This is a genomic window from Tepidimonas fonticaldi (assembly GCF_007556755.1).
GTDB lineage: Bacteria > Pseudomonadota > Gammaproteobacteria > Burkholderiales > Burkholderiaceae_C > Tepidimonas > Tepidimonas fonticaldi.
This window is the reverse complement of sequence record NZ_VJOO01000001.1, coordinates 56,747-264,496: the sequence shown is the minus strand read 5'-3', so window position 1 is coordinate 264,496 and position 207,750 is coordinate 56,747. Positions and strand designations below refer to the sequence as shown.

Annotated in this window: 172 protein-coding genes, 2 tRNA genes and 3 pseudogenes; 123 read left to right on the top strand and 54 right to left on the bottom strand. The window is 68.4% G+C overall.

Features of this window, described 5'->3' with window-relative positions; translation table 11 throughout:
• Window positions 1-122: 122 nt before the first annotated feature.
• The 13 genes and pseudogenes from Tfont_RS01145 to Tfont_RS01085 all read left to right on the top strand — a co-directional run.
• A pseudogene (locus tag Tfont_RS01145) lies at window positions 123-347 on the top strand (AMP-binding enzyme); the annotation flags it as partial.
• Between the two features lie 143 nt (window positions 348-490).
• Window positions 491-1,792 (top strand): branched-chain amino acid ABC transporter substrate-binding protein, encoded by a 1,302-nt coding sequence (locus tag Tfont_RS01140; protein WP_260682220.1) that lies wholly within the window; start codon window positions 491-493, stop codon window positions 1,790-1,792.
• A gap of 151 nt (window positions 1,793-1,943) precedes the next feature.
• Window positions 1,944-2,960: a branched-chain amino acid ABC transporter permease gene (locus tag Tfont_RS01135; protein WP_068606406.1), complete on the top strand. Its 1,017-nt coding sequence runs from the start codon at window positions 1,944-1,946 to the stop codon at window positions 2,958-2,960.
• 19 nt (window positions 2,961-2,979) lie between these two features.
• Window positions 2,980-4,272, top strand: coding sequence for a branched-chain amino acid ABC transporter permease (locus tag Tfont_RS01130; RefSeq protein ID WP_143968135.1), 1,293 nt, complete (start codon window positions 2,980-2,982; stop codon window positions 4,270-4,272).
• A 1-nt stretch (window position 4,273) separates the two neighbouring features.
• Complete coding sequence (locus Tfont_RS01125; RefSeq protein ID WP_068606402.1) at window positions 4,274-5,074, top strand: ABC transporter ATP-binding protein; 801 nt, start codon at window positions 4,274-4,276, stop codon at window positions 5,072-5,074.
• A 36-nt stretch (window positions 5,075-5,110) separates the two neighbouring features.
• Entirely contained in the window at window positions 5,111-5,809 is a 699-nt protein-coding gene (locus Tfont_RS01120) for an ABC transporter ATP-binding protein (protein WP_068606399.1), read from the top strand.
• A gap of 123 nt (window positions 5,810-5,932) precedes the next feature.
• Window positions 5,933-8,050 (top strand): 3-hydroxyacyl-CoA dehydrogenase NAD-binding domain-containing protein, encoded by a 2,118-nt coding sequence (locus Tfont_RS01115; protein ID WP_143968134.1) that lies wholly within the window; start codon window positions 5,933-5,935, stop codon window positions 8,048-8,050.
• A 29-nt stretch (window positions 8,051-8,079) separates the two neighbouring features.
• Entirely contained in the window at window positions 8,080-9,255 is a 1,176-nt protein-coding gene (locus tag Tfont_RS01110) for an acetyl-CoA C-acyltransferase (protein ID WP_143968133.1), read from the top strand.
• Window positions 9,255-11,099: an acyl-CoA dehydrogenase gene (locus tag Tfont_RS01105; RefSeq protein ID WP_143968132.1), complete on the top strand. Its 1,845-nt coding sequence runs from the start codon at window positions 9,255-9,257 to the stop codon at window positions 11,097-11,099. Before Tfont_RS01110 ends, Tfont_RS01105 begins: the two co-directional genes overlap by 1 nt.
• 59 nt (window positions 11,100-11,158) lie before the next feature.
• Window positions 11,159-11,950 (top strand): SDR family oxidoreductase, encoded by a 792-nt coding sequence (locus Tfont_RS01100; protein WP_068606391.1) that lies wholly within the window; start codon window positions 11,159-11,161, stop codon window positions 11,948-11,950.
• On the top strand, window positions 11,931-12,401 hold the full coding sequence (locus Tfont_RS01095; RefSeq protein WP_260682219.1) for a PaaI family thioesterase: 471 nt from the start codon (window positions 11,931-11,933) through the stop codon (window positions 12,399-12,401). Before Tfont_RS01100 ends, Tfont_RS01095 begins: the two co-directional genes overlap by 20 nt.
• A 38-nt stretch (window positions 12,402-12,439) precedes the next feature.
• Entirely contained in the window at window positions 12,440-13,459 is a 1,020-nt protein-coding gene (locus Tfont_RS01090) for an NADP-dependent oxidoreductase (protein ID WP_143968130.1), read from the top strand.
• Window positions 13,460-13,476: 17 nt separating this feature from the next.
• Window positions 13,477-14,385 carry an SDR family oxidoreductase gene (locus Tfont_RS01085; protein ID WP_143968129.1) on the top strand — a complete coding sequence of 303 codons (909 nt, stop codon included), beginning with the start codon at window positions 13,477-13,479 and terminating at the stop codon, window positions 14,383-14,385.
• A 2-nt stretch (window positions 14,386-14,387) separates the two neighbouring features.
• On the opposite strand, the gene Tfont_RS01080 is transcribed toward Tfont_RS01085, so the two are convergent.
• The gene (locus Tfont_RS01080) at window positions 14,388-16,928 is read right to left on the bottom strand and encodes a chemotaxis protein CheW (RefSeq protein WP_143968128.1); all 2,541 of its coding nucleotides are present in this window, start codon (window positions 16,926-16,928) and stop codon (window positions 14,388-14,390) included.
• A gap of 107 nt (window positions 16,929-17,035) precedes the next feature.
• On the opposite strand from Tfont_RS01080, the gene Tfont_RS01075 reads away from it, so the two are divergent.
• From Tfont_RS01075 to Tfont_RS01060, 4 genes are read left to right on the top strand one after another with little or no spacing between them, the layout of a single operon-like run.
• Complete coding sequence (locus Tfont_RS01075; protein ID WP_143968127.1) at window positions 17,036-19,414, top strand: Tex family protein; 2,379 nt, start codon at window positions 17,036-17,038, stop codon at window positions 19,412-19,414.
• Between the two features lie 12 nt (window positions 19,415-19,426).
• On the top strand, window positions 19,427-20,254 hold the full coding sequence (locus Tfont_RS01070; RefSeq protein WP_143968126.1) for an HDOD domain-containing protein: 828 nt from the start codon (window positions 19,427-19,429) through the stop codon (window positions 20,252-20,254).
• A 9-nt stretch (window positions 20,255-20,263) separates the two neighbouring features.
• Window positions 20,264-21,070, top strand: a complete 807-nt coding sequence (locus tag Tfont_RS01065; protein WP_143968125.1) for an HDOD domain-containing protein — start codon at window positions 20,264-20,266, stop codon at window positions 21,068-21,070.
• Entirely contained in the window at window positions 21,067-22,167 is a 1,101-nt protein-coding gene (locus tag Tfont_RS01060) for a patatin-like phospholipase family protein (protein WP_143968124.1), read from the top strand. The genes Tfont_RS01065 and Tfont_RS01060 overlap by 4 nt, the downstream gene beginning before the upstream one ends.
• A 37-nt stretch (window positions 22,168-22,204) precedes the next feature.
• Here the strand turns inward: Tfont_RS01060 and Tfont_RS01055 are convergent, their stop codons facing one another.
• On the bottom strand, window positions 22,205-23,353 hold the full coding sequence (locus Tfont_RS01055; RefSeq protein WP_143968123.1) for an iron-containing alcohol dehydrogenase: 1,149 nt from the start codon (window positions 23,351-23,353) through the stop codon (window positions 22,205-22,207).
• Window positions 23,354-23,449: 96 nt separating this feature from the next.
• Between Tfont_RS01055 and Tfont_RS01050 the strand changes: the two genes are divergently transcribed.
• The 4 genes from Tfont_RS01050 (at window position 23,450) to Tfont_RS01040 (ending at window position 27,587) form a co-directional block, all read left to right on the top strand.
• Window positions 23,450-24,421, top strand: a complete 972-nt coding sequence (locus tag Tfont_RS01050; protein WP_260682218.1) for an alpha/beta hydrolase — start codon at window positions 23,450-23,452, stop codon at window positions 24,419-24,421.
• Window positions 24,418-24,576: a hypothetical protein gene (locus Tfont_RS14445; RefSeq protein WP_185974444.1), complete on the top strand. Its 159-nt coding sequence runs from the start codon at window positions 24,418-24,420 to the stop codon at window positions 24,574-24,576. Before Tfont_RS01050 ends, Tfont_RS14445 begins: the two co-directional genes overlap by 4 nt.
• 48 nt (window positions 24,577-24,624) lie before the next feature.
• On the top strand, window positions 24,625-25,125 hold the full coding sequence (locus Tfont_RS01045) for a MaoC family dehydratase (RefSeq protein ID WP_143968122.1): 501 nt from the start codon (window positions 24,625-24,627) through the stop codon (window positions 25,123-25,125).
• A gap of 86 nt (window positions 25,126-25,211) precedes the next feature.
• The gene (locus Tfont_RS01040; protein WP_143968121.1) at window positions 25,212-27,587 is read left to right on the top strand and encodes a YgiQ family radical SAM protein; all 2,376 of its coding nucleotides are present in this window, start codon (window positions 25,212-25,214) and stop codon (window positions 27,585-27,587) included.
• Here Tfont_RS01040 and pobA read toward each other — a convergent pair.
• A complete protein-coding gene (gene pobA, locus Tfont_RS01035; protein WP_143968120.1) occupies window positions 27,545-28,738 on the bottom strand; it encodes a 4-hydroxybenzoate 3-monooxygenase in 1,194 nt (397 codons plus the stop codon). The two genes, Tfont_RS01040 and pobA, sit on opposite strands and share 43 nt — an antisense overlap.
• Before the next feature lie 155 nt (window positions 28,739-28,893).
• Here pobA and Tfont_RS01030 point away from each other — a divergent pair, with 155 nt between their 5' ends.
• Both Tfont_RS01030 and Tfont_RS01025 read left to right on the top strand, forming a co-directional pair.
• A complete protein-coding gene (locus Tfont_RS01030; protein WP_143968119.1) occupies window positions 28,894-29,736 on the top strand; it encodes an IclR family transcriptional regulator domain-containing protein in 843 nt (280 codons plus the stop codon).
• Window positions 29,733-30,329, top strand: coding sequence for a thermonuclease family protein (locus Tfont_RS01025; protein ID WP_143968118.1), 597 nt, complete (start codon window positions 29,733-29,735; stop codon window positions 30,327-30,329). Before Tfont_RS01030 ends, Tfont_RS01025 begins: the two co-directional genes overlap by 4 nt.
• 12 nt (window positions 30,330-30,341) lie before the next feature.
• On the opposite strand, the gene Tfont_RS01020 is transcribed toward Tfont_RS01025, so the two are convergent.
• Both Tfont_RS01020 and Tfont_RS01015 read right to left on the bottom strand, forming a co-directional pair.
• A complete protein-coding gene (locus Tfont_RS01020) occupies window positions 30,342-31,997 on the bottom strand; it encodes an acyl-CoA synthetase (RefSeq protein WP_143968117.1) in 1,656 nt (551 codons plus the stop codon).
• Window positions 31,998-32,020: 23 nt separating this feature from the next.
• A complete protein-coding gene (locus Tfont_RS01015; RefSeq protein ID WP_143968116.1) occupies window positions 32,021-33,601 on the bottom strand; it encodes an NAD(P)H-hydrate dehydratase in 1,581 nt (526 codons plus the stop codon).
• A gap of 217 nt (window positions 33,602-33,818) precedes the next feature.
• On the opposite strand from Tfont_RS01015, the gene rpsB reads away from it, so the two are divergent.
• The 21 genes and pseudogenes from rpsB to Tfont_RS00910 all read left to right on the top strand — a co-directional run bounded on the left by rpsB (window position 33,819) and on the right by Tfont_RS00910 (window position 54,856).
• A complete protein-coding gene (rpsB, locus tag Tfont_RS01010; protein WP_143968115.1) occupies window positions 33,819-34,562 on the top strand; it encodes a 30S ribosomal protein S2 in 744 nt (247 codons plus the stop codon).
• A gap of 110 nt (window positions 34,563-34,672) precedes the next feature.
• Window positions 34,673-35,569 (top strand): translation elongation factor Ts, encoded by an 897-nt coding sequence (tsf, locus tag Tfont_RS01005; protein ID WP_143968114.1) that lies wholly within the window; start codon window positions 34,673-34,675, stop codon window positions 35,567-35,569.
• A gap of 114 nt (window positions 35,570-35,683) precedes the next feature.
• The gene (gene pyrH / locus Tfont_RS01000; protein ID WP_143968113.1) at window positions 35,684-36,394 is read left to right on the top strand and encodes a UMP kinase; all 711 of its coding nucleotides are present in this window, start codon (window positions 35,684-35,686) and stop codon (window positions 36,392-36,394) included.
• Window positions 36,395-36,413: 19 nt separating this feature from the next.
• Window positions 36,414-36,977: a ribosome recycling factor gene (gene frr, locus Tfont_RS00995; protein ID WP_143968112.1), complete on the top strand. Its 564-nt coding sequence runs from the start codon at window positions 36,414-36,416 to the stop codon at window positions 36,975-36,977.
• A gap of 10 nt (window positions 36,978-36,987) precedes the next feature.
• Window positions 36,988-37,743, top strand: coding sequence for a polyprenyl diphosphate synthase (uppS, locus tag Tfont_RS00990; protein ID WP_068606349.1), 756 nt, complete (start codon window positions 36,988-36,990; stop codon window positions 37,741-37,743).
• Between the two features lie 29 nt (window positions 37,744-37,772).
• Complete coding sequence (locus Tfont_RS00985) at window positions 37,773-38,612, top strand: phosphatidate cytidylyltransferase (protein WP_143968111.1); 840 nt, start codon at window positions 37,773-37,775, stop codon at window positions 38,610-38,612.
• Window positions 38,613-38,679: 67 nt separating this feature from the next.
• The gene (locus Tfont_RS00980) at window positions 38,680-39,891 is read left to right on the top strand and encodes a 1-deoxy-D-xylulose-5-phosphate reductoisomerase (protein ID WP_143968110.1); all 1,212 of its coding nucleotides are present in this window, start codon (window positions 38,680-38,682) and stop codon (window positions 39,889-39,891) included.
• A 38-nt stretch (window positions 39,892-39,929) separates the two neighbouring features.
• A complete protein-coding gene (gene rseP, locus Tfont_RS00975; protein ID WP_143968109.1) occupies window positions 39,930-41,291 on the top strand; it encodes an RIP metalloprotease RseP in 1,362 nt (453 codons plus the stop codon).
• A 21-nt stretch (window positions 41,292-41,312) separates the two neighbouring features.
• Window positions 41,313-43,625, top strand: coding sequence for an outer membrane protein assembly factor BamA (bamA, locus tag Tfont_RS00970; RefSeq protein ID WP_143968108.1), 2,313 nt, complete (start codon window positions 41,313-41,315; stop codon window positions 43,623-43,625).
• A complete protein-coding gene (locus Tfont_RS00965) occupies window positions 43,625-44,143 on the top strand; it encodes an OmpH family outer membrane protein (RefSeq protein WP_143968107.1) in 519 nt (172 codons plus the stop codon). The genes bamA and Tfont_RS00965 overlap by 1 nt, the downstream gene beginning before the upstream one ends.
• On the top strand, window positions 44,140-45,210 hold the full coding sequence (gene lpxD / locus Tfont_RS00960) for a UDP-3-O-(3-hydroxymyristoyl)glucosamine N-acyltransferase (RefSeq protein WP_143968106.1): 1,071 nt from the start codon (window positions 44,140-44,142) through the stop codon (window positions 45,208-45,210). The genes Tfont_RS00965 and lpxD overlap by 4 nt, the downstream gene beginning before the upstream one ends.
• On the top strand, window positions 45,207-45,650 hold the full coding sequence (fabZ, locus tag Tfont_RS00955; RefSeq protein WP_143968105.1) for a 3-hydroxyacyl-ACP dehydratase FabZ: 444 nt from the start codon (window positions 45,207-45,209) through the stop codon (window positions 45,648-45,650). Before lpxD ends, fabZ begins: the two co-directional genes overlap by 4 nt.
• A 17-nt stretch (window positions 45,651-45,667) precedes the next feature.
• Window positions 45,668-46,480, top strand: a complete 813-nt coding sequence (lpxA, locus tag Tfont_RS00950; RefSeq protein ID WP_143968104.1) for an acyl-ACP--UDP-N-acetylglucosamine O-acyltransferase — start codon at window positions 45,668-45,670, stop codon at window positions 46,478-46,480.
• 15 nt (window positions 46,481-46,495) lie between these two features.
• On the top strand, window positions 46,496-47,692 hold the full coding sequence (gene lpxB / locus Tfont_RS00945; protein ID WP_185974443.1) for a lipid-A-disaccharide synthase: 1,197 nt from the start codon (window positions 46,496-46,498) through the stop codon (window positions 47,690-47,692).
• The gene (rnhB, locus tag Tfont_RS00940; protein WP_143968103.1) at window positions 47,689-48,390 is read left to right on the top strand and encodes a ribonuclease HII; all 702 of its coding nucleotides are present in this window, start codon (window positions 47,689-47,691) and stop codon (window positions 48,388-48,390) included. Before lpxB ends, rnhB begins: the two co-directional genes overlap by 4 nt.
• Window positions 48,387-49,187 (top strand): TrmH family RNA methyltransferase, encoded by an 801-nt coding sequence (locus tag Tfont_RS00935; RefSeq protein WP_143968102.1) that lies wholly within the window; start codon window positions 48,387-48,389, stop codon window positions 49,185-49,187. The genes rnhB and Tfont_RS00935 overlap by 4 nt, the downstream gene beginning before the upstream one ends.
• Window positions 49,188-49,325: 138 nt before the next feature.
• Window positions 49,326-50,498: a glutamine-hydrolyzing carbamoyl-phosphate synthase small subunit gene (gene carA / locus Tfont_RS00930; protein WP_143968101.1), complete on the top strand. Its 1,173-nt coding sequence runs from the start codon at window positions 49,326-49,328 to the stop codon at window positions 50,496-50,498.
• 4 nt (window positions 50,499-50,502) lie between these two features.
• A complete protein-coding gene (gene carB / locus Tfont_RS00925) occupies window positions 50,503-53,769 on the top strand; it encodes a carbamoyl-phosphate synthase large subunit (protein WP_143968100.1) in 3,267 nt (1,088 codons plus the stop codon).
• 42 nt (window positions 53,770-53,811) lie between these two features.
• A pseudogene (locus Tfont_RS15005) lies at window positions 53,812-53,928 on the top strand (hypothetical protein); the annotation flags it as partial.
• Window positions 53,910-54,386, top strand: coding sequence for a transcription elongation factor GreA (greA, locus tag Tfont_RS00915; protein ID WP_068606326.1), 477 nt, complete (start codon window positions 53,910-53,912; stop codon window positions 54,384-54,386). The pseudogene Tfont_RS15005 and the gene greA, both read left to right, overlap by 19 nt.
• 11 nt (window positions 54,387-54,397) lie before the next feature.
• Window positions 54,398-54,856: a DUF4149 domain-containing protein gene (locus Tfont_RS00910; protein ID WP_260682216.1), complete on the top strand. Its 459-nt coding sequence runs from the start codon at window positions 54,398-54,400 to the stop codon at window positions 54,854-54,856.
• On the opposite strand, the gene rhuM is transcribed toward Tfont_RS00910, so the two are convergent.
• The 4 genes and pseudogenes from rhuM to Tfont_RS14935 all read right to left on the bottom strand — a co-directional run.
• Complete coding sequence (gene rhuM / locus Tfont_RS00905) at window positions 54,809-55,822, bottom strand: virulence protein RhuM/Fic/DOC family protein (RefSeq protein WP_143968098.1); 1,014 nt, start codon at window positions 55,820-55,822, stop codon at window positions 54,809-54,811. The genes Tfont_RS00910 and rhuM overlap by 48 nt on opposite strands.
• Before the next feature lie 52 nt (window positions 55,823-55,874).
• Window positions 55,875-56,927 (bottom strand): alginate O-acetyltransferase AlgX-related protein, encoded by a 1,053-nt coding sequence (locus Tfont_RS00900; protein WP_185974442.1) that lies wholly within the window; start codon window positions 56,925-56,927, stop codon window positions 55,875-55,877.
• A 247-nt stretch (window positions 56,928-57,174) separates the two neighbouring features.
• A protein-coding gene (locus Tfont_RS00895) for an IS3 family transposase (protein WP_143968096.1) occupies window positions 57,175-58,736 on the bottom strand; the annotation gives its coding sequence in 2 pieces (ribosomal slippage) (window positions 57,175-58,307 and window positions 58,307-58,736; 1,563 coding nt in all).
• A 74-nt stretch (window positions 58,737-58,810) separates the two neighbouring features.
• Window positions 58,811-59,008: pseudogene (locus Tfont_RS14935) on the bottom strand (acyltransferase family protein); the annotation flags it as partial.
• 65 nt (window positions 59,009-59,073) lie between these two features.
• Here Tfont_RS14935 and Tfont_RS00885 point away from each other — a divergent pair.
• Window positions 59,074-60,126 (top strand): IS30 family transposase, encoded by a 1,053-nt coding sequence (locus Tfont_RS00885; protein ID WP_143968095.1) that lies wholly within the window; start codon window positions 59,074-59,076, stop codon window positions 60,124-60,126.
• A 162-nt stretch (window positions 60,127-60,288) separates the two neighbouring features.
• Here the strand turns inward: Tfont_RS00885 and folD are convergent, their stop codons facing one another.
• From folD to Tfont_RS00870, 3 genes are read right to left on the bottom strand one after another with little or no spacing between them, the layout of a single operon-like run.
• Window positions 60,289-61,140, bottom strand: a complete 852-nt coding sequence (gene folD / locus Tfont_RS00880) for a bifunctional methylenetetrahydrofolate dehydrogenase/methenyltetrahydrofolate cyclohydrolase FolD (protein WP_143968094.1) — start codon at window positions 61,138-61,140, stop codon at window positions 60,289-60,291.
• A gap of 11 nt (window positions 61,141-61,151) precedes the next feature.
• Complete coding sequence (locus Tfont_RS00875; protein ID WP_143968093.1) at window positions 61,152-61,781, bottom strand: response regulator transcription factor; 630 nt, start codon at window positions 61,779-61,781, stop codon at window positions 61,152-61,154.
• Entirely contained in the window at window positions 61,778-64,351 is a 2,574-nt protein-coding gene (locus Tfont_RS00870; protein ID WP_143968092.1) for a PAS domain-containing sensor histidine kinase, read from the bottom strand. Before Tfont_RS00870 ends, Tfont_RS00875 begins: the two co-directional genes overlap by 4 nt.
• A 169-nt stretch (window positions 64,352-64,520) precedes the next feature.
• Here Tfont_RS00870 and aceE point away from each other — a divergent pair, with 169 nt between their 5' ends.
• From aceE to Tfont_RS00850, 4 genes are all read left to right on the top strand, one after another.
• Complete coding sequence (gene aceE, locus Tfont_RS00865; RefSeq protein WP_143968091.1) at window positions 64,521-67,241, top strand: pyruvate dehydrogenase (acetyl-transferring), homodimeric type; 2,721 nt, start codon at window positions 64,521-64,523, stop codon at window positions 67,239-67,241.
• Window positions 67,242-67,259: 18 nt separating this feature from the next.
• Window positions 67,260-68,627, top strand: a complete 1,368-nt coding sequence (gene aceF / locus Tfont_RS00860; RefSeq protein ID WP_143968090.1) for a dihydrolipoyllysine-residue acetyltransferase — start codon at window positions 67,260-67,262, stop codon at window positions 68,625-68,627.
• A 13-nt stretch (window positions 68,628-68,640) separates the two neighbouring features.
• Window positions 68,641-70,512, top strand: a complete 1,872-nt coding sequence (gene lpdA / locus Tfont_RS00855; protein WP_143968089.1) for a dihydrolipoyl dehydrogenase — start codon at window positions 68,641-68,643, stop codon at window positions 70,510-70,512.
• Window positions 70,513-70,693: 181 nt separating this feature from the next.
• On the top strand, window positions 70,694-71,320 hold the full coding sequence (locus tag Tfont_RS00850) for a c-type cytochrome (RefSeq protein WP_143968088.1): 627 nt from the start codon (window positions 70,694-70,696) through the stop codon (window positions 71,318-71,320).
• A gap of 16 nt (window positions 71,321-71,336) precedes the next feature.
• Here Tfont_RS00850 and fabI read toward each other — a convergent pair whose 3' ends face one another.
• Complete coding sequence (fabI, locus tag Tfont_RS00845) at window positions 71,337-72,143, bottom strand: enoyl-ACP reductase FabI (RefSeq protein ID WP_068609767.1); 807 nt, start codon at window positions 72,141-72,143, stop codon at window positions 71,337-71,339.
• Window positions 72,144-72,189: 46 nt separating this feature from the next.
• Here fabI and Tfont_RS00840 point away from each other — a divergent pair, with 46 nt between their 5' ends.
• From Tfont_RS00840 to Tfont_RS00810, 7 genes are all read left to right on the top strand, one after another.
• Window positions 72,190-74,061, top strand: a complete 1,872-nt coding sequence (locus tag Tfont_RS00840) for an extracellular solute-binding protein (RefSeq protein ID WP_143968087.1) — start codon at window positions 72,190-72,192, stop codon at window positions 74,059-74,061.
• 14 nt (window positions 74,062-74,075) lie between these two features.
• Window positions 74,076-75,104 carry a microcin C ABC transporter permease YejB gene (locus tag Tfont_RS00835; protein WP_068610002.1) on the top strand — a complete coding sequence of 343 codons (1,029 nt, stop codon included), beginning with the start codon at window positions 74,076-74,078 and terminating at the stop codon, window positions 75,102-75,104.
• A complete protein-coding gene (locus Tfont_RS00830) occupies window positions 75,088-76,137 on the top strand; it encodes an ABC transporter permease (RefSeq protein WP_143968086.1) in 1,050 nt (349 codons plus the stop codon). The genes Tfont_RS00835 and Tfont_RS00830 overlap by 17 nt, the downstream gene beginning before the upstream one ends.
• Complete coding sequence (locus tag Tfont_RS00825; protein ID WP_143968085.1) at window positions 76,137-77,768, top strand: ABC transporter ATP-binding protein; 1,632 nt, start codon at window positions 76,137-76,139, stop codon at window positions 77,766-77,768. The genes Tfont_RS00830 and Tfont_RS00825 overlap by 1 nt, the downstream gene beginning before the upstream one ends.
• Before the next feature lie 151 nt (window positions 77,769-77,919).
• Window positions 77,920-78,714: a DUF2189 domain-containing protein gene (locus Tfont_RS00820; RefSeq protein ID WP_068610000.1), complete on the top strand. Its 795-nt coding sequence runs from the start codon at window positions 77,920-77,922 to the stop codon at window positions 78,712-78,714.
• A gap of 8 nt (window positions 78,715-78,722) precedes the next feature.
• Window positions 78,723-78,944, top strand: a complete 222-nt coding sequence (locus tag Tfont_RS00815) for a DUF2788 domain-containing protein (RefSeq protein ID WP_068609763.1) — start codon at window positions 78,723-78,725, stop codon at window positions 78,942-78,944.
• A 42-nt stretch (window positions 78,945-78,986) separates the two neighbouring features.
• Entirely contained in the window at window positions 78,987-81,410 is a 2,424-nt protein-coding gene (locus Tfont_RS00810; RefSeq protein WP_260682215.1) for a GspE/PulE family protein, read from the top strand.
• A gap of 58 nt (window positions 81,411-81,468) precedes the next feature.
• On the opposite strand, the gene Tfont_RS00805 is transcribed toward Tfont_RS00810, so the two are convergent.
• The 5 genes from Tfont_RS00805 to Tfont_RS00785 form a co-directional block, all read right to left on the bottom strand.
• Entirely contained in the window at window positions 81,469-82,728 is a 1,260-nt protein-coding gene (locus tag Tfont_RS00805; protein WP_068609760.1) for an acyl-CoA dehydrogenase family protein, read from the bottom strand.
• Between the two features lie 34 nt (window positions 82,729-82,762).
• Window positions 82,763-83,842, bottom strand: coding sequence for a phosphotransferase (locus tag Tfont_RS00800; RefSeq protein WP_143968083.1), 1,080 nt, complete (start codon window positions 83,840-83,842; stop codon window positions 82,763-82,765).
• Window positions 83,843-83,887: 45 nt separating this feature from the next.
• Entirely contained in the window at window positions 83,888-84,634 is a 747-nt protein-coding gene (locus Tfont_RS00795; RefSeq protein ID WP_068609996.1) for a Crp/Fnr family transcriptional regulator, read from the bottom strand.
• Window positions 84,635-84,709: 75 nt separating this feature from the next.
• Window positions 84,710-85,489, bottom strand: a complete 780-nt coding sequence (locus Tfont_RS00790; protein ID WP_143968082.1) for an oxepin-CoA hydrolase, alternative type — start codon at window positions 85,487-85,489, stop codon at window positions 84,710-84,712.
• Between the two features lie 4 nt (window positions 85,490-85,493).
• Entirely contained in the window at window positions 85,494-87,029 is a 1,536-nt protein-coding gene (locus Tfont_RS00785; RefSeq protein WP_143968081.1) for a 3-hydroxyacyl-CoA dehydrogenase, read from the bottom strand.
• Between the two features lie 94 nt (window positions 87,030-87,123).
• Here Tfont_RS00785 and Tfont_RS00780 point away from each other — a divergent pair, with 94 nt between their 5' ends.
• Entirely contained in the window at window positions 87,124-88,701 is a 1,578-nt protein-coding gene (locus Tfont_RS00780; RefSeq protein ID WP_143968080.1) for a type IV pilus assembly protein FimV, read from the top strand.
• A gap of 43 nt (window positions 88,702-88,744) precedes the next feature.
• Here the strand turns inward: Tfont_RS00780 and Tfont_RS00775 are convergent, their stop codons facing one another.
• Complete coding sequence (locus Tfont_RS00775; protein ID WP_143968079.1) at window positions 88,745-89,752, bottom strand: D-2-hydroxyacid dehydrogenase family protein; 1,008 nt, start codon at window positions 89,750-89,752, stop codon at window positions 88,745-88,747.
• Window positions 89,753-89,861: 109 nt separating this feature from the next.
• Between Tfont_RS00775 and Tfont_RS00770 the strand changes: the two genes are divergently transcribed.
• On the top strand, window positions 89,862-91,091 hold the full coding sequence (locus tag Tfont_RS00770; protein ID WP_143968078.1) for an MFS transporter: 1,230 nt from the start codon (window positions 89,862-89,864) through the stop codon (window positions 91,089-91,091).
• A 7-nt stretch (window positions 91,092-91,098) separates the two neighbouring features.
• On the opposite strand, the gene Tfont_RS00765 is transcribed toward Tfont_RS00770, so the two are convergent.
• From Tfont_RS00765 to dapC, 7 genes are read right to left on the bottom strand one after another with little or no spacing between them, the layout of a single operon-like run.
• Window positions 91,099-92,028, bottom strand: coding sequence for an RsmB/NOP family class I SAM-dependent RNA methyltransferase (locus Tfont_RS00765; RefSeq protein WP_221934253.1), 930 nt, complete (start codon window positions 92,026-92,028; stop codon window positions 91,099-91,101).
• Between the two features lie 59 nt (window positions 92,029-92,087).
• The gene (locus Tfont_RS00760; RefSeq protein ID WP_143968076.1) at window positions 92,088-94,088 is read right to left on the bottom strand and encodes an ABC-F family ATP-binding cassette domain-containing protein; all 2,001 of its coding nucleotides are present in this window, start codon (window positions 94,086-94,088) and stop codon (window positions 92,088-92,090) included.
• Window positions 94,085-95,029, bottom strand: a complete 945-nt coding sequence (prmB, locus tag Tfont_RS00755; protein ID WP_143968075.1) for a 50S ribosomal protein L3 N(5)-glutamine methyltransferase — start codon at window positions 95,027-95,029, stop codon at window positions 94,085-94,087. Before prmB ends, Tfont_RS00760 begins: the two co-directional genes overlap by 4 nt.
• A complete protein-coding gene (dapE, locus tag Tfont_RS00750) occupies window positions 95,026-96,192 on the bottom strand; it encodes a succinyl-diaminopimelate desuccinylase (protein ID WP_143968074.1) in 1,167 nt (388 codons plus the stop codon). The genes prmB and dapE overlap by 4 nt, the downstream gene beginning before the upstream one ends.
• A gap of 27 nt (window positions 96,193-96,219) precedes the next feature.
• On the bottom strand, window positions 96,220-97,386 hold the full coding sequence (locus tag Tfont_RS00745) for a PilT/PilU family type 4a pilus ATPase (RefSeq protein WP_143968073.1): 1,167 nt from the start codon (window positions 97,384-97,386) through the stop codon (window positions 96,220-96,222).
• Window positions 97,387-97,424: 38 nt separating this feature from the next.
• Window positions 97,425-98,249: a 2,3,4,5-tetrahydropyridine-2,6-dicarboxylate N-succinyltransferase gene (gene dapD, locus Tfont_RS00740; RefSeq protein WP_068609738.1), complete on the bottom strand. Its 825-nt coding sequence runs from the start codon at window positions 98,247-98,249 to the stop codon at window positions 97,425-97,427.
• A 43-nt stretch (window positions 98,250-98,292) separates the two neighbouring features.
• Window positions 98,293-99,537, bottom strand: a complete 1,245-nt coding sequence (dapC, locus tag Tfont_RS00735; protein ID WP_143968072.1) for a succinyldiaminopimelate transaminase — start codon at window positions 99,535-99,537, stop codon at window positions 98,293-98,295.
• 43 nt (window positions 99,538-99,580) lie between these two features.
• Here dapC and smc point away from each other — a divergent pair, with 43 nt between their 5' ends.
• Together smc and Tfont_RS00725 are read left to right on the top strand one after the other, a co-directional pair.
• Complete coding sequence (gene smc, locus Tfont_RS00730) at window positions 99,581-103,114, top strand: chromosome segregation protein SMC (protein WP_143968071.1); 3,534 nt, start codon at window positions 99,581-99,583, stop codon at window positions 103,112-103,114.
• Complete coding sequence (locus tag Tfont_RS00725) at window positions 103,111-104,172, top strand: cell division protein FtsZ (RefSeq protein ID WP_313906455.1); 1,062 nt, start codon at window positions 103,111-103,113, stop codon at window positions 104,170-104,172. The genes smc and Tfont_RS00725 overlap by 4 nt, the downstream gene beginning before the upstream one ends.
• Before the next feature lie 18 nt (window positions 104,173-104,190).
• Here Tfont_RS00725 and Tfont_RS00720 read toward each other — a convergent pair whose 3' ends face one another.
• The gene (locus tag Tfont_RS00720; RefSeq protein ID WP_143968070.1) at window positions 104,191-104,535 is read right to left on the bottom strand and encodes an Hpt domain-containing protein; all 345 of its coding nucleotides are present in this window, start codon (window positions 104,533-104,535) and stop codon (window positions 104,191-104,193) included.
• Window positions 104,536-104,690: 155 nt separating this feature from the next.
• On the opposite strand from Tfont_RS00720, the gene Tfont_RS00715 reads away from it, so the two are divergent.
• Window positions 104,691-106,772 carry a putative bifunctional diguanylate cyclase/phosphodiesterase gene (locus tag Tfont_RS00715; protein ID WP_185974441.1) on the top strand — a complete coding sequence of 694 codons (2,082 nt, stop codon included), beginning with the start codon at window positions 104,691-104,693 and terminating at the stop codon, window positions 106,770-106,772.
• A 34-nt stretch (window positions 106,773-106,806) separates the two neighbouring features.
• Here Tfont_RS00715 and Tfont_RS00710 read toward each other — a convergent pair whose 3' ends face one another.
• Window positions 106,807-107,361 carry an NUDIX hydrolase gene (locus tag Tfont_RS00710; RefSeq protein ID WP_068609727.1) on the bottom strand — a complete coding sequence of 185 codons (555 nt, stop codon included), beginning with the start codon at window positions 107,359-107,361 and terminating at the stop codon, window positions 106,807-106,809.
• Window positions 107,362-107,415: 54 nt separating this feature from the next.
• On the bottom strand, window positions 107,416-108,459 hold the full coding sequence (locus Tfont_RS00705) for a TRAP transporter substrate-binding protein (RefSeq protein WP_143968146.1): 1,044 nt from the start codon (window positions 108,457-108,459) through the stop codon (window positions 107,416-107,418).
• Window positions 108,460-108,656: 197 nt separating this feature from the next.
• Here Tfont_RS00705 and maiA point away from each other — a divergent pair, with 197 nt between their 5' ends.
• Window positions 108,657-109,331: a maleylacetoacetate isomerase gene (maiA, locus tag Tfont_RS00700; protein ID WP_068609723.1), complete on the top strand. Its 675-nt coding sequence runs from the start codon at window positions 108,657-108,659 to the stop codon at window positions 109,329-109,331.
• Complete coding sequence (gene pgeF, locus Tfont_RS00695) at window positions 109,321-110,148, top strand: peptidoglycan editing factor PgeF (protein WP_260682214.1); 828 nt, start codon at window positions 109,321-109,323, stop codon at window positions 110,146-110,148. Before maiA ends, pgeF begins: the two co-directional genes overlap by 11 nt.
• Here pgeF and Tfont_RS00690 read toward each other — a convergent pair.
• On the bottom strand, window positions 110,068-110,352 hold the full coding sequence (locus tag Tfont_RS00690; RefSeq protein ID WP_143968068.1) for a hypothetical protein: 285 nt from the start codon (window positions 110,350-110,352) through the stop codon (window positions 110,068-110,070). The two genes, pgeF and Tfont_RS00690, sit on opposite strands and share 81 nt — an antisense overlap.
• A gap of 220 nt (window positions 110,353-110,572) precedes the next feature.
• Between Tfont_RS00690 and phaC the strand changes: the two genes are divergently transcribed.
• The 4 genes from phaC to dusA all read left to right on the top strand — a co-directional run bounded on the left by phaC (window position 110,573) and on the right by dusA (window position 115,487).
• Entirely contained in the window at window positions 110,573-112,405 is a 1,833-nt protein-coding gene (gene phaC, locus Tfont_RS00685; protein WP_143968067.1) for a class I poly(R)-hydroxyalkanoic acid synthase, read from the top strand.
• A 5-nt stretch (window positions 112,406-112,410) separates the two neighbouring features.
• Window positions 112,411-113,589, top strand: a complete 1,179-nt coding sequence (locus Tfont_RS00680; RefSeq protein ID WP_143968066.1) for an acetyl-CoA C-acetyltransferase — start codon at window positions 112,411-112,413, stop codon at window positions 113,587-113,589.
• 60 nt (window positions 113,590-113,649) lie between these two features.
• Window positions 113,650-114,390: an acetoacetyl-CoA reductase gene (gene phbB / locus Tfont_RS00675; protein WP_068609717.1), complete on the top strand. Its 741-nt coding sequence runs from the start codon at window positions 113,650-113,652 to the stop codon at window positions 114,388-114,390.
• Window positions 114,391-114,473: 83 nt separating this feature from the next.
• The gene (gene dusA, locus Tfont_RS00670) at window positions 114,474-115,487 is read left to right on the top strand and encodes a tRNA dihydrouridine(20/20a) synthase DusA (RefSeq protein WP_068609715.1); all 1,014 of its coding nucleotides are present in this window, start codon (window positions 114,474-114,476) and stop codon (window positions 115,485-115,487) included.
• A 24-nt stretch (window positions 115,488-115,511) separates the two neighbouring features.
• Here dusA and Tfont_RS00665 read toward each other — a convergent pair whose 3' ends face one another.
• Window positions 115,512-116,159, bottom strand: a complete 648-nt coding sequence (locus Tfont_RS00665) for a GntR family transcriptional regulator (RefSeq protein ID WP_068609714.1) — start codon at window positions 116,157-116,159, stop codon at window positions 115,512-115,514.
• Between the two features lie 165 nt (window positions 116,160-116,324).
• Between Tfont_RS00665 and scpA the strand changes: the two genes are divergently transcribed.
• From scpA to Tfont_RS00630, 7 genes are read left to right on the top strand one after another with little or no spacing between them, the layout of a single operon-like run.
• Window positions 116,325-118,475, top strand: a complete 2,151-nt coding sequence (scpA, locus tag Tfont_RS00660) for a methylmalonyl-CoA mutase (protein ID WP_143968065.1) — start codon at window positions 116,325-116,327, stop codon at window positions 118,473-118,475.
• A 56-nt stretch (window positions 118,476-118,531) separates the two neighbouring features.
• Entirely contained in the window at window positions 118,532-118,798 is a 267-nt protein-coding gene (locus tag Tfont_RS00655; protein WP_143968064.1) for an antitoxin, read from the top strand.
• The gene (gene vapC, locus Tfont_RS00650; protein WP_221934252.1) at window positions 118,798-119,202 is read left to right on the top strand and encodes a type II toxin-antitoxin system tRNA(fMet)-specific endonuclease VapC; all 405 of its coding nucleotides are present in this window, start codon (window positions 118,798-118,800) and stop codon (window positions 119,200-119,202) included. The genes Tfont_RS00655 and vapC overlap by 1 nt, the downstream gene beginning before the upstream one ends.
• A complete protein-coding gene (meaB, locus tag Tfont_RS00645) occupies window positions 119,199-120,272 on the top strand; it encodes a methylmalonyl Co-A mutase-associated GTPase MeaB (protein ID WP_143968063.1) in 1,074 nt (357 codons plus the stop codon). The genes vapC and meaB overlap by 4 nt, the downstream gene beginning before the upstream one ends.
• A gap of 2 nt (window positions 120,273-120,274) precedes the next feature.
• The gene (locus tag Tfont_RS00640) at window positions 120,275-121,807 is read left to right on the top strand and encodes an acyl-CoA carboxylase subunit beta (RefSeq protein ID WP_068609704.1); all 1,533 of its coding nucleotides are present in this window, start codon (window positions 120,275-120,277) and stop codon (window positions 121,805-121,807) included.
• A 19-nt stretch (window positions 121,808-121,826) separates the two neighbouring features.
• Window positions 121,827-123,878, top strand: coding sequence for an acetyl-CoA carboxylase biotin carboxylase subunit (accC, locus tag Tfont_RS00635; protein WP_068609702.1), 2,052 nt, complete (start codon window positions 121,827-121,829; stop codon window positions 123,876-123,878).
• Window positions 123,875-124,378 carry a VOC family protein gene (locus Tfont_RS00630; RefSeq protein ID WP_143968062.1) on the top strand — a complete coding sequence of 168 codons (504 nt, stop codon included), beginning with the start codon at window positions 123,875-123,877 and terminating at the stop codon, window positions 124,376-124,378. Before accC ends, Tfont_RS00630 begins: the two co-directional genes overlap by 4 nt.
• Here Tfont_RS00630 and rsxB read toward each other — a convergent pair.
• From rsxB to Tfont_RS00615, 3 genes are all read right to left on the bottom strand, one after another.
• Window positions 124,375-125,058 carry an electron transport complex subunit RsxB gene (rsxB, locus tag Tfont_RS00625; RefSeq protein WP_143968061.1) on the bottom strand — a complete coding sequence of 228 codons (684 nt, stop codon included), beginning with the start codon at window positions 125,056-125,058 and terminating at the stop codon, window positions 124,375-124,377. The genes Tfont_RS00630 and rsxB overlap by 4 nt on opposite strands.
• Entirely contained in the window at window positions 125,055-126,440 is a 1,386-nt protein-coding gene (locus Tfont_RS00620; RefSeq protein WP_143968060.1) for a polyhydroxyalkanoate depolymerase, read from the bottom strand. Before Tfont_RS00620 ends, rsxB begins: the two co-directional genes overlap by 4 nt.
• 106 nt (window positions 126,441-126,546) lie before the next feature.
• Complete coding sequence (locus Tfont_RS00615; protein ID WP_143968059.1) at window positions 126,547-127,743, bottom strand: amino acid aminotransferase; 1,197 nt, start codon at window positions 127,741-127,743, stop codon at window positions 126,547-126,549.
• Window positions 127,744-127,810: 67 nt separating this feature from the next.
• Here Tfont_RS00615 and uvrB point away from each other — a divergent pair, with 67 nt between their 5' ends.
• From uvrB to Tfont_RS00555, 12 genes are all read left to right on the top strand, one after another.
• A complete protein-coding gene (uvrB, locus tag Tfont_RS00610) occupies window positions 127,811-129,913 on the top strand; it encodes an excinuclease ABC subunit UvrB (protein WP_143968058.1) in 2,103 nt (700 codons plus the stop codon).
• A gap of 61 nt (window positions 129,914-129,974) precedes the next feature.
• Window positions 129,975-130,640: a LuxR C-terminal-related transcriptional regulator gene (locus tag Tfont_RS00605; protein ID WP_185974440.1), complete on the top strand. Its 666-nt coding sequence runs from the start codon at window positions 129,975-129,977 to the stop codon at window positions 130,638-130,640.
• Complete coding sequence (locus tag Tfont_RS00600) at window positions 130,637-132,583, top strand: sensor histidine kinase (protein WP_143968056.1); 1,947 nt, start codon at window positions 130,637-130,639, stop codon at window positions 132,581-132,583. The genes Tfont_RS00605 and Tfont_RS00600 overlap by 4 nt, the downstream gene beginning before the upstream one ends.
• 103 nt (window positions 132,584-132,686) lie before the next feature.
• Window positions 132,687-133,217, top strand: a complete 531-nt coding sequence (gene iscR, locus Tfont_RS00595) for a Fe-S cluster assembly transcriptional regulator IscR (RefSeq protein WP_068609686.1) — start codon at window positions 132,687-132,689, stop codon at window positions 133,215-133,217.
• A gap of 31 nt (window positions 133,218-133,248) precedes the next feature.
• Window positions 133,249-134,469, top strand: coding sequence for an IscS subfamily cysteine desulfurase (locus Tfont_RS00590; protein ID WP_068609684.1), 1,221 nt, complete (start codon window positions 133,249-133,251; stop codon window positions 134,467-134,469).
• A gap of 31 nt (window positions 134,470-134,500) precedes the next feature.
• Window positions 134,501-134,893 carry a Fe-S cluster assembly scaffold IscU gene (gene iscU, locus Tfont_RS00585; RefSeq protein ID WP_068609683.1) on the top strand — a complete coding sequence of 131 codons (393 nt, stop codon included), beginning with the start codon at window positions 134,501-134,503 and terminating at the stop codon, window positions 134,891-134,893.
• Window positions 134,894-134,934: 41 nt separating this feature from the next.
• Window positions 134,935-135,258: an iron-sulfur cluster assembly protein IscA gene (gene iscA / locus Tfont_RS00580; protein ID WP_143968055.1), complete on the top strand. Its 324-nt coding sequence runs from the start codon at window positions 134,935-134,937 to the stop codon at window positions 135,256-135,258.
• Window positions 135,251-135,775: a Fe-S protein assembly co-chaperone HscB gene (gene hscB / locus Tfont_RS00575; RefSeq protein WP_143968054.1), complete on the top strand. Its 525-nt coding sequence runs from the start codon at window positions 135,251-135,253 to the stop codon at window positions 135,773-135,775. The genes iscA and hscB overlap by 8 nt, the downstream gene beginning before the upstream one ends.
• 18 nt (window positions 135,776-135,793) lie before the next feature.
• Window positions 135,794-137,689, top strand: coding sequence for a Fe-S protein assembly chaperone HscA (gene hscA / locus Tfont_RS00570; protein ID WP_143968053.1), 1,896 nt, complete (start codon window positions 135,794-135,796; stop codon window positions 137,687-137,689).
• Complete coding sequence (fdx, locus tag Tfont_RS00565) at window positions 137,690-138,028, top strand: ISC system 2Fe-2S type ferredoxin (protein WP_068609677.1); 339 nt, start codon at window positions 137,690-137,692, stop codon at window positions 138,026-138,028.
• Window positions 138,029-138,039: 11 nt separating this feature from the next.
• Window positions 138,040-138,768: a DNA polymerase III subunit epsilon gene (gene dnaQ / locus Tfont_RS00560; RefSeq protein WP_068609675.1), complete on the top strand. Its 729-nt coding sequence runs from the start codon at window positions 138,040-138,042 to the stop codon at window positions 138,766-138,768.
• Window positions 138,769-138,812: 44 nt separating this feature from the next.
• Window positions 138,813-138,887 (top strand) — tRNA-Val (locus Tfont_RS00555).
• Window positions 138,888-138,956: 69 nt separating this feature from the next.
• On the opposite strand, the gene Tfont_RS00550 is transcribed toward Tfont_RS00555, so the two are convergent.
• Entirely contained in the window at window positions 138,957-139,178 is a 222-nt protein-coding gene (locus tag Tfont_RS00550) for a hypothetical protein (protein ID WP_068609673.1), read from the bottom strand.
• Window positions 139,179-139,314: 136 nt separating this feature from the next.
• Between Tfont_RS00550 and Tfont_RS00545 the strand changes: the two genes are divergently transcribed.
• From Tfont_RS00545 to Tfont_RS00515, 7 genes are all read left to right on the top strand, one after another.
• Window positions 139,315-141,219, top strand: coding sequence for a propionate--CoA ligase (locus Tfont_RS00545; protein ID WP_143968052.1), 1,905 nt, complete (start codon window positions 139,315-139,317; stop codon window positions 141,217-141,219).
• Window positions 141,220-141,292: 73 nt separating this feature from the next.
• Window positions 141,293-141,658: an ArsR/SmtB family transcription factor gene (locus tag Tfont_RS00540; RefSeq protein ID WP_068609669.1), complete on the top strand. Its 366-nt coding sequence runs from the start codon at window positions 141,293-141,295 to the stop codon at window positions 141,656-141,658.
• Window positions 141,659-141,826: 168 nt separating this feature from the next.
• A complete protein-coding gene (locus Tfont_RS00535) occupies window positions 141,827-144,709 on the top strand; it encodes a 2-oxoglutarate dehydrogenase E1 component (RefSeq protein ID WP_143968051.1) in 2,883 nt (960 codons plus the stop codon).
• Window positions 144,710-144,793: 84 nt separating this feature from the next.
• Window positions 144,794-146,089, top strand: a complete 1,296-nt coding sequence (gene odhB / locus Tfont_RS00530) for a 2-oxoglutarate dehydrogenase complex dihydrolipoyllysine-residue succinyltransferase (RefSeq protein WP_143968050.1) — start codon at window positions 144,794-144,796, stop codon at window positions 146,087-146,089.
• Between the two features lie 18 nt (window positions 146,090-146,107).
• Window positions 146,108-147,535, top strand: coding sequence for a dihydrolipoyl dehydrogenase (lpdA, locus tag Tfont_RS00525; protein WP_143968049.1), 1,428 nt, complete (start codon window positions 146,108-146,110; stop codon window positions 147,533-147,535).
• Window positions 147,536-147,541: 6 nt separating this feature from the next.
• A complete protein-coding gene (zapE, locus tag Tfont_RS00520) occupies window positions 147,542-148,681 on the top strand; it encodes a cell division protein ZapE (protein ID WP_143968048.1) in 1,140 nt (379 codons plus the stop codon).
• A 65-nt stretch (window positions 148,682-148,746) separates the two neighbouring features.
• Window positions 148,747-150,912: a putative bifunctional diguanylate cyclase/phosphodiesterase gene (locus Tfont_RS00515; protein WP_143968047.1), complete on the top strand. Its 2,166-nt coding sequence runs from the start codon at window positions 148,747-148,749 to the stop codon at window positions 150,910-150,912.
• Here the strand turns inward: Tfont_RS00515 and Tfont_RS00510 are convergent.
• The 5 genes from Tfont_RS00510 to Tfont_RS00490 form a co-directional block, all read right to left on the bottom strand.
• Entirely contained in the window at window positions 150,909-151,244 is a 336-nt protein-coding gene (locus Tfont_RS00510; protein WP_143968046.1) for a helix-turn-helix domain-containing protein, read from the bottom strand. The two genes, Tfont_RS00515 and Tfont_RS00510, sit on opposite strands and share 4 nt — an antisense overlap.
• Complete coding sequence (locus tag Tfont_RS00505) at window positions 151,219-151,500, bottom strand: BrnT family toxin (RefSeq protein WP_143968045.1); 282 nt, start codon at window positions 151,498-151,500, stop codon at window positions 151,219-151,221. The genes Tfont_RS00510 and Tfont_RS00505 overlap by 26 nt, the downstream gene beginning before the upstream one ends.
• A gap of 120 nt (window positions 151,501-151,620) precedes the next feature.
• A tRNA-Ser gene (locus Tfont_RS00500) sits at window positions 151,621-151,711 on the bottom strand.
• A 29-nt stretch (window positions 151,712-151,740) separates the two neighbouring features.
• On the bottom strand, window positions 151,741-152,655 hold the full coding sequence (locus Tfont_RS00495) for an SPFH domain-containing protein (RefSeq protein ID WP_143968044.1): 915 nt from the start codon (window positions 152,653-152,655) through the stop codon (window positions 151,741-151,743).
• Window positions 152,656-152,703: 48 nt separating this feature from the next.
• A complete protein-coding gene (locus tag Tfont_RS00490; protein WP_068609652.1) occupies window positions 152,704-153,138 on the bottom strand; it encodes an NfeD family protein in 435 nt (144 codons plus the stop codon).
• Window positions 153,139-153,169: 31 nt separating this feature from the next.
• Between Tfont_RS00490 and Tfont_RS00485 the strand changes: the two genes are divergently transcribed.
• On the top strand, window positions 153,170-155,470 hold the full coding sequence (locus tag Tfont_RS00485; protein WP_143968043.1) for an arginine/lysine/ornithine decarboxylase: 2,301 nt from the start codon (window positions 153,170-153,172) through the stop codon (window positions 155,468-155,470).
• 94 nt (window positions 155,471-155,564) lie between these two features.
• Window positions 155,565-155,780 carry a YdcH family protein gene (locus Tfont_RS00480; RefSeq protein ID WP_143968042.1) on the top strand — a complete coding sequence of 72 codons (216 nt, stop codon included), beginning with the start codon at window positions 155,565-155,567 and terminating at the stop codon, window positions 155,778-155,780.
• Between the two features lie 33 nt (window positions 155,781-155,813).
• On the opposite strand, the gene Tfont_RS00475 is transcribed toward Tfont_RS00480, so the two are convergent.
• Entirely contained in the window at window positions 155,814-156,281 is a 468-nt protein-coding gene (locus Tfont_RS00475; protein WP_143968041.1) for a C40 family peptidase, read from the bottom strand.
• Window positions 156,282-156,479: 198 nt separating this feature from the next.
• Here Tfont_RS00475 and Tfont_RS00470 point away from each other — a divergent pair, with 198 nt between their 5' ends.
• The 5 genes from Tfont_RS00470 (at window position 156,480) to soxX (ending at window position 159,645) form a co-directional block, all read left to right on the top strand.
• Entirely contained in the window at window positions 156,480-157,073 is a 594-nt protein-coding gene (locus Tfont_RS00470; RefSeq protein WP_143968040.1) for an isochorismatase family protein, read from the top strand.
• Between the two features lie 193 nt (window positions 157,074-157,266).
• Window positions 157,267-157,719, top strand: a complete 453-nt coding sequence (gene soxY, locus Tfont_RS00465) for a thiosulfate oxidation carrier protein SoxY (protein ID WP_143968144.1) — start codon at window positions 157,267-157,269, stop codon at window positions 157,717-157,719.
• Between the two features lie 91 nt (window positions 157,720-157,810).
• A complete protein-coding gene (soxZ, locus tag Tfont_RS00460) occupies window positions 157,811-158,122 on the top strand; it encodes a thiosulfate oxidation carrier complex protein SoxZ (RefSeq protein ID WP_143968039.1) in 312 nt (103 codons plus the stop codon).
• Window positions 158,123-158,180: 58 nt separating this feature from the next.
• The gene (gene soxA / locus Tfont_RS00455; protein WP_068609640.1) at window positions 158,181-158,981 is read left to right on the top strand and encodes a sulfur oxidation c-type cytochrome SoxA; all 801 of its coding nucleotides are present in this window, start codon (window positions 158,181-158,183) and stop codon (window positions 158,979-158,981) included.
• A 16-nt stretch (window positions 158,982-158,997) separates the two neighbouring features.
• Window positions 158,998-159,645 carry a sulfur oxidation c-type cytochrome SoxX gene (soxX, locus tag Tfont_RS00450; RefSeq protein WP_068609639.1) on the top strand — a complete coding sequence of 216 codons (648 nt, stop codon included), beginning with the start codon at window positions 158,998-159,000 and terminating at the stop codon, window positions 159,643-159,645.
• A gap of 76 nt (window positions 159,646-159,721) precedes the next feature.
• On the opposite strand, the gene Tfont_RS00445 is transcribed toward soxX, so the two are convergent.
• From Tfont_RS00445 to Tfont_RS00425, 5 genes are read right to left on the bottom strand one after another with little or no spacing between them, the layout of a single operon-like run.
• Window positions 159,722-160,438, bottom strand: a complete 717-nt coding sequence (locus Tfont_RS00445; RefSeq protein WP_185974439.1) for an ABC transporter ATP-binding protein — start codon at window positions 160,436-160,438, stop codon at window positions 159,722-159,724.
• On the bottom strand, window positions 160,435-161,184 hold the full coding sequence (locus Tfont_RS00440) for an ABC transporter ATP-binding protein (protein ID WP_143968038.1): 750 nt from the start codon (window positions 161,182-161,184) through the stop codon (window positions 160,435-160,437). The genes Tfont_RS00445 and Tfont_RS00440 overlap by 4 nt, the downstream gene beginning before the upstream one ends.
• The gene (locus tag Tfont_RS00435) at window positions 161,177-162,214 is read right to left on the bottom strand and encodes a branched-chain amino acid ABC transporter permease (protein WP_143968037.1); all 1,038 of its coding nucleotides are present in this window, start codon (window positions 162,212-162,214) and stop codon (window positions 161,177-161,179) included. Before Tfont_RS00435 ends, Tfont_RS00440 begins: the two co-directional genes overlap by 8 nt.
• A gap of 8 nt (window positions 162,215-162,222) precedes the next feature.
• The gene (locus Tfont_RS00430; RefSeq protein ID WP_143968036.1) at window positions 162,223-163,086 is read right to left on the bottom strand and encodes a branched-chain amino acid ABC transporter permease; all 864 of its coding nucleotides are present in this window, start codon (window positions 163,084-163,086) and stop codon (window positions 162,223-162,225) included.
• A 21-nt stretch (window positions 163,087-163,107) separates the two neighbouring features.
• Window positions 163,108-164,295: an ABC transporter substrate-binding protein gene (locus Tfont_RS00425; RefSeq protein ID WP_143968035.1), complete on the bottom strand. Its 1,188-nt coding sequence runs from the start codon at window positions 164,293-164,295 to the stop codon at window positions 163,108-163,110.
• A 172-nt stretch (window positions 164,296-164,467) separates the two neighbouring features.
• On the opposite strand from Tfont_RS00425, the gene purL reads away from it, so the two are divergent.
• Together purL and Tfont_RS00415 are read left to right on the top strand one after the other, a co-directional pair.
• A complete protein-coding gene (gene purL / locus Tfont_RS00420) occupies window positions 164,468-168,526 on the top strand; it encodes a phosphoribosylformylglycinamidine synthase (protein ID WP_143968034.1) in 4,059 nt (1,352 codons plus the stop codon).
• A 112-nt stretch (window positions 168,527-168,638) separates the two neighbouring features.
• Window positions 168,639-169,184: a hemerythrin domain-containing protein gene (locus Tfont_RS00415; RefSeq protein WP_068609983.1), complete on the top strand. Its 546-nt coding sequence runs from the start codon at window positions 168,639-168,641 to the stop codon at window positions 169,182-169,184.
• A gap of 19 nt (window positions 169,185-169,203) precedes the next feature.
• Here Tfont_RS00415 and Tfont_RS00410 read toward each other — a convergent pair whose 3' ends face one another.
• The gene (locus tag Tfont_RS00410; protein ID WP_143968033.1) at window positions 169,204-171,210 is read right to left on the bottom strand and encodes a peptidase U32 family protein; all 2,007 of its coding nucleotides are present in this window, start codon (window positions 171,208-171,210) and stop codon (window positions 169,204-169,206) included.
• A gap of 47 nt (window positions 171,211-171,257) precedes the next feature.
• Here Tfont_RS00410 and Tfont_RS00405 point away from each other — a divergent pair, with 47 nt between their 5' ends.
• The gene (locus Tfont_RS00405) at window positions 171,258-172,115 is read left to right on the top strand and encodes a YbgC/FadM family acyl-CoA thioesterase (RefSeq protein ID WP_143968032.1); all 858 of its coding nucleotides are present in this window, start codon (window positions 171,258-171,260) and stop codon (window positions 172,113-172,115) included.
• On the opposite strand, the gene Tfont_RS00400 is transcribed toward Tfont_RS00405, so the two are convergent.
• Complete coding sequence (locus Tfont_RS00400) at window positions 172,067-172,906, bottom strand: NRDE family protein (protein WP_185974438.1); 840 nt, start codon at window positions 172,904-172,906, stop codon at window positions 172,067-172,069. The two genes, Tfont_RS00405 and Tfont_RS00400, sit on opposite strands and share 49 nt — an antisense overlap.
• Before the next feature lie 4 nt (window positions 172,907-172,910).
• Window positions 172,911-173,855, bottom strand: a complete 945-nt coding sequence (ygfZ, locus tag Tfont_RS00395) for a CAF17-like 4Fe-4S cluster assembly/insertion protein YgfZ (protein ID WP_068609621.1) — start codon at window positions 173,853-173,855, stop codon at window positions 172,911-172,913.
• An 83-nt stretch (window positions 173,856-173,938) separates the two neighbouring features.
• Here ygfZ and mltG point away from each other — a divergent pair, with 83 nt between their 5' ends.
• The 14 genes from mltG (at window position 173,939) to Tfont_RS00325 (ending at window position 186,712) form a co-directional block, all read left to right on the top strand.
• Window positions 173,939-174,958: an endolytic transglycosylase MltG gene (gene mltG / locus Tfont_RS00390; RefSeq protein ID WP_313906453.1), complete on the top strand. Its 1,020-nt coding sequence runs from the start codon at window positions 173,939-173,941 to the stop codon at window positions 174,956-174,958.
• Window positions 174,955-176,493 (top strand): glycosyltransferase family 39 protein, encoded by a 1,539-nt coding sequence (locus Tfont_RS00385; RefSeq protein WP_143968030.1) that lies wholly within the window; start codon window positions 174,955-174,957, stop codon window positions 176,491-176,493. The genes mltG and Tfont_RS00385 overlap by 4 nt, the downstream gene beginning before the upstream one ends.
• Window positions 176,490-177,137, top strand: coding sequence for a dTMP kinase (tmk, locus tag Tfont_RS00380; RefSeq protein WP_143968029.1), 648 nt, complete (start codon window positions 176,490-176,492; stop codon window positions 177,135-177,137). The genes Tfont_RS00385 and tmk overlap by 4 nt, the downstream gene beginning before the upstream one ends.
• Window positions 177,134-178,192 carry a DNA polymerase III subunit delta' gene (locus tag Tfont_RS00375; RefSeq protein ID WP_143968028.1) on the top strand — a complete coding sequence of 353 codons (1,059 nt, stop codon included), beginning with the start codon at window positions 177,134-177,136 and terminating at the stop codon, window positions 178,190-178,192. The genes tmk and Tfont_RS00375 overlap by 4 nt, the downstream gene beginning before the upstream one ends.
• The gene (locus Tfont_RS00370; protein WP_068609617.1) at window positions 178,189-178,569 is read left to right on the top strand and encodes a PilZ domain-containing protein; all 381 of its coding nucleotides are present in this window, start codon (window positions 178,189-178,191) and stop codon (window positions 178,567-178,569) included. The genes Tfont_RS00375 and Tfont_RS00370 overlap by 4 nt, the downstream gene beginning before the upstream one ends.
• A gap of 53 nt (window positions 178,570-178,622) precedes the next feature.
• Complete coding sequence (locus tag Tfont_RS00365) at window positions 178,623-179,474, top strand: TatD family hydrolase (RefSeq protein WP_143968027.1); 852 nt, start codon at window positions 178,623-178,625, stop codon at window positions 179,472-179,474.
• Window positions 179,471-180,142: an ankyrin repeat domain-containing protein gene (locus Tfont_RS00360; protein ID WP_068609613.1), complete on the top strand. Its 672-nt coding sequence runs from the start codon at window positions 179,471-179,473 to the stop codon at window positions 180,140-180,142. The genes Tfont_RS00365 and Tfont_RS00360 overlap by 4 nt, the downstream gene beginning before the upstream one ends.
• Window positions 180,143-180,230: 88 nt before the next feature.
• Window positions 180,231-180,722 (top strand): tripartite tricarboxylate transporter TctB family protein, encoded by a 492-nt coding sequence (locus Tfont_RS00355; RefSeq protein ID WP_313906451.1) that lies wholly within the window; start codon window positions 180,231-180,233, stop codon window positions 180,720-180,722.
• A gap of 10 nt (window positions 180,723-180,732) precedes the next feature.
• Window positions 180,733-182,247, top strand: coding sequence for a tripartite tricarboxylate transporter permease (locus Tfont_RS00350; protein WP_068609611.1), 1,515 nt, complete (start codon window positions 180,733-180,735; stop codon window positions 182,245-182,247).
• A 243-nt stretch (window positions 182,248-182,490) separates the two neighbouring features.
• Window positions 182,491-183,270, top strand: coding sequence for an ABC transporter substrate-binding protein (locus tag Tfont_RS00345; RefSeq protein ID WP_143968026.1), 780 nt, complete (start codon window positions 182,491-182,493; stop codon window positions 183,268-183,270).
• Between the two features lie 65 nt (window positions 183,271-183,335).
• On the top strand, window positions 183,336-184,031 hold the full coding sequence (locus Tfont_RS00340; protein WP_068609607.1) for an ABC transporter permease: 696 nt from the start codon (window positions 183,336-183,338) through the stop codon (window positions 184,029-184,031).
• Window positions 184,032-184,049: 18 nt separating this feature from the next.
• Entirely contained in the window at window positions 184,050-184,763 is a 714-nt protein-coding gene (locus Tfont_RS00335) for an ABC transporter permease (RefSeq protein ID WP_068609605.1), read from the top strand.
• Window positions 184,764-185,894, top strand: a complete 1,131-nt coding sequence (locus Tfont_RS00330) for a succinylglutamate desuccinylase/aspartoacylase family protein (protein ID WP_143968025.1) — start codon at window positions 184,764-184,766, stop codon at window positions 185,892-185,894.
• 41 nt (window positions 185,895-185,935) lie between these two features.
• Complete coding sequence (locus Tfont_RS00325) at window positions 185,936-186,712, top strand: ABC transporter ATP-binding protein (RefSeq protein WP_143968024.1); 777 nt, start codon at window positions 185,936-185,938, stop codon at window positions 186,710-186,712.
• Window positions 186,713-186,748: 36 nt separating this feature from the next.
• Here Tfont_RS00325 and Tfont_RS00320 read toward each other — a convergent pair whose 3' ends face one another.
• Both Tfont_RS00320 and Tfont_RS00315 read right to left on the bottom strand, forming a co-directional pair.
• Entirely contained in the window at window positions 186,749-187,234 is a 486-nt protein-coding gene (locus tag Tfont_RS00320) for a cyanophycin metabolism-associated DUF1854 family protein (protein ID WP_068609599.1), read from the bottom strand.
• A gap of 5 nt (window positions 187,235-187,239) precedes the next feature.
• Entirely contained in the window at window positions 187,240-189,528 is a 2,289-nt protein-coding gene (locus Tfont_RS00315) for a cyanophycin metabolism-associated ABC transporter (protein WP_143968023.1), read from the bottom strand.
• A 181-nt stretch (window positions 189,529-189,709) separates the two neighbouring features.
• On the opposite strand from Tfont_RS00315, the gene Tfont_RS00310 reads away from it, so the two are divergent.
• Window positions 189,710-191,881, top strand: coding sequence for a cyanophycin synthetase (locus Tfont_RS00310; RefSeq protein ID WP_143968022.1), 2,172 nt, complete (start codon window positions 189,710-189,712; stop codon window positions 191,879-191,881).
• 19 nt (window positions 191,882-191,900) lie between these two features.
• Window positions 191,901-194,486, top strand: a complete 2,586-nt coding sequence (gene cphA / locus Tfont_RS00305; RefSeq protein ID WP_143968021.1) for a cyanophycin synthetase — start codon at window positions 191,901-191,903, stop codon at window positions 194,484-194,486.
• Window positions 194,487-194,498: 12 nt separating this feature from the next.
• Here cphA and Tfont_RS00300 read toward each other — a convergent pair whose 3' ends face one another.
• The 3 genes from Tfont_RS00300 to Tfont_RS00290 are packed head-to-tail and all read right to left on the bottom strand — an operon-like array spanning window position 194,499 to window position 197,117.
• A complete protein-coding gene (locus tag Tfont_RS00300) occupies window positions 194,499-195,419 on the bottom strand; it encodes an LD-carboxypeptidase (RefSeq protein WP_143968020.1) in 921 nt (306 codons plus the stop codon).
• Window positions 195,420-195,426: 7 nt separating this feature from the next.
• On the bottom strand, window positions 195,427-196,473 hold the full coding sequence (tadA, locus tag Tfont_RS00295; RefSeq protein WP_143968019.1) for a tRNA adenosine(34) deaminase TadA: 1,047 nt from the start codon (window positions 196,471-196,473) through the stop codon (window positions 195,427-195,429).
• Window positions 196,470-197,117, bottom strand: a complete 648-nt coding sequence (locus Tfont_RS00290; RefSeq protein ID WP_143968018.1) for an FMN-binding negative transcriptional regulator — start codon at window positions 197,115-197,117, stop codon at window positions 196,470-196,472. Before Tfont_RS00290 ends, tadA begins: the two co-directional genes overlap by 4 nt.
• 249 nt (window positions 197,118-197,366) lie before the next feature.
• Here Tfont_RS00290 and Tfont_RS00285 point away from each other — a divergent pair, with 249 nt between their 5' ends.
• From Tfont_RS00285 to Tfont_RS00270, 4 genes are all read left to right on the top strand, one after another.
• On the top strand, window positions 197,367-198,224 hold the full coding sequence (locus Tfont_RS00285) for a WYL domain-containing protein (RefSeq protein ID WP_143968017.1): 858 nt from the start codon (window positions 197,367-197,369) through the stop codon (window positions 198,222-198,224).
• Window positions 198,211-201,111, top strand: coding sequence for an SNF2-related protein (locus tag Tfont_RS00280; protein ID WP_143968016.1), 2,901 nt, complete (start codon window positions 198,211-198,213; stop codon window positions 201,109-201,111). Before Tfont_RS00285 ends, Tfont_RS00280 begins: the two co-directional genes overlap by 14 nt.
• A gap of 43 nt (window positions 201,112-201,154) precedes the next feature.
• Window positions 201,155-204,232 (top strand): site-specific DNA-methyltransferase, encoded by a 3,078-nt coding sequence (locus Tfont_RS00275; RefSeq protein ID WP_143968015.1) that lies wholly within the window; start codon window positions 201,155-201,157, stop codon window positions 204,230-204,232.
• 109 nt (window positions 204,233-204,341) lie between these two features.
• Window positions 204,342-207,656, top strand: coding sequence for a DEAD/DEAH box helicase family protein (locus tag Tfont_RS00270; protein WP_143968014.1), 3,315 nt, complete (start codon window positions 204,342-204,344; stop codon window positions 207,654-207,656).
• Window positions 207,657-207,750: the final 94 nt, after the last annotated feature.

Sequence of the window (207,750 nt, the reverse complement as noted above, 5' to 3'; positions counted from 1 at the left end):
CTGCAGCATGATCATGATGGTGGCGCGCTCTTCGGCGCTCAAGTGCTGGTAGCGGGTTCCCATGGGTCGGCGGCAGGGTCGGGTACAAGGCAGATCAGGGGTGTTGCACTTGATTATTGACTCCGCCCCCCAAGTGGGACGAACGCCCGATCGTCGTCGTGGTCAAAAAACCCGGTGCCGAGGTCACGCGCGAGGAGCTGCTGGCGTTTTACGAAGGCAAGCTCGCCAAGTGGCAGATCCCCGACGACGTGGTGTTCGTCGATGCGATCCCGCTGGGCGCCACCGGCAAGATGCAAAAGGTCAAGCTGCGCGAGATGCTGGCCGACTACCGCCTGCCGGGGCTTTGAGTCGCTTGCCGCGCCACGACGAAAAAGTGTCACCCCAATGACAGTCGCCAAGGTGATAACTCTGCGGGGTTTCCCTGATCGCTGCACCGCAACAGACGGCTAAGCTCGATTCCGTTCCACCACCCATAAAAGGAGACAAGCGCATGAAGTTCGCATTCAAAACCCTCGCGGTGGCCGCCATGGTCGGCCTGGCGCTGACCAGCGTGGCGCAAGCGCAAAATGCGCGTCAGGCCAAACGTGAGCAGGCGTCCGCCGCCTCGAACGCCCCGCTGGCGGGGCAGACCGTCAAGATCGCCTGGATCGACCCGCTGTCGGGCCTGATGGCGCCGGTGGGCTCCAACCAGGTCAAGAGCTTTCAGTTCTTTGCCGAAAAGTTCAGCGGCCCCAACAAGCACAACCCCGCCGGCGTCAAGTGGGAGGTGGTGCCGTTCGACAACAAGCTCAGCCCCGCCGAGAGCCTGACGGCGCTGCAATCGGCCATCGACCAGGGCATCCGCTACATCACGCAGGGCAATGGCTCGTCGGTGGCCGGTGCGCTGATCGAAGCGGTGGCGCGCCACAATGCGCGCAATCCGGGCAAAGAGGTCGTCGTCCTGAACCACTCGGCGGTCGATCCGGACTTCACCAACAGCAAGTGCAACTACTGGCACTTCCGCTTCGACGCCGACACCTCGATGAAGATGGAGGCGCTGACCACCTTCATGAAGGACGAAACCAGCGTCAAGAAGGTCTATCTGCTCAACCAGAACTATTCGCACGGCCATCAGGTGGCCAAGTACGCGAAGGAACTGCTGGCGAGCAAGCGGCCCGATATCCAGGTGGTCGGCGAGGACCTGCACCCGCTGGCGCAGGTGCGCGACTTCGCGCCCTACATCGCCAAAATCAAGGCCTCGGGCGCCGACGCGGTGATCACCGGCAACTGGGGCTCGGACCTGGCGCTGCTGGTCAAGGCCGCGGTCGAGGGGGGCTACAACGGCAAGTTCTACACCTACTACGCGGGTGTCACCGGCACGCCCACGGCGCTGGGGCAGTCCGCCGCGGGCAAGGTGTATCAGATCTCGTACAACCACTACCACATGGGCGGCGAGTACTCGCAGTGGCAAAACGAGTTCCAGAAGAAGTTCAACGCCGATTTCTACACGGGCTCGGTCATCCACATCTACCGTGCGCTCAGCGAGGCGATGGCCCGGGCCAAGTCCACGGATCCGGTCAAGGTCGCCAAGGAGCTGGAGGGACTGAAGTTCACCAGCTACAACGGTGAGGTCGAGATGCGCAAGACCGACCACCAACTGCAGCAGCCGCTGTACCTGTCGCGCTGGCAAAAGACGGACAACAAATTCACCTACAACGTGGAAAACACCGGCATGACGTTTGCCTTGGTGCGTGAATTCCCGTCCTACGTGTCCAGCACGCCCACCAGCTGCGCCATGCAGCGGCCCAACTGATGCGGGCGGGGGGCATCGCCCTCCGGTCCGTACACCACCTTTCCCCGCCGTCTCGACGATCCGGGCGCGCCGACTGGTCGGTCGTGCCCGGGTGGGGCGGGTTTTTGCCCGCCGTCGGTGTTCCTCGACCCTTTCGCGTGACGCCCCTGCCATGGAATTCGTCATCGTCTCGCTGCTCAACGGTGTGAGCTACGGGCTGTTGCTGTTCATGCTCAGCTCCGGGCTGACCCTCATCTTCTCCATGATGGGGGTGCTCAACTTCGCCCATGCGAGCTTCTACATGCTGGGGGCGTATGTCGCCTATGCCCTGTCCGGCATCGTCGGTTTCTGGCCGGCGCTGCTGATCGCCCCCGTGCTGGTCGGGGTGGCTGGGGCGCTGTTCGAGAAGTACAGCCTGCGCAAGGTCCACAAATTTGGCCATGTGCCCGAGCTGTTGATCACCTTTGGCCTGTCGTATGTGGTGTTGGAGCTGGTGCAGCTCGTCTGGGGCCGCACGGCGGTCAACTTCCGCCCGCCGGAGCTGCTGCAAGGGCCGGCGTTCACCCTGATCCACACCCCGCAGGACACGATGGCATTCACCTGGGGCCGTGCGGCGGCAGAGTTGTGCCAAGACGCGGTGTGCACGCCGTTTCCGGCCACGCGGGCGTTCATGATGCTGGTGGCGGTGTTGATGCTGGTGGGCCTGTGGCTGCTCATCACCCGCACCCGCGTGGGGCTGGTCATCCAGGCGGCGCTGAGTCACCCCCATATGGTGGAGGCGCTGGGGCACAACGTGCCGCGCGTGTTCATGATGGTGTTCGGGGCCGGCACGGGGCTGGCGGGTCTGGCCGGCGTGATCGGTGGCAGCACCTTCGTGACGGAGCCGGCCATGGCGGCAACGCTGGGTTCACTGGTGTTCGCGGTGGTGGTGATCGGCGGTCTGGGGTCGCTGCCCGGGGCTTTTCTCGCGTCCCTGCTGATCGGCGTGATCCAGACCTTCGCGGTGGCGATGGACCACTCGATCGGATCGCTGCTGGAGGGGCTGGGCCTGGCCTTGTCGGAATCGATGCGCAACAAGGATTTCCTGCGGCTGACCCTGTCGCAGGTGGCGCCGGTGCTGCCCTACCTGTTCCTCGTGCTGATTCTGATTTTCCGCCCCAAGGGGTTGCTGGGCACGCGCGACCACTGATCCCTGCGAGACGAGAACCATGAGCAAGGCTTATTACCAGTTCAAGCCCTACAACGTCGGGCGCTGGATCATCTGGACGCTGTTCGCGCTGGTGCTGCTGCTGGCGCCGCAGGTGTTCACCAGCAACCTGTCGATCAGCATGCTGGCGCAGATGGGCATCGCCATCATCGCCTGCCTGTCGTACAACCTGCTGCTCGGCCAGGGCGGCATGCTCAGCTTCGGCCACGCGGTCTACAGCGGGCTGGGCTCGTACGTGGCCATCCACACGCTGCTCAAGGTGTCCGCGGGGACATTGGCGGTGCCGGTGTCGCTGATACCGCTGATTGGGGGCGTGGCGGGCTTTTTCTTCGCCATCCTGTTTGGCTACGTCACCACCAAGAAGTCGGGCACCCCGTTTGCCATGATCACGCTCGGTGTCGGCGAGCTGGTGTTCGCGCTGTCGCTGATGTTTTCGGACTTCTTCGGCGGCGAGGCGGGCATCAGCGCCAACCGCGTGGTCGGCGACCCGGTGCTGGGCATCACCTTCGGTCCAGCGGTGCAGGTGTACTACCTGATCGCCCTCTACACCTTCGTCTGCGTGGCGGCCATGTACGCCTTCACCCGCACGCCGCTCGGGCGCATTCTGAATGCCGTGCGCGACAACCCGGAGCGGGTGGAGTTCGTCGGCTACAACACCCAGGTCGTGCGCTATCTGGCGTTCATGATTTCGGGATTTTTCGCCGGCATCGCGGGCGGGCTGGGCGCGATCCAGTTCGAGATCGTCACGGCCGAGGTGGTCGGGCCGTTGCGCTCGGGCGCCTACCTGCTGTTCACCTTTCTGGGCGGGGCGACGTTCTTCTTCGGGCCCATCATCGGCGGTGTGCTGATGGTGCTGGCGCTCGTGCTGCTGTCCGAGCTGACGAAGGCGTGGCTGCTGTACCTGGGGCTGGTGTTCCTGTTCATGGTGATGTATGCGCCGGGTGGCATCGCCGGCCTGATCATGATGAACCTGCGGGTGGCGGCGTTCGGCCGGCTGCGCGAGCTGTGGGTCAGCTACCTGGCCCTGGCCGTGACGGGGTTGGTGGCCCTGCTGGGGGCGGGCGGCGTCATCGAGATGGTGTACCACCTGCAGCTCAATGCGGCGATCGGCCCCGAGGTGCAGTACCTGGGCGCGACGCTCGACACCCGTGCGGTCGAGAGCTGGTTTGGCTCGGTGTTCGTGATGTTGACCGGCATCGGCCTGTTCGAGGTGACGCGCCGGCGCTTCCGCGAGCACTGGAGCGCGATCCAGATCGACATCGAAAAGGAAATCAAACGGCGGGAGATGGCCTGACATGCACACCACCCCCAACCCCTCGGACACCCCCGCGCTGGAACTGCGCGACGTCTGGAAGCGCTTTGGCAAGACCGAAATCATCCGCGGCGCCAACCTGGCGGTGCGCGCCGGCGAGCGCGTCGCCGTCATCGGGCCCAACGGCGCCGGCAAGTCCACGCTGTTCAACCTGATCAGCGGGCGCTTCGAACCCTCCAGCGGCGAGATTCTGCTCAACGGCCAGCGCATCGACGGCAAAAAGCCATTTCAGATCAATCGACTGGGGCTGAGTCGGAGCTTTCAGATCACCAACATCTTCCCCAAGCTCAGCGTCTTCGAGAACCTGCGCTGCGGAGTGCTGTGGAGCCTGGGCTACCGCTACACCTTTCTGAAGTTTCTGGCCGACCTGGACGATGTCAACGAGCGCGCCGAGGAACTGCTGGACCGCATCGGGCTGCACAAAAGGCGCGACACCCTGGCGATGAACCTGACCTACGCCGAGCAGCGCGCGCTGGAGATCGGCATCACCATCGCCGGTGGCGCCAACGTGATCCTGCTCGACGAGCCCACCGCGGGTATGAGCAAGAGCGAGACGAAGCGCTTCATCGAGCTCATCCGCGAGGTGACGGTGGGCAAGACGCTGCTGACCGTGGAACACGACATGGGCGTCGTGTTCGGCTTGGCCGACCGCATCGCCGTCGTGGTGTATGGCGAGGTGATCGCCTTCGACACGCCCGAGGCGGTCAAGAACAATCCGCGCGTGCAGGAGGCGTACCTGGGCTCGGTGCTGGCCGAGCAGCAGGCCGCCGAGGCCGCGCACTGAGCCGCGACGCGGCGACGCAACCCCATTTGCCTCACCATGCTCGAAATCGACAACCTCCACGCCTTCTACGGCAAGAGTCACGTGCTCCACGGTGTGCATTTCAAGGTGGCGCCCGGCGAGATCGTGGCGCTGCTGGGGCGCAACGGCTCGGGCCGCTCGACCACGGCCAAGGCCATCATGGGCCTGGCCGACGCCGAGGGTGACATCCGCTGGAAGGGCCAGCGCATCACCGGCCTCAAGCCCTACGAAGTGGCCCACCTGGGCATCGGCTACGTGCCCGAGAGCCGCGACATCTTCCCCAAACTGACCGTGCACCAAAACCTGATGCTCGGGCAGAAGCGTGCTGGCAAGGGCGGTCGCTGGAGCTTCGACGACATGTACGCGATGTTCCCACGCCTCAAGGAGCGTCAGCACACCGAGGCGGGGGTGATGTCCGGCGGCGAGCAGCAGATGCTCACCCTTTGCCGCACGCTGATGGGGGATCCGGACCTGATCATCATCGACGAACCCACCGAAGGGCTGGCGCCCAAGATCGTCGAGCTGGTCGCCGAGTACCTGCGCACGCTCAAGGCCAAGGGGGTGTCGGTGCTGCTGATCGAGCAGAAGTTGACGATCGCCCTGCAGATTTCGGATCGGGCACTGGTCATGGGGCACGGCAGCATCGTCTTCGACGGCACGCCGGAGGAGCTCAAGGCCAACCCCTACGTGCGCAAGGAGTGGCTGGAGGTGGGCTAAGCCCGCCGCCGGCAGACAAACGCGCGACACCCGGCGGTGGGCGACGAACCGCTGTCGACCTAGAATTTCTTCAAAACCGAACGACCGTTCAGTTTTGTCCGTCATCGCTTTCGAGGAGGCACCATGACCGCTCATTACCAGGTCCACGGCGACGTGGCCGTCATCACCCTGGACAACCCGCCCGTCAACGGGCTGGGCTTGTCCACCCGCCAGGCCATCGCCCAGGGGCTGGACCGGGCGAACGAGGACACCGCCGTGCGCGCCATCGTGCTGACCGGGGCCGGCAAGGCCTTCTCGGGCGGGGCGGACATCAAAGAGTTTGGTTCACCCAAGGCCTACCAGGATCCGAACCTGCTGAGCGTGATCCTTGCGCTCGAGCACTCGGCCAAGCCGGTCGTGGCCGCCATCCACACCGTCTGTATGGGCGGCGGGCTGGAGCTGGCGCTGGGGGCGCACTACCGCATCGCCGCGCCCGGCACCAAGGTGGCGCTGCCGGAGGTGAAGCTCGGCCTGATCCCCGGCGCGGGCGGCACGCAGCGCCTGCCGCGCGTCATTGGGGTGGAGGCGGCGCTCAACATGATCGTCAGCGGCGAGCCGGTGGCGAGCGAGCTGCTGGCGAGCCTGCCGGGGCAGAAGCTGTTCGACCGCATGGCGACCTCGGCGGCGTCGCTGCTGGACGAGGCGCTGGCGCTGGCGCGCGAGGTGGCGGCGCAGCATGCCGCCGGCGCGCCGCTGCCGCTGGTGCGCCACCTGCCGTGCCGGCATCCGCAGGGCGACGCCTATTTCCAGTTCGCGCGCAACATGGTCGGTGCGCAGGCCAAGCACTACCCGGCGCCGCTCAAGTGCATCGACGCCGTGCAGGCGGCCACGACCAAACGGTTCGACGATGGGCTGGCGTATGAGCGCGAGATCTTCGTCAACCTGATGAACACCCCGGTGTGCATGGCGCTGCGCCACCTGTTCGTCGCCGAGCGTGCCGCCAGCAAGATTGCCGACGTGCCCGAGGACACGCCGCTGCGCGAGATCCGTCAGGTCGCCGTGATCGGGGCGGGCACCATGGGCAGCGGCATTTCGATCAACTTCCTGAACATCGGGCTGCCGGTAACGATACTGGAGACCAAGCAGGAAGCGCTCGACCGCGGCGTGGCCCACATCCGCTCGGTGTACGAAGGGCAGATCAAGAAGGGCAAGCTCAAGCCCGAGCAGGCCGAGCAGCGCCTGGGCCTGCTGCGCACCACGCTGTCGTACGACGACATCCGCGATGCCGACATCGTCATCGAGGCGGTGTTCGAGGACCTGGAGGTCAAGCGCCAGGTGTTCGAGCGGCTCGACGCGGTGATGAAGCCGGGCGCGATCCTGGCCACCAACACCTCGACGCTGGACGTCAACAAGATCGCCGCCTTCACCCGGCGGCCGCAGGACGTGATCGGCACGCACTTCTTCAGCCCGGCCAACGTCATGAAGCTGCTGGAGGTGGTGCGTGGGGCGGCCACCGCGAAGGATGTGCTGGCCACCGTCATGGCCCTGGGCAAAAAGATCAAAAAGACCTGCGTCGTCAGCGGCGTGTGCGATGGCTTCATCGGCAACCGCATGATCGAGCAGTACAGCCGGCAGGCCGGCTTTTTGCTGGAGGAGGGCTGCACGCCCGAGCAGGTGGACCGCGCGATCGAGAAGTTTGGCTTTGCGATGGGTCCGTTCCGCATGGGTGACCTGGCCGGCAACGACGTGGGCTGGTACATCCGCAAGCGCCGCTATGTGGAAAAGCCCCACCTGCGCTACAGCAAGATAGCCGACCGGCTGTGCGAGATGGGCCGCTTCGGCCAGAAAACCGGCGCGGGCTGGTACGACTACCAGCCGGGCAAGCGCGACGCCATCCCCAGCCCGGTCGTCAACCAAATGATCGAGGACTACCGCAAGGAGCTGGGCATCACCCCGCGCAAGATCAGCGACGAGGAGATCGTGCAGCGGCTGGTGTTTGCGCTGGTCAACGAGGGCGCGCACATCCTGGAGGAAAAAATCGCCGCGCGCGCCAGCGACATCGACATGGTGTACCTGACCGGCTACGGTTTTCCGGCCTGGCGCGGCGGGCCGATGCACTACGCCGAGCAGTTCGGCCTGTTCAACGTGATGCAGGCGATGAAGCGCTTTGCCAAAAACCCGCACGACGATGCTGCTTTCTGGCAGCCCGCGCCGCTGATCGTCCGCCTGGTTGCCGAAGGCAAGGGTTTTGCCGCCGTCTGACGCTGGCCGATATTTCCGGAGAACCGAACATGAGCAACGCCGTCATCGTTTCGACCGCCCGCACGCCGCTGGCCAAGAGCTGGAAAGGCTCCTTCAACATGACCCATGGGGCCACCTTGGGCGGACACGTGGTGCGCGCCGCCATCGAGCGCGCGCGCCTCGACGCCGCCGAGGTCGAGGACGTCATCATGGGCTGCGCCAACCCCGAGGGCGCCACGGGCATGAACATCGCGCGCCAGATCGCGCTGGCCGCAGGCTGCCCGGTCAGCGTCTCGGGCCTCACGGTCAACCGGTTCTGCTCCTCCGGGCTGCAGACCATCGCCCTGGCCGCGCAGCGCATCATCGCGGGCGAGGGCGAGATTTACGTGGCCGGCGGGGTGGAGAGCATCTCGTGCGTGCAAAACGAGATGAACAAGCACATGCTGTTCGATCCCGCGCTGGCGGCCCGCAAGCCCGAGATCTACTGGACCATGCTGCAGACGGCCGAGCAGGTGGCCAAACGCTACGGCATCACGCGCGAGCAGATGGATGAATACGGCGCGGCCAGCCAGCAAAGGGCGTGCGCCGCCGCCGCCGCGGGCAAGTTCGACGACGAGATTGTGCCCATCACCGTCACCGCGGGGGTGTACGACAAGCAGCGCGGCCTGATCACGCGCGAGGTCACCGTCTCCCGCGACGAGGGGCTGCGCGAGGGCACGACCGTGGAAGCCATCGCCAACATCAAGCCGGCCTTGCCGGGCGGTGTGGTGGCGGCGGGCAACGCCAGCCAGTTTTCCGACGGGGCGGGCGCCTGCGTGGTGATGGACGAGAAGGTGGCCGAGCGCAAGGGGCTGCAGCCGCTCGGGCGCTTCCTCGGCTTTGCGGTGGCCGGTTGTGAGCCGGACGAAATGGGCATCGGCCCCGTTTTTGCCGTACCCAAGGTGCTGGACCGGCTGGGCCTGACGGTGGGCGACATCGATCTGTGGGAGCTCAACGAGGCCTTCGCGGTGCAGGTGCTGTACTGCCGCGATCGCCTGGGCATTCCGGCCGATCGCCTCAACGTCAACGGCGGTGCCATCGCCATCGGCCACCCGTACGGGGTGTCGGGGCAGCGCCTGACCGGCCACGCGCTCATCGAGGGCAAACGCCGCGGCGCCAAGCGCGTCTGTGTGACCATGTGTATCGGCGGCGGCATGGGCGCAGCCGGCGTGTTCGAGGTGCTGTGATGGCCCAGGGGCTGCGCGCAGCCATCGACTTTTTGTTGTACGAGTGGCTGCAGGCGCAGACCCTCGCCACTCGGGAGCGCTTCGCCGACCACTCGCGCGAGACGTTCGACGCGGTGCTCGACACCTGCGAGCGCATCGCGCGCGAAAAATACGCGCCCTTCAACCGGCTGGTGGATACGGAGGAGCCCCGCTTCGACGGCGAGCGGGTGATTCTGCCGGCCGCCACGCACGAGGCGTGGAAGGCCTACGCCGACAGCGGCATGCTCAGTGCCGCGCAGGACTACGCCATCGGCGGCATGCAACTGCCCTACACGGTGGAGGCGGCGGGCAATGCGTTCTTCGCGGCGGCCTCGGTCAGCATCGGGGCCGGCATGCTGACGGTGGGCAACGCCAATCTGCTGATGGCGCACGGGACCGACGCGCAGCGCCGCGCCTTCGCGCTGCACGAGTTTGCCGGGCGCTTTTCCGGCACCATGTGCCTGAGCGAGCCGCAAGCCGGCTCCAGCCTCAGCGACATCGCCACGCGGGCGGTGCCCGACGGCGATGATTACGAGGCCGACCCGCTGGGGCCGCGCTACCGGCTGCGCGGCAACAAGATGTGGATTTCGGCCGGCGAGCACGAGCTGACCGAGAACATCGTCCATCTGGTGCTGGCCAAGATCCCCGGCCCCGACGGCCGGCTGCCGCCGGGGGTGAAGGGGATTTCGCTGTTCATCGTGCCCAAGAAGCTGGTGGATGCGGAGGGCCGGTTGACTGGCGAGCGCAACGACGTGGCCCTGGCCGGTCTGAACCACAAATGCGGCTGGCGTGGCACGACCAACACCCTGCTCAATTTTGGCGAAGGCCGCTACCCGGTGCGTGCCCCGGGCTTGGACGGTCGGGGCGCCGGTGCCATCGGCTACCGCGTCGGCGAGCCGGGGCAGGGCCTGCGCTACATGTTCCACATGATGAACGAGGCGCGCATCGGGGTCGGGATGGCCGCCACCATGCTCGGCATGGCCGGTTATCTGGCGAGTCTGGACTACGCACGCAACCGCCCGCAGGGGCGCCCGATCGGCCCGGCGGGCAAAGACCCGGCGCAGCCGCCCGTGCGCATCATCGAGCACGCCGACGTCAAGCGCATGCTGCTGGCCCAGAAGGCCTACTGCGAAGGCGCGTTGGCGCTGGAGCTGTATTGCGCGCGCCTGGTGGACGAGCAGCACACCGGCGACGCCGCAGCGGCCGACGAGGCACGCCTGCTGCTGGAGGTGCTGACCCCGATTGCCAAGAGCTGGCCCAGCGAATGGTGCCTGGAGGCCAACAGTCTGGCCATCCAGGTGCACGGCGGCTACGGCTATACACGCGACTTTCCCGTCGAGCAGTACTGGCGCGACAACCGCCTCAACATGATTCACGAAGGCACGCACGGCATCCAGGCGCTGGACCTGCTGGGCCGCAAGGTGCTGATGGACGAGGGGCGGGGCATGCAGTTGCTGGGTGCGCGCATGGCCGCCACCGTCGGGCGCGCTCGTGGGGTGCCGGCCCTGGCCGCGCATGCGGATGCCCTGCACGGCGCCTGGGACGCGGTCCGTGCCGCCACGCAGGCGGCCTGGGCGGATGGCGACCCGGTGCCGGCCCTGGCCAATGCGGTGCCGTATCTGCAGGCCTTTGGCCACACCGTGCTTGCCTGGATCTGGCTGGATGTGGCGCTGGTCGCCGCCGGCCGGGAAGATGCCGCCAACCGCGGTCGCCTGCAGGCCTGCCGGTATTTCTTTCATTACGAACTGCCCAAGACCGCGGCGTGGCTGCAGGTCGTGCGCGAGCGCGATCTGACCTGCGCCGAGATGCCCGAAGACGCCTTTTGATCGTTGGACCGTTTGAGCGTTTGCCCTTCCGAATCCAAACACCCCGAGGAGACCCCGACATGACCCGCACGATTGCGCAATTGTTCGACCTGAGTGGCCGCACGGCCCTCGTCACCGGCGGCTCGCGCGGCCTGGGCCTGCAACTGGCGCAGGCGCTGGGTGAGGCCGGCGCCAAGGTGATGCTGACCGCCCGCAAGGCCGACGAGCTGGAGGAGGCCACGGCCCAACTCCAGTCGCAAGGCATCGATGCGCGCTGGATCGCCGCCGACTGTGCCCGCGAGGACGACATCCATCGGCTGGCCGCCGAGACGCTGCAGCGCCTGGGTGACATCGACATCTTGGTCAACAACGCGGGCGCCGCCTGGGGCGCGCCGGCCGAGGAGCATCCCCTGGAGGCCTGGGACAAGGTGATGAACCTGAACATCCGCGGCTACTTCATCCTCAGCCAGTACGTGGGCAAGCACAGCATGATCCCGCGCCGCCGCGGCAGCATCGTCAACGTCGCCTCGATCGCCGGCTTGGGCGGCAACCCGCCGGACATGAAGACCATTGCTTACAACACCTCCAAAGGCGCGGTGGTCAACTTCACCCGCGCGCTGGCGGCGGAGTGGGGGCGCTACGGCATCCGCGTCAACGCCATCTGCCCGGGCTTCTTCCCCAGCAAAATGACCCGCGGGACACTGCAGGCCATGGGCGAGGAGCGCCTGGCCTCGCACGCGCCGCTGCAGCGCCTGGGCGACGACGAGGACCTCAAGGGCACGGTGGTGCTGTTCGCGTCCGACGCGGGCAAACACATCACCGGGCAGTGGCTGGCCGTGGATGGGGGCGTCAGTGTCGTCACCGGCGGCTGACCTGCCGTTCAGCGTCCGCATCCCCTTCGTCGAGCTGCTGGGTTTTCGGCTGCGGCGCTGGGCGGAGGGCGAGGCGGAAATCGCCTTCGACCCCAGTGCCGAGCACCTGAACTCGTTCGACGTGGTGCACGGCGGGGCGAGCATGACGCTGCTCGACGTGGTGATGGCGCACGCCGCGCGCAGCGTGCAGCGCGACATGGGGGTCGTGACCATCGAGATGAAAACCAGCTCCATGCAGGCGGCGCAGGGGCCGCTGGTGGCTCGCGCGCGGCTGTTGCACCGCACGGCGACGATGGCCTTCACCGATGGCGAGATCCGCGACGCGGCGCGACGCCTGTGCGCCCACGCCACCGGCACCTTTCGCTACGTGCGCCGTTTGCCCGCCCCGGGGCGGGACGTGCGCGATCTGAACGGCCCCGCGACTGAGGCGGGCGTCGTCCCTACCGACTGACCGCGGCCAGCCCGCAGCTTTTTTTGGAGTCGTGTTCCATGCCGCTGAACAAGCAGATCCTTTTGGTCAGCCGCCCCCAGGGCGAGGCCACCGTCGACAACTTCCGCCTGGTGGAGACGCAAACCCCCGCGCTGGCCGAGGGCCAGGTGCTGGTGCGTCACCACTATCTGAGCTTGGATCCGTACATGCGTGGTCGCATGAACGAGGGCAAAAGCTACGCCGCGCCCCAGCCGCTGAACGAAGTGATGATCGGCGGCACCGTCGGCCAGGTGGTGGACAGCCGCCACCCGCGCTATGCGCCCGGTGACTGGGTCGTCGGCATGGGCGGCTGGCAGCAGTACAGCGTGGTCGATGCCGAACAGCCGGGGCTGCTGCGCAAGGTGGACGTCTCGCGCGTGCCGCCCAGCCATTACCTGGGCGCGGTGGGGATGCCGGGGGTGACGGCCTGGTATGGGCTGGTCAAGATCATCGACCCCAAGCCGGGCCAGACGGTGACCGTCAGTGCGGCCAGCGGGGCCGTCGGCAGCGCGGTTGGCGTGCTGGCCAAGCAGCGCGGCTGCCGCGTGGTCGGCATCGCCGGCGGGCCCGACAAATGCGCCTATGTGCGCGACGAGCTGGGCTTTGACGACTGCATCGACTACAGGGAGCACCGCGATCTGGGCGCGCTGGCGCGTGCGCTGAAGGCCGCCTGTCCGAACGGCATCGATGGTCACTTCGAAAACGTCGGCGGCACCGTGCTGGATGCGGTGATGCTGCGCGCGAATGCGTTCTCGCGCGTGGCGCTGTGCGGCATGATCGCCGGCTACGACGGCCAGCCGCTGCCGATGCTCAACCCGTCGCTGATCCTCATCAACCGCATGCGCATCGAGGGCTTCATCGTCAGCGAACACATGGAGGTGTGGCCGCAGGCGCTGGCGGAGCTGGGCGAGCTGGTCGGCAGCGGGCGTTTCCGCCCGCGCGAGACCGTGGCGCACGGCATCGAGTCGGCACCCGAGGCGTTTTTGGGGCTGCTCAAGGGCCGCAATTTCGGCAAGCAGCTCGTCAAGCTGGTGGATTGAACCGCGAGGGCCCGCCCATGATCACCGACTTCGCCGGCCGCACGGCCGTCATCACCGGGGCCGGCTCCGGCTTCGGGTTGGAGGTGGCGCGCATCGCGATGCAGCGCCGCATGAACCTGGCGCTGGTGGACGTACAGCCCGATGCGCTGGAGCGCGCCCGCGCCGAGGCGGAGGCGGCCGGCGTGCCGGTGCTGTCCCGGCGCGTCGACGTGGCCGACGCCGCCCAGATGGACGATCTGGGCCAAGCCGTGCAGGCCCGCTTCGGCGCGCCGCACTTCGTCTTCAACAACGCTGGCGTGGCCGCCGGCGGGCTGGTGTGGGAAAACACCGTCGCCGACTGGCAGTGGGTGCTGGGCGTCAACCTGTGGGGCGTGATCCACGGTGTGCGTGTCTTTACGCCGATGATGCTGGCCGCGGCGCAGGCCGATCCCGCCTGGCGCGGCCACATCGTCAACACCGCCAGCATGGCCGGGCTGCTGACGCCGCCCAACATGGGGGTCTACAACGTCAGCAAGCACGCGGTGGTGGCGCTGACCGAGACCTTGTATCAGGACCTGCGGCTGGTCACGGACCAGGTCGGCGCCAGCGTCCTCTGTCCGTATTTCGTGCCGACCGGCATCGCCCACAGCCAGCGCAACCGCCCGGCGGATCTGCCGTCGGCTGCCCCGACGCGCAGCCAGCTCATCGGGCAGGCCATGAGCGAGAAGGCGGTCAGCAGCGGCAAGGTGACCGCAGCCGAAGTGGCGTGGCAGGTGTTCCAGGCGATGGAGCAGGACCGCTTCTACATCTACAGCCACCCGCATGCCCTGGCACCGGTGGCGCAGCGCCTGCAGGCGATCGTCGAGGGCCGCAACCCTCCCGACCCGTTCGCCGACCGGCCGGAGGTCGGCGCGCAGTTGCGCGCGGCGCTGCGTTCAGGCGGCTGACGTCAGGCGGCTGAAGCCAGCCGCTCCTCGCCCTGCCGCAGGGCGGCGAACAGCCGCACGGTGTCCACCACCGGGATCAGCACCTCGCCGCCGCGGGCGCGGATCAGGCGGTCGATCAGCCGCCGCGCGGCACCGCCGAACGGCGCCTCGATGATCTCGTTCGGCGCGAACTCCGGCACGGCGTGCAGCTCGTCGACCAGCAGGCCGGCGGTCTGGCCGCCGTGCTCCACCAGGATGATCTGGCGGCCCTGCACGGCGGTGTCCGCCGGGGCGGCGACGCCGAGCAGGCGGCCGAGGTCGTACACCCACAGGAAGTGGCGCACGGCGGTGTTGTCGGTCGGCGGCAGCAGACCGACGCGCGCCGGGTGGCCGCCGGCCGGGGCGCTGGTCATGCGCTCGGCCGGCACCGCCTCGCGCACGCACGCCGCATCCAGCGCCAGCAGGTCGTTGCCGAGGTAGAAGGTGGCGTACTCCTGCCCGCCGCGCGCCGCGCCGTGCGTCCAGCCGTCGTCGTGGGCGCCGCCGACCCGGGCGCTGGCGCGCCGTACCGGGCCCAGCGTCTCGATCACGAAGGCCAGCACGTCGTCGCGGTAGCCGTCGCTGGTCTTGAACTCGCGGTAGCCGGCCGAGGCCGAGGCGCCCAGCAGCACGTAGTGCCCCTCGTGCTCGATGACGCGGCTGGCGGTGGCGCCGTTGGGCAGCTCCAGCCACGGCCCGGCGGCCGCCAGCACCGTCCCCACCGGCGTGGCCGGGTCGGTGCTGGCGATGACGCGGCCCTGCCGGTCGGTCAGGTAGGCGCGCGCGTCCGGCCGCTGGCCGACGGCGCCGCGCAGCATCGCCAGCAGCTCGCGCTCGGCGTGGAAGACGATGCCGATGCCGCCGACGATGCGGCCGTCCTCCGGGTGGCGGATCGCGGCGTGGTAGGTGTAGGTCGGGCGTCCGTCGGTCCACGGCTCCACCTGGAACGGCGAGACGTGGTAGCGCTGCTCGTCTTGCAGCGCCAGCACCGCCTGCAGCGTGGCCTCGTCGACGCGGCGGCCGACCAGCCCGTCGTCGCCGCCGTCGTGCGACTGGGCGACGATGCGCCCGCCGCGGTCGTAGACGAACAGCCGCGTGTAGACGGTGTAGAGCGAGTGGATGTAGCGCAGCAGCGGCGTGATCGTCTCGCGCGCACCGTCCTGGGGCTCCGGCTGCGCCAGGATGGTGCGCAGCTCCGGCGTCATCGCCCACCAGCGGCAGTCGTCGGCGCGCTCGTACAGGTTGCGGTCCAGCAGGTCCACCGCCAGGTGGGCGACGAAGCCGACGCGCTGCAGGCCGGAGGCCAGCACGGTGTCGTAGAGGTCGCGCACCGACTGCGCGAACAGCGTGTTGCTGCGCGCGCCGGTCTCGCTGATCTGGTCGAGGATGGTCTTGAGGCGCTGGCGGTCGATGTCGCGCCCGGCGGTGACGACCTGGCCGTTCCACACCACCCGGCGGATCGACTCGGTGGCGCGGATCACCTCGTACAGCGGCGGGCTGAAGCTGCGCGCGTGCGACAGCAGGCCGGCGGCGGTGCCGGGGTCCAGCGCCTCCAGCGCGCTGCCCTCGTCGCGCGTGAAGGCCAGGTCCACCGGCACCATCACCTGCCCCTGCCAGCCCTCCGGGCCCAGGTAGCCCTGGTAGCCCTCGGCACGGCGCGTGCAGACCAGGTACTCGCGCCCGGCGTGCAGCAGCAGGCGCGGCGCGCCGTCGGGATTGACCGGCACGCGCGCGCCGCGCCCGATCCAGTGCTCGTCGGAGCTGGCGATGACGCGCGCCTGAGCGTCCAGCAGCAGCAGGATGGAGCGGCCGGCCGGGTCGCCGTGCGAGCGGAAGATGCCGGCCATCTCGGCCTCGAAGCCGAACACCAGGCACAGCACGCCGGCCGGCTGGCGCGTCGTCGGGTGCAGCATGCGCTGGGCGTAGATGAGGCTGGCGCCCAGCCCGGGGCGCAGGTCGGTCGGGCGAAAGATCTGCACGTAGCCGTCCGAGGCCAGTGCCTGCTCGAGCAACGGGTCCTGCGTGCCCTCCACCGCGTGCGCGGGGTCGGTCTGCACCAGCACGTTGCCTTGCGGGTCCAGCAGCAGGATCTCGTCGTACACCGTGTACTTGCGCCGGTACGACAGCAGCCGCGCGCGCACGGCGTCGACGTCGCGCGTCAGCCCGGCGACGAACTCGCACAGCACGCGGTCGGTGGCCAGGAAGCCGACGTCGGCGGTGCGCTCGTACAGGTTGCGCACGACGATGTCGATCACGTAGCCGGCGCGCGTGCCCAGCGCCGCCATGGCGTGGTCGATCTTCTCGGCCACCAGGCTGCGCACCAGCTCGCGCTCCAGCCGGTCGAAGCCGGCGCGCGTGGCGGCAATCGTCGGCAGGATGGCCTGCGCCTCCTGCGGGCAGACCATGCGCGCGGTCGACTCGATCAGGCGCCACATCAGGTTCAGCTCGCGCAGCGACGTCTCGCAGCGCGTGACGTCGGGCATGTAGGGCAGGTAGTTGTCGATGGGGACGGCGGGCAGACTCATGGGCGGGCGGAATGCGGGTGGAGATGAATGATCACGATCGACCGCTGAGCAAACGGCGTGCCGGGGGCGCCGTGGCACACTTGCCGGTTTTCGTATCGAACCACCCCATGCCATCGACCGTGAGCACGACGATCGTTGCCCGCCTCGCCGACGAGCTCGGCGTGCGCGCCGCCCAGGTGCAGGCCGCCGTGGACCTGCTGGACGGCGGCGCCACCGTCCCCTTCATCGCCCGCTACCGCAAAGAGGCCACCGGGGGCCTCGACGACACCCAGCTGCGCCAGTTGGAGCAGCGTCTGACCTACCTGCGCGAGCTGGAAGAGCGCCGCGCCGCCATCCTGCGCAGCATCGAGGAGCAGGGCAAGCTCACGCCCGCGCTGCGGGCGGCGCTGGAGGCCGCGGCGACCAAGCAGGATCTGGAAGACCTCTACCTGCCGTACAAGCCCAAGCGCCGCACCAAGGGCCAGATCGCGCGCGAGGCGGGGCTGGAGCCGCTCGCGGATGCGCTCTGGGCCGACCCGACGCTGGATCCGCACGCCGCCGCCCAGCCTTACGTGAAGGAAGCCAAGAGCGAGGACGGCAGCGACTTCACCACCGTGGCCGCGGTGCTGGACGGCGTGCGTGACATCCTGAGCGAGCGCTGGGCCGAGGACGCCACCCTCGTGCAGCCGCTGCGCGAGTGGCTGTGGACCGAGGGGCTGCTGCGCAGCCGCCGCATCGAGGCGCGCAACCCCGACGACCCGGAGGTCGCCAAGTTCCGCGACTACTTCGAGCACGACGAGCCGATCGCGCGCGTGCCGTCGCACCGGGCGCTGGCGATGCTGCGCGGCCGCGCGCAGGAGGTGCTGGATCTGCGCCTGGCTCAGCCGCAGGAGGCGCCGGCTGGCCAGCCCTCGGTGGCCGAGGGACGCCTGGCCCGGTTGCTGGGCTGGAGCCACCAGGGCCGCGCCGCCGACGACCTGCTGCGCCGCTGCGTGGCCTGGACGTGGCGTGTGAAGCTGAGCCTGTCGATCGAGCGCGACCTGTTCGCCCGCCTGCGCGAGCAGGCCGAGGCGGTGGCGATCCAGGTGTTCGGCGCCAACCTGCGCGACCTGCTGCTGGCTGCACCGGCCGGCGCGCGACCGACGATGGGGCTGGACCCCGGCATCCGCACCGGCGTCAAGGTGGCGGTGGTGGATGCCACCGGCAAGGTGGTGGACACTGCCACGGTCTATCCGTTCGAGCCCCGGCGCGATGTCGAAGGGGCGCTGACGGCGTTGGCCGCGCTGGTGCGGCGCCACGGCGTGGAGCTGATCGCCATCGGCAACGGCACCGCGAGCCGCGAGACCGACCGACTGGTGGCCGAGCTGCTGCAGCGCCTGCGCCAGGGCGGGGCGGGCCCGCTGCCGCAAAAGGTCGTCGTCAGCGAGGCCGGCGCCTCGGTCTACAGTGCCAGCGAGGCCGCGGCGCAGGAGTTGCCGGAGCTCGACGTGAGCCTGCGCGGGGCGGTGAGCATCGCGCGCCGGCTGCAGGATCCGCTGGCCGAGCTGGTCAAGATCGACCCCAAGAGCATTGGCGTTGGCCAGTACCAGCACGACGTCAACCAGGCGGCCCTGGCGCGCACGCTGGATGCCGTGGTGGAGGACTGCGTCAACGGCGTGGGGGTGGACTTGAACACGGCCAGCGTGCCGTTGCTCGCGCGCGTCTCGGGCCTGTCCGCGGCGACGGCGCGCGCCGTGGTGCGCTGGCGTGACGCCCACGGGGCCTTCCGCCACCGGCAGCAACTGTTGCAGGTGACGGGGCTGGGGCCCAAGACCTTCGAGCAGTGCGCGGGCTTCCTGCGCATCCGCGGCGGGGACAATCCGCTGGACATGACGGGTGTGCACCCGGAGACCTATCCCGTCGTCGAGCGCATCCTGGCTGCGGCGGGCCGCCCCATCGAGGCCGTGATGGGCAAGGCCGAGGTGTTGCGCGCGCTCAAGCCCGAGGCCTTTGCCGACGACCGCTTCGGGGTGGTGACGGTGCGCGACATCCTGAGCGAGCTGGAAAAACCCGGGCGCGACCCGCGGCCGGATTTCCGGGTCGCGCGCTTCGACGACACGGTGCAGGATCTGAAGGACCTCAAGCCCAGCATGGTGCTGGAGGGTACGGTGACCAACGTGGCGCAGTTCGGCGCGTTCGTGGACGTCGGCGTGCACCAGGACGGGCTGGTGCACGTCAGCCAACTGGCCAACCGGTATGTGGCCGATGCACGCGAGGTGGTCAAGGCCGGCGACATCGTGCGCGTCAAGGTGCTGGAGGTGGACCTGCCGCGCCGGCGCATCGCGCTGACCATGCGGCTGGATGCGCAGCCGGGGCAGGCGCCGTCGGGGCGGAGCGCCGACGGGGCCGGGAACGGAGCTGGCAACGGGGCCGGGGGCGCCCGCGTGCGCGCCCGCCCGGCCGAGCCGGCCGCCACGGCCATGGCATCGGCATTCGCCAAGCTGCAGGGGCTGCGGCAGCGCGGATAATCGCACGCTGACATGACGCTCGACGAACTGCTCAACCAGGCCAAGGCGATCCCGAGCATCCCGCGTGTGGTCTCGGAGGTCACGGCCGAACTCGACCGCGACGATCCCGATCCGCGCCGCATCGCCGACCTGGTCGCGACCGACCCGGGGCTGACGGCGCGCCTGCTCAAGCTGGCCAATTCGGCCTTCTTCGGGTTGACGCGGCAGATCGACAGCGTCGGCGAGGCGATCACGGTGCTGGGCTTCAACCACTTGCGCACGCTGGTGCAGGCGGTGGCGCTGGGCAGCAGCTTCAAGACCGTGCCGGGCGTCAATCTGGAGCAGTTTTGGCGCTACAGTCTCAACACGGCCAAGATCTGCCGGCCGCTGGCGCGCAGCCTGCGCCTGCCGGAGGGGGCCGCCTTCACGGCGGGGCTGGTGCATGCCGTCGGGGATCTGGTCATGCACATCGGCATGCCCGACGTCGTGGCCAAGATCGACTGGCGCGTCTCGCCATTCGACATGAAGCGCGCCGAGGTCGAACGATCGGTGTTGGGCTACACCTACGCCGACGTGGGCGCGGCCTTCGCGCAGCGCTGGGATTTCCCCGAAGTCATCGTCAAGGCGCTGCGCCACCAGCTGGTCCCGTTCGAGGGCGATATCTACGAGCCGCTGGCCGGGGTCATCCACATGGCATCGTGGCGCGCGCGCGCGCAGGAGATGAACCTGGACCGCGATGCGATGGCCGCGACCTTCCCGGACGTGGTGGCGATACTGCTCGGTCTGAGCCTGGAAACCGTGCTCGACAAGGATCCGCAGGAATGGACCTCGGCCGGTGAACTGGCCGCCTTTTTGCATTGAGGGCAGGCGATGCGATTACAGGCCCTGCTTCAGCGACCGGATGCGCTGCCCGTGGTGCCCGAGGTGGCCGCGCGCTTGATCGCCACTTTTGGGCGTGACGAGGTCGACCTCAACGCCGTGACCGCCGACATCGAGCGCGATCCCGCCCTCGTGGCCCGGCTGTTGCAGCAGGCCAATTCGGCCTTTCTGCGGCTGCTGCGGCCCGTGCACAGCGTGCGCGATGCGGTCACGGTGCTCGGGCTGCATCGGGTGCGGGCGCTGGTGCTGGCCGCCGCGGTGCAAAGCCGCTTTCCGGCCCCGCCGGGCATCGATCTGGAGCGGTTTTGGGCGTACAGCTTCGTCGCGGCGTCGGTGGCCCGCCGGGTGTGCGCCCCGCGCCGGCTGGACGACAACGTGGCCTTCACCGCCGCGCTGCTGCACGCCGTGGGCGAACTCGTCATGCACCAGGCCCTGCCCGAGGTCATGCGCGATCTGGACCGCGAGCGGCCCTGGTTTGCCCTGGAGCGCGCCGGCGCGGAGTACCAGGCGCTGGGCTACTCCTACGCCGAGGTGGGCGCGGCGCTCGGGCAGCACTGGCGCTTGCCGCGGGTGCTGGTGCAGGCCATCGAGCACCACGTCGACCCGCTGCACCGCGAATCGGCCGATCCGCTGGCCGCCGTCGTCCACATGGCGGCCTGGCGCGCCCGCCTGTGGACGCTGGGCAACCAGCGCGATGCCCTGATCCACACCTACCCCGACGCGGTGGGCGAGCTGCTGCAGCTGGATCCCGACACCCTGGTCGATCCCGGCGGGGTGGTCATCGAGGGCGGGGCATGACCCGGGCGCTGCGCATCCATGCCGGCCCGGCGGCGCTTGCTCACCTGCGCCGCGACGGGTTGCAACCGGCGGCGGTCGGCGTGATTCCGGGTGCCGCCGGCGGGCCCAAGGGTTTGATTCTGGGGCCGTTGGACCGCTTTTTGTTTGGCGAGTGGCTGCCTCAAGGGGGGCATGCGGTGGATCTGGTGGGGGCCTCGATCGGGGCCTGGCGCATGGCCACCGCCTGTCTGGACGACCCCGTGGCGGCCTTCGAGCGGCTGGAGCGGGACTACATCGCCCAGGACTACGAAGTCGAGCCGGGGCGCAGCCGCCCCACGCCGGAGCACGTCAGCGCGTCATTTGCTCGCAATTTGCGCGATTTTTTCGGGGGCCGCCTGGGCGAAGTGCTGCACCATCCGCGCTACCGGCTCCACATCGTCACATCGCGGGGGCGCCATTTGCTGGGCCACGAGGGGCGTTGGCGCACGCCGTTGGGGTACGCGGGCGCTTTTCTGACCAATGCGCTGCGCCGTCGCGCCATGGGGGCCTGGCTGGAGCGGGTGGTGTTCTCTGCCCCGGTGGCCGGCCCCGAACGCGGCGGCCGCCTGCCGGAGCTGCCGTTCGACCCCACGGACTACCGCACGCGCAATGTGCCGCTGCAGGCCGACAACTTCATGCCCGCGCTGCAGGCGAGCTGCTCTATCCCGTTCGTGCTCCAGGCGGTGCACCATATTCCGGGGGCCCCGCCTGGCGCGTACTGGGACGGCGGCATCACCGACTACCACCTGCACCTGCGCTGGCGCCCGACGCGCGGGCTGGTGCTGTACCCGCATTTCCAGCGGCAGGTCATCCCGGGCTGGCTGGACAAGGGCCTGCGCTGGCGCCACCGCCCCACGGCTGCGCTGGACCACACCATCGTGCTGTCGCCCGATCCGGACTGGGTGCGGCGGCTGCCCAATGGCAAATTGCCCGATCGGACCGACTTTCCGCGCTATGGCCACCGGCTGGCCGAGCGCATGCAGGCGTGGCAGACCGCCGTGCGCGAGGCGCAGCGCCTGGCGGACGAATTTGCCGCCTGGCTGCAGCGGCCCGATCCGGCCCGCGTCGAGCCGCTCTGATCGGGCTGCGGCCGTTGACCGTAGCCCTGGGAGCCGGTCACAGCGACGCTTCGAGCATCGCGCGGTAGTCGTCGCGGGTGGCCAGCCGCGGGTTGGTCTTGTGGCAGTGGTCGGCCATCGCCCCGTCGATGATGCGCTCGAACATTGCCGGCGTCACCCCCATGTCGGCCAGCCCGGCGGGCAGGCCCAGCCGGGCGTTGAGCGCCCGGATCGCGGGACCGATGTCGTCCGGACCCGCCAGCCCCATCACACGCGCCATGCGCTGCAGCCGGCGCTCGCGCTGCACGCTCTCGGCCCCGGCGTTGAAGGCGATCACCGCCGGCAGAAAGACGGCATTGAGCGTGCCGTGGTGCAGGGCGGGGTTCAGGCCGCCTAAGCTGTGGCTGAGCGAGTGCACGCAGCCCAGCCCCTTCTGGAATGCCATGGCCCCCTGCATGCTGGCGCTCATCATGTGCAGCCGCGCCTCGCGGTCCTGGCCGTCGCGCGTGGCGCGCTCGATGTGGGCCCAGCCGCGCTCCAGTCCGTCGAGGGCGATGCCGTCGGCCGGCGGATTGAAGGCCGGGGCCAGGAAGGTCTCGATGCAGTGCGCGATGGCATCCATGCCCGTGGCCGCGGTCAGCCGCGGCGGCAGGCCCAGCGTCAGGTCGGGGTCCAGGATGGCGGCGCGGGGCAGCAGGTGCCAACTGTGAAAGCCGAGTTTGCGCCCATCGTCGACGATCAGGATCGCGCCGCGCGCCACCTCGCTGCCGGTGCCCGCCGTCGTCGGCACCGCGATCAGGGGCGGCACCCGGTCCGTGATGCGCGGCGAGCCGCCCTCGATGGTCGCGTAAGTCTTGAGCGGCCCCTCGTGCGCCACGGCGATGGCCACGCCCTTGGCGCAGTCGATCGCGCTGCCGCCGCCCAGGGCGATCAGCCCGTCGCAGCCGGCCTCGCGGTAGACCGCCGCGGCCGCGCGCACGGCCGCCTCGGTCGGATTGGACGGCGTGCCGTCGTAGACGGCGTGGGGCAGGGTGGGGCCGCCGTCCCCCAGGGCCGCCACCGCGCGCTCCAGCAGACCGGCCGCGCGCACGCCGGCATCGGTCACGATCAGCGGGCGGGCGATTCCCACGCGCGCGCACTCGCTGCGCAGCAGGCGCAGCGCACCGGATTCGATCTGGATGGTGGTGAGGTAGCGGATTTCGGCCACGGGTGGAGTCTCCTCATACTGAGTGGGTGGGGGGCTGGCCCGGACTGTAGCGCGCGGCGGCGGTGACGGCCTGGCTCGCGCGCGACAATCCGCCCCATGACGCACACCCATCCCCGCCAATTGCTGACCCCCGCCATGCGCGGGGTGCTGGATCGCATGGCCCGCGCGGGGCGGCCGCCCCTGCATGCCCTGACGCCCGAGCAGGCGCGGGCCTTTTACGAGGCGGGCGCCAATGTGCTGGACCTGCCGCCGCACCGCATGGCGCGGGTGGAGTCTCTGGCGATCCCCGCCCGCGACGGTGCGCGGCTGGCGGCCGAACTCGTCGTGCCGCATCGGCCGCCGCACGCCACACCGCCGCCGGTGCTGCTCTATCTGCATGGCGGGGGCTTTACGGTGGGCAGTGTGCGCACGCACGCCCCCCTGTGCCGACACTTGGCCCATCTGGCCGGCTGCGCCGTGCTGTCGCTGGATTACCGTCTGGCGCCCGAGCACCGCTTCCCCACGGCGGTGCATGACGCCTTCGATGCCTTGGCCTGGCTGCGCGGCGCCGCTGCGGGGCTGGGGCTGGATCCGGGGCGCATCGCCATCGGGGGCGACAGCGCCGGTGGCACCCTGGCGGTCGTGACGGCTCTGCAGGCGCGCGATGCCGGCTGGCCGCTGGCGCTGCAACTGCTGTTCTACCCGGGGTGCTCGGCGTGGCAGGACACGGCGTCGCACCGTCGCTTCGGACACGGCTTTCTGCTGGAGGCCGAGACCATCCAGTGGTTCTTCCGCCACTACATCGACGACAGCCAGCGCGAGGACTGGCGCTTTGCCCCGCTGCTGGCCCCGGACTTCGATGGCGTGGCCCCCGCCTGGATCGGCCTGGCGGAGTGCGACCCCCTGGTCGATGAGGGCATCCTGCTCGCCGATGCCCTGCGCATGGCCGGCGTCGCCGTGGACCTGGAGATCTACCGCGGCGTGACGCACGAGTTCATCAAGATGGGGCGCATCCTCCCGGAGGCGCTGCGCGCGCACCAGGATGCCGCGCGCGCCCTGCGGCACGCGTTCGGGGACGCCGGCGCATGACCACCGCGCGGCACTGGTGGGCGCTGACGCCCGCGGCGAGCGGCGGTGGCGCGGCCCTGGCGCTGGCCCAGGTGACCGCCTTGTTGCAGGCCAACGCCCTGGGGGATGTCGCACACTTTGAGCAACAGGTGCAGATCGCTTTGTCCGATCTGTGACGCCCAGGGCCGGCCGGCGACGCTATGGTGTCGGCAGGAGGAAATGCCATGACCGCCATCGACCCCGCATCCAGCCCCCACATCCGCATCTGGTGGGAAGACCTCGCCGTCGGCGACTCGCGCGACTTGGGCAGCCTGACCGTGACCGAGGAAGAGATCGTTGCGTTTGCCCGCCAGTACGATCCGCAGCCGTTTCACCTGGACCCCGAGGCCGCGCGCCACTCGGTGTTCGGCGCCCTGTGTGCCAGCGGCTGGCACACCTGTGCACTGGCCATGCGGCTGATGGTGACGAACTTTCTGCACGAGTCGTCGAGCCTGGGCTCGCCGGGGCTGGAGAGCCTGAAATGGCTCAAGCCCGTCTTTCCCGGTGACGAGCTGCGGCTGCGCCACACCATCGTCGACAAGCGCCCGATGGGCAAGCGGCCCGACGTCGGCTTGGTGCGCACCGTGTGGGCGCTGTTCAACCAGCACGGCGAGCAGGTGCTGCACATGGAAGGGTGGGGCATGTTCCGCCGCCGCGAGCCGGGCGCACCGCCCCAGTCCCCCTGATCGCAGCGGGGCCGCTCGTCGCACCGGGGCACGGCGCACGGCCCGCCGGCGTACACTGCACGGTTTTTCTGCGGACGCCTGCCCCCATGAATGCCCCGGTCGACGTCTCTTTCTTCCCACGCCACGCCAAGCCGCTGACCAGCTACAAGCCGTACTGGGCCAAACGCTTCGGGGTGGCCCCCTTCCTGCCCATGAGCCGCGCCGAGATGGAGGCGCTGGGCTGGGATTCGTGCGACGTCATCCTGGTCACTGGCGACGCCTATGTGGATCACCCGAGCTTTGGCATGGCTGTGATCGGCCGCGTGCTGGAGGCGCAGGGCTTTCGCGTCGGCATCATCGCTCAGCCGGACTGGCACAGCGCCGAGGCCTTCAAGGCCCTGGGCCGCCCCAACCTGTTCTGGGGCGTGACGGCGGGCAACATGGACTCGATGATTAACCGCTACACGGCCGACCGCAAGATCCGCTCCGACGACGCCTACACCCCGGGCGGGCAGGGCGGCCGACGGCCGGACCGCGCCGCCATCGTTTACAGCCAGCGCTGCCGCGAGGCGTACAAAGACGTGCCCATCATCCTGGGTGGCATCGAGGGCAGCCTGCGCCGCATCGCCCACTACGACTACTGGAGCGAGACGGTGCGCCGCTCCATCGTGCTCGACAGCAAATGCGACCTGCTGCTCTACGGCAATGCCGAGCGCGCCTTGGTCGAAGTGGCCCACCGCCTGGCCCGGCGCGAGCCGATCGAGTCCATCACCGACGTGCGCGGCACCGCCTTCGTGCGGCGCAGCACGCCCGAGGGCTGGTTCGAGATCGACTCCACCGAAGTGGACCAGCCCGGCCGGGTGGATGCGCATGTCAACCCGTACCTGATGGTTTCGGAGCAGGCCAAGGCCCAGGGCCAGACCTGCGCGCGGGAAGACGAAGTCCCCGCCGCGCCTGTGCAACCGCTGCGCTTCATGGCCAATCCGTCCTTGCCGCACCGGGGCCGCCCGCCGCGCGAGCGCACCGTCATCCGCCTGCCGAGTTACGAGCAGGTCAAGGCCGACCCGGTCCTCTATGCCCATGCCAACCGCGTGCTGCATCTGGAGACCAACCCCGGCAACGCCCGCGCGCTGGTGCAGGCCCACGGCAGCGGGCCGGCCGCCCGCGACGTGTGGATCAACCCACCGTCCGTCCCCCTGACCACGGCCGAGATGGACTGGGTGTTCGGCCTGCCCTACGCGCGCAGCCCGCACCCCGCTTACGCCGACGAGCGCGGCCGCCACGACGGCCCGACCAAGATCCCGGCCTGGGAGATGATTCGCTTCTCGGTCAACATCATGCGCGGCTGTTTTGGCGGCTGCACCTTCTGCTCCATCACCGAGCACGAGGGCCGCATCATCCAGAGCCGCTCCGAGGACTCCATCATCAAAGAGGTGGAGGAGATTCGCGACAAGGTCGCGGGCTTCACCGGCGTCATCTCCGACCTGGGCGGGCCCACGGCCAACATGTATCGCCTGGGCTGCAAAAGCCCCGAGATCGAGGCCGCCTGCCGCAAGCCCAGCTGCGTCTATCCGGGCATCTGCGCCAACCTCACCACCGACCACGGCCCCCTGATCCGCATCTATCGCCGTGCCCGCTCGCTGCCCGGCATCAAGAAAATCCTCATCGGCTCCGGCCTGCGCTACGACCTGGCGGTGAAAAGCCCCGAGTACGTCCGGGAACTGGTGCAGCACCACGTCGGCGGCTACCTCAAGATCGCGCCCGAGCACACCGAGCCCGGCCCGCTGTCCAAGATGATGAAGCCGGGCATCGGCAGCTACGACCGCTTCAAGCAGTTGTTCGATCAATTCAGCGCCGAAGCGGGCAAAGAGCAGTACCTGATTCCGTACTTCATCGCCGCACACCCCGGCACCAGCGACGAGGACATGATGCACCTGGCGCTGTGGCTGAAGAAAAACGGCTTTCGCGCCGATCAGGTGCAAACCTTCTATCCCAGCCCCATGGCCACGGCCACGGCCATGTACCACACGGGGCTCAACCCGCTCAAAGGCATTCACCGCGACGAGCGGGCCGAGGCGGTGGACGTCGTCAAAGGCGAGAAACGCCGCCGCCTGCACAAGGCATTTTTGCGCTACCACGACCCCAACAACTGGCCGCTGCTGCGCGAGGCGCTCAAGCGCATGGGCCGCGCCGACCTGATTGGCAACGGCAAGCATCACCTCGTCCCCACCTACCAGCCGTTGACGGACGGGGGCTACCAGAGCCCGCGGCGGGCCAACTCCACCCCGCCCGGGGGGCGGCCGCGGGCGGCGGCGCCGAGCCGCACCTCCCAGCCGGTCAAAGGCCGGCTGCTGACCCAGCACACCGGCTTGCCCCCGCGGATCACGGGGGGCGAGTCCGGAGGGGCATCCGCGCCCGGGGGCGCGGCGGCGGTGGGGCGTCAGGCGCGCCGCAAGCCAAAGTCCAACGGCAGGCCGACGTAGTTTTCGGCGATGGTGCGCGCGCCGGCCTCGCTGTGGATCAGGTAGTCCAGCTCGGCTTCCTGGAATTTCTGCGCGATCTCGCCCTCACCCGGAAAGCGGTGCATCAGGCTGGTGAACCACCACGAGAACCGCTCCGCGCGCCAAATGCGCTTGAGGCAGCGCTCCGAATAGCCGTCGATTCCGGCGTCCGAGCGCTCCAGGAAATGTTCGATCAGCGCATCGGCCAGGTACTTGACGTCGGTGGCGGCGAGGTTGAGCCCCTTGGCCCCCGTCGGCGGCACGATGTGGGCCGCATCGCCCGCCAGCAGCAGCCGGCCAAAGCGCATCGGCTCGCTGACGAAGCTGCGCAGCGGCGCGATGCTTTTTTCGAACGAGGGGCCGGTGACCAGCGCCTCGGCCGCGGCCGGGTCCAGGCGGCGGCGCAGCTCGTCCCAAAACGCCTGGTCACTCCAACTGTCCACGGTGTCGGACAGCGGCACCTGCAGGTAGTAGCGGCTGCGGGTGCGGCTGCGCATGGAGCACAGCGCAAAGCCGCGCGGGCTGTTGACGTAAATCAGCTCTTCGTGCACCGGTGGCGTGTCGGACAGCAACCCGAGCCAGCCAAACGGGTAGACTTTTTCGTACTCGGTGATGGCGCTGCGCGGCACGCTGGCGCGGCACACGCCGTGAAAGCCGTCGCAGCCGGCGATGAAGTCGGCGTCGATGCGGTGGGTGACGCCATCCTTTTCGTAGGTCACATGGGGGTGTGCGCCGTCGAAGCCGTGGATGGCGACGTGGGCGGCCTCGTACACCGTGGCCTGCCCGCTGGCGGCGCGCGCGGCCATCAGGTCGCGCGTCACCTCGGTCTGGCCATAGACCAGCACCTTTTTGCCACCGGTCAGGCCCGCCAGGTCGATGCGGTGGCGCGCCCCCTTGAACAGCAGGTCGAAGCCTGCGTGCGGCAGGCCCTCGGCGTGCATGCGCTGGCCGACCCCGGCCTCGTCGAGCACATCCACCGCCACCTGCTCCAGCACGCCGGCGCGGATGCGGCCGAGCACATACTCGGCGCTTTGGCGCTCGACGATGACGTTGTCGATGCCGGCCTTGTGCAGCAATTGGCCGAGCAGCAGCCCGGAAGGGCCGGCGCCAACGATGACGACTTGGGTACGCATGGGGGTCTCCTCAGGGAATCGATGACGCGGTCATGCTAGGGGCCGCGCACGCCCCGCGTGGTCTTGCCCTACATCGATTGCGCGGTGATCGTGCGGGTTGCGCGATCACCGCGCAAAATTCCGCATCCAGCGGGCGAATCGGGTATCGTTGCGCCATGGACATTGCCGCTGCGGACTACATCGCCGGCCTGGCCAAGGGGCTGGCGGTGCTGGAGAGCTTCGATACCGAGCGCCAGCGCCTCAACGCCACCCTGGCCGCGCAGCGCACCGGCCTGACGCGCGCGGCCGCCCGCCGCCATCTGCTCACGCTGGCCCATCTGGGTTATCTGGAGACCGATGGGCACTACTTCTGGCTCTCGCCCAAGGTGCTGCGCTTGTCCGGCAGCTATCTGGCGTCGGCGCGCCTGCCGCGCGCGGTGCAGCCGGTGCTCAACCGGCTGGCGGCGCAGGCGCGCGAGTCCTTTTCGGTGGCCGTGCTCGACGGCGACGCGGTGGTCGTCGTGGCCCGCAGCGTCGCGCCCCCGGCCGAGGGCGGCGGCGACTGGCAAGGGGCGTCGCTGGGGGATCCGTCTGCGGTCCGGGCCCGGGCACGCTGGACGGCGCATGGGCTGCACCTGGGCGCGCGCCTGCCTGCCCACGCCACGTCCACCGGCCGTGTGCTGCTTGCGGCCCTGGCGCGGCCCGCCTTGGCGCAATGGCTGGCCGAACGCACCGCAGCCACCGGCAGCCTGCCGCGCCTGACCCCCTACACCGTGACCGAGCCGGAGGCGTTGCGGCGCATCCTGCAGCAGGTGCGGCAGGCAGACCATTGCGTCTGCAGCGAGGAGCACGAGCTGGGCGTGCACGCCGTCGCGGTGCCCCTGCGCGACATGCAGGGCCGCACCGTCGCCGCCCTCAACGCCGTGCTGTCCCAGAACCGCCTGCGTGACGGCGCCGTGGAGCGGGAACTGCTGCCACTGCTGCACGAGGCGGCGCTCGAACTGCGGCCCCAGCTATGACGAAGCGCCTGTGGCTGGCGGTGGCCTTCGCGCTGGGGCTGGCCGCGTGCGGCGGGCCCGGGCCGTCCGGTCCGCCGTCCGAAGCCGCCGCGCGCGCCGTGACGGTGGTGTCGGTGCACGACGGCGACACGGTGCGCGTGCGCGATGCCAGTGGCCGGGTGTACGCGGTGCGGCTGGCCACCATCGATGCGCCGGAACTGGAGCAGCCGTACGGCCCGCAGGCGCGCGAGGCCGTCCGCGAACGCGCGCTGGGCCGCGCGGTAACCCTGGAGCCCCGCGGCCGCGACCGGTATGGCCGCACCCTGGCCGTGCTGTGGCTGCCCGGCGATGCCCAGCCGCAGGACCTTGCCCTGTGGGTCGTGGAGCAGGGCCTGGCCTGGCACTACACGGCCCACGCGCGGGAACAACCCCTGACCGAGCGTTGGCGCTATGCGTTGGCCGAAACCCTGGCCCGCACCGGCCGGCTGGGGTTATGGGCGCAACCCGATCCGCAGCCCCCTTGGGCGTGGCGGCGCGAGCGGCGCGGCAGCCCCGCCCCGCAGTCCGTGGGGGAGGGGAGTGCAAACCGCCTCTCCGGGGTGCCGGATCCCTGAGCGGGGCCGGGTTCAGACGTCGATCGCCTGTACCGACCCGGCGCGCTTGCGCAGCTCGAACTTCTGGATCTTGCCGGTGCTGGTCTTGGGCAGTTCGCCAAACACCACTGCCCGCGGGACCTTGAAGCCGGCCAGATGCGCCCGGCAGTGCGCGATGATGGCCTCGGCCGTGACCTCGGCGCCGTCCTTGAGCTCGACGAAAGCGCAGGGCGTCTCGCCCCAGCGGGGATCGGGCTTGGCCACGACGGCCGCCGCCTGCACCGCGGGGTGGCGGTAGAGCACGTCCTCCACCTCGATGGAGGAGATGTTCTCGCCGCCCGAGATGATGATGTCCTTGCTGCGGTCCTTGATCTTGATGTAGCCGTCCGGGTACTGCACCGCCAGATCGCCCGTGTGGAACCAGCCGCCCGCGAAGGCTTGTGCCGTCGCCTGCGGGTTCTTGAGATAGCCCTTCATGACGATGTTGCCGCGGAACATGATTTCGCCCATGGTTTCACCGTCCCAGGGCACGGGCTGCAGGGTGTCCGGATCGAGCACGCGCGCCTCGTGCTGCAGGTGGTAGCGCACGCCTTGGCGCGCGTTCAGGCGGGCCCGCTCCTCGACGGGCAGCTCGGCCCAGCCCGCCTGCGGTGCGCAGACGGTGGCGGGGCCATACACCTCGGTCAGGCCGTACACGTGGGTCAGCTCGATGCCCATGCGCTCCATCGCTTCCAGCAAGGCCGCCGGGGGCGCCGATGCGGCGACCATGCCCCGGATGCCGCGCTGCAGCCCGGCTTTGAGCGCCTCGGGGGCGTTGGCCAGCATGGCGTGCACGATCGGTGCGCCGCAGTAATGGGTCACGCCGTGCGCCCGCATCAGGTCGAATACCGTCGCCGCCTCCACGCGGCGCAGGCAGACGTTGACGCCTGCGCGCGCCGCCAGCGTCCAGGGGAAGCACCAGCCATTGCAGTGAAACAGCGGCAGCGTCCACAAATAGACGGGGTGCTTGGGCATGTCCCACTCCAGGATGTTGGACAGCGCATTGAGCGCCGCCCCCCGGTGGTGGTAGAGCACGCCCTTGGGGTTGCCCGTGGTGCCGCTGGTGTAGTTGAGGGCGATCGCATCCCACTCGTCGAGCGGCATCACCCCCGCAAAGTCCGGGTCGCCCCCGGCCAGGAAGGCCTCGTAGTCCACGGCCTCCAGTACAGCCGTCGGCGCGCCAAACCCCGCGTCCTGCGTCTGGATCACCAACAGCGGATCGCTCCGTTGGCGCAAGGGCAGGGCGCGCGCCAGCAGCGCGGCAAACTCCGGGTCGACCAGCACCGCGCGCGCCTCGCCGTGGTCGAGCATGAAGGCGATGGCTTCCGGGTCCAGGCGGGTGTTGAGGGTGTTGAGCACCGCGCCCGCCATCGGTACGCCAAAGTGGGCTTCCACCATGGGTGGCGTGTTGGGCAGCAGGGCCGCCACCGTGTCCTGGCGGTCGATGCCGGCTTGGCGCAGGGCGCTGGCCAGCCGGCGGCAGCGGATGCGCGTCTCGCTCCAGGTTTGGCGCAGCGCCGTCTCGCCCAGCCCGTGCACGATGGCCAGCCGATCGGGATACAGCTCCGCCGTGCGATCCAGGAATGACAGCGGCGTCAGCGGCACATGGTTGGCCTCGCAGCGGGGCAGGTTACGGTCGTCGATGGGCATGGTGTGGCGTCTCCGGGTGTCGTTCAGTCGAGCAGATCGGTGGCGGTTGGGGGCCATGCGCCCGTCCAGCGCTGGGTCAGCCGGCCGTGGGCGGCCACCGCCTCGGCGATGGCGGCGGGCAGGTCGTCCGCGTCACCGTGAGCCAGCCGGGCCCCGATCAGGCCCGCCAGCACATCCCCGGTGCCCGCGCTGGCCAGCAGGCCGTCGCCACTGGCATTGACGATGGGGGCCCCGTCCGGCGCGGCGATGACCGTCCCGCTGCCCTTGAGCACGATCGTGGCGCCGAGCTGGTGCGCCAGTGCCCGGGCCGCGCCCAATCGGTCGGCCTGCACGCCTGCCACATCGGTGCCGAGCAGACGGGCGGCCTCCAGCGGGTGGGGGGTCAGGACGGTGCGCCAGCCCGCGGCACGCCGAAGCGCCCAGGGGTCGCCGGGTGCCGCCGGGCTGCGGGCGCCCTCGCGTGCCGCGGGGCCAAGGGCGTTGAGCGCGTCGGCGTCGAGCACCAGACGCGGCGCGCGGGCCAGCAGCGCGGGCAGCACCTCGGCCATCGATGCGCCGCCGCCGCAGCCGGCCACCACCACCGCCTGCTCCGGCAGCGCGGATGCCAGCACGGCCTGGGCGGTGCGCAGCATCAGCGCGGGTTGACCGCCATCCCACGGCGGCAGGGTGGCTTCGCCATTCAGCAGCCCCACGTACACCCGTCCAGCACCCGCGCGCAAGGCGGCGCGCGCCGCCAGCACTGCGGCACCGGCCATGCCGACGCCGTCGCTGGCGCTCGGCAACTGGCCGCCCACCACGACGACATCCCCCCGGCTGCCTTTGTGGCTGGCGTGCGCCCGGCGCAATGCCGGCACATCGGGCCAGCGGGAGGGCGTCGCCAGCCAGGCATCGGGGGCGTGCTGCGGGGCCGGGGCCACGCCCAGGTCGTCAAACCAGATCGCCTCGCCCGCACAAGCGCGGCCCAGCCCCGTGAACAACCCGGATTTGAGCGTCAGCAGCGACAGGGTGATGCGGGGCCCGCCGGGCTGCGGCGGCGCATCGATCCACCAGTGCCCGGTGTCCGCATCCAGCCCGCTGGGCAGGTCCACACACAGGGTGGGCACTGGGCAGCCGTGCAACCAGCGCAGGGCATCCCGCGCCGGGCCGTCCACGGGGCGCGACAGCCCCAGGCCAAAGACCGCGTCGATGATCAAATCGGCCGGCGTGGCCGGCGGGGTGGGGGCTTCGATCACGTCGACCCCGGCGGCGCGGGCCTCGGCCCACGCCCAGCGGGCATCGTCCGGCATTCGGGCGGTGGGGCCCAGCGGCCAGACCTGCACGCTGGCGCCTGGGATGCCGCGCAGATGGCGCTGCAGCAGGGCGGCGGCCAGCCACCCGTCCCCGCCGTTGTTCCCGCGCCCCGTGACCACCAGCACGCGCCGTGCGTGGGGGCGCCAGGCGCGCGCCAGCCGCGCCACCGCCTGGCCGGCACGTTGCATCAGCGCGTGCGGGGGCAGCCCTTCGGCGGCCTGCCGCTCGATCGCCCGCGACGCGGCGCTGCCGTACAGCGGCCAGCGGCGGGCCGCGCCCTCGGTGCCGTTGCCGATCGGTACGATGCGCTCCATGCGTCCGCAGTATAGGGGGAGGCGGGTCTGGAGAGAGCAACCGGGCGGCGGACCCGGCGTCGGGCTATAATCTTCAGGTTTTGCAAATCGCGCCTCTCGCCGGGGACGTGTGCAAAACCAATCGCGAGACGGTCCTTCCAGGTGTCGGTCGTGGCGGGGTATCCCGCCAGCCGATCCGGGCCGGCTTTAGACCCAACCTCAGGAACGAAAGACGATCATGTCCATTTCCATGCGCGAAATGCTGGAAGCCGGTGTCCACTTCGGGCACCAGACGCGCTTCTGGAACCCCAAGATGGCCCCTTTCATTTTCGGCCATCGCAACAAGATTCACATCATCAACCTCGAAAAGACGGTTCCGCTGTTCGAGGAAGCCCGCAAGTTCGTGCGTCAGCTCACCGCCAACGGTGGCACGGTGCTGATGGTGGGCACCAAGCGCCAGTCGCGTGACATCGTGGCGGCCGAGGCGCGCCGCGCCGGCATGCCCTACGTCGAGCAGCGCTGGCTGGGCGGCATGCTGACCAACTTCAAGACGGTCAAGGCCTCCATCAAGCGCCTGAAGGACATGCAGGCCCAAAAAGAAGCCGGTCTGGACAGCATGTCCAAGAAAGAGCAACTGCTGTTCAACCGCGAGATCGAAAAGCTCGAGAAGGACATCGGCGGCATCCAGGACATGGCGGCGCTGCCGGATGCGATCTTCGTGATCGACGTCGGCTACCACAAGATCGCCGTGGCCGAAGCCAAGAAGCTGGGCATCCCCGTGATTGGCGTGGTGGACACCAACCACTCGCCGGAGGGCATCGATTACGTGATCCCGGGCAACGACGACTCCGCCAAGGCGGTCGCCATCTATGCCCGCGGCATCGCCGATGCCGTGCTGGAGGGCCGCAACGCCGCCGTGAACAACGTCGTACAGGCCGCGCGCGCCGGTGACGACGAGTTCGTCGAGGTCAAGGAAGCCTGAGCCGCAGCCGCGCGGTGAACGAAGGGGCTGCGTGCCCCTTTTTTGTCACCGTGCGGACACATCCCCGGGATTACATTCGGGCGGCGCGCGCCGCCCACAGGAGCAATACGATGGCAGCTATCACCGCTAGCATGGTCGCGGAACTCCGCGCCAAGACCGACGCCCCCATGATGGAGTGCAAGAAGGCCCTGACCGAGGCCGACGGCAACATGGAGAAGGCCGAGGAAATCCTGCGCGTCAAGCTGGGCAACAAGGCCGGCAAGGCCGCTAGCCGGGTCACCGCCGAAGGCATGGTCGCCTCGCACATCGCCGGCAACACCGGCGCGCTGATCGAGGTCAACTGCGAGACGGACTTCGTTTCCAAGAACGAGCTGTTCGCGGGCTTTTGCGCCGCGCTGGCCAAGCTGGTGGCCGAGAACGATCCGGCCGACGTGGCGGCGCTGTCCGCCCTGCCGCTGTCGATGGAAGGATTCGGTCCGACCGTCGAGGACGTGCGCAAGGGTCTGATCGGCAAGATCGGCGAGAACATGACGATCCGCCGCTTCAAGCGCTACTCGGGCGGTGGCCAACTGGCCACCTACCTGCACGGCGTGCGCATTGGCGTGATGGTCGAGTTCGACGGCGATGCCGTGGCGGCCAAGGACGTGGCCATGCACATCGCCGCGATGAAGCCGGTGGCGACCTCGTCGGCCGACGTGCCGGCCGAGCTGGTGGCCAAGGAGCGCTCGATCGCCGAGCAAAAGGCCGCCGAGTCGGGCAAGCCTGCCGACATCATCGCCAAGATGGTGGAGGGCGCCGTCCAGAAGTACCTCAAGGAGGTCTCGCTGCTGGATCAGGTGTTCGTCAAGGCCGCCGACGGTAAGCAGACCGTGGCCCAGTACCTGAAGGGCGCCAACACCACCGTCAAGGGCTTTACGCTCTACGTGGTGGGCGAGGGCATCGAGAAGAAGCAGGACGACTTCGCGGCCGAAGTGGCGGCCCAGGTCGCCGCGGCGCAAAAGGCCTGACCGACGTTCCCCCCTTCCGGACGGCCGGCCCCTGCCCAGGGGTCGGCCGTTTTTGCAGCCCGCCTCGTCGCAACCCGTCCCCCGTACAATTCTTAAAAGGTAGCGAGACCCGCCATGCCCGCTTTGCAGCGCATCCTCCTCAAGCTCTCCGGTGAAGCCCTGATGGGCGACGAGGCCTTCGGCATCCACCGCGGCACGATCGAGCGCATCGTGGCCGAGGTCACCGAGGTCAGCCGCCTGGGCGTGCAGGTGGCCATCGTGATCGGCGGTGGCAACCTGTTCCGCGGCGTGGCCGGCGGGGCGGTGGGCATGGATCGCGCCACGGCCGATTACATGGGCATGCTGGCCACGGTCATGAATGCGCTGGCCATTGGCGACGCGCTGGAGCGCAGCGGCACCAAGGCTCGCGTCATGTCGGCCATCGCGATCGACCAGGTGGTCGAGCCCTATGTGCGCCCCAAGGCGCTGCAGTATCTGGAAGAGGGCAAGGTGGTGGTCTTCGCCGCCGGCACCGGCAACCCCTTCTTCACCACCGACACCGCCGCGGCCCTGCGCGGCGCCGAAATCGGCGCCGAGATCGTGCTCAAGGCCACCAAGGTGGACGGTGTCTACACCGCCGACCCCAAAAAAGACCCGAACGCCACCCGCTACCAGCGCATCAGCTTCGACGAAGCCATGGTGCGCCAACTGCAGGTGATGGACGCGACGGCCTTTGCGCTGTGCCGCGACCAGAACCTGCCGGTGCGCGTGTTCTCGATCTTCAAGCCCGGCGCGCTCAAGCGCGTGGTGCAGGGCGAGGACGAGGGCACGCTGGTGCACGTCTGAGACAACGAGAGGCCATTCGATGAGCAGCATCCCCGACATCAAAAAAACCGCCGAGCAAAAGATGCAGCAGTCGCTGGAGGCGCTGCGCAGCAGCCTGGCCAAGGTGCGCACCGGCCGCGCCAACCCGGCGCTGCTGGACACCGTGCAGGTCGAGTACTACGGCAGCATGCTGCCGATCAGCCAGGTGGCCAACCTGTCGCTGCTCGATGCGCGCACGATCGGCGTGGCGCCGTGGGAAAAAGGCATGGGCGCCAAGATCGAAAAGGCGATCCGCGAGTCCGACCTGGGGCTCAACCCCGCCTCGCACGGCGACCTGATCCGCGTGCCGATCCCGCCGATGACCGAGGAGCGCCGCCGCGAGCTGACCAAGGTCGTCAAGGCCGAGGGCGAGCACGCCAAGGTGGCGATCCGCAACCTGCGCCGCGACGCCAACGAGCACGTCAAGCGCCTGGTCAAGGACAAGCTCGTCTCCGAGGACGACGAGCGCCGCGCGCAGGACGACATCCAGAAGCTGACCGACCGCATGATCGCCGAGGTCGACAAGATGGTGGCGGCCAAGGAAGCCGACATCATGGCCATCTGAGGCGGGCTGCATGTCCGTCACCCCCGCCGCGGCCCCCGGCGCCGCCCCCGACGTCGCGGGCCGGGTGCCGCACCACGTGGCCATCGTCATGGACGGCAATGGCCGCTGGGCGCGCCAGCGGCTGCTGCCCCGCGTGGCCGGACACCGCGCGGGCATGGAGACGCTGCGCCGCGTCATCGGCTGGAGCGTGCAGCGCGGTGTCCGGGTGCTGACGGTGTTCGCGTTCTCTTCGGAAAACTGGAACCGTCCCCAGGACGAGGTCGGCGCGATCCTGCGCCTGATGGTCCAGGCCCTGATGGATGAGGTCCCCCGGCTGGACGAAGCCGGGGTGCGGCTGCATGTGCCCGGCTCGCGCGAAGGGCTGCCCTCCGCGTTGGTGGACGGCATCGCCGAGGCCGAGCGCCGCACCGCCGGCAACGATCGGCTGATGCTCAACGTGTGCTTCAACTACGGCGGGCGGTGGGACATCGTGCAGGCCGCGCAGGCGCTGGCAGCGCGCGGCGAGCCGATCACGGAATCCTCCCTGTCGGCAACCCTGGCCTTGGCCCATGTGCCGGATCCGGATCTGGTGATCCGCACGGGGGGAGAGCAGCGCATCAGCAATTTTTTGCTCTGGCAGATCGCCTATAGCGAGTTGTTTTTTACCGACCGCCTCTGGCCCGCCTTTGACGAGGCGGAGTACGACCGTGCCTTGGCGGCGTATGCGCAGCGCCAGCGGCGCTTTGGGCGCACGCCCGAACAGGTGCAGGCCTCGCGGGTGGCCTGAGGTCTGGCCACCCGCACGACAGGACGCCCATGTTGCTGCAACGCGTGATCACGGCGGTGGCGCTGCTGCTGGTGCTGTTGCCCGCCATGGTGTACGCCGGGCCGCTGCCGTTTGCGGCCGTCACCGGCGTGTTGATGGGGGCGGCCGGTTGGGAGTGGTCCCGGCTGAACGGCTGTGGCCCCAAGGGGGCCCTGGTCAGCGGTTTGGGGCTGATGGGCGTGCTCGGGCTGGCATGGGGGGCGTGGGGCGATGCGCCCTGGCCGGCGATGGTCTGGTGGGGCATCACCGCGCTGTGGGCCGCCGTGCTGGTGCTGGCGCTGCGGCAAGGGGTGGAGGCCTGGGGGCGGTGGCCCGTTGTGCTGCGGCTGCCCTTTGGCTGGTTGGCACTGGCGGGCGCGTGGTGGGCGCTCGTCAACCTGCACGCCCGCGGCCTGGGTGTGCTGCTGAGTGCGCTGCTGCTGGTGTGGGTGGCGGACATCGCGGCCTACTTTGGCGGCAAGGCGTTTGGCCGGCGCAAGCTCGCGCCGCGCATCAGCCCGGGCAAGAGCTGGGAAGGGGTCGTCAGCGGAACGCTGGCCGTCCTGGTGCTGGCCTTCGCTTGGACGGCGGTCGCCGCCATCTGGGTGCCGGCGACACAGGCGCTGTACCCCATCCTGGTTGCGCGCGGGTGGGTGGTGGCGATTCCGGCGCTGTTGCTGTTGACGGCCGCCAGCGTCGCCGGGGATTTGTTCGAATCGCTCGTCAAGCGCAGCGCCGGGGTCAAGGATTCCAGCGCGCTGCTGCCCGGCCATGGGGGGGTGCTCGATCGCGTCGATGCGCTGCTGCCGGTGCTGCCGGCCGTGATGGCGCTGCTGGCGGACGCGGCATGACCCGACCCTGTTTCGACCCCAATCCGCCCCCAACGTCCTTCGTGCCCTGCCCTTTCGATCGTTCCGCATGACCCCCGTCACCCCCACCGAGGCCTCGTCCCCCCGCCAGCGCATCGCGGTGCTCGGCGCGACGGGCTCGATCGGCACCAACACGCTCGACGTGGTGGCCCGCCACCCGGATCGCTTCGAGGTCGTGGCCCTGAGCGCCGAGCGGCAGGTCGAAGCGCTGCTGGCGCTGTGCGAACGCTTCCGGCCTCGCTGGGCGGTGATTGGCGCGGCGCGGCTCGACGAGCTGGCGGCCGGCCTGCGCCAGCGCGGCTTGCCCACACAGGCGCTGGGCGGGCCCGCCGGGCTGACCGAGATGGCCGCGCACCCCGAGGTGGATACTGTCATGGCGGCCATCGTCGGAGCGGCGGGGCTTGCCCCCTGTCTGGCGGCGGCCCATGCGGGCAAGCGCCTGCTGCTGGCCAACAAAGAGGCGCTGGTCGTCGGCGGCGAGGTGTTTCTGGCTGCCGTGCGCGCCGGCGGGGCACGGCTGCTGCCCATCGACAGCGAGCATTCGGCCATCTTCCAAGCCCTGCCCGAGGATCCCGAAACCTGGACCGAGCGGGTCGAGAAAATCGTGCTGACGGCCTCGGGCGGGCCGTTTCGGCAGCGCGATCCCGCGACGCTGGCCACCGTCACGCCGCAGGAGGCCTGCGCCCACCCCAACTGGGTCATGGGCCGCAAGATCTCGGTCGATTCGGCGACGATGATGAACAAGGCGTTGGAAGTCATCGAGGCGCGCTACCTGTTTGGCTTTGCGCCGGAGCAGATCGACGTGGTGATCCATCCGCAGAGCGTGGTGCACTCGATGGTTCAGTATCGGGACCGCTCCGTCGTGGCGCAACTGGGGACGCCGGACATGCGCGTGCCGATCGCCTACGGGCTGAGCTGGCCGGAGCGCATCGCCTCGGGGGCCGAGCCGCTCGATTTCGCGACCCTGGGGGCGTTGACGTTCGAGCCGCCCGACCCGCGGCGCTTTCCCGGCCTGTTCCTGGCCTGGGAGGCGCTGCGCGCCCCAGTCGGCACGACCGCCGTGCTCAATGCGGCCAACGAGGTGGCGGTCGATGCCTTTCTGTCCGGGCGGCTGCGCTTCGACCACATCCACGCGGTCAACCGCGGAACGCTGGAGGCCTTCGTGCCCTCCAAGCCGGGGTCGCTGGACGACCTGCTGGCCATCGACCGCGAGGCGCGGGCGCGGGCCGGCGAGCGCGTTCGGGGGCTGGCGCGGGGCTGAGCGCCTGGCCGTCCGCGCGACCCCATGGAAGGCACCCGATGATCACCGTTCTGTCGTTTCTGGTCGCGATCGCCGTCCTGATCGCCGTTCACGAGTGGGGGCACTACCGCATGGCGGTGGCCTGCGGGGTGCCGGTGCTGCGGTTTTCGATCGGCTTGGGCCGTCCGCTGTTGACGTGGCGCAACCGCCGGGGTACCGAGTTCGTCGTGGCGGCCCTGCCGCTGGGCGGCTATGTGCGTATGCTCGACGAGCGGGAAGCACCGGTGGCGGCCGAGCAGCGGCACCTGGCCTTCAACGCGCAGCCCCTGCGCCGCCGGGCGGCCATCGTGGCCGCGGGGCCGGCGGCCAATCTGCTGTTGGCGGTCGCGCTCTATGCCTTCGTGGCGTGGTGGGGGGTGCCGCAGGCGCAGCCCGTGCTCGCCAGCCCGACCGCGGCTTCGCTGGCCGAGCGGGCCGGCATCCGCGGCGGGGAATGGGTGAGCGCTGCCGCCACGGGCGACCAGGCCCCGCAGGCGGTGCGGTCCTTCGACGAATTGCGCTGGCGGCTGACGCAGGCGGCGTTGGAGGGGCTGGATCTGCGGCTGTGGCTCGGCGACGGACCGCAGTCCCCGGGGCGGGAGGTCACGCTGCCACTGTCCACGCTGGAGGTCCGCGATGTCGACGCCCGCCTGTTCGAGCGCATCGGCATCGTGGCCCCGTGGTCGGCACCGCAACTCGGTGAGGTGACGCCCGATGGCGCGGCCGCCGCGGCGGGCCTGCGCCCGGGTGACCGCGTGCTGGCGGTCGATGGTGAGGCCATGGTCGATGCCCAGCAACTGCGCGCGCGCATCCGCACCGCCGTGGACGAGCGCGGCCAAGCACGGCCCCAGCGCTGGCGCATCGAGCGGGACGGGGCGGTACAGGAGGTGGTGGTCACGCCGCGTCCGCAGCAGCAGGGCGATGCCTGGGTCGGCCGGGTGGGTGCCATGGTCGGCGCGGCCCCTGCGATGACGGTGGTCGAGCACGGCGTGATCGACGCCCTGGGCGAGGGGCTGCGCCGCACCTGGGACGTGTCCATCCTGTCGTTGCAGATGCTGGGCAAGATGCTGATCGGCGAGGCCTCGCTGCGCAACCTGAGCGGCCCCCTGACGATTGCCGACTACGCCGGGCAGTCCGCCAGCCTGGGCTGGATCCCGTTTCTGACGTTTTTGGCCTTGGTGAGCGTCAGCCTGGGCGTGCTCAACCTGCTGCCGCTGCCCGTCCTGGATGGGGGGCACCTGATGTATTATCTTTGGGAGGCGGTGGCCGGCCGGCCGCTGTCCGAGGTGTGGATGGACCGGCTGCAGCGAGGGGGCGTGGCCCTGCTCGTCGCCCTGATGTCGCTGGCCATCTTCAACGATCTTGCCCGATTGCTCGGCTGACCCCGGGCAGACCCGCACCGCATGAAACCATCTCACGAGCGCTCCTGGCGCGTGCGCGCCGGCGTCCTGCTGGCGACGCTGGCCACCGCCCTGCCGGCCTGGGCCGTCAATCCCTTTACCGTCCGTGACATCCGCGTCGAAGGCCTGCAGCGGGTCGAGCCCGGCACGGTGTTCGCGTCGCTGCCGTTCCGCGTGGGCGACACCTATTCGGACGAGCAGGGCGCCGCGGCGATCCGCGCGCTGTTCGGTTTGGGGCTGTTTTCGGATGTGCGCCTGCAGGTGGATGGCGACGTGCTGGTCGTCATCGTCGAGGAGCGCCCGACGGTGGCCGACGTCAGCTTCTCCGGGGTCAAGGAGTTCGACAACGAGGTGCTGCGCAAGGCGCTGCGCGACATCGGGCTGACGGAGGGGCGGCCGTTCGACCGGGCGCTCGCCGACCGCGCGGAGCAGGAGCTCAAGCGCCAGTACCTCAACCGCAGCATGTACGCGGTGCAGGTCACCACCACCGTCACGCCGATCGAGCGCAACCGCGTCAACCTCAACTTCAACGTCGTCGAGGGCGACGTCACCAAGATCCGCGAGATCCGCATCGTCGGCGCGCAGGCCTTCCCGGAAAAGACGCTGCTGGATCTGTTCGACCTGGACACCGGCGGGTGGCTGAGCTGGTACACCAAGAGCGACCGCTACTCGCGCGCCAAGCTCAACGCCGATCTGGAGTCGCTGCGGTCGTACTACCTGACGCGCGGCTACCTGGAATTCAACATCGATTCCACCCAGGTGGCGCTGTCGCCGGACAAGTCCACGCTGACGCTGACCATCAACATCACCGAAGGCCAGCGCTATGCCGTGTCCGCCGTGCGGCTGGAGGGGGACTACCTGGGCAAGGAGGCCGAGTTCCAGTCGCTCATCCGCATTCAGCCCGGGCAGGCCTACAACGCCGAGCAGGTGGCCGAGACCGTCAAGGCCTTCACCGACTACTATGGGGCGTTCGGCTATGCGTTCGCGCGCGTGGAGGCCGTGCCCGAGATCGACCGCGAGCGCAACCGCGTCGCCGTCGTGCTGCGCGGCCAGCCGTCGCGGCGCGCGTATGTGCGCCGCATCCAGATCGAAGGCAACAACCGCACCCGCGACGAAGTCATCCGGCGCGAGTTCCGTCAGCTCGAATCGGCCTGGTACGACAGCGACAAGATTCGCCTGTCGCGCGACCGGGTGGACCGCCTGGGCTTTTTCACCGAGGTGCGCATCGACACCCAAGAGGTGCCGGGCGCGCCGGATCAGGTGGACCTCGTCATGACCGTGGTCGAAAAGCCGACCGGCAACCTGACCGTGGGTGCTGGCTACTCGCAGGCCGAAAAGCTCTCGCTGCTGGCCGGCATCCAGCAGGAAAACGTCTTTGGCACGGGCAACTACCTCGGGCTCAACGTCAACACCAGCAAGTTCAACCGGCAGTTCGTGCTCAGCACGACCAACCCGTACTTCACCGAGGACGGCATCTCGCGCACGCTGGACGTGTACTACCGCACGACCCGTCCGTTCGACGCTCAAGAGGGTGACTACCGCCTGGTGACGCCGGGGGCGAGCATCCGCTTCGGCGTGCCGTTCACCGAGACCGACACGGTCTTCTTCGGCATCGGCATCGAGAAGACGAAGATCGAGCCGGGCGACCGCATGCCGGTGGCGTACAACGATTTCATCCGCGACTTCGGCGATTCGCCGACGTCGGTGCCGCTGACGATCGGCTGGGCGCGCGACGAACGCGACAGTGCGCTCGTGCCCACGCAGGGCACTCTCAAGCGCGTCAACGGCGAATTGGGCATTGCCGGCGACACCCGCTACGTCAAAGCCAGCGCTCAATATCAGCAGTACATCCCGCTGAACCGCAAGTTCACCCTGGCCTTCAATGCAGAAGCCGGCTGGGCCAAGGGCTTGAGCGGCAAGCCCGTTCCGCTGTTCAAGTACTTCTACGGCGGCGGTCTGGGGTCGGTGCGCGGCTTCGAGCAGGGCACGCTGGGCCTGCAGAGCGCGCTGACCAACAGCACCGACAAGGCCTATCTGGGCGGCAACAAGATGGTGCTGCTCAATACCGAGCTGATCATGCCCTTCCCCGGCGCGGGCAACGACCGCACCTTGCGCATGTTCGGCTTTTTCGACGTCGGCAACATCTATGCGCCGGATCAGAAGTTCTCGCTGTCCGATCTGCGCGCCTCCGCCGGCATCGGCGTGAGCTGGATCTCGCCGGTCGGACCGCTTAGAATCGCGTTCGCCAAGCCGCTGCGCAAGCAGACCGGCGACAAGACGCAAACCGTCCAATTCTCGATCGGTACCGCTTTCTGATGAAACACATGACCCGGACCTGGGGCGCCCGCTGGGTGCTGGCGGCGGCCTTTGCCGCTGCCTCCACCGTGGCGCTGGCCCAGGATCTCAAGATCGGCTTCGTGAGCACCGAACGCATCCTGCGCGACTCCAACGCGGCCAAGGCCGCCCAGACCCGCCTGGAGCAGGAGTTCTCGCGCCGGGAGCGCGAGATCGACGCCCTGGGCAACCAATTGCGCCAAGCGACCGAAAAACTCGAAAAAGACGCGCCGACGTTGTCCGAGTCCCAGCGCGCGACGCGCCAGCGCCAGCTCGCCGAGCTGGACCGCGACTTTCAACGCCGCCGGCGCGAGTTCCAGGAGGATCTCGCCCAGCGCCGCAACGAAGAGCTGCAACAGGTCATCGAGCGCGCCAACCGCGTCATCAAGCAGATCGCCGAGGCCGAAAAGTACGACCTGATTCTGCAGGAAGCGGTCTATATCGCTCCGCGCCACGACATCACCGACAAGGTGATTTCGGGGCTGAACAACGCCAAGTGAGCGCTCGCCTGTCCGACCTGCACGCCGCCCTGGGCGGCGTTTTGCATGGCACGGGCGATCGGGTCGTGGTGCGCATCGCGCCGCTGGCCGAGGCCGGGGCGGACGCGGTGGCGTTCGTCGCCCATCCGCGTTACCGTGCTGCGCTGGCCGGTTCCCGGGCCGGGGTGGTGATTGCGCCGCCCGATCTGGTGGCCGATGTGCTGGCCCGTTCCGAACCGCCCGCGGGCGGCTGGGCGTGCTGGGAGAGCCCGGACCCCTATGGGACGTTCGCCCGGTTGACCCAATGGTGGCGCCAGCATGTGCAGCCGCGCCCGGCGCCTGTCGGGGTGCATCCTACCGCCTGGGTGGCACCGGGCGCGCGCGTGCACCCGACGGCGCGGCTCGGGCCGTTTGCGGTGGTGGAGGACGGCGCGGTGGTGGAGGAGGGCGCGGAGCTCGGCGCGCACGCGGTGGTGCAGGCGCGCGCCTGCGTCGGCGCCGGCACGCGGCTCGGGGCCCACGTCGTGCTCGGCTACGACTGCCGCATCGGCGCGCGGGGCCTGGTGCACGGCGGCACCGTGATCGGCGCCGACGGCTTTGGCTTCGCGCCGGTGCCGCTGCCCGGCGGTGAGGGCAAACGCTGGGAGAAGATCGAGCAGCTCGGCGCCGTGCGCATCGGCGACGACGTGGAGATCGGCGCCAACTGCTGCATCGACCGCGGCGCGCTCGGCGACACGGTGCTCGAAGACGGCGTCAAGCTCGACAACCTGATCCAGATCGGCCACAACGTGCACGTCGGGCGCCACACCGCGATGGCCGGCTGCGTCGGCATCGCCGGCTCGGCGCGCATCGGGGCGTTCTGCACGCTGGGCGGCGGGGCCATCGTGCTCGGCCACCTGGAACTCGCCGACCACGTGCACATCTCGGCCGCGTCGGTGGTGATGCGCTCGATCCTTCAGCCGGGGCAGTACAGCGGCATCTTTCCGATCGACGACAATCGCGCCTGGGAGAAGAACGCCGCGACGCTGCGCCAGCTGCATGCGCTGCGCGAGCGCCTCAAGGCCCTGGAACGACGCACGACCCCATGATGGACATCCACCAGATCCTCAAGCAACTGCCGCACCGCTACCCGATCCTGCTGGTGGACCGGGTGCTGGAGCTGCACAAGGGCGCCTCGATCCGGGCGCTGAAGAACGTGACGATCAACGAGCCTGTGTTCACCGGGCACTTTCCGCACAGGCCGGTGTTCCCGGGCGTGCTGATGCTGGAGGCGCTGGCGCAGACGGCGGCGCTGCTGGCGTTTGCCACGCTGGAGGTGACGCCGGACGACCAGACGGTGTACTACTTCGCCGGCATCGACGGCGCGCGCTTCAAGCGCCCGGTGGAGCCGGGTGACCAGCTCGTGATGGACGTGACGCTGGAGCGCATGAAGGCCGGCATCTTCAAGTTCAAGGGCGTGGCGCGCGTCGGCGACGAGGTGGCCTGCGAGGCCGAGCTGATGTGCACGATGCGCCGCATCGCCGGCTGAAGTCGACCGAGCCCGCAATGGCCCGCATCCATCCGACCGCGCTGGTCGATCCGAAGGCCGAGCTCGACGCCGACGTCGAGATCGGCCCCTACACCGTCGTCGGCCCGCACGTGCGCATCGGCGCCGGCACGACGGTCGGCGCGCACTGCGTGCTCGGCGGCCACACGACGATCGGGCGCGACAACCGCATCTACCCGTTCGTCAGCCTCGGCCTGCCGAACCAGGACAAGAAATACCGTGGCGAGCCGTGCCAGCTCGTCATCGGCGAGCGCAACACCATCCGCGAATACAGCACCTACCACGTTGGCACGGTGCAGGGCGGGGGCGTGACGCGCCTGGGCGACGACAACTGGATGATGGCCTACACCCACCTGGCGCACGACTGCATGGTCGGTAGCCACACGATCTTTGCCAACAACGCGCAGCTGGCGGGCCACGTGCAGGTGGGCGACTGGGCGATCCTGGGGGGCTTCACGGTCGTGCACCAGTTCGTGCGCATCGGCGCGCACGCGATGACGGCGATGTGCGCGCTGCTGTTTGCGGACGTGCCGCCGTTCGTGATGGCGCAGGGCCAGCCGGCGCAGGCGCGCTCGATGAACTTCGAGGGGCTGCGCCGGCGTGGGTTTTCCGCGCAGCGCATCGCCGCGGTCAAGGCCATGCACAAAGCGCTCTACCGCGAAGGGCTGACGCTCGTGCAGGCGGTCGAGCGCATCGAGGCGCTGGCGCAGACCCACCCGGAGGCCGCGGCGGACGTGGCGCTGATGCGCGACTTTCTGGCCGGCGTCGATACGCAGCGCGGCATCGTGCGCGCGCGCCGCGGCGAGGCTTGACGGCAGCGGGGTGAAATGAGCCACCCGTCTCGGGATGCTGCCACGGGTGCCGCCGCGCCGCGGCTGGCGCTGGTGGCGGGCGAGGCCTCGGGCGACGTGCTGGCGGCGCAGCTGCTGCAGGGGCTGCGCGCGCGCTGGCCCAAGCTGCGGGCCGCCGGCATCGGCGGCCCGGCGCTGCAGGCGCAGGGGTTCGACGCCTGGTGGCCGAGCGAGAAGCTCGCGGTGCGCGGCTATGTCGAGGTGCTGCGCCATTACCGCGAGATCGTCGGCATCCGCCGCCACCTGCGCGCGCGGCTGCTGACCGAGCCGCCGGCGCTGTTCGTCGGCGTCGATGCGCCGGACTTCAACCTGGCGCTGGAGGCCGACCTGCGTGCGGCGGGCATCCCGACGGTGCACTTCGTGGCGCCGGCCGTCTGGGCGTGGCGCCCGGAGCGCGTCGAGCTGATCCGCCGCGCCTGCGACCATGTGCTGTGCATCTTTCCGTTCGAGCCGGCGCTGCTGGCCCCGCACGGCATCGACGCCACCTACGTCGGCCATCCGCTGGCCGGCGTCATCCCGCTGCGGCCGGACCGCGCCGGCGCGCGCGCGACGCTGGGCATCGACGACGCGCAGCCGCTGGTGGCGCTGCTGCCCGGCAGCCGCCGCGCCGAGATCGACCATCTGCTGCCGCGCTTCCTGGCCGCGGTGGCGATCCTGCGTGCCGAGCGGCCGCGGCTGCGCTTCGTGCTGCCGGCGGTGCCGGCGCTGGAGGGGCTCATCCGCACCCGGGTGGCCGCGAGCCCCCACGCCGCGGCGATCACCGTGCTGCGCGGGCAGTCGCACGCGGCGCTGGCCGCCTGTGACGTCGTGCTCGTGGCCAGCGGCACCGCGACGCTGGAGGCGGCGCTGTTCAAGCGCCCGATGGTGATCGCTTACCACATGCATCCGCTGTCGTGGTGGCTGACGCGGCGCAAGATGCGCCAGCCGTGGGTCGGGCTGCCCAACATCCTGTGCGGGGAGTTCGTCGTGCCGGAGCTGCTGCAGGACGCGGCCACCCCGCAGGCGCTGGCGGAGGCGACGCTGGCGTGGCTGGCCGACGACGCCGCCGCGCACGCGCGGCGCGAGCGCCTGGTGGCGCGCTTTGACGCGCTGCACGCCGAGCTGCGACGCGACACCGCGGCGCTGGCGGTGCAGGCGATCGCGCCGCTGCTCGAGCGCGGGGGGGCGCCATGAAGACGGGCTCGACGTCCCGTCCGACATCTGCTCGTCCCGACCGCCGCGCCCGGGCGCCGCTGGCCTATGGCCGGGCTGCAGCCCAACAATACACTTTCGACTGGGGCGATGGGGGCCTGGTGGCCGGCGTGGACGAGGCCGGCCGGGGGCCGCTGGCCGGGCCCGTCGTGGCGGCTGCCGTCATCCTGGACGACCAGGACCCGATCGACGGTGTGGCCGATTCCAAGACCCTGAGTGCCGCCCGGCGCGAGGCGCTTTACGACGCCATACGGGCGCGCGCCCTGTGCCTGGGGGTCGGTGCCGCCAGTGTGGAAGAGATCGACCGGTTGAACATTCTGCAGGCGACGCTGCTGGCCATGCAGCGCGCGGTGGCCGGGCTGCGGCTGCGGCCCTCGTTGGTGCTGGTGGATGGCAACCGGCTACCGGTGCTGGAGATGCGGACCGAAGCCGTGGTGCGCGGCGATGCGACCGTGGCGGCCATCGCCGCCGCCTCGATCGTGGCCAAGGTGACGCGCGATCGCCTGATGGACGAGGCACATGCCGCCCACCCCGCGTACGGCTTCGACCGGCACCGCGGCTATGGCACGGCGCAGCACCTGCGTGCCCTGCGGCAGCATGGCCCCACGCCGTGGCATCGGCGCAGTTTTGCGCCCGTGGCCGAGGCGCTGCGCGCATCGACTGCGGGGGCTGCCGCATGACCCCGCAGCGTCCACCCGAGCCGATTGCCTCGCGCGACAATCCGCGCGTCAAACGCCTGCGGCGCCTGGTGCAGGACGGCAGCGCCTACCGGCGCGAGGGCGTCGTCTGGGTCGAAGGCGACCATTTGTGCCGTGCCCTGCTGGCCCGCGGCTGGCAGCCCGAGGCGGTGGTGAGCAGCCCCGCAGGCCTGGCGTGGGTGCAGACGTGGCAGCAGACCGGGACCCTGGCGCCCGAGGTGCCGGTCTGGCTGCTGACCGAGGCGCTGATGGCGCAGCTCAGCCCGCTGGAGTCTGCCGCCCATGTCGGCTGTCTGGTGCCCGTGCCGCCCACTCAGACCGTGCAGGCCGGCGTGCCCACCGTGGTGCTGGACCGGCTGCAAGACCCAGGCAACGTCGGCTCCATCCTGCGCAGCGCGGCGGCCTTCGGCTTTCGCCAAGTGGTGGCGCTGCGCGGTACGGCGGCACTGTGGTCGCCCAAGGTGCTGCGTGCCGGCATGGGGGCGCATTTCGGCCTCGCGCTGGTAGAGGCGGTGGATGCCTCCTGCCTTGCCGATTTGCAGGTGCCGCTGCTCGCGACCAGTTCCCACCACGGGGGCTGGTTGCACGAGGCCCGCCTGCCCTGGCCGTGTGCCTGGTTGCTGGGCCACGAAGGGCAGGGCGTGCGCCCGGAGCTGATGGCACAGGCCGCCCAGACGGTGCGGATCATCCAGCCCGGCGGCGAAGAGTCGCTCAACGTGGCCGCCGCCGCCGCGATCTGCCTGCACGCCAGCGCAGCGACGGTGTTCGGCGGGCTATAATTTCAAGGTTTACCCAGACCGTCCGTGTCCACTCGGTGACTGTCCTGCGAGCTCCCCGACCGCCCCGCGGTCGCCGGGCGCTGCGGCGGACGGGGCCGGGTGGGTGCGGGTGCGTCCAAACCTTCCTGGAGAGTGTCCGTGTTTCCCGTCCTTGCACCCGCCATCCTCGCGCTCGCAGACGGCACGGTCTTTGAAGGTGTGGCCATCGGTTCGACCGGCCAGACCGTGGGTGAGGTGGTGTTCAACACCGCCCTCACCGGCTATCAGGAAATCCTCACCGACCCCAGCTACCGCCAGCAGATCGTGACCCTCACGTATCCGCACATCGGCAACGTTGGGGTCAACGGCGAGGACATCGAATCCGGCGCTATCCAGGCCGCCGGCCTGATCATCAAGGACCTGCCCCAGCTCCATTCCAACTTTCGCGCCGAGCAGTCCCTGGGCGAATACCTGCGCCGCGAGGGCATCGTCGCCATCGCGGGGCTGGACACGCGCGCGCTGACGCGCCGCCTGCGCGAGCACGGCGCGCAAAACGGTGCCATCGTCGCGCTGCGCGAGGGCGAGGCGGTCACCGATGCCGTGCGCGCCGAGGCCGTGGCCGCGGCGCGTGGCGCGCCGAGCATGGCCGGGCTGGATCTGGCCCAGGCCGTCACCACCGCGCAGCCCTATGAGTGGAGCGAGACCGAGTGGCGGCTGCAGCGCGAGGACGGCACGCGCGGCTACGGGCGCCTGGCCCAGCCGCGCTTTCACGTCGTCGCCTACGACTTCGGCGTCAAGCGCAACATCCTGCGCATGCTGGCCGAGCGCGGCTGCCGCGTCACCGTGGTGCCGGCGCGCACCCCGGCCGCGGACGCGCTGGCGCTGCGGCCGGACGGCGTGTTCCTCTCCAACGGCCCCGGCGACCCCGAGCCGTGCGACTACGCGATCGCGGCGGCGGCCACCGTCATCGAGCGCGGCGTGCCGACGTTCGGCATCTGCCTGGGGCACCAGATCCTGGCGCTGGCCAGCGGCGCGCGCACGTTCAAGATGAAGTTCGGCCACCACGGCGCCAACCACCCGGTCAAGGACCTCGACACCGGGCGAGTGAGCATCACCAGCCAGAACCACGGCTTTGCGGTCGACGAGGCGAGCCTGCCCGCGACGCTGCGCGCCACGCACGTCAGCCTGTTCGACGGCACACTGCAGGGCATCGCGCGCACCGACCGCCCGGCGTTCGGCTTCCAGGGCCACCCGGAGGCGAGCCCCGGCCCGCATGACATCGCCTATCTGTTCGACCGCTTCACGGCCCTGATGGCCGCTGCCGGAAAGTGATTCCATGCCCAAGCGCACCGACCTTCACAGCATCCTCATCATCGGCGCCGGGCCCATCGTCATCGGCCAAGCGTGCGAATTCGACTACTCGGGCGTGCAGGCCTGCAAGGCGCTGCGCGAGGAAGGCTACCGCGTCATCCTGATCAACAGCAACCCGGCCACCATCATGACCGACCCCGCCACGGCGGATGCGGTCTACATCGAGCCGATCACCTGGCAGACGGTCGAGAAGATCATCGCCAAGGAGCGCCCGGACGCCATCCTGCCGACCATGGGCGGCCAGACCGCGCTGAACTGCGCGCTGGACCTGTGGCGCCACGGCGTGCTGGAGCGCTACGGCTGCGAGCTGATCGGCGCGCGCCCGGAGGCCATCGACAAGGCCGAGGACCGCCAGAAGTTCAAGGAGGCAATGACGCGCATCGGGCTGGAGTCGGCGCGCTCCGGCATCGCGCACAGCATGGACGAGGCCTGGGCGGTGCAGCGCACGGTGGGCTTTCCGGCGGTGATTCGGCCCAGCTTCACGCTCGGGGGCACCGGCGGCGGCATCGCCTACAACCCGGAGGAGTTCGAGACCATCTGCAAGCGGGGGCTGGAGGCCTCGCCGACCTCGGAGCTGCTGATCGAGGAGTCGCTGGTCGGCTGGAAAGAGTTCGAGATGGAGGTGGTGCGCGACAAGGCCGACAACTGCATCATCGTCTGCTCGATCGAGAACCTCGACCCGATGGGCGTGCACACCGGCGACTCGATCACCGTGGCGCCCGCGCAGACGCTGACCGACAAGGAATACCAGCGCATGCGCGATGCGTCCATCGCCGTGCTCCGCGAGATCGGCGTAGACACCGGCGGCTCCAACGTGCAGTTCGCGATCAACCCGGCCGACGGGCGCATGATCGTCATCGAGATGAACCCGCGCGTCAGCCGCTCATCAGCCTTGGCGTCCAAGGCCACCGGCTTTCCGATCGCCAAGGTGGCGGCCAAGCTCGCGGTCGGCTACACGCTGGACGAGCTGAGGAACGACATCACCGGCGGGGCGACGCCCGCGTCGTTCGAGCCGACGATCGACTACGTCGTCACCAAGATCCCGCGCTTCGCGTTCGAGAAGTTCCCGCAGGCCAACGACCGCCTGACGACGCAGATGAAGTCGGTCGGCGAGGTGATGGCGATTGGCCGCACCTTCCAGGAAAGCTTCCAGAAGGCGCTGCGCGGGCTGGAGGTCGGCGTCGACGGCATGAACGAAAAGACCCAGGACCGCGAGACGCTGGAGCGCGAGCTCGGCGAGCCGGGGCCGGAGCGCATCTGGTACGTCGGCGACGCCTTCGCCGCCGGCTGGTCGCTGGAGGAGGTGCACCACTTCACCAGGATCGACAAGTGGTTCCTGGTGCAGATCCAGGAGATCGTGCAGATCGAGCTGGCGCTCGACCGCCACACGGCGCAGCACGGCGCGCGGGCGCTGGAGGCGCTGGACGCCGCGACGCTGCGCACGCTCAAGCGCAAGGGCTTCTCGGACCGGCGGCTGGCCAAGCTGCTGGCCACCACCGAAGGCGAGGTGCGCGCGCGCCGCCACGCGCTGGGCGTGCGGCCGGTGTACAAGCGCGTCGACACCTGCGCGGCCGAGTTCGCCAGCCACACCGCCTACCTCTACTCCACCTACGAGCAGGAGTGCGAGGCCGCGCCGAGCGATCGGCGCAAGATCATCGTGCTCGGCGGCGGCCCCAACCGCATCGGCCAGGGCATCGAGTTCGATTACTGCTGCGTGCACGCGGCGCTGGCCTTGCGCGAGGACGGCTTCGAGACCATCATGGTCAACTGCAACCCGGAGACCGTCTCCACCGACTACGACACCAGCGACCGGCTCTACTTCGAGCCGCTGACGCTGGAGGACGTGCTGGAGATCGTCGCGGTGGAAAAGCCCGAGGGCGTCATCGTCCAGTACGGCGGGCAGACGCCGCTGAAGCTGGCGCTGGGGTTGGAGCGTGCCGGCGTGCCGATCATCGGCACCACGCCGGACATGATCGACGCCGCCGAGGACCGCGAGCGCTTCCAGCAGATGCTGCACCGGCTGGGCCTGAAGCAGCCGCCCAACGCCACCGCGCGCACCGAGGCCGAGGCGATGGACAAGGCCGCCGAGCTGGGCTACCCGCTGGTGGTGCGGCCGAGCTACGTGCTGGGCGGACGCGCGATGGAGATCGTGCATGAGCCGCGCGATCTCGAGCGCTACATGCGCGAGGCGGTCAAGGTCAGCAACGACTCGCCGGTGCTGCTGGACCGCTTCCTCAACGACGCCATCGAGTGCGACGTGGACTGCGTCCGCGACGCCAGCGGGCAGGTGCTGATCGGCGGCGTCATGGAGCACATCGAGCAGGCGGGCGTGCATTCGGGTGATTCGGCCTGCTCGCTGCCGCCGTACTACCTGTCGGCGGCCACCGTGGCCGAGATCAAGCGCCAGACCGCGGCGCTGGCCGAGGCGCTGCAGGTCGTCGGCCTGATGAACGTGCAGTTCGCGATCCAGGAGGTGGAAGAGGGCGGCGCGAAGCGCGACGTCATCTACGTGCTGGAAGTCAACCCGCGCGCCAGCCGCACCGTGCCGTTCGTCTCCAAGGCGACCGGCATTGCGCTGGCCAAGGTGGCGGCGCGCTGCATGGCGGGCAAGACGCTCGCACAACAGGGCGTCACGCGCGAGGTCACGCCGCCGTACTTCAGCGTCAAGGAGGCGGTTTTCCCGTTCGTCAAGTTCCCGGGTGTGGACACCATCCTGGGGCCGGAGATGAAGTCCACCGGCGAGGTGATGGGCGTGGGCCGCAGCTTCGGCGAGGCGTTCGTCAAGAGCCAGCTCGGCGCCGGCGTGCGCTTGCCGCGGCCCACCGACGCGGTGCGCAAGATCTTCCTGTCGGTCAAGCCCGGCGACAAGGCGCGCGTGGTGCCGATCGCGCGCGATCTGGCGGCGATGGGCTTCGAGCTCGTGGCCACGCGCGGCACCGCCGCGGCGATCCAGGCCGCCGGCGTGCCGTGCACGGTGGTCAACAAGGTCACCGAGGGCCGCCCGAACATCGTGGACATGATCAAGAACGGCGAGATCGCCATGGTCATCAACACGGTGGAGGAGCGTCGCAATGCGATTGCCGACTCGCGCTACATCCGCGTGGCGTCGCTGGCCCACCGCGTGACCACCTTCACGACGATCTTCGGCGCCGAGGCGGCGGTGGAGGGCATGAAGGTGATGGACGACCTGCCGGTGTACGCGCTGGCGGAGCTGCACGCGCAGCTGGCGTGAGGGGGTGACCACCGACCCCTCCGCCGGGCTGCGTGTCCGGCTGGGTGGTTGCGCGGTAAACCGGTTATCATTACAAGCGAAACGACACCGCCGAACGGCAACGCTCGGCGGTTTGCTTTTGTGCGACAAGGATTGCTTCCATGCCCACCATTCCGCTGACCAAGCGCGGTGCCGACAAGCTCAAGGAGGAACTGCACCGCCTGAAGACCGTCGAGCGCCCCGCCGTCATCCAGGCCATCGCCGAGGCGCGTGCGCAGGGCGACCTGAGCGAGAACGCCGAATACGACGCCGCCAAGGACCGCCAGGGCTTCATCGAAGGCCGCATCAAGGAGATCGAGGGCAAGCTCGCCGCGGCCCAGATCATCGACCCGGCGCAGCTCGACGCCGGCGGCAAAGTGGTGTTCGGCGCCACCGTCGAGCTGGAGGACGAGGCCACCGGCGAGACCGTCACCTACCAGATCGTCGGCGAGGACGAGGCCGACCTGAAGCTCGGGCTGATCAACGTGTCCAGCCCCATCGCACGCGCGCTGATCGGCAAGGAGGAGGGCGACGTTGCCGAGGTGCAGGCGCCCAACGGCGTGCGCCGCTACGAGATCGTGGCGGTGCGCTACGAGTGAGGGCGCAGCCGGTGCGGACCCTCGGGCAAATCTGGCCAGCCTGGGCGCAGCGCTGGCCGCTGCTGGTGGCGGCGCTGTGGTGGGGCGCGGTGACGGCGTGGAGCTTCGTCGCCGTGCCGCTGCTGTTTGCGCACTTCAACAACCCGGCCGTGGCCGGCGGCATGGCCGCGCGGCTGTTCCAGGTGCAGTCGTGGGTCAGCGTCGCGGCGGCCCTGGCGCTGCTGCTGTGGGGGCGCGCGCAGCGCAGCCGCGGCCAGGCCGGGGACGCCAGCTGGGCGCTGCTACCGTGGCTGCTGCTGGGGGCGCTTGCCGGCCTGGTGCAGGAGTTCGGCGTCGCGCAGCGCATCCTCACCGCCCGGCAGACCGGTGGCAACCTCGCACTTTGGCACGGCCTGGGCACGCTGCTGGTGGCGCTGCAGTGGCTATGCGCGCTGCGCAGCCTGTGGTGGCTGGCCGGGCGGGGCCGGTAGCGCCAGCATGTTCTCGATCAGGCGGACCATCACGTCCTTGTTTTGGGCGTTCGATTCCGCCACCAACAGGGCGAGTGCCGCCAGCCCGACGTCGTTGATCACCGGTTCACCGTCGCGCAACAGCCGGCCGTTGCGCGCCAGAAAGTCCACGAACAGGAATGCCCCGGTACGCTTGTTGCCGTCGGCGAAGGGGTGGTTCTTGATGACGAAATACAACAGGTGCGCGGCCTTGGTCTCCACCGTCGGGTAGGCCGCCTCGCCAAACACCGTCTGCTCCAGGTTGCCCAGGATCGCCGCGAAGGCCTCACCGCGCTCGCGGCCGAACAGGTCCGACGCCTCGCCGCGCGCCATCAGCTCGGCCTTCAGGCGCGCGATGGCGGCCCGAGCCTCTTCCAGCGTCGGCAGTACCCCGCCCGGGCTGCCGGCCGGAGCGGTCAGCAGCCCCTCGTCGTAGCGCTGCAGCCACAGAAAGGTCTGGGTGTAGCGGGCGATCACGTCCACCAGCCCGCGGCCCATGTCGGCGGTGAGCGCCTCGCCCGCGGCGGCCTTCTTCACCAGCGCCAGCGCCGCCTCCAGCTCGGCGGCATTCTTTTCAAAGCGCTGGCGGTCCAGCGTGTAACCCCGCGTCAGGTGCTCGCGCAGCACCCGCGTGGCCCATTGGCGAAAGCGCGTGGCGCGCGTGGAGTTCACCCGGTAGCCGACGGAGATGATGGCATCGAGGTTGTAATACTCAACCAAATACGTTTTGCCGTCGGAGGCAGTTGTTGCATTTTTTGCAACAACTGCCTCGCGTATGAGTTCGCCGCACTCGAAGATATTCCTCAAGTGCCGCGAGACCACGGACTTGCTACGCCCGAATAGCTCTGAAAGTTGCTGTAAATTGAGCCATGCCGTATCGCGTGCGAGGCGAACCTCCACTCGCGCTTCACCCGCATCGTAAATGATAATATCGAAAGATGTGTCCATTATATTTGGATTTAGAATTTTTGTTATTGTGGTTTCGCAAGTGCGGTGCTTGTCAAAACGATCTCTCCACTCTGATGATAACGATCAAGTCTGGTTTGTCTTTGCTTTCTTGAATAAGTTTTGGCATTCTGTCAATTGTCTTTCCCCAGTGGCCAATGTAATGTACTTCTCTGAAGGTGGCGTTAAAGAATGGCCTCAGGGCTGCGGAAAAAGAATCGCCTATGATCCAGACAACTTTTTCCGATAATGGATGTTTGTTTTTTACGATCGAAGGGTATCCGAAGCCAAAAATATTTTCTCTGGATGTGAGTTCTTCGTTCCAGTCTAGTCTGGATTCCCACGAAATATCCCAGCTGTCTTCGTTGTCAATGGGGAAATTTTTGAGATTGGATATTTCGATCAAATCTCCTGGCTGAGGTTGACCCTTAAAGAAGCTAACTTTAGGTGGACTAATACCTAAAGTTTTTAGAAACCCGGAAAACGCTACATAGGCTCCTCTATTATTCCAATGGGTGTCGGTCTTTCGGTACAAAAGACCTTCCGTTTTTGACTCTTTCAGAATTTTTGTGGGGTCGTAGATAATTAAATTGTTAATCTTGCTTAGTTCGCGAAGAAAGAAATCAAGGTATCGCGCAGGAGGTACTGTAACTTGTTTTGGCAAATATTCGGGGTATATGGTCTCTTTGTTTGGGCCAATGAATAGATAAGTTTTGATATTAAACTGATCTGCTGTGCTCGCTAAGTCTTGAAAAAACTTGGTCGTCTTATCTATTTCAGTGCTTTTGGGTCTGATGGCAAGTTTTAGTTTGGCCAAGTTTTTTTCGTAAGCATTTCCGAGGAATAGCCAATTTTCTTTTCCTTCGAACCATTTTAACGAGCTTCCGATGGCGTGTTCGTCGCGACGCTTGACTGCAAGAGTTTCGAACGATCGGCTCGAGGAAAAATTCGTCAAGTTTACGGCGATTCCGAATAATCCAATAAGAATTAAAATTAATGTTAATTTCAGTGTTTTGGGTTGAAATTTAAATCTTTCTTCGCCGCTGGGTGATTGGGATGCGTGGCGGAATGATGGCTCGATAAATCTTGTTGTAAGCCATGCCAGCACGAAGGAAATTATTATCGTAAGGATCTTGTATCGATTTGGTGGTGTCTCGAAGTAGATAATTCGGCCAAAAGATAAAATTGGCCAGTGAAATAAGTATAAGGGAAGGTCTGCAAAACCTTCCTGCCAGACTGCCGGGATGGGACAATAGCGACATGAAGCAGATGAGTCTGGAGGCGCCGATGTATACGGGCTTTGAGCTGCGCGCCAAGCGCACCCGCGGTGCGTGTCAAGATAGTTGTCGCGCAAGTCATGCGGCCAATTGTTGTGTATCGTGATGCAGCGTGAGGCCTTCGATCACCGCGTCGCGCTCGGGGTTGAGCGTGACGGCGCCGATGGGCTGCCAGTTGCGCGTGTGCCGACTCCAGCGCGACGGATGGCGCTGGCGGGCACGTTCGTAAACCTGATGCCTGGCCGCCAGGATCGCTTGGTCACGCCCTTCATGCCGCGCTGCCGGGCTCACGTAGCGGATGCCGCTGTGCAGATGCTCATGGTTGTACCAATGCACAAACTGCGCCGCCCAGTCGCGAGCGGCGTGCAGGTCGGCAAAGCCACGGGCAGGGAACTCGGGCCGGTACTTGGCGGTGCGAAACAGCGATTCGACAAAGGCGTTATCGTTGCTGACGCGTGGGCGCGAGTACGAGGGCTTGATGCCCAGCCAATGCAGCATGGCCAGCACCGTGGTGGCTTTGAGCGTGGAGCCGTTGTCGCCGTGCAGCACGGGCTTGCTCGCCTGTGTGGCAATGCCCTCGGCCAGCGCCGTGCGGCGCACCAGGTGCGCGGCATGGCAGGCGTCGTCGTGCTCGTGCACCTCCCAGCCCACGATCTTGCGACTGTAGAGGTCTAGGATCAGATACAGGTAGAACCAGCGCCCGGCGATCTGGGCGGGCAGATAGGTCATGTCCCAGCACCAGAGCTGGCGCGGGCCACTGGCCACATGCGTGCTCGGGCCGCGTCGCGCCTGCGGCGCCTTGGCGCGGCCGCGATGGGCGGCTTGCCCTTGTGCGCGCAGGATGCGGTAGAAGGTCGATTCGCTGGCCACATAGCGGCCTTCATCGGCCAGCGCAGGCACGATGCGCGCAGGCGGCTGGTCCGCAAAGCGCGGCTCGTTGGCAATGCGCAGCACCTCGGCGCGCTCGGCTTGGCTGAGCGCATGGCTTGGCCTGGGTCGCTGCGCCTGGGGGCGAGCGTCACAGCGGATGGAGCCGTCGGCTATTGTCCAGCGCTGCAGCGTGCGCAGCGTGATGCCGGCCGTCTCGCAGGCCTTGTACAGACTGGCGCCATCGCGGTGCGCTTGCCCGATCAGTTCCACCAGATGTCGGCGGTCTTGCAGCGGGATCATGCGTCCTCGTCCCCCGGCAAGACCGCCTCGAGCTTTTTTGAGAGCACCAGCAATGCCGCGGTCTCTGCCAACGCCTTGTCCTTGCGGCGCAGATCGCGCTCGAGTTGTTTGATGCGGCGCTGCTGGGCCTTGGCTTGGGCCGGGCTGCTGCGCTCGCTGGCTGTGCTGCCCAGTGCCTCGGTGGCCGCCTGGCGCCACTCGATGAGCTGCTGCGGGTACACGCCGTTGGCGCGGCACCAGGCATTGCGTTGCTGTTCATCCATGGCCGCCGTCGTCAGCAACGCCTCAAAACGGGCTGCAGGCGTCCAGGCCTGGGCAGCGGCCGGCGGCGACAACGCCGCATCGCGCCACTTCTGCAGCGTCTGCACGCTCACACCAAATTCCCGCGCCACGTCTGTCAGCGAAGCGCTCTCAGGCGGCAGCAACCGCGCCACAGCACGGTCCTTGAATGCTTGTCCGTATCTGGCCAACTTGTTCTTCCATCATCGCCCCCAGGTTCAGAGTTCTATGCGGGCGACATCTATTCTGACGCGGGGGGGAGTGCGAGCGTGATTGCTAAGGCCGGGAATAGCCTGTTAACTCTTCGTGAGTAGAAGTCAAAAAAGCTGAAGCTATTGCTTTTTAAATTGTTGTGTAGAATGCTGGTAATTAAATACCCGGAGATGACAAAAAATATATCAACTCCAATAAATCCTCCCTTTAAATGCTCTGGGAAGGCATGAAATATTACGACGGATAAAACTGGCGGAGTCAATAATCAAGTGCAACACCCCTGATCTGCCTTGTACCCGACCCTGCCGCCGACCCATGGGAACCCGCTACCAGCACTTGAGCGCCGAAGAGCGCGCCACCATCATGATCATGCTGCAGCAGGGCTGCTCGGCTCGCAGCATTGCCCGCACGCTGCAACGCTCGCCGTCGACGATCACGCGCGAGATCCGGCGAGCGCTGGACTGGCCGCAGCGCACGGCCTTCGTGCCGGCAGGCAGCGGCTGCACCTACGATGCGCGGGCAGCCGGCGCGCGTGCTTGCGCGATGCGCCTCAAGCGCCGCCGCCACCCCAAGCTGGCCGAAGACGGCGTGCTCTTCGGCGTGGTGCACCACTTCTTGCTGCAGGGCTGGTCGCCGTCTCAGATTGCCGGCACACTCAAGCGTATGTGGCCCGACGATCTGCATCGCCGCGTCTCGCACGAGACCATCTACAACTGCATCTACGCGATGCCGCGCGGTGAGCTGCGCAAGGAACTCATCGCCTGTCTGAGGCGTGCGCAAAGCAAGCGCATGCCCCGGTCTCGAGGGCAGGACCGAAGGGGTCAGCTGCCCGAGGCCATCAGCATCCACCTGCGTCCGCCCGAGGCCAACGAGCGGGCTTTCCCCGGGCACTGGGAAGGCGACCTCCTCAAGGGGGCGGCCAACCGCTCGGCGGTGGGCGTGTTGGTGGAGCGCAGCTCGCGTCTGGTGATGCTGGCCAAGCTCAAGGACGCCACCGCAGCCTCGGCCCTGGAGGGCTTCACCGCCAAGCTGCGCAGCATCGCCGAGCCGATGCGCAAGACCCTGACCTACGACCGCGGCAAGGAAATGGCGCGCCACCCGGAGCTGACCGAAGCCACTGGCATCCGGGTCTACTTCTGCGACCCGCGCAGCCCGTGGCAGCGGGGCAGTTGCGAGAATATCAACGGCCTGCTGCGCCAGTACCTGCCCAAGGGTACGGACCTGTCGGTCTACAGCCAGGATGAGCTCGATGCGATCGCCGACCGGCTAAACAACCGCCCGCGCGCCATCCACGGCTTCTACCCACCGATCGCTGTCTACCAGGCCATGCTGCAGAGGATCACCCAAGCCAGCCACCCCCTTCAGTGATTCCACTGTTGCACTTGGCGCTTGAAACCGCCACTGCTATTGCGCGCAATCCGTCTATGTCTGGTCTATAATTGATTTGATTTTTTGTTTCGCGCGGGGGTATCATGTTCCCTGTTCTTATGTCGTTTTTTCGTTTGAAGTCCGATGTCAATTCAAGTTATTTTAATTTTGCTTATCGACGGCCTCGATGGTGTTCAGCAGCAGCATCGCGATCGTCATCGGCCCTACGCCGCCCGGCACCGGGGTGATCCAGCCGGCCACCTCGCGCACGGCGTCGAAGTCGACGTCGCCGCACAGCTTGCCGTCGGGCAGGCGGTTGATGCCGACGTCGAGCACCACGGCGCCGGGCTTGACCATGTCGGCGCCGATCATGCGCGGCTTGCCGACCGCGGCGACCAGCACGTCGGCCTGGCGCGTGTGGTGGGCCAGGTCCGCGGTGCCGCTGTGGCAGATCGTCACCGTGGCGCCGGCCTGCAGCAGCAGCAGCGCCATCGGCTTGCCGACGATGTTGCTGCGGCCCACCACGACGGCGTGCTGGCCGCGCAGGTCGGTGCGGCCGATGTGCTCCAGCATCTTCATGCAGCCGTACGGCGTGCACGGCCTGAAGGCCGGCTGGCCGACCAGCAGCGCCCCGGCGTTGGCGACGTGAAAGCCGTCGACGTCCTTCTCCGGCGCGATCGCCTCGATGACGCGCTGGGCGTTCAGATGCGCCGGCAGCGGCAGCTGCACCAGGATGCCGTGGATGGCCGGGTCGGCGTTGAGGGCGGCGATGCGCGCCAGCAGCTCGTCCTCGGTGAGGCTGGCGGGGTAGGTTTCCAGCACCGAGTGGATGCCAGCCTCGCCGCAGGCCTTGACCTTGTTGCGCACGTAGACCTGGCTGGCGGGGTCGTCGCCGACCAGGATCACCGCAAGGCCCGGCCGGTGGCCGCGGGCCGCCAGCGCGGCGGCGCGTTCGGCCACGCGCTGGCGCCAGTGGCGCGCCAGCGCCACGCCGTCGATCAGTTGGGCAGTCATGGGGGAGGGGGTCAGACTTTGGAGGGGGGAATCGGCGCCAGGGCGATCTTGAGCAGATCGGCCACGGTGTTGGCGCCCAGCTTTTCCATGATGTTGGCGCGGTGCGCCTCCACCGTCTTGATGCTGATGCCGAGGTCGTCGGCGATCTGCTTGTTGAGCCGCCCGGCGACGATGCGCTCCAGCACCTGCGATTCGCGCGTGGTCAGCTTGGCCAGCAGCGCCTCGCGCGTGGCGGCCTGCTGGTGTACGGCAAACGTCTCGCGCGCGACGTCGAGCATCTTCTCGACCAGCGCGACGAGCTGGTTTTCGTCGAAGGGCTTCTGGATGAAGTCCAGAGCGCCTTTCTTCATGGACTCCACCGCCATCGGCACGTCGCCGTGGCCGGTGATGAAGCAGATCGGCAGCGGCGAGTGGCGCTCCAGCAGCCGGTCCTGCAGTTCCATGCCGCTCATGCCGCCCATGCGGATGTCGGCGATCAGGCAGGCGACTTCGCGCGGGTCGTAGCGCGCCAGAAACGCCTCGGCCGACTCGAAACATCGCACCCGGTAGTCCCTGCCCTCCAGCAGCCATTGCAGCGAGTCGCGCACGGCTTCGTCGTCGTCAACCACGTACACGGTTCCGCGTTTGGGGATCAGGCTCATCGTTGTCCTTCGGGCGTCTGCGCTTCGTTGACAGAGGATGGATGAACACGGGACTCCGCGGCGTCCTGGGGCGACACCGGGATCCAGAAGGTGAACTCGCAGCCCGCGACCTCGCTGCCATTGTAGAGGTTGCGCGCATGCAGCCGGCCGTGGTGGGATTCGATGATCGAGCGGCACAGCTTCAGGCCGATGCCCATGCCTTCGGCCTTGGTGCTGTAGAAGGCTTCGAAGATGCGGTCGAGGCGGTCTTGCGGAATGCCGCTGCCGCTGTCGCGGACGGTGAACTCCACCACGTCGCGGCCCTCGACGGTGCGCGGCACGACCTGCAACTCCACATGGCGTTGGCCGGGCGGCCGCTGGGCATGCTGGATGGACTCGCCCGCGTTTTTCAGCAGGTTGATCAGCACCTGTTCGATCAGAATGGGGTCCACCATCAAACGCGGCAGGCGCGCCGCGACGTAGATGTTGAGGCGCACCATGTGGCGGCGCAGCTCGATGTCGGCCAGCTCAGTGGCGTTGGCCACCATTTGCGCGACGTCGGACAGCGTCGGGTTGGGCTCGCTTTTTTTGACGAAGGCGCGGATGCGCTGAATGATGTTGCCCGCACGCTGTGCCTGCCGCACCGTCTTTTCCAGCGCGCCGAGCAGATCCTCGGGGCCCATTTGGCCTTTTTGCAGCCTGCTGATCATGCCGCTGGCGTAGTTGCTGATGGCGGTCAGCGGCTGGTTGAGTTCGTGCGCGACGCTGGAGGCCATCTCGCCCATCGTGATCAGGCGGCTGGCGGTTTCGGCGCGCTCGGCTTGCAGAGCGGCCTGTTCTTCCGCATGGCGGCGGGCGGTGATGTCGCTGGCGATCAGCATCTGCACCAGCCGCCCGTCCACCCAGGTCAGGTAGCGGGTGCGCACCTCCAGCCACTTGCCCAGCTCGGGCACCAGGATCTGCGTGTGCTCGGCGATCGCCTCCACCAGCGCATCGGCGGGCAGGCCGACCAGGCTGTCCACATGGTCGGTGTGGTCCTGCGGCGGCAGCACCGGGACGGAGGCGCACAGCTCGAGCATGCGTTCGTGGCCCGCTGCGCCCTGCCCAAACCAGCGCTGATAGATGTGGTTGGCAAACAGCAGTTCGTTGCTGTGCAGCGGCGCGACCGAGATGGCCTCGTCCAGGCTGTCCAGCACGGTCGCGAAGCGGTCGTACGAGGCCGTCAGCTCTTCGCGGATGCGCTTGGGCTCGGTGATGTCGGTCATCGACGTCATCCAGCCCGTCTGCCGCCCCTGCGCATCGACCAGCGGCGAGACGTACATGCGAGCGTAGAAGATGCTGCCGTTTTTGCGCTTGACGGGGACCTCGAAGCCGCCCGGGGCGTTGCGGCCGGCGATCTCGTCCTGCAGGCGGGCCATCAGCGTGTCGTGTTCCGCCTCGGGCCAGTAGGGGAAGGGGGCGGTGGTGCCGATCAGCTCGGCCTCGCTCCAGCCCGTCATGTTGCAGAAGGCGCGGTTGACGTAGGTGATGCGGCCCTCCATGTCCAGGGCGCGCATCCCGGTGAGCATGGAGTTTTCCATGGCGCGGCGGAAGTTGGTCTCCGCCACCAGCGCGCGCTGGGCCTGCAGGCGCCGGCGCGTGTGGCGCATATTGCCCAGCAGCATCCAGATCGTCGCCACGCTCATCGCGCCGACGATCCAGAAAAATGCTTCGCTGCCCGCGTCGCGGTCGGCGCGCAGGCCTTCGGCGCGCACCAGCAGGCTGTTACCGATGGGGGAAATGGGCAGCTCGTGCCGCTGAGCCCGCGCTGCCCAGGGCAGGCGCGACAGCGGGGTCGTGATGGGCTTGAGCGGCGTGCCCGCGTGCAGCGTGCCGTCTTCGCCGACGAAAGTCACCGCGTAGCGCGCCAGCACCTCGGCCGGCACGCCATAGCGCAGCAGCCCTTCGACGGAATACTCCGCCAACACCGCGCCGCCAAAGCGGCGCTGGTCTTCGAAGGGCACCAGCAGCACGATGGTGCTGCCGCTGTCGGGCCAGCGCAGGGGGCGCGAGTAGATCGGTTGGTGCAGGTCGCGCGCCAGTTCGAACGCGCCATCGGTGCTGTTGGGCGGCAGCAGATCGCCCGCGCGGCGCTGGGCATGCGCCGGCGCGCTGGGCGACGCGTAGCCCGTCACCACCTCCCGGAACGGGCCGATCCAGTGCACCGACAGCAGTTCGGGGTTCTGCATCACCACCGCCTCGGCCTGAAAGACGAACTCGGTCTCCTCGACCGAGCGGTTGGCGATGTCGCGCGCCAGACGCATGAGCTGCTCCTGCCGCTCCAGCAGGCGCAGGCGCAGGCGCTGTTGCGCGTATTCGGTGTCGCGCATCACCGCTTCCTGCTCGCGGTTGGCCTCCTGATGGGTGAAGTGGGCCAGGGCCGAAAAGATCGCCGTCAAAAACAGCAGGACGGACAGCAGTGGCCCCAGCACGGCGAGCCGGTCCTGCCGGCTGGGCGGCAGCCGGTCCCACCACTGGCGCCACCAGCGGCGCGGGGCTGCCCACCAGCGGGGGCCGCGCGGGGCGTGGGTGTCGGACGTCGGGCTGGCCATGCCGGCAGTTTAGGGCAAACCCTCAGCGTCGCTATACGGCCAACATCTTAAATGTCGTAATGTGAAATAGATGACCGCAGTTTGGAAATTGGTCCATTTCGTGCGAAACTTCGTGGACACGACGACGCCTTCGCCGTACCCTTTTCCGTGCCAACGAGGAGACGACACCATGTCCCAAACCACCCCACCGATTTCCCCGCTCGTGGCCCCCGACGCCGATCCGCAGGAGACGCGCGAGTGGCTCGACGCCCTGGATGCCGTCATCGAACGCACGGGCCCCGAGCGCGCGCACTTTCTGCTGGAGCAGCTGCTGGAGGAGGCGCGCGAGCACAGCATCGACCTGCCGTTCTCGGCCACCACCGGCTACGTCAACACCATCGAGCCGGACGAGGAGGAGCGCAGCCCCGGCAACCTGGAAATCGAAGGCCGTCTGCGCGCCTACATGCGCTGGAACGCGATGGCCATGGTGGTCAAGGCCAACCGGCTGGCGTCGCCCGACGGCAGCGAGCTGGGCGGGCACATCAGCTCGTTCCAGTCGCTGGCGCACTTGCTGGCCTGCGGCTTCAACCACTTCTGGCACGCCGACGACACCGACCAGGGCGGCACGCACGGCGGCGACCTGCTCTACATCCAGGGCCACAGCGCGCCGGGCATCTACGCGCGCGCGTTCCTGGAGGGGCGAATCACCGAGGAGCAGCTGCTCAACTTCCGCCAGGAGGTGGAGGGCAAGGGGCTGTCCAGCTACCCGCACCCCAAGCTGATGCCGGACTTCTGGCAGTTTCCGACCGTCAGCATGGGCCTGGGGCCGATCATGGGCATCTACCAGGCGCGCTTCCTCAAGTACCTGCACGCGCGGGGGATCGCCGACACCAGCCGGCGCAAGGTGTGGGTGTTCTGTGGCGATGGCGAGATGGACGAGCCCGAGAGCCTGGGCGCCATCGGCCTGGCGGCGCGCGAGGGACTGGACAACCTGATCTTCGTCGTCAACTGCAACCTGCAGCGGCTCGACGGCCCGGTGCGCGGCAACGGCAAGATCATTCAGGAACTGGAGGGCGAGTTTCGCGGCGCCGGCTGGAACGTGATCAAGCTGCTGTGGGGCAGCAACTGGGACCCGCTGCTGGCGCGGGACAAGGACGGCGTGCTGCGCAAGATCATGCTCGACACGCTGGATGGCGACTATCAGGCGTTCAAGGCCAATGATGGCGCCTTCGTGCGCAAGAACTTCTTTGGCCGCCACCCGAAGGCGTTGGAGCTGGTGGCCAAGATGAGCGACGAGGACATCTGGGCGCTGCGCCGCGGCGGCCACGATGCGCAGAAGGTGTATGCCGCCTTCCACCGCGCGCACCACAACACCACGGGCCAGCCGACCGTGTTGCTGGTCAAGACGGTCAAGGGCTACGGCATGGGCCGCGCGGGCGAAGGCAAGAACACCGCGCACCAAACCAAAAAGCTCTCCGACGAGGACATCCGCTACTTCCGCGATCGCTTCAACATCCCGATCCCCGACAGCGAGCTGCCCAAGATCCCGTTTTACAAGCCGGCCGACGACACGCCGGAGATGCGCTATTTGCACGAGCGCCGCCGCGCGCTGGGGGGCTACCTGCCCAAGCGCCGGGTCCGCAGTGACGAGCAGTTCACCGTACCGTCGCTGGAGACGTTCAAGGCCGTGCTCGAACCCACGCCCGAGGGGCGCGAGATCAGCACCACGCAGGCCTACGTGCGTTTTCTGACGCAGCTGCTGCGCGATCAGGCGCTCGGGCCGCGCGTCGTGCCCATCCTGGTGGACGAGGCGCGCACCTTTGGCATGGAAGGGCTGTTCCGCCAGATCGGCATCTACAACCCCAAAGGCCAGCTCTACACCCCGGTGGACAAAGACCAGGTGATGTACTACCGCGAGGACAAGGCCGGCCAAATCCTGCAAGAGGGCATCAACGAGGCGGGCGGCATGTGCTCGTGGATCGCCGCGGCGACGTCGTACTCGACGAACAACCGCATCATGATCCCGTTCTACGTGTACTACTCGATGTTCGGCTTCCAGCGCATCGGGGATTTGGCTTGGGCGGCGGGCGACATGCAGGCGCGCGGGTTCCTGCTGGGCGGCACCTCGGGGCGGACCACGCTGAACGGGGAGGGCCTGCAGCACCAGGACGGGCACAGTCACATCCTGGCGGGCACCATCCCCAACTGCATCAGCTACGACCCCACCTTCGCGCATGAGGTGGCGGTCATCATCCACCATGGTTTGAAGCGCATGGTGGAAAAGCAGGACAACGTGTTCTTCTACATCACCCTGCTCAACGAAAACTACGCCATGCCGGGCCTGACCCCCGGCACGGAGGAGCAGATCATCAAAGGGATGTATCTGTTCAAGGAAGGCGCGAAGCTCACGCCGCGGGTGCAGTTGCTGGGCTCTGGCTCCATCCTGCGCGAAAGTCTGTTTGCGCAGGAGCTGCTGGAAAAAGACTGGGGCGTGGCGGCGAATGTGTGGAGCTGCCCGAGCTTCAACGAACTGGCCCGCGAGGGGCAGGACTGCGAGCGCTGGAACCTGCTGCACCCGACGCAGGCGCCGCGCGTGCCCTTCGTCACCCAGCAGCTGGACAAGCACACCGGCCCCGTGGTGGCCTCGACCGACTACATGAAGGCCTATGCCGATCAGATCCGCGCCTTCATCCCCAAGGGGCGCAGCTACAAGGTGCTGGGCACCGATGGTTTTGGCCGCAGCGACTTCCGCAGCAAGCTGCGCCAGCATTTCGAGGTCAACCGCCACTACATCGTGGTGGCCGCGCTCAAGGCCTTGGCCGAAGAAGGCACCGTGCCGGCAGCCAAGGTGGCCGAGGCCATCGCCAAATACGGCATCGACACCGAGAAGCTCAACCCCCTGTACGCCTGATGGGCCGGAGACGATGAAATGGCAGTGATCGATGTGAAGGTCCCGGACATCGGGGATTTCAAGGACGTGGCGGTGATCGAACTGCTGGTCAAGCCCGGTGACCGGGTGGCGGTGGATCAGTCGCTGATCACGGTGGAGAGCGACAAGGCGTCGATGGAGATCCCCTCCAGTCACGCCGGCGTGGTGAAAGAACTGAAAGTGCAACTCGGCGACAAGGTCAGCGAGGGCTCGGTGGTGCTGACGCTGGAGGCCGAAGGCGCCGCCGCCGCTGCCGTCCCGGAGCCCGCTCCCGCGCCGGTGGCTGCCCCTGCCGTGGCCGCGCCGGTGGCCACTGCGGTGCCTGCCCCCGCGCCAGCGCCCACACCGGTCGTGGCGCCGGTGCCCACGGTGGCGCCTGCCGCTGCCCCGTCGCCGGTTGCGCCGCACCAACCCGCATCCGCCCCGGTGCTTGGTTTGCCGCACGCCTCCCCGTCGGTGCGCAAATTCGCCCGGGAACTGGGTGTGCCGCTGGCCGAGGTGAAGGGTTCGGGGCCCAAGGGCCGCATCACGCTGGAGGATGTGCAGGCCTTCACCAAAGCCGTCATGGCGGGCACCTTGCAAACGCAGGCCCAGGCCGCCCAAGCGCCGGCGCCTGCCGCCGGCACCGGCGTGGGGCTGGATCTGCTGCCCTGGCCCAAGGTGGACTTTGCCAAGTTCGGCCCCATCGAGCGCAAGGAGCTGGGCCGCATCAAGAAAATCAGCGGCGCCAACCTGATGCGCAACGCCGTGATGATCCCGGCCGTCACCAACCACGACGATGCCGACATCACCGAGCTCGAAGCCTTCCGGGTGCAGCTCAACAAAGAGCACGAGAAAAGCGGCATCAAAGTCACGATGCTGGCTTTTCTCATCAAAGCCTGTGTGGCCGCGCTCAAGAAGTTTCCCGAGTTCAACAGCTCGCTGGACGGCGACGCGCTGATTTACAAGCACTACTGGCACATCGGTTTCGCCGCCGACACACCGAATGGCTTGGTGGTGCCGGTGATCAAAAACGCGGATCAAAAAGGCATTCTGCAGATCAGTCAAGAGATGGCCGATCTGGCCAAGAAGGCGCGCGAGGGCAAGCTGGGCCCCGCCGACATGAGCGGCGCCACCTTCACCATTTCCAGCCTGGGCGGTATTGGCGGGCGCTATTTCACGCCCATCATCAACGCGCCAGAGGTGGCCATTCTGGGGGTGTGCAAGAGCCAGATGGAACCGAAGTGGGATGGCAAGCAGTTCGTGCCGCGCCTGATGCTGCCGTTGTCGCTGACGTGGGACCACCGCGTGATCGACGGTGCGGCCGCTGCGCGCTTCAACGCCTATCTGGGCCAGATCCTGGCGGACTTCCGCCGCGTGTTGCTGTAAAGGGAGTCCGACCATGGCATTGATGGATATCCAGGTTCCCGATATCGGCGACTTCAAGGACGTGGCGGTCATCGAGCTGCTGGTCAAGCCGGGCGACACGGTCCAGGTGAATCAGTCCCTCATCACGGTGGAGTCCGACAAGGCGTCGATGGAGATCCCGTCCAGCCACGCGGGTGTGGTGAAGGAACTCAAGGTCAAGCTGGGCGACAAGGTCAGCGAGGGGTCGGTGATTCTGTCGCTGGAGGTGGCCGGTGAGGCGGCCGCGGCCGTGCCCTCCTCGGCGCCCTCGGCACCGACCACTGGTGCCCCGGCGTCCGCGCCTGCTGCGGCTGCGGTGGCGGCCCCGGCCTCGTCCGCTGCGCCCGTGGTGGCGGCCGCGGTGTTGCCGGCGGCGGCCAGCTTTAGCGGCAGCGCCGACCTGGCGTGCGACGTGCTCGTGCTGGGCGGGGGGCCGGGCGGCTACTCCGCCGCGTTCCGCGCCGCCGACCTCGGCTTGAAAGTGGTGATCGTGGAACGCTACGCCACCTTGGGCGGCGTGTGCCTGAACGTCGGCTGCATCCCCTCCAAGGCGCTGCTGCACGTGGCCGCCGTGATGGACGAGGTCAGCCATATGGCCGACTTGGGCGTGGAGTTCGGACGCCCGGTGGTCAATATCGACAAGCTGCGCAGCCACAAGGAAAAGGTCATCGGCAAGCTCACGGGTGGGCTGGCCGCCATGGCCAAGATGCGCAAGGTCACGGTGGTGCGTGGTTACGGGGCCTTCGTCGGCCCCAACCACGTCGAAGTGGAAGAAACCACCGGCACCGGCCAGGACAAGACCGGCAGCAAGACAGTGGTGGCGTTCAAGCGGTGCATCATCGCGGCCGGTTCGCAGGCCGTGCGGCTGCCGTTCCTGCCCGACGACCCGCGCATCGTGGACAGCACGGGTGCCCTGGCGCTGCCGACAGTGCCGAAGAAAATGCTCATCATCGGTGGCGGCATCATCGGGCTGGAGATGGGCACCGTGTACTCCACCCTGGGCGCGCGGCTCGACGTGGTGGAAATGATGGACGGTCTGATGCAGGGCGCCGACCGCGATCTGGTCAAGGTCTGGGAGAAGATGAACAAGGGCCGCTTCGACAACATCCTGTTGAAGACCAAGACCGTGGGGGCACAGGCCACGCCCGAGGGTATCCGGGTGCAGTTCGAGGGGCTGGACGGTACCAAGAGTGAAGGCATCTACGACCTGGTGCTGCAGGCCGTGGGCCGCACACCCAACGGCAAGAAGATCGCGGCCGACAAGGCCGGCGTGGCCGTGACCGACCGGGGCTTCATCAGCGTCGATATCCAGATGCGCACCAACGTGCCGCACATCTTCGCCATCGGCGACATCGTGGGCCAGCCCATGCTGGCGCACAAGGCCGTGCACGAAGGCCATGTGGCGGCGGAGGTGATCGCTGGCGAACTGCTGGGGGATGCGGCCTTGGCCCGCAGTGCGTTCAATGCGCGGGTGATTCCGAGTGTGGCGTACACCGACCCCGAGGTCGCCTGGGTGGGCCTGACCGAAGACCAGGCCAAGGCGCAGGGCATCCCCGTCAAGAAAGGCCTGTTCCCCTGGACGGCGTCGGGCCGTGCCATCGCCAATGGCCGCGACGAAGGCTTTACCAAGCTGCTGTTCGACGACCGCCCCGAGGCCCACGGTCACGGCAAGATCCTGGGCGGCGGCATCGTGGGCACCCACGCTGGCGACATGATTGGCGAGATCGCGCTGGCCATCGAGATGGGCGCCGACGCGGTGGACATTGGCAAGACCATCCACCCGCACCCCACGCTGGGCGAGAGCATCGGCATGGCGGCGGAGGTGGCGCACGGCAGTTGCACCGATCTGCCGCCGCCGCGGCGCTGAAGCTTGGTTTCGGCCACGCGGCGGGGACGAGGCGCGCCCCGTTGCGGATCGGCCGCACGCGTCCGTGCATCGTTGCATGCCGATGCAGCGATGTTGACGCGCGTCAAGGTGCTGTTGCGGGGTTTCCCTAGGATGGTGGCAGGGGTCGTCGGCGACCCGGGACCCATTCCTGGAGCAACAGATGAGCAAGGCTTGGCAGACGGCGCTGCGCCGCACGATCGCGGCGGTGGCCATGGGCATGGCGGCTTGGGGGACGCAGGCCCAGTCCACCGATCCGCTGGTGATCGGCGAGCTCATTGCCCGGGACCGCTGTGCGGTTTGCCACGGTCCGTGCGGGCAGGGCGTGGCGCCCAACTTCCCCCGTCTGGCGGGCCAGAATGCCCAGTATTTGACGCGTCAGCTCCAGGCCTTTGCCAGTGGTGAGCGCAAGGACACCGCGATGACCGAGAAGGTCAAGGGCCTGAGCCCCAGCGACATCGAAGCGGTGGCCGAGTACTACGCGCGCCAGAAGCCGGGGCACACCCCCAGCGGCGACGAGCTGCTGCTGGCCGTGGGGCGCTATGTGTACGAGCGGGGCAACCGCCACAGCGGTCTGCCACCGTGTGCCACTTGCCACGGGCCCGGCGCGACCGGCACCACCGAACTGCCGCGCCTGGCAGGCCAGCACCCGCAGTACATCATCCGTCAGGTGCAGGCATTCAAAGAGCGCACGGGCAACCGCGACAACGCCATCATGCGCGTGATGTCGCACCGCCTGAGCGACCTGGAGCTGGAGGCGGTGGCGGCCTATCTGGGCAACCTGAAGTGATCGCCCGCGGGGCGGCTCACGCTTCGGCAGCGTCGCCGGCCGCCAGCCCGCCCATCACCTGGCTGAAGCCACCGTCGACGTAGATCACCTCGGCGCTGATGCCGGCCGCGAGGTCGCTCAGCAGAAACGCCGCCGTGTGGCCGACGTCGTCGATGGTGACGTTGCGCCGGATCGGGGCGTTGCTCTCGACCACGTTCAGGATCTTGCCGAAGCCCTTGATGCCGCTGGCGGCCAAGGTCTTGATCGGGCCCGCCGAGATGCCGTTGACCCGCCAGCCGCGCCGCTTGCTGCCCAGCGATTCGGCCAAGTAACGGACGCTGGCCTCCAGGCTCGCCTTGGCCAGCCCCATCGTGTTGTAGGCCGGCACCATGCGCACGCTGCCCAGGTAGGTCAGTGTCAGCAGTGCGGCGCGGTCGTTCAGGTAGGGCAGCGCCGCCTTGGCCATGGCCGGGAAGCTGTAGGCGCTGATCTCGTGTGCGGTGCGGTAGGCCTCGCGCGACAGACCGTCGAGAAAGTCGCCGGCGATGGCCTCGCGCGGCGCGTAGCCGATGCTGTGCACGAAGCCGTCGAACGTCGGCCAGTGCGCCGACAGATCCTGGAACAGGCGCTCGATGTTGGCGTCGTCCGAGACGTCGCACTCGAACACGAGGTTGGAGCCGAACTCGGCGGCGAACTCCGTGATGCGGTCCTTGAAGCGCTCACCGACGTAGCTGAAGGCCAGTTCCGCCCCCTGGGCGCGGCAGGCGCGCGCGATGCCGTAGGCGATCGAGCGGTTGGACAAAACCCCGGTGATCAGCAGCTTCTTGCCGGCCAGAAAACCCATTGTTCGTGCTCCTCGTGGTGCGGAAAAAATCCTGCAGAATTGTCGCATGCACGACTGGCCACATCCGCCGAGCCTTCCGCGCGCCCTCCGCGCCGCGGGGGGGATCCTGACAGCGCTGGTGTTGGGGGTGTGCGTCCCGGCCTGGGCCGCGCACGGCTACGCGCTGTGGGGGCACCTGAAGTACCCGCCGGGTTTCGCGCACTTCGACTACGTCAACCCGGACGCGCCCAAGGGCGGTGAGCTGCGGCTAGTCAGCAACCTGCGCACCTCCACCTTTGACAAATACAACCCGTTCACGCTGCGCGGCAGCGCGCCGGCTTACCTGTCGGACTTGCTGTTCGACAGCCTGCTGGTTGGCGCTGCCGACGAGGTCGGCGCCGCCTATGGGCTGCTGGCCGAGGACGTGCAGGTGGCGCCGGATCGCTTAAGCGTCACCTTCCGCCTGCGGCGCGAGGCGCGCTTCCATCACGGCAAGCCGGTGCTGGCGGAGGACGTGCGCCACACCTTCGAGACGCTGCTCGGGCCGCACACCTCGCCCGTTTATAAGACGATGCTGGCCGACCTGGACGGCGTGGACGTGCTGGATGCGCGCACGGTGCGCTTTCGCTTCAAGCGCCCCAACCGCGAACTGCCGCTGACGGTGGGCGGCATTCCCATCTTTAGCCGCGACTGGGGGGTGGATCCCGCCACCGGGCGGCGCAAGCCGTTCAACGAGGTGGTGATGGAGGTGCCGATCGGCAGCGGCCCTTATCGCATCGGGCCGGTCAAGTTCGGCAAGGACATCACCTACGTGCGCGATCCCGACTACTGGGCGCGTGACCTACCGGTGCGGCGCGGCACGTTCAACTTCGACCGCATCACCGTCAAGATCTACAAGGACAACACCGCGCGGCTGGAGGCGCTCAAGGCCGGCGAGTTCGACCTGATGCGCTTCTTCTCCGCCGGCGACTGGGCGCGGCGCGTCAACGGCCGGCGCTTCGACACGGGCGAGCTGGTCAAGGCCGAGTTCCGCCACCGGCTGCCCACGGGCTTTCAGAGCTATGTGCTCAATACCCGCCGACCGCCGCTGGACGACCGGCGGGTGCGCCAGGCGCTGGCGCTGGCGCTGGACTTCGAGTGGATGAATGAGCGGCTGTTCTACGGCAGCTACGAGCGCGTGCGCGGGCTGTTCGGCAACACCGCCTGCGCCGCGCAGGGCGAGCCGGATGCGGCGCAGCGCCGGCTGCTGGAGCCGTGGCGCGCGCAGCTGCCGCCGGAAGTCTTCGGGCCGATGTGGGAGCCGCCGGTGGCCGGCACGCCCGATCGGCTGCGCGCCAACCTGCGCCTGGCACAGGCGCTGCTGCGTCAGGCCGGCTGGACCTACCGCGACGGGGCGCTGCGCAACGCCAAGGGTGAGCCGCTGGTGCTGGAGTATCTGGACAGCAACGAGGCCGGCGCGCGCGTCGTCACGCCGTGGGGGAGGAACCTCGCGCGGCTGGGAGTGGAGCTGCGCTTTCGGCCGGTGGACTTCGCGCTGTACCAGCAGCGGCTGCGCACCTTCGACTTCGACGTGATTTCGCTGGCGTTCCAGGGTACGCACAGCCCGGGTGCGGAGTATGCGGACCTGTTTGGCAGCGCAGCCGCCCGCACCGAGGACTCCGGCAATTTCAGCGGACTGGCCAGCCCGGCGTTGGACGATGTGATCGCGCGCATGGTGCAGGCGGACACCGAGCCCGCCTTCTTGGCGGCGTGCCGGGCGCTGGAGCGCGTGGTGGCGCACAGCCAGGTGCTGATTCCCCAATGGTCGGCACCCACGCACCGCATGGCCTACAACGCCTGGCGATTGGCGCGCCCCGCCGACATGCCCCCGTACGCCAGCGGCGAGGGCTGGGCGATCGAGACCTGGTGGGCGACATCGGCCGCCCCGGCCGCGCGCTGACGGGAGATGCATCCATGTGGGCCTACGTCCTCAAGCGCTTGCTGCTGATGATCCCGACGCTGTTTGGGGTGTTGCTGCTGACGTTCGTGGTGATCCAGTTCGTGCCCGGCGGGCCGGTGGACCAGTATCTGGCCGAGGCCCGTGCCGGGCTGGGGGCGGGGGCGGAGGGCGGCGGCTCCGCCTACCGGGGTGCGCAGGGGGTGGACCCCAAGCGGCTGGAGCAGATCAAGGCGCTCTATGGCTTCGACAAGCCGCCCCACGAGCGCTTTTGGCAAATGCTGCGGCAGTTCGCGCGTTTCGATCTGGGGCAGAGTTTTTTCCAGAACAAGCCCGTGGCGCAACTGATCTGGGAGAAGCTGCCCGTTTCCATGAGCCTGGGCCTGTGGACCTTCGTCATCAGCTACGCGGTGGCGGTACCCCTGGGCGTGGCCAAGGCCGTGCGCGCCGGCTCGCGCTTCGACGTCGTCACCTCCCTGATCGTCCTGGTGGCGTATGCGATTCCGGGCTTCGTGCTCGGGGTGGCGCTGCTGGTGGTCTTTGGCGGGCAGTTGCAGTGGTTTCCGCTGCGCGGGCTGGTCAGCGACCACTGGGCCGAGCTGTCGTGGCCGGCGCGGATCGTCGATTACCTGTGGCACATCACGCTGCCGGTGCTGTCGATGGTGCTGGGCAGCTTTGCCGTGACCGCGATGCTGACCAAGAACGCGTTTTTGGAGGAAATCCGCAAGCAGTACGTCCTGGTGGCGCGCGCCAAGGGCCTGAGCGAGCGGCAGGTGCTCTGGAAGCATGTGTTGCGCAACGCGATGATCCCGATCGTGACCGGCTTTCCGGCCGCGTTCATCGGGGCGTTTTTCACCGGCAGTCTGCTGATCGAGACGCTGTTCTCGCTCGACGGCCTGGGGCTGCTGAGTTACGAGAGCGTGATCCGCCGCGACTACCCGGTGGTCATGGGTACGCTGTTTTTGTTCACGCTGATCGGGCTGCTCACCAAGCTGGTCAGCGATCTTTGTTACGTGTGGGTGGACCCCCGTGTCAAGTTCGATTGACGCTCCGCATGCCTCCCCAAGCCCGGCTCGGCGGGCGTGGCGGCGCTTCGCGCGCAACCGGCTCGGCTGGTGGAGCCTGGTGCTGTTCGTGGCGATGGTGGCCGCCAGCCTGTTGGCCGAAGTGCTGTCCAACGACCGCCCGCTGCTGGTGCGCTACGAGGGGCAGTGGTACCTGCCGCTGTTGCACGACTACCCGGAGACCACTTTTGGCGGCGACTTCGAGGCGCCCACCGACTATCTGGACCCGTATGTGCGCGAACGCCTGACGACGGGCGGCAACTGGGCGCTGTACCCGCCCAACCCGTATGGCCCCCAGGCGCTCAACTACTGGGCGCCGGGACCGCACCCCGCACCGCCCAGCCGCGCCAACCTGCTGGGTACCGACGACCGCGGGCGCGATCTGCTGGCGCAACTGATCTATGGTTTTCGCATCAGCGTGCTGTTCGCGCTGGCGCTCACCGCCATCGGTGTGGTGCTGGGGGTGCTGGCCGGTGCGGTGCAGGGCTATTTTGGCGGGCGGCTCGACCTGACGATGCAGCGGCTCATCGAAATCTGGTCGTCGATGCCGGAGCTCTATCTGCTCATCATCTTCAGCGCAGTGTTTGCCCCCAGCGTCACCCTGCTGCTGGTGCTGCTGAGCCTGTTTGGCTGGATGGGGCTGGCCGACTATGTGCGCGCGGAGTTTTTGCGCAACCGCCAGCTCGACTATGTGCGCGCGGCCCGGGCGCTGGGGCTGTCGCACGCGGCCATCATCTGGCGGCATGTGCTGCCCAACAGTCTGACCCCGGTGGTGACGTTCCTGCCCTTTCGCATGAGCGCGGCGATCCTGGCGCTGACGTCGCTGGACTTTCTGGGGCTGGGCGTGCCGCCGGGCACGCCATCGCTGGGCGAGCTGTTGGCCCAGGGCAAGAACAACATCGATGCGTGGTGGATTTCGCTGTCCACCTTTGGCGTGCTGGTGCTTACGCTGACGCTGCTCACCTTCATGGGTGACGCGCTGCGCGACGCGCTCGACCCCCGAAAGGCCGACTGATGGACGGGCAGGCGACCCCGTTGCTGACTGTGCGCGGCCTGCGCATCGCCTATGGCGGACGGCCCGTGGTGCACGGCATCGACTTCGATGTGGGCGCGGGCGAGAAGGTGGCCCTGGTGGGGGAATCCGGCTCGGGCAAGACGGTGTCCGCGCTGAGCCTGCTGCGGCTGTTGCCCGACGCCCGTGTCGAGGGGGAGGTGCGCTTTGACGGGCAGTCGCTGCTGACGTTGCCGGAGCGCGCGCTGCGCGCCTTGCGCGGCGATGCGGTGGCGTATGTGTTTCAGGAGCCGATGACGGCGCTCGATCCGCTGTACCCGGTGGGCGAGCAGATCGCCGAGGTGCTGCGCCTGAAGCGGGCGCTGTTGCCGCGCGTAGCCTGGGCGCGCGCCGTCGAGTGGCTGGCCCAGGTCGGCATCGACGACGCCCCGCGCCGGGCGCGTCAGTATCCGCATCAGCTCAGCGGCGGGCAGCGCCAGCGCGCCATGATTGCCATGGCGCTGGCCGGCGAGCCGCGCCTGTTGATCGCGGACGAGCCGACCACGGCGCTGGATGCCAGCCTGCGGTTGCAAATCCTGGCGCTCCTGGAGGATTTGCAGCGCCGCCTGGGGCTGGCGGTTTTGTTGATCACGCACGATCTGAACCTGGTGCGCCGCTTTGCCGACCGTGTGGTCGTGATGGAGCAGGGGCAGGTGGTCGAGGCGGGGCCGGTGGCCCAGGTGTTTGACGCGCCGGCGCATCCCTACACGGTGCGCCTGCTAGGCAGCCGCCCCGTGCGGCCCGAATGTCTGCAAGCGGATGCCCCCGCCGGGGACGCCCCCCCATGCCTGGAGCTGGACGGCGTGAGCGTGACGTACCGTGTGCCGCGCCCCGGGTGGCGGGGGTGGTTTCGCGCCGGGCAGTTCACCGCGGTGCGCGGGGTGTCGGCCCAGCTGGCGCCGGGCCGCACGCTGGGGGTGGTGGGGGAGTCCGGATCGGGCAAGTCGACGCTGGCGCTGGCCGCGCTGGGCTTGCTGCCGGCGCAGGGCCGCCTGGCGGTGATGGGGCGGACGTGGCAGGGCGGGGCGGCGGATCGCCCCCTGCGCCGCGAGGTGCAGGTGGTGTTTCAGGATCCGTTCTCGTCGCTGTCGCCGCGCCTGACGGTCGAGCAGATCGTCGAGGAGGGCTTGCGGGTGCACGAGCCGCGGCTGTCCGCGGCCGAGCGGCGCAAGCGCGTCGTGGCTGCTTTGCAGGAGGTCGGCTTGCTGCCCGCCACGGCGACGCCTGCCGAGGTCGCCGCGTGGCTGCAGCGCTATCCCCATGCCTTTTCGGGTGGGCAGCGGCAGCGCATCGCCATCGCCCGGGCGCTCATCGTGCAGCCGCGTCTGCTGGTGCTGGACGAGCCGACCAGCGCCCTGGATGTCACGGTGCAGCGGCAGGTGATCGAGTTGCTGCTGCGCTTGCAGCGCGAGCGCGGCCTGTCGTACCTGCTGATCACCCATGACGTGGATGTGGTATGGGCGATGGCGCACGATGTGCTGGTCATGCGCGCCGGCGCCGTGGTGGAGTCGGGGCCCGCGCTGCAGGTGCTGCGCGCGCCGCGCGAGCCTTACACGCGCCAGTTGCTCGAGAGCGCCGGCCCCCTGGCGGCTTGACCCCCCGACGACTCGCTGGCGACACCGGAGGTTCGGCGGCCCGCGGGCGCCCTACCGTGCAACGGTTGTGGTCCAATTCGGGGCGGGCCGCCATGCCGTCACGGGGGCGGCCCGTTCGATTTCTGCGTGATTCCCGGGAGAGGTTCTCATGATGACCCCATCGCCCCCGCCCGCCGTCGCCGGCGACCGGTCACCCGTGCCCGCCATCGGTTGGGCGGCACCGCTGCGCTGGCTTCGGCTGGGATGGCGCGACTATGTGACCCATCCCCTGCCGGGGGCGCTGCACGGCGGCATGATGGCGCTGTTCGGGCTGATTCTGTGGCTGGCGCTGCGCGATGAGTTCTGGCTGCTGGCCGGCGCGTTTTCCGGATTTTTGATCATCGCGCCGGTGCTGGCGTCGGGCCTGTATGCGGTGAGCCGCTATCTGGAGCGCGGCGAGAAGGTGTGCTGCGCTGAGGTGGTGCGGCTGTGGTCGTCGGGCGATCGGCGCCTGATGACCTTTGGGCTACTGCTGGGGCTGGCGGGGACGGGCTGGGTGCTGACGTCAGCGGCCCTCATCACGCTGTGGGCCCCTGCGCCGGTGCAGCGGCCCATGGATTTCGTGCTGCATGTGGTCCTGGCCGACGGGGTGGGGCTGTTCGAGGTCTGGCTGCTGCTTGGGGCCTGGCTGGCGGCACCGGTGTTTGCCTCCAGCGTCATGACCCTGCCCATGCTGGTGGACACGCCCACGCCGCTGTGGCATGCGGTGGGCGAGAGCTGGCGGGCCGTGGGCAGCCACCCGGTGGTCATGGGGGTGTGGGCGGTGTGCATCGTGGCGCTGGTGGCCCTGGGCATGGCGCTGGCCATGGTGGGCCTGATGCTGACGGTGCCGGTCGTGGCGTACGCGAGCTGGCACGCCTATCGGGATTTCGAGCGGGCCGGGCTGATTCGGCCGCTGCGAGGGTGAAGGGCGCGATGAACGGGACGTTGTTTGGTTATACCGAGGCGCAGGTCGCGCAGTTCGGACTCACCTTCGGGGTGGGTGCCTTCATTTTGTACATGCTCTTCATCGTCTTCAATCTGGCACGCGAGTCCAAGGCGGGCAAGTTCGGCACCTTCGTGCTGTTCCTGGTGTTGTCGCTGGGGATGCTGGGGTTTCTGGCCAAGAATGTGATTCAATGGATTCTGGGGATGTAGCATCCGCCGACATCCTCCGGCGACCCATATTCGGCTGACCCCATGGCCCCCAACGCCCAGTTTGCGATTCCCAACCGCGATACCGACGAAACCTACGTCGCGGGGCAGCCGAGCCTGCCCGTGGCCGTGGAGGGGTGGAACGGGCGCGTCGTGCGCGGCGCGTTGGCGGATTTTCAGCCGGAGGGTGGCACGCTCAAGATTCTGGTCGAGGACTCGCCTCGCCTGCTGTCGTTGCGCTTCAACCAGGTCAAGCGCTTGCGCGTGGATCCGCGGGACGCGCCCCCGTCGCTGGACGCTGCGTCGGGGTATGCGGACGAGGTGCTGCACTCCTTCGTGGTGCAGTTGCGGGATGGGTCGGTGTATTCGGGGCTGTGCCACGGCTGCCGGCGCACGCCGCACGGGCTGTGGGTGTTCCCCAAGATGGCGCGCGAAGGCGACCCGGAGCGCGTGTTCATGCCCAAGAGCGGCATCGTCCGCTACGAGGTGCAGAGCCGGGACGGCGGCCTGCTGGCCGACAGCGGCTTCAGCGAGACGCTGCTGAGCGCCACCGAGGAGGTGTCTCCGGAATCGCTGCGGCACATCGAGGTCTCGATGGTCGAAAACCTCGAGCAGCTCAAGGCCGCGCTGGAGCGGCAGGCGACGCTCAAGCCCGTGCCCATCGGCGAGGCCCTGATGGGCCTGGGCAAGATCACCCCCGAGCAGTTGCTGCGCGCGCTGGAGCGCCAGAAGGCACAACCCAAAACCCCGCTCGGACAGACGCTGGTCGAGATGGGGCTGATCCAGCCCGCCGATCTGCAGGTCGCGCTGGCGCGCAAGATGGGCTATCCCTTCGTGGATGTCCGCAAGTTTCCGCTGGACGCGGCGGCGCTGCGGCTGGTGCCGATGGTGCTGGCCATTCGGCTGCAGGTGCTGCCGATCGCCATTCTGGGTGCGTCGGTCGTGGTTGCCATGCCGGATCCGCTGCGGTTCAAGGCGATCGACGAGCTGGAGTTCACGGCACAGCGCAAGGTGATCCCGGTGGTGAGCTCGGCCGCCGACCTGCAGGCCAAGATTGCGGAGGCCTACCGCGCCATCGGCCTGGGGGATGAGGCCGTGCCAGCCGCGGTCGAGCCCGTCAAGCCGTCCGCGGCCCCCGCATCCAACGTGGAGGCGTGGCAACTGGCCGTCGAGCTGGCTGGCGAGGCCTCATTGCAAGGCGTCGACGAGCGGCCGATCGAGCAGTCGGACAACACGCTGGTCAAGCTGGTCAATTCGATGATCGTCGAGGCCTTCCATCAGCGCGCGTCCGATATCCACATCGAGCCGTATCCTGGGCGGGAGAAGGTGATCATCCGCTTCCGGGTCGACGGCGAGCTGCGCCCTTATCTGGAGCTGCCCGCCAACTACCGCAATGCGCTCATCGCCCGCATCAAGGTGATGTGCAGCCTCGACATTTCGGAGAGGCGCAAGCCGCAGGACGGCAAAATCCATTTCCGCCGCTTCGGGGGGTTGCCGATCGAGCTGCGCGTGGCCACCATTCCAACCGCCGATGGGCTGGAGGACGTGGTGATGCGCATCCTCAACTCCGCGGCGCCCATGCCGCTGGAGGGGCTGGCGCTGTCCCCGCGCAACCTGGCGGCCATCGAGCACATTCTGGAGCGGCCGTATGGGCTGTTCCTGTGCGCCGGCCCGACCGGATCGGGCAAGACCACGACGCTGCACGCCGCCCTGCAACGCCTCAACACGCCCAAGCGCAAGATCTGGACCGCCGAGGACCCGGTGGAAATCACCCAGCGCGGGCTGCGTCAGATTCAGGTCAATGCCAAGATCGGCTGGACGTTCGCCAACGCACTGCGCTCGCTGTTGCGCGCGGACCCGGATGTGATCATGGTGGGCGAGATCCGCGATGCCGAGACGGCCGAGATGGCGATCGAGGCCTCGCTGACGGGGCATCTGGTGATGTCCACGCTGCACACCAACTCGGCGGCCGAAACCATTTTGCGCCTGGGCGACCTGGGGGTGGATCCGTTTTCGTTCGCCGACTCTTTGCAGGGCATCCTGGCACAACGGCTGGTGCGCCGACTGTGCTCGTCCTGTGTGCAGCACGAGCCCGTGACCCCGGAGCGGCTGCGCGAGTTGACGAACGACTACCGTGCGCAACTGCCCGACGACCATCCCTTGCAGGATCCCGATGCGCTGGAGCGGGAATGGCGCCAGCGCTTCAGCCGCGATGGCCAATTGACGATGGCGCGGGCCCCGGGCTGCCCGGAATGCGGGCAGACGGGCTACCGCGGCCGCCTGCCGATGCACGAGCTGTTGATCGCCAGCCCGGAGTTGCGGCGCCTGGTGCAGGCCCGCGCGCGCCCCGCCGATATCCAGGCCCAAGCCATCCGCGAGGGCATGCGCACCCTGCGCCAAGACGGCATCGAAAAGGTGCTCATGGGGCTGACCACCCTGGCCGAGGTGCGCGCGTCCAGCAACCTATGACGCGAACCGGGTACTGCCCGAAGCGGTACTCGGAACCGCCCGGCCCGCGCCAGCGTGACTAGCAGCCGCGGGTAATGGGCATTTCCACCTCCGGCGCGCGCACCAGGTGCTTGGCCAGCTCCAGCTTGGCGATGGCGTTGCGGTGCACCTCGTCCGGCCCGTCGGCCAGCCGCAGCGTGCGCTGGTTGGCGTAGCTGCGCGCCAGCGGCGTGACCTGCGACACGCCTGCGCCGCCGTGCGCCTGAATGGCCCAGTCCAGCACTTGGCAGGCGACGTTGGGGGCGACGACCTTGATCATCGCGATCTCGGCACGCGCGGCCTTGTTGCCGACCGTGTCCATCATGTAGGCGGCCTTGAGCACCAGCAGCCGCGCCTGCTCGATCATGCAGCGTGCCTCCGCGATGCGCTCCTGCCAGACGGTCTGCGCGGCGATCGCCTTGCCGAAGGCGACGCGCTCGTTGAGCCGGCGGCACATCAGCTCCAGCGCGCGCTCGGCCGCGCCGATCGAGCGCATACAGTGGTGGATGCGCCCGGGGCCGAGCCGCCCCTGCGCGATCTCGAAACCGCGCCCCTCGCCGAGCAGGATGTGGTCGGCCGGCACGCGCACGTCCTTCAGCTCGATCTCCATGTGGCCGTGCGGCGCGTCGTCGTAGCCGAACACCGAGAGTGCCCGCACAACGCGGATGCCGGGCGTGTCGGCCGGCACCACGATCATCGACTGCTGCGCATGGCGCGGCGCGTCGGGGTTGGTCTTGCCCATGACGATGTAGACCGCGCAGCGCGGATCGCCGGCGCCGGACGACCACCACTTGCGCCCGTTGATGACGTAGTGGTCGCCGTCGCGCTCGATGCGGCACTGGATGTTGGTGGCGTCGGAGGAGGCCACCTCCGGCTCGGTCATCAGGAAGGCGGAGCGGATCTCGCCGCGCAGCAGCGGCTCGAGCCAGCGGTCCTTGAGCGCCTCGCTGGCGTAGCGCTCCAGCGTCTCCATGTTGCCGGTGTCGGGGGCGGAGCAGTTGAACACCTCCGCCGCCCACGGCACGCGGCCCATGATCTCGCACAGCGGCGCGTATTCGAGGTTGCTCAGGCCCTCCGGCGCGCGCGGGGAGTTTGGCAGGAACAGGTTCCACAGGCCGGCGGCGCGTGCCTTGGGCTTGAGGTCTTCGATCAGGCGCGTGGGGACCCAGGCGTTGCCGGCGGCGCGGTTGGCCTCGACCTCCGCCTCGAACCGGTCCTCGTTGGGGTAGATGTGTTCGTCCATGAAGGCCATCAGGCGTTCGCGCAGGGCCTGGACGCGGGGGCTGTAGGCAAAGTCCATCGGGGTCTCCGGGGTCAGGTCAGGGGAGGGGAGGTCAGCGCGCCTGTTGCGCAAAGCGCCAGGCCAACTGGGCGAGGGGGCGGGCGCCGGCCGCGCTCTGGCGGGCCTGGGCGCTGGAGGCGATGCCCAGCTCCACCCGTTTGGCGATGCCTTGCAGGATGGCCGCCAGGCGGAAGGCGTTGTAGGCCAGGTAGAACGGCCAGTCGCGGCGCAGGGCCTCGGGGGTGGCAAAGCCGGTTTGCTCGCAGTAGCGCTCGATGTACTCGTCCTCGGACGGGATGCCCAGGGCCGCCCAGTCCAGCCCGGCGATGCCGCGGAAGGCGCCGGGTTCGATGTGCCAGGACATGCAGTGGTAGCTGAAGTCCGCCAGCGGATGGCCCAGCGTGGACAGCTCCCAGTCCAGCACCGCCACGATGCGCGGCGCCGTAGGGTGGAACATCAGGTTGTCCAGGCGGTAGTCGCCATGGACCACGCTGACCAGCCGTTCGTCGCGCGCCATGTCGGGCAGGTGGGCGGGCAGCCAGGCCATGAGCGCGTCCATCTCGGGGATGGGGTCGGTGATGGAGGCGACATACTGCTTGCTCCAACGCGCGATCTGGCGCTCGAAATAGTTGCCGGGCTTGCCGTAGTCGGCCAGCCCCACGGCCTGCACGTCCACCCGGTGCAGGGCGGCGAGCACGCGGTTCATTTCCAGATAGTGCGCGCGGCGCTGCTCGGGGTCCATCCCGGGCAGCGACTGGTCCCACAGCACGCGGCCATCGACGTGCTCCATGACGTAGAAGGCGCGCCCGATGACGGACTCGTCCTCGCACAGCACATGCATGCGCGCCACGGGCACGTCGGTGGCGGCCAGGGCTTGCATGACGCGAAACTCGCGCTCGATGGCGTGTGCCGACGGCAGCAGCTTGGCCACCGGGCCGGGCTTGGCGCGCATGACGTACGCCCGCCCCGGGGTGACGAGGCGATAGGTCGGATTGGACTGCCCGCCGGGAAACTTTTCGATGGACAGCGGCCCGGCAAAGCCCGGCAGGTGCGCCGTCAGCCAGCGCTCCAGCGCGGCGACGTCCAGGGCGTGGCTGGCGGAGGTATCAGCGGGAGAGGGGGATTCGGGCATGGCAGGCAGGGGGGAAAGCCGACCCACCGGCCATGCGGCTGGGGGTCAGGGTTCGGATTCGACGATGCGCATGAGCTGGCCACGGTCGCGGATCACCAGGCCGCCCGGCTCGATGCGGATGGCGCCGTCGCGCTCCATGGCCTTGAGCTCCTGGTTGACGCGCTGGCGCGAGGCACCCAGCAACTGGGCCAGCTCTTCCTGCGCGAGTTGCAGGCCGATGCGCGTCTCCTGCCCGTTGGACAGGCACGGCACGCCGTAGGAGCGGCACAGATGCAGCAGCTGCTTGGCCAGCCGCGAGCGCAGGGGCAGGGTGTTCAGGTCCTCCACCAAGCCGAACAGCGTGCGGATGCGCCGCGCCTGCAGGCGCAGCAGCGCCTCGTACAGCTCCACATGCTGGTCCAGGATTTTTTGCAGATCGCTGCGCGCCACGCACAGCAAGGTCGTCGGACCGTGGGCGTAGGCATCGTGGGTGCGCGCGTCGCCGTCGAACATTGCGATGTCGCCAAACCACACGCCCGGCTCCACATAGGTCAGCGTGATCTGCTTGCCCGTGATGGAGGTGGAGCTGACGCGCACGGCCCCCTTGGCCACGGCGGTCCACAGCGCCGGCGGATCGCCGCGCGCGGCGATCAGATCGCCGTCCTGGTAGCGTTTGACGAAAGCGCATCGGAGGATGTCGTGCCGCAGCGATGGTGAAAGACTGGAAAACCAGCGACCTTGGTTGATCGCTTCCCGTTCTTCCATTGTCAGAATGGGCTCGTCGAAGGGCTGTCGTATGAGCGACTTGGACATCATGGGTTTGTCTCCTTGGTGACCCGCACCGGCCGGCGTGGCCCCAGGGCCCTGCCGGCGGCGCAGCCGGTCCACTCAGCGGTATTGGGCGGCGCGCTTGTCCAGGAAGGCACGAATGCCTTCGCCCGCGTTGGGGTGATGCAGATTGCGCACGAAATGGTCGCGCTCGTCGCGCAGTTGCGCCGGCAGCGATTGCGTGAGCGCATCGTTGGCCAGCGCCTTGATGCTGGCCAGCGCGTTGGGGGCCTTGGCGTTGAGCCGCTCGGCCAGCGCCAGCGCGTCCGTCAGCGCCGCGCCCGGGGCGCTGACCGCGGTGACGAGGCCGAGCTGGTGCAGCCGCTCGGCGCCGGCGCGCTCGCCCAGCATCAGCAGCTGCAGCGCGGTGGCGCGCGGCAGCTGGCGCAGCAGGCTCCAGGTGGCGCCGCCGTCGGGCGAAAGCCCGACGTTGACGTAGGCCATCACGAACACCGCGTCGCGCGCCGCCACCAGCAGGTCGCACGCCAGCGCGAGCGAAAACCCCGCGCCGGCGCAGGCGCCCTCGACCGCGGCGATGACGGGCTTGGGAAAGCTGCGGATCGCCTCGATCCAGCCGTGCAGCGCCTCGATGCTGTCGGCCTGCACCTCGGGCGGCTGCTGCCGGTTGGCCAGCAGCCGCTGCAGGTTGCCGCCGGCGCAGAAGGTGCCGCCGTCACCGGTGAGGACGACGCTGCGCACCTCGGCGTTGCGCTCGGCGGCGATCAGCGCCTCGATGCCGGCGACGTAGATCTCCGGCGCCAGCGCGTTGCGCTGCTCGGGGTTGTGGATCGTCAGCACCAGCGTGCCGCCGTGGCTGTGGCTCTTGAGCGTGGCGGTCATTGCGTCACTCCTCCGGGTGCAGCAGGCTGAGACCCAGCGCGCCGCGGCGGCGCAGCCACGGCGAGGGGCGGTAGCGCGGGTCGCCGTAGACGGTCTGCAGGTTGAACAGGATCTCCAGCACGCTGGCGGCACCGACGCGGTCGCCCATCGCCAGCGGCCCGGCCGGGTAGCCCAGGCCCAGCGTGACGGCGGTCTCCAGGTCGCCGGGGGTGCAGATGCCCTGCTGGCAGATGTCGGCGGCGATGTTGACGATGGTGGCCACCGTGCGCTGGGTGACGAAGCCGCCGCTGTCGCGGATGACGCTGACCGGCTTGCCGTCGCGCGCGAGCAGGGCGTGCGCCGCGACACGCATGTCGTGGCGGGTGGCGGGGTTGGTGGCCAGCACGCGGCGCTTGACCGCGCCATCCGGCAGCAGCATGTCGATGCCGACGGTGCGGCCGGGGTCGAGCCGCTCCACCGCCGCCACCGTCGTGACGTCGTGGCCGAGCGGCGCCACCACGATCAGCGTCTGCCCGGACGGCTGGGCGGCGGTCTCGATCGTCGCGCCCAGGTCCTTCAGCAGCTGCAGCAGCTCCGCCCGCCGCGCGGCGCGCCCCGGCACCCACACCGGCGGCAGCGCCTCCACCACCGGCGCGGGCGGCTCCGGCGGCACCTGCGCCTGCCCGTCGACGTAGCGGTAGAAGCCCTCGCCGACCTTGCGCCCGACCACGCCCCCGGCCAGCCGCTGCGCCGCGATCACGCTCGGGCGAAAGCGCGGCTCCTCGTAATACTGGTGGTAGATCGACTCCATCACCGGCTGGGAGACGTCCAGCGCCGTCAGGTCCAGCAACTCGAACGGCCCGAGGCGAAAACCCATCTGGTCCTTCAGGATGCGGTCGATGGTGGCGAAGTCGGCCACGCGCTCGCCCGCGATGCGCAGCGCCTCGGTGATGTAGCCGCGCCCGGCGTGGTTGACGATGAAGCCCGGCGTGTCCTGCGCCATCACCGGGGTGTGGCCCATCTCGCGCGCGAAGGCGGCCAGCCGTTCGCCCACCGCCGCGTCGGTCTTGAGGCCGCGGATCACCTCCACCACCTTCATCAGCGGCACCGGGTTGAAGAAGTGAAAGCCCGCCAGCCGCTGCGGGGCGCGCAGCCGGCTGCCGATGGCGGTGACCGACAGCGACGAGGTGTTGGTGGCCAGCACCGCGTCCGGGCCGACGATGTCCTCGAGCTGGCGGAACAGGTCTTGCTTGACATCCAACCGCTCGACGACGGCTTCGATGACGAGGTCGCAGCCCGCCAGCGCTTCCACGCCAGCGTCCGGCACCAACCGCTGCAGGCACGCGGCGGCGTCATCCGCGGTCATGCGGCCCTTGGCCACCAGTTTGTCCCAGGTGTCGCGCAGGGCGGTGCGGGCGGCCTCGACGGCAGCCGGTTGCGCGTCCACCAGGTGTACGGTGCTGCCGGCCTGCGCGGCGATCTGGGCGATGCCCCGACCCATGGCGCCGGTACCGACGAGGCCAATGTTGCGAAAAGTCAAACGGTTGGAGGCTTGGGGCATGCTCAATACAGTATCGTTTGGAACGGATGTGACAGAATCGGCCAACCAGAATGCTTCTCGAAGCGCGTATCGGCCAGTCCGCAGGAATCCCCGCATGCACCCCAAATCCGCGTTGACCAGCTTGCTGCTCGTGGCGGCCGTGCAGGGTCATGGCCAGTCGCTGGGGGCGGTGCAGGGCGCAGTCATTATCGGTCGGCCGCTCGATATTGTGGTGCAAAGCCCGGGGGCCACGGGGGACGACACCGGCGCCCAATGTGTGCAGGCGGACGTCCGCTATGGCGAGATGCGTCTGAGCCCGTCGGATGTCAGCGTCACCGTCGAGCGCGATGCGGCGCGGGGGGCGGGCGTGTTGCGCGTGCGCTCACGCCTGCCCGTCAACGAGCCGTTCGTCACCGTCGAGCTGCGCGTCGGCTGCCCCATGCGGTTCGCCCGTGCGTACACGCTGTTGGCGGATGTGGAGCCGGTGGACATCGCGCAGGCCCCTGGCACCAAGGCGGGCGGCGATCCGGCCGGGGCGCCGGCGGCCGTCCCCGCCGACGCCCCGGCGCCCAGGGCGGAACCGAACCCGGCGGTGCAGCAAGAGCTGGCCACGTTGCGCGCGGAGCAACAGCGCCTGCTGCTGGCCGTCGAGAGCCTGAACCGCGAGCTGACGGCCGCCCGCAGCGCCCGCGGTGACGGCATTCTGTACGCTCTGGCCGGGGTGATCGTGGGGCTGCTGGGCACCTTGCTGTGGCTGCTGCGGCGACGGCCCGCACCGGTGGCCCCGGTGCCCACCGCCCCGTGGTGGGCAGCGCCTGCGGAGCGCGGCGGTGGCGCGGATGCTCCCCCGGCGCCGGTACCGTCACCCGCCGCCGAGGTGATGGCAGCGATCCACTCGGCCACGGCGGCCGAACCCACGGCGGCCACGACCGGATCGAGCGCGCCGGTGATGGGCGATCACATGGCCGGGCTGGAAGTCAGCGAGGCCGGGGCGTCGGTGTTCCAGGAAGTGCCGATTGCGCTGCTCGACATCGCTGCGCTGCACGAGCTGTGGGAGCGGGTCGATTTCTTCGAATCGCTCGGCCAGGCGACGGATGCGGTGGCCGCCTTGCGGGCCTTCGTGTTGGCGCACCCCCGCGCCAGCGAAGCGCCGTATCTGCGCTGGTGGGCCCTGGCCCGCAAGCACGGTCTGGACACACGCTCGCCGCAAGCCACCTACGAGCAGCACTATCAGCGCCTGTTGGCCGTGGCCGATACCGCCGATGGTGTGGAGGCCGACCCGGGGCTACTGCACGCCTTGACGCGCGGCTGGCCGGGGGATGCCGCGCGGGCGACCCTCGAGGCGGCGCTCGCCTCCCAGCCGGGGGATCCGGCCGCGCCGCTGCAGGTGCGCACCCTAGCGGCGTTCGATGACCTGATCGTGCTGCACGGGGTGCTGGATCTGCTGCCGGTGTTGGCGCAGGCCCCGCTGGCTCCGTCGGCCGCACCGGCGGGCTCGTCGGCGGCGACAGCCGTAGCCGCGGCCTCCGTGCTCGACTTCGAGCTGCCGGACATCACCGATCTGCCGCCCACGCCCACGGCGACACCCACACCGGCACCGCCTGCCGCCGGTACCGCGCCATCCGACGGGGCGCTGGACTTCGATTGGAGCGGTTGGCAGCCGCCCGCCAGCAACGCGCCCCCGCCCCGTTGACGTGCTGAAGCTCGCGGGGCCCGGGCGGCCCCGGGGCGCACCGTCAGCGGCGCATGTGCAGCGCCCCAGGGTTGACGATGTTGGTGGGCGTGCCTTTGATGTAGTTGACCACGTTGTCGAACGCGGCCGAAAAATATTTTTCGTAGCTGTCGAGTTCGACAAAGCCGATGTGCGGCGTGCAGATGCAGTTTTCCAGGCGCAGCAGGGCGTGGCCTTGCAGGATGGGTTCGATCTCGAACACATCGACGGCGGCCATGCCCGGGCGGCCGCGGTTGAGTGCCGCGACCAGCGCGTCGGGCTCGATCAACTCGGCGCGCGAGGTGTTGACCAGCAGCGCGGTGGGTTTCATGCGCGACAGGTCTTCCAGCGTGACGCAGCCCGTCGTCGCATCCGCCAGACGCAGATGCAGGCTCAGCACGTCGCTGTGGGCGAACAGGTCGGCTTGGCTGTCGAAGGTGTCGTAGCCGTCGGCTGCGGCGCGCGCGCGACTGGCTTCGCTGCCCCAGATGGCGACGCGCATGCCAAAGGCCCGCCCGTAGCCAGCGACGATCTGCCCGATCCGGCCATAGCCCCAGATGCCCAGTGTGCGCCCGCGCACCACTTGGCCTAGCCCAAAGTTGGGTGGCATGGACGCTGCCTTCAGCCCCGACTGCTGCCAGGCCCCGTGCTTGAGGTGGCTCACATACTGCGGAATGCGCCGCATGGCGGCCATGATCAGCGCCCAAGTCAGCTCGGCGGGGGCCACCGGATCGCCCACCCCTTCGGCCACGGCCACGCCGTGCTCGGTACAGGCCTGCACGTCGATGTGGCGGCCGACCGAGCCCGTCTGCGCGATCAGCTTGAGCCGCGGCAGTTTGTCGAGCAGCTGGCGTGTGATCTGGGTGCGCTCGCGGATCAGCACGACGATGTCCGCGTCGCGCAAGCGCACGGAGAGCTGGCCCACCCCCTTGACGTTGTTGGTGTACACCTTGGCCGGGTAGGGGTCGAGCTTGTGCGCGCAGGCGAGCTTGCGCACGGCGTCCTGGTAATCGTCGAGGATCACGATGTTCATACCGGGCTATTGTGCCGCCCTTGCCGGCACCCGGGCCCGCGCGCCGCTTTCCGTGGGGCTGTCACCCGCGCGGCCGCGGCCAGGGAGCGACTCGCGTACCATCGCGGCCATGTCCACCGTCCCAACCGAAGCGGGCAGCGCTCACGCGCCCGTCCCCGTGCCCTGGCAGCGTGATGCGACCGTGATCGGTTTGGTCGGGCTGGCGCATGCCACCTCCCATTTTTCGCACCTGTTGCTGGCGCCGCTGTTTCCGCTGTTCATGCGGGAGTTCGGGCTGAGCTTCTCCCAGGTGGGGCTGTTGACCAGCGTGTTCTTCGTCATCTCGGGCGTGGGGCAGGCGCTGTCGGGTTTTCTGGTCGACCGCGTCGGCGCCCGGCCCGTGCTGTTCGGCTCCATCCTGCTGTTCATGGGGTCGGCCCTGGCGGCGGCCCTGTCCCACGGGTACACCGGGCTGTTGCTCGCCGCCGTGCTCGCCGGGCTGGGCAATGCGCCGTTTCACCCGGTGGATTTTTCCATCCTCAACCAGCGTGTGTCGCCCCCGCGCCTGGGGCACGCCTTCAGCGCGCACGGGCTGACCGGCAACCTGGGCTGGGCGCTGGCGCGGGTGTTTTTGGTGGGGATCACCGCGCTGGGCAACTGGCGCTGGGCTTATTGGGCGGCCATTGCCGTGTATGCGGGTGTGCTGGCGGTGCTGTGGTGGCAGCGCGAACACCTCCACACCGAGGTGGTGCCGCGCCGGCAGGGCGCCAGCCGGGCGGACGATCTGGCCTTTTTGCGGCTGCCCGTGGTGTGGTGGTGTTTTGTCTTCTTCCTGCTGTCCACCATGACGCTGGCGGTGGTCCAGACCTATTCGGTGTCGATCCTGAAAGCGGTGCACGCCGTGCCGTTCGAGACGGCGACGCTGACCGTGACCGCCTACATGCTGGCGGGGGCCGCGGGGATGTTCGTCGGCGGCTTCGTCGCGGCGCGGGCGCGCGCGGTCGATCGGGTGGTCGCCTGGGCCATGGCCGCAGGCGCGGCGCTGATGCTGCTGGCCGCGACCGGCTGGCTGGGGGGCGGCGGCTCGATGGCTCTGCTGGCGATCACGGGGCTGGCGGTCGGCATCGGGGGGCCGAGCCGCGACATGTTGATCAAGCGCGCCACCCCGAAAGGCGCGACCGGGCGTGTCTATGGCACGGTCTATTCCGGCCTGGACACCGGTTTTGCGATTGCGCCGCTGGTGTTTGGCGTGCTCATGGACCACGGCTGGTACGCCGCGACGCTGGCGGGCGGCGCGGTGACGTTGGCGCTGGCCGTCGGGGCGGCGCTGGCCGTGGGTGGCCGCACACGCGCAGCTTGAGCCGGGGTCAGCCGCGTTTGCGCAGCCGGCACAGGAAAAAAGCGTCCGTCCATTCGGTGGGCAGCACGCGGCGGGCCAGCGTCAGATCCGGGTGCAGAGGCTGCTGGCGCCAGGCCGTCAAGCCGGGCAGCGCGGGCAGGTCCACGGGCCAAGGCAGGGGCTCCGGCCAGAGGTCATCCCGCTCGCGCAGCAGCGCATCCAGCACGCACTCGTCCTCCTCCGGCGACAGGGAGCAGGTGCCGTAGATGAGCACGCCCCCCGGTTTGAGCGCATCGGCCGCGGAGCGCAGCAGCCGGCTTTGCAGCGCGGCGCTGGCCCGTACTTTTTTGGGGCTCCAGTGCGCCCACGACGTGGGGTCCAGCCGCGTGAACTGCGCTTCGGACGAGCAGGGGGCGTCCAGCAGCACGCGGTCGAACCGACCGGGGACCAGACGCCCGACCTGGGCACCGTCTTTCAGGTAGAGCTGGGCGTTGCGCACCCCCAGACGCTGCAAATTGGCCTTGAGGCGAAAGAAACGCGCCCGCACCGGCTCTACCGCGGCCAGGCGCCCCTGGTTGGCCATGCTGGCGGCGATGAGCGCCGTTTTGCCGCCAGGGGCGGCGGCCAGATCCAGCACCTCCTCGCCCGGCTGGGGCTGCAGCGCCCAGACCGCGGCCATGCTGGCCACGCCCTGGATGTAGAGGCTGCCATCGGTGGCCATTGGATGGTGGGTCAGCGCGTCCCGATCGTCCGCGGGCAATCGGAACACGCCCTCGACGCCCGCCACCGGCTCGGGGCGCAGCGGCGCCAGGGCGGTCAGTACCGCCGCCGCATCCGGTGCACGCAGCGGGTTGATGCGAAACACCACCGCCTTCGGCGCGGTGTAGCTCGCGTCCACGCGCGGCCGCAGGTCGGGCGGTATCAACGCGTCCAGCACGTCCAAGAAGGCGGGCGGCAAGGGGGGGAGGGCCGGCTGGGCGGGCGAGGGCGAGCAAGACGGCGACGCGGTCACGGCGGTCAGGCTTGTGTGGCGTCCGCGTCGGCCTGGGCGGCCTTGCGTTCCAGCGCTTCGATGGTTTCCGCCACGGCCAGCCAGCGCTCCTCGACTTCGGCAAGTTCGGCCTCCACGGCCTTGAGGCGCCGGCCGGCTTCGGCGATGTCGGTGCGGTCGGTGGCGTGGGCCAGCCGCTCGTGCAGGGCGCTTTGCTCGGTCTGCAGGGTATGCATCCGCGCTTCCAACGCGTCGCACTCGCGCCGGTGGGGCCTGAGGCGTTCGGCCAGTTGCTGGCGCCGCTGCGCTTGCTGGCGGCGCCGCTCCTGCGGGGTGACGGAGGGGGAGCGTGGCGCGGCCGTTTCACGACCGTCGGTGCGGTGGGACAGGGCCTCGCGGCGCTGGCGGGCCACGTCCAGCAAGTGACGCTGGTAGTCGTCCAGATCCCCCTCGAACGGCGCGAGCTGTCCGTCGCTCACCAGCCAAAACTCGTCGCAGACCGCGCGCAGCAAGGCGCGGTCGTGGCTGACCAGCATCACCGTGCCTTCGAAGGCGTTGAGGGCCATGCCGAGCGCCTCGCGGGTGGTCAGATCCAGGTGGTTGGTCGGCTCGTCCAACAGCAGCAGGTTGGGCCGCTGCCACACCAGCAGGGCCAGCACCAGCCGTGCTTTCTCGCCCCCGCTCATCGTGCCCACGGGCTGGGTCACCGCGTCGCCACTGAACTGGAAGCTGCCCAGAAAGGTGCGCAAATCCTGCTCGCGGGTGGATTGGCCGATCAGGGTGCCAGCCGCCTCGGCCTCGCGGGCGATGCGCACCAGGTGCTGCAGCGGGTTGTCGTCGGCGCGCAGGATGTCCAGCTCCTGCTGCGCAAAGTAGCCGATGCGCAGGCCCTTGCCGGGCACGATGCGGCCGGCCAGCGGCGGCAACACGCCGGCAATGGTCTTGACCACCGTGGACTTGCCCTGGCCGTTGGCGCCCAGAATGCCGATGCGCTGCCCCGGCAAGACGCTGCGCCGGATGCCGTGCACGACGGCGCGCGGGGCCTGCCCGTCGGCGCCGGGGTAGCCGGCGGACACGTCGTGCAGCGTGAGCATGGGGTTGGGCAGCGCGTCGGGGTTGGCGAACTCGAACTGAAAATCCGCGCTCGTCAGCACGGGGGCGAGGCGCTCCATCCGCGCCAGCGCCTTGAGGCGGCTTTGCGCCTGCCGGGCCTTGGTGGCCTTGGCCCGAAAGCGATCGATGAAGCGCTGCAAGTGGGCGATGCGGTCCTGCTGGCGGGTGTAGGCCGCCTGCTGCTGCTCGATCTGCTCGGCGCGCATCTCTTCGAAGCGGCTGTAGTTGCCGCCGTAGCGCGCGAGCCGGCCCTGATCCAGATGCAGGGTGACGCGGGTGACCGCGTCCAAAAACTCCCGGTCGTGGCTGATGACGACCAGCGTCCCTTCGTAGCGCTGCAGCCAGCTCTCCAGCCAGACCAGGGCGTCCAGGTCCAGGTGGTTGGTGGGTTCGTCGAGCAGCAGCAGGTCGCTCGGGCACATCAGCGCGCGGGCCAGTTGCAGCCGCATGCGCCATCCGCCGGAAAACCCGTTGACCGGCCGCTCCCAATCCGTGGGACCAAAGCCCAGGCCCAGCATCAGGGCCTGGGCGCGTGCCCGGGCGTCGTGGGCGCCGGCATCGGTCAGGGCGGTGTGCGCCAGCGCGATGGCCTCGCCGTCGCCGCTGGCGTCGGCCGCGGCCAGCTGCGCGCGCGCCTCGAGCAAGCGGGTGTCGCCCGCCACCACGAAGTCGGTGGCCGGCTCGGCGGTCTCGGGCATGTCCTGCGCCACATGGCTGATGCGCCAGTGGCGGGGCAGGGTGGCTTCACCGCCGTCCTCGTGCAAATCCCCCAGCCACAGCGCGAACAGGCTGGACTTGCCGGCACCGTTGCGGCCCACCAGGCCGACCTTCTCGCCAGGGTGGAGGGTGACGCTGGCGCCGTCCAGCACGACCTTGGCGCCCCGCCGCAGGGTGACGTCGCGCAAGGTGATCATGGCGTGGGGCGGTGCGGGTCGGGGGGCAGATCGGCCTGGGCTGCGGCGAGTGCGTCGCGGGTGATCAGCAGCGCGGCGTCGTCGCCGCCGCTGGTGTGCAGCCAGACCACGGGCAGGGTGGGAAAGGCGCGCTCGAAATGCGCCCGCTCGTGCCCGATTTCCAGCACCAGCACGGCGTCCGGGTTCATATGGTCCAGCGCATGCGCGAGCAGATGCCGCACGAAGTCCATGCCGTCATCGCCGCCGTCGGGTCCGCCATCCAGGGCCAGTGCCGGCTCGGCGCGGTATTCCGCCGGCAGGGCGTCCATGCGCGCCCGGCAGACGTAGGGGGGATTGCACAGGATCAGGTCGTAGCGGTCGTGCAGCGCAGTCCAGCCGTCCGACTGCAGCAGGCGGATGCGATCCTGCAGACCATGGCGCGCGACGTTGCGGGCCGCGACCGCCAGCGCATCGGCGCTGAGGTCGCTGGCATCGACCGTGACCTCGGGCCAGGCGAGTGCCGCCAGCACAGCCAGCGACCCGTTGCCCGTGCACAGGTCCAGCACCCGGCGCGTGTGCGCGCCCAGCCAGGGGTCGATGGGGTCCGCCTGCGGAGCGGCCGCGATCAGCTCCGCGATGAAGCTGCGCGGCACGATCACGCGCTCGTCCACGTGGAACGGCACGCCTTGCAGCCAAGCCTCGCCGGTCAGGTAGGCGGCTGGCTTGCGGGTGCGGATGCGGGCGTCGATCAGCGCGCGCACCGCCTCGGCGTCGCCGGGTGCCACGGGGTCGGCGGCGTGGGCGTGCAGATCCAGGTCGAGCGGCCGGCCCAGCCGCCACAGCACCAGCCAGGCGGCTTCGTCGCGGGCGTTGGTGGTGCCGTGCCCAAAGGCGACGCCGGCGGCGTCGAGCCGCCGCTCGGCCTCGTCGATGAGGGCCGCGAGGGTGATCGTCCCCGTCATGCCACGCCCGCCAACCGCTCCAGCGTGCGGCGGTAGATGTCCGTGAGCGGCTCCAGATCGGCCAGCTCGATGCACTCGTCGATCTGGTGAATGGTGGCGTTGGGCGGGCCCAGTTCCACCACCTGCGGGCAGATCTGCGCGATGAAGCGTCCGTCGCTGGTGCCGCCCGTGGTGGAGAGTTCGGTGTCGAGTCCCGTGACGTCGCGGATGGCGGCGCTCACCGCATCGACCAACGGACCGCGCGGGGTCAGGAAGGGCAGGCCACCAACGGTCCAGCTCAACTCGTAGTCCGTGCCGGGGTGCAGGCCGTGCCGCGCCAGAATCTCGTGCACGCGCGCTTGCAGCCCCTGCGGGGTGGATTCGGTGCTGAAGCGGAAGTTGAAGTCCACCACCACGGTGCCGGGGATGACATTGCTCGCACCGGTGCCGCCGTGGATGTTGCTGACCTGCCAACTGGTGGGCGGAAAGTGGGCATTGCCCTCGTCCCAGTGGGTGGCGACCAGCTCGGCCAAGGCGGGGGCCAGCAGGTGGATGGGATTGCGCGCCAGATGCGGGTAGGCGATGTGGCCCTGGATGCCCTTGACGGTCAGCCGCCCGCTCATGGTGCCGCGGCGGCCGTTTTTGATCATGTCGCCGGTGCGCTTCACGCTGGTGGGCTCGCCGACGATGCACCAGTCCAGGCGCTGGCCGCGCTGGCGCAGCGCCTCGCACACCACCACGGTGCCGTCGCGCGCGGGGCCCTCCTCGTCGCTGGTGAGCAAAAAGCCGATCGACAGGGCCGGCGCCGGGTGCGCGCGCAAAAACGCCTCGCACGCGACGACCATGGCGGCCAGCGAGGCCTTCATGTCGCTGGCACCGCGGCCGTAGAGTTTGCCATCGCGGATGGTGGGGGCAAACGGGTCGCTCTGCCAGCGCTCCAGGGGCCCGGTCGGCACCACGTCGGTGTGGCCGGCAAACACCAACACCGGCGCGTCGGGGCTGGCCCCGGGGCGCAGCGCCCACAGATTGGTCACGCGAAAATCATCCGGGCCGCTGACGATCGTCTCGCAGGCAAAGCCCAGCGCCGTCAGCCGCTCGGCCAGCAGCGCCTGGCAGCCGGCGTCGTCGGGCGTAACGGAGGGACGGCGGATCAAAGCCTCGGTGAGGCGCAGGGTCTCGGTCATCGGGACAAGGCGGGGCGCCCGCGGCGCTCAGGATTTGGGGGGGAGAAAACCGTCGAACGACGGGCCGCCACCCTTGCCGGGCTCGCCCGTCGTGGGGGGGGCTGCCGCCTGCGCGGTCGCCGCGGCGCGCGCACGGTCGTCGTTTTGCAGCCGCCACAGCAGGTTGGTCGGCGAGTCGGCGTAGGCCAGCCCCTCCTCGCGCGTGATGCGCCCGGACAGGATCAGCCGCGCCAGGTCGGCCTCGAAGGTTTGCGATTCCTCGGCCATGGACTTCTCCAGCGCCTCGCGCACGCCAAAGAAGTCGGCCTTCTCGATCAGCTCGCTGATCAGCCGCGTGTTGACCATGACCTCCACCGCCGGGGTGCGGCCGCCGTCCACCGTGCGCAGCAGCCGCTGCGACACGATGGCCTTGAGCGACGAGGCCAGGTCGTTGAGCATCGTCGGCCGCACCTCCACCGGGTAGAAGTTGAGGATGCGGTTGAGCGCCTGGTAGCTGTTGTTGGCGTGCAGCGTGGCCAGCACCAGGTGGCCCGACTGCGCGTAGGCGATGGCCTGCGACATCGTCTCGCGGTCGCGGATCTCGCCGATCAGGATCACGTCCGGCGCCTGGCGCAGCGCATTCTTCAGCGCGACGTTGAGCGAGGCGGTGTCGGTGCCGACCTCGCGCTGGTTGACCACGCTCTTTTTGTTCTTGAACAGGTACTCGATCGGGTCCTCGATGGTGAGGATGTGGCCCGTGGTGTTTTCGTTGCGGTGGTCCAGCAGGGCGGCTAGCGTCGTGCTCTTGCCCGAGCCGGTCGAGCCCACCACCAGCATCAGGCCGCGCTTGGCCATGATCATCTGCGTCAGCACCGGCGGGATGCCCAGCTCGCTGACCTTGGGGATCTGCCCGCTGATGAAGCGCACCACCACCGCGCAGGTGCCGCGCTGGCGCATCGCGCTGATGCGAAAGCGCCCCACCTCCGGCATGGGGATGGCGATGTTGAGCTCGCCCGTGCGGTCGTACTCCTGCAACTGCTCGGGCTTGACGACCTCGGCCAGCAGCCGGTAGGGGCCGTCGGCCGGCAAGGTCTGGGCGTTGACCGGCATGGACACGCCGTTGATCTTGATGAGCACGGGCGACGCGGCCGACAGATAGATGTCGGACGCCTTCTTCTCGGCCATCAGCCGCAGCAGTTGCTCCATCGGGCCCATCGCCAGTGTCTTTCCCGGGGTGACGCGCAGGGCGGGCTTCAGTCGCGCAGCAGCTCGTTGAGGCTCGTCTTGGCGCGCGTCTGCGCGTCCACGCGCTTGACGATGATGGCGGCGTACAGGCTGTACTTGCCGCCGTCCTTGGGCAGGCTGCCGCTGATGACCACCGAGCCGGCCGGCACGCGGCCGTAGAGGATCTCGCCCGTCGTGCGGTCGTAGATCGGCGTGCTCTGGCCGATGTAGACGCCCATCGAGATGACGGAGTTTTCCTCGACGATGACACCCTCGACGATTTCGGAGCGCGCGCCGATGAAGCAGTTGTCCTCGATGATGGTCGGGTTGGCCTGCAGCGGCTCCAGCACGCCGCCCAGGCCCACGCCGCCCGACAGGTGCACGTTCTTGCCGACCTGGGCACACGAGCCGACCGTGGCCCAGGTGTCGACCATCGTGCCTTCATCGACGTAGGCGCCGATGTTGACGTAGCTCGGCATCAGGATCGCGCCCTTGGCGATGAAGCTGCCGCGGCGCGCCACCGCCGGCGGCACCACGCGCACGCCGGTGGCGGCCATCTCCTGCGGGCTGAGGCGGGAAAACTTGGTCTTGACCTTGTCGTAGAAGGCCAAGTCGCCCGCCTGCATGATTTCGTTGTCGTTCAGGCGAAAGCTCAGCAGCACCGCCTTCTTGATCCACTGATGGACCGTCCACTGTCCCACGCCCTGGCGGGTGGCGACGCGCAGCCGGCCGTTGTTGAGCTCGCTGATCACATGCTCGACGGCATCGACGACTTCCTGCGGGGCGTTGCCGGGCGAGAGCTGGGCGCGGTTGTCCCAGGCGTTTTCGATGATCTGCTGCAGTTGTTGGGTCATGGTCGTAGGCGTGGATCGTGGGGCGGGGCGGCAAGGGCGGCCTTCAGCCCCGGATGAAGCGGACGATGCGCTCGGCAGCTTCGAGGCATTCGTCCACCTCGGCCACCAGCGCCATGCGAATGCGGCCGGCGCCAGGGTTGACTCCCTGCGCCTCGCGGGCCAGATAACTGCCCGGCAGCACCGTCACATTGTATTGGGCGAGCAAGTCGCGGGCAAAGTCGGTGTCGCTGCCGCCCTCGCGCCCGCCGAAGCGCGGCGGCACCCGCGCCCACAGGTAAAAGCCGGCGTCGGGCAATCGCACATCCATCACTTCGGCCAGCCGCGGCGTCACTTGGGCAAACTTGGCGCGGTACTGCTCGCGGTTGGCGGTGACATGGGCCTCGTCCGCCCAGGCGGCGGCGCTGGCTTGCTGCACGGCCACGCTCATGGCGCTGCCGTGATAAGTGCGGTAGAGGGTAAAGGCGCGGATCAGCGCCGCGTCCCCCGCGACGAAGCCACTGCGCAGCCCCGGGGCGTTGCTGCGCTTGGACAGGCTGGTCAGCATGATCAGGCGGCGGAAGTCGCTGCGGCCCAGCGCGGCGGCGGCCTGCAGCGCGCCCAGCGGCGGCTCGTCGCGGAAGTAGATCTCGCTGTAGCACTCGTCGCTGGCGATGACGAAGCCGTGGCGGTCGCTCAGCTCGAACAGGCGCTGCCACTCGGCCAGCGGCATCACCGCCCCGGTCGGGTTGCCCGGTGAGCACGCATACACCAGCCGGGTGCGCGCCCACACTGCGTCGGGCACGCTGTCCCAGTCCACGGCAAAGTTGCGTGCCGGGTCGCTGGGCGCGTACCAGGGGGTGGCGCCGGCCAGCAGCGCCGCGCCTTCGTAGATCTGATAGAACGGATTGGGGCAAACGACCACGGGCTCCGGGCCGCGGGCAAAGGCACGCGGGTCGATGACCACCTGCGCCAGCGCGAACAGCGCCTCGCGCGAGCCCAGCGTCGGCAGCACCTGCGTGGCCGCGTCGACCGCGATGCCGTAGCGGCGCCGCAGCCAGTCGGCGCAGGCCGTGCGCAGCGCGGGCGTGCCGGCCGTGGCGGGGTAGGCGGACAGCCCGCCCGCGGGGTCATCGATGGCGGCGTGCAGCGCGTCCTTCAGCACTGCCGGCGTGGGGTGCCGCGGCTCGCCAATGCCCAGGTTGATGGGGCGCAGGGCCGGGTTGGGTGTGACGCCGGCCAACAGCGTGCGCAGGCGTTCGAAGGGGTAGGGCTGCAGCCGCTGCAGCAGCGGGTTGACGTCGGGGACCATGGGCCGCAATGGTAGCCGTTGTGGGCACGTACACTAGCGCCCCGTGCGCCTGCAGACCATCAAGTTGTCCGGCTTCAAGTCGTTTGCCGAGCCGACCACCTTCCAGCTCCCGGGGCAGCTGGTCGGGGTGGTGGGCCCGAACGGCTGCGGCAAATCCAACATCATGGACGCCGTGCGCTGGGTGCTGGGCGAGTCCAAGGCCAGCGAGCTGCGCGGCGAGTCCATGCAGGACGTCATCTTCAACGGCACCACCACGCGCAAGCCCGCCCAGCGGGCCAGCGTCGAGCTGGTGTTCGACAACAGCGCGCGCCGCGCCGGCGGCCCCTGGAACCAGTATGCCGAGATTTCCGTCAAGCGCGTGCTGACGCGCGACGGCACCAGCAGCTACTACATCAACCAGCAGCCCGTGCGCCGGCGCGACGTGCAGGACGTCTTCCTGGGCACGGGCCTTGGGCCGCGCGCCTACGCCATCATTGGGCAGGGCACCATCAGCCGCATCATCGAAAGCCGCCCGGAAGAGCTGCGCCTGTTTTTGGAAGAGGCCGCAGGCGTGTCCAAATACAAGGAGCGCCGGCGCGAAACCGCCAACCGGCTGGCCGACACGCGCGAGAACCTCACCCGGGTCGAGGACATCCTGCGCGAACTCAACGCCAATCTGGAGCGGCTGGAGCAGCAGGCCGCCGTCGCCCGGCGCTACCACGAACTGCAGTCCGCCGCCACGCGCCGCCAGCACCAGCTCTGGTGGCTCAAGCGCCGCGAGGCCGACGCCCAGCTCACCCAGGTGCGCGCGGAGGGGCTGCAGGCCCTCAATGCGCTGGAAGCGCGCATGGCCGAGCTGCGCCGCACCGAGGCGGACTTGGAGGCCATCCGCCAGGCCCACTACGAGGCGGGCGAAGCCGTCAATCGTGCCCAGGGCCGTCTGTACGAGGCGGGGGCCGAGGTGGCCCGGCTGGAGGCGGAAATCCGCTTCGTCGTCGAGGGGCGCCAGCGCGCCGAGCAGCGCCAGACGGCCTTGACCCAACAGATCGCCGACTGGCGCGCGCGCGCCGAGGCCGCCGCCGACGCGCTGATGGCGCTGGACGAGCAAGAGGCCGGCGCCGCCGAGCAGGCCGAGGTGTTGGCCGCGCGGCTGGAGGAACAGACGCAGCGCCTGCCCGCGCTGGAGGACGCGCAACGCCAAGCACAAGCGCGTCTGGCGCAGCAGCGCCAGCGCGTGCACGAGGTGCAGCAGGCCATCGGCGTGCTGGCGGCCGAGCAGCGCGCCCTGGACGAGCAGGCCCGGCAATGGCGGCAGCGCCTGGACCGGCTGCACGGCGAGCGTACCGCTGTCGCCCCGCCCGATGCCGAGCGCCTGCTCCATTGGCGTGCCGAGCTGGAAGCGGCCGAGGCCGCCCTGGCCATCGCCGAGGAACGCCTGGCGACAGGCGAAGCCGCCTTGCCGCACACCGAGGCCGAGCGCCGCGACGCCCAGCAGGCCGAGCAGGCCGAGGCGCGCCGCGCGGCCGAGCTGCAGGCCCGCCTGCAGGCTTTGCGCGCCCTGCAGGACAAGCTGCAGACCGACGAGCGACTGCAACCCTGGCTGCAGCGCCACGGCCTGGACGGGCTGGCCGGCCTGTGGACCCGGCTGGACACCGAGCCCGGATGGGAGACCGCCCTGGAGGCCGCGCTGCGCGAACGCCTGCGTGCCCTGCAGGTGGAGCAGCTCGACGCCGTGCGCGCCCTGGAGCGCGAAGCCCCACCGGCCAAGATGGCTTTCTTCACCCCCGCGGTGAGCGGGGCATCGGCCGCGCAGGCCGAGGCGCTGCCCGGTTGCACACCCCTGATCGAGCGCCTGCGGCTGCACGACGCAACCCTGCACCCCGTGCTGGCGGCATGGTTACACGGCGACTGGACCGCGCCCGATCTGGACACCGCCCTGCGCCTGCGCGCCAGCCTGCAGCCGGGCCAGCGCATCTACACCCCGCAGGGCCACAGCGTCGGGGCACACGATGTGGCCTTCTACGCCGCCGACGACCCGCAGTCCGGCCTGTTGGCGCGGGCCCACGAGATCGATAACCTTGAGCGCGCCCTGCGCGCCCAGACCCTGATCCACGAGGAGGCGCGCGCCCGCGTGCAGCGCGCCGAGGCCCAACTGGCCGAGACCACGCAGCAGGTCCAGCAAGCCCGCCGCGACCTGGCCGATGCGCAGCAGCGCCGCCACGCCATCCAGGTCGAGCTGCTCAAAGGCGAGCAGGCGGCCGAGCAGGCGCGTCTGCGGCAGGAGCGGCTGGCCCAGGACATGGCCGAGGTGGAGGCCGACCTCGAGGCGCTGGAGGCGCGGCGCCTGGAGGCCGAGGCGCGCTTCGAGGCGCTGGACCTGCAACTGGCCGACACCCAGGAGCAGCTGGCCCACCTGGAAGACGCCGCCCTGGAGGCCGAGCGCCACGTGGCCGCGGCGCGCGAGCAGGTGCGCGCGGCCGAACGCCAGGCGCAGGAAGCCGCGTTTGCCCAGCGCTCCATGGCCGCGCGCCGCGCCGAACTGCAGCGCCAGGCCCACACGGCGCAGGAGCAGCAGGCCCGTCTGGCGGCCGAATACGACCACCTGCAGACCGAGTTGCAGCGCTTGACCGATGACGCCGCGCGCAACGGCCTACAGGACGCGCTGGCCGAGCGCCAGCGGCGCGAGGAGGCCCTGGCCGCCGAACGCAGCCGCTACGACGAGCTGACCGCGCGGCTGCGCGCGGCCGACGAGCACCGGCTGCGCGGCGAGCGCGAACTCGATCCGCTGCGCGCGCGCATTACCGAGTTCCAACTCAAGGAGCAGGCGGCGCAGCTGGCCCTGGACCAATACAGCCAATGGCTGGCGGAGGAGGGGGTCGATCTGGAGGCGGTCGGCCAGTCGGTCGAGGCCGACGGCGTGCGCCTGCAAGGCCTGCAGGGCGAGATCGACCGCCTGCAGCGCGAGATCGCGGCCCTGGGGGCGGTCAACCTCGCGGCGCTGGAGGAACTCAGCGCCGCGCGCGAGCGGCAGCAGTTTCTGGCCAGCCAGTCGCAGGATCTGCAGCAGGCCATCCAGACGCTGGAGGACGCCATCCGCAAGATCGACGCCGAGACGCGCGAGCTGCTCGCCCACACCTTCGAGACCGTCAACGGCCACTTCGGCCGCATGTTCCCCGAGCTGTTCGGCGGCGGGCAGGCGCGCCTGATCATGACCGGCGAAGAGATTCTGGACGCCGGGGTGCAGGTCATGGCCCAACCCCCGGGCAAGAAAAACCAGACCATCCACCTGCTGTCCGGCGGCGAAAAGGCGCTCACCGCCATCGCTCTGGTGTTTGCGATCTTCCAGCTCAACCCGGCGCCGTTCTGCCTGCTCGACGAGGTGGATGCGCCACTGGACGACGCCAACACGGAACGCTACGCGCGCCTGGTGACCCAAATGAGCCGCGAGACCCAGTTCCTGTTCATCAGCCACAACCGCATCGCCATGGAAATGGCCCAGCAACTCGTGGGCGTGACCATGCAGGAGCAGGGCGTCTCGCGCATCGTCGCCGTCGACATCGCCGGCGCCGTGTCCATGATGGAGAACCCGACACCATGACGCTGAGTCCCTTGCAAATCGGCCTGATCGCCGTTGGCGTGGTCGTGCTCCTGGGCGTCTGGGCCTACCACCGGTGGCAGACGCGGCGGCTGGCGCCGCGCCGCGCCCCGGCTGCCGCGGCCGATGCGGACGGGGCGCCGCCCAGTGCCGAGCGGCTCGAACCCACCCTGGGCGCCGATGCCACTACCGTCAGCCCCGACCGCGCGGCCGCCCCGCCCGCCACGGGGCTGGGGGGGCTGTCGCCGCGGCTGGACGTGATCGTGCCGCTGCAATTGGAAAAACCCGTTTCGGGTGACGCCGTGCTGCAGTCCCTGCCGGGCACGCGGCGCATCGGCAGCAAGCCCTTTTTCATCGAAGGCCTGCCGGAGGATGCTGCCGCCGACGACGCCTGGGAGCCGCCGCGCCCAGGTCAGCGCTACCGCGCCCTGCGCGCCGGGCTGCAGCTGACCAACCGGGCCGGTCCGCTCAACGAAATCGAATATTCCGAATTCGTCCAAAAGCTCGAAGCCTGGGCCGAACATCTGTTGGGCGTGGCGGATTTTCCGGACATGATGGCCGTCGTGCACCAAGCGCGCGAGCTGGACCAGTTTGCCGCCGCCCACGACGCCCAGCTCACCTTCACCCTGCGGGCACAGCGCGCCGCCTGGAGCCCCGGTTACGTGGCCCAGCATGCCGGGCGCCTGGGCTTCGTGCCCGGGGCGCTGCCGGGGCGCATGGTGTTGCCGGCCACGCAGCCCGGAGGGGCGCCGCTGCTGGTGCTGCGGTTCGAAACCCAGGCCGCGCTGGCCGACGACCCCGAGCTTGCCGTGCTGCGCGAGGTCCGCTTGACCCTCGAAGCCACCCATGTGCCGCGCGAGGAGCGCCCGTACCAGCGCTTGCGCGAACTGTCCACGGCGCTGGCCGCCGCGATGGACGGCTGGGTGACGGATGAGGCGGGGCAATTGCTGGACGCCGAGGCGCTGGACCGCATCGGCGGTGAGCTGGAGCTGCTCTACGAGGCCCTGGAGGAGCGGGCGTTTCCGGCCGGGTCGCCCGACGCCCGCCGCCTGTTCAGCTGAAAGTCGGGTGCGGGCCCGTCACACGTAGCGGCCGGCCTGCAGCGCCTGCACGGTCTGCGGTGCCAGGTGCTCGATGGCGGCCATCTCGCGCTCGATGCCCTCCAGGTCGCCCTCGCGCGCGGCCCGCTCCAGGCGCGCGGCCGACTCGGACAGCGCCGTGGCGCCCATGTTGCCGCTGCTGCCCTTGAGCGCATGCGCGCGGCGGTACAGCCCCGGCCAATCCTGCGCGGCCCGCGCCGCGCGCAGGCCCGCCAGCTCGCCCTCGAGCTGATCGACGAACAGCCGGGCGATGTCGCGAAACTCCTCCCCCAGCAGGGACAGCAGCTCGTCGAGGTTGGCGGAGTTGATCAGCGGGGAGGTCATGGAAAAAACCGGCGTCACCCGACAGGGAGCCCGCGGTCGATGCTATTGTACGGGGTGGGCCTGCCTGCCCGTGCGGGCGCCCTTGCTGACGATGAACACCTTGGATGAACACCTTGGACCTCCCTCCGGTCACATCCAGCCGACCGACGGCCCCCATGCCCGACGCACCTGCCGCGACCGTGCTGGTCGTCGATGACGATCGCGCCACCCGGGCCATGGTGCGTGCCGTGCTGGCGCGCGAGCGCTATCGCATCCTGGAGGCGGGCGACGGACACGAGGCGATCGCCGCCGTGCAGACCGAGCAGCCCGATCTGATTCTGATGGACGTCATGATGCCGGGGCTGGACGGCCATGCGGCGTGCGCGCAAATCCGGCTGCTGCTGGCCGACGACGCGCTGCCCATCGTCATGCTGACGGCCGCCGACGACATCGCGTCGATCGAGACCGCCTTCGAGGCCGGGGCGACGGACTTCATCACCAAACCCATCAGCTGGCCGCTGCTGCGCGAGCGCGTGCGCTACGCCCTGCGCGCCGGCAACCTGACGCGCGAAGTGCGGCGTGCGCGGCTGCGCGAGCTGTCGGTGCGCCGCATCGCGGGACTGGGGTATTGGGAGTGGCTGCTGTCCAGCGACCGCTTGAGCTGGAGCGAGGAGTTCGAGCCGCTGGCGGGCATTCGCGCCCAAGACAGCGTGCCGCGCGAGGAGTTTTTGGCCCGTGTCCACCCGGACGACCGGCAGCGGCTGCACCATGCCATGGAGCGCGCGCGCGACGTCGGGGCGCGCCTGGATCTGGAGTTTCGCATCCACCTGCAATCGTCGGACCGCATTTTGCGCGTGGTGGGCGAGCGGGGCCTGCACGGCGAGGACGCCGACCGCGTGTTCGGCGTCTTCCAGGATTTGACGAGCATCCGCCGCACCGAGGCGCTGGTGGACTATCTGTCGCTGCACGACGAGACCACGGATTTGCCGAACCGCCGGCTGTTCCTGCGCCGCGCGGCCGAGCGCATCCAGAAGGTGCGTGCCGAAAACGACCGTGTCCTGCTCATTGGTACCATCGATATCCACCGCTTCGCCCGCTTCAACGAAAGCCTGGGGGAGGGCGGGGCCAACCGCCTGCTGGCGCTGTGGGGCCAGCGCCTAAAGCACCATCAGGACGGGGGAACCGTCGTCGAAGTGGCCCGCGTCGGCGGTGACGAGTTCGCGGTCGCGATCCAGGCCACGGACGGCGCGGCCGCCTCGGCGGTTTTTCGACGTGTGCAGCAGGCCCTGCGCCAGCCGGTGCATCTGGAGCAGCAGGAACTGGTGGTGCCGTTCAGCGCCGGCTGGGCCATTTGCCCCACCCACGGCCACGAGGCGGAACCGCTGCTGACCCTGGCGCAAGAGGCCCAGCGCCGCGCCCGCGCCCAGGGGCGCGACGAGCTGGGGGCCGAGGCCGACGACGCGCTGTCACAGCGCCGCCAGCGGCTACTCGCGTTCGAGCGGGCGCTGCACCGCGCCCTGGAGCGGCAGGAGTTCTACCTGGCCTATCAGCCGCAGATGGATGTCGCCACCGGGCGCATCGTCGGCTGCGAGGCCCTGATCCGCTGGCGCAGCACGGAATGGGGCGAGGTGTCGCCAGCGGAGTTCGTCCCGCTGTTGGAAGAATCCGGCGCGATCATCGATGTCGGGGCGTGGGTGCTGGCCAGTGCCGCGCAACAGGCCGCCGCCTGGGAGCGCGCCGGACTGCCCCTGCGGGTGGGCATCAACCTGTCGCCGCGGCAGTTTTTGGCCCCGTCGCTGATGGAACACATCCAGTCCGCGCTGCAATCGTCCGGTGTGTCGCCCGGGTGCATCGAGCTGGAAATCACCGAAAGCCTCACCATGCAGGACGTCGATCATTCGATCCGCCTGTTGCAGCGCTGCCGCGATGCGGGCGTCATGGTGGCCATCGACGACTTCGGGGTCGGCCATTCGTCGCTGGCCTATGCCCTGCAGTTCCCCATCGATGCGATCAAGATCGACCGCGCTTTCGTCACCCACATCACACGCGGACGCGCCGACCGCGCCATCGTGCGGGCAGTGGTCGCCCTCGGGCAGTCCTTGGGCGTGGAGATCATCGCGGAAGGCGTGGAGACTCAGCGCCAGTGCGACTTTCTGGAGGCCATTGGCGTCACCCAGGTGCAGGGCTACCTGATCGGCCGCCCGATGCCGCCGGACCAGCTCGAAGCGCTGGCGCGCAGCTACCGCCGCGAGGTCTGACCGCGCGGGTGATGCCCGCGCCGATGCCCGTCCTTCAGGCGATGTCGCCGGTGTGCACCCCGAAGCGCCCCTGGCGGCGGTCGTCGAAGTAGCGGCGCAGCGTCTCGTGGACCGTGCGAAAGGCGAGCTCCTCCCACGGAACCTCGTGCTCGTGGAACAGGCGTGCTTCCAGCGTCTCGTGCCCTGGATCGAAGCGATCGCTCAACAGGCGCGCCCGGTAGTAGATGTGCACCTGGCCCACGCGCGCGACGTTGAGCAGCGTGAACAAGCCCTCCAGCGCGATCTGCGCACCGGCTTCTTCCACCGTCTCGCGCAGGGCGCCCTGCTCGGTCGTCTCCCCCAGCTCCATGAAGCCGGCGGGCAGCGTCCATTTGCCCCGGCGCGGCTCGATGGCGCGCCGGCACAGCAGCACCTGGGCGCCGTCCTGCCCCCAGTAAGGGACCGTCCCGACGACGTTGAGCGGGTTTTCGTAGTGGATGGTGCCGCACGCGGGGCACACCGCCCGCACCCGGGTGTCCCCGTCGTCGGGAATGCGGTGCTCCACCGCAGCGGCACAGGCGCAACAAAACCGGATGGGACTGCGAAACATGCGCCCAAGTGTAGTGCCGCCCCACCCACGGTGCCGGGGCGGGGCAGGGCGGGCTTACGCCTTGGTGTGCTTCTCGATCAGCTTGCGGGCGGTGTCCAGCAAGTCGCGGCCGTTGAGACCGCGCTTGTCCATGTCCTGCACCCATTCGGCCTCCACCTGGCGCGCTTTGCGGCGGAACTCCTGCGCCTCGGCCAGCGCGATGGTGTGGATTTTGTTGCCGCGGTCCACGGCCTGCTTGCGTGCCGGCGCATCGCCCGCCTGCTGGGTGCGCCCCAGGAAGGCGGACGTCTCGATGCCCGAGTTGGCGTCGATCACCTTCTTGAGGTCGGGCGGCAGCGAGGCATAGCGCGCCTTGTTCATGCCCATGACGAAGGTGGTCGTGTACAGCGCGCCGCCCTTGGGGTCGAATTCGCTGTGGTTGCTCACCAGCTCGTGCACCTTGACCGAGGGCACCACCTCCCAGGGGATGACGCAGCCGTCGATGACGCCCTTGGACAGCGCATCGGGGATTTGCGGCAGCGGCATGCCGACCGGGGTCGCGCCCAGGTAGCCCAGCATCTTCGTGATCTGGCGCGTCGGGCCGCGCATCTTGAGGCCGCGCAAGTCGTCCGGTTGCGTGATCAGACGCGTCTTGACATGGAACATGCCCGGGCCGTGGACCTGCAGCGCGATCGGGTGGATGTCGCGGTACTCGTCGGCGCCTTTGGTCTGGATGAACTCCCAGAAGGCTTTGGAGGTGGCCTCGGCATTCGTCATCATGAACGGCAGCTCGAACACCTCGGTGCGCGGGAAGCGCCCCGGGGTGTTGCCCGGCAGCGTCCAGACGATATCGACCACACCGTCCTTGGCTTGGTCATACAGCTGGACCGGCGAGCCGCCCAACTGCATCGCGGGGTAGCCCTCGAACTTGATGCGCCCGCCCGATTCCTTCTCCACCTTGTCCATCCACGCCTTGTGCATGTTCAGCCACACGTTGGAGGTGGGCGACATGAAGGTGTGGAACTTGAGCGTCACGCTCTGCTGCGCAAAACCGATCAGGCCGGGGGCGCCCAGCGCGACGGCGGCGCCCGACTTCAGCACGGTGCGGCGGTGGATCATGGCATCGAACTCCAGGCAACGACGAAAGTGATCGAAGCGTCGCGCCTGCCGCACGGACGGGCGTTTCGGCGGCGCTTGCACGCTTCGCAGTGTAAGCGCTTGGGGGCGATTGCCCGGGGGCGGTTCATCGGGGTTTGCCCGGGTGGCGACGCAGCGGCTAGACTGCGGGGCTGTCGTCGTCCTCCGCCGTTGGATTCATGAAGCTGTACAACTACTTCCGCTCCGGCACCTCGTTTCGGGTGCGCATCGCCCTCCACCTCAAAGGCCTCGACTACGAGTACATCCCCGTGCATCTGGCCAAGGGGGAGCAGCACGGTGCCGCCTACCGCGCCCTCAGCCCCGATTCGCTCGTTCCGGTGCTCGACGTCGAGGGCGACCCCGACCACGCGCGCTTGAGCCAATCGATGGCCATCATCGAATACCTGGACGAAACCCACCCGGAGCCGCCGCTGCTGCCGCGCGATCCGCTCGGCCGCGCGCGGGTGCGGGCGCTGGCCCAGACCGTGGCCTGCGAAATCCACCCGATCAACAACCTGCGCATCCTCAAATACCTGGCTGGGCCGCTGGGCCTGTCGGAGCAGCAGCGCACCGACTGGTACAACCACTGGGTGATGGAGGGCCTGCGCGCCTACGAACGCCGTCTGCAGGATCTGGCGCAGGAGCGGGCCCGCCTGGGCCTGCCGCCCTCGGTGTACTCCTATGGCGACACGCCCACGCTGGCCGACTGTTGCCTGGTGCCGCAGATCGTCAACGGGCGGCGTTTCGGCTTAGAGTACGAGGGCATTCCGCTGACGCTAGCGGTGTTCGAGCGGTGCATGCAACTCGAGGCCTTCCAACGCGCGCACCCGTCGCGCTGCCCCGATGCCGAATGATGCCGGCTCCATCCGGCCCACCGAGGCGGTTCGTGGGGGATTGATCGGCCTGAGGGCCGACGTGGGCCCCGGCGCGCTCGGTTGGATGAGCACCCGTGCCGGCGGCGTGTCGGTGGGGCCATGGGCGTCGCTGAATCTGGGCGACCACGTGGGGGATGCGCCCGATGCCGTGGCCCGCAACCGCGCGCGGTGGGCACAGGCCCTGGGCGCGCGACCGGTCTTTTTGCGGCAGGTCCACGGCACGGGGGTGGTGCGGCTCGACGCGACGACGCCGGACGGCACCGAGGCCGACGCCTGCTGGACCGACGCGCGCGGGGTGGCCTGCACCGTGTTGGTGGCCGACTGCCTGCCCATCTTGCTGGCCGCCCCGGATGGGCAGTCGGTCGCCGCGGTCCACGCGGGCTGGCGCGGGCTGGCGGGGTACGACGGGAACGGCGTGCTCGAAGCCCTGTGCGCCCATTGGCCCGCTGCCCAAGCCCCGGAGCGCCGGTGCGCGATCCGGGTGTGGATCGGTGCGGCGATCGGCCCGCAGGCCTTCGAGGTGGGGGGCGAGGTGCGGGAAGCCTTCGTGGCAGCGTGCCCCAGCGATGCCGAGGCGTTTCGGCCCTCGCCGCACAACGCCGACCGGTGGCTGGCCGATCTGCCTGGGCTGGCGCGGCGCCGGCTGGCGCGGCTGGGCTTTGGCCCCGTCACGGGCAACGACGGGTCCGCCCCCTGGTGCACGGTCGGCAACCCCTCACGGTTCTTCTCGCACCGGCGAGATGCGCGGCTCCTGGGCCACAGCGGGCGGCTCGGTGCGGCCATCTGGCGCGTCTGAACCCGGCGCCGTGGCGGCCTCCTGCCGCCGCCGCGCTTTGCGCCGCAGGGGCGTGCCCATCAGATAGACGGCCAGTGCCATTGGGCCCACGCCGTACAGCAGCAGGGTGAAAAACGCGCCCAACACGGTGCCCTGCGGACTCAAGGCCTCGGCGATCGACATCATCACGACCACATAACCCCAGGCAAGGAGGACGAGATACATCGGCGCTGGACTCGAATAGGTGCCGGATGCCCGATCGGGAGAGGAGTGAACCGCGCGGTGTCAGCGTCATGGAAGGCGTTCCTGCGACACTGGTCCCATCCCCGCGGCACGCGGCGCAGCGTTCCCCGGGTAAACCCGGACGCGACCACGCCCCGATTGTCATCGAAACGACGGCCGAGCGCGTTACGATGACGGCGTAATACCGACAGGAGACACGCGAATGACGCAATCCCGCACCGACGGTCAACCGTCCTGGACCGAATGGTCGCAGCAGGCCTTCCAGCAATGGACGCAGGCGGTGCAGACGGCTCTGCAAGGGGCCGGGCAACCGGCCTTTGCGGCCGCTGCGGGGGCTGCCGGGCCGGGCTGGGGCCAGGTCGGCGGTCTGTCGGACCTGTTGCGCCGCCTGGGCGGCTCGGCGGTGCAACTGGACCCTGGCGCGTGGGCCGAGATCCAGCGGGACTACCTGCGCGAGGCCGGCGAACTCTGGCAGCAGGGGCTGCAGATCCAGCCGCCGCGGGAGGATCGGCGCTTTGCGGCCGACGCCTGGGCGCGCAATCCTGTCGCGGCCTACAGCGCGGCGTTGTACCTGCTCAACGCCCGCACGCTCATGCGCATGGCCGAGGCCGTGCAGGCCGACGCCAAAACCAAGGCCCGCATCCGCTTTGCGGTGCAGCAGTGGATCGATGCCACCGCGCCAAGCAACTTCCTCGCCTTCAACGCCGAGGCGCAGCAAAAAGCCCTGGAGACGCAGGGCGAGAGCATCGCCAAGGGCGTGCAAAACCTGCTCAACGACATGAAGCAGGGGTTCGTTTCCATGACGGACCACAACGCCTTCGAGGTCGGCCGCAACGTCGCCACCACCGAGGGGCAGGTGGTGTTCGAGAACGAGTACTTTCAGCTGATCGAGTACAAGCCGCTGACCGCGCGCGTGTACGAGCGGCCGTTCCTGGTCGTGCCGCCGTGCATCAACAAGTACTACATCCTCGACCTGCAGCCGGACAACTCCTTCCTGCGCTACGCGGTCGAGCAGGGGCACCGCACCTTCGTCATCAGCTGGCGCAACCCCGACGCGTCGCTGGCGCAGGCCACCTGGGACGACTATATCGAGGACGCCGTCATCCGCGCCATCGACGTCGTGCGCGAGATCGGCAAGGCCGACACCATCAACGCGTTGGGCTTCTGCGTCGGCGGCACGATGCTGGGCACGGCGCTGGCGGTGCTGGCCGCGCGCGGCGAGCGCAAGGTCGAAAGCGCCACCTTCCTGACCACGCTGCTGGACTTCACCGACACCGGGGTGCTGGACGTCTTCATCGACGAGGCCTTCGTCGCGCTGCGCGAGCTGCAGTACGCGCACGGCGGCCTGCTGCCCGGGCGCGATCTGGCCACCACCTTCAGCTTCCTGCGCCCGAACGACCTGGTCTGGAACTACGTCGTCGGCAACTACCTCAAGGGCGAGACGCCGCCGCCGTTCGACCTGCTGTACTGGAACAGCGACAGCACCAACCTGCCCGGCAAGTGGTACGCGTGGTACCTGCGCCACACCTACCTGCAGAACGAACTCTGCCAGCCCGGCAAGCTGACCGTCTGCGGCGCACCGGTGGACCTGGGGGCGATCGACATCCCGGCCTATGTCTACGGTTCGCGCGAGGACCACATCGTGCCGATCGGCGGCGCCTACGCCACCACGCGCCACCTCGGCGGGCCGATGCGCTTCGTGATGGGCGCCTCGGGCCACATCGCCGGCGTCATCAACCCCGCCGCCAAGGGCAAGCGCAGCTTCTGGACCGGGCCCGAGGGGCATTTCCCCGAATCGGTGGACGACTGGATCGCCGCCGCCACCGAGCACAAGGGCAGCTGGTGGACCGACTGGGCGCCGTGGATCGCGGCGCACGGCGGCCGCCAGATCCCGGCCCCACGCAGCTACGGCAATCGCCGCCACCGCCCGATCGAGCCGGCCCCCGGCCGCTACGTGCGCGTCAAGGCCGACGAGGCCCTGGCCACGCTCGTCACCGCGCCGCTCACCCCCACCACCTCCGCAGCGAAAGGATGAATCCCATGGACGACATCGTCATCGTCGGTGCCGTGCGCACCGCCATCGGCAAGTTCGGCGGCACGCTCGCCAAGACCCCCGCGATGGACCTTGGCGCTACCGTGATCCGCGCCCTGCTGGAGCGCACCGGCGTGCCGGCCGAGCAGGTCGGCGAGGTCATCATGGGCCAGGTGCTGGCGGCCGGCTGCGGCCAGAACCCGGCGCGCCAGGCGGCCATGAAGGCCGGCGTGCCGAAGGAGACGCCGGCGCTGACCATCAACGCCGTGTGCGGCTCGGGCCTCAAGGCCGTGATGCTGGCCGCGCAGGCCATCGCCTGGGGCGACAGCGACATCGTCATCGCCGGCGGGCAAGAGAACATGTCGCTGGCCCCGCACGTGCTGATGGGCAGCCGCGAGGGCCAGCGCATGGGCGACTGGAAGATGATCGACTCGATGATCGTCGACGGCCTGTGGGACGTCTACCACCAGTACCACATGGGCATCACGGCCGAGAACGTCGCCAAGGCCCACGGCATCACGCGCGAGATGCAGGATGCCCTCGCGCTGGAGAGCCAGCGCCGCGCCGCCGCCGCGCAGGACGCCGGCAAGTTCAAGGACGAGATCGTGCCGGTCATGATCCCGCAGCGCAAGGGCGACCCGATCGTCTTCGACACCGACGAGTACCTCAACCGCAAGACCAGCGCCGAGGCGCTGGCGGGCCTCAAGCCCGCGTTCGACAAGACCGGCAGCGTCACCGCCGGCAACGCCAGCGGCATCAACGACGGCGCGGCCGCCGTGATGGTCATGAAAGCGAGCAAGGCCGCGCAGCTGGGCCTCAAACCCCTGGCGCGCATCGCCAGCTTCGGCACCAGCGGGCTGGATCCGGCCACGATGGGCATGGGTCCGGTGCCGGCGTCGCAGAAGGCGCTGGCGCGCGCCGGCTGGTCGGTGGCCGACGTCGACCTGTTCGAGCTGAACGAGGCGTTCGCCGCCCAGGCCTGCGCGGTCAACCAGGCGCTGGGCGCCGACCCGGCCAAGGTCAACGTCAACGGAGGCGCCATCGCGCTGGGCCACCCGATCGGCGCCTCCGGCTGCCGCGTGCTGGTCACGCTGCTGCACGAGATGCAGCGCCGCGACGCCCGCAAGGGCCTGGCCGCGCTGTGCATCGGCGGCGGCATGGGCGTCTCGCTCTGCGTCGAGCGCTGAGCCTGCCACCCCCTGGTTTTTGCCCCACCACCCACGTCCAACACACAGAGGAGCAGTTTCATGAGTCAACAACGCGTCGCATACGTCACCGGCGGCATGGGCGGCATCGGCACCGCCATCTGCCAGGCACTGGCCAATGCGGGTTTCAAAGTCATCGCCGGCTGCGGCCCCACGCGCGACTATCAAAAGTGGCTGGACGAGCAAAAGGCGCTCGGCTACACCTTTTATGCCAGCGTGGGCAACGTGGGTGACTGGGATTCCACGGTCCAGGCCTTCACCAAGGCCAAGGCCGAGCACGGCCCGATCGACGTGCTGGTCAACAACGCCGGCATCACGCGCGACCGCCTGTTCCTCAAGATGACCAAGGAGGACTGGGACGCCGTCATCAACACCAACCTGACCTCCATGTTCAACGTCACCAAGCAGGTCGTGCCGGACATGGTCGAGCGGGGTTGGGGCCGCATCATCCAGATCTCGTCGGTCAACGGCGAGAAAGGGCAGGCCGGCCAGACCAACTATTCCGCTGCCAAGGCCGGCATGCACGGCTTCACCATGGCCCTGGCGCAGGAGCTGGCCTCCAAGGGGGTCACCGTCAACACGGTCAGCCCGGGTTACATCGCCACGGACATGGTCAAGGCCATCCGCCCGGACGTGCTGGAAAAAATCATCGCCACCATCCCCGTCAAGCGCCTGGGCGAGCCGCGCGAAATCGCCTCCATCGTCGCGTGGCTGGCCGGTGACGATGCGGGCTTCACCACCGGGGCCGACTTCTCGTGCAACGGCGGCCTGCACATGGGTTGACGGATTCGACCTCCGTCGCACAACGTCCCAGCGCCCGCCTTTTGGCGGGCGTTTTTCGTGGCGTCGGGGATAATCGCGGCCCCATGAGTGAATCGCAGCCCAACCCCGGCCACAACCCCTGGCGCCTGAGCGTGGCGCCGATGATGGAGTGGACCGATCGCCATTGCCGCTGGTTTCACCGCCAGCTCACCCGCCACGCGCGCCTGTATACCGAGATGGTCACCACCGGCGCGTTGTTGCACGGCGATGTCGCGCGCCATCTGCGCTTTGGCGCGGAAGAGCACCCGGTGGCGCTGCAACTGGGCGGCAATGTCCCGCGCGAGCTGGCCGTGGCGGCCCGCATGGGCGAGGCCTGGGGCTACGACGAGATCAACCTCAACTGCGGCTGCCCCAGCCCGCGCGTGCAGCGCGGCGCCTTCGGCGCCTGTTTGATGGAGCATCCGCGGCTGGTGGCCGACTGCGTGCGCGCGATGCGCGACGCCGTGCGCGTGCCGGTGACGGTCAAGCACCGCATCGGCATCGACCGGGTGGAGGACTATGCGTTCGTGCGCGACTTCGTCGGCACCGTGGCCGAGGCCGGCTGCGCGGTCTTCATCGTGCACGCGCGCAATGCCTGGCTGGATGGCCTGAGCCCCGCCGAAAACCGCACCGTCCCGCCGCTGCGCTACGCCGTGGTGCATCGGCTCAAGCGCGATTTTCCGCAGTTGACGATCGCCATCAACGGCGGCATCACCACCGACGCCCAGGTGGCGGAGCACCTGGCCCAGGTCGATGGAGTGATGGTGGGCCGGGAGGCCTACCACAACCCGTGGTGGCTGGCCTCGTGGGACGCGGCGTACTTTGGCGCGCCACACGCCGTGCCCGACCGCGACGCGGTGGAAGCGCGCATGGTGGACTACATGGCGCGCGAAGGGCCGTCGTTGCCCGGCGGCTGGTATGCCATCGCGCGCCACATGCTGGGGTTGCGCCACGGTCAGCCCGGTGCGCGCCGATGGCGACAGGTCTGGAGCGATCACCGGCTCAAACGCCGGCCGCCGCACGAGGTGGCCGAACTCGCCCGGGCGGCGCTGCGCGCCCCCGCGTCCAGCGCCGCGTGAGGCGCGCTCGGCGCGCGCCCACGGTCACACCGCTGCCTGCAAGCCGTTGGCAAAGTGCACCCGCACCGCTTGCGCGGCCCCGGCGGCATCCCGCCGGCGCAAGGCGTCCAGGATGGCGCGGTGCTCGGCCAGCGACTCGGCGATGCGCCCCTGTTTGAACAGCGAGCCGTGGCGGTTGAGCTTCATGACCTTGCGCAGGTCGTTGACGAGTTGCTTGCGCCAGCGGTTCTGCCCCAGATCGAGCAGGCGCAGGTGAAACGCCTCGTTGAGCTCGAAAAACCGCTCCCGTGACCCCGTCTCGGGGTCGGCCGCGGCTTCCAGATCGGCGTGCATCCGCTCCAGCGCGGCCAGATCGTCGTCGGTGGCGCGCCAGCAGGCCGATTCGGCGGCATCCGCCTCCAGCAGCGCCAGCAGTTCGTACACCTCGCGCAGGTCCTGTTGCGACACCTCGGTGACGTAGGCGCCGCGGCGCACCTTCATCGTCACCAGCCCCTCGGCCGCCAACACCTTGATCGCCTCGCGCAAGGGCGTGCGGCTGATGCCCAGCTCCTCGGCGATTTTGAGTTCGTCGATCCAGGCGCCGGGGGGCAGTTCGCGGCTGAAGATGCGTTGGCGCAGCAGCTCGGCCACTTCCTCGTACAGCGCGCGCGACAGCAGGGGAACGGCAGTCATGGGCACGATGATAGCGCCAGAAAGATTCTGCATCAATAATTATGAATGCGTTACACTAGGCGTTGTCCGGCGTTTGCGCCATCATCGCATCCGTTCGCGCGGGATCGCGCATCGCGTGGCCCGCACCGCACCGACCGTCATCCACCTGCCGACCTCGGGGGTTCCATGTCCAACACCGAATTCCGCACCGCCACACTGGCCGACTGGGAGGCCGCCGCCCGCAAATCCCTCAAGGGCGGCTCGCTCGAGCAGCTCCATTGGGTCACGCCGGAGGGCATCACCGTCAAGCCGCTCTACACCGCGGCCGACATCCGGGACCTGCCGTACACCGACACGCTGCCGGGCTTCGAGCCGTTCATCCGCGGGCCGCAGGCAACCATGTATGCGGTGCGCCCCTGGACCATTCGGCAATACGCAGGCTTCTCTACCGCCGAGGAGTCCAACGCCTTCTACCGCAAGGCGCTGGCCGCCGGCGGGCAGGGGGTCAGCGTCGCCTTCGACCTGGCTACCCACCGCGGCTACGACAGCGACAACCCGCGCGTGGTCGGTGACGTCGGCAAGGCGGGCGTGGCCATCGACAGCGTGGAGGACATGAAGATCCTGTTCGATGGCATCCCGCTCGACAAGGTGAGCGTCTCGATGACGATGAACGGCGCGGTGCTGCCGGTGCTGGCGGGCTACATCGTCGCGGCCGAGGAACAAGGGGTGGCGCAGGACCAGCTCTCGGGGACCATCCAGAACGACATCCTCAAGGAGTTCATGGTCCGCAACACCTACATCTACCCGCCGGAGCCGTCGATGCGCATCATCGGCGACATCATCGAGTACACGGCGCGGCACATGCCGAAGTTCAACTCGATCAGCATCTCCGGCTACCACATGCAGGAGGCCGGTGCCAACCAGGCGCTGGAGCTGGCCTTCACGCTGGCCGACGGCAAGGAGTACGTCAAGACCGCGCTGGCCAAGGGGCTGGACGTCGACGAGTTCGCCGGGCGGCTCTCCTTCTTCTGGGCGATCGGGATGAACTTCTACCTCGAGATCGCCAAGATGCGCGCCGCGCGGCTGCTGTGGTGCCGCATCATGAAGGGATTCGGCGCGAAAAACCCCAAGAGCCTGATGCTGCGCACCCACTGCCAGACCAGCGGCTGGTCGCTGACCGAGCAGGACCCCTACAACAACATCGTGCGCACCACCATCGAGGCCATGGCGGCGGTGTTCGGCGGTACGCAGTCTCTTCACACCAACAGCTTCGACGAAGCGATCGCGCTGCCGACCGAGTTCTCGGCCCGCATCGCGCGCAACACGCAGCTGATCCTGCAGGAGGAGACGCACATCACCAGCGTGATCGACCCCTGGGCCGGCTCGTACATGATGGAAAAACTCACCCAGGACATGGCGGACAAGGCCTGGGCCATCATCGAAGAAGTCGATGCCATGGGCGGCATGACGCAGGCCGTCTCCAGCGGCTGGGCCAAGCTCAAGATCGAGGCCAGCGCGGCCGAGAAGCAGGCGCGCATCGACAGCGGCAAGGACGTCATCGTCGGCGTCAACAAGTACAGGCTGGCCAAAGAGGATCCGGTCGAAATCCTGGAGGTGGACAACCTGAAAGTGCGCGAGGCGCAGATTGCGCGGCTGCAGCGCATCCGCGCCACGCGCGACGGCGCCGCCGTGCAGCGCGCGCTGGACGCGCTGACCGAGTGCGCGCGCACGGGCCAAGGCAACCTGCTCGCGCTCAGCGTCGAGGCCATCCGCCTGCGGGCCACAGTCGGCGAGGTGTCCGACGCGCTGGAAAAAGTCTTCGGGCGCCACCGCGCCGACACACAAAAGGTGACCGGGGTGTATGCCGCTGCCTACGACTCCGCCGAAGGGTGGGAAAAGCTCCAGCAGGAAATCGCCGCCTTTGCCGAACAGCACGGCCGCCGCCCGCGCGTGATGATCGCCAAGCTGGGCCAGGACGGCCACGACCGCGGCGCCAAGGTGGTGGCCACCGCCTACGCCGACCTGGGCTTCGACGTGGACATCGGCCCGCTGTTCCAGACCCCGGAGGAGTGCGCGCGCCAGGCGATCGAAAATGACGTGCATGCGGTCGGCATCTCGACGCTGGCGGCGGGCCACAAGACGCTGGTGCCCGCCATCATCCAGGCGCTGAAAGACCAGGGCGCCGACGACATCATCGTCTTCGTCGGCGGCGTCATCCCACGGCAGGACTACGAATTCCTCTACGCCGCCGGCGTCAAGGGCATCTACGGCCCCGGCACTCCCATCCCGGCCAGCGCCAAGGATGTGCTGGAGCACATCAAGAGGGCGGTGGCTTGACGGCGAAGCAAGGGATATATATTGTCGATATATCTTGTGTGCCGCAAGGGGATCCCATGACCGTTTCATCGCCGCCCGAAGTGGCCAAGGTGTTCATGTCAGGGCGCAGCCAGGCCGTTCGACTGCCCAAAGCGTTTCGTTTTCAGACCAAGGAGGTCACCATCGAGCGCGTGGGCGATGCCGTGGTGCTGCGGCCCAAGGCGGAGGACGATGCCGCGTGGGTGGCACGCCTGCACGCCATCCTCAGTGGGTTCGAAGGCTTCCCCGAGGAGATCGAACGCGATCGCTCGCCCGCGGTGGATGATGTGGAAAGCCTGGACTGATGGCCGTGCTCTACCTGCTGGACACCAACATGGTGATCTACCTGCAGCGGGGCGTGCCCAGCGTCTTGCAGCGTTTGATCGCCGCGGGCCGACAGCGCGTAGCCCTGCCGTCGCTGGTAGTGGCTGAATTGGCCTACGGCGTGGAGAAAAGTACGCACCAGGCCCGCAACCGCCAGCGATTGGAGCAGTTTTTGCGCGAGATTGCCGTTCTTCCCTGGACCCACCAAGCCATGTGGCACTACGCCAAGCACTGCCATGCGCTGCGCCAGAAGGGGCAGCCGATCGGGCAGATGGATTTGCTGATCGCCTCCCAGGCTCTGGCCTTGGATGCGGTGCTGGTGACCAACAACACCCGGGAGTTTGAGCGCATCGACGGCCTGAAGCTGGAGAACTGGGCGGCATGAGTGCGCTGCAAGCATCCCGCCTTCTGGCCGACGTGCTGCACGGCACGCCCCCCCAACAGCGGCGGGCGATGGCCAAGGCGATCACGCTGCTGGAATCCACACGGCCTGACCACCGGCGCGAGGCCGACGCCCTGCTCAACGCCTTGCTGCCGCACACGGGGCAGGCGTTTCGTCTGGGCATCAGCGGTGTGCCCGGCGTGGGCAAAAGCACCTTCATCGAGGCGCTGGGGCTGTACCTGATTGGGCAGGGGCACCGCGTCGCCGTGCTGGCGGTGGATCCGAGCAGCAGCGTCTCGGGCGGCTCCATCCTCGGGGACAAGACGCGCATGGAGCATCTCTCCGTGCACGAGCATGCCTACATCCGGCCCAGCCCCAGCGGGGGCAACCTGGGCGGTGTGGCGGCCAAGACGCGCGAGGCGATGCTGGTCTGCGAGGCGGCGGGCTACGACATCGTGATCGTCGAGACGGTCGGCGTCGGCCAGAGCGAGACGGCGGTGGCCGACATGACCGACATGTTCTGCGTGCTGCAACTGCCCAATGCGGGCGACGACCTGCAGGCGATCAAGAAGGGCATCATGGAGCTGGCGGATCTGGTCGTCATCAACAAGGCCGACCTCGACCCCGACGCTGCCACGCGCGCCCAGGCCCAGATCACGTCGGCGCTGCGCCTGCTGGGCCTGCATGGACGGCCGGAGACGGCCCACCACGACGAGACGCTGTGGCACCCGCGCGTCATTCAGCTCAGCGCCCTGCAGGGCCGCGGGGTGGATGCCTTCTGGCAGGCGGTCAGCGATTTCCGGCGTCTGCAGCAGGCCAACGGGCGGCTGGCCGCCCGCCGCCAACGGCAGGCCCGCGCCTGGATGTGGGAGCGCATCGACAGCGGCCTGCGCGAGGCGTTTGCCCACCATGCCGCCGTGCGCGAGCGCCTGCCCCAGCTCACCGAAGCCGTGCTGGCCGGGCGCATGGTGGCCTCCGCCGCCGCGCGCTCCTTGCTGTCTGCCTTTTTCCACGCCCCGCCGATGGGCGGCGACGCGACCCCTTCACCTTCCCTGAACGACAGGAGCCTGTGACCATGCAAGAAATTCTCGAACAGCTCGAGCGCAAGCGCGCCGCCGCCCGCCTGGGCGGTGGGGTCAAGCGCATCGACGCCCAGCACGCCAAGGGCAAGCTGACCGCGCGCGAGCGCATCGAAGTCCTGCTCGACGAAGGCACCTTCGAAGAGTGGGACATGTTCGTCGAGCACCGCTGCACGGACTTCGGCATGGCGGAGCAGAAGGTGCCTGGCGACGGCGTCGTCACGGGCTACGGCATGATCAATGGCCGGCTGGTGTTTGTCTTCAGCCAGGATTTCACCGTCTTCGGCGGCGCGCTGTCCGAGGCGCATGCCGAGAAGATCTGCAAGATCATGGACCAGGCGATGAAGGTCGGCGCCCCGGTCATCGGCCTCAACGACTCGGGCGGTGCGCGCATCCAGGAAGGCGTGGCGTCGCTCGGCGGCTATGCCGAGGTGTTCCAGCGCAACGTGCTGGCCTCCGGCGTCATTCCGCAGATCAGCGTCATCATGGGGCCGTGCGCGGGCGGGGCGGTCTATTCGCCGGCGATGACGGACTTCATCTTCATGGTGCAGGACACCTCCTACATGTTCGTCACCGGCCCCGAGGTGGTCAAGACCGTGACGCACGAGGAGGTGACCGCCGAGGAGCTGGGCGGGGCGCTGACCCACACCACCAAAAGCGGCGTGGCCGACCGCGCTTTCGACAACGACGTCGAGGCGCTGCTGATGGTGCGGCGGCTGTTCAACTACCTGCCGCTGTCCAACCGCGAGAAGGCCCCCGTGCGCCAAAGCGGCGACCCGATCGACCGCGCGGAGCTGAGTCTGGACACCCTGGTGCCGGACAACCCCAACAAGCCCTACGACATGAAGGAGCTGATCCTCAAGACCGTCGATGACGGCGACTTCTTCGAGATCCAGCCCGACTACGCCAAGAACATCATCGTCGGCTTCGCGCGCATGGACGGGCAGACGGTGGGCATCGTCGCCAACCAGCCGCTGGTGCTGGCCGGCTGTCTGGACATCAAGAGCAGCATCAAGGCCGCGCGCTTCGTGCGCTTTTGCGACGCCTTCCACATCCCGGTCATCACCTTTGTCGATGTGCCCGGCTTCATGCCCGGCACGGCGCAGGAGTACGGCGGCATCATCAAGCACGGCGCCAAGCTGCTCTACGCCTACGCCGAGGCCACGGTGCCCAAAATCACCGTCATCACGCGCAAGGCCTACGGCGGTGCGTATGACGTGATGGCCTCCAAGCACCTGCGCGGCGACGTGAACCTGGCGTGGCCCAACGCCGAGATCGCCGTCATGGGCGCCAAGGGCGCGGTGGAAATCATCTTCCGCGAGGACAAGAAGGACCCGGCCAAGCTGGCCGAGCGCGAGGCGGAGTACAAGCGGCGCTTTGCCAACCCGTTCGTCGCCGCCGAGCGCGGCTACATCGACGACGTCATCCTGCCGCACGAGACGCGCAAGCGCATCTGCCGCAGCCTCGTCATGCTCAAGGACAAGAAGCTGGACAACCCGTGGCGCAAGCACGGCAACATCCCGCTGTGAGGGCAGGGAAGCACACACCATGTTCAAGAAAATCCTGATTGCCAACCGCGGCGAAATCGCCTGCCGCGTCATCGCCACCGCCCGCAAGATGGGCATCGCCACCGTGGCCGTCTATTCCGAGGCCGACCGCGAGGCGCGCCACGTCCGCCTGGCCGACGAGGCCGTCTGCATCGGCCCGGCGCCCAGCCGCGAGAGCTATCTGGTGGCCGACAAGATCATCGCCGCGGCCAAGTCCACCGGCGCCGAGGCCATCCACCCCGGCTACGGCTTCCTGTCCGAAAACGAGGACTTCGCCCGCCGCGTCGAGGAGGAGGGCCTCGTCTTCATCGGGCCGAAGCACTACAGCATCGCGGCCATGGGCGACAAGATCGCCTCCAAGAAGCTCGCCAAGGAGGCTGGCGTCAACACCATCCCGGGCTGGAACGACCCGATCGAGTCGGCCGAGCAGGCGGTGGAGATCGCGCGCGGCATCGGCTACCCCGTGATGATCAAGGCGAGCGCCGGCGGCGGCGGCAAGGGCCTGCGCGTGGCTTTCAACGACAAGGAGGCGCTGGAGGGCTTCACCTCCTGCCGCAACGAGGCGCGCAACAGCTTCGGCGACGACCGCGTCTTCATCGAGAAGTTCGTCGAGGAGCCGCGCCACATCGAGATCCAGGTGCTGGGCGACGCGCACGGCAACGTGATCTACCTGAACGAGCGCGAGTGCTCCATCCAGCGCCGCCACCAAAAGGTGATCGAGGAGGCGCCCAGCCCCTTCATCAGCGACGCCACCCGCAAAGCCATGGGCGAGCAGGCGGTGGCGCTGGCCAAGGCGGTGAAGTACCAGAGTGCCGGCACGGTGGAGTTCGTGGTCGGCAAGGACCAGAGCTTTTACTTCCTGGAGATGAACACCCGCCTGCAGGTGGAGCACCCGGTGACCGAGTGCATCACCGGGCTGGATCTGGTGGAGCTGATGATCCGCGTCGCCGCCGGCGAGCCGTTGCCGCTGACGCAGGCCGACGTCAAGCGCGAAGGCTGGGCCATCGAGTGCCGCATCAACGCCGAGGACCCGTTCCGCAACTTCTTGCCCTCCACGGGCCGGTTGGTGCACTTCAAGCCGCCGACCGAGACCATGTGGCAGGCGGATACCGCGCACCGCTACGGCGTGCGGGTGGACACCGGGGTGTTCGAAGGCGGCGAGATCCCGATGTACTACGACTCGATGATCGCCAAGCTCATCGTGCACGGCAAGGACCGCCTGGACGCGATTGCCAAGATGCGCGAGGCGCTCAACGGCTTCGTCATTCGCGGCATCAACAGCAACATCCCCTTCCAGGCCGCGCTGCTGGCGCACCCGGAGTTCGTCGCCGGGCGCTTCAACACCGGCTTCATCGCCCAGCACTACGGCGGCGGTTTCCGCTCCGAGGACGTGCCGCACGACGACGAGGATTTCCTGGTCGCGCTGGCCGCCTTCGTGCGCCGCAAGAGCCGTGAGCGGGCGGCCGCGATCAGCGGCCAGCTCCCCGGCTATGGCGTCAAGGTCGGCAAGGACTACACCGTCATCCGCCTGTCCAACGACGGCCAGCACCGCCACATCCCGGTCCATGTGGACGAGTTCGTGGGCGAGACCGGCTACGCCTCGGTGCTGGTGGGGGACAAGCGCTACAAGATCAGCTCGCCCTCGCGCCTGAACGACATCGTCATCACCGGCGAGGTCAACGGCCAGCCCTTCACCGCGCAGATCGAACGCGGCAGCGCCCGCAATCCGCTGGCCCTGGTCGTGCAGCACAACGGCACCAAGCTGGAGTGCCTGGTGGTGTCGCCCCGCATGGCGGAGCTGCACCGGCTGATGCCCTTCAAGGCGCCGCCGGACATGAGCCGCTATGTGCTCTCGCCCATGCCAGGGCTGCTGGTCGATGTGGCCGTCCAGCCCGGCCAGAGGGTACAAGCCGGCGAACGCGTCGCCGTCATCGAGGCCATGAAGATGGAGAACGTGCTGTTTGCCGCGGCCGACGGCGTCGTGGCCAAGGTGCTGGCCAGCAAGGGCGAGTCGCTCGTGGTGGATCAGCCCATCGTGGAGTTCGAAAAGTGAGCGTGCGCCCCTTTCAGGTGCTGGGCATCCAGCAAATCGCCATCGGCGGGCCGGACAAGGCCCGGTTGCGCCGCCTGTGGGTGGACCTGTTCGGGCTGGAAGTGACCGGCACCTTCGTCAGCGAGCGCGAGAACGTGGACGAGGACATCTGCGCCACCGGAAGCGGTCCGTTCAAGGTCGAGGTGGACCTGATGCAGCCGCTGGATCCAGAGAAAAAACCCGCGGTCCACGCCACCCCGCTGAATCACGTCGGCCTGTGGGTGGACGATCTGCCGCGCGCCGTCGAATGGTTGAGCGGCCAAGGCGTGCGCTTTGCGCCCGGCGGCATCCGCCGGGGCGCCGCCGGCTTTGACATCTGCTTCATCCACCCCAAGGGCAACGATGAGTTTCCCGTGGGCGGGGAGGGCGTGTTGATCGAGCTGGTGCAAGCCCCGCCCGAGGTCATCCAGGCCTTTCGCGCGCTGGCGGCCGGCCCGTCGGTGGCAGGGGCGCTCGACTAAGACGCGGCGCGGGCCGCGCGCGCCTTGGCGATGGCCGCCTCGATCAGGGCGCGCTTGCGGTCGAGAACGGCTGGGTCGGTGTGCTTGGAGTGGGCCGGCAGGTCGGCCAGCTTGGCCTCGGCCTTGTGCAGGCGACGCTCGGCCTGCTCGTCGGCCTCACGGGCCAGGCGGGCGAGCCGGGCTTGATAACGGGTGCGGGCCTGCTCGGCCTGTTGGGGCGACCACGCGGCCCAGCCGCACCGGTCGCCGCTGATGGGGACCATCGCAATGCAGTCCACCGGGCACGCCGGGATGCACAGCTCGCAGCCCGTGCAGTAGGGCTCGATCACCGTGTGCATGCGCTTGTGCGCACCGACGATGGCGTCGGTCGGGCAGGCCTTGATGCACAGGGTGCAGCCGATGCACCAGGTCTCGTCGATGACGGCGACGCCCATCGGGCCTTCGGTCCCGTGGGCGGGGTTCAGGGGTTTGGGCGCACGGCCGGTCAGCGCCGCCAGCCGCCGCACGCCTTCTTCGCCCCCCGGCGGGCATTGGTCGATGTCCGCTTCGCCGCGGGCAATCGCCTCGGCATAGTGGCGGCAATCCGGATAGCCGCAGCGCGTGCACTGCGTCTGCGGCAGGGCGGCATCGATGCGGTCGGCCAGCGTCGGGGCGCTGGCGTTTGCGTCGCCCGCGCTCATGCCCCCGGTTCGGTCTTGCGGCGGCGGCCGCGCGTCGGCGCCGGCTCGTCCCGGCGGATGGCAGACGCCATCAAATCGGCCTCGGCCTGGGCAGCGGCCACATCGGCGCCACCCGCCGGCGGTTGGTGCGCCAGGATGAAGTCCCGCACCACGGGGTAGACCTTCTCGCGCCAGCGCCGCCCGCTGAAGATGCCGTAATGGCCGGCCCCCGCGACTTCGAAATGACGCTGATCGCGGGACTCGATGCCCGTGCACAGGTCATGCGCCGCGCGCGTCTGCCCGCTGCCGGAGATGTCGTCCAGCTCGCCTTCGACCGTCAGCAGCCCCGTGTTCCGGATGTCCTGCGGGCGCACCCGCTCCAGCGTGCCATCGGGTGCGCGCACGTCCCAGGTGCCGTGCACCAGCTTGAACTCCTGGAACACCGTGCGGATGGTCTCCAGGTAGTAGTTCGCGTCCATGTCCAGCACCGCGTTGTACTCGTCGTAGAACTGGCGGTGCGCCTCGGCGCTCTCGTTGTCGCCCTTGATCAGTTGCAGGAAGTAGTCGTAGTGGCTGTTGACATGGCGGTCCGGGTTCATCGCGATGAAGCCGGCATGCTGCAAAAAGCCCGGATAAACGCGCCGCCCTTCGCCGGGGAAGCCCGCCGGCACGCGGTAGATCACGTTGTTTTCGAACCACTCGTAGCTGCGCTGCACGGCCAGGTTGTTGACCGCCGTCGGCGAGCGGCGCGCGTCGATCGGGCCGCCCATCATGGTCATGGACAGCGGCGTTTTCTCGCCACGGCTGGCCATCAACGACACGGCCGCCAGCACCGGCACCGTGGGCTGGCACACGCTCATCACGTGGCAGTTGCCATACTGCCGCTGCAGATAGCGGATGAACTCCTGCACATAATTGACGTAGTCGTCGAGGTGGAAATCCCCCTCGGCGAGCGGGACGGTGCGGGCGTTTTTCCAGTCGGTGATGTAGACCTTGTGGTCACGCAGCATGGTGCGCACGGTGTCGCGCAGCAGCGTCGCGTAGTGCCCCGACAGCGGCGCCACGATCAGCACCACCGGCTGCTCCTTCAGGCGCAGCAGCGTCTGGGGATCGTCCGAGTAGCGCTTGAAGCGGCGCAACTCACAGAAGGGTTTGTCGATCTCCACCCGCTCGTGGATGGCGACATGCACCCCGCCGATGTCCACGCTGCGGATGCCAAACTCGGGCTTCTCGTAGTCCTTGCCCAAGCGGTGCAGCAGGTCGTAGGCGGCCGCCACGCGCTGCGAAAACGGCGTTTGTGCCAAGGGCGACGAGGGGTTGGCAAACAGCTTGGCCGTCACCAGCGCGAAGTCGGAGAACGGCTCCATCAACGCCCGTTGGGCCTCGTACAGGTGATACAGCATGGCGTCGGTCGGTTATGTTGCAGTGCAGCAAATATAACAGGAAGTCGCCCGGGACGCCATGCGGCCCAACCCCGAGGCGCCGTCGCCTCGGGGACAGCCATGGGGATCAGAGGACAGCCGCGATCGACTGGCAGACGTAGTCGATGTTGCGGCTGTTGAGGGCGGCCACGCACATGCGGCCCGTGTCGGTGCCGTAGACGCCGAACTCGGTGCGCAGGCGCACCATCTGGTCTTTGGTCAGCCCCGAGTAGCTGAACATGCCGATCTGCTGGGTGATGAAGGACATGTCCTGCCGCACGCCGGCGGCCGCCAATCCGTCCACCAGCCGCTGGCGCATGGCCTTGATGCGGGTGCGCATGTCGCCCAGTTCCTGCTCCCACAGCGCGCGCAGCTCGGGCGTGTTCAGCACCATGGCCACCACGGCCGCGCCATGCGTCGGCGGGTTGGAGTAGTTGGTGCGAACCACAATCTTGAGCTGCGACAGCACGCGGTCGGCCTCGTCCTTGCTGGCGCACACCACGGACAGCGCGCCGACGCGCTCACCATACAGGCTGAAGCTCTTGGAGAAGGATGTGGAGACGAACACGTCCAGCCCCGCGGCCACGAACTTGCCCACCGCCGCCCCGTCCTCGGCGATGCCGTGGCCGAAGCCCTGGTAGGCCATGTCGAGGAAAGGCACCAGGCTGCGCTCGCGCACCACGGCCACGACGGCGTCCCACTGCTCGGGCGTCAGGTCGTAGCCGGTGGGGTTGTGGCAGCAGGCGTGCAGCACGACGATGGTGCCCGCATCGGCCGCGCGCAGGCTGGCCAGCATGCCGTCCAGGTTCACGCCGCGCTTGGCCGCGTCGTAATAGGTGTAGGTGTCCACCGCGAAGCCGGCGTTGGCAAACAGGGCCCGGTGGTTCTCCCAGCTCGGGTCGCTGATCAGCACCTTGGCGGCCGGAGTGAGCTTCTTCAGGAAGTCGGCGCCAATTTTGAGGCCGCCCGTGCCGCCCAGCGCCTGCACCGTGGCCACGCGGCCGCTGCGTACCACGTCGCTGTCGGCGCCAAACACCAGTGCCTTGACCGCGTTGTCGTAGGCCGCGATGCCGTCGATCGGCAGGTAGCCGCGCGGGGCGGGCTTTTCCATCAGGCGCTGCTCGGCCGCCTGCACGCATTGCAGCAGTGGCAGCTTGCCGTTGTCGTCGTAGTAAACGCCGACGCCCAGGTTGACCTTGTTGGGGCGGGTGTCCGCGGCAAACTGTTCGTTCAGGCCCAGGATGGGATCGCGGGGGGCCATTTCGACAGCGGAGAAAAGCGACATGTGCAGTCCTTCGGGGGCGGTTGGATAATCCGAAATTTTACCCGGGGCCTGCCCGCGGCCCGCCGCCATGACCACCGAGACGATCGTCCCCACCGCCCCCCAGGACGGCCATGCCACCCCTGGGGCGTTCGTGACCTTTCCCGGCTCGCCGTTCGAGCTGTATCAGCCCTATCCGCCGGCCGGCGACCAGCCGGAGGCGATCGCACGGCTGGTCGAGGGCGTGCAGGACGGCGAGGCCTTTCAGACGCTGCTGGGCGTGACCGGATCGGGCAAAACGTTCACGATGGCCAATGTGATCGCTCGGCTGGGGCGGCCGGCCATCGTGTTCGCCCCCAACAAGACGCTCGCGGCGCAGCTCTACAGCGAGTTCCGCGAGTTCTTTCCCAAGAACGCGGTCGAATACTTTGTCAGCTATTACGACTACTACCAGCCCGAGGCCTACGTGCCGCAGCGGGATCTGTACATCGAGAAAGACAGCGCGATCAACGAGCACATCGAGCAGATGCGCCTGTCCTGCACCAAAAGCCTGCTGGAGCGGCGCGACGTCGTCATCGTCGCCACCGTCAGTGCCATTTACGGCATCGGCAAGCCCGAGAACTACCACCGCATGATCCTGACGCTGCGCACCGGCGATCGGCTGGGGCAGCGCGACATCATCGCGCAACTGGTGCGCATGCAGTACCAGCGCAACGAGCAGGAGTTCGTGCGCGGCAAGTTCCGCGTGCGCGGCGACACCATCGACGTCTTCCCCGCCGAGCATTCCGAGCTGGCGGTGCGCATCGAGCTCTTCGACGACGAGGTGGAGTCGCTGGCCCTGTTCGACCCGCTGACCGGGCGCATCCGGCACAAGCTGCCGCGCTTCACCATCTACCCCAGCAGCCACTATGTGACCCCGCGCGAGCAGGTGCTGCAGGCGGTGGAGGGCATCAAGCAGGAGCTGGACGCGCGGCTGAAGGAACTGGTCGGCATGGGCAAGCTGCTCGAGGCCCAGCGGCTGGAGCAGCGCACCCGCTTCGACCTGGAGATGCTGGTCGAGGTGGGGCACTGCAAGGGCATCGAAAACTACACGCGCCACCTGTCCGGGGCCGCGCCCGGCGAGCCCCCCAGCACGCTCACCGACTACCTGCCGCGCGACGCGCTGATGTTCCTGGACGAAAGCCACGTGATGATCGGCCAGCTGGGCGGCATGTACAACGGCGACCGGGCGCGCAAGACCACGCTGGTGGAGTACGGCTTTCGCCTGCCGAGCGCGCTGGACAACCGGCCGCTGAAGTTCGAGGAATTCGAGCAGCGCATGCGGCAGGTGATCTTCGTCTCGGCCACGCCGGGGGAGTACGAGCTGCGCCGCTCCTCCCAAGTGGTGGAGCAGGTGGTGCGCCCCACCGGCCTCGTCGATCCGGTGGTGGAGGTGCGGCCCGCCACCCACCAGGTGGACGATGTGCTGCAGGAGATCCGCCTGCGCGTGGAGCGCGACGAGCGCGTGCTGGTGACCACGCTGACCAAGCGCATGGCCGAACAACTCACCGACTACCTGACCGAAAACGGCGTGCGCGTGCGCTATCTGCACTCCGACGTGGACACGGTCGAGCGGGTCGAGATCATCCGCGACCTGCGCCTGGGGGCCTTCGATGTGCTGGTGGGCATCAATCTGCTGCGCGAGGGGCTGGACATTCCCGAGGTGTCGCTGGTGGCCATCCTGGACGCGGACAAGGAGGGCTTTTTGCGTGCCGAGCGCAGCCTGATCCAGACCATCGGCCGCGCCGCTCGCAACCTCCACGGCATGGCCATTCTGTACGCGGACACCATCACCGACTCCATGCGCCGCGCCATCGACGAGACGGAGCGCCGCCGGGCCAAACAGCTCGCACACAACGCCGCCCACGGCGTGACACCGCGCGGGGTGACCAAGCGCATCAAGGACCTGATCGACGGCGTCGTCAGCGACAAGGCGGCCGAGGAGGCGCAGCGCCAAGCCGAGGCGCGCGAAGCCGCCGCCTGGGTCGAGGAGATGGACGAGAAAGACCTGGCGCGCGAGATCAAGCGGCTGGAAAAGCAGATGCTCGAGCATGCGCGCAACCTGGAGTTCGAGGCCGCGGCGCGTGTGCGCGACCAGCTTGCCCGCCTCAAGGACCGGGTGCTGGGGGCGCATGGCGGAGAGGGCGCGCTGTGACGCGCGGCCTCCCCCGTTTGGGGGAGGGTCAGCGGCGGATGGTTTCGCCACAATAACGCCCATGTCATCCGACATCGTGCGGCTCTACCTCATCGAGGACGACCGGTCCATCCTGCGCTTCGTCGAAGGGGCACTGAGGCACCGGCCCGAATGGCGCCTCGTCGGGCATTCCGACACCGTTGCCCATGCCGAAGTCATGGCGCCCAACAGCCTGGCCGACGTTTTCCTGGTCGACTTGGGCTTGCCCGACGGCTGCGGCGAAGACATGCTGCGGCTGCTGGCCAACGCCAAGCCCGACGCCGAGCTGCTGGTCTTTACCGTGTTCGGCGACGAATCCCGACTGATCCGCGCCCTGCAGCGCGGCGCCACGGGCTATGTGCTCAAGGGTTGTACCGAGCGCGAGCTGATCGAGGCGATCGAGCAGATCCGCGAAGGGGGCGCGCCGATTTCTCCGCTGCTGGCGCGCATGCTGCTCAAGCAGTTTCGCGCGGCCGAGTCGGATGCAGACGCCTGGGGCGGACCGGACGGTCGCGCGCCGGTGCTCTCGGAGCGGGAAACCGACGTCCTGCGCCTCGTGGCGCAAGGCTATGTCAACAAAGAAATCGCCCAGCGATTGAACATCGGTGTGGCGACGGTCAGCACCCACATCAAAAATCTGTACCGCAAGCTGGCGGTGCGCACCCGCGTGCAGGTGGTCCGTGCCGCGCAAGCGCGGGGCCTGCTGTGAGTCCCCCCATCGACCTGCCACCGCGCCCGCGCAGCCAACGCAGCGAGCGCGTCTGGCTGTGGGTGGGCGGGGTGCTGCTGGTGTTGCTGGCGATCCTGTACCGCGTATCGCTGCCCGCGCCCATGCCGGGCGTGTTCGATCTGCAACGCGCCACGGCGTCCCTGCCGCTCGATCCCCGGACGCCCGCGCGCGCCGTGTCGCTGCCCCATGTGCTGGACGACGAAGGGCCGGCGTGGTGGGATCGCGTCGACTATGTCCTGCCGTGGCCGCAGGCGCTCGGTGAACTGGCGCCGTCGCCGCGGCGGCTGGCGCTGCTGATCCCCCGGGTGGGGATGGGCATGCGGGTGCTCCTCAATGGGGAGGAGATCTACCGCTTTGGATGGGAGGCGCCCCCGGACCGCACGGTCAACGCGACCTGGTTTCCGCACCTGGTGTTGCTGCCGGAGCGCCTGCTGGCCGAGCGGGCGCCCGACAACGAGCTGACGATCCAGGTACAGGCCCAGGTGCTGGAGCGCAGCGGTCTGTGGCCCGTGCACATCGGCGACGCGGACCAGTTGATTCCGCGCTATCAGACCCTGCACTTTTGGCAGGTGACTGGCACCTGGATGATGGCCATGGTGTCGCTGCTGGTGGGCGTTCTGGCCCTCGTCATGTGGCGCTCGTTGCGCGAGCGCCTGTTTTTGCTGGGTGGCATTGCGTCCTTGGCCCACGCGGTCCGGATGGTGTTGTCGGTCGTGCCGGACCTGCCGCTGCCGTACGACACCTATTTTTTCATCCACCGCGTGTCCTTCAGCGTCTACGCGGGGTTTTTCATCCTGACGGTGGAAGAGCTGTTCGGCCGCCGGCTGCGCTGGGTGCGGATGGCGGCCTCGGCGCTCATCGCCATCGCGCCGTTCTGGATGCTCTGGATTTTGTTATTACAGGACTATTCGCTGTACCGCGTTTGGGCGGGCGCCATGGCCACCCTGGCCGGCATCAGCTTGGCATGGGCCGTCTTCGACAACCTGCGCCGCCGTCAATTTTCCGACGAGCACCGACTGGTCGTCGTGGTGGCGACGTTCACCCTGATCACCGCGGTGCGGGATTTTTTGGTGGTTCAGCTCAACTTTCCCGGCGATGCCGACCTTCGGTGGACATCGATCGGCGGCTCAGCGCTCATGTTGACCATGGGTTGGGTGCTGGTCGATCGGGCCACCGAATGGGCGCGCGCGGTACACCGGCTCAACGACACGCTGGCGCAGACGGTCGCGCAACGCGAAGCCGAACTGCGTACAGCTTTCCAGCGTCTGCAGTTGGCCGAACGACAGCGCGTGGCCGAGGAGGAACGCCGCCGTCTGATGCGCGACATGCACGACGGCCTGGGCAGCCAGTTGGTGCAAACCCTCAACATGGTCCGCAGCGCCGGCGCCGTGTTGGATCGCGGCCCGATCGAGGCCATGCTCGCCCAAGCCCTGGACGAGCTGCGGCTGACGCTCGACTCTTTCGAGCCGATGGAAGGGGATTTGCCCGCCATTCTCGGCACGCTTCGCCGTCGACTTGGGCCGGCTCTCGAAGCCGCTGGCATCGAACTGCGCTGGGAGGTGCAGGATGTCCCCCCCATCGAGGCGCTGGACTCGCGCGGCGTCATGCATCTGTTTCGCTGCCTGCAGGAGATCCTTGCCAACGTCGTCAAACACGCGCGTGCGCGCCGTATCATCGTCAGCACTTGGCTGGGCGATGACCACATCGTTCTGTCGATCGAGGACGACGGGGTTGGCATGCCGCCGCCACAGGCCCGCCAAACCGAAGGCCGCGGGCTGCGCAACGTGCTGACGCGGGCGGCCAAGATCGGCGCCGAGGTGCGCTTCTACGACGCCCATCCCGGGACGGGGGTCGAACTGGTGTTCCCCGTCCACGGCCCGACGCCAGAATCCGACAGCGATTGGCTGCGACGCGGCGCTTGAGGCCGCATACCCGACAAAAACGTTCGACTTTTGGTATACTCGACCGAAACAGTCGGGAATCAAAGCCTCCCCGCGCCTCGTCGGGGTCCACCAGGAGTCTGCCATGCGCCTGACCACCAAAGGCCGCTTCGCCGTCACGGCGATGATCGATCTGGCGTTGCGCCAAGCCAGCGGTCCCGTCACCCTGGCGGCCATCAGCCAGCGCCAGCACATTTCGCTGTCCTACCTGGAGCAGTTGTTCGGCCGCCTGCGCCGGCATCAGTTGGTCGAGTCCACGCGCGGCCCGGGCGGTGGGTACACCCTCGGCCGGCGCGCCTCCGACATCACCGTGGCGGACATCATCCTATCCGTGGACGAGCCCATCGACGCCACCCAATGCGGCGGCAAGGAAAACTGCCACGGCGATGGGCAGCGCTGCATGACCCACGACCTGTGGACCGAGCTCAACGAGCGGATGGTGGAGTTTCTGCGCTCCGTGACCCTGCAAAAACTGGTGGACGATCAGTTGGCCAAGGGCGTGGCGGTCGAGCCGCCGCCGTCCATCAAACGCGCCATTTCGCCAACGCCGGTGGTGCAGCCCATCCGCGTCAACGCCCCCAATTCGGTGTTTGCGCTCGCGGCCGCCGCCAAGTGACGCCACCCCACCCGATCCCCAGGAGCCCTCGATGAGCAGTACCTCCCACTTCCCCGTCTACATGGACTACAGCGCCACCACGCCCGTCGATCCGCGCGTGGTCGACAAGATGGTGCCCTGGCTGTACGAGCATTTCGGCAACCCGGCCTCGCGCAGCCACGCCTGGGGCTGGGAGGCGGAAAAAGCCGTCGAAACCGCCCGCGAGCAAGTCGCCGATCTGATCGGCGCGGATCCGCGCGAGATCGTCTGGACCAGCGGCGCGACCGAGTCCAACAACCTCGCGCTCAAGGGGGCCGCCCACTTCTACCAGGGCAAAGGCCGGCACATCATCACGGTCAAGACCGAGCACAAGGCCGTGCTGGACACCTGCCGCCACCTGGAGCGCGAAGGCTTCGAGGTCACCTACCTGGACGTGGACCAGGACGGTCTGCTGAATCTGGACGCCTTTCGTGACGCCATCCGGCCGGACACGATTCTGGCCAGCGTCATGTTCGTCAACAACGAAATCGGCGTCATCCAGGACATCGATGCGATCGGCCGCATCTGCCGCGAAAAGGGTGTCATCTTCCACGTCGATGCGGCGCAGGCCACTGGCAAACTGCCCATCGACCTGGCCACGCTGCCCGTGGATCTGATGAGCCTGGCCTCGCACAAGACCTACGGCCCCAAGGGCATCGGTGCGCTGTACGTGCGGCGCAAGCCCCGCGTGCGGCTGGAGGCCCAGATGCACGGCGGCGGCCACGAGCGCGGCCTGCGCTCCGGAACGCTCGCCACGCACCAGTGCGTCGGCATGGGCGAGGCGTTCGCCATCGCCAAGGCCGAAATGGCCACCGAGTTGCCGCGCATCCAACGCCTGCACGACCGGCTGCTCGCCGGGCTGAGCCAGATCGAGCAGTCTTTCGTCAACGGCCACCCCACCCGGCGCGTGCCGCACAACCTGAACATGAGCTTCAACTTCGTCGAGGGCGAGTCGCTCATCATGGGCATCAAGGGCGTGGCGGTTTCCAGCGGCTCGGCCTGCACCTCCGCCAGCCTGGAGCCCAGCTATGTGCTGCGCGCGCTGGGCCGCAGCGACGAGCTGGCCCACAGCAGCCTGCGCATGACGATCGGCCGCTGGACCACCGAGGAGCAGGTGGACTACGCGATTGCCGCCATCAAGGCCAACGTCGAAAAACTGCGCGAACTCTCCCCGCTGTGGGAAATGTACAAAGACGGCATCGACCTCAACAGCATCCAGTGGGCGGCGCACTGACGCCACGCCCCACACACCAGGAGTACGCACCATGGCATACAGCGACAAGGTCATCGACCACTACGAAAACCCGCGCAACGTCGGCAGCTTCGACAAGGGCGACGAGAACGTCGGCACGGGCATGGTTGGCGCGCCGGCCTGCGGCGACGTCATGAAGCTGCAGATCAAGGTCAACCCCGCCACCGGCGTCATCGAGGACGCTCGCTTCAAGACCTACGGCTGCGGCTCGGCCATCGCGTCCAGCTCGCTGGTGACGGAGTGGGTCAAGGGCAAGACGCTGGACGAGGCGGCGCAGATCAAGAACAGCCAGATCGCGGAGGAACTGGCGCTGCCGCCGGTCAAGATACACTGTTCGATCCTCGCCGAGGACGCCATCAAGGCGGCCGTCGAGGACTACAAGAAGAAGCACACGGCGACGGCCTGAGCCGACCGCCCCCGAGACCCCGCAGTTCGTTCGATCTCCCCATGGCCGTCACCATCACCGAAGCCGCCGCCCGGCACGTCACCAAATACCTGGCCCGCCGGGGCAAAGGGGTAGGCGTGCGTCTGGGCGTCAAAACCACCGGTTGCTCGGGACTGGCGTACAAGCTGGAGTACGCCGACGACGTGGCGCCGGAGGACGTGGTGTTCGAGGCCCACGGCGTCAAGGTGCTGGTCGATCCCAAGAGCCTGCCCTACGTCGACGGCACCGAACTGGACTTCGTGCGCGACGGGCTCAACGAAGGCTTCAAATTCAACAACCCGAACGAGCGGGACCGCTGTGGCTGTGGCGAGTCGTTCCGTGTCTGAGGACGTTGCGTCGTTGCAAGACGACGATTTCGCGCTGTTCGGCGTCCCGCGTCGGTTCCGCCTCGACCGCGCCGCGCTGGATGCGCGCTGGAAGCAGCTGCAGCGGCTGGCGCACCCCGACCGATTTGCCCACCAGGGGGCGGCGGCGCAGCGCATCGCCATGCAGTGGTCGGTGCGGATCAATGAGGCCTACCAGCGTCTGCGCGACCCGCTGCGCCGCGCCGCTTACTGGTGCGAGCTGCAGGGCGTGCCGATCGAGGCGGAGTCCAACACCGCCATGCCCGCGGACTTCCTGCTGCAGCAGATGCAGTGGCGCGAGGCCCTGGACGAGGCCCGCACGCCCGAGGACGTCGAGGCGCTGCTGCAGGCCGTCGAGGCCGAGCGGCGCGAACGGCTGGACGCCCTGGCCGATGCAATCGACGTCCGTGCCGACCCCCAGGCGGCGGTGGCCCAGGTGCGCGCGCTGATGTTCATCGAGCGGTTTGCCGACACCTTGCATGCGCGCCTCGACGGCTGAACAACCTTTTCCGAATCCATGGCATTACTCCAGATTTCCGAGCCGGGCGCCTCGCCCGACCCGCACCAGCGGCGCATCGCCGTCGGCATCGACCTGGGCACGACCCATTCGCTGGTCGCTGCCGTGCGCCACGGCGTGGCCGAATGCCTGCCCGACGCGCAGGGCCGGGTGATTCTGCCCAGCGTGGTGCGCTATTTGCCCGAGGGCAGCCGGCCGTCGCGGCAGATCGGCTACGAGGCGCTGGCCGCCCAGGTGAACGACCCCGCCAACACCATCAGCTCGGTGAAGCGGCTCATGGGGCGCTCGCTGGAGGACATTCAGGCGCAAGGAGTGGCCGCGCGGCTGCCCTATCAGGTGGCCGAGGGGCCGGGCGGGGTCGTGGTGCGCACCGTGGCGGGGGACAAGACCCCGGTCGAAGTCAGCGCCGAAATCCTTGCCACCCTGCGCCAGCGGGCCGAGGACACGTTCGATGCCGACCTGTATGGCGCGGTCATCACCGTGCCGGCCTATTTCGACGATGCCCAGCGGCAAGCCACCAAGGACGCGGCGCGTCTGGCCGGCATCAACGTGTTGCGGCTGCTCAACGAGCCGACGGCGGCGGCCATCGCCTACGGGCTGGACAACGGCGCCGAAGGGCTCTACCTCGTGTATGACCTCGGCGGCGGCACCTTCGACGTCTCCCTGCTGCGCCTGACGCGCGGCGTGTTCGAGGTCGTGGCCACGAGCGGCGACTCCGCCCTGGGGGGCGACGACTATGACCGTGCCCTGGCCGATTGGGCGCTGGACCGTGTGGCGGCCGGGGCCCAGGTGGCGGCGCTGTCCGCATCGGAGCGGGCTGCTTTGCTGGCCGAGGCCCGGCGGGCCAAAGAGGCGCTGAGCGACTGCGCCAACGACCAAGCGGTGACGCTGCAAGTGCCCACCGCCGCCGGGCCCGTACCGGTCTCGGTGTCGCCGGCGGCGTTCGAGGCCGTGACCCGCCCGCTGACCGACCGCACCCTGGCAGTCGTGCGCCGGGTGCTGCGCGATGCGCGCGTCGCCGCCGACGAGGTGCAAGGCATCGTCCTGGTCGGCGGCTCGACGCGCATGCCGGTGATCCGGCGGGCCATCGCCCAGGCGTTCGGCCGCGAGCCATTGATCAACCTCAACCCCGACGAAGTGGTCGCCATCGGCGCGGCCATCCAGGCCAACCAGCTGGCGGGCAACGACGCCAATGGCGAGTTGCTGCTGCTCGACGTCATTCCGTTGTCGCTGGGGATCGAAACCATGGGCGGGCTGGTCGAGCGCATCGTGCCGCGCAACACGGCCATCCCCACCGCCCGCGCGCAGGACTTCACCACCTACCGGGACGGCCAGACGGCGCTGGCGCTGCACGTCGTGCAGGGCGAACGCGACCTGGCGCAGGATTGCCGCAGCCTGGCGCGCTTCGAGCTGCGGGGCATCCCGCCCATGGCGGCCGGGGCCGCACGCATCCGCGTCACCTTCACCGTGGATGCCGACGGCCTGTTGACCGTCAGTGCCCGCGAGCAAAGCACCGGTGTCGAAGCCCACATCGATGTCAAACCATCCTACGGCCTGACGGACGAGCAGATCGCCCGCATGCTGCAGGACGGCTTTGCCACGGCCGAGCAGGACATGCAGGCCCGCGCCCTGATCGAGGCGCGTGTCGAGGCCGACCGGATGCTGGAGGCCACCCGCAGTGCCCTGGCCGCCGACGGCGACCTGCTCACCGACGACGAACACGCAGCGGTGCATGCCCTGATGGCGGCCGTCGAATCCGCGCGTGCCGGATCGGATGCCGCGGCCATCGATGCCGCGACCGACGCCCTGGCCAAAGGCACCGAGGACTTTGCCGCCCGCCGCATGAACCGCAGCATCGCGCAGGCCCTGGCGGGCCGGCACGTGGAGAATCTCTGAATGCCCACGATCACCGTTTTGCCCCACCCCGAGTACTGCCCGCAGGGCGCGACCCTGCACGCCCCCACCGGCACCAGCCTGTGTGAAGCGCTGCTCGACAACGACATCGAAATCGAGCACGCCTGCGAAATGAGCTGCGCCTGCACCACCTGCCACGTCATCGTGCGCCAGGGTTTCGAATCGCTCAACGAAGCGACGGAGGAGGAGGAGGACATGCTCGACAAAGCCTGGGGATTGGAGCCCCAGTCGCGGCTCAGTTGTCAGGCGCGGCTGGGCACGCGCGACGTCACGGTCGAGATTCCGCGCTACTCCATCAACCACGCCCGCGAACGGCATTGACGCTGCGGCCCATGCGCCAGATCGTCCTCGACACCGAAACCACGGGCCTGTCCCCTCAGGACGGCGACCGCATCATCGAAATCGGCTGTGTGGAACTGGTCAACCGCCAGCTCACCGGCAACAACCGGCATTTCTACCTCAACCCGGAACGCGACATCCACGAAGACGCCCTGCGCGTGCACGGCATCACGCTGGACTTTCTGGCGGACAAGCCGCGGTTTGCCGAGATCGCCGCAGAGCTGCTCGACTACCTGCAAGGGGCCGAGCTGATCATCCACAACGCGCCCTTCGATCTGGGGTTTTTGGATGCGGAGTTTGGGCGGCTGGGGCTGGGCCCGACCCGGCGCCTGGTCAGCGGGGTGATCGACACCCTGGTCATGGCCAAGGAGCTGTGGCCGGGCAAGCGCAACGGGCTGGATGCCCTGTGCGATCGGCTGGGGGTGGACAACTCCGGCCGCCAGCTCCACGGCGCGCTGCTCGACGCGGAGCTGCTTGCCGACGTGTACATCTACATGACCCGGGGACAGGAGTCCCTGGTCATCGAGGTGCAGAGCGACGCCGGGGCCGCCGGGGTGCTCGAGCGGCGCGATCTGGCCGCCTTCGATTTGCCGGTGCTGCGGGCCAGCGAGGCCGAACTGGCCGAGCACGCCGCACTGCTCGCCGCGCTCGACAAGGAGTCCAAAGGCCGCACCGTCTGGCGCCGCTACGAGGAGTCGCTGCAAACGGCACCGCAAGACTGAGCCGGAAAGTGTTGAAAAGTACGCTATAATTTCGGTCATCGACAGGGTGATTAGCTCAGCGGTAGAGCACTGCCTTCACACGGCAGGGGTCGTAGGTTCGAACCCTGCATCACCCACCAGATGTCAACAAAGCGCCCCTTTATGGGGCGCTTTCTTTTTGGCCGCCGCCCAGCGCGGCGACGCCAACATCACGCCATCACATTGACCTGTGTCCCCAAACTGCCGCTGGTGGCCAGCGGCAGACTCCCCACCGGGGCGGGCTGGGGCAGGGCGTTGAGCAGCGCCAGCGCCCCTTGCTGCTCCAGTTGCAAGGCTTTGCGCAGCACCAAGATTTGGGCGGCTCCGGGCGTCCCGCTCGCCGCGGCGGCGGCTTGCGTGACGGGGGAGGGCGTCGACGTCATGCTAACCATGGCACTAGATTACGCCGATTGCAGCCCGACCGCAAGGGCCAGTGGCGATGGGCGCGCGCCTGTCAGGCCGGCGAAAGCCGACGTCCCATAATCGGCGAACATTTCGCTTTTGACGCCCCTTCGAGGAGACGCCCCCATGAGCAGCGCCGATTACGCCTCGTTTTACCGCCGTTCGATCGACGAGCGCGACGCCTTCTGGACCGAACAGGCCCGCCTGATCGACTGGCAGCGGCCGTTCGATCGGGTGTGCAACACCGACCATCCGCCGTTTGCGCGCTGGTTCGAGGGCGGTCTGACCAACCTGTGCCACAACGCGGTGGACCGCCATCTGGCCACGCGCGCCGACCAGAACGCGCTGATCTACGTCTCCACCGAGACCGACACCGAGCGCGCCTACACCTTCCGCGAGCTGCACGTCGAGGTACAGCGCATGGCCGCGATGCTGCGCTCGCTCGGGGTTGGCAAGGGCGACCGCGTGCTGATTTACATGCCGATGATCCCCGAGGCGGCGTTTGCGATGCTGGCCTGCGTGCGCATCGGCGCCATCCACTCGGTGGTGTTTGGCGGCTTTGCCAGCCACAGCCTGGCCACCCGCATCGACGACGCAGCGCCCAAAGTTATCATCAGCGCCGACGCCGGCATGCGCGGCGGCAAGGTGGTGCCGTACAAGCATTTGTTGGACGAGGCCATTCGCTTGGCGGGGCACAAGCCCGAGCGGGTGTTGATGGTCAACCGCGGTTTGGCGCCCCTGGACCCCGTGCCAGGGCGCGACGTCGATTACGCGGCGCTGCGCCAGCAGCACCTGGACGCGCTGGTGCCGTGCGAGTGGGTGGACAGCGCGCATCCGAGCTACATCCTTTACACCAGCGGCACCACCGGCAAGCCCAAAGGGGTGCAGCGTGACACCGGTGGTTATGCGGTGGCGTTGGCCGCCTCGATGCGCCACATCTACATGGCCAAGCCGGGCGAGACGTACTTTTGCACCAGCGACATCGGTTGGGTCGTCGGCCACAGTTACATCATCTACGGCCCGCTGATCAACGGCATGGCCACGATCATGTACGAGGGCACGCCGATCCGCCCCGACGCGGGCATCTGGTGGCGCCTGGTGCAGGACTACCGCGTTAGCATCATGTTCACGGCCCCCACCGCCGCGCGTGTGCTGAAAAAGCAAGACCCGGCGTACCTGAGCAAGTACGACCTGAGCAGCCTGCGCGCGCTGTTTCTGGCCGGCGAGCCGCTGGACGAGCCCACCGCCACCTGGATCAGCCAGGCGTTGGGCAAGCCGGTCATCGACAACTACTGGCAAACCGAAACCGGTTGGCCTATTTTGGCCATCTGCAACGGCGTCGAGCCGGCCCCGACGAAGTTTGGCTCGCCGGGCAAGGCTGTGTACGGCTACGATGTGCGTCTGATCGATGAGGTGACGGGCGAGGAAATTCACGAACCTGGCCGCAAAGGCGTCATCGCCTTCAACTACCCGCTGCCGCCGGGTTGCTTGCAGACGGTGTGGGGGGATGATCAGCGCTACGTCAAGACCTACTGGTCCAGCATCCCCGGGGGGCAGATGTACAGCACCTTCGACTGGGGCGTGCGCGACGCCGACGGCTACTACTACATCCTCGGCCGCACCGACGACGTCATCAACGTCGCCGGCCACCGCCTCGGCACGCGCGAGATCGAGGAGAGCATCTCCAGCCACCCGGCCGTGGCCGAAGTGGCGGTGGTCGGCGTGGCCGACGCGCTCAAGGGCCAGGTGGCCGTGGCGTTTGCCGTCCTCAAGGATCCGTCGCTGGCCGCGACCGAGGCGGACGAGCTCAAGCTCGAGGGCGCGATCATGAAAGTGGTGGACGAACAGCTGGGCGCAGTGGCGCGGCCGGCACGTGTACGCTTCGTCAACCTGCTGCCCAAGACGCGCAGCGGCAAGCTGTTGCGCCGCGCCATCCAGGCTGTCTGCGAGGGGCGAGACCCCGGCGACCTGACCACGCTGGACGACCCCAGCGCCCTGCAGCAGATTCGGGACCTGATGCGCGCCGGCTGAACGGCCGCGCGCCGGCTTGGGTGTCCGGTCGGATTGTGGGTATGATGCAGGCTCACCGTCTGCATCATTGCTTATGCAACAACTGACCGAAGCCGACGTCGACAAGAATCGCGTCTTCGAGCTGGCGGCGGAGCTGTTTGGCATTCTCTCCACGCCGACCCGGTTGCGCATCCTCAACGCCCTGTGCGACAAGGAGAAGTCGGTGTCGGAGCTGCTGGCCGAAATCGAGACCACCCAGCCCAATCTGTCGCAGCACCTCAATTTGCTGTACCGCGCCGGCGTGCTGGCCAAGCGCAAGGAAGGCACGCAGGTCTACTACCGCGTCCAAAGCGAACAGGCGGTGGCGCTGTGCCGCACGGTGTGCGCCCAGATTGCCATCGAGCTGGACGAGCCCGGGGGCGTTCCCAACAGTCATCGCCTCTCGCCCCGGCGTCCCTGACCGCCGACCGCGCGCAATTTCCCCCACACCCACCGCCTTTGGTGGCACAATTCACGCCGCACAGGCCCTTCCAGTGTCACTGTCGCGTCCGCCAACCGGTTCAGCCGTGTCGCGGAAGGTTGTTCCAACCAGCAAGTCTCCTGCAGGGAGACGGAGGTCAGCGATTCCATGAGCGAGACGACGAGCGTCTACCAAGCCTTCAACGGCAACTCGTACCTCTTCGGCGGCAACGCGCCGTATGTGGAGGAGATGTACGAGAAATACCTCACCGACCCCACCAGCGTGCCCGAGTCCTGGCGCGACTACTTCGACGCGCTGCAGCACGTTCCCGCGGTCGACGGCAGTGACGCTCGCGACATCCCGCACATGCCGGTGATCTCGGCCTTCGCCGAGATGGCCAAGCAGGGCACCACCCAGGTGGTGGCCGCGTATGGGGCCGACTCCGATCTGGGGCGCAAGCGCGTCGCCACGCAGCAACTCATCGCCGCCTACCGCAACCTGGGGGTGCGCTGGGCCAACCTGGATCCGCTCAAGCGCGCCGAGCGCGAGGCCATCCCCGAGCTGGATCCGGCGTTCTACGGATTCACCGACGCCGATCTGGAGACGGTGTTCAACACCAGCAACACCTACTTCGGCAAAGAGACCATGTCGCTGCGCGAGCTGCTCAACGCGCTGCGCGAGACGTACTGCGGCACGATCGGCGCCGAGTACATGTACATCAGCGACCAGAAGCAAAAGCGCTGGTGGCAGGAAAAGCTGGAGAGCATCCGCAGCAAGCCCAATTTCACCGCCGAGCAGAAGAAGCACATTCTGGAAAACCTGACGGCGGCAGAAGGGCTGGAGCGCTATCTGCACACCAAGTACGTGGGGCAAAAGCGCTTTTCGCTCGAAGGGGGCGAGAGCTTCATCGCAGCCATGGACGAGCTGATCCAGCGCGCGGGCGCCCAGGGCGTGCAGGAAATCGTCATCGGCATGGCCCACCGCGGGCGCCTGAACGTGCTGGTCAACGTGATGGGCAAGATGCCCAAGGACCTGTTCGCCGAGTTCGAGCACACCGCGCCGGAGGACCTGCCGGCCGGTGACGTGAAGTACCACCAGGGCTTCAGCTCCGACGTGTCCACGCCCGGCGGCCCGGTGCACCTGAGCCTGGCGTTCAACCCCTCGCACCTGGAAATCGTCAACCCCGTGGTGGAAGGCTCGGTGCGCGCGCGCATGGACCGCCGCGGCGACCGCGCCGGCGATCAGGTGCTGCCCGTGCTGGTGCACGGTGATGCGGCTTTTGCCGGCCAGGGCGTGGTCATGGAGACGCTGGCGCTGGCGCAAACGCGCGGTTACTACACCGGCGGCACGGTGCACATCGTCATCAACAACCAGATCGGCTTCACCACGTCGGACCCGCGCGACAGCCGCTCGACCCTGTACTGCACCGACGTCGTCAAGATGATCGAGGCGCCGGTGCTGCACGTCAACGGCGACGACCCGGAGGCGGTCGTGCTGGCCACCCAACTGGCGGTGGAGTACCGCCAGACCTTCCGCAAGGATGTCGTGATCGACATCGTCTGCTTCCGCAAGCTGGGCCACAACGAGCAGGACACGCCGTCGCTGACCCAGCCGCTGATGTACAAAAAGATCGCGCAGCACCCCGGCACGCGCAAGCTCTACGGCGACAAGCTGGTGGCGCAGGGCATCCTGCCGCCGGATGGGCCGGACGAGGTGGTCAAAACCTACCGCGCCATTCTGGACGAGGGGCGCCGCACCGTCGATCCGGTGCTCACCAACTACAAGAGCAAATACGCGGTCGACTGGGCGCCGTTCCTGGGCAAGAAGTGGACCGACGTGGCCGACACGGCCATTCCGCTGGCCGAGTGGAAGCGGCTGGCCGAGCGCATCACCACGGTGCCGGACAACATCACCCCGCACCAGCTGGTCAAGAAGGTGCTGGCCGACCGCGCGGCGATGGGCCGCGGCGAGATCAACGTGGACTGGGGCATGGGCGAGCACATGGCGTTCGCCTCGCTGGTGGCCAGCGGCTACGGCGTGCGCCTGTCCGGCGAGGACTGCGGCCGTGGCACCTTCACCCACCGCCATGCCGTCATCCACGACCAGAACCGCGAGAAGTGGGACGTCGGCACCTACATCCCGCTGCAAAACGTCGCGGAGAACCAGGCCCCGTTCACCGTCATCGACTCCATCCTGTCGGAGGAGGCGGTGCTGGGCTTCGAATACGGCTATGCGTCGAGCGATCCCAACACCCTGGTGATCTGGGAGGCGCAGTTCGGTGACTTTGCCAACGGCGCGCAGGTGGTGATCGACCAGTTCATCGCCTCCGGCGAGGTCAAGTGGGGCCGCGTCAACGGCATCACGCTGTTCCTGCCGCATGGCTACGAGGGGCAGGGGCCGGAGCACAGCTCGGCGCGCATCGAGCGCTTCATGCAGCTCGCAGCCGACACCAACATGCAGGTGGTCCAGCCCACGACGGCCAGCCAGATCTTCCATGTGCTGCGCCGCCAGATGGTGCGCAACCTGCGCAAGCCGCTCATCGTCTTCACACCGAAGTCGCTGCTGCGCAACAAGGACGCCACCTCGCCGCTGTCCGAGTTCACCAAGGGCGGCTTCCAGACCATCATCCCGGAGCAAAACGCCGACGTCGTCAAGAACGCGCAGCGTGTCAAGCGGGTCATCGTCTGCTCGGGCAAGGTGTATTACGACCTCGCGAAGAAGCGCGAGGAAAAGGGGGCCGACGATGTCGCCATCGTGCGCATCGAGCAGCTCTATCCGTTCCCGCACAAGGCCTTTGCGGCCGAGATGAAGCGCTACCCCAACGCCACCGACATCGTGTGGTGCCAGGACGAGCCGCAGAACCAGGGTCCCTGGTTCTTCGTGCAGCACAACATCCACGAGAACATGCTGGACGGGCAACGCCTGGGCTACGCCGGTCGCGCGGCATCCGCCTCGCCGGCGGTGGGCTATGCGCACCTGCACCAAGAGCAGCAGAAGGCGCTGGTCGAGGCCGCCTTCGGCCGGCTCAAGGGCTTCATCCTGACCAAGTAAGACGAGAGCGGTCCGCGCGGGCGTGGGCGCCGCGCGCGGGCTTTGTCGCCCCTTTTTTACGCATTCGTTGAGGAAGAACACACCATGGCCATCGTTGAAGTGAAAGTGCCGCAGCTGTCCGAGTCGGTCGCGGAAGCCACGCTGCTGCAATGGAAGAAGAAAGTCGGCGATCTGGTCGCCGCGGACGAAATCCTGATCGAGATCGAGACCGACAAGGTCGTGCTCGAGGTGCCGGCCCCGGCGGCGGGCGTGCTGGCCGAAATCGTCGTTGGCGACGGCGGCACGGTGGTGTCCGACCAGGTCATTGCCAAGGTGGACACGGAAGGCAAGGCGGGGGCGGTCGCCGCCGCGGCCCCGGTCCCCGTTGCGGCTGCTCCTGCGACCGCTGCGGCGGCACCGGCGGCACCTGTGGCGAATGCCGCGCCGGCCGCCGCAGGCGCCATGGCCGGTGTCGCAATGCCGGCTGCCGCCAAGCTGATGGCGGATCACGGTCTGGCCCCCGGCTCCGTCGCCGGCACGGGCAAGGACGGCCGCGTCACCAAGGGTGACGTGCTGGCGGCCGTGGCGGCGCCCAAGCCCGCGCCGGCCGCAGCGGCGCCGGCCGCGATCCCGACCGGGGCGCCCGCCAAGGTGCTGCCGCAGGTCAGCGCGCCGGTCGGTCTGCCGGCCGATCTGGCCAACCGGCCGGAGCAGCGCGTGCCGATGACGCGCCTGCGCGCACGCATCGCCGAGCGGCTGCTGCAGTCGCAGGCCACCAACGCCATCCTGACCACGTTCAACGAGGTCAACATGGCCCCGGTGATGGAACTGCGCAAGAAGTACCAGGAGCGTTTCGAGAAGGAGCACGGCGTCAAGCTCGGCTTCATGAGCTTCTTCGTCAAAGCCGCAGTGCATGCGCTCAAGAAGTACCCTATCCTCAACGCCAGCGTCGATGGCAACGACATCGTCTACCACGGCTACTTCGACATCGGCATCGCGGTGGGCTCGCCGCGCGGGCTGGTGGTGCCCATCCTGCGCAACGCCGACCAGATGAGCTTTGCCGACATCGAGAAGAAGATCGCCGACTTCGGCAAGCGCGCGGCCGAGGGCAAGCTCGGCATCGACGAGATGACCGGCGGGACGTTCTCGATCTCCAACGGCGGCGTGTTCGGCTCCATGCTGTCCACCCCCATCATCAACCCGCCGCAGTCGGCCATCCTGGGCGTGCACGCGACCAAGGAGCGCCCCGTCGTGGAAAACGGCCAGATCGTGATCCGCCCGATCAACTACCTGGCCATGTCGTACGACCACCGCATCATCGACGGACGCGAGGCCGTGCTGGGCCTGGTCGCGATGAAGGAGGCGCTGGAAGACCCCGCGCGCCTGCTGTTCAACATCTGACGCGACGGAGTGACCCCCATGGCACAAGCATTTGACGTCGTCGTCATCGGCGCCGGCCCCGGCGGCTACATTGCGGCCATCCGGGCCGCGCAGCTCGGCTTCAAGGTCGCCTGCATCGACGAATGGAAGAACGCCGCGGGCGGCCCCGCCCCGGGCGGCACCTGCACCAACGTCGGCTGCATCCCGTCCAAGGCGCTGCTGCAGTCGTCCGAGCACTTCGAGCACGCCCAGCACCACTTTGCGGACCACGGCATCAGCACGGGTACCGTGAAGATGGACGTCGCCAAGATGATCGCGCGCAAGGACGCCATCGTGAAGCAAAACAACGATGGCATCCTGTACCTGTTCAAGAAGAACAAGGTGACGTTCTTCCACGGCCGCGGCTCGTTCGTCAAGGCCGTGGACGGCGGCTACGAGATCGCCGTGGCGGGCGACACGCCCGCCACGCTGGTGGGCAAGCAGGTGGTGGTGGCTACCGGGTCGAACGCCCGGGCGCTGCCCGGCGTGCCGTTCGACGAGGACAAGGTGCTGTCCAACGACGGCGCGCTGCGCATGGGCGCAGTCCCCAAAAAGCTGGCCATCATCGGCTCCGGCGTGATCGGGCTGGAGATGGGCTCCGTCTGGCGCCGGTTGGGGGCCGAGGTCACCATCCTCGAAGGTATGCCCACCTTCCTGGCCGCCGTGGACGAGCAAATCGCCAAGGAGGCCAAAAAGGCCTTCGACAAACAGGGCCTGAAAATCGAGCTGGGCGTCAAGGTTGGCGAGATCAAGACGGGCAAGAAGGGCGTGAGCATCGCCTACACCACCGCCAAGGGCGAGGCCGCGACGCTGGACGCCGACCGGCTGATCGTCTCCATCGGCCGGGTGCCCAACACCAATGGGCTGAACGCCCAGGCGGTGGGCCTGCAGCTCGACGAGCGCGGCGCCATCGTGGTGGACGACGAATGCCGCACCAACCTGCCCGGTGTGTGGGCGGTGGGTGACGTGGTGCGCGGCCCGATGCTGGCCCACAAGGCCGAGGAAGAGGGCGTCGCCGTGGCCGAGCGCATCGCCGGCCAGCACGGGCATGTTAACTTCAACACCATCCCGTGGGTCATCTACACCAGCCCCGAGATCGCCTGGGTGGGCCAGACCGAGCAGCAGCTCAAGGCCGCCGGGCGCGCCTACAAGGCCGGGACCTTCCCGTTCCTGGCCAACGGTCGCGCGCGGGCGTTGGGGGACACCACCGGGATGGTCAAGTTCCTGGCCGACGCCGCCTCGGACGAGATTCTGGGCGTGCACATCGTGGGGCCGATGGCCTCCGAACTGATCGCCGAGGCGGTGGTGGCGATGGAGTTTCGCGCCAGCGCCGAGGACATCGCCCGCATCTGCCACGCACACCCGTCGCTGTCCGAGGCGACCAAGGAGGCGGCGCTGGCGGTGGACAAGCGCACCCTCAACTTCTGACGGGCGATGCTGGCGCGCGCGAGCGCGCCCGCGCCGGACCCCGCGTGGGGGCCGGTGCGGCGCGCCTACGAAGCAGAACTGGCGGCGCGGGGGTTTTGCAGCGACCCTGCGCAACTGCGCGCGGTCGAGGCGCTGGAGCGGTGCGCGGCGGAGTGGGCGCACTTCAAACAGCGGCGCTCCAACGCGCTCAAAAAGCTCATCAACCGGCTGCCCATCCCGCGCGGCGTGTACATGTACGGCGGGGTCGGGCGCGGCAAGAGCTTTTTGATGGACTGCTTCTACAACGCCGTGCCGCTGCGGCGCAAAACCCGGCTGCACTTCCACGAGTTCATGCGCGAGGTGCACCGCGAACTGGCCGATCTGCAGGGCACGGTCAACCCGCTGGACGCACTGGCCAAGCGCATGGCCGTGCGGTTTCGGCTGATCTGCTTCGACGAATTTCACGTCGCCGACGTCACCGACGCGATGATCCTGCACCGCCTGCTGGAGGCGATGCAAAAGTACGGCATCGGCATGGTGGCGACCAGCAACTTCCACCCCGACGGGCTGTACCCCGACGGGCTGCACCGTGACCGCATCCTGCCGGCCATCGAGCTGCTCAAGCGCACCATGGAAGTGGTCAACGTGGACCACGGCGTCGATTACCGCCGCCGCACGCTGGAGCATGTGCGCCTGTACCTGACGCCCCTGGGCGAGGCGACCGAGCAGGAGATGGAGGCCACCTTCGAACAACTGGCCGAAGCGCAGGACGAAAACCCCGTGCTGCGCATCGAAGGGCGCGAGATCCGCGCCATCCGGCGGGCGGGCGGGGTGGTGTGGTTCGATTTCCGCACCCTGTGTGGCGGGCCGCGCTCGCAAAACGACTATCTGGAGCTGGCCAGCCAGTTCCACACCGTGCTGCTGAGTAATGTCCCGCCGATGCCGCCCAACATGGCATCGGCCGCGCGGCGCTTCACCTGGCTGGTGGATGTGCTGTACGACCGGCGGGTCAAGCTCATCGTCTCGGCCGCCGTGCCGCCGGAGCAGCTCTACACCGAGGGGCCGCTCGCGCACGAGTTTCCGCGCACCGTCTCCCGGCTGCACGAAATGCAGTCGCGCGAGTACCTGTCGTTGCAACGGCGCGACGTCGATACGGCGCTGACGTGACGATGGGGGTACCCGCCCGGGGGCAACGGGGCGCCGCAGCCCTGGAGCCGGGCTAGGATTGCGGCATGCCCTGGCGCCAGTTCCCTCCCCACGAGAAGCAGGATACGGCCTGCCGCCCTGCCGAGCCCGGCTGCCCCGTCGCGGCGTGGGTGGACGCCATGACCGGCTTCGAGCAGCCGGCGTACGTGCTGGCGCTGGATGGCCGCTTCGTCTGGGTCAACGAGGCCTGTGCGGGGCTGTTCGGGCGCCCGGCGGCCGAGCTGCTGCGGCTGCGCTTTCAGGACCTGACGCACCCGGACGACCACGCCGGCGACCGCCAGCGCATCGGCCGCCTGATCGCCGGCGAGGTCCGGTGGTTGCGCGCGGACAAGCGCTTTTTGCGGCCGGACGGCAGCACCGTGTGGGTGCGGCTCAACGTCCATCGCCCGTGGCGCGACCCGGCCGCCGCCACCCCGGAACTGGCCGAGCGGCTGCTGGTGCTGGCGCGCGAAATCGGCCTGGACGACGCCGGCCGCGAGGCGCTGCAGCGCAGCGAGCGCCAGTTGACCCTGGCGCTGGAGGGCAGCCGCGCCGGCTCGTGGGACTGGAACCTGCAGACCGACATCGTCGAATACTCGGCCGGCTTCGCGCAGCTGCTGGGCTACGCCGGGGACGACTTCCACCGCGACTTCCGCTTCCAGGAGCGGCTGCACCCGGCCGACCGCCTCCGCGTGCTGGATGCCGTGCACGATGCGCTGGACGGCCCCCACGCCTTCGACGAGGCTTACCGGCTGCGCCGTTTCGACGGCCGCTGGCGCTGGTTCCGCGGGCGCGGCATGGCCATCCGCGACGCGCAGGGGGTGGCGCGCCACTTCAGCGGCATTCTGTTCGACTGGCACGACCAGCGCCGCCAGCAATTGCAACTGCGCCGCAACGAGCGACGCATGGCGCACCTGGCGCGCCACGACCCGCTGACCGGCCTGCCCAACCGCCTGCTGTGGAACGAGCGGCTGGCCGCCGCGCTGGCGCAGGCGCAGCGCCACGGCGAGCGGCTGGCGCTGCTGATGCTGGACCTGGACCGCTTCAAGGACGTCAACGACACGCTGGGTCACGCCACCGGCGATGCGCTGCTGGCTGCCGTCGGCGCGCGGCTGCGCCAGCGGCTGCGCGAGGGTGACACGCTGGCGCGGCTGGGCGGCGACGAGTTCGTCGTGCTGATGCGCCGGCTGCGCGACCCGGCCGACGCCGCGGCGCTGGCGCGCGACATCCTGGAGGCGCTGGCCAGCCCCTGGGCCAGCCCGCGCGGGCACGAGATCCAGACCGGCGTCAGCGTCGGCATCGCGGTGGCGCCGGAGCACGGCACCGAGGCCGAGACGCTGATGGGTGCGGCCGACGCCGCGCTGTACCGCGCCAAGGAGCTGGGGCGCGGTACCTTCGCCTACTTCACGCAGGAGCTGACGCAGGCCGCCGCGCGGCGCATGGAGCTGGAGGCGCGCCTGCGCCGCGCCGTGCGCGAGCAGAAGCTCGCGCTGCAGGTGCAACCGCAGTTCGCCTTCGGCACGCGCGTGCCGTGCGGCGGCGAGGCGCTGGTGCGCTGGCACGACGACGAGCTGGGCCCCGTCTCGCCCGCCGAGTTCATCCCCGTCGCCGAGGCCTGTGGCCTGATCGACGCCATCGGCCGCTGGGTGCTGGAGCGGTCGCTCGGCATCGTCGCCGCGTGGCGACGCGCCGGCTGGCGGCAGGCGCGCATCGCCGTCAATGTCTCGGCGCGCCAGTTCAGCCAGGGCGATCTGGTGGCGGCCGTGCTGGGTGGGTTGGACGCTCACGGCCTGCCCGGCGACGCGCTGGAGCTGGAGGTGACCGAATCCGTGCTGATCGACCCCGGCGCGGGCGCCGCCGCCGCCCTGGCGCGGCTGCGCGCGGCGGGGGTGTCGATCGCCATCGACGACTTCGGCATCGGCTACTCGTCGCTGGGCTACCTGCACAACCTGCCGGTGGACACGGTCAAGATCGACCGCAGCTTCGTGCAGGGCCTGGGCCAGCCGGGCAGCGCCGGCCGGCTGTGCGCCGCCATCGTCGCGATGGCCCACCACCTGCACCTGGGCGTGGTGGCCGAGGGTGTGGAGACCGCCGCGCAGCACGACGCGCTGCAGGTCATGGGCTGCGACCGTTACCAGGGCTACTGGCAGGGCGGGCGGCCGACCGAGGCGATGGAGGTGCTGGCGTGCTGGCGGGCGTCACGCCCAACTTAGTGCAACGCAGCCAATCCCGCTTCTGGGGCTTTGTCCAACACTTTGAGCAAGGCTTTGGCAGCCCCCGTAGGGGCGCGTTTGCCTTGCTCCCAGAGGCGGATGGTTTCCAGCGGCACGTCAATTCGCTCCGAGAACTCCAATTGGCTCAACCCCAGGCGCTTGCGAACACGGCGCGCAAATTTGGCGGCGTCCTGCATCGCATCGACGTCGTCCGCGGCCGCTTGCCTGGCGATATCTGCCTCTGACGTCGCATCGACACGAACGGGATCGATACGTCCGTAGGCCAGTGTCGCAGGGGCGGTCGGGTCAATCGTCACGCGTACGGTTTTCATAATGCTTGACCTCGCGCTGGTTGGCTTTGCGTGCCGAGATGATGCGAATGACACCGCGTCGGGGTGTGTAGACCACCACGAACAGACGCTGCTCGATCTTGCCCATCAACCGGTAGCGTTCTTCGCCATAGCTGTGCCGGGTGTCGGCCTGGATCAGGCGATGCGGATCGAAAAAAGCTCTGGCCGCGTAGGCGAAATCGAACCCTCGATCAGCGAAGCACGCGTCGCTTTTCGCTGCATCCCATTCGAACTCCATAGCCCGAGTGTAGTTCAGTGAACACTTTTAGGGGCGACCGAAAGGAGGGGCAGCGAACCATCGGTTCCGCAGACCGCCTCGAACGCCCTGCGAGGAGGGCCGTGGCGGCAATCACTGGCGTGGCGGAGAGAGGGGGATTCGAACCCCCGAGGGGCTGTTAACCCCTACACGCTTTCCAGGCGTGCGACTTAAACCACTCATCCATCTCTCCGCGGGAGCCCCACATTGTAGCACCGACACTCAGGCGCTCTTGACCGTGCCGACCATCTTCATGGCCGAGCCGATCAGCGCCGAGACCTCGCTCATCGTGCTCGGGACGATGAGCGTCGTGTCGGCATCGTGCGCGACGCGGGCGTAGGCCTCCACCGCTTTTTCGGCCACCTTCAGTTGCACCGCCTGCTCGCCGCCCGGCTGGCGGATGGCGGCAGCAACGCGCTCGATGGCCTGCGCGGTGGCCTCGGCCACCTCGCGGATGGCGGCGGCCTCGCCCTGCGCCTGGTTGATCGCGGCCTGCTTTTCGCCCTCGCTCTTGGCGATGAAGGCGGCGCGCTCGCCCTCCGCGAGGTTGATCTGCTCCTGCCGCTTGCCCTCGGAGGCGGCGATCAGCGCGCGCTTTTCACGCTCGGCGGTGATCTGCGCCTGCATCGCGCGCAGGATCTCCGCTGGCGGCGTCAGGTCCTTGATCTCGTAGCGCAGCACCTTCACGCCCCAGTTCAGCGCCGCCTCGTCGATGGCGTTGACGACCTGGGCGTTGATCATCTCGCGTTCCTCGAAGGTCTTGTCCAGCTCCAGCCGGCCGATGACGCTCCTCAGCGTCGTCTGCGCCAGCTGCGTGATCGCCAGCACGTAGTTGGAGGAGCCGTAGCTGGCGCGCATCGGGTCGGTGACCTGGAAGTAGAGGATGCCGTCGACCTTGAGCTGGGTGTTGTCCTTGGTGATGCAGATCTGCTCCGGCACATCCAGCGGGATTTCCTTCAGGCTGTGCTGGTAGGCCACCTTCTCGATGAACGGCACGACGAAGTTGAGGCCCGGCGCCAGCGTCCTGTCGTAGCGGCCGAGCCGCTCGACCACCCAGGCGGTCTGCTGCGGCACGACCTTGATCGATTTGACGACGAAGACGAGCGCGACGATGACGACGACGATGGCGATTTCCATGGGGGTGGCTTTCAGTCAAAGGGGAGGGCAGGGCAAGACAAGGTCGGTTCAGGGATGATCCACCGGCTCGATGACGAGCCGGTTGCCCTGCACCGCGCGGATGCGGTGGGGGCCGGGGTGGCGCTCGCCGTGCGGGCCTGAGGCCACCGCCAGCCAGTCGGCGCCACGGTAGCGCACCAGCGCGGTGCCGTCGGGCTGCCACGCGCTCACCTGTACGGTCTGGCCGACGTCGAGCACGACGTCCGGGTTGGCCTCGGGGCTTGCGGCGCGGCGGCGCAGCCGCACCCACGCCCAGCCGCCCACCGTCAGCAGCGCGCACAGCCCCGCGGCCAGCAGTTGGCCGCTGAAGGCCAGCCCCGCGTACACGGCCAGGGCCCCGGCGGCGGCGGCCAGCGCCAGCATCAGCAAAAAGAAGGTGCCGCTGGCGAGTTCGGCGGCCACCAGCAGTCCGGCCAGCACCCACCACAGCGTTGCGTCATCCATCGTTCACCCCTTTGGCCTACACTCGCGGACCATGAAATTCCGCTTCCCGATCGTCATCATCGACGAAGATTACCGCTCCGACAACACGTCGGGTCTGGGCATCCGCGCGCTGGCGCAGGCGATCGAGGCCGAGGGCTTCGAGGTCGTCGGCGTCACCAGCTACGGCGACCTGAGCCAGTTCGCACAGCAGCAAAGCCGCGCCAGCGCCTTCATCCTGTCGATCGACGACGAGGAGGTGACCGGCAACCCCGAGCAGGATCCGGCGGTGCTCAACCTGCGCGCCTTCATTCAGGAGGTGCGGCGCAAGAACGCCGAGGTGCCCATCTACGTCTATGGCGAGACGCGCACCAGCCGCCACCTGCCCAACGACATCCTGCGCGAGCTGCACGGCTTCATCCACATGTTCGAGGACACGCCGGAGTTCGTCGCGCGCCACATCATCCGCGAGGCCAAGGCCTACCTGGAGTACATCCAGCCGCCGTTCTTCAAGGCGCTGCTGGACTACGCCGAGGACGGCTCCTACTCCTGGCACTGCCCGGGACACTCGGGCGGGGTGGCGTTCCTCAAGACCCCGGTCGGGCAAATGTTCCACCAGTTCTTCGGCGAGAACATGCTGCGCGCCGACGTCTGCAACGCGGTGGAGGAGCTGGGCCAGCTACTCGACCATAACGGCGCCATCGGCGAGAGCGAGCGCAACGCCGCGCGCATCTTCAACGCCGACCATTGCTTTTTTGTCACCAACGGCACCAGCACCAGCAACAAGATGGTGTGGCACCACACGGTGGCTCCGGGCGATGTGGTGGTGGTGGACCGCAACTGCCACAAATCCATCCTGCACTCCATCATCATGACGGGGGCGATCCCCGTCTTCCTCAAGCCCACGCGCAACCACTACGGCATCATCGGGCCGATTCAGCAAAGCGAATTCACCCGCGAGGCCATCGAGGCCAAGATCGCTGCCAACCCCCTGCTCAGCGGCGTGGACCCCAAGACGGTGAAGCCGCGCATCCTCACGCTCACGCAGTCCACCTACGACGGCGTGCTCTACAACACCGAAACCATCAAGCAGATGCTGGATGGCTACGTGGACAACCTGCATTTCGACGAGGCGTGGCTGCCGCACGCGGCTTTCCACCCCTTCTACGGCACCTTCCACGCGATGGGCCGCAAGCGCGGTCGGCCCCAGCATTCGGTGGTCTACTCCACCCAGTCCATCCACAAACTGCTGGCGGGCATCAGCCAGGCCAGCCATGTGCTGGTACAGGACTCGCAGACGCAAAAGTTGGACCGCCACCTGTTCAACGAAGCGTATCTGATGCACACCTCCACCAGCCCGCAGTACAGCATCATCGCCAGCTGCGACGTCGCCGCGGCCATGATGGAGCCGCCCGGCGGCACCGCGCTGGTGGAGGAAAGCATCGCCGAGTCGCTGGACTTCCGCCGCGCGATGCGCAAGGTGGACGCCGAGTTTGGCGACAACGATTGGTGGTTCCAGGTCTGGGGCCCGGAGGAGCTGGCCGAGGAGGGCATTGGCCGCGCCAGCGACTGGGTGCTCAAGCGCACCGATGCCGACGGCGTGCAGACGGCCGACGGCGAGGACGCCTGGCACGGCTTCGGCGACATGGCGCCGGGCTTCAACATGCTGGACCCGATCAAGGCCACCATCATCACGCCGGGCCTCAACCTCAAGGGCGACTTCGCCCCCACCGGCATTCCGGCCAGCATCGTCACCAAGTTCCTGGCCGAGCACGGCGTGGTGGTGGAAAAGACCGGGCTGTACTCGTTCTTCATCATGTTCACCATCGGCATCACCAAGGGCCGCTGGAACACGCTGCTGACCGCGCTGCAGCAGTTCAAGGACGACTACGACCGCAACCAGCCGATGTGGCGCGTGATGCCGGAGTTCTGCCGCAAGCAACCGCGCTACGAGCGCATGGGCCTGCGCGATCTGTGCCAGTTCGTGCACGAGATGTATGCCAAGTACGACGTCGCCCGGCTGACCACCGAGATCTACCTGAGCGACCTCACCCCGGCCATGAAGCCGAGCGACGCCTTTGCGCAGATCGCCCACCGCAACACCGAGCGCGTGCCGATCGACGAGCTGGAGGGGCGCATCACCACCGCGCTGATCACGCCCTATCCGCCCGGCATTCCGCTGCTCATCCCCGGCGAGGTGTTCAACCGCAAGATCGTGGACTACCTGAAGTTCTCGCGCGAGTTCAACGAGCGCTGCCCGGGTTTCGAGACGGACATCCACGGCCTGGCCATCGAGGAGACCTTCGACGGCGGCAAACGCTACTACGCCGACTGCGTGCGCGTCACGTCCGCTTGAGGCACGTCAAGGCCCAAGCGCACCCGCTCGGCCAAGGCGCCGCCTTGCGGTACGATGCAGGCGTCGATCTTTCAACCCCCAAGCGCGAATCACCATGTTCCCCGAATACCGCGACCTGATCACCAAGCTCAAGACCAGCGATCACCACTTCACCCGCCTGTTCGACAAGCACAACGAGCTGGATGAGCGCATCCAGCGCATGGAGCAGGGCATCGAGCCCGGCACGCACGAGCAGATCGAGACGCTGAAGAAGGAAAAGCTGCTGCTCAAGGATCAGTTGTACGACATCCTGCGCAAGGCGGCCGCCTGAGCTGCCCAAACGGCCGCCCATGCACGGGCGGCCTCAACCGCTGCTGTCGCCAATCACGCGGCGCGCACCGTTGAAGCGGTCGCGCCAGTAGCGGTCTTCCAGGCGCTCCATGCGCACATGGGCGCCCGAGCGGGGCGAATGGATGAATCGCCCCTGCCCGATGTAAATGCCCACGTGGCTGAAGGGCTCGCCCAGGGTGTTGAAAAACACCAAGTCCCCGGGGGCCAGGGCCTCCGTATCGATGGGCAGCGTGGCCTGTGCCTGTTCCGCCGCGCGCCGCGGCAACAGGATGCCGGCGCTCTCGCGGTAGGTGATCTGCACGAAGCCGCTGCAATCCACCCCCTGGTCGAACCCGGTACCACCGCGCTGGTACGGCACCCCAACATAGGCCATGGCGTACACCAAGGCAGCCGATCGCCGGCCTTGCGCGTCGTCGGTCAGCGCAGGCCATGCGGGCGCGGCCCCATCCCCCAACACCCCCCGCGCGGCGAGGAGATCCATGATAGGATCGCCCGCCTTTGCGGACAGCGGCAGCGCGAGCGCCAGCGCAATCCCCCACGCCCGGCGGCGCATGGTTGGGGGAGTGAGCGGCTGGGCCGTGGCATGTTGCGGCATCACGGCGCACACATTAGGGCAGGACGGCAGCCGACGTCAACGGGGCTGCCTTGTCCCACGGGTGTTTTGGGGATCAAAGAACGCATGTTGTTGGATGCAAACGACTGCCAGCTCGTGCTGGTGGACTATCAGGCCCGGTTGATGCCGGCCATCGCGCGGGGTGACGAGGTGTTGCAGCGCGCCGAGCTGCTGGCCGGTTTGGCGCACCTGCTGGACGTGCCCGTCTGGGGGACGGAGCAGGCCCCTGAGCGGCTGGGCCCCCTGGCGCCGTCGCTGCGCTGCCGGTGCCGGCAGGTGTTTGCCAAAACCGCGTTCGATGCCTGCGACAGCGGCTTACTGGCCGCCCTGCGGGCGCCGGCTCGCCCGGCGGGCAATGCCCGCAGCCTGCCCAAGCACCTGCAAAAGCCCCCCGCGCCGCCTCGGCAGACGATCGTGCTGGCCGGCTGCGAGACCCACGTTTGCCTGCTGCAGACGGCACTGGGTCTGGTGGAACAGGAGCTGGATGTCTGGGTGGTGACGGACGCTTGCGGCTCGCGCCGCGACCGGGATCGCGATGCCGCGCTGGACCGCCTGGCTGCCAACGGGGTGGAACTGGTCACCGCCGAAATGGTGGGCTTCGAGTGGCTGCGCGATGCGCAGCACCCGCGGTTCCGCGAGGCGCTGGCCTTGCTGAAGTGACGGGCCCGAGCGTTTGGACGCCCTTGCCCCGATATGCCAAAACTATCAGTTGCAAAGAATATTTGAATTTTAGGGTAATTGCCGATGCATCGCTGGCGCACCGCCGCCAGAATGCGCCGACAGTGTGTGGTGACCGCCGTGGCGCGGCCCAGTGACGACGAAACCTCGTGCAGGAGTACACAACATGAAGGCTATCCAATCCAACCGACGCGCCGTGCTGAAGGCCGGCGGGGCGCTGGCGACGCTGGTGTCGCTGGGCGTGGTGACGGCCGAGCAGGCGCAGGCGTCGGGCCGCGACGGCTTTGCGGCCAAGACGCTGGCGGACGCGCTCAAGGCGGTGGGGGGCCAGCCCGCGACGAGCGACCAGGTGCAAATCGTCTCGCCGGACATCGCGGAAAACGGCGCGGTGGTGCCGGTGGGTGCGGTGAGCAAGCTGCCCAACACGACCGAGATTTACCTGCTGGTGGAGAAGAACCCGACGCCGCTGTCGGCGATGTTCATGATTCCGGCGGGCACCGAGGCGGACGTGCAGACGCGCCTGAAGATGGGGCAGAGCACCAACGTGCTGGCGGTGGTCAAGGCCGACGGCAAGCTGTACTCGGCCGTCAAGGAAACGAAGGTGACGCTGGGCGGCTGCGGCGGCTGAAGCGGCTGAAGCGGCTGAAGCGGCTGAAGCGGCTGAAGCGGCTGAAGCGGCTGAAGCGGCACAGGGTAACGAACGCGAAGGAGAGACGAAGATGGCAGATCCGATGCGCATCCGGGCCAACGAGGCCGGTGGGGTGACGACGGTGCGGGTGCTCATGAGCCACCCGATGGAGCCGGGCACGCGGCGCGATGCGAGCGGCGCGCTGGTGCCGGCGCACCACATCACGGACGTGGTGGCCACGCACAACGGCAAGGAAGTGCTCAAGGCGCTGTGGAGCGGGGCGGTGTCGCAAAACCCGTTCCTGAGCTTCAAGTTCAAGGGCGCCAACAAGGGCGACAAGATCGTGGTCAAGTGGACCGACAACAAGGGCGTGTCGCGCACCGACGAGGCCGTGATCGCCTGACAGGGGCGGTGGGGGAGCGCATCGGCCTGCGCTCCCCCGTTGACAACGAGGAACCAACATGAAAAAGACGTTCGTCACGTTGGCGGTGCTGTCGTCGTTGGGCAGCGCCGCGGTGGCCCAGGATGCCACCATGAAGGGCATCGAGGAATACCGGGCGATGCTGCAGGACGGCAACCCGGCCGAGCTGTTCGAGGTCAAGGGCGAAGACCTGTGGAAGCAAAAGCGCGGCCCCAAGAACGCCTCGCTGGAGCAGTGCGACCTGGGCAAAGGGCCCGGCGTGGTCAAAGGTGCGTTCGTGGAGCTGCCGCGCTTTTTCAAGGACACCGGCCGCGTCCAGGATCTGGAAAGCCGCCTGCTCACCTGCATGGAGACGCTGCAGGGCATCGACGTGAAGAAAGAGGTGTCCCAGCGCAACTTCGGGCGCGGTGAGACGGCCAATGTCGTCGCCCTGGCCACCTGGATTTCCAGCCAGTCGCGCGATATGCCGTTCAATCTGCCGTTCAACACCCAGGCCGAGCGCGACATGTACGAAGTCGGCAAGCGCCTGTTCTTCCTGCGCGGCGGGCCGCACGACTTTTCGTGCGCGAGCTGCCACGGCGAGGACGGCAAGCGCATCCGCCTGCAGGAGTTGCCCAACCTGACCAAGAACCCCGGCGACGGTGTCGGTTTTGCCGCCTGGCCGGCGTACCGGGTGTCCAACGGTCAGATGTGGAGCATGCAACACCGTTTGAACGACTGCTACCGGCAGCAGCGCTTCCCGGAACCCACGTTTGCCAGCGACGTGACGATCGCGCTGGGGGTGTACATGGGCGTCAACGCCAAGGGCGCCAAGTCCATCGCGCCGGCCATCAAGCGCTGAACCGGAGGATCCGCACATGAAAAAATCCCTGATTGCTCTGGCCGCGCCGGCGGTCATCGTGTTGGCGGGCTGCAGCGCGTCGCCGTCGCCCGCCGAGTACGACAAGATGACGATGGAGATCGTCAAGAAATCGTTCGTCGAGCGCGGCATTGCCACGCTCGATCGCCTGGAGCAGGACGAAGCACGCCGGGCGTGCTGGGAGTCCGAAGTGTCGGGCAAGCCCCTGGACGACAAAACGGCAAAGGCCATCGAAGAAGCCGCTTACAAGAGCGTCAAGTGGCCGAGCGACGGCAAGTTCCTGGGGGATTGGAAGCAGGGTGAGGCCATCGCCCAGAGCGGTCGCGGTCTGACCTGGACGGACGACGCCAAGACCGTCAACGGTGGCAACTGCTACAACTGCCACCAGATCACCAAGGAAGAAATCTCCTTCGGCACGCTGGGCCCGAGCCTGTATAACTACGGCAAGCTGCGCGGGGTGACCAACCCGAACAGCCCGGAGGCCAAGGCCATCGTGGAGTACACCTGGGCCAAGATCTGGAACTCGCGTGCCTTCAACGCCTGCACCAAGATGCCGAGCGCGGGGCACAAGGGCATTCTGGACGAGCAGCAGATCAAGCATGTGATGGCGCTGCTGCTGGATCCGCAATCGCCCGTCAACAAGTGAGTCGCGGCGGGGCCATTCGCCCCGCTCCATTCACCCCAAACGGCAGGGGAGGCCACCAACGCCTCCCCTGTTTGCATCAGACGCCCAGGTAACGCTCCAGCACGTCGGGGCGGGCGGTCAACTCGTCGGACGTACCCTCGAACGCCACCCGGCCCTTGACCAGGATCACGTTGCGGTCGGTGATCTGGGTGACGTGCTTCCAGTTTTTGTCGACGATGATGCTGCTGATGCCGCTGTCGCGGATGACGCGGCAGATGCGCCAGATCTCGCGCGCGATCAGCGGGGCCAGCCCCTCGGTCGCTTCGTCCAGGATCAGCACGTCCGGGTTGGTCATGAGCGCGCGGCCGATGGTCAGCATCTGCTGCTCGCCACCGCTGAGCTGCTGCCCCCCGTGATCGAGGCGCTCGGCCAGGCGGGGAAAGGTCTCCAGCACCCGCTCGTAGGTCCAGTCGCGCCGGCCATCCACTCCGGGCCGGGCCGCCATGATCAGGTTTTCGCGCACGCTCAGGTTGCCAAAGATGCCGCGCCCTTCCGGCACATAGGCCACGCCCAGCCGCGCCACCTCGTACGTCGGCAAGCGCTGTGCCGGCCGCCCCTTGACGCGCACCTCGCCCGCGCTGGGGCGCACCAGCCCGACGAGGGTCTTGAGCAAGGTGGATTTGCCCATGCCGTTGCGCCCCATCAGCCCGATGGTTTCGCCCCGGCGCACGGAAAAATCGATGCCGTGCAGGATGTGACTGGCCCCGTAGTGGGTGTGCAGGCCGTTTGCCTCGATCAGCGTGTCGGTGCTCACGCGTCCTCCCCCAGGTAAGCGGCCTGCACGCCCGCGTCGGCGCGGATGGCGGCGGGCGGCCCGGATGCGATCACTTGCCCGTTGACCATGACCGTGAGTTCGTCGGCCAGGGCGAAGACGGCATCCATGTCGTGCTCGACCAGCATCAGGGCGTGGTCGCGCTTGATGGCCAGCAGCAGCTCGACCATGCGCTCGGCTTCGGCCGTGCCCATACCGGCCAAGGGCTCGTCCAGCAGCAGCACCTGCGGCTCGGTGGCCAGGGTCATGGCGATTTCGAGCTGGCGCTGCTCGCCGTGGCTGATGGTGCCGGCGACGCGGTGGGCGCGGGCGGTCAGCCCAGCCATCTCCAGCGCACGCTCGGCGCGCTGGTTGATGGCGGCGATGCCGTCGGCGCGGGTGAACCACCGTGCCGCATGCGGCGTGCGCGACTGGGCGGCCAGGCGGACGTTCTCCCACACGGTGAAGGGCAGGAAGATGTTGGTTTTTTGGTAGCTGCGACCCAGGCCCATGCGCGCGATGGTCTCGGCCGAGGCGCCGGTGACGTCCCGCCCCGCGAGCACCAGGCGCCCGGCGGTGGGGGGCAGATCGCCCGACAGCAGGTTGGTCAGCGTGGATTTGCCCGCTCCGTTGGGGCCAATAACCGCGTGCAGGTGATCGCGCTTGAGCGTCAGCGACACCCTGTCCACGGCGGCCAGGCCGCCGAAGCGCTTGGTCAGGTCGTGGGCTTCGAGCAGGACGTCAGCCATGCTGCCCTCCCGGCACCGACTCGGCAACGGGGGGCTGCGCGCCGCGCCGTCGCCGCTCCAGCAGGCGCTGGCCCAGCCCGATCAGCCCCCGCGGGGCGACGAACACCACGAGCACGATGAACGCGCCCATCAGCAACTGCCAGTGTTTGGTCAGGTCCTTGAAGACGTGCAACAAATACTCGAAGGCAAAGGCACCGACGATGGCCCCGGCGAAATTGCCCATGCCGCCCAGGATCACCATCATGATGGCGTGTGCGCTCTGGTGGAACCCCATGAGCTCCGGGTTGACGAAGCCGGTCTGGGCCGCCCAAAGATACCCCGCCAGCCCGGCCAGCGCACCGGCCAGCGTGAAGGCGGCCAGCTTGTAGCCAAACGTGCCATAGCCGACGGCGCGCAGGCGATGTTCGTTGACCCGGATGCCCGCCAGCACCCGCCCGAAGGGCGAGAACAGCAAGCGGCGCAAGAAGGCATACACCCCCACCAGGCACGCCAGCGTCAGGTAATAAAACGTGACGGGGTTGTCCAGATCGAGCGGCTGCCCATCCCCGCCCAGCCCTGTGGACGGCTTGAACAGCACGTAGATGCCGTCGGAGCCACCCAGCGCCTTGTTGTCGAAAAACAGGTAGTACAGCATCTGCGCAAAGGCCATCGTCACCATGATGAAGTAGATGCCCTTGGTGCGCACGACGAAAAACCCGATGACCAACGCCGCGAGCGCCGAGACCGCCACGGCCAGCGGCAGGGTCCACCACAGGCTGGGGGCGGCCGACGACGGGGTCACGAAGGCCAGCACATACCCCGCCAGCCCGAAGAACGCCGCGTGCCCCAGGGACACCAGCCCCGTCACCCCCTGCAGCAAATCCAGGCTCATGGCAAAGATGGCCAGGATCATCATCTGGGTGAGCATCTGCACGTAATAGCGCTCGTTTTCCAGCCCCAGCCAGGGGAAGGCGGCCAGCGCCACGGCGCCGAGGCCGAGCACGAGCTGCAGGCTGCGCGGCAGCCGTTCGATGTGGGCAGCGATCGACATGGGTGGGGTTATTGCTTGAACAGGCCCTCGGGCCGATAGAGCAGCACGGCGGCCATCAGCATGTAGATCAGCATGCTGGCGATCTGGGGCACGAGGACTTTGCCGAAGGTATCGACCAGCCCCACCATGAGCGCCGCGACGAAGGCGCCGCGCACCGAGCCGATGCCGCCGATCACCACCACGACGAAACACATGATCAGCACGGGCGCGCCCATGTTGGGATAGACGCTGGAGATGGGCGCGGCGATCATGCCGGCCACCACGGCCAGGGCGACGCCGACCGCGAACACCACGCCGTGCACGAGCCGGATGTTGACGCCCAGCGCCTCGGCCATGTCGCGGTTGAAGGCCCCGGCGCGGATCTTCATGCCCAGCCGCGTGCGCGCGATCAGCGCGTACAGGCCCAGCGCCAGCAACACGCACAGCCCCATCATGAACAGGCGGTACACGGGGTAGGCCAGGGTGTCGGTGAGGGCAATCGAGCCGTCCAGCAGCGGTGGCACCGGCACGGCGTGCACATCGTCGCCCCAGAGCAGCGAGCGCGACTCCTCGAACAGATAGATCAGCCCAAAGGTCAACAACACCTGATCCAGGTGGTCGCGGTGGTAGAAGTGGCGAAACAGCGCCCACTCCAGCAGCCAGCCCAGCGCAAACGCCAGCACCGCCCCCAGCACGATGGCCAGCAGCAGGCTGTCGATGGCCCCCACCAGCCACCATGCCAGGTAAGCCCCCAGCATGTAAAAGCTGCCGTGGGCCAGATTGACCACGCCCATGATGCCGAAGATCAGGGTCAGCCCCGCCGCCAGCATGAACAGCAGCAGGCCGTACTGCACCCCGTTGAGCAACTGAATCAGAAAATTGGCCAGATCCATGGGCGCATCGATCCCCGTTGCTCAGCCCATGCGGCAGCCGGTGCCCGGGTCCTCGACCGCCTTGGCGGCGACGCCGATGACGCGGTTTTCCTTGCCCTTGACTTGGCGCAGGTAGATGTCCTGGATGGGGTTGTGCGCCTTGCTCATGCGCCACTGGCCGCGCGGACTGTCGATGACGGCGCCCTCCATCGCTGCGTACAGGGCCTTTTTGTTGGACAGGTCGCCCCCCACCGCCTTGGCGCCCTGCAGCAGCAGCAAGCCCGTGTCGTAGCCCTGCACGGCGTAGACGTCGGGCTGCAGCTTGAAGGTCTTGGCGTAGTTCAGGCGGAACTGCTTGTTGCGCGGCGTGTCCAGCAAGTCGCTGTAGTGCATGGTGGTGATGACGCCCTCGGCGGCGCCCCCGGCCGCCTCCAGTACGCCCTCGGTCAAAAAGCCCGAGCCGTAGAGCTGGATGCTGCGGTTGAGGCCGGCCGCCGCGTAGTCGCGCAGAAACTTGGCCGCGCCCCCGCCGGCGAAGAAGCAGGCCACCGCGTCGGGCTTGAGCGCGGCAATCTCGGTCAGCAGGGCCTGGAACTCGACGTTGGGGAAGGGCAGGCCGAGCTTCTTGACGATGGTGCCGCCGGCGGCGGTGTAGCTCTGCTCGAAGCCCTCGAAGGCTTCGTCGCCGGCCGCGTAGTTCCAGGTGATCCAGACCGCGCGCTTGTGGCCGCGCTCGACCATGGGCTTGCCCAGGGCGAGTGTGGGCTGCGCGTTGGAGAAGCTGGTGCGGAACACATTGGGCGCGCACTGCTGGCGCGTGGCGACATGCACCCCCGCGTTGGGGATGAGGTTGAGCACGCCGGTCTCGCGCGCCACCTTGTGGATGCCCATCTGCACGCCGGAGTGCACGGTACCGATCAGCACATCGACCTTGTCGCGCTGCACCAGGCGGGTGGCGTTTTCCACCCCCTTGGCGGGGTTGGATTCGTCATCGACCTTGAAGAAGTCGATCTCGCGACCGCCCAGCTTGCCGCCGGCTTCGTCCAAGGCCATGCGCACACCGTTTTCGATGGCGACGCCCAGTTGCGCAAAGGTGCCGGTGTAGGGCAGCATGAAGCCCACGCGCACCCGGGCCGCCTGGGCCCGGACGATTTCGGGCAACAGCAGCCCGGTGGAAGCGGCGCCGATCACGGCGGCGCTGCGGGTCAGGACGACGCGGCGGGTGGTCATGGTGGGGTCTCCTCTGGCTTGAAGCAAAATGCCGACGGCGGACATGCACGATACTTCATGCCGCTGGCGCGGCAAGGCGGACAAACCCTAATTGACCCTCATTGACCCCACAGGCCCGCCGCAGGCCGCCGGGTAAAATCGGGGGCTTCCCCCACACCCCTGCGCCATCGCCGTGAACGCATCCGCCACCCCGCTCCATCTGTCGACATTTCCCGGGGGGGATGCCCTCGGCCACTTTCGGGCCCGGCAGTTGCTGCCCCGTCTGCAGGCCGTCGATGCACGCATCACCGGCATTGCCGCGCGCCATGTGCACCTGGTGGCCACCGATGCCCCGCTGGGCGACGCCACCCGCGCCCGCTGGGCGGCTTTGCTGACGTACGGAGAGCCTTACGGCGGGCCCACCCAGGGGGTGCGCATCGTCGTCACGCCGCGCCTGGGCACCGTGTCGCCGTGGGCGTCCAAGGCGACCGACATCGCGCACAACTGCGGGCTGGCAGCACGGCGGGTCGAGCGTGTCGTGGAGTATTGGCTGACGCTGGAGAGCGGCGCCCTCGCGGGCTGGCTCGGCCGCCCGGCGACGTTGGACGATGCGGCATGGCAGGCCTGCGCGGCGCTGTTGCACGACCGCATGACCGAGAGCGCCCTGCGCGATACGGCCGAGGCGGCGGGGCTGTTCACGGCGTTGGCCCCCCAGCCCATGGAGCGCGTGGATGTGCTGGGTCAGGGGCGTGCGGCGCTGGAGGCGGCCAACACCGCTTGGGGCTTGGCCCTGGCGGACGACGAGATCGACTACCTGGTGGAGGCCTTCCAGCGACTCGGGCGCAACCCGAGCGATGTCGAGCTGATGATGTTCGCCCAGGCCAACAGCGAGCACTGCCGGCACAAGATTTTCAACGCCCAGTTCGTCATCGACGGGGTGGAGCAGCCGCACAGCCTGTTCGGCATGATCCGCCACACCCACCAGACCGCACCCCAACACACCATCGTCGCCTACGCAGACAACGCCGCGGTGATGGAAGGGCATGCGGTCGAGCGCTTCGTGGCGGTGCCCGACGGCGAGGGCAGCCCCAGCTACCGCCGCAGCGAAGCGCGGCACCACATCCTGATGAAGGTGGAGACCCACAACCACCCGACCGCGATCTCGCCGTTCCCCGGCGCGGCCACGGGGGCCGGGGGCGAGATTCGCGACGAGGGCGCGACGGGCCGCGGGGCGCGCCCCAAGGCGGGGTTGACGGGGTTTTCGGTCTCGCGTCTGTGGGGCGGCTGGTCCGACCAGCCGGGGGGCAAGCCGGCGCACATCGCCAGCCCGTTGCAGATCATGATCGAGGGGCCGCTGGGCGGGGCCGCCTTCAACAACGAATTCGGCCGGCCCAACCTGCTCGGCTACTTTCGCGCCTATGAGCAGCGCGTGGCCTCCGACGTAGATGCGGTGGAGCGCGGCTACCACAAGCCGATCATGATCGCCGGCGGGGTGGGGCAGATCGACGCCAACCTGACCCACAAGATCACCTTCCCGGCCGGTACCCTGCTGGTGCAGTTGGGCGGGCCGGGCATGCGCATCGGCATGGGCGGCGGCGCTGCCAGCTCCATGGCCAGCGGCGCCAACGCGGCAGAGCTGGACTTCGATTCGGTGCAGCGCGGCAATCCGGAGATCCAGCGCCGCGCGCAAGAGGTGATCAACCACTGCTGGGCGCTGGGTGCGGACAACCCCATCCTCGCCATCCACGACGTGGGGGCTGGCGGGCTGTCGAATGCTTTTCCGGAGCTGGTGAACGACGCCGGGCGGGGCGCCCGCTTCGACCTGCGCGCCATCCCGCTGGAGGAAAGCGGCCTCGCGCCCAAGGAGATCTGGTGCAACGAGAGCCAGGAGCGCTACGTGCTGGCGCTGGCCCCCGATGCCCTTCCGCGCTTTGCCGCGCTGTGCGAGCGCGAGCGCTGCCCGTTTGCCGTGGTGGGGGTGGCGACCGAAGAGCGCCAGCTCGTGCTCGCCGACGCGCAGGCCAATGCCGAGGCGGACGCCCGCCCCGTGGACATGCCGATGGAGGTGCTGCTGGGCAAGCCCCCGCGGATGCGGCGCGAGGTCTCGCGCATCCCGCGCCGTTTTGCGGCTTTCGACGGCACGGGCGTGGAGCTGCAGCGGGCGGTCGTCGAGGTGTTGTCCCACCCCACCGTCGCATCCAAGCGTTTTCTGGTCACCATCGGCGACCGAACCGTGGGCGGCCTGACCCACCGTGACCAGATGGTGGGCCCCTGGCAGGTGCCGGTGGCCGATTGCGCGGTGACGCTGGCCGACTTTCGGGGTTTGGCGGGCGAGGCCATGGCCATGGGCGAGCGCACCCCGATCGCCGCGCTGGATGCCCCCGCCGCGGGCCGCATGGCGGTGGCCGAAGCCATCACCAACCTGCTGGCGGCGCCGATCGAGCTGCCGCGCGTGAAGCTGTCGGCCAACTGGATGGCCGCCTGCGGCGAGCCGGGCGAGGACGCCGCGCTGTACGACACCGTCAAGGCCGTGGGGTTGGAGCTGTGCCCGCAGCTCGGCATCAGCATCCCCGTGGGCAAGGACAGCCTGTCCATGCGCACCCAGTGGCGCACCGATGACGGCCAGGCGCGCAAGGTGACGGCCCCAGTCAGCCTGATCGTGAGCGCCTTCGCCACCCTGGCCGATGTGCGTGGCACCCTCACGCCGCAGCTCGACGCGCGGGAGGACACCACGCTGATCCTGATCGACCTGGGGCGCGGGCGCCACCGCATGGGCGGCTCCATCCTGGCGCAGGTGCTGGACCAGGCGGGGGGCGACGTGCCCGACCTGGACGACCCGCAAGACCTGGTGCGGCTGGTCGATGCCGTCAATGCGCTGCGGGCGGGCGGGCAACTGCTCGCCTACCACGACCGCAGCGACGGGGGGCTGCTGGCCTGTGTGGCCGAAATGGCGTTTGCCGGTCATGTGGGCGTGACGCTGAACGTCGACCTGCTGGTGACCGAAGGCGACGGCATCCGCGACAGCCGCGCCGACTTTGGCGACGCCAAGAACTGGGCCGCGCAGGTCGGCGCGCGCCGCGACGAACTCACCCTGAAGGCCCTGTTCAGCGAGGAGCTGGGCGTGGTGCTGCAGGTGCGCAGCGCCGAGCGCGACGCGGTGCTGCAGACCCTGCGCGCCCACGGCCTGTCGGCCTGCAGCCATGTGATCGGCAAAACCCGCCCCGCCACCAGCCCCATCGATGCGGGCAAGGGCGAGCTGCAGATCTGGCGGGATGCCCGATGCCTGTTCAGCGCCAGGCTGGAGGATTTGCAACAGGTGTGGGACAGCGTGAGCTGGAAGATTTGCCAGCTGCGCGACAACCCCGACTGCGCCGATGCCGAGCACGCCGCGGCCGGCCGGGCCGACGATCCGGGGTTGCACGTGGCGCTGACCTTCGACCCCACCGAAGACGTCGCCGCCCCGTACCTGAATCTGGCGCGGCCGCGCGTGGCCATCCTGCGCGAGCAGGGCGTCAACTCGCATGTGGAGATGGCCTACGCGTTCGATGCCGCCGGCTTCGAGGCGGTGGACGTGCACATGACGGACCTGCTGTCCGGCCGCACCGCGTTGCAGGGTTTTCGCGGGCTGGTGGCCTGCGGCGGCTTCAGCTACGGGGACACGCTGGGCGCCGGTATCGGCTGGGCGCGCTCCATCACCTTCCATCCGGAGCTGTCGGAGCAGTTTGCCGCCTTCTTCGCGCGGCCGGACACGTTCGGGCTGGGCGTGTGCAACGGCTGCCAGATGTTTGCCGAGCTGGCCGCCATCATCCCCGGCGCCGAGCACTGGCCGCGCTTCACGACCAACGTCAGCGAGCGCTTCGAGGCCCGGCTGTCGCTGGTGGAGGTGACCGAGTCGCCGAGCCTGTTCCTGCAAGGCATGGCCGGCAGCCGGCTGCCGATTGCGGTGGCGCACGGCGAGGGCTATGCCAACTTTGGCCAGCGCGGCGACCGCGCGGCCGTCCGCGTTGCCATGCGCTTCGTGGACCACCATGGCCGGCCGACCGAGGCCTATCCGTTCAACCCCAACGGCAGCCCGGGGGGCATCACGGCGGTCACCACGCCGGATGGGCGCTTCACCGCCATGATGCCGCACCCGGAGCGGGTGTTCCGCAATGCGCAGATGAGCTGGACGGACCTCGGCGCCACCGGCGGCCTCGACGCTTTCAGCCCCTGGATGCGCATGTTCCGCAACGCCCGCCGCTGGATCGGCTGAATGCGGTCCCGGCGTCCATCTGAGCGCTCGACCGAACCTTGATGCGTGTCAAGATTCGCGGCAGCGCAGCGGCTAGACTGGCCACATCGTGATGTTGCAAAACGGTGTTGCCATGTCCGGATCCGATGCGCCCACCCCCGTCGATCAGCCGATCGCGGATTTTTCGCAATGCCATGCCGGCATCCTGCGCAAGCTCGACGGGCTGGCCGAGCTGCCGGCGCTGTTGCAGCCGGCAGCCCGCGCGCGCGAGGTGGCCGAGCAGTCGGTCGAGTTCTTCCGCGAGGCCATCTTCGAGCACCACCTGGACGAGGAGCGCGAGCTGTTCCCCGCCGTGATCGCCAGCAGCGAAGCCGGGGCGGAGCGCGATCGCGCCCAGGCCCTGGTGCGGCGGCTGACCGACGAGCACCGCACGCTGGAGACGCTGTGGAAGCGACTGGAGGGCGGGCTCAAGAAAGTGGCCAAAGGCCAGTCGTTCGAACTGGACACCGCCGGCCTGGAGGCGCTGGTCGCCCAGTACCGCGCCCACGCGCGCTTCGAAGAGACCGAATTTTTGCCCATGGCCCAGGCGATCCTGAGCCGCAACGGCGACCACATGGCCGCCCTGGGGCTGGCGCTGCACATGCGCCACACGCCCATGCCGGTGGCGGGTTACGTCTGACCGCGGCGGCCCCCTCCCGTCAGGGTGCCGTCGGCACGGGCCGGGTCCGGTAAAAGCGCAGCGGCGCCTCGCGCGACTGGCGTTCGGCGTCACGCACCACATGGCGCTTCAGGCGCCCGACGACGTGCATCTCGCACGGCTTGCAGTCGAAGCGCAGCGTCAAGCGCTCCTGCCCGTGGACCAGCACCAGCGGCTCGGCACGAATCGTGCCCTGCACGCCCGTCACCCCCTTGGCCTGTTTGGGGCACAGACTCAGGCTGTAGCGCACGCAGTGCTTGGTGATCATCAGGCTGACTTCGCCCGGTTCCTCGTGGCTCTCGTAGGCGGCCTCGATCACGCGCACCCCGTGGCGGGCGTAAAAGTCGCGCGCCTTGTGGTTGTAGACGTTGCCCAGGTAGGTCAGCACATCGTCGGGATAGGGCACGGGCGGTTGCACGGCCGGCGCGCGGACCGGCCGCACACGGGCCGCCTCGCGCGCGGCCATCAGGGCCGCCACGGCGTCGCGTCGCAGCGCATTCAGCCGGGACGCCGGCACGAACCACGGGGCCGGCAGCGCCACATCCAGCGCCACGGCCTCGAACACCGTATCGCCCAAACGGCCCAGCCCGTCGGCCAGCCGCGCCTCGTGCGACGCGGCATCGCGGGCCAGATCGAAGGGGCCGGGCAGGGTGGCCGAGCCCGTGCAGTCATCGGCATCGGTCAGCGTCAGGCACAGGGCGTCCCCCTGGGCGCGCAGTTGCACCCACAGCGGGATGCGCCGATCGGCCGACGGCCGCTCCAGCGCCCGCACCCAGGCCATGCTGCGGTTGCGGTTGACCACCGTGCCCGGGCGCAGGCCCTTCAGGCTGGCCATCGCATCCTTGGGGTGGATGCGCCAGCGCGTGCCCCCTTCCGTCCCCTGGCCCAGCCGCTCGACCCGGTTGGTCTGCAGACCGATCAGGTTGTGCTGCAGGTCCAGGTAACACAGGCCGTCGCCGTTGGCCAGTTCGGTGGCGGGGTCGTTGGTTTCGATCTCGATATGGTCCGCAGTCGTGCGCACCACCCAGCCGATCGGACGGCCGGGGTTCTTGGGGCTGTCGAAGGCGCCGATGTCGATCTGCCGGCCGTTGACGAAGTAATCTGTGAACTCCCGGTTGAAGTTCTGGTCCGGATCCGGCGTGAAGGTGTAGGTGCAGCGGCCGCTGGAAGAGGGCGCCAGATCGGGCCGCTCCTCCAGAATCTGGTCGAGCAGCCGGCGGTAGTGGGCGGTGATGTTTTTCACATACCCCATGTCCTTGTAGCGGCCCTCGATCTTGAAGCTGCGCACGCCGGCGTCGATCAGCGCGCGCAGGTTGGCGCTCTGGTTGTTGTCCTTCATGGACAAGACGTGCTTGTCGTGCGCCAGGATGCGCCCTTGCGCGTCGCGCACCTCGTAGGGCAGGCGGCAGGCCTGCGAGCAGTCGCCCCGGTTGGCGCTGCGCCCGGTGTGGGCGTGGCTGATGTAGCACTGGCCGCTGTAGGCCACGCAGAGCGCCCCGTGGATGAAAAACTCCAGCACCGCACGCCCGGGCGCGTCGCGCGGCCCCAGCGCCGCATCGACCGCGGCGATCTGCTCCAGCGTCAGCTCCCGCGCCAGCACCACCTGGGAAAAGCCCACATCCTGCAAAAACCGCGCTTTCTGCGGCGTGCGGATGTCGCATTGGGTGCTGGCATGCAACTGGATGGGGGGCAGGTCGAGCTCCAGCAGTCCCATGTCCTGCACGATCAGCGCGTCCACGCCGATGTCGTACAGCGCGTGGATGAGGCGCCGCGCCGGCTCCAGCTCGTCGTCGCGCAAAATGGTGTTGAGCGTGACGAAAACCCGCGCATGGTAGCGGTGGGCGTGGCGCACCAGCCGTTCGATGGCGCCAAGCGGGTTGGCGGCGTTGGCGCGCGCCCCGAAGCCCGGCCCGCCGATGTAGACCGCATCCGCTCCGTGGTTGACCGCTTCGATGCCGATGTCGGCATCGCGCGCGGGTGACAGGAGTTCGAGCTGGTGGGGCAACATAATCGGGCCTGCGTCGTCCAAAGCCCGCGATTGTCCCAAATCCCGCCATGAAACGCCACGAATTCCGCTGTTTCCACCGCCTGCGCGTGCGCTGGGCCGAGGTGGATATGCAGGGCATCGTCTTCAACGCCCACTATCTGATGTACTTTGACGTCGGCATCACCGAGTACTGGCGCGCGCTGGGCCTGCCCTACGCCGATGCGATGCACCAACTGGGCGGCGAGCTCTACGTCAAGAAGGCGAGCCTCGAATTTGCCGCCAGCGCCCGCATGGACGACCAGGTGGACGTGGCGCTGCGCTGCGAGCGCATCGGCAACTCGTCGATGACGATGACCGGCGCGCTGTTCCTGGGCGAGCGCGCGCTGGTGGGCGCGGAAATCGTCTATGTGTTTGCCGATCCGGCCACGCAGACCTCGCGCCCGGTGCCGGCGGCGCTGCGCGAGCTGGTGCAGCGCTACGAAGCCGGCCAGGACGTGCTGCGGGTGGTGACCGGCCCCTGGCACACCCTGGAGCGCGATGCGGCTCCGCTGCGCCGCGCGGTGTTCGTGGACGAGCAGGGCATCCCGGAATCGGAGGAGTGGGACGCGGCCGACGCGACCGCGCTGCACGCGGTGGCCTACAACCACCTGGGGCAGGCGGTGGGTACCGGGCGGCTGCTGACCGCCGAGCCGGGGGTGGGCAAGGTGGGCCGCATGGCGGTGCACCGCGTGCTGCGCGGCACCGGCGTCGGCGCACGGGTGTTGCAGGCCCTGTCGGATGCCGCCCGCGCGCGCGGCGACCACACCCTGCGCCTGAGCGCGCAGCGCACCGCCATCGGCTTTTATGAGCGGCTGGGCTGGCGGCGCGTGGGCGAGCCCTATGACGAGGTTGGCATTCCCCACCAGTCGATGGAAATGCGCCTCTGATCGGCCCGATCGGCCGCCGCCGGCCCCTGCGGACTGGCATAGGTCCACTCGGTCAGCGTCAGGGTGCCGGCGCGGTCCCAACGGGCGATCAGGCTGCTGCGCGTGCCGTAGCGGCGCTCGGGCAGGTGGACATAGGGGCTGGATTCCAGATGCTGCCCGACGTCTGCACTCGGCACGTGGGTGCGCAGGGCCTCCAGCAAGGTGCAGCACGCCGCGTCCACGCGGGGCGTGGCCAGGGCCTGGTCGAGGGCCGATTTGAGTCGGCGCAGCTTGGGCCAAGGCGTATCCAGCGCCGCATTCGACAGGGCATAGACGCCGGGCGGTAACTCCCGCGCCCACCAGCCCCCGACGCGCTCGGTCGCGGGGTCGTCGGCGAGCGCGGGGCCCGGGTCGCGGTTGGTCAGCCACGCCCAGCGTCCCTGCAGGACATCGCCCAGCACCACGTTGCAGCCGTTATACGCCATGGGATCGTGTCGGTGGGCGAATTCGGCCCACGTCGGCAGATCCTCGGGCGACAGCCAGGCGGTGACCAGGCTGCCCCGGCTGCGGTCCTGCGCCGGCTCGGGCGGCCAGGCGCGCACATTGGTCAACATGGCCACCCGTCCCGCCGAGCCGAACGCCAGCCACGATCCCCCGGCCTGGGCATCCCGGCCGCTCCAGACCGTCCCGCCCTGGGGCAACGTCCAGGCGTGCAGCGGCAGGGTGGGGCGGTCCCACTGCTCGTCGCGGTTGGCCGCCACCCACAGCGGCGCTGCCGGGTCCTGCCCCAGCGCCCAGGCCATCAGGCACATGGTGTCAGATGTCCTGCAGCAGCTCGTAGGGCAGGGCTTGCAGGCGCACGGGGACGCCATCCGGGCCGCCGGCCGTCAGCGGCTGCCCATCGGCCGCGCTGATCTGCAGCGACACGATGGCGTCCCACCCCGCGACGGGATGGGGGGCCGCCTGCACCACCAGCCCCGCGGGCTGCTCTGGATCGGCGGCGTGGAACACCTCCTGCCCCGCCGCCAGGGGGCCATCGGCATGAACCAGGTAGCCGCGCCGCTTGAGCGTGCCGCGGAATTGGCTGCGGGCCACCACCTCCTGCCCCGGGTAGCACCCCTTCTTGAAATGGACGCCTCCCACCGATTCGTAGTTGATCATCTGCGGCACGAAGGCCTCCACCACGGGATCGGTGATGTGGGCCACACCGCTCATCACCGCCAGCCACTGCCAATGGGCCGGGGCGAGCGCAGGCCCCTCGGGCGCGGGGGCAGAGGCCGGCTGGATCAGCAGCGCCCGGGGCACACCCGCCCCTGGCGGCAACCGCACCCAGGTACGGTCGCCCTCGCGCCACACGGACCAGACGGCCGGCGGCAGCGCGACGGGCACCGCGTCACCCGCCGCCCCCCACAACGCCCATTGCTGGGACGCATCGCTGAGCCGCACCTTGGCCCGCAGCACGAACATCGACAAGCGCTTGACGGTCGGCGCGATGCGCTCACGCGGCGCACACAGCAGCACCTCGCCATCGCGCCGAACGCCGATGGCGCTGAACAGCATGCGCCCCTTGGGTGTGCAGTAGGCGGCGAGCCGCGCTTCGGCATCGCGCTGCAGGATGAAGTCCTGCGTCAACTGTCCATGCAGAAACGCGGCCGCCTCTTCGCCCTGGGCGCTGATCACGCCCCAGTCCTGAAGGCGGACGATCCCGTGCATGGCGGGGATGGTGGCAGGTTCGGTGGCGGGGGTCGGGGCGAGCGTCATGGGCGAACAACGGTTGCGGCTATCATCGATGGCCGTATTCTCCTGCAGCCTTGACGCCGCTGACGGCGACCTGCCCATTACCCGTGTCCCGCTCGTTGCGATCCCTGGCATTCCGTTGGACCCTGCTCGCGGCGGTGGCCGTGCTGGCCGGTGCCACGGCCATCGCCGCGTGGCTGCACCGCCCCTTGTCCCTGCGGCTGCAGGGGCAGCCGGCCGTGGATGTGGTGATCGAGCCGGGCATGTCCGCCGCCGAGGTGGCCGACGCACTGGTCGCCTCGGGGGTGGACACCTCGGCCTGGGGGCTGTTCCTGTGGTTTCGGCTCTCGGGGCAATCGCGCGCGCTCAAGGCCGGCAGCTACGAGATCGCGCCGGGCACCACCCCCACCACGCTGCTGGACAAGCTGGTGCGCGGCGAACAGGCGGTGCGGCGCCTAACGCTGGTGGAAGGGTGGAATGTGCGCCAGGTGCTGCAGGCGGTGCGTGCCGCCGAACACCTGTTCGACGATTTGCCAGCAGGCGACGACCCGGTCGCCCTGGCGCGGCACCTGGGCCTGCGCGTCGCCCATGCCGAGGGGCGGTTCTTCCCCGACACGTATGTGTACCCCAAGCGCACGCCGGCATCGCGCGTCCTGCGGCAGGCCGCCGCGGCCATGGACACCCGCCTGGCCGATGCCTGGGCCCGGCGCCAGCCCGGACTGCCGCTGCGGACGCCGGACGAGGCGCTGATCCTCGCCAGCATCGTCGAGAAGGAAACCGGGCTGGAAGCCGACCGCGCCCACGTCGCTGCCGTGTTCATCAACCGCCTGCGCATCGGCATGCGGCTGCAAACCGACCCCAGCGTGATCTATGGCTTGGGCGAGTCGTTCGATGGCAACCTGCGGCGGCGCGACTTCACCACCGACACACCTTACAACACCTACACCCGCGCCGGACTGCCACCGACCCCCATCGCCATGCCTGGATGGGCGTCGCTGCTGGCGGCGGTGCAGCCGGCACGCACGTCGGCGCTGTACTTCGTCGCCCGCGGCGACGGCACCAGCGCCTTCAGCCGCACGTTGGACGAACACAACCGCGCGGTGCGGCGCTACCAGTTGCAGCGATGAGCCCCTATCAACTTCCACCTGCGTGGATCGCGCTTGTGCTGCTGTGCGCCGCGTGGGCCTTGGCCCGAGCTTGGTCAACGCCCGCACTGGCGTTCGATGAGGCCGAGCAGGTGCTTCACCAACAGTGGCTGCTGGCCGGCTACGGGCCCCAGCCGCCGCTGTTCGAATGGTTGCTGTGGAGCGTGCGTCAAGCCACGGGCATGTCGGTGCTGGCGGCCCTGTGGCTGTTAAAAGCCGTCGCGTTGTCGGGCGTGGGCATCGCGGTGGGGTGGTTCGTGGCGCAACTGGGTATGCGTGCCGCCGCCGGGGCGGTGGCGGCATGGGCGATGACGCTGCCGCTGCTGCTGTGGGATGCCCCACGCACGCTGACGCACAGCTTGCTGGCCACCACGTGCATGGCCGTCGTGGTGGGTTTGAGTGCGCCGTTGCTGGAGCGGCCCGAGCGGCCGCTGTCGCGCAGGCGTTGGTTCGGGCTGGGGTTGGCCATCGCCGCCGCGCTGCTGTCCAAGTACAACACGGCGCTGGCCTTGGTTGGTTGGCTGGCGGTGCTGCTGGCGGCGCTGGCGCATCGGGTGCCGGCTTGGTCGGGCCGCTGGCGCATGGTCCGGCAGCATGCGCGAGGGCTACCGTGGTTCCTGGTCGGCCTGGCCCCCATCGGGCTGCACGCAGCGTGGCTGCTCGATGCGTGGCCCGAGGTCCAGGCCACGCTGGGCGCCAAAATGCAGGGCGACGGTGGCCACCGGACACAGGGTGTTGTGGCGCTGGCGGTGGCCTGGCTGGCCAACCTTACCCTGCCGGCGGCGTTGTTGGGGATGGCTGTTTGGTCAGGGGCGGGTGATCGCGCCGAGCCCGTCGACCCGCGTGGAGGTGACCACCACGTGCGCCGATGGGGACGATGGGCGCTGCTGTACGTCGCAGTCGTTGCGGGCAGCATGTCGGTGCTGGTGTTGGCTGGCGCGTTGCATCAGATCAAGGAACGCTGGGTGCTGCCACTCACCCCACCGCTGTTGGCGTTGGTGGCCATGGCTGCCACGCACGGCCATGTGGATTGGGCACGTCTGCAGCGCTGGAGCCTGGCACTGATCGCCACCGCGTTGGCCTTGCTGCTGGCACGCCCTTGGGTGTTGGCCTGGCTGGACCGTCCCGCCACCATCCGCTGGCCGGCGCGCGAGGCGGCGGCCCGCCTGGGCGCTGTGCTGCCGCCGCACGCCACGGTCGCGGCCGATCCGATCCAACTGGCGGGCGCGATGGCGGCCTACGGCCCGCGGGGGTGGACGGTCGTCTACCAGCACAGTGCCCCGGCGGTGCTGCGCCACATCCAGGCGTGCACGGTGTGGAGCGTGGCCGCGCATCACCCGCCTGCTGCACCGCCGCTGCCATATGCCTGGACTCCCATGACCCCCGCGACGACCGTCACCGTACCGATGCTGCCCGCGGGTCGCACGCCGACCACGGTAACCCTGCATGTGCAGCCTTGGCAGCGCACTGACGCGGTCTGCCACGCCCTGGACACCGTGTACGATCGCACCCCATGACGCACCCACGTCCAGGCGGCTGGTTCATCACCTTCGAAGGCATCGACGGCGCCGGCAAGTCCACCCACTTGCCGGCCCTGGCGCAGGCGTTGCAGGCGCAGGGCAGGGTGGTGCTGCAAACGCGTGAGCCGGGCGGCACGCCGCTGGCCGAGCGCTTGCGCGAGCTGCTGCTGCACGAACCGATGGACCCGTTGTGCGAGGCGCTGCTGATGTTCGCCGCGCGCCGCGACCACTGGCAACGTGCCATCGAGCCGGCGCTGGCCGCGGGCCAGGTGGTGCTGTGCGACCGCTTCACCGACGCCACCTTCGCCTACCAAGGGCATGGGCGTGGGTTCGACCTGGGCGTGTTGGACACGTTGGAGCGCTGGGTACAAACGGACGCCCAAGGGCGGCTGCGCCAACCGGACCTGACGCTGTGGTTCGATGTGCCGCCAGCGGTTGCTGCGCAGCGGCTGGCGGCGGTGCGCACGCCGGATCGGTTCGAGGCCGAGCCGCTGGCGTTTTTCGAGCGCGTTCGCGCCGGCTACGCGGCGCGTGCCAGCGCCGCGCCCGAGCGTATCGTGCGCATCGACGCCACACGGCCACTGCCACAGGTGTGGGCGGAGGTCGAGTCGGTCTGCCGCGCCCGGGGGGTGTTGGCATGACCGCGCTGGCCCCTTGGCTGCAGCGGCAACTGGCCGCGGTGTTGACCCTGCGCGGGCACGCCGTGCTGCTCGATGGTCCGGCGGGCCTGGGCCAGTACGAACTGGCGTTGGCGCTGGCCCGACGCTGGCTGTGCGAGCAACCGCGCGGCCCCCAGGCTTGCGGCAGCTGCGCAGGCTGCCACGCGGTCGACACACGCACGCACGCCGACCTGTTCGTGCTGTTGCCCGACGCGTTGGCGCTGGAGCTTGGCTGGCCACTGGACCCCGGCACCGCCGAGCGTATCGAGCGCAAAGAAATCAAGCCCAGCCGCCAAATCCGGGTGGAAGCCACCCGCGCGGCGGTTGCGTTCACCCAGGTGACGCACGCACGGGGACAGGGCAAGGTCGTGCTGATCCACCCCGCCGAGCGGCTGAATGTGGAATCGGCCAATACGCTGCTCAAGACGTTGGAGGAGCCCCCGGGGCGCGTGCGGTTCATCCTAGCGACCGAGGCCGCGCACCTGCTGCTGCCCACGATCCGCAGCCGCTGCCAAACCCACGCGATGGCCTGGCCCACCGAGGCCGAGGGCCAGGCCTGGCTGATGCAGACGGCGGGGGAGGGGTCCACGTCGACCCGGGCGCTGACCGAGGCGGACTGGGCGGCATGCTGGCAGGCGGCCGGCGGCCGGCCGCAGGAAGCGCTGGCCTGGGCCCGACTGGGGGTGACCGCACGGCTGTGGGCCGATCTCCCCCGCCAGCTGGCGCAAGGGGACTGGTCCGCCATCGTCGACTGGCCCATCCCGCGGCAGCTGCAGGTGCTGATGCTGCTGTGCCACGACGCCATGGCCGTGGCAACGGGGGCGCCCCCGCGCTACTTTGCCGCCGAGGCGTTGCCGCCCGACCCCGTCGCGCGCCGCTTGTCCGGCTACTGGCGGGCTTTGCAGCAAGCATGGCGCACGGCCGAACACCCGCTGCAGGCCGGGCTGTGGGCCGAGGCATGGGCCGAGCGCACCCGCGCGGTTTTCGCCCGCACCTCCGGGCAGCCCGCCACCGCGGCGATACACTCGCGGGCATGAACACCGGCTCGCCGGCCGGCGGCGACGCGGCCTCCCATCCGCGCCCCACGGTCATCCAACTGTCGATCAAGGAAAAAGGCGCGCTCTACGCGGCCTACATCCCCTTGTTCACGGAGGGGGGCATTTTCGTGCCGTCCTCGCGCCAGTACACGCTGGGACAGGATGTGTACGTGCTGCTCACGCTGCCCGAGGACCCGCAGCGCTATCCCGTCGCCGGCAAGGTGGCCTGGATCACGCCCGCCGGAGCGACGGGATCGCGCACGCCGGGAATCGGGGTGCGCTTCCCGGCGGACGACAAGTCCCGCGCGCTGCGGGCACGGATCGAAGAAATCCTGGGCGCGCACCTGGCTTCCGACCGGCCGACCCAGACCCTTTGAACCAACAGCTGCCACCGCAATCGACGGGCGGCCCCCCAAGCACTCCCATTTGCATGTTCACCGACTCCCATTGCCATCTGGACTTTCCCGAGCTGCAGGCCCAATACCCCGAGATCCTGGCGGCGATGCGTGCCGCGGGCGTGCTGCGGGCGCTGTGCATCTGCACCACCCTGGAAGGCTTTGACGCCGTACACCGCTTGGCCCTCGACGGTGCGGGCGCTGCCCCCCAGTTGTGGGCGACGGTCGGCGTGCACCCGGACAACGAAGGGGTGCGCGAGCCCACCGTGGCCGATCTGGTCGAGCGCGCCGCGCTGCCGCGGGTGATCGGCATCGGCGAAACGGGGCTGGACTACTACCGGCTGGGCGAGCGCACGGTGGCCGACATGGCATGGCAGCGCGAGCGCTTTCGGATCCACATCCGGGCCGCTCGCCAGACCGATCTGCCGCTGATCATCCACACCCGCAGCGCCTCGGACGACACGCTGGCCATTCTGCGGGAAGAGGGCGGTTTTGCGGCCGACGCCCCTCTGGAGCGCCCGCAGGCCCGGGGGGTGTTCCACTGCTTTACCGAAACCCGGGAGGTCGCGCGCGCGGCGCTGGACCTGGGGTTCTACATTTCGTTTTCGGGGATTCTCACGTTCAAGAACGCCGCCGACCTGCGGGAGGTGGCCCGCTTCGTGCCGCTCGATCGGTGCCTGATCGAGACCGACAGCCCCTACCTGGCCCCCGTGCCGCACCGCGGCAAAACCAACACCCCGGCGTATGTGCCGCATGTGGCCGCGCAACTGGCCGAGCTCAAGGGCCTGAGCGTCGATGCCGTGGCCGAGGCCACCAGCGCCAACTTTGATCGGTTGTTCACCCGTGCCGCCCGGGCGGTCGCGCCCACCCGCGCAGAAATCGCATGAAAAAGATTCTCTATCTTCTTTTTTCGATTGCGGTTTTTTTATCCTCTGGCGGGGCGCAGGCGCAACGCGCCTACGACCAGTTCATCACTGCGGTGATCCGCGACGACCTGTCCACGGTCCGGGATTTGCACGCGCGCGGGCTCGATCTGAATACCCCGGACCCCGACCTCAACCCGGCCCTGGTGCTGGCCCTGCAACGCGACGCCCTGGCGGTCGCGCGCTACCTGATCGCACAGCCCGCGGTCGACGTGGATGCGGTCAATGCGGTGGGCGAGAACGCGCTGATGATGGCTGCGCTGCGCGACCATCTGGATGTGGTGCAGCAGTTGCTGGCCCGGGGCGCGCAGGTCAACCGGCCGGGCTGGACACCGCTGCACTACGCGGCCACCAACAAGGGCGGGCACGCGCTGGCCATCACGCGGCTGCTGCTGGAGCACCATGCCTACATCGACGCCGAATCCCCCAACCGCACGACGCCGCTGATGATGGCCGCCCGCTATGGGCGCGAAGAGGTGGTGCGCCTTCTGCTGGAGGAGGGCGCCGACCCGACCCTGCGCAATCAGCAGGGTCTGGACGCCATCGACTTCGCCCGCCAGGTGAGCCGGCAAAGCGTCGTCGAGCTGATCGCGGCGGCCATCCGGGCGCGCCAACCCCGCGGCACCTGGTAGCCGGTTTGCCCGCGCCCCAAAGGCAGACCCGAGGCGGCACGGCGCCGAATCGGGGACAATCCGCAGCGCCATCGTTGGAGGAGAAACCGTGCTGGCCATCCGCAACCAGAAAGATTTCGTCGCCGGGCTGCTGTTCACCGTCACCGGCGGCGCCTTTGCCATCGGCGCGTTGGAATACGAGGTGGGCAGCTCGGCCCGCATGGGGCCGGGGTACTTTCCCCTGGCGCTCGGCGTCATCCTGGCGATCCTGGGGGCGCTCATCACGCTCAAATCGCTTGGCGACACGCGCGACCCGGCGGGGGACTTGGGCCGCATCGCGTTCAAGCCGCTGCTGTACATCATCGGCGCCAATGTGATTTTTGGCGTCCTGCTGGGGGGGCTGCCGGCGATCGGCCTGCCGCCCATGGGGCTGATCGCGTCCGTGGTCGCGCTCGTCGTCGTCGCCTCGATCGCGGGCGACCGCTTCCAGCCGCGCGAAGTCGCGATGCTGGCCATCATCCTGGCCGCCGCCAGCGACGTGCTGTTCATCCGGCTGCTGGGGCTGCCGTTCCAGGCCTGGCCGGCCTTCATTTCGGGTTGAGGGGGATGCCGTGACCGACCTGCTGAACAATCTGGCGCTCGGATTCTCGGTCGCCTTCACCACCCAGAACCTGATCTACGCCTTCATCGGCTGTGTGTTGGGCACGCTGATTGGCGTGCTCCCCGGGCTGGGGCCCGTGGCGACGATTGCCATGCTGCTGCCGGCCACCTATGCCTTGCCCCCGGTCGCGGCCCTGATCATGCTGGCCGGGATCTATTACGGGGCGCAATACGGCGGCTCGACGACGGCCATTTTGGTCAATCTACCGGGCGAGGCATCCTCCGTCGTGACTACGTTGGACGGCTACCAAATGGCGCGCCAGGGCAGGGCGGGGCCGGCGCTGGCAGCGGCGGGGATCGGCTCCTTTTTTGCCGGGACGGTGGGGACGCTGGTGCTCGCCGCGTTTGCCATTCCGCTGACGGAATTGGCCTTCGAATTCGGTCCGGCCGAGTACTTCTCGCTGATGGTGCTGGGGTTGATCGGTGCCGTGGTGCTGGCCTCCGGGTCGCTGCTCAAAGCCATTGCGATGATCATCCTGGGCCTGCTGATCGGCATGGTCGGCACCGACATCAACTCCGGCGTCGCCCGCTACACCTTCGAAATCCCCGAGCTGATCGACGGCATCGGCTTCATCGTCATCGCGATGGGTCTGTTCGGTTACGGGGAGATCATCCACAACCTCTCGCAGCCCGCCGAGCAGCGGCAGGTATTCACCGCCAAGCTCAAGGGCCTGTTCCCGTCGCGGCGCGACTTCCGCTTGATGACGCCGGCCATCCTGCGCGGCACGACGCTCGGGGCCATCCTGGGCGTTCTGCCGGGCGGCGGCGCGTTGCTGTCGTCGTTTGCCGCCTACACGATCGAAAAGAAAACCCGCCTGGCCCCCGATGAAAAGCCGTTTGGCCACGGCAACATCCGCGGCGTGGCGGCCCCCGAGGCGGCCAACAACGCCGGCTCGCAAACGTCGTTCATCCCGCTGCTGACGCTGGGCATTCCGCCCAACGCCGTGATGGCGCTGATGGTGGGCGCGATGACCATCCACAACATCCAGCCCGGGCCGATGGTCATGTCCAACAACCCGGATCTGTTCTGGGGGTTGATTGCCTCCATGTGGATCGGCAACGCGATCCTGGTCATCCTCAACCTGCCGCTGATCGGCATCTGGATCAAGCTGCTGACGGTGCCATACCGCTGGCTGTTTCCGGCCATCGTGCTGTTTTGCGCGATCGGCGTGTATTCCACCAACAACAACACGTGGGATGTATGGATGGTGGGGCTGTTCGGCATTCTGGGCTATGTCTTCATCAAGCTGGGCTGCGAGCCGGCGCCGCTGCTGCTGGGCCTGATCCTGGGCCCCATGATGGAAGAAAACCTGCGCCGCGCCTTGCTGCTGTCGCGCGGGGACTGGAGCGTGTTCGTCACCCGGCCGCTGTCGGCGGGTCTGCTGGTCGCTGCCGTGTTGCTGCTGATCGTCGTGGCGCTGCCGTCGATCAAAAAGCGCCGCGAAGAAGCCTTTGCGGAGGACTGACGTTCGCCGCGGCTCCGGTGTCTGGTGGTGCGGCCTTGGCCGTGCTGCCGGACCGGTCATGCGCTTGGAATCGGTCCCCGATAAATGTTCCACAATGTGTATTATGTTAAGTCAAGGAATTGGTGAGGAAACCTCCCTGTGGCAAGCGCGCCAAACGGAGCCCCCAAAGGGAAAACCACAAGTCGGCACGGGGCACTCGCCTGTCTACAATGGCGCTCATGTTCAACTTTGGGTGACACCCTCATGAAGCGCCGCCACATTCTGCAAGCCATCGGTCTTGCGGCCGTCGTGTCCACCGGTGCCGTTCAGGCCCAGAGCAACGAGCTGAAGGTCGCCATCGATGCGACCTACGAGCCGTTCACCTACAAGACGCCCGATGGCAAGCCGACCGGTTTCGACGTCGACATTGCCGAGGCCATCTGCGCCAAGCTCAACCGCAAGTGTGTGTACGTCGAACAGGTGTGGGACAGCATGATCCCCGGCCTGCAGGCGCGCAAGTACGACGTCATCATCAGCTCGATGTCGATCACCGACGACCGCAAGAAGGTCATCGACTTCAGCGACAAGTACTACAAGACCCCGAGCGGCATCGTCGTCAAGGAAGGCACCCCCTACAGCGGCCCGGCCTCGCTCAAGGGCAAGAAGATCGGCGTGCTCAAGGGCAGCACGCAAGAGAAGTACGCCATGGGTGAGCTCAAGCCCGCCGGCGTGCAGGTGATCCCCTACGAGGCGCAGGACCAGGTGTATCTGGACATCAAATCGGGCCGGCTCGACGGCACCGTGGCCGACAAGGTCGAGGTGCGCGGCGGCTTCCTGCGCAAGCCGGAAGGCACGGGCTACGGTTTCGTCGGCCCGGATCTGTACGACGTCAAGTACTTCGGCTACGGCGTCGGCGTGGGCATGCGCAAGGGCCAAGACAAGCTCAAGGCCGACATCAACGCGGCGATCAAGGCGATCCGCGCCGACGGCACGTACGAGAAAATCGCCAAGAAGTATTTCGACTTCGATCCGTACGGCAACTGATCTGACGGGGTGAAGGGCGCGTCGCCCGCCGGTGGGCACCGGCGCGACGCGTTTTTCATTGGCACATGCTCGACTACATTCCCGCGATCCTCGAAGGCGCGCTGCTGACGGTGGCGGTGTCGCTGCTGTCGCTGGCCGTCTCGATCGTGCTGGGCTTGCTCGGCGCCACCGCCAAGCTCTCCGGGCGCCGCTTGCTCACCGGCGTGGCCACGGTCTACACCACCGTGGTGCGTGGCGTGCCGGAGCTGGTGCTGATGCTGCTCGTCTTCTATGGCGGCACGATTGGACTGAACGCGCTGCTGGAGTCGCTCGGCCGCGCCGAGCCGGTGGACATCAACCCCTTCGTCGCGGGCGTGCTGACCATCGGCTTCATCTACGGCGCCTATATGACCGAGACGTTTCGCGGGGCAATTCTGGCGATTCCGCGCGGACAGATGGAGGCGGCCTGGGCCTTCGGCATGGGCCGGCTGCAGACCTTCGTGCGCATCACGCTGCCGCAAATGGTGCGCTACGCCCTGCCCGGCTTCACCAACAACTGGCTGGTCCTGATCAAAAGCACCGCTCTGGTCAGCCTGATCGGGCTCAAGGACATGACGTTTCTGGCCAAACAGGCCTCGGCCGCGACGCGCGAGCCGTTCTTCTTCTTTTTGTTCGTGGGGGCGCTGTTTCTGATCTACACGTCGGTGTCGCTGTGGGCGCTGCGCCGCCTCAACGACCGTTACAGCCTCGGGGTGCGGCGCGTCACCTCGTGGCAGGGTTGATCGGGCGGGCGTGTCACCGTGAACTGGTCTGTGATTTTCGAACCGGCGCAGCTCGAGCTCTATGGCCAGGGGCTGTGGACCACGCTGAAGCTGCTGCTGTCGTCCTTGGCGGTCGGGGGCGTGTTGGCCCTGTTTCTGGCTTTGGCGCTCAACAGCCGCCATGCCTGGCTGCGCTGGCTGGTCGGCAGCTACACCTACGTCATCCGCGGCACGCCGCTGCTGATCCAGGTCTATCTGATCTATTACGGCATTGCGCAACTGGACTGGATCCAGGCGCGTTGGGACGAGATCTGGCCTTGGACCTGGTTCAAGGAGGCGTTCTTCTGCGCCCTGCTTGCCTTCGCCTTGAACACGGCGGGCTACACGGCCGAGATGCTGGCCGGGGCCATCCGCGAAACCCCGCATGGCGAAATCGAGGCCGCGCGCGCGATGGGCATGTCGCCCCGCCAGGTGCTGTGGCGCATCGTCATGCCCAGCGCGCTGCGGCGCACACTGCCGGCCTACAGCAACGAGGTGGTCATGATGCTGCACAGCACGAGTCTGGCCAGCACCGTGCCCGCGATGACGGATCTGACCGCGGCGGCCAGCCGCGTCTACTCCGACTTTTACCTGCCCTTCGAGGCCTATCTGTTCGCCGGGGCCATCTACCTCGGCATCACCTTCACGCTGGTGGGCATGTTCAAGCTGGCCGAGCGCCGCTTCCTGGCCCACCTGGCGCCGCGCCGCACCTGAATGGACGTCCGTCACCACCCCCTGCCCTGCACCAGCCTCGGCAGTGCCCGCACGGTCACCAGCCTGCATTTCGGCACGCCCGGGGCTCGCCCCAAGGTGTACATCCAGGCCAGCCTGCACGCCGACGAGCTGCCCGGCATGCTGGTGGCCCACCACCTGCGCCAGAAGCTCGCCGCCGCCGAGGCGCAGGGCGCCATCCGCGGCGAAGTCGTGCTCGTCCCGGTGGCCAACCCGATCGGGCTGGCCCAGCGCATCGACCACCGGCCCATGGGCCGCTTCGAGCTCAACACCTCCGAAAACTTCAACCGCGGCTACCCGGACCTGGCCCAGGTGGCGTTCGATCGGGTGGGCCCTGCCCTGGGCGGGGACGCGGCGGAGAATGTCCGGCGGGTGCGGCAGGCCGTGCTCGACTGGCTGGCCGAGCAAACACCGGTCACCGAACTCGAAGGCCTGCGGCTGGCGCTGTTCCGCCTGGCGGCCGATGCCGATGTCGTCCTCGATCTGCACTGCGACTCCGAAGCCGTGCTGCACCTGTACAGCGAGACCGCCTGCTGGCCCGCGCTCGAACCCCTGGCGCGCTGGCTGCAGGCGCAGACGGTGCTGGTTGCCGACTATGGCGCCGGCGGCCAGCCGTTCGACGAGCAGCTCTCGGGTCTATGGTCGCAGTTGGCGGCGCGCCTGTCGGCGGCAGGGCGCCCGGTGCCGCTGCCCCAGGCCTGCGCCAGCGCGACGGTCGAACTGCGCGGCGAAGCGGACGTCGGCCACGCCTGGGCGGCCCGCGATGCCGATGGCATCTGGCGATATTTGCAGCACCTGGGCGCGGTGGCCGGCGACCCTGGGCCCATGCCCGATCCAGCCTGCGCCCCCACGCCGCTGGCTGGCTCCGAGCCGTTGAAGGCGCCCTGCCCCGGCGTGCTCGTGTTTCTGGCCGACACCGGCGCACGGCTGGCCCCCGGCGACGCCGTCGCCGAGGTCATCGACCCTGTTACTGGCCACACCACGACCCTGCGTACTGCCCAGGGGGGCGTGCTGTACGCCCGGGCCCGCGAACGCTATGCCCCCGCCGGACTGACGGTGGCCAAGGTGGCCGGCAGCCAGCCCGTGCGCCACGGCTACCTGCTGTCCGAATGAGCCCCTCTTGCCCCCCGCCTGGCCCCCACGCATCCCTTGCCATGAGCACTGCCCCCGTCAAACTCCAGGTCGAAGACATCCACAAGCGCTACGGCGCGCACGAGGTGCTCAAAGGCGTCTCCCTCACGGCGCGCGCCGGCGATGTGATCAGCATCATTGGCAGCTCGGGGTCCGGCAAGAGCACGTTTCTGCGCTGCATCAATCTGCTCGAGCGGCCGCACGCGGGGCGCATCGTCGTGGCCGGCGAGGAGTTGCGGCTCAAGCCCGGCTCCGATGGCGACCTCCAGGCGGCGGATCCCGCACAACTGCAACGCCTGCGCACGCGGCTGGCCATGGTGTTCCAGAACTTCAACCTCTGGGGCCATATGACGGTGCTGCAAAACATCATCGAAGTGCCCGTCCATGTGCTGAAGGTGCCGCGCGAGCAGGCCGTCGCCACCGCGCGCAAATACCTGGACCGGGTCGGCCTCAAGGGTGTGGAAGACCGCTACCCCGCCCACATGAGCGGCGGACAGCAACAGCGGGTGGCGATTGCGCGCGCGCTGGCGGTGGAGCCCGAGGTGATGCTGTTCGACGAACCCACCAGCGCGCTGGATCCGGAGCTGGTGATCGAGGTGCTGCGCGTCATGCAGGGCCTGGCCGAGGAGCACCGCACGATGGTGGTGGTGACGCACGAGATGGGTTTTGCCCGCGAGGTGTCCAACCACGTCGTCTTTTTGCATCAGGGCCGCATCGAGGAACAGGGCGACCCGCGGCAGGTGCTCACGTCGCCGCGCAGCGAACGGCTGCAGCAATTCCTCAGTGGTAACTTGAAGTGACGTCAACAACCCATTGTCAATAAATGGGTTGTTTGGTCACAGAAAACGGTCGAGCAGACGCCGGCTGTGCCGATCCAATTCCAACGGTCGGCGAATCAGGTACTGCACACCGTGGCTGTCCTGGATCAGCAACACATCGCGCGCCAGGCGGCGGATGTCCTCCTCGCCCTTGAGCACGAAGCGCGTGACGCCGCGGTCGGTCTCCACGGTCCAGGTGCTGGGGGTGGCAAAGCTGCTCACCTCCAGCAAGCGCCGGATGACGGGGGTGAACTCCCGCTCGTGCAGCGCCTGCTCGATCAGGGCGCGGGTCGGCGCATCCAGTGCCGCCAGCGACTCGACATACGCGACTTCGTGACCGTCCGGCCCGACGAGCGAGACATGCCGGTCGGGGGCCTGGATGGGGAAGGCGCGCACCGGCACCACGCCACTGACCCATTCCCCATCGGGGCCGCGCCATTCCAGGCGTCCGGCGCTGTTGCGGCGCAGTTCAGGGGCTTGGGTGGCGGGCAGGCTCGTCGTCATGGCGGTTAATCCTTCAGCAGTTCGCGCTCGGCCTCGGCCTGACGGGCCTGCGCCTGGTAAAGCCGCCAGTAGGCGCCCTGACGGGCCATCAGCTCGTCGTGGCTGCCCTCCTCCACCTTGCGGCCCTTGTCCATGACCACCAACCGGTCGGCCCGGCGCAGGGTGGACAGGCGGTGCGCGATGGCGATCGTCGTGCGCCCGCGGACCAGGTTGTCCAGCGCCTTTTGGATTTCCTTTTCGGTTTCGGTGTCCACGCTGGAGGTGGCCTCGTCCAGAATCAGGATGCGCGGGTCGATCAGCAGCGCACGCGCGATGCTGATGCGCTGACGCTCGCCACCGGAGAGGCCCTGGCCGCGCTCGCCCACCAACGAGTCGTAGCCCTGCGGCAGGCGCAGGATGAAGTCGTGCGCATGCGCGGCGCGCGCGGCGGCGATGATCTCCTCGCGCGTCGCATCGGGGCGCCCGTACGCGATGTTTTCGGCAATCGTGCCAAAGAACAGGAACGGCTCCTGCAGCACCAAGCCGATGTGGCGGCGGTAGTCGGCCACGCGCAGTTGCCGGATGTCCACACCATCCACCAGGATCTGCCCTTCGGCCACGTCGTAGAAGCGGCAGATCAGGTTGACCAGCGTGCTCTTGCCCGAGCCGCTGTGGCCGACCAGGCCAATCATCTCGCCCGGGCGCACATCCAGGTCCAGCCCCTGGATGACCGAGCGGTTGCCGTAGCGGAAGGCCACGCCCCGCACCTCGATGCGGCCCTGCACCGCGGGCAGTGGCACGGGCTGGGCGGGCTCCGGCACGCTGGAGACGTGGTCCAGAATGTCGAAGATGCGCTTGGCGCCCGCGGCGGCCTTTTGCGTCACCGAGACGATGCGGCTCATCGAATCCAGCCGGGTGTAGAAGCGCCCGATATAGGCCAAAAAAGCCGTGAGCACGCCCACCGTCACCGATCCGCGCGCCACCAGCCAGATGCCAAAACCCCACACGACCAGCAGGCCGATTTCCGTCAGCAGCGACACCGTCGGCGAAAACAGCGACCACAGCCGGTTGAGCCGGTCGTTGACGGCCAGGTTGTGCCGGTTGGCTTCGCGAAAGCGCTCGGCCTCGCGCCCCTCCTGCGCAAACGCCTTGACGACGCGGATGCCGGGGATGGTGTCGGCCAGCACGCTCGTCACCTCGGCCCAGACGCGGTCGATCTTCTCGAACCCGGTGCGCAGCCGGTCGCGCACCACGTGGATCAACCACGCGATCAGCGGCAGCGGCAGCAAGGTCGCCAGCGCCAGCGTCGGGCTGATGGAAAACAGGATCACCGCCGTCATGCCGATCATGATCACGTCGGTGGCGAAGTCCAGCAGGTGCAGCGACAAAAAGATGTTGATGCGATCGGTCTCCGACCCGATGCGCGCCATCAGGTCGCCGGTGCGGCGGTTGCCGAAATATTCCAGTGACAAGCCCAGCAGGTGCTCATAGGTGGTGGTGCGCAGGTCCGCGCCGATGCGCTCCGACACCAGCGCCAGGATGTAGGTCTTGGCCCAGCCCAGGCCCCAGGCCAGCAGCGCAGCGCCCAGCAGGCCGCCGAGCAGCCAGCCCACCCGTGCCACGTCGATCGGCTGCCCGCTCTGGTAGGGGATCAGCACATCGTCCATCAGGGGGATGGTCAGGTACGGCGGCACCAGGGTGGCCGCCGTGGCGGCCAGCGTCAGCAAAAACCCCGCCAGCAACTGCCACCGATAGGGCCGCGCAAAACGCCACAGCCGCAACAGCGTCAGCGTGGACGGCGGGGTGTGCACCACCTGGGCGCAGACGGCGCATTCGTCGTCCTCCGGCTCCATCGGGGCGTGGCAAACCGGGCACTGCAACGCGGCCGCGTCGGGGACGGCGACCGGGCGGCCGGCGGCATCCCGCAGGGCCTCGAAGCGCTCCATCAGCCGCCGCGCGGGCACTTGGCGCCCCAGGGTGTAGCGCCACACCGCCAGCCGCTCGGCGGAGGCGCCGTCGCGGGCTTCGCGCACCAGCTCCAGCGCGGCCACGCCGTTGTGGTCGCTCATCCACAAGGCCAGACCGGCTTCGATGGGCCAACTCACCGGCGTGGCCTGCGGTTCGGCCGCCCACCACAGCCGGCCGGCCGCGATCCACAGCAAACCCTCGCGAAAGCGCAGCTCGGTGTCGAGGTCGGTCAGCAGCCAGACGCCACCGGCGGCACCCTCCCCGGCCGCCTCGGTGCGCTCAACGGCGGGGCGCCACGCGGCGGGCAGTCCCGCCCAGGCGGGGGTCGATGGCGTCGGATACGACATGTTGCAATTTCGTTTCACCAAATGCCACCAGTCTCGGGCCGCTGGATCACAATATCCATCGGCGATGCTGGCGCGCGGGCGTCGCATTCTACGGCCGACCCGGGCCGCGTGGATGCGACGGATCGCGCAGCGCCCCCGCACGGCGACGGTCGGGCCCGTTCGACCCTACAACGTTTTTTCCATGTCGCACAAGACCATCCGGATCCTGCGCATGCACCACCTGCGCGGACCCAACCTCTGGACCTACCGGGCCGCGATCGAGGCGCTGATCGACATCGGCGACCTCGAGGACTGCCCTTCCAACACCATCCCCGGCCTGTACGAGCGGCTGACGGCCTGGCTGCCGGGCTTGATCGAGCACCACTGCGGCGTCGGGGAGCGGGGAGGCTTTCTGCAGCGGCTGCGCGAAGGCACGTGGCCGGGCCACATCATGGAGCACGTGGCCATCGAGCTGCTGAACCTGGCCGGCATGGCGACCAGCTTCGGGCAGACCCGCTCGACCAGCGAGCGTGGCATCTACAAACTGGTGATCCGCGCCCGCCAGGAGGAAGTCGCCCGCCAGGCCCTGCTCGATGCGCGCGACCTGCTCATGGCCGCCATCGAGGACCAAACCTATGACGTGGAGGCGGCGGTCAAGGGCCTCAAAGGGCTGATCGACCGCCATGCCCTCGGACCGAGCACCGCGGCCATCGTCGATGCCGCGACGGCGCGCCGCATCCCGCACATCCGCTTGACCGACGGCAACCTGGTGCAGTTGGGCTACGGTGCGCGCCAGCGCCGTATCTGGACCGCCGAAACCGACCGCACCAGCGCGATTGCCGAGACCATCTCGCGCGACAAGGACCTGACCAAGCGGCTGCTGGCCGAGTGCGGCGTGCCGGTGCCGGAGGGGCGCGTGGTCACCAGCGCCGACGATGCCTGGGCTGCGGCCGAGGAAATCGGGCTGCCCGTGGTCGTCAAGCCGGTGGACGCCAACCATGCGCGTGGGGTCTCGCTGGATGTGCGCACGCGCGAGGAAATCGCCATCGCCTACGAGCTCGCCGACCGTGAGGGCTCCGAAGTCATGGTCGAGCGCTACATCCGCGGCCACGAACACCGGGTGCTCGTGATCGGGGGGCGCGTGGTCGCTGCCTCGCGCGGCGAGCGCGCGGTGGTCGTCGGCGACGGCGTGCACAGCGTGCGCGAACTGATCGAGCGCGACATCAACAGCGACCCCCGGCGGGGCGAGGAGGAGGAGTTCCCGCTCGACACCATCCGCCTGCCCGAAAACCGCGACGTGATGCTGGAGCTGCGCCGCCAAGGGCTGGAGCCGGACAGCGTGCCCGAGGCCGGCCGGGAGGTGCTGGTGCAGCGCACCGGGCTGCTGACGGACGACGTGACCGACCTGGTGCACCCGGACGTGGCCGAGCTGACGGCCCTGGCCGCCCGCGTGGTGGGGCTGGACATCGCGGGCATCGACTTGGTGGTGGAAGACATCGGCCGGCCCCTCGCCGCGCAAGGCGGGGCGATCGTGGAGGTCAACGCCGGCCCCGGGCTGTTGCCTCACCTCAAGCCCGCCAACGGCAAGCCGCGCCCGGTGGGCGAGGCCATCGTCGATCACCTGTTCCCCGGGCAAGAGAATGGCCGCATCCCCGTCGTCGGCATCACCGGCACCCGGGAGACGGCACCGCTGGCGCTGCTGATCGGGTCGCTGCTGCAACGCGCCGACCACACCGTCGGCGTCTCGTGCGGGGGGCGCCTGTACCTGCAGTCCCACCCCATCGACGCCAGCCTGCCCTCGGACTGGGAGGCCGGCCAGCGCATCCTCATGAACCGCTGCGTCGATGCGGCCGTAATCGAAAACTCCCCGCGCAGCATCCTGGACGAGGGCCTGCCCTACGACCGCTGTCTGGTGGGCGTGGTGACCGACGTGCCCGAACCCCAAGGGCTGGAGGACCACTACATCACCACCCGCGAGCACATGCGCAAGGTGTTGCGCACCCAGGTCGATGTGGTGCTGCCGCAGGGGTGCGCCGTGCTCAATGCCGACTGCGACGTGTGCGCCAGCCTGGCCGAGCTGTGCGACGGCGATGTGCTGCTGTTCAGCACCGATCCGCGCCACACGGCGCGCGAGGCGCATGTGGCCGATGGCCGGCGCTTTTTGACCGTCGACGGACGGCAAGCCGTGCTGGTGCGCGCCAACGGCACCACCCCGGTGCTGGATCTGGACCACCCCGGCGTGCAAGCCGTGCTGCGCCACATCCGGGTCGAGACGCTGCTGGCCGTGCTGGGCGCCGCCGTGGCGCTGGGCCTGCCCCTCGGCCTGATCCGTGCCGGAATCGAAACCGCCGCCCCTCAACTCTCCGTCCTCTGACACTGCTGCCCGAGCCGCCATGAACGTCACCCGCCTGCGGGCCCTGCGGGGCCCGAACCTGTGGAGCCGCTACACGGCCATCGAAGCGACCGTGCACTGCACGCCAGAGGAGTCCGACCTGCGCCGCCTGGCCGGCTTCGAGGCGCGGCTGCGGCAGCGCTTCCCCGAGCTGGGCATGCTGCCGGAGCCGACCGCCGACGGCGTGGTGTCGATGGCGCACGCGCTGGAGATCACCGCCCTGGCGCTGCAGACCCACGCCGGCTGCCCGCTGAGTTTCAGCCGCACCATCGCCGCGCCCGAGCCGGGCATCTACCAGGTCGTCGTCGAGTACACCGTGGAGGAAGTCGGGCGTCTGGCCTTCGACACGGCCCTGGAGCTGCTGCAGGCGGCGCGCGACGACCAGCCCTACGACACGGCCGCCGCCATCGGCCGGCTGAAAGAACTGGACGAGGACATCCGCCTGGGCCCCTCGACCGGCTCCATCGTCGATGCGGCCGTCGCGCGCGGCATCCCCTTCCGGCGCCTGACCACGGGCAGTTTGGTGCAGTTTGGTTGGGGCAGCAAGCAGCGCCGCATCCAGGCGGCGGAGTGCGACACCACCAGCGCGATTGCCGAGGCGATCGCGCAGGACAAGGAGCTGACGAAAAAACTGCTGCACGCGGCCGGCGTGCCCGTGCCGCTGGGGCGCCCCGTTACCGACGCCGAGGACGCCTGGCGAGCCGCACAGGCCTTGGGCGGGGCCGTCGTCGTCAAGCCGCGCGACGGCAATCAGGGCAAGGGCGTGACGGTCAACATCCAGACGCGCGAGCAGGTGCTGGCCGCCTACGAAGTCGCCAGCCACTACGGCAGCGAGGTGATGGTCGAGCGCTACTTGCCGGGCATCGATTTTCGGCTGCTGGTCGTCGGGCGCAAGCTGGTCGCCGCAGCGCGCCGCGACCCCCCGCTGGTCGTGGGGGATGGCGTGCACACCGTGCGCCAGTTGGTGGACGCGGTCAATGCCGACCCTCGGCGCGGCGACGGGCACGCCACGCCGCTGACGCGCATCCGGCTCGACGACATCGCCATCGACCGACTGGCGCAGCAGGGGCTGACGCCGGACTCGGTGCCGCCCCGCGGCGCGCGCGTCGTGCTGCGCAACAACGCCAACCTGTCCACCGGCGGCACCGCCACCGACGTCACCGACGAGGTGCATCCGCTGGTGGCGCAGCGCGCGGTGGCCGCTGCCATGACGGTGGGGCTGGACGTGTGCGGCGTGGACGTGGTGTGCCAAAACGTGGTCGAGCCGCTGGAGTCGCAAAGCGGCGGCATCGTCGAGGTGAACGCCGCGCCGGGCCTGCGCATGCACCTCAGCCCCTCTTTTGGCAAGGGGCGCAACGTCGGGCAGGCCATCATCGACCACATGTTCGCGCCGGGCGAGGACGGGCGCATCCCGGTCATCGCCGTCACTGGCACCAATGGCAAGACCACCACCGTGCGCCTGACCTCGCACCTGCTGCAGCAGCGCGGCTGGCGCGTGGGCTTCACCGACACCAACGGGGTGTATGTCAACGGCCGGCAAATCGACAGCGGCGACTGCAGCGGTCCGCGCAGCGCCCGCCGCGTGCTCGCCCACCCCGATGTGGATGCCGCCGTGCTGGAGACCGCCCGCGGGGGCATTCTGCGCGAGGGTCTGGCATTCGACCGCTGCCAGGTGGCCGTCGTCACCAATATCGGCACGGGCGACCACCTGGGCCTCAACTACATCACCACCGTGGAGGACCTGAGCGTCCTCAAGCGCGTGATCGTGCAGAACGTGGCCGCCGGGGGCATGGCCGTGCTCAACGCGGCCGACCCCCACTGCGTGGCCATGGCGGACTTTTGCCCGGGCCAGATCACCTATTTCGGCCCCGCGCCGCACCACCCGGTCATCGCCACCCACCGCGCGCTGGGCAAGCGCGTAGTGTTCGTGGAAGACGGCCACATCGTCGCGGCCGAAGGGGGCTGGCAGGTGCGCCTGCCGCTGGCCCAGATCCCGCTCACCGATGGCGGGGCGCTGGGCTTTCAGGTCGACAATGCCATGGCCGCCATCGCCGCGGCGTGGGCCGTCGGGGTGCCATGGGATGCCATCGCCCGCGGACTGGAGAGCTTTGCCTCCGACGCCGCCACCGTGCCCGGCCGGTTCAACCGCTTCGAGTACCGCGGCGCCACGGTGATTGCCGACTACGGTCACAACCCGGATGCGATCGCCGCGCTGTGCCGCGCCGCCGAGGCCTTGCCGGCAGGCAAGCGGGTCGCAGTCATCAGCGCGGCCGGCGATCGGCGCGACCAGGACATCGTGGACCAAACCCGCCAGATCGGCCAGGTCTTCGACGAAGTGGTGCTGTTCGAGGACGCCTGCCAGCGCGGACGGGCGGACGGCGAAGTCATCGCCCTGCTGCAGCAGGGCCTCGAAGGCGCGCCCAAGACCCGCTGGCACACCGCCATCCGGGGCGAGTTCCTGGCCATCGACACGGCGCTGGCGCGCCTGCAGCCCGGCGACCTGTGCCTGATCCTCATCGATCAGGTGGACGAGGCGCTGGCACACATCGCGCGCCGCGTGGCGGAGGCGGCCGCGGTCGCGGCCTGATCGGCCGGCGGATCAGCCCCAGAACAACAAGGCGTCGCGGCCCTCGACCATCGCATCGACGGGCCGCCCCACCGGCAGCACGACCTTGGTCGGCACATGGCCGAACGGCAGCCCGGTCAGCACCGGCACCCCGGGCAGTTGGGCGCGCAACCACGCCACCACCGTCTCGAGCCGGAACCCCCGGTCGTGGGGCGTGAGCGCAAAGCGGTTGAACGCGCCCAACAGGATGGCCTTTTGCCGCCCCAACACCCCCGCAAGCAGCAGTTGCGTCAGCATCCGCTCGATGCGGTAGGGGTGTTCCCCGACATCCTCCAAAAACAGCAATCCGCCATCCACCGACGGCAAGTAGGGGGTACCCACCAGCCCGGCCAGGATCGACAGATTGCCTCCCCAGAGCATGGCGCCTTCCACACGCCAGCCGGCCGCCAGCTCGGGGTGCGCCCGCAGGTCGGACAGCGGCAGCCGCCAGCCGGAACCCTCCCCCACGCCCTGCGCCAGGTCATCGAAACAGGCGGTGGTGATGTCGTCCGGCGCATCGACCGCCCAGTCCTCCATCACCGCCGGGCCGGCCCAGGTGGCCGTCCCGCGCTGGGCCAGCACAGCCAGGCCAAACGCAGTGAAATCGCTCAGCCCCACCCACGACATGCCACGGCGCGCGGCGGCGTCGATCGCATCGTATGGCAGGCGCGGCAGCAGACGGGTCAGGCCATAGCCCCCGCGCGTGGTCAGCGCCACGTCCGCACCGCTGGCGGCCGCGCGCTCGATGGCGGCCAGCCGCGCATCGTCATCGCCCGCAAAGCGTTGGTGTCGGGCCAGCGCCGCGGGGTCCACCGCGACCTCGTAGCCGGCGGCCTGCAAGCGGCGCACGGCGCGCCGAAAGGCGGCGCGGTCGCGCACCGCCCCGCTGGGGGAGTAGATGTACAGACTGGGCATGGCCCGATTATCGGGCCGCACCGGTCAGCGCCCGGGGGCCAGCCCGGTGACCGCGATCGGGGAAGGGCGCATCCAGCCAGTCCCCAGCGGGGGGCAGCAGCTCCTCCGCCGGCACATGGAGCACATCCCGTACGCGCGGCCCCAGAGCGGTTTGCAGCGCGGGCCACAGGGCTTCCGCGCCGGGGGCCAGGGCCAGCCGGCAGGTGTCCACGGCCAGCGCATCCAGCCAGTCGCGCAGGATTGCGGCATGGCGCGCGGGACTGTGCCACGCGGGCTTTTTGGGCTTGTCGCTCTGGCCAAAGCCGATCAGGTCTGGAACCAAACAGCGCTCGCCCTGCGCCAGCCGGGGCGGCAGCCACGGCCCCCATTGCGGCCACCACGCCAGCGGCCCGTGCAGACAAAGCCACGGCGCCGTGCTGTCCGATGGCCCCACATCCACCCAGTGCAAGCGCAGCCCGTCCAGACTGGGCAAATCCTGGCGCGTATGGGAAGCCTGGGGTGTCACCCCCCAGGCACTTGCCCGCTGCCACACGGCCTTGAAGGCCGCGGTGGGGGTGCGCAACGCGTCTTCGCGCAACGGCTCGGCGGCGGCCCGCTGCTCGCGGCGCCGGCGGGCGAAAAAGGCCCGCATCAGGGCCGCCGCCGGCTCGGCCTGCACCCCTGCCACCACGGCGGTGTGCGCGTTGAGCGCCGGCAGGGCAAACAGATCCACGACCGATCCCACCGCCCCCGTGCGGGGCTCCGCCGCACCATAGACCACGCGGGCCACCCGCGCGTGCAAGGCCGCTTGCGCGCACATGGCGCACGGCTCCAGCGTCACATACAGCGTGCAGCCGTCCAGGCGGTAGTTGCCCAGTGTGCGTGCGGCCTCGCGCAGCGCGACGATTTCGGCATGCGCCGTGGGATCGCCGCTGCCCACCGGCTGGTTGTACCCCCGGCCGACGATGCGCCCGGCATGCACCACCACGGCCCCCACCGGCACCTCGCCGGCCTCGGCTGCCTGCCGGGCCAGCGCCAGCGCCTCGGCCATGTAGCGGTCGTCGGTGTCGCTCATGTCCCATCGGGCGGCGGGGTGGGCGCTCCGGCGGCCAGACCCAGCCGATCCATCCAGACGCCCAGCGCCTGTGCCCCTGCATCGCCCCGCGCATACGCGGCGCGCATCGCCGCGTGCGACTCGGGCCGGTGTTGGTTGAGCTTGAGCTTGCACTGCCAGCGCAGCACGCGCAACTCGAAGGCCGCGATGCCGGCCAGCATCTTTTCCGTGTAAGACGGGTCCATCGAGCGCCACTGCTCGGCGTACGCAGGCTCGTGCTCACCGATCAGGTGCTTGAGCAGCACGTCCTTGTCCCGCGGTTCGGCCAGCAGCGTCGCCTGCACCGTGCAATGCACGGCCAGATAGTTCCACGTCGGCACGCGCTGTCGGTCCGGATAGACCGACGGCGACAGGTAGGCGTGCGGCCCCAAAAACGTCGCCAACGCCGTCGGCCGCGCCTGCAGGTAGCGCGCATGCGGATTGGCCTTGGCGACATGCCCCAGCAACACCCAGCCGTCCGCACGCGCCTGCAGGTGCAGCGGCAAGTGCGTCACGAAAGGCAGTCCGTCATCGTCCGTGCTGATCAGGCTGGCGAACGGATGCGCGCGCATCAGCTCGGCCGCGATGGCCGGGTCATCCGAGCGAAACGGTGCGGGCAGGTACATGATCGGCGCCGTGTCCGCGAGCGGCGCTCTCCCACTCGAACATCAATTTACGCTTTAATCTCATATAGATCAATAGGTTACTAAGACGCTTTGCATCAAATACCATGAAAAATACCATAACTCACTGACTGCACCACCGCCCTCACCCCCACGACGCTGGGCCACCTGCCGCAGCCTCCTCCCTTTACAAACCAACCAGAAACTGGTCGAATACAATTCCGATGTGGGTCATGATACTGGGGTGCAAGGGTGGGGGCAGCGCAACGTCGCGTTCGGTGGGGCATCGAGCGCCGACTCGAGTTCATCGAGTTCCGGCTGTTCTGGGAAGGCCATGTCAACCGCGGCGACCTGATGGCCGCCTTCGGGATCTCGATCAACCAGGCATCCACCGACCTGAACCGCTACCTCGGCATGGCGCCGGGCAACATGGTCTACGACAAGAGCGCCCGCACCTACGTTCGGGGCGACTGCTTCGAGCCCCTGTTTCTGAAACCGGACCCGGCCAGCTACCTGTCCCAATTGCGGTCGATCTCCGACGGCATCGTCACGCAGGAGGAAACTTGGATCGGCCAGATGCCGGCCTTCGATACGGTCCCCAGTCCCGCCCGGGGCATCGACGCCGGCCACCTGCGCACCGTGCTCCAGGCCGTTCACAGCAGACTGGCCATCGAAGTCGAGTACCAGTCGCTTTCCAGCCCTGCCCCACGCTGGCGCTGGATCGCGCCCCATGCCATCGCATTCGATGGTTTCCGCTGGCACGCGCGGGCCTGGTGCTTCACCGACCAATGCTTCAAGGACTTCCTGCTGGCGCGCATCCTCGGCATCCGGGACAGCCGCCCCAGTGACGCGGACCCCGGCCAGGATGCCGACTGGCACACGCACATCACGCTGGAAATCGGCCCGCACCCGGGACTGTCTGAAGCACAGAAGAAAGTGGTGGCGCTGGACTACGGCATGCGCGACGGCAAGGCCAGCATCAGCGTCCGCAAGGCCCTGCTCTATTACACGCTCAAGCGTCTCGGGCTGGACACTGACCCGTCCACCCGGAGCCCGGCGGACCAGCAGATCGTGCTCCTGAACAGGGAGGTGCTCGATGGCCTCGCCTGATGTCATCTCCCTGACCCCGCACCACGCCAAATACTATGCCCATGACCTGACCCGTCGGGCGGCCTCGGGCATGGATCGCCTCTCGATGGCGCTCTTTGATGCCTCGGTGGACCTCAACCCCCACCAGATCGAGGCAGCGCTGTTCGCGCTCCAGAACCCCCTCTCCAAGGGGGTGATCCTCGCCGACGAAGTCGGCCTCGGGAAAACCATCGAGGCCGGCATCGTACTGTGCCAGTCCTGGGCCGAGCGCCGGCGCCGGCTCCTGATCCTTTGCCCCGCGTCGCTGCGCAAGCAATGGGCGCTGGAGCTGCAGGAGAAGTTCAACCTGCCCGCGGTCGTCCTGGACGCCAGGGCATACAGGCAGGCCCGCCGGGAAGCGCGCAACCCGCTGGACCAGGGCGCCATCCTGATCCTGTCCTACAACTTCGCCCATTCGATCCGGGACGAACTGCGGGCCATCCGATGGGACCTCGTCGTCATCGATGAGGCGCACAAGCTGCGCAATGCCTACCGCCAAAGCAACAAGGTGGGCCAGGGCATCCGCTGGGCCACGGAGGACTGCCGCAAGCTGCTGCTGACGGCCACCCCCCTGCAGAACTCGCTGCTGGAACTGTATGGCCTGTCGACCCTGATCGACGAGCACCACTTCGGCGATGTCGACTCCTTCCGCGCGCAGTATGCGGGCGCCGGCAGCGACCTGGGCGCCCTGCGCCAAAGGCTGTCGGCATTCTGCAAGCGGACCCTGCGCAACCAGGTCACCGAGTACATCCGCTACACCGAGCGCAAGCCGGTCACCCGGCCCTTCCGCCCCACCGAGGAGGAGCATGCGCTCTACGAAAAGGTGTCCGAATTCCTGCGGCGCGAAGACAGCTATGCCCTGCCCCGCCGCCAGCGTCACCTGACGGCGCTGATCCTGCGCAAGCTGCTCGCATCGTCGTCGGCCGCCGTTGCCGCCACCCTGGACATCCTGCGCCAGCGGTTGCAGACGATGCTCGACGAGCGCATTTCGGGCACCGACGACACAGTGGACGTGGCGGAGCTGCTGGTCGAGAACGAAGAGCTGGAAACCGACCTGCTCGACGAGATCCTCGGCGAGGACGAGGACACGATCCCAGGCCGGGATACCGATGCACCGGTCGACCGCCAGAAACTGCGGGAAGAGATCGCCATCCTCGCACGCCTTGCCGAAGAAGCCCGCAGCATCCGCGTGGACACGAAGAGCCGCACGCTGCTCAAGGCGCTGGAAACAGGGTTCGAGCAGATGGCAATGGTCGGCGCCGCGCGCAAGGCCGTCATCTTCACCGAATCCCGGCGTACACAGGAGTACCTGAAGCAGTTCCTCGAGGCCAACGGCTACGCCGGCCAGCTTGTCCTCTTCAACGGGAGCAACAACGGCCCCGGGGAAACCGCCATTTACGAACGCTGGCTCGAGCGCAACCAGGGTTCGGACAAGGTCACCGGCTCCCGCGCGGTCAACATGCGCACGGCACTGATCGAGCACTTCCGCGACCATGCCTCCGTCCTGATCGCCACCGAGGCGGCAGCGGAAGGCCTGAACCTCCAGTTCTGCTCCCTGGTCATCAACTACGACCTGCCCTGGAACCCGCAGCGCATCGAACAGCGCATCGGCCGCTGCCATCGCTACGGCCAGAAGCACGACGTGGTGGTCATCAACTTCCTCAATGAGCGCAACGAGGCCGACCGCCGTGTTCTGGAGCTTCTCGAGCAGAAGTTCAACCTGTTCAGCGGCGTGTTCGGCGCCTCCGACGAGGTGCTGGGCACCATCGAATCCGGCGTGGACTTCGAAAAGCGCATCCTCGCGATCTACCAGGCGTGCCGGACCCCCGAGGAGATCGACGCCGCCTTCAAGGCCCTGCAGGCGGAGATGGACGAACAGATCCGCTCGCGGCTGGAAGACACCCGACGGGCGCTGTTCGAGCACTTCGACGAGGACGTGCACGAACGGCTGCGCATGCGGCTTGCGGATGCCCGGGCCCGGCTGGACCGGGTCGGCAGGCGCTTCTGGTCGCTCACGCGCCACGTGCTGGCCGACCAGGCGCGCTTCGACGACATCGCCTTCACCTTCGACCTGGTCAGCCCGCCCCGCAAGGACATCCCCGCCGGCCGCTACCACCTGATTTCCCGCGCCCACCCGCAGGCGGAGGGTGCCGGCCAGTTCCTCTACCGGCTCTCGCACCCCCTGGGCGAGCATGTGCTCGCCCAGGCGCGGGATGCCGATACGCCTGTAGCGGAAATCCTCTTCGACATCAGCCGCCACCCGACCCGTATCGCCGTCGTCGAAGCCCTGCGCGGCCAGCGCGGCTACCTGACGCTCACCCGTCTGACCATCGAGTCCTACGAACGAGAAGAACACCTGCTGTTCTCCGGCTTTACCGACGACGGGGCAGCGCTGGACCAGGAAACCATGGAGAAGCTGTTCCAGTGCGGCGGCCACGTCGCAGGCACCGCAACGATCCCTGACACGGTTTCCCGGCGTCTGGCTGCGGAGAGCGAGCGCCATGCCCAGGCCACCCTCAGCCGTTCGCTGGAGCAGAACAATCGCTATTTCCACGAGGCGCGGGAGAAGCTGGAACGCTGGGCCGACGACATGGTGCTCTCCGCCGAGAAGGCGCTGGCCGACACCAAGGAACAGATCAAGGCCCTGCGCCGGCAGGCACGACAGGCCACCACACTGGCCGAGCAGCACGCGATCCAGGAGAAGCTCCAGAAGCTGGAACGGCAGCAGCGCCGCCAGCGGCAGGAGATCTTCCGCATCGAGGACGAGATCATGGAAAAGCGCGACCAGCTGATCGACCAGCTGGAACAGCGGCTGGCGCAACGCACGCACGCCGAAACCCTTTTCACCATTCGCTGGGCCGTCGTCTGACGAAGCGACGCGCCCGCCAACGATTCAACAGGACCACCACGCAATGAGCCAGAAATACGAAAAGCTGAAAACCCTGCTCAAGGAGCTGTTCCAGCTCGACCAGCCGGAACTGGACTTCGGCATCTACCGCATCCTGCACGCCCGGAGTGCGGAGGTGACGCAGTTCCTGGACAAGGACCTGCTGCCGCAGGTGAAGCAGGCGTTCGCCCAGTACCGCACCGCCGACAAGGCCGAACTGGAGAAGGAACTGGCCACCGGGGCGCTGGAAGCCGAGGTCTACGACCACCTCTACAGTTTCTTCCGCCGCTACTACTCCGAGGGCGACTTCCTCAGCAAGCGCGTCTACAAGCCCGGCGTCTACGCCATCCCCTACGAGGGCGAGGAGGTCAAGCTCCACTGGGCCAACGCGGACCAGTACTACATCAAGACCAGCGAAAGCTTCCGCGACTACGCCTTCCGCCTGCGCCCGGAGGACGAACGGAACCCCATGCGCGTCCACTTCAGGCTCGTGGACGCCGCCGAGGGCGAGCACGGCAACGTCAAGGAACAGGCCGGCAAGGAGCGCCGCTTCCGGCTGGCCCCGGCGCCCTTTGCGGCCATCGAGGACGGCGAACTGGTGATTCGCTTCACCTACGCGCCCGATCTGGCCAAGCAGAAGGACCTGAACGCCGAGGCCGAGGCGGCGATCCTTGCCCTCGACGACCCGGCGCTGGCCGACTGGATCAAGGTCCTGGGCGGGAAGCACGTGCGCGCCGACGGCACGGCCTCGGAGAACACCCGGCTGCGCGTGCATCTGGACCGCTACACCGCCCGCAACACCTTCGACTACTTCATCCACAAGGACCTGGGCGGCTTTCTGCGGCGCGAGCTGGACTTCTACATCAAGAACGAGGTCATGCACCTCGACGACGTGGAAAACGAAACCGCACCGCGCGTCGAGCAGTACCTGTCCAAGATCAAGGTCATCCGCCGCATCGCGCACAAGATCATCGACTTCCTGGCGCAGCTGGAAGACTTCCAGAAGAAGCTGTGGCTGAAGAAGAAGTTTGTCGTCGAGACCAGCTATTGCATCCGGCTGGGTGTGATTCCGGAGGAGTTCTATCCGGAGATAGCCGCCAATGACGCTCAACGCGAGGAATGGGTGCGGCTGTGTGCGATTGATGAAATCAAGGGCGACCTGACGACGCCGGGATATAGCGTGCCGCTGACGGTGGAGTTTCTGAAGGCGCATCCGACGCTGATGGTGGACACGCGGCATTTCGACGCCGACCTCACCACACGGCTTCTAGAGAAACTCGAAGCCGTGGAGGACAAAATGGATGGCCTGCTGGTGCACAGCGAGAACTTTAGTGCCCTCGCAATTCTTCAACTTCGATACCGCAATGGTATCAAGTGTGCATTTATCGATCCGCCCTACAACACTGAAAAAGATCGCAGTGAAGGAAAGTTTGTATACAAAGACGGCTACACCTACTCCAGTTGGATTGCGATGCTAGCATCACGACTCCTGCTTCTTCGACAGCTATTACGTCACGACGGGGGCCAATATATCAGCATTGACGACGTAATGTATTGTGATCTTGTCTCTTTGCTGCGAGATGTTTTTGGGCGCGACAATCATGTCGCAACTATTATTTGGGAAAAAGTCCACACCCGAAAGAATTCTGCAAGATTGTTCTCAGTATCTCATGACTACATTCCGTGCTTTGCGATCAATAAAGACCAATGGGAGAGGGTGCTAATTCCCCGAGAGAACACTGACGCATATACCAATCCGGACAATGATCCCAAAGGGCCATGGAAACCGGACCCGATCTACGCCAACAATCCATACGATGCGGACTACGTCATTGAAAAGCCCAATGGGATCATTCTGCGTCCCCCACCAGGACAGTACTGGCGGCTGAGCGAAACGACATGGAAGCAGAAGGTCACCGAGAACGCCGTAATTTGGGGAGATGGCGCCGCATACCCTATGGTGAAGCGCTATCTATCCGACGTCCAAGATGGCTTGGTACCAGTGACGCTATTCGATCGAGAGTTTGCTGGCGATAACGCATTGGCCAATTCTGAGTTCGATGCGTTGTTTGGCTCAAAGCGAATCTTTCCCTATCCCAAACCATCACTATTAATTCAGCGCCTGTTGCAGACAAATATTCGCAAGCGCAGCAACGAAGCTGTAATTGACTATTTTGCCGGCTCAGGAACCACCGGTCATGCCGTCATCAATCTCAACCGTGAAGACGGTGGTCAGCGCAAGTTCATCCTCGTGGAGCAAGCCGACTACTTCGACACCGTTCTTCTTCCGCGTCTGAAAAAGGTCGTTTATACCCCTGATTGGAGGACTGGCAAACCCAAGCGCTTCGCAACACCTGAGGAAGCCGAGCGCAGCCCGCGGATCATGAAAGTGATCCGCCTCGAGTCCTACGAGGACACGCTGAACAACCTGGAACTGCGCCGCACCGAGGCGCAGCAGAGCCTGCTCGACAGCCCGCAGGCCCAGGGGGCGGACGGCTTCCGGGAGCAGTACCTGCTGCGCTACATGCTGGACGTGGAAACGCGCGGCAGCCAGTCGCTGCTGAACGTGGCCGCCTTCATGGACCCCACGGCCTACAGGCTGAAGGTCAAGCGCCCGGGTTCGGACGAGTCCCGCGAGGTGAATGTCGACCTGCAGGAGACCTTCAACTGGCTGATCGGCCTGAAGGTGGACCACATCGCCGCGCCGCGCACCTACAGCGCCGCGTTCCGCCGCGACGACGATCCGGACCTGCCGGCGGACGCGCCGCGCCGGCTGCTGCTGGACGGCCGCCTGAAGGAGGACCCGGAAGGCCCGTGGTGGTTCCGCACCGTCACCGGCACCACGCCCGACGGCCGCCGCACCCTCGTCATCTGGCGCAAGCGCCCGGGTGGCGAGGCCCCGGAAGGCATCGAGCGCGACAACCTGGTGCTGGACGAGTGGTTCCGCAAGCAGGGCTACTCCAGCAAGGACAGCGAATTCGACCTGATCTACGTGAACGGCGACAACAACCTGGAAAACCTCAAGGCCCCGGATGACACCTGGAAGGTGCGCCTGATCGAGGAGGACTTCTTCCGCCTGATGTTCGAAATGGAGGGCGTGTGATGCTCGTCCGTTCGCAACAAGCAGGTTTGTCACTCACTTTGGGCCTGAAAATGATCGACAACATCCGTAGCTGCTATCCAATGAGCGACAAGCGGAAGGAGGCTGCCTGATGCCGCGCGGACGTCCTCGCAAGAACGATGCAGCTTCGCCCAGGGCGGCTGCGCGCGGCCTGGCCGCCGCGCCCCGCGCGTCGTTGCCGTTCAACCGCAAGCTCGCCCTCAACCAGTGGCTGCTCGGTCTGTTCGGGGTCGAGCGCTTCGACCAGCTCGCCGCTCACTTGAAAGACGAGTCGCTGGAAGGACTGGACGCGGACAACATCCACCGCTTCCACCACGCCCTGTGCCTGCACCTGCCCCCGGAGAACAGGCCGGAGCTGTCGGACGAACAGCTGCTGGAATACGACCAGGCCATCGTTTCGGTCACGCAACACCTCAACGACCGGCGCATCACCCGGGGTGAGGAGCCGATCGTCTGGAAGTACTTCCAGTACCTGGCGCTGCTGTTCACGGAGATCTACCTCGACCGCTACTTCCGCGACCCCGCCGGCCTGCGGCAGGCGCTCAACGCGCGCATTGCGGCGCTGAACGAGACGCTCCCGGAAGCGGACCGGATCGCGGCACTGGACGAGTCTGAGGACCCTCGCCTCCAGCTCAACAAGATCGCGTTCTGGATGGCCACCGGCAGCGGCAAAACACTGCTCATGCATGCCAACATCCTCCAGTACCAGCGGTTTCTGGAAACACATGGTCTTTCGCGCGAGCTGAACCGGATCATCCTGCTCACGCCCAACGAAGGGCTGTCGCAGCAGCATCTGCGCGAGTTCCAGAAGTCGGGCATCGAGGCGGAGATCTTCAACAAGGACGGACGCGGCCTGTTCGCCGGCCGTGCGGTGGAAATCCTGGAGGTCACCAAGCTGAAGGAGGAGATGGGCGAGAAGACAGTGGCGGTGGATGCCTTCGAGGGCAACAACCTTGTCCTCGTCGATGAAGGGCACCGCGGTGCTTCGGCAGGCGGCGACGGGGCCTGGATGAAGTTCCGCAACGCGCTGTGTGAAAAGGGCTTTTCGTTCGAATATTCCGCCACCTTCGGCCAGGCCGTGGCCGGAAACCGACAGCTGACCGACCTCTACGCGCGCAGCACGCTGTTCGACTATTCCTATCGCTGGTTCTACGGCGACGGTTTCGGCAAGGACTACCACATCCTCAACCTGGAAGACGACCGCAACGAGGAATGGATGAGGACCTACCTCACCGCCTGTCTGCTGTCGTTCTTCCAGCAGCAGCGGCTGTACCGGGAACTGGAGACGAGCCAGCGCCCGTTCAACATCGAAAAGCCGTTGTGGGTCTTCGTGGGCGGCAGCGTCAATGCCGTGCGCAAGGAGGACAAAAAGGATGTGTCGGACGTCGTGGCCATCCTGAAGTTCCTGGCCGCCTACGTGGCGAATCGCAAGGACAGCGCCGAGCGCATCCGGCGCGTGCTGAACGAAGGGTTGCTGACGGCCACCGGCAAGAACCTGTTCGCGGGCCGTTTCGCCTACCTGAACACCTGCGGCCTGTCGCCGGAACAGATCTTCGACGAAACACTGGCGACCCTGTTCAACGCTCCCGCAGGCGGCCTGCTGCACGTCGAGAACCTGAAGGGCGCCGCCGGCGAAATCGGCGTGCGCGTGGGCGACAACGCGTTCTTTGGCGTCATCAACGTCGGTGACGACACCAAGCTGGTGAAGCTGTGCGAAGCCAGCGGCTTGCATGTCGCCGAGCGGGAATTTTCCGGATCGTTGTTCCACGAGCTGGACAAGCCGCACTCCGCCATCAACGTGCTCATTGGTTCGAAGAAGTTCACCGAGGGATGGAGCAGCTGGCGCGTGAGCACCATGGGGCTGATGAACGTTGGGCGCAGCGAGGGCGCGCAGATCATCCAGCTCTTCGGCCGCGGCGTGCGGTTGAAGGGCTATGGCATGAGCCTCAAGCGCAGCGTGCGTGCAACCCTCCCCGCGGCGCTGAAACGGCCCAAGTACATCGACCTGCTCGAAACGCTGCACATCTTCGGCGTCCGCGCCGATTACATGTCGCAGTTCCGCGATTTTCTTGAAGCGGAAGGTTTGCCTGCCAACGAAGAACGCATCGAATTCATCCTGCCGGTCATCCGGAACCTGGGCACGAAGCCGCTCAAGACGATCCGTCTCAAAAAAGAGATCAACGGCGTCAAGACTGAGTTTGGCGACGCCTTCCGCAAGCTGGGGCCGGTTCCGACCCTCCAGCCCCCGCGCCCCGACCTTGAGCCCGCCACGGCCTACCTGCAGAAGAACCAGGTGGTGCTGAACTGGTACCCGAAGATCCAGACCATGAAGTCCGACGGGGTATCGGGCAGCGAGGACGAAGGCGCCCCCAATGAGGCGCACCTGACGAAGCAGCACATCGCCTTCCTGGGCCTCGATCAGCTGTACTTCGACCTCGAACGTTTCAAGGCCGAGCGTGGCTGGTACAACCTCAACCTGCCCCGTTCCGGCATCGCTGCATTGCTGGTGGACACCAGCTGGTACCGACTGCTCATCCCTGCATCGGAGCTGGCCTTCGACTCGTTCGAAAAGGTGCGCGTATGGCAGGAGATCGCCCAGGCCCTTCTGCGCAAGTACGTGGAGCGCTACTACACCTTCCGCAAGAAAGAGTGGGAATTGCCGCACCTGGAATACCGCGACCTCACCGAGGACGATCCCAACTTCCCGTCCATCCTGAGTGAGGATGGCGCCGAATACGGTTACCGGATCCTGATCGAGGAATCGCAGCAGGAAATCGTCGCAAAACTGAAAGAGCTGAAAGAGGCCATCGAGCAAGGGAATCTGAAGGACTGGGAGTTCCGGGGCCTCAAGGCAATCTGGTTCGGGCGACACCTCTACCAGCCGTTGCTGTTCCTGGACGGCAGTGTAGTGGAAATCTCACCCGCCCCGCTCAATAAGGGCGAGCGCCGGTTCATCGAGGACCTGAAGGCGTTCCACGACGCCAACCCCGGCTATTTTGCGGAACGCGAACTCTACCTGCTGCGCAACCTCAGCAAGGGCCGTGGCGTCGGCTTCTTCGAGGCTGGAAACTTCCACCCGGACTTCATCATCTGGCAGCTCGAAGGCAAACGGCAGCGCGTGACCTTTGTCGACCCCAAAGGCATCCGCAACGTCGGCCTCCAGGATCCCAAGATCAGCTTCTACGAAACGGTCAAGGACATCGAGAAGCGGCTGGGGCAGCCTGATGTTGTGCTCGAGTCCTTCATCGTCTCGAACACGCCCTCGCATGAAATGAGCAAGCTTTGGGGCATCACCAAGGGCGAGATGCAGAAAAAACACATCCTGTTTCAGGAGGAAGACGGGGATAGCTATATCCGCCAGTTGCTGGAAGCAGCCGTGCCTGGGCCTGACGCTTCCCAGTCATGAGCGAGAACAGGAAAAGCCTGCACGCGGATTGTCCTCTTGAACCAAAGGCCTGCCGGTTGTGACTGCCCTGCAGGCCGATTCAATGAGGGCGTGA

Bases quoted from the DNA above. Each gene is read 5' to 3' on its own strand.
- Tfont_RS01140 (WP_260682220.1), top strand. From the start codon at position 491: ATGAAGTTCGCATTCAAAACCCTCGCGGTGGCCGCCATGGTCGGCCTG.
- Tfont_RS01135 (WP_068606406.1), top strand. From the start codon at position 1,944: ATGGAATTCGTCATCGTCTCGCTGCTCAACGGTGTGAGCTACGGGCTG.
- Tfont_RS01130 (WP_143968135.1), top strand. From the start codon at position 2,980: ATGAGCAAGGCTTATTACCAGTTCAAGCCCTACAACGTCGGGCGCTGG.
- Tfont_RS01125 (WP_068606402.1), top strand. From the start codon at position 4,274: ATGCACACCACCCCCAACCCCTCGGACACCCCCGCGCTGGAACTGCGC.
- Tfont_RS01120 (WP_068606399.1), top strand. From the start codon at position 5,111: ATGCTCGAAATCGACAACCTCCACGCCTTCTACGGCAAGAGTCACGTG.
- Tfont_RS01115 (WP_143968134.1), top strand. From the start codon at position 5,933: ATGACCGCTCATTACCAGGTCCACGGCGACGTGGCCGTCATCACCCTG.
- Tfont_RS01110 (WP_143968133.1), top strand. From the start codon at position 8,080: ATGAGCAACGCCGTCATCGTTTCGACCGCCCGCACGCCGCTGGCCAAG.
- Tfont_RS01105 (WP_143968132.1), top strand. From the start codon at position 9,255: ATGGCCCAGGGGCTGCGCGCAGCCATCGACTTTTTGTTGTACGAGTGG.
- Tfont_RS01100 (WP_068606391.1), top strand. From the start codon at position 11,159: ATGACCCGCACGATTGCGCAATTGTTCGACCTGAGTGGCCGCACGGCC.
- Tfont_RS01090 (WP_143968130.1), top strand. From the start codon at position 12,440: ATGCCGCTGAACAAGCAGATCCTTTTGGTCAGCCGCCCCCAGGGCGAG.
- Tfont_RS01085 (WP_143968129.1), top strand. From the start codon at position 13,477: ATGATCACCGACTTCGCCGGCCGCACGGCCGTCATCACCGGGGCCGGC.
- Tfont_RS01080 (WP_143968128.1), bottom strand. From the start codon at position 16,928: ATGAGTCTGCCCGCCGTCCCCATCGACAACTACCTGCCCTACATGCCC.
- Tfont_RS01075 (WP_143968127.1), top strand. From the start codon at position 17,036: ATGCCATCGACCGTGAGCACGACGATCGTTGCCCGCCTCGCCGACGAG.
- Tfont_RS01070 (WP_143968126.1), top strand. From the start codon at position 19,427: ATGACGCTCGACGAACTGCTCAACCAGGCCAAGGCGATCCCGAGCATC.
- Tfont_RS01065 (WP_143968125.1), top strand. From the start codon at position 20,264: ATGCGATTACAGGCCCTGCTTCAGCGACCGGATGCGCTGCCCGTGGTG.
- Tfont_RS01060 (WP_143968124.1), top strand. From the start codon at position 21,067: ATGACCCGGGCGCTGCGCATCCATGCCGGCCCGGCGGCGCTTGCTCAC.
- Tfont_RS01050 (WP_260682218.1), top strand. From the start codon at position 23,450: ATGACGCACACCCATCCCCGCCAATTGCTGACCCCCGCCATGCGCGGG.
- Tfont_RS14445 (WP_185974444.1), top strand. From the start codon at position 24,418: ATGACCACCGCGCGGCACTGGTGGGCGCTGACGCCCGCGGCGAGCGGC.
- Tfont_RS01045 (WP_143968122.1), top strand. From the start codon at position 24,625: ATGACCGCCATCGACCCCGCATCCAGCCCCCACATCCGCATCTGGTGG.
- Tfont_RS01040 (WP_143968121.1), top strand. From the start codon at position 25,212: ATGAATGCCCCGGTCGACGTCTCTTTCTTCCCACGCCACGCCAAGCCG.
- pobA (WP_143968120.1), bottom strand. From the start codon at position 28,738: ATGCGTACCCAAGTCGTCATCGTTGGCGCCGGCCCTTCCGGGCTGCTG.
- Tfont_RS01030 (WP_143968119.1), top strand. From the start codon at position 28,894: ATGGACATTGCCGCTGCGGACTACATCGCCGGCCTGGCCAAGGGGCTG.
- Tfont_RS01025 (WP_143968118.1), top strand. From the start codon at position 29,733: ATGACGAAGCGCCTGTGGCTGGCGGTGGCCTTCGCGCTGGGGCTGGCC.
- Tfont_RS01020 (WP_143968117.1), bottom strand. From the start codon at position 31,997: ATGCCCATCGACGACCGTAACCTGCCCCGCTGCGAGGCCAACCATGTG.
- Tfont_RS01015 (WP_143968116.1), bottom strand. From the start codon at position 33,601: ATGGAGCGCATCGTACCGATCGGCAACGGCACCGAGGGCGCGGCCCGC.
- rpsB (WP_143968115.1), top strand. From the start codon at position 33,819: ATGTCCATTTCCATGCGCGAAATGCTGGAAGCCGGTGTCCACTTCGGG.
- tsf (WP_143968114.1), top strand. From the start codon at position 34,673: ATGGCAGCTATCACCGCTAGCATGGTCGCGGAACTCCGCGCCAAGACC.
- pyrH (WP_143968113.1), top strand. From the start codon at position 35,684: ATGCCCGCTTTGCAGCGCATCCTCCTCAAGCTCTCCGGTGAAGCCCTG.
- frr (WP_143968112.1), top strand. From the start codon at position 36,414: ATGAGCAGCATCCCCGACATCAAAAAAACCGCCGAGCAAAAGATGCAG.
- uppS (WP_068606349.1), top strand. From the start codon at position 36,988: ATGTCCGTCACCCCCGCCGCGGCCCCCGGCGCCGCCCCCGACGTCGCG.
- Tfont_RS00985 (WP_143968111.1), top strand. From the start codon at position 37,773: ATGTTGCTGCAACGCGTGATCACGGCGGTGGCGCTGCTGCTGGTGCTG.
- Tfont_RS00980 (WP_143968110.1), top strand. From the start codon at position 38,680: ATGACCCCCGTCACCCCCACCGAGGCCTCGTCCCCCCGCCAGCGCATC.
- rseP (WP_143968109.1), top strand. From the start codon at position 39,930: ATGATCACCGTTCTGTCGTTTCTGGTCGCGATCGCCGTCCTGATCGCC.
- bamA (WP_143968108.1), top strand. From the start codon at position 41,313: ATGAAACCATCTCACGAGCGCTCCTGGCGCGTGCGCGCCGGCGTCCTG.
- Tfont_RS00965 (WP_143968107.1), top strand. From the start codon at position 43,625: ATGAAACACATGACCCGGACCTGGGGCGCCCGCTGGGTGCTGGCGGCG.
- fabZ (WP_143968105.1), top strand. From the start codon at position 45,207: ATGATGGACATCCACCAGATCCTCAAGCAACTGCCGCACCGCTACCCG.
- lpxA (WP_143968104.1), top strand. From the start codon at position 45,668: ATGGCCCGCATCCATCCGACCGCGCTGGTCGATCCGAAGGCCGAGCTC.
- lpxB (WP_185974443.1), top strand. From the start codon at position 46,496: ATGAGCCACCCGTCTCGGGATGCTGCCACGGGTGCCGCCGCGCCGCGG.
- rnhB (WP_143968103.1), top strand. From the start codon at position 47,689: ATGAAGACGGGCTCGACGTCCCGTCCGACATCTGCTCGTCCCGACCGC.
- Tfont_RS00935 (WP_143968102.1), top strand. From the start codon at position 48,387: ATGACCCCGCAGCGTCCACCCGAGCCGATTGCCTCGCGCGACAATCCG.
- carB (WP_143968100.1), top strand. From the start codon at position 50,503: ATGCCCAAGCGCACCGACCTTCACAGCATCCTCATCATCGGCGCCGGG.
- greA (WP_068606326.1), top strand. From the start codon at position 53,910: ATGCCCACCATTCCGCTGACCAAGCGCGGTGCCGACAAGCTCAAGGAG.
- rhuM (WP_143968098.1), bottom strand. From the start codon at position 55,822: ATGGACACATCTTTCGATATTATCATTTACGATGCGGGTGAAGCGCGA.
- Tfont_RS00885 (WP_143968095.1), top strand. From the start codon at position 59,074: ATGGGAACCCGCTACCAGCACTTGAGCGCCGAAGAGCGCGCCACCATC.
- folD (WP_143968094.1), bottom strand. From the start codon at position 61,140: ATGACTGCCCAACTGATCGACGGCGTGGCGCTGGCGCGCCACTGGCGC.
- Tfont_RS00875 (WP_143968093.1), bottom strand. From the start codon at position 61,781: ATGAGCCTGATCCCCAAACGCGGAACCGTGTACGTGGTTGACGACGAC.
- Tfont_RS00870 (WP_143968092.1), bottom strand. From the start codon at position 64,351: ATGGCCAGCCCGACGTCCGACACCCACGCCCCGCGCGGCCCCCGCTGG.
- aceE (WP_143968091.1), top strand. From the start codon at position 64,521: ATGTCCCAAACCACCCCACCGATTTCCCCGCTCGTGGCCCCCGACGCC.
- aceF (WP_143968090.1), top strand. From the start codon at position 67,260: ATGGCAGTGATCGATGTGAAGGTCCCGGACATCGGGGATTTCAAGGAC.
- lpdA (WP_143968089.1), top strand. From the start codon at position 68,641: ATGGCATTGATGGATATCCAGGTTCCCGATATCGGCGACTTCAAGGAC.
- Tfont_RS00850 (WP_143968088.1), top strand. From the start codon at position 70,694: ATGAGCAAGGCTTGGCAGACGGCGCTGCGCCGCACGATCGCGGCGGTG.
- fabI (WP_068609767.1), bottom strand. From the start codon at position 72,143: ATGGGTTTTCTGGCCGGCAAGAAGCTGCTGATCACCGGGGTTTTGTCC.
- Tfont_RS00840 (WP_143968087.1), top strand. From the start codon at position 72,190: ATGCACGACTGGCCACATCCGCCGAGCCTTCCGCGCGCCCTCCGCGCC.
- Tfont_RS00835 (WP_068610002.1), top strand. From the start codon at position 74,076: ATGTGGGCCTACGTCCTCAAGCGCTTGCTGCTGATGATCCCGACGCTG.
- Tfont_RS00825 (WP_143968085.1), top strand. From the start codon at position 76,137: ATGGACGGGCAGGCGACCCCGTTGCTGACTGTGCGCGGCCTGCGCATC.
- Tfont_RS00820 (WP_068610000.1), top strand. From the start codon at position 77,920: ATGACCCCATCGCCCCCGCCCGCCGTCGCCGGCGACCGGTCACCCGTG.
- Tfont_RS00815 (WP_068609763.1), top strand. From the start codon at position 78,723: ATGAACGGGACGTTGTTTGGTTATACCGAGGCGCAGGTCGCGCAGTTC.
- Tfont_RS00810 (WP_260682215.1), top strand. From the start codon at position 78,987: ATGGCCCCCAACGCCCAGTTTGCGATTCCCAACCGCGATACCGACGAA.
- Tfont_RS00805 (WP_068609760.1), bottom strand. From the start codon at position 82,728: ATGGACTTTGCCTACAGCCCCCGCGTCCAGGCCCTGCGCGAACGCCTG.
- Tfont_RS00800 (WP_143968083.1), bottom strand. From the start codon at position 83,842: ATGCCCGAATCCCCCTCTCCCGCTGATACCTCCGCCAGCCACGCCCTG.
- Tfont_RS00795 (WP_068609996.1), bottom strand. From the start codon at position 84,634: ATGTCCAAGTCGCTCATACGACAGCCCTTCGACGAGCCCATTCTGACA.
- Tfont_RS00790 (WP_143968082.1), bottom strand. From the start codon at position 85,489: ATGACCGCCACGCTCAAGAGCCACAGCCACGGCGGCACGCTGGTGCTG.
- Tfont_RS00785 (WP_143968081.1), bottom strand. From the start codon at position 87,029: ATGCCCCAAGCCTCCAACCGTTTGACTTTTCGCAACATTGGCCTCGTC.
- Tfont_RS00780 (WP_143968080.1), top strand. From the start codon at position 87,124: ATGCACCCCAAATCCGCGTTGACCAGCTTGCTGCTCGTGGCGGCCGTG.
- Tfont_RS00775 (WP_143968079.1), bottom strand. From the start codon at position 89,752: ATGAACATCGTGATCCTCGACGATTACCAGGACGCCGTGCGCAAGCTC.
- Tfont_RS00770 (WP_143968078.1), top strand. From the start codon at position 89,862: ATGTCCACCGTCCCAACCGAAGCGGGCAGCGCTCACGCGCCCGTCCCC.
- Tfont_RS00760 (WP_143968076.1), bottom strand. From the start codon at position 94,088: ATGATCACCTTGCGCGACGTCACCCTGCGGCGGGGCGCCAAGGTCGTG.
- prmB (WP_143968075.1), bottom strand. From the start codon at position 95,029: ATGACGGGGACGATCACCCTCGCGGCCCTCATCGACGAGGCCGAGCGG.
- dapE (WP_143968074.1), bottom strand. From the start codon at position 96,192: ATGACCGAGACCCTGCGCCTCACCGAGGCTTTGATCCGCCGTCCCTCC.
- Tfont_RS00745 (WP_143968073.1), bottom strand. From the start codon at position 97,386: ATGGGCCCGATGGAGCAACTGCTGCGGCTGATGGCCGAGAAGAAGGCG.
- dapD (WP_068609738.1), bottom strand. From the start codon at position 98,249: ATGACCCAACAACTGCAGCAGATCATCGAAAACGCCTGGGACAACCGC.
- dapC (WP_143968072.1), bottom strand. From the start codon at position 99,537: ATGGTCCCCGACGTCAACCCGCTGCTGCAGCGGCTGCAGCCCTACCCC.
- Tfont_RS00725 (WP_313906455.1), top strand. From the start codon at position 103,111: ATGACGCTGAGTCCCTTGCAAATCGGCCTGATCGCCGTTGGCGTGGTC.
- Tfont_RS00720 (WP_143968070.1), bottom strand. From the start codon at position 104,535: ATGACCTCCCCGCTGATCAACTCCGCCAACCTCGACGAGCTGCTGTCC.
- Tfont_RS00715 (WP_185974441.1), top strand. From the start codon at position 104,691: ATGCCCGACGCACCTGCCGCGACCGTGCTGGTCGTCGATGACGATCGC.
- Tfont_RS00710 (WP_068609727.1), bottom strand. From the start codon at position 107,361: ATGTTTCGCAGTCCCATCCGGTTTTGTTGCGCCTGTGCCGCTGCGGTG.
- Tfont_RS00705 (WP_143968146.1), bottom strand. From the start codon at position 108,459: ATGATCCACCGCCGCACCGTGCTGAAGTCGGGCGCCGCCGTCGCGCTG.
- maiA (WP_068609723.1), top strand. From the start codon at position 108,657: ATGAAGCTGTACAACTACTTCCGCTCCGGCACCTCGTTTCGGGTGCGC.
- pgeF (WP_260682214.1), top strand. From the start codon at position 109,321: ATGCCGAATGATGCCGGCTCCATCCGGCCCACCGAGGCGGTTCGTGGG.
- Tfont_RS00690 (WP_143968068.1), bottom strand. From the start codon at position 110,352: ATGTATCTCGTCCTCCTTGCCTGGGGTTATGTGGTCGTGATGATGTCG.
- phaC (WP_143968067.1), top strand. From the start codon at position 110,573: ATGACGCAATCCCGCACCGACGGTCAACCGTCCTGGACCGAATGGTCG.
- Tfont_RS00680 (WP_143968066.1), top strand. From the start codon at position 112,411: ATGGACGACATCGTCATCGTCGGTGCCGTGCGCACCGCCATCGGCAAG.
- phbB (WP_068609717.1), top strand. From the start codon at position 113,650: ATGAGTCAACAACGCGTCGCATACGTCACCGGCGGCATGGGCGGCATC.
- dusA (WP_068609715.1), top strand. From the start codon at position 114,474: ATGAGTGAATCGCAGCCCAACCCCGGCCACAACCCCTGGCGCCTGAGC.
- Tfont_RS00665 (WP_068609714.1), bottom strand. From the start codon at position 116,159: ATGACTGCCGTTCCCCTGCTGTCGCGCGCGCTGTACGAGGAAGTGGCC.
- scpA (WP_143968065.1), top strand. From the start codon at position 116,325: ATGTCCAACACCGAATTCCGCACCGCCACACTGGCCGACTGGGAGGCC.
- Tfont_RS00655 (WP_143968064.1), top strand. From the start codon at position 118,532: ATGACCGTTTCATCGCCGCCCGAAGTGGCCAAGGTGTTCATGTCAGGG.
- vapC (WP_221934252.1), top strand. From the start codon at position 118,798: ATGGCCGTGCTCTACCTGCTGGACACCAACATGGTGATCTACCTGCAG.
- meaB (WP_143968063.1), top strand. From the start codon at position 119,199: ATGAGTGCGCTGCAAGCATCCCGCCTTCTGGCCGACGTGCTGCACGGC.
- Tfont_RS00640 (WP_068609704.1), top strand. From the start codon at position 120,275: ATGCAAGAAATTCTCGAACAGCTCGAGCGCAAGCGCGCCGCCGCCCGC.
- accC (WP_068609702.1), top strand. From the start codon at position 121,827: ATGTTCAAGAAAATCCTGATTGCCAACCGCGGCGAAATCGCCTGCCGC.
- rsxB (WP_143968061.1), bottom strand. From the start codon at position 125,058: ATGAGCGCGGGCGACGCAAACGCCAGCGCCCCGACGCTGGCCGACCGC.
- Tfont_RS00620 (WP_143968060.1), bottom strand. From the start codon at position 126,440: ATGCTGTATCACCTGTACGAGGCCCAACGGGCGTTGATGGAGCCGTTC.
- Tfont_RS00615 (WP_143968059.1), bottom strand. From the start codon at position 127,743: ATGTCGCTTTTCTCCGCTGTCGAAATGGCCCCCCGCGATCCCATCCTG.
- uvrB (WP_143968058.1), top strand. From the start codon at position 127,811: ATGACCACCGAGACGATCGTCCCCACCGCCCCCCAGGACGGCCATGCC.
- Tfont_RS00605 (WP_185974440.1), top strand. From the start codon at position 129,975: ATGTCATCCGACATCGTGCGGCTCTACCTCATCGAGGACGACCGGTCC.
- iscR (WP_068609686.1), top strand. From the start codon at position 132,687: ATGCGCCTGACCACCAAAGGCCGCTTCGCCGTCACGGCGATGATCGAT.
- Tfont_RS00590 (WP_068609684.1), top strand. From the start codon at position 133,249: ATGAGCAGTACCTCCCACTTCCCCGTCTACATGGACTACAGCGCCACC.
- iscU (WP_068609683.1), top strand. From the start codon at position 134,501: ATGGCATACAGCGACAAGGTCATCGACCACTACGAAAACCCGCGCAAC.
- iscA (WP_143968055.1), top strand. From the start codon at position 134,935: ATGGCCGTCACCATCACCGAAGCCGCCGCCCGGCACGTCACCAAATAC.
- hscA (WP_143968053.1), top strand. From the start codon at position 135,794: ATGGCATTACTCCAGATTTCCGAGCCGGGCGCCTCGCCCGACCCGCAC.
- fdx (WP_068609677.1), top strand. From the start codon at position 137,690: ATGCCCACGATCACCGTTTTGCCCCACCCCGAGTACTGCCCGCAGGGC.
- dnaQ (WP_068609675.1), top strand. From the start codon at position 138,040: ATGCGCCAGATCGTCCTCGACACCGAAACCACGGGCCTGTCCCCTCAG.
- Tfont_RS00550 (WP_068609673.1), bottom strand. From the start codon at position 139,178: ATGGTTAGCATGACGTCGACGCCCTCCCCCGTCACGCAAGCCGCCGCC.
- Tfont_RS00545 (WP_143968052.1), top strand. From the start codon at position 139,315: ATGAGCAGCGCCGATTACGCCTCGTTTTACCGCCGTTCGATCGACGAG.
- Tfont_RS00540 (WP_068609669.1), top strand. From the start codon at position 141,293: ATGCAACAACTGACCGAAGCCGACGTCGACAAGAATCGCGTCTTCGAG.
- Tfont_RS00535 (WP_143968051.1), top strand. From the start codon at position 141,827: ATGAGCGAGACGACGAGCGTCTACCAAGCCTTCAACGGCAACTCGTAC.
- odhB (WP_143968050.1), top strand. From the start codon at position 144,794: ATGGCCATCGTTGAAGTGAAAGTGCCGCAGCTGTCCGAGTCGGTCGCG.
- lpdA (WP_143968049.1), top strand. From the start codon at position 146,108: ATGGCACAAGCATTTGACGTCGTCGTCATCGGCGCCGGCCCCGGCGGC.
- zapE (WP_143968048.1), top strand. From the start codon at position 147,542: ATGCTGGCGCGCGCGAGCGCGCCCGCGCCGGACCCCGCGTGGGGGCCG.
- Tfont_RS00515 (WP_143968047.1), top strand. From the start codon at position 148,747: ATGCCCTGGCGCCAGTTCCCTCCCCACGAGAAGCAGGATACGGCCTGC.
- Tfont_RS00510 (WP_143968046.1), bottom strand. From the start codon at position 151,244: ATGAAAACCGTACGCGTGACGATTGACCCGACCGCCCCTGCGACACTG.
- Tfont_RS00505 (WP_143968045.1), bottom strand. From the start codon at position 151,500: ATGGAGTTCGAATGGGATGCAGCGAAAAGCGACGCGTGCTTCGCTGAT.
- Tfont_RS00495 (WP_143968044.1), bottom strand. From the start codon at position 152,655: ATGGAAATCGCCATCGTCGTCGTCATCGTCGCGCTCGTCTTCGTCGTC.
- Tfont_RS00490 (WP_068609652.1), bottom strand. From the start codon at position 153,138: ATGGATGACGCAACGCTGTGGTGGGTGCTGGCCGGACTGCTGGTGGCC.
- Tfont_RS00485 (WP_143968043.1), top strand. From the start codon at position 153,170: ATGAAATTCCGCTTCCCGATCGTCATCATCGACGAAGATTACCGCTCC.
- Tfont_RS00480 (WP_143968042.1), top strand. From the start codon at position 155,565: ATGTTCCCCGAATACCGCGACCTGATCACCAAGCTCAAGACCAGCGAT.
- Tfont_RS00475 (WP_143968041.1), bottom strand. From the start codon at position 156,281: ATGGATCTCCTCGCCGCGCGGGGGGTGTTGGGGGATGGGGCCGCGCCC.
- Tfont_RS00470 (WP_143968040.1), top strand. From the start codon at position 156,480: ATGTTGTTGGATGCAAACGACTGCCAGCTCGTGCTGGTGGACTATCAG.
- soxZ (WP_143968039.1), top strand. From the start codon at position 157,811: ATGGCAGATCCGATGCGCATCCGGGCCAACGAGGCCGGTGGGGTGACG.
- soxA (WP_068609640.1), top strand. From the start codon at position 158,181: ATGAAAAAGACGTTCGTCACGTTGGCGGTGCTGTCGTCGTTGGGCAGC.
- soxX (WP_068609639.1), top strand. From the start codon at position 158,998: ATGAAAAAATCCCTGATTGCTCTGGCCGCGCCGGCGGTCATCGTGTTG.
- Tfont_RS00440 (WP_143968038.1), bottom strand. From the start codon at position 161,184: ATGGCTGACGTCCTGCTCGAAGCCCACGACCTGACCAAGCGCTTCGGC.
- Tfont_RS00435 (WP_143968037.1), bottom strand. From the start codon at position 162,214: ATGTCGATCGCTGCCCACATCGAACGGCTGCCGCGCAGCCTGCAGCTC.
- Tfont_RS00430 (WP_143968036.1), bottom strand. From the start codon at position 163,086: ATGGATCTGGCCAATTTTCTGATTCAGTTGCTCAACGGGGTGCAGTAC.
- Tfont_RS00425 (WP_143968035.1), bottom strand. From the start codon at position 164,295: ATGACCACCCGCCGCGTCGTCCTGACCCGCAGCGCCGCCGTGATCGGC.
- Tfont_RS00415 (WP_068609983.1), top strand. From the start codon at position 168,639: ATGTCCGGATCCGATGCGCCCACCCCCGTCGATCAGCCGATCGCGGAT.
- Tfont_RS00410 (WP_143968033.1), bottom strand. From the start codon at position 171,210: ATGTTGCCCCACCAGCTCGAACTCCTGTCACCCGCGCGCGATGCCGAC.
- Tfont_RS00405 (WP_143968032.1), top strand. From the start codon at position 171,258: ATGAAACGCCACGAATTCCGCTGTTTCCACCGCCTGCGCGTGCGCTGG.
- Tfont_RS00400 (WP_185974438.1), bottom strand. From the start codon at position 172,906: ATGTGCCTGATGGCCTGGGCGCTGGGGCAGGACCCGGCAGCGCCGCTG.
- ygfZ (WP_068609621.1), bottom strand. From the start codon at position 173,855: ATGACGCTCGCCCCGACCCCCGCCACCGAACCTGCCACCATCCCCGCC.
- Tfont_RS00385 (WP_143968030.1), top strand. From the start codon at position 174,955: ATGAGCCCCTATCAACTTCCACCTGCGTGGATCGCGCTTGTGCTGCTG.
- tmk (WP_143968029.1), top strand. From the start codon at position 176,490: ATGACGCACCCACGTCCAGGCGGCTGGTTCATCACCTTCGAAGGCATC.
- Tfont_RS00375 (WP_143968028.1), top strand. From the start codon at position 177,134: ATGACCGCGCTGGCCCCTTGGCTGCAGCGGCAACTGGCCGCGGTGTTG.
- Tfont_RS00370 (WP_068609617.1), top strand. From the start codon at position 178,189: ATGAACACCGGCTCGCCGGCCGGCGGCGACGCGGCCTCCCATCCGCGC.
- Tfont_RS00365 (WP_143968027.1), top strand. From the start codon at position 178,623: ATGTTCACCGACTCCCATTGCCATCTGGACTTTCCCGAGCTGCAGGCC.
- Tfont_RS00360 (WP_068609613.1), top strand. From the start codon at position 179,471: ATGAAAAAGATTCTCTATCTTCTTTTTTCGATTGCGGTTTTTTTATCC.
- Tfont_RS00345 (WP_143968026.1), top strand. From the start codon at position 182,491: ATGAAGCGCCGCCACATTCTGCAAGCCATCGGTCTTGCGGCCGTCGTG.
- Tfont_RS00340 (WP_068609607.1), top strand. From the start codon at position 183,336: ATGCTCGACTACATTCCCGCGATCCTCGAAGGCGCGCTGCTGACGGTG.
- Tfont_RS00330 (WP_143968025.1), top strand. From the start codon at position 184,764: ATGGACGTCCGTCACCACCCCCTGCCCTGCACCAGCCTCGGCAGTGCC.
- Tfont_RS00325 (WP_143968024.1), top strand. From the start codon at position 185,936: ATGAGCACTGCCCCCGTCAAACTCCAGGTCGAAGACATCCACAAGCGC.
- Tfont_RS00320 (WP_068609599.1), bottom strand. From the start codon at position 187,234: ATGACGACGAGCCTGCCCGCCACCCAAGCCCCTGAACTGCGCCGCAAC.
- Tfont_RS00315 (WP_143968023.1), bottom strand. From the start codon at position 189,528: ATGTCGTATCCGACGCCATCGACCCCCGCCTGGGCGGGACTGCCCGCC.
- Tfont_RS00310 (WP_143968022.1), top strand. From the start codon at position 189,710: ATGTCGCACAAGACCATCCGGATCCTGCGCATGCACCACCTGCGCGGA.
- cphA (WP_143968021.1), top strand. From the start codon at position 191,901: ATGAACGTCACCCGCCTGCGGGCCCTGCGGGGCCCGAACCTGTGGAGC.
- Tfont_RS00300 (WP_143968020.1), bottom strand. From the start codon at position 195,419: ATGCCCAGTCTGTACATCTACTCCCCCAGCGGGGCGGTGCGCGACCGC.
- tadA (WP_143968019.1), bottom strand. From the start codon at position 196,473: ATGAGCGACACCGACGACCGCTACATGGCCGAGGCGCTGGCGCTGGCC.
- Tfont_RS00290 (WP_143968018.1), bottom strand. From the start codon at position 197,117: ATGTACCTGCCCGCACCGTTTCGCTCGGATGACCCGGCCATCGCGGCC.
- Tfont_RS00280 (WP_143968016.1), top strand. From the start codon at position 198,211: ATGGCCTCGCCTGATGTCATCTCCCTGACCCCGCACCACGCCAAATAC.
- Tfont_RS00275 (WP_143968015.1), top strand. From the start codon at position 201,155: ATGAGCCAGAAATACGAAAAGCTGAAAACCCTGCTCAAGGAGCTGTTC.
- Tfont_RS00270 (WP_143968014.1), top strand. From the start codon at position 204,342: ATGCCGCGCGGACGTCCTCGCAAGAACGATGCAGCTTCGCCCAGGGCG.